Raw genomic sequence first — 230,686 nt, forward strand, 5'->3', positions numbered from 1 at the left:
TGTGTGCTGCTGCGATCATCGCCGCCGCGAGATCGGGGATGTAGGTGAAGGAGTGCGGCTGGTCTGCGGAACCGATGACACGAATCTTCTTACCTGCCATGACCTTCGGAACCATGCGCTCGCCGGCGTGGGCGGTGCGGACGCGGGGACCGAAGAAGTCCGAGGCCACGACGCTGACGGTGGGTGTTGCGGAGGCCTCGCGGGCACGCAGCAGCGCGGTGCGCACTCCGCGCTTGCCGCCGGTGGCGTTGCGTGGATCGGATTCGGTCATCAGGGTGTCGGAGTTGTAGGCGTAGAGGCTTTCGGGGAAGACCACGACGGCTCCGATGGATGCGGCTGCGTCGAGCACAACCTTCTCGGCCGCCGGGAGTTCCCGCTCCCAATCGGCTGCGTTGTAGGCGGCGTGGATGCAGTGGTAGATGGCCGTGGCGCCCTCGCTGACCGAGCGCAGGGCCTCGGAATCCGAGACGTCGACGCGTCGGCGGTCGATCAGCGGGTGCTCGGGCCCGCTGCCGGACCTGGTCAGGAGCCGGACGTTGATTCCCTGCTCGGCGAGCTGTAGCGCGACGGCGGATCCGACGGGTCCTGCTCCGGTGACGATTTCGAGGTTCGACATGGTGTGCTCCTTCTCGTTTCGGGTGAACTGAGAGCACTGCTCTCGTTTTCAAGAATGCATCCGCGCCCCAGCGCTGTCAAGAGCAGTGCTCTCTTTTGTTGATACTGCTCTCGGTCATGGGGCAAGATGGACTCATGGTTGGGACTCCCCGAGAGCGGGCGCGCGAACAGACGCTGCAGGACATCACCCGGATCGGGCGCGAGCATCTTGCTGCCGTCGGCGCCGCCGCGTTGTCCTTGAGGGCCGTCGCGCGTGATCTGGGAGTCGTGTCCTCAGCGGTGTACCGCTACGTCGCCAGTCGCGACGAACTGCTGACCTTGCTGGTGGTGGACGGGTACACGGAACTGGGCGCGGAAGTGGACTCCGCCGTGAATGCCGTTGCAGCAGAAGATTTTCGCGGACAGTTCATTGCTCTCGGACGTGCCGTCCGGAGTTGGGCGATCCGGGAGCCGGCTCGATACGGTCTGCTGTTCGGCAGCCCCGTCCCCGGTTACGACGCTCCGGGCGAGCAGACCACCGGCCCTGGCACCCTCGTCGTGACCCGGCTGATCGGGATCATCGACGCCGCCCATCGCGCGGGTGCACTCACGGTGCGAGAGGGCCCGGACCTGAGTGACACGCTGGCAACGGACCTCGAGGGAGTGCGGAAAGAACTGGGCACCGAACTGCCGCCGGATGCCGCGGTGCGCGCAACTCTCGTCTGGGTATCGCTGTTCGGTTCGGTGAACTTCGAGGTGTTCGGGCAGTACGGAAGCGATACGTTCACCGATGCGAGTGAGATTTTCGAGCGGCATCTGGCACTACTTGCCGATGTGGCGGGTCTGACCTGAACACGCCTGTGTCTCGTTCCTCCGCACGCAGTTGTCGGTGAGATGATGTCTTTGTGGCGCACGCAGAAGAACCCGAGGATCGAATGGCCTGGATAGAACCGGAGGTTCGTCCGGGCAGTTTGTTGGTGTCGTCGACCGACCTCACGGAACCCGCATTTCGCCGCACCGTCATCTACATGATCGAGCACAACGACGCCGGGAGCCTTGGCGTCATCCTCAATCGGCCGAGTGAGACGGCCGTGCAGAACGTGTTGCCGCAGTGGTCACCGCTGACCGCGCATCCTTCCGCCCTGTACATCGGTGGACCCGTCAAGCGTGACTCCGCGCTCTGCCTGGGTATCGCTCGCAACGGTGCACGGATCGACGGCGTCGCCGGCCTGCGGCGGGTGGACGGCAAAGTTGTCATGGTGGATCTGGACTCGGACCCGGAGGTCATCGCTCCTCTGGTCGAAGGGATCCGCATTTTTGCCGGTTACTCGGGTTGGACTCTGGGGCAGCTGGATTCGGAACTCGAGCGTGAAGACTGGATGGTGATCAGCTCACTGCCGTCCGATGTGCTGACGCCGCCCCGAGTCGATGTTTGGGCACGAGTGCTACGACGCCAACCGCTCCCCGTGGCAATGCTGGCCAGCCATCCCATCGAAGTGGAACGAAACTGATCTGTCGGAGGTCGATGATATTCCTGTGTCATCGTTTTCGAGAGAGGTGGCAGCAATGATCGCTGAGCGTCAGATCCAGTGCGCGGATTGTGTTTCGGATGTCGATCACTGCCACGATTCTTTGCTGCGACATGCCGACGGATCACTCGAATGCACCGGGGTGAACTGCGTCGACCTGGCATCGAGTCGCCATGCGTTGTCCATCGATTGTGCTGAACTGCAGGGCGGTTGTGGCTGCGTCGACGCGACCCGAGGCGAGTTGCTCGCTAGCTGACGCTCACCGGATCCCGATTCGCGAAGCGTTGCGCCATCGCAGCACAGACGATCAGTTGGATCTGATGGAAGATCATCAGCGGCAACACGATCAGGCCGACGGGCTGGCCCGCGAACAGTACAGCCGCCATCGGTAGGCCTGTCGCCAAGGACTTCTTCGACCCGCAGAAGATGATGACGATCTGATCGGGAAGGTCGAACCCGAGCTTGCGCCCCGCGAGAGTGGTCACGCCGAGAACCAGCGCGAGGATCAGGCAGCACACGATTGTGAGGATCACGATCTGCCAGATCGTGATGGTGCTCCAGATCCCCTCTTTCATGCTCTCGCTGAAGGCGGCGAAGACAACGAGGAGGATCGATCCGCGATCGACGTACTTGGTGGGCTCGGCATACTTCTGCAGCCATCCGATCACCAGCGGGCGGATCAGCTGGCCCACGATGAACGGGATCAGCAGCTGCACGACGATGTCGAGGATCGACGAGAAGTCGACCGTCGCCTGGCCCGTTGTATTCATCAGCAGAACCACCAGCAACGGGGTGACGAAGACGCCGATCAGGTTGGAGAACGACGCACTGACAATCGCGCCGGCGACGTTTCCCTTTGCGATCGAAGTGAACGCGATCGACGACTGAACCGTCGACGGAACGAGGCACATGTAGAGGATGCCGGTGTAGAGCTCGTCGCTGATCAGGGTCGGCGACAGGAATCGCAGCGCAAGGCCGATGAGCGGGAAGAGCACAAACGTCGCGGCAAGGACGACAGTGTGCAGTCGCCAGTGCTTGACGCCCTTCCAGGCTTCCTGCGGCGAGAGCCGTGCACCGTAGAGCAGGAACAGGAAGCCGATGGCGATCTTGGTGGCCCAGTTCAGAATGCTCTCCGCGGTACCCGATACCGGGAACACACTTCCGAGCACGCCGGCGATGATGATGCCGAGGATGAACCCGTCGATGTAGAACCTACTGAGAAACTTCACCTGGCTAAGGATAACGGCGTGCGTCGACGGGCTCTCGAGCCCCACGAAGGTTGAAGCCCATCACGGCCAGGCACAGCAGCGTCCCGACGATCGACAGTTCGATGATGGCCGTCTGCATTCCCTGGATGGTGATGGCGATACCCGCGATGATCGACGGGATCGCCAGTCCCGCGTAGCTGACGGTGAAGAATGCCGCCAGAACTCCGCCGTGGCTCTCGCGGGCGTGGATTCGGGCGGCGGCGTTGACGCGTTTCATGCCGCCGGCAAACGCCAGACCGTGCCCGGCGCCGACCACCACGGTGATGACGCCCAGCAGCGCAAGGCTGGGGACGAGGTCGACCACGAGTAGGCCGATCATTCCTAGAGCGAGGATTCCCAGGCCGGCGGTGACGGACGTCCGCGGGTCCATACGACTCCCGCCGAGCTGCGCGATCACCGAGCAGATCATGACCAGTGCAGCTGCTCCGCCGCCGAGTAGGAGGTTGTCGATGTTCAGCAGGCTGGTCATCCACGACGGGACCACCGACTGGAAGAGTCCGACTGCGCCCCACGACAGCGCGACGGCGAGCGAGCTGAGCCAGAACGTCTCTCGGATGGTGGCGGGAACATGCGGCATCTGGAAGAACCGCTTCGGGCGTGTGATGTCCCCGATCCGCGGCAGTAGCAGCAACACGATCAGTGCCGGGATGAACGCGACGAGGAAGATCAGATACGGCAACCGCAGCGGTTGCGGAAGGTACTGGGCGATCGCACCGGACACGAGTGGTCCGAGTGCACCACCCAACGCGCCCGTCACCGTCGATACGAGCGCTGCCCGTCGGTGATCGAAATTCGGTTCCTGCTCCACCAACGCGGCGCTGCCCGCCGCACTGGCCGCGCCCACCGCGATTCCCTGAGCAACGCGTCCGACGAACAACCACACCGTCGCGTCGGCGAATGCCAGAACGAGTGTGCCGACGACGCTCAGCGCGAGTGCAGTCAGAAGCACGGTGCGTCGGCCGAGGGCGTCGGACAGCGGTCCGAAGAACAGCAACGCCGGAACGAGGCCGGCGACGTAGACGCCGTAGATGAGCGTCTGGATGGTTGGCGTGAATCCGAACTCGGTCCGGTACAGCCCGTAGACGGAGGTGGGCATGTTCGCGCCCAGAAGGATCACGGTGAGGACGTAGCCCACGCCGTAGAAGTGTCGATTGGTGCGGCGTGTGCGTACTTCGGTGGCGACAGCTGTGGCGGACGTGGGAAGCCCCTCCTGATGACAGAGTTCGAAAATACATGGGTCGTCCTACGTATCGTAGGTGAGTGGAATGATCGTCGCGAATGCTGTGAGGATGAGTAGATGACCGTTGTTCGCAAGGAGTCCGCGTACGAGCAATCCCTCGATTGGATGCGCGCGCAGATCTCCGACGGCGCCTGGACCGTCGGGAACCGTGTTCCCACCGAGCCGGAACTGATGAGTGTTCTCGGCGTCGGCCGGAACACCGTGCGCGAAGCGATCAAGACACTGACGTCGACGGGAGTCCTGGAGATCCGTCGCGGATCAGGGACCTTCGTTCGGGCACGGACCGACATCGGCGGACTGCTCGGCAAACACGCGTCCGTCGACGAGATGAAATACGTCTTCGAAGTGCGTCGTGCGCTCGAGATGGAAGCGGTCCGGTTGGCGTGTGAGCGTCGTAGCGACGACGACGTTCGGATACTTCGTGAGCTGGCCGCCAAGCGTGACGTCCCGGCTGAGAACTTCGTCGACGTCGATCTTGCGTTTCACATTGCCGTCGTCGATGCCGCTCACAATCCAGTTCTGACCGATCTGTTTGCCGGAATCCTCGAAACGGTCCGCGCCACCTACGAGGTGACCGAAGGCGTTCATCCGCCGTCGCTGACGTCCTCGCATCATCAGGGAGTTGCCGAAGCCATTGCCGAACGCGATGTCACCAAAGCCAGGGCGGCGGCATGCGGGTATCTCGAGAAGACTCAGGAAGCGATCGGTTCAGGTTCGGCGGTTACCGAGTCCGGGCGTCGGCCAATCGGTTGAGGGACCCGGCGATGTCTTCGGCCTTCGGTGTCGTGATCGTGAGGCGGTCGCCACCGGCGAACGTGACGACCACCGCTGGCCCGGTGCGGGTGACGACGCCGTAGTTACGACGACCCTTGGTCTTGAGTCCCCAGCCGCCGAAGTCCGCGAACGGTTTGATCTCCGCGACGTCGGCTCCGACAACTTCGTCGATGCCGTAGGTCATCGCAGCCATCCCCATGTTGATGACCCGAATTTCCCGTTCGTCGACGATCACCCGGAAGCGAACCAGGCTGACGACGAGCAGTCCGAGTGCCCCGAAGATGAACAGCGGCCAGAGTGACCGCATCGCCAACGCCATGATGACTCCGGGCGCCAGAGTGATCGCAGTGAGGATCACCGAGCCTTTGGTGCTGAATCCGACGTCGTCGGAGATGGGGAGAGGGCAGCTGCTTCGCGGCAACCCGGCCGAGGGTTCGATCGTGGCAAGAGTGCGGACGCGGTAGTCACGCAGGAACGAGGCGCCGATCCACCCCAGCACCCCGCCGACTGCAAAGCCGACACCGATAGACCACAGCGGGAGTGACGTCGTGGACGGATCGGCGACATCGAGTTGGGTGTAGAGCAAAGCGAAGTTCACTGTCGTGATGAGCCCGACCACGCTCAGCCCGACAACCAACATGAAGCGACGCATCATCAACATCGCGGGTGCAAGAGCGGCAATCGCGCTGAGACCGCCACCGAAGAGCAGTGTCAAAAGTGCAATGGTCCATGCGTTGGCCGACGGGGTGGAGAAGCCGTCCGGCGAGGTGGTGGTCCAGTGAGTCGCGATCTGTTCCGGGAGGCGAGGCTCCCAAATTTTTGTCAGGACGAAGCCGAAGGCCGCACACAACAGCGGAACCACTAGTCCGAATACGACCCCGGCCGGGTCGACCACGCGATGTTTCACGTGAATCAATGAGCCGGCTGGCAAGCATCCTTGAGCGCGCAGGCACCGCAGGAAGCGGTACCGCAAGCGGCAGCGTTCGCCTTGGCCTCGGGGGTCTCCGCCACCGGCTCGTCTGCGGCAGGCTCGGAGTGGCCGCCGCAGTTGCAGTCGTTACCGCATCCGCTCTGCTGTGGGAGCGCGGCGGCCGCGCGGGTGCCGATGCCTCCACCGAAACCGGCAGTGAGGACGGCGACGACGACGGCGATGATCGCGACCGCGACGCCGAAGACTCCGCCGATGGTCAGTGCTGCGACTCCGCCGATGACCAACATTCCAGCGGCCGCGAGCATGGTCGGACCGGCCACCTTGTTGGCGAGGGCGAACGACTCCTCGCTCCGCAGGGAATCCTCGGTGCGGACACCGGCCCAGCGGTTGCGCGGGAGTTTGCCGATCAGACCGGCGACACCAACTCCACCGACGGCGACAGCGAGCACGAATAGCACCACAGCGACAACGATCACCCATACAGGATAGGCGCGAGTGGAGTTGATGGTATGCCCGGGTCGCACAGGCTCTACCCTGGTTATCGGTATTTCCGTCAGCCAAGTAGATAGCGACCACAGTGACCGAGTCTCCGCAGTCCCCCGATTCACCAGCCGACGCAACTCCGCAGCACCGCTACACCGCGGAGCTCGCCGGCCAGATCGAGCAGCACTGGCAGGACCGCTGGAGTGAGGACGGCACGTTCAACGCGCCCAATCCGGTCGGTCCGCTCTCCTCGCCCGACGGTGTTCCCGCCGACAAGCTCTTCGTTCAGGACATGTTCCCGTACCCCTCGGGTTCGGGCCTGCACGTCGGTCACCCGCTCGGATACATCGCTACGGACGTCTTCGCACGCTTCCATCGCATGCAGGGGCGCAATGTCCTGCACACCCTCGGCTACGACGCGTTCGGTCTCCCCGCCGAGCAGTACGCCGTGCAGACGGGTACCCACCCGCGGACGACCACCGAGTCCAACATCGCCAACATGAAGCGCCAGCTGCGACGCCTGGGTCTGGGGCACGACGAGCGTCGTAGCCTCGCGACGACGGACGTCGACTTCTACCACTGGACGCAGTGGATCTTCCTGCAGATCCACGGCGCGTGGTACGACAAGGCTGCAGGCAAGGCCCGTCGTATCTCCGAGCTGGAAGCCGAGTTCGATTCCGGTGAGCGCGCTCTGGAAGACGGACGCGAGTGGGCGTCGCTGACAGTCGCCGAGAAGGCAAAGGTCCTCGACTCGTACCGCCTTGTCTACCAGTCGGATTCGATGGTCAACTGGTGCCCCGGTTTGGGCACCGTGCTGGCCAACGAGGAAGTCACCGCCGACGGTCGTAGTGACCGCGGAAACTTCCCCGTGTTCCGTAAGCACCTTCAGCAGTGGATGATGCGCATCACCGCGTACTCCGATCGCCTGGTCGACGATCTCGAGTACCTGGATTGGCCGGACAAGGTCAAGGCCATGCAGCGCAACTGGATCGGACGCTCCTATGGCGCCGAAGTTACCTTTGTCGCAGGCCAGTACGGCGTCGATGTGTTCACGACGCGCCCCGACACGCTGTTCGGCGCCACCTATGTGACGCTGGCTCCTGAGCACGACTTGGTGGACAAGCTCGTCGCGGACGAGTGGCCCGAAGGTGTCGACGCACGCTGGACTGGCGGTGCCACGACGCCGGCGGAAGCTGTTGCTGCATACCGTAAGTCGATTGCCGCCAAGACCGACTTGGAGCGTCAGGAAAACAAGGAGAAGACGGGCGTCTTCCTCGGTTCCTACGCCGTCAATCCGGTCAACGGCCACAAGGTCCCGATCTTCATCGCCGACTACGTGCTGACGGGCTACGGCACCGGCGCGATCATGGCAGTTCCGGGACACGACCACCGTGACTGGGAGTTCGCGAACGCGTTCGGACTGGAAATTCTCGAAGTTATTGCCGGTGGCGATGTTTCGGAGGCTGCGTACTCCGGTGACGGCCCGCTGGTGAACTCCGACTACCTCGACGGTCTGGACGTGGCCGAGGCCAAGGCGACCGTCATCAGCCGCCTCGAGGAGAGCGGGCAGGGCAAAGGCACCATCCAGTACAAGCTGCGCGACTGGCTCTTCGCGCGTCAGCGTTACTGGGGCGAGCCTTTCCCGATCGTCTACGACGCGGACGGCAACGCACACGCCCTGCCGGATTCGGCTCTGCCCGTTGTGCTTCCGGAGGTCGAGGACTACGCACCCGTGTCCTTCGATCCGGATGACGCCAACTCCGAGCCCTCTCCCCCGCTGAACAAGGCGACCGACTGGGTCAACGTCGAGCTCGATCTCGGCGACGGTCTGCAGACCTACCACCGCGACACCAACGTCATGCCGCAGTGGGCTGGTAGCTCGTGGTACCAGCTGCGCTACATCGACCCCACCAACCAGGACGCCTTCTGCGACCCGCAGAACGAGGCGTACTGGACGGGTCCGCGTCCGGAACTGCACGGCCCCAACGATCCCGGTGGAGTCGACCTGTACGTCGGCGGCGTCGAGCATGCGGTGCTGCACCTGCTGTACTCGCGCTTCTGGCACAAGGTTCTGTTCGACCTGGGCTACGTGTCCTCGAGCGAGCCGTACCGTCGCCTCTACAACCAGGGCTACATCCAGGCATTCGCGTACACCGATGCCCGCGGCGTCTACGTGCCGGCAGAAGAGGTCGTCGAGCGTGACGGCAAGTTCTTCTTCGAGGGCGCCGAGGTCAACCGCGAGTACGGCAAGATGGGCAAGAGCCTCAAGAATGCCGTTGCGCCGGACGAGATCTGCGCCGAGTTCGGTGCAGACACCTTGCGTGTGTACGAGATGTCGATGGGTCCGCTGGACACCTCGCGTCCGTGGGCGACCAAGGACGTCGTCGGTGCTGCTCGATTCCTGCAGCGAGTGTGGCGCGTCGTCATCGACGAGGAGACCGGCAAGCCCCGTGTCACCGACGAAGCGCCCGGTGAGGAAACGCTGCGTGCGCTCAACAAGGCGATTTCCGGTGTCATCGAGGATTACACTGCGCTGCGCGACAACACGGCCGCTGCGAAGCTGATCGAGTACAACAACCACCTCACCAAGGCGTTCCCGGGTGGCGCGCCCCGTGCTGCCGTCGAGCCGTTGGTGTTGATGCTCGCTCCCTTGGCGCCGCACCTCGCGGAAGAGCTGTGGTCACGTCTTGGCCACACGGAATCTCTTGCACACGGCCCCTTCCCCGCTGTCGAGGAGAAGTGGCTCGTCGAGGACACCGTCGAGTACCCGATCCAGGTCAACGGCAAGGTTCGTAGCCGCATCAGCGTGCCGGCGGATGCCGATCGCAAGGCTGTCGAGGAGATCGCCCTGGCCGACGAGAAGATCGTCGCTCTGCTCGAGGGCAACGCACCGCGCAAGGTGATCGTTGTGCCGGGCAAGATGGTGAACATAGTTCTGTAGGCGCTTCGCGCACGTGCGCCGTTTTGGTAGTTACCGCTACCGAAACGGCGCACAGTCGTATCTGGGGCTGTATCCGGGGTGCCAATCAGTCGTTGTCCTGATTGTCCCGCTCCGCGGAACATTCTGTAGCGCGCGTTCGACGCGAGGGCTGTGATGCAGGTAACACGTTGCCGAGAACGGTAGCTGTCGTTCCACTGCACTTCCCCGCAAGGCCCCGGCCGACGGTATTCGGCAGGGGGTCAATCGAATTCGCAGGTGTCCCGAAAGGATTCTTCAGCCATGGCGTCTCATGTCCACAGCGACGGTTCGTCTCCCAGTCTGCCCGAATCGACATCGATACCGGAGCGGTGGACTCCGCGACTGGTGTTCTCGCTGGCGTCGATCGTTCTTCTTCTCGAAATGCTCGCGGTGAGCTACATGATGATTTCCACGGCGCTGCCCGCCATCTCGGTGCATTATCAAACGACGCAGGGAGCTTGGCTGCTCACGTCGTTCCTGCTGCTCGGGGCGGTCGCGTCTCCGCTGCTCGGCAAGCTCGCGGACATGTACGGCAAGCGAAAAGTCCTGCTCTTTGCGGTCGCCGGCGCAGCGGTCGGATCCTTCATTTCGGCGATTGCGCCGAGCTATGCCGTCTTGATTCTGGGCCGGTCCCTGACTGGTCTGCTCGTTCCCTGCCTCTTCCTGAGCTACTCCCTCATTCGAGATGTCTTTCCGCCGAAAACCGTTGCGCTGGCTGTCAGTATTGCAACCTCCGGCATGGGCCTGATCGCTATTCCGGCGCCGTTCCTCACCGGTTGGTTGATCGACAACCACGGGTTCCGGAGCATCTTCTGGTTCTTCGTCATCGGTTTGGTTCTGCTCGGCGGCATGATCTTCGCTTCGACAGCGGAATCAGCTGTGCGGCTGCGTTCTTCGCTGGATCTGATCGGCGCGGTACTACTCGGATCGGGCATCGCCGGAATTCTGATCGGCGTCAGCTTCGGACCGACCTGGGGCTGGAAGAACGGCTCGACACTGGCCTATCTGATCGGCGGCATCGCACTGCTGGTGGCGTGGGTTGCCTCTGCCCGAGCCATCCGTGAGCCCTTGATCGACCTGCGCTACTTCGGCAAGCGTTCGGTGATGCTCACCGCCGTCGGTGCCGGGTTCTGCTACGGCGCGTCGGGAGTCTTCACGATTTTGCTGCCGATGATGGTGATGACGCCGGCAGTTCTCGGCCTGGGATACGGATTCGGCGTCACGGCAGAAGGATTCGCGATCTTCCAGGCGCCTCTTGGCGGCATGGTGGTGGTCGGCGGCTTGATCGTGGGCTTCCTGGTCGGCCGCAACATTCGACCCCGCCTGCTGATGATCATCGGAATGATCCTCATGGCAGTCGGATTCACCTTGACGGCCACCATTCACGACAACAAGCCGCTGCTCATCATCTTTGCCGGAATCTTCGGTGTCGGTATGGGTATGGGCTACGCCTCCATTCCGAACCTGCTCATCGAGGCAGTGCCGCCGCAGTTGCAGGCAACCACGGCGAGCATGGTCGCGGTCTTCCAGAGCATCTTCCCCGCTGTGCTTCCCGTCATCGCCTTCACGGTCTTGAACTCGCACATCGCGATGGCGATGGAGGGCGCTGTGTTCTACACCGATGAGGGCATGCGCATTGCGTTCCTGATCGGTGCTGCTGCAGCAGTTCTCGGTGCGATCGCAGCCGTGTTCCTGCCGCGAAACATCGTCCAGATCGGCGCAGAAGACGGCGCGGCGCAGGAGACGTCCCTCCTACCTGCTCACTGAGGCCTTCGGTTCCTGTGCGCCGTTTCGGTATTCCCACTACCAATCGGCGCACAGGGAGGATCCTTGCTATGTTGGGTCTCGCACGGGGGTGCTCGACAGCATAAGTGGGGGGTTCGTGGTGTTGCAGGTCGATATCGATGCGCTTCGTTCATTTGCAAAGGCTCTCCATTCTATTGCCTCGCAGATAGATCAGATCGGCATAGCGTCGTCCGTCCGCATGCCGGTCTCGGGTACCGAGGTCGCGTCGGCCGATGTCAGCGGAAAGATACTCGACGCCTACGCGTTGTTGGGTGCCCAGATTGGCGAAATGGGTGGAAACGCAGATTCGAGTGCATCTGGCTACGAAGCAGTCGAAACGGCATTCCGAGACCAATTGAAGAAGTACGACAGCGGTGTGCAGTGATCACGATTTCGCAGGTATCGAGTTGGCAACCCGAAACCATGATCGAGTACGGAAATTCTGTGATCGTTGCCAATGACACGTTCGCTCAACACATTGCGGACTTTGGGCGTCGGGGAGACGATCTGACGACCCATTGGCGAGGCGACGGTGGTTCGGCGGCATCCATCCGGGCAATCACAGACCGACTTTCCGCCAGCCATGTCGAATCGGCGGTGACTGCGATCGCCGAAGTGTATTCAAGTTTCGGAAAGCAACTGTCGCAGACGAAGGAAGCGCTTGCCTCGGTCGTAGACGACGCGGTCGCCGGAGCTGCGATGAGTGTCACCGACGACGGATACGTACATGCCCCTGAGGTTTCGGGTGGAAACACGGTCGCTGTGGCGATCCTTCAAGGCACGCTCAACGGAAAAGCTGCCTGGTTTCAGCAGCGAATCCAGGAGCTTCTGATTCGAGCGTCGGACGACGACGGTCGAGCAGCCTCGGCAATTCGGGAGGCCGTTGCCGAGCTGGATCTACTTCGACGAGATCCCAACGGCGGCAGGCTGAGTCAGCAGGTCAGTGACATCGTCCGCGGTGTGACCCAGTTGTCCGGTGAACCGGGTGTAGTGCATGAACTGTGGGAGAACCTCTCGCCTGCCGAGAAGGACGCGCTCTTCGACTGGGATCATTCAATCGGTAATCGTGACGGCATACCGCAGATCGATCGAGATCACTACAACCGAGCGCATCTCCAGGAGCTGCGTGACGCAGCCCGACAACGGCTCGATCTGTTGATGTCTGCGCATGGCGCCGTCAGCGACGAAAAATCCTGGTCGAAGCAGATCGATACGATTCGTGCCGAGATCGCAGGTTATGACAATGTCAACGCGCAATTGTCCGCAGGTTCCGAGCAGCCACGATTACTCTCCCTGATCGACGGCAACGGGCATGCAGTGATTGCGCTCGAGAATCCAGACGTGGCCGATACGGTATCCACGTTCGTACCGGGTACCGGTGCAAATCTCGGGGACGTCGCGACGGGAGTCTCGCGTGCCGAAGCAATGCGGGATGCTGCGGTCGCGGCCGATCCGTACAAGGTTCATTCAGTTGTTGCGTGGTACGGGTACGACGCCCCGCAGAGTGTTACCTCCGATGCGACCAAGTCTGTTTTCGCGGAGGACGCTGCGCCCAAGTTGGATCGTTTCCAGGAGGGGCTGCGGACGACTCACGAGGGTCAGCCGTCGTTGAACACCATGATCGGCCATAGTTACGGAACTACAGTCATCGGTCATGCCGCAAGCGGTGAACACACACTCGACGCCGATCGAGTGGTGTTGGTTGGTAGTCCGGGAATTGGTGTGGACAAGGCGTCGGAGCTGAATCTGACCGGTGTTTCTCCGCAAGAGGCTTCCGATCACGTGTACTCGACTACTGCCAAGAATGATCCGATTCGCCTTACTCCCAACTTTATTCACGGTCCACAACCGGTATCGCATTACGGGTGGGGGCATTCTTTTGATTCCGACGGGGTGTCAGGGCCGTGGTATACGTTGGGGTGGAACGTAGATTCGCACGGTGGGTACTGGGACCCTGGGAATGCCGGGCTGAAAACGATGGGGCAGATCATTGCCGGTGTTGAGGTGGGCGATGAGTGATCGTGTGAAAATGCTTGCAGTCTGCCTCGGAACGTTGATTGCATTGGCCGGCTGCGCGAAGGAACTTGACATCGACGGGAGAGCCGATATGGCCGGCGTATCAGTGAATAGTAGTTTGACCGAACATCTTGCGCGCCAAGCTATTATCGGATATTTGAGCGACACTTTGACTCGGACTCCGAAAAATGTGGCGTTGTCTCGTCAGCATCCACAAGCATCCAGCGGGCTATTCGGCAATGGAACTGTTCTACCTTGCATCGACGACGACACGATCGAGAACAGGCCACTGAACGTCATCGTCAAGTACTGGATTGTCGGTATTCCGGGGGGCAAGTCGACCGAATACTTCGGCATCTTTGTCCGTGCCTGGCAGGACCTCGGATTCAAGACGTTGGTAGCCGAAGGAGGGCTCCGATCCGTGAGCGCTCGCTCATCCGACGACTATGCATTCGACCTCTCTGAAAATACCAAGGGAGATTTCATCATCAGTGTCTCGTCTCCGTGTTTCCCGGCGGGTACCGTCGGTGGCGATCCCTTCCCTCTCGATATTGCCAATCCGAATACGTGAAAGGTAAACCCTTTGACAGCAAATAGTTTCGACGATATCGGCGTGAAGGTTCGGCGAGCGCAGGAGGCTCTCGACCGGGTGGTCGGGCGGGCGTCGGATCGGGCAGTCGAAGTCGAGGTCGATGCCAAAGGCCACCTTGGCCGGCTGAGATTGACAGACGCGGCGTTGGCGGCGGGCCCCGACCTCCTTGCCGACCGGATTGTCCAGATGTACACAGCGGCTGTTCGGGATGCTCGTCCGCAAGTCGATGCCGCATTGGCGGAAGTCACTTCTGACCCTCAGATGTCTGCGATCACGAGTTTCGTCGATCAGGTCACGCCTGCCGGTGAGGCGCCGACACCGGTAGCGCCTACCTCTGAGCACGATCCGCCGGCGTGGGGCGATTCGCCGCTTCTCAGGCCTGCTATGACTAGTCGCCCTCGTGCGCAGTTTTGGTAGTTCCCACTACCAAAACGGCGCACAGGGCGGAGCGCTAGGTTATCCTCAGAATTAGAACCTGTTCTAACTACGAGGGGTAGACCATGGCACCGTCCGCAGAGGTAATCCGCAAGACCGTCGACGCCTACATCGAGACAGTTGCCACGGGCACTGCCGCCCAGGTTGTGGCCCTGTATGCCGAGGGTGCAACCGTTGAAGACCCGGTTGGTACCGACGTGCGCACCACCCGCGAGTCCATTCTCGAGTTCTACTCCGTGATCGAGAATTTCGACCAGGAAGCTCACCTTCAGACCCTCCGCATCGCCGGAAACGAAGCGGCATTCCACTTCTCGCTGATCACCAAGCTCGGCGAGCAGACCCTGACCATCGCACCCATCGACGTCATGACCTTCGACGACGAGGGAAAGATCCTGTCGATGCGTGCATTCTGGAACCAGGAAGACATGATCACCGCCTGACATGACGGTCAAGACGATCGATGTCGACGGATTCCGTTGGCAGATTGACGATTCCGGTTCTGGGACAGCTGTGGTTATGTGTCACGGCTTTCCCGGCCTCGGGTACAGCTACCGGCATCAGTCGGCAGCGTTGACGGAAGCGGGTTTTCGGGCGATCGCACTCGACATGCCCGGTTACGGCGGCACTACCCGCCCCGAAGCGGTCGAGGACTACACCAACGATGCCGTCGCGAACCGGCTGATCGACCTACTCGACGCTCTCGGAATCGACAAAGCGGTGTTCGTCGGCCACGATTTCGGCGCGCCCGTCGCGTGGACCACCGCTCTGCGCCATCCCGATCGTGTTGCGGGGCTTGTCTCGTTGGCGGTCCCCTATGCGCCCGACAGGTTCCCCGCAAAACCCTCGACCATCTACGCCGCGATGGCGCGCAAGCATTTTCTGCACATTCACTATTTCCAGGAACCGGGTGTCGCGGAGCGCGAACTCGACGCCCGTCCACGTGAGTTTCTTCAGCGGCTCTTCCATGCCCTCTCCGGGGCTTACCGGTACCTCGACGTCTGGAAGAACCCGTCCGAAGGAAACGGCTACCTCGACGTACTGCCCGAGGCGCCTGCATTGCCGTGGTCGTGGCTCACCGAGGACGATCTGGATGTTTATGTAAAGGCCTTTACTGCAACGGGTTTCACAGGTGGTTTGAACTGGTACCGGGCGTACGACGCCAATTGGGAACGCAGTGCGGATTTGGACGGCGCGCACGTGAACGTCCCGACGCTCTTCGTCGCGGGCGCCGAGGATCCGGTCATCGCGATGAGCGGCCCCAAGGCATTGGACCGCATGAAGGACACCGTCCCCGACCTGCGGGGTGTGCACCTTCTCGGCGGCGCGGGGCACTTCGTACAGCAGGAACGTGCTACCGAGGTCAATGAACTTTTGATCTCTTTCCTTCGGTCGCTCTAGGCGAAATCGGGCCGAAGGTCTAGCGTTGCGCAGATGCGCACCAGGATCTTCGATCGCGGTATTCGGGTAGGTATCACCGGTGCTCTTGTTGCCGGTTCGCTTCTGGCTCTGGGTGTGTCCGGTGCCGCGGCCGCGCCGCCCTGCCCTGGCTCGTCCCCCGCAATCCTCAGCGCCCAGATTCCGGGCGCGGCCCTCGAGGGTGTCACCGTGGACGCTCAGGGTCGCCTGTACACGACAGATCTGGTGAGTGGTCGAATCTTCCGCGTCGACGCGCCTGGTCAGGCCGCAGTTCCGATCGCGACGGTTCCCGGCGGTGCGGGCGCACTCGCGTGGGGTCCGGACGGTTCACTGCTGGTGGGAACCGGAGCAAACGCCGGCGTGCTGATCGGTGATCTGACGCGTGCTGCGTCGGTCGCGCGGGTGGACGTGAACTCGGGTGCCGTGACGCCGATCGCCGGTGGTCTGAGCGCTGCAAACGGCCTCGCCGTCGCGCACGACGGAACGATCTATGCCACCAACGATTTCGGTTCGTTGATCGGTAAGGTCAGCCCAGGCGGTGCCGTCGACCCGGCGTGGGCGACTTTCCCGAGTGCAAACGGCGCAGCCCTGAGCGCCGATAATCGCTGGCTCTACGTCTCGCGCACGTTCGCAAACCCGGGTGTCAGCCGCATCTCCGTCGACAATCCAGGGTATTCGGAATCGTTGGTCGATCTCGGCGGTCTCGAAACCTTCTCTGCTCCAGATGGTTTGACCCTGGACTCGCGAGATCGCGCAATCGTTCCCACGGACATCAGTGGTGAGGTGTGGCGGATCGACGGACCCGGCCAGTACTGCTCGCTCACCAGCGGACTGCAGGCGTCGAGTGTGTTGACCTACGGGCGTGGCAATTCCGGTTTCGCGGCCGGGCATCTCTACCGCGCTGGGTTCGACGGAAAGATCTTCGAGATTCCGGCTGGCTTCGACGCGGGCGCCCAGGCCGCGACACCGTAACGCGACACCTTCACTCGTCTTACCCACTACTGATGCCGGGACTGCCGGAATCGTCCATACTGGTCTGCATGGCGGAAACGAGTGAGATCGACGAGGCCGAAGTGGCCCTTCCCGCGATACCGCAGCCGTTGCTGACCCCGCTCACCGAAGCTGCGATCTTCCTGGTTTTCACCATCGACGAGGGTGGTGAGCAGGCAGTTCACGACGTTCTGGCCGATATTTCCGGACTGCAACGCTCGATCGGATTCCGGGTTCCCGCCGGTGGCTTGGCCGCCGTCGTCGGCATCGGTTCGGATGCGTGGGACCGTCTGTTCGAGGGTCCACGGCCGGCAGAATTGCATCCTTTTGTCGAGTTGACCGGTGACAAACACCACGCTCCCCGCACACCGGGCGATCTGTTGTTCCACATCCGGGCCCGTCAGATGGACCTGTGCTTCGAGTTCGCCACGGTTGTGACCAACAGGTTGGCCGGCGCCGCGTCGGTGATCGACGAGGTCCACGGGTTCAAGTACTTCGAACAACGCGACCTCATGGGTTTTGTCGACGGCACCGAGAACCCGTCCGGGCAGGCCGCCTACGTCGCGGTCACCGTCGGTGACGAGGATCCGGACTTCGCAGGCAGCAGTTACGTCATCGTCCAGAAGTACCTCCACGACATGTCGAAGTGGAACTCACTGCCCGTCGAGGAGCAGGAGAACGTCATCGGACGCTCCAAGCTCGAAGACCTCGAGATGGACGACGACACGAAACCGGCCAACTCGCACACCGCACTCACCGTCATCGAAGACGAATCCGGTGATCAGATCCAGATTCTGCGCGACAACATGCCGTTCGGACACGTCGGCTCCGCTGAAATGGGAACCTACTTCATCGGTTACTCGGCGTCGCCGACGGTCACCGAGCAGATGCTGACCAACATGTTCATCGGGAATCCCGTCGGCAACTACGACCGCATTCTCGATTTCTCGACCGCCGTCACCGGAATCAATTTCTTCGTTCCGACGGCGGACTTTCTCGACGACCCCCCGGACGCGCCGACCAGGCTCGTTCCCGAAGCGACGTTCACAGCGCCCATCTCTGACGGTTCTCTCGGAATCGGCAGCCTCAAAAGGAGTGCCCAGCAATGACAAACCTGCACCGCGACCTAGCACCCATTTCGGCAGCAGCCTGGGCCGAGATCGAAGAAGAGGCGAGCCGTACCTTCAAGCGCCACGTCGCCGGTCGTCGTGTGGTGGACGTGGAGGGCCCGTCGGGTGACGATCTCGCGGCCATCCCGCTCGGACATCAGGTGCCGATCAATCCCTTGGCCGACGGCGTCATCGCACATGCTCGTCAGTCCCAGCCGATCATCGAACTGCGGGTCCCGTTCACCGTCAGCCGTCAGGCCATCGACGACGTCGAGCGCGGCGCCAAGGACTCCGACTGGCAGCCGGTCAAGGACGCCGCCAAGCAGATCGCGTTCGCCGAGGACCGTGCCATCTTCGAGGGATACCCCGCAGCCAGCATTACCGGCGTGCGGGCGAGCGGTTCCAACCCGGAATTGAAGCTGCCCATCGATGCCAAGGATTACCCGGAGGCCATCAGCCAGGCGATCACGTCGCTGCGACTGGCCGGTGTCAACGGACCGTACTCATTGCTCCTGAACGCCGACGCGTTCACCGCGATCAACGAGACCTCCGATCACGGCTACCCCATCCGCGAGCACCTGCGACGCGTTCTCGACGGCGAGATCATCTGGGCCCCGGCCATCGACGGCGCTTTCCTGCTGTCGACGCGTGGTGGTGACTACGAACTGCATCTGGGCCAGGACCTGTCCATCGGTTACCTCTCGCACGATGCGAACTCCGTCGAGCTGTACTTCCAGGAATCGATGACGTTCCTCATGTACACCAGCGAAGCCGTTGTCTCACTTGCGTAAGAGCCTTCGAAACCTCTGATGCCAGGGCGAGCGAGGCAGTTCGCCGATGTCCTGGAGGTGGGCGACAAAAGCCTGGGCGTCCGCGTGCGAAGACGTCTTCGGCCGTCCGTCGGCCCACGCTGTGAACAACCGAAGATAGCGATCGCCGAGAGTGTGGCGCACGACCGGAAGGTGGTGCGCCACTTCTCCTGCGCGCTTTCGGAGCAGTGCCGTCGAGACAACGGCAGCATCGTCTTTGTCGAAGCCTTCGGGTAGTTCGCCACCCGCCACCAGAGCGCGAATAAGCGCTTCTTGACGCTCACCGAGCGTGCTCATGTGCGTGACCAATCGGTGCCCGCGGTGATGCGATCCAGACCCGCTGCGTCGGCGATGGCATCGAGCTCGTCGAGCAATTCCAGTGCCGGCGGATAGTTTCCGTCGCGCTCGAGCATGATCGCGGGATGGTGACCGGCGGCGGTGAACTGCGCAAGGAGTTCCAGCACGGCTTCGGGCACAGGATCGGTATGCGTGTCGTGGTATTTGCCGTCGCTGATGCTGCCACCGGCGATGTGGCAGTATGCGATTCGCTCGAGTGGTAGCCGGATCAGCTCGGCCCAGGGATCACGCCCTCGGTTGAGGGCATTGGCATAGACGTTCGCGATGTCGAGAACCAGCAGAGCCCCGGTGCGGTCGACGATCTCCGAGAGAAACTCCCCTTCGGTCAACTCGTCGTCGGGCCAGTCGAAAAGGGCGGCAACGTTTTCGACGGCAAACGGCACCGGTAGACCGTCCTGAGTCCGGGTGATGTTGCGTACCAAGGCGTCGACGGCTTCGTAGGTGCGTGGTAGTGGGAGCAGGTGCCCGGCCTCGATGCCGCCCGCCCGCACGAATGCGATGTGCTCGCTCGCCAAGGGGGCGTCCAGTAGCTGGGCTGTATGCGCAAGGTGATCGACCCGAGCCTGATCTACCGCCTCGGCCCCGCCAAGGGAGAGCGAGATTCCGTGCGGGATCACCGGAACTCCCAGCGAACCGAGGTGCGGCGGTATCTCGGTTCCGATGGATTCGGCAATGACTTCGCAGAATGCCAGGCCGTCTAGCTGCGCGATGATTCCGGATACCTCGGGACGCCAACCGATTCCCAGGCCGTACAGGGTCATTCGAGTCACCTCCCATGTGCAACTGCTAACGGCGACTATAGACGGATCAGCCGGGCAACCAGTTGGGTCCCGGACCGTTGCCTTCTTCGAAGATCAGCCACGTTTTGGTCGAGAGAACCCCGTCGAGTCCCTGGAGTTCTTCGAGAACGGTGTGGCGTAGTTCCTGGTTGTCCGGGGCTCGAACCAGCACCAGAACGTCGAAGTCGCCGCCGAGGAGGGAGAAGTGCTCGACAAACGGCAGTGCCTTCAACGACGCAGCCAGACCTCGCCACGAGTGCTGCCTGATCGAGAGCGCCACGTACGCCGAGGAGCCGAGTCCGGCCTTCTCATGGGCGATCCGCGTCGTGAATCCGGTGATGATTCCGGCGTCCTCGAGCCTTTCGATGCGGACGTAGGCGTGAGCGCGAGATATGTGCGCCTTCTCGGCCAGTGCACGCATGGAGATGCGACTGTCTGCGACCAGTTCGGCGATGATGCGGCGGTCGATCGCATCGAGAGCGTGCGGTTCGGTGGCCATCTGTCCATTCCTGCTTCGGTAGTCGAGTCGGTTGATGGACATATTGCTGCCCGAATCCTCATGATAGGCCGTTTGTCTTGAATCTTCGACGCCTTCTGCCATTACGTCGCCGAAGTGCGAATACTGATGGACACAACGTCTTCTGGAGGTAGAAGTGACTCTTGTCGAGCCCTTGGGGGAACTGCGGTATCAAAAGTTCCTGCCGGCCGATTCCGCGGTGCAGTACCTCGACCCTGCTGGAGAACTGACGCGCAGCGAGGCCCGCTACGCAAAACCGAGCGACGATCGCCTGATCGAGATGTATCGAAAGATGTTCCTGGGCAGACGTTTCGACCAGCAGGCGACGGCGCTGACCAAACAGGGGCGCTTGGCCGTGTATCCGTCCTCGCGAGGGCAGGAGGCATGCCAGATCGCGGCAGCGATGAGTCTGGAGCCGAGTGACTGGCTCTTCCCCACCTATCGGGATTCGATGGCGTTGGCTGCTCGGGGTGTCGATCCGGTGCAGATTCTGAGCATGCTTGCCGGCGACTGGCACTGCGGGTACGACCCGGTAGCGCTGCGCAGTGCGCCGCAGTGCACCCCGCTGGCAACGCAATTGCTGCATGCAGCGGGGGTGGCCTACGGGGAGTCCCGACGGGGCCTGAACACCGTCGCGCTGGCGCTCTGCGGCGACGGGGCCACCAGTGAGGGTGATTTCCACGAAGCGCTGAACTTCGCCGCCGTCTTCAAGGCGCCGGTCGTCTTTCTGGTGCAGAACAACGGATTTGCGATCAGCGTGCCGTTGTCACGTCAAAGCGCAGCACCGACGTTAGCGCACAAGGGTGTCGGCTACGGGATCGGCAGCGAGCAGGTCGACGGCAACGATCCTGTTGCGATGATGGCCGTCATGGACGAGGCGGCGCGCTTCGTCCGCAGCGGAAACGGACCGGTGATCGTCGAGGCACACACCTATCGCATCGACGCACACACCAACGCCGACGACGCCACCCGCTACCGCGACAGCGCCGAGGTGGAAAGCTGGCTAGGGCGAGACCCGTTGCCGCGTCTCGAAAAGTATCTGCGCGCACACGATCTGATCGACGACGCGTTCGTGGAATCACTGACCGCAGAGGCAGAAACCGAGGCCGCCACACTTCGCGCCGGCATGAACGTCGACCGCCCGCACGATCCGCTCGATCTGTTCCGGTACGTCTTCGCCGAGCAGACACCGCAATTGCGTGAGCAACAAGCCCAACTCGAAACCGAACTTGCCGCCGAAGCCGCTGACACAGGGGGACACTGACCATGCCCATGCTCACGATGGCTCAGGCCCTCAACACCGCGCTACGGGACTCTCTGGCTGCGGACGACAACGTTGTCGTCTTCGGTGAGGACGTCGGCACCCTGGGCGGCGTTTTCCGCGTCACCGACGGCCTCACCCGCGACTTCGGCGACGACCGATGCTTCGACACTCCCCTCGCCGAGTCCGGCATCATCGGATTCGCAATCGGCATGGCCATGGCTGGTTTTCGTCCGGTCGTGGAAATGCAGTTCGACGCGTTTGCCTATCCGGCATTCGAGCAGATCGCCTCCCACGTCGCAAAGATCCGCAACCGTACCAAGGGTGCACTGTCGATTCCGATAGTCATCCGTGTTCCTTTTGCCGGCGGTATCGGCGGGGTGGAGCATCACTGTGATTCCAGCGAGGGCTACTACGCACACACGCCCGGCCTGAAGGTCGTGGCGCCATCCACGGTGGAAGATGCGTACTCACTGCTACGTTCGGCGATCGAGGACCCCGACCCGGTCATCTTCCTCGAACCCAAGAAGCTGTACTTCTCGCGAGCCGACGTCGAACTGACCGCACGTGGGCCGATCGGTCGCGCCGTCGTCCGGCGCCCCGGTCGTGACGCGACGCTCATTGCCTACGGCCCGTCCGTGGAGGTTGCACTGAAGTCCGCCGAGGCCGCCGCGGCCGAGGGCCGCGACATCGAGGTGATCGACATCCGCTCGATAGTGCCGTTCGACGACGAGACGGTCACCGCGTCGGTGCGAAAGACCGGACGCTGCATCGTCATCCAGGAAGCGCAGGGCTTTGCCGGTGTTGCTGCGGAAATTGCTGCTCGCGTGCAGGAGCGATGCTTCCACCATCTCCACGCTCCGGTGCTCAGGGTCAGCGGATTCGACATCCCCTACCCCGCGCCGAAGCTCGAGCGTCACCACCTGCCCAGCGTCGACCGGGTCCTGGACGCCGTCGACCGTCTGCAGTGGAACGACGCCCCGGACACCCGTTGGGCGGTGACGGCATGAGCAATCAGGTATTCATGCTCCCCGACCTGGGTGAAGGTCTGGCCGAGGCCGATATCGCGGAGTGGCACGTCAAGGTCGGCGACGTGGTCACCATCGATCAGATCGTCGTCGAGGTCGAGACTGCGAAAGCTGCTGTGGACGTGCCTATCCCGTTCGCCGGGACCGTCGTCGAATTACATGGCAAGGACGGCGACACCTTGAAGGTGGGCACGCCGTTGATCACTGTGAGTGGTGGCGAGAGTGTCGACGCGGTCGTTTCGGCCAACCACGAGCGTTACCGTGAAGAGGAACGCGCGGGTTCGGGCAATGTCCTGATCGGCTACGGCACCAGCGAGGATGCACCGAGACGCCGACGTCGGACTCCTTCGGCGGTACGCGTGATCTCACCAATCGTTCGTAAACTGGCCTTTGACAACGATATCGACCTCTCCTTGCTCTCCGGATCCGGTGCCGGCGGGGTGATAACGCGCGCTGACGTCGAGGCCGGGTCGAACACCGGCCCGGAGACGGAAACGTCGCACGTGAGCGACCAACGCATCCCGATCAAGGGGCTTCGCAAGGTGGTGGCCGACAAGCTGTCCACCAGCCGCCGTGAGATCCCTGACGCGACAACCTGGGTCGACGTCGACGCCACCGAACTGTTGGCGGCGCGAGCCGAGATCAACAAGTCACTGCCCGATTCCGACAAGATCAGCCTGATGGCGCTGCTGGCTCGACTGACCACCGCGGCGTTGGCGCAGTACCCCGAACTGAACTCGTCGGTCGATACTGCTCGAGGCGAGATCGTTCGACACGCCCGCATCCACCTGGGAATCGCCGCACAGACACCGAAGGGATTGATGGTGCCGGTCATTCGCAATGCCGATGCCCTGAGCACTGTCGAACTCGCACAAGCACTTCGGGTGACCACCGACCTTGCGCGCGACGGCAAACTCGAACCCGCCCGCCTGACCGGCGGCACGTTCACGCTCAACAACTACGGGGTATTCGGGGTTGACGGATCGACTCCGATCATCAATCACCCCGAGGCGGCAATTCTGGGGATCGGGCGCATCATCGACAAGCCGTGGGTGGTGAACGGCGAGTTGACCGTCCGTAAGGTCACTCAGATCTCGTTGAGCTTCGACCACCGCGTCTGTGACGGAGGCGAAGCCGGCGGATTCCTGAGGCTGTTCGGTGACTACATCGAGAACCCGATCCGCGTCCTGGGAAGGCTCTGATGACCAAGGCTCCGATGATCAAGGCTCCGATGACAACTGCAGAACCCCACAGCGAAGTCCTTGTCCTCGGTGGAGGATCGGGCGGCTATGCCTGCGCCATCCGCGCCGCCCAACTCGGATTGTCGGTCACGCTGATCGAGGCGGACAAGGTCGGCGGAACGTGCCTGCACCGCGGATGCATCCCGACCAAGGCGCTGCTGCATTCCGCCGAGGTCGCCGATTCGGCACGCACCAGTGAGCAATTCGGAGTCCGAGCATCTTTTGACGGCATCGACATCGCGCAGGTGCACGACTACAAAAACGGGACAGTCGAGCGGCTGTACAGCGGTCTGCAAGGTTTGTTGGCGCAACACAAGATCACTATCGTCAACGGATACGGAACGTACGTCGGTGGGCGAAGCATCGACGTCGACGGAAACCGCTATACCGGAACATCACTCGTACTGGCCACCGGATCGTATCCGCGGGAACTGCCCGGCATCGAACTCGGCCGCCGGATCCTCACCAGTGACCAGGCGCTCGAACTCGACCGGGTGCCCACCAGCGCGACAGTGCTCGGTGGCGGTGTCATCGGCGTCGAGTTCGCGAGCCTCTGGCGCTCGTTCGGCGCCGAAGTCACGATCGTCGAGGCACTCCCGCGACTGATCGCCGCGGAGGACCCGTGGTCGTCGAAGCAGCTGGAGCGGGCTTACCGGAAACGCGGAATCGTCTGTAAGACAGACACAAAGATCGTTTCCGCGAAAGAAGCAGCCGATTCGGTCCGCGTCGAACTAGGCGACGGAACGATATCCGATACCGAACTACTGTTGGTCGCCGTCGGCCGCGGACCCCGCACGGGCGGTAACGGTTTCGAAGAAAACGGAATCAGCCTCGACAAGGGTTTTGTCGTTACCGACGAACGCCTCCGTACGTCCGTGGACGGTGTGTACGCGGTCGGCGACATCGTGCCCGGTCTTGCGTTGGCGCACCGAGGTTTCCAACAAGGGATCTTTGTGGCTGAACAGATCGCCGGGAAGGATCCGATACCGGTCGCCGAACACTTGATTCCTCGCGTGACGTACTCACATCCCGAAGTTGCATCAGTCGGACTCGGCGAAGAGGCGGCGCGCAAGCAGTACGGTGACGTCTCCACCGTCGTCTACGACCTGTCGGGTAACGGCAAGAGTCAGATCCTGCGAACCACCGGGGGAATCAAAGTGATTCGCAGCGGAACCAGAGGTCCCGTCGTCGGCGTCCACCTGGTAGGCGACCGGGTTGGTGAACTGATCGGTGAGGCGCAGTTGGCCGTCGCCTGGGAAGCACTTCCCGATGAAGTGGGGCGTTTCATCCACGCGCACCCCAGCCAGAACGAGGCGTTGGGCGAGGCCATGCTCGCACTCGCGGGAACACCACTGCACGCGCACCGCTGAACCATGACCAGAAGAGGATCTGCAATGAGCATCGACGACGAACTGCGCTGGGACGGTGAACTGACCGTCACCCGACATGATCGGGAGACCGACACGACCTTTGTGATCCGAATCGACTCCACCCGTCTGGGACCGGCGTCGGGTGGCACGCGGGCGGCGCATTACCCCTCGATCGGTCACGCGCTGGCGGACGCCGGGAAGCTGGCCGGCGCAATGACTTTGAAGATGGCTGTCTCCGACCTGCCGATGGGTGGCGGGAAGTCGGTGATAGCACTGCCCGCACCGCGCAATCGGATCGACTCGGCGACTTGGTCTCGTATCCTCGACATTCACGCGGAGAACATCGACAAGCTCGAGGGAAACTACTGGACCGGTCCTGACGTCAACACCAACTCTTCCGACATGGATCAGCTCAGTCGCACCACCAAGTACGTCTTCGGGCGTTCGGTCGACAACGGTGGCGCCGGTTCCAGCGCGCACGCCACGGCTCTGGGCGTGTTCGAAGCGATGAAGGCCACGGCGCGTCGTCGTGGACTCGGAACACTCGACGGCCGAAAGGTGCTGGTTCAGGGGCTCGGCGCCGTCGGCGGAGATGTTGTGCGTCTCGCGGCGCAGGCTGGGGCACGCCTGCTTGTTGCCGATACGGACCCGCAGCGCCTCGAGGCGGCTTCTCTTGCGGGGCACACGATCGTTCCTGCGGACGAGGTACTTCGAACGTCGTGTGACCTCTTTGCTCCCTGTGCGATGGGAGGCATCATCGATTCCGCTGCTGCTGCGTCGATTCCGACTCTGGCCGTGGCGGGCGCAGCAAACAACATCTTGACCGATGCCGCTGCGGGCGAGGTTCTGCGGAGCCGCGGGGTTCTCTGTGCCCCTGATTTCGTCGCGAACGCAGGCGGAGCCTTTCACCTGGTGGGGCGAGAAGTCCTGGGGTGGAACGAAGACGATGTCGTCGAACGAACCCGAGGGATCGGTCGAACTCTGGACGAGGTGTATTCGTTGAGCGAGGAACGTGGCATCACTACCGAGGCCGCAGCGCTTCTGCTCGCCCGGACGCGGCTATCCCCCGCATCCACCACCGCCGCCGCCACATCCGCCACCCCCGCTGCAGCTGCCGCCTCCCCCGTCTGAACCGCCACCGTCCGAACCCCCGCTACTTCCGCTGCCGTCGGCACCGATTCCGGCGGCGGAGGCCAAGGCGGGATTGATCATCAGCATCGCCGAACCGGCGAAGAGAGCGGCGGACATCCCCGCCAAGCGTGGTCCGTAGGCAGAGAAGGCAGGCTTGTTGCGCGGGGACAGGTAGGCGTGTGCCGTGGTCAGTTCCGAACGTGCCGCACTGCCCGAGGTGGTGCGATCGAAGTTGAGCCCGAGCAGCGGGATGCTGAACCCGGTGACGAGTACGGCGAGAATCAGAAACTCGACGGGCTTGTCGTTGTGCAGTCCGAAAGCAACGCGGACGATACCCACGGCCACCAGGATCTTCAACGGAACTGTGGAGAGAAAGATTGAACGCCTGGTGCTGTCGGAGGTCAGGTATCCCCGGTCCGCCAAAGAGTTTCGTAGGCGAGCTGTTTCCACCGTCATGCGCTCGGCGAGTTGCCGCCGACGATGGGGTAGAGCCTGCTGGGCCAGGCGCTGGTACACGGTGAGGGTGTACCAGTCCAGGGTTTCGTCGCCAGGGCCCAACGGGCGCAGGACAGCGCCGTCGGTGGTGATCAGATCAGCGCTACGCAGGATTGCCAACGATGCTGCGATGGCGCGTGACTCGCCGGTGAGCATTCCGACTTCCGGAGGCGTCAGTTGTTCGGCGGAATACCCGTGCTCGGTTGAGTACCCGTGCCGGCGTGCCCGGATCATCAGACGCCACACCAGAGTGAGAACCATGAGCGTGGCCGATACGGCTATGTAGCCGTAGAGGAAATCCTCGCTGGGGATCCCCCACGTGTCGGCTGCATGCGTGCTCATCCCCCACACCCCCCGCCGCCGCAACTGCTACCGCTGCCGCCACCGCCGTCCGAGCCGGACGATCCGGATGAGGAGCCACAACTGTAGTAGCTCGAACCCCCGCCACCCGGGCTGTACGCGGCGCCCGCAGCCACCGCTCCCGCCAGCGCGGGATCGATCAGAACCAGAGCGCCCGAACCGAAGAGCGCCGCCGAGAGCCCGGCGAGCGAGGGACCGTAGCTCGTGTACGCGGGCCGCAGTTTCGGTGAGAGGTACGAGTTTTCGTGCTTGAGGCGTCGAAGCTCGCTGTCGCCCAAAGCTGTCCGACGACGCTTGATGCGGAGAAGTGGAATCATCAGCGCGAGAACGATGATGGTGAGGAGCAGAAACCCGACCGGCTTACCGCCGGCGATGCCGGCGACGAGACGGACTACGCCGAGACCAATTACCGCCAGGATCGGAACGGTCCGAAAGGCAGCAGTCAGCCCGTCCTGCGGGCGTTGCAAGTATCCCTCGTCGATCAGCGTCGTACGTAGTTGTGCGAGTGCGACGTTCAGCCGTCCCATCAGACGCACCTGCCGCAGCGGGACCTTTCCGTTGCCGAGTCGCTTGTGCACGGTACGGGTGAACCAGTCGAGACGACTCTTGTCCTCCGCAGTGAGTGCCAGCTTGGTCTTTCCTTCGGTGCTGATCAGTTCGGCGCTACGCAGAATAGCCATCGACGCCAGCACCGCTTGGTAGTCACTGGTCAAGGCACCGATCTCGGGAGGAGTGAGCGGCCGACGGACCGAGTCGACGACCACGGGCGACCGGCGCGCAGTCATTCGGCTGTACAGCGAGAGTCCGATCGCGACGGCAGCCGCCACCAGGTACCACTGAAGGAAAGTCTGGCTGGGGATCCCCCACGTGTCGGCTGAGTAGTAGTTGTTCACCGCACTCACCCCCCACAGCTCACGGTGCTCGAGAAGGTCGAGCAACTGGACGGTGAAGATCCGCCGCCGCATCCGGGTGCCCAACCGCCGTCGCGACCCGGACCGAAGAGTGCCGCGGCAATACCCGCAGACGTTGCCCCGTAGGTGGCAAACGACGGTTGGAAATTCGGTGTGAGGTAGGAGTATTCGTCCTTCAAGCGACTCAATTCGACCTGGCCGAAACGAGTGCGTCGGCTCAGGCGGAGAAGGGTTACGACAATCAGGGCGAGGCAGACGACAACGAGCGGAAGGTATCCCACCGGGTTCTCGTTCACGACAGTGAATCCGGTCCTGATCGTGCCGACCACGGCGACGATAACGACCGGTACCACGGACAATCGCGTCAAAGTGTGTTCACGATTGCCGTTCAGGTAGCCGGCCTGCACCAGGTCACTACGAAGCTCCAACAGGGGCAGCGGAAGTGTCGGCACGAGCCGGGAGGGCACGGCAGTTCCACCGGCGTCGTCGATCCGCTGGCGGACGATGCGGGTGAAGCGGTCATGCTGACCCTGGCCGGCAGAATGTGCAGCACTCTCGAGTTCTGCCACGGCAGCGCGTACCGCACGCTCGTCGCTGGTCAGTACTCCCATCTCCGGTGGTGTGAGTGTGCGCAATGCAGGTGTGGGCTTGCGCATGGCGACGCCTCTGATCACAAGTGCGATCACCACAGCTCCGGTGGCAGCGGCGACGTACCACCCGAGGAAAGCCTCGGTGGAAATTCCCCACGTATTCGTATGATCATGCATCGCACACCACCTCTCGATGAACTCCTGAGAACCAGTCCAGTCTCTTTGTCCGACAACTGATGTCAGTATCGGGCCAGTACCCGGAAAAGCGATATCCGGGTGGCCATCGTCATCATTCCGTTACCGGCGAACTGGGGATTTACCGGCCGGTAGGTCGAAGCACGATCTCCGTGGTGTGTGCGTCGGACGGTGTTTCGACGGCAGTGAGTACGGCACGCGCCACAGTGGAGGCCTTCAGGAAGCGCTCCGGGTCGTACTCGTCGCCCTCGCCGGCGACGATGTCGCGCTGCATATCGGTGTCGATCCGACCGGGGTGAATGGAGGTGACCCGCAAGGAGGGCTCTTCCAGGCGAAGTGCGTCTCCGAAAGCGCGCAGGGCGAACTTGCTGGCCGCGTACGAGCCCCAGCCGGCGTTGGCGCGCAGTCCGGCACCCGAATTGATCAGTACGACGTGGCCACCGGCTGCCCTGAGGGCAGGAAGGAGGACACGAGTGAGTTCGGCGACGGCGATGACGTTTGCCTCGAGGGTGCGCCGCCACTGATCGACCGAGGATTCCTCGATGGTTCCGATGTCGGCCACGCCGGCGTTGTGTACCAGCACGTCGAGCGTCGTGATGGACGAGGCAGCGACCGCGACGGCGTCGTAGTCCGTGAGGTCGAGGGGTAGGGGCGTCGATCCGGGTAGTTCCGCGCAGATCGGTTCGAGGGCCTGCGCGGATCGTGCACCGAGCAGCAGGTCGTGTGTCGGCGCCAGTTCGCGTGCGATGGCAGCTCCGAGGCCGCGACTGGAACCGGTGATCAAGGCAGTAGGACGCATGGTCCGAGCCTATCGAGTGTGAATTGTTTGGCTATACGAACTTGTGTATTTGTTTACCCACATATTAGAGTTCGACCATGACGACTCGCGACGCGAAGAACTTCCGCCGCCTGGGAATTGCCGCCCTCGCCGCCCTGCTTCTCTCCAGCTGTTCTGCGGTGAATTCCGGCTCCGATGACGACCGCCCGGTGGTGCTCACCACGTTCACCGTGCTGTCGGACATCGCCCAGAACGTTGCCGGCGATCACCTTCGCGTCGAGTCGATCACCAAGGCGGGGGCGGAAATTCACGGCTACGAGCCGACGCCCGGAGACATTCGGCGGGCGAGCGAAGCCGATCTGATCCTCGACAACGGCATGAACCTCGAGGCGTGGTTCGCGAAATTCGTCAACGGTCTGGACGTGCCACACGTCGTGGTCAGCGACGGTGTCGAAGGCATTCCGATCGCCGGTGACGCGTATGCGGGCAAGCCCAATCCGCATGCGTGGATGTCTCCGTTGAATACGCAGATCTACGTCGACAACATGGTGACTGCTTTCAGTGACCTCGACCCGGACAACGCCTCGGCATTTGCGGAGAACGGCGCGAAGTACAAGGCGGAACTGCAAGCAGTGCAGGACGGCCTGGTCAGTGGGCTGGCGGCATTGCCCGCAGGTCAGCGTGCACTCGTCAGTTGCGAGGGTGCGTTCTCCTATCTGGCCAGGGACGCGGGACTTAGCGAGGCCTACATCTGGCCGGTCAATGCCGAGCAGCAGGCGACGCCGCAGCAGATCATCGCCGCGATCGACTTCGTCCGGGCCAATTCCGTTCCCGCCGTCTTCTGCGAGTCGACGGTCTCGGATGCCCCCATGCAGCAGGTTGTCGGGGCGACCGGTGCGAAATTCGGTGGGACGCTGTACGTCGACTCGCTGTCCGAAGCCGACGGTCCCGTGCCCACCTACCTGGACATGATTCGCCACGACACCGACGTCATCCTCGGCGGTCTGACCGGCGATAAATCATGAACGAAGCCATTCGCGTCGAAAACGTCAGCGTTCACTACGGCGAGGTCCACGCACTGGACCATGTCGATCTGACGTTGAATTCCGGAAGCGTCTGCGGACTGATCGGTATGAACGGTTCAGGAAAGTCGACCCTGTTCAAGGTGATCATGGGAATGATCAAGCCGGACAACGGCTCTGTGAGAATCGCCGGTCTCGACGCAGCCGCTGCGCGCAAGAGCGGGCGCGTCGGATACGTGCCGCAGAGTGAAGACGTCGACTGGACCTTCCCGATCAGTGTCCGTGACGTCGTGATGATGGGCAGGTACGGCCACCTCGGGTTCTTGCGACGTCCGCGGCGTGTAGATCGCGAGGCGGTGGCAGAGGCCCTCGAGCGAGTAGAACTCACCGAATTTGCGGATCGTCAGATCGGTCAGCTCTCGGGTGGTCAGAAGAAGCGCGCCTTCGTCGCACGCGGTATCGCACAGGACGCGTCGATACTGTTGCTGGACGAGCCTTTTGCCGGCGTCGACAAGCGTTCCGAGGCAACGATTTCGACGCTGCTACGAGAGTTGGCTTCCGACGGCCGATCGATCTTGGTCTCGACTCACGACCTCCACGCCGTGCCGAAACTCTGCGACGAGGCGGTACTGCTCATGCGCAAGGTTCTGGTGCACGCCGACCCGGACACCGTGCTTCAACCGGAAAACCTCGCCCTGGCTTTCGGTCTCGACGTGATGGACAGGACCTGATCGATGAACCTCGTTGAACTGCTACTTGATCCTCTCGAGTACGGATTCATGGTGCGCGCGTTGGCCGTTGCGGTTGTGGCGGCGGTTGTCTGCGCGGTGCTCAGTTGTTGGTTGGTGCTCATCGGGTGGTCACTGATGGGCGATGCCGTCTCGCACGCTGTCCTGCCCGGTGTTGTCCTCGCCTACGTCGTCGGCGCTCCATTTGCCATCGGGGCCTTGATCTTCGGGCTGATCGCCGTCGCACTGATCGGACTGATCCGTAACACCAGCCGCGTCAAGGAAGACGCCGCGATCGGTATCGTCTTCACGACTCTCTTTGCGTTCGGTTTGGTTCTCATCTCGGTGACCCCCAGCCAGACCGATCTCAACCACATCATTTTCGGCAACCTGCTGGGGGTGAGCTCGTCCGATCTTCTGCAGGTCGCGATACTCGGCGCGTTGGCGTTGAGCATTCTGTTGATCAAGCGTCGCGATCTGACGTTGTTTGCCTTCGACCCGATCCATGCCAACGCGATAGGTCTTTCGCCTAAGCGTCTCGGAGCGCTGCTACTCGGCGTCCTCGCACTCACGTCCGTTGTGGCGCTGCAAGCTGTCGGAGTCGTGCTGGTGGTGGCGATGCTGATCATCCCCGGCGCGACGGCCTACCTTCTCACTGACAAGTTCTCGCGGATGCTGGTGATAGCTCCGGTGGTTTCCGCAATCTGCGCGATTACGGGTATCTACGTCAGCTACTACCTCGACACAGCTTCCGGGGGCATGGTTGTGATGACGCAGGGCATCGTATTCGCCCTGGTGTACCTGTTCAGCCCGTCGCAGGGGGTCATCGCGAAATGGACTTCGCAGCGGCGTAGGACCCGAGCGGAATACAGCGCCGTGGCTTGACGGGCGGTCTTGATCGTTCGTCCAGTTAACAATCCGCTACCAAATCGGGTAGGTTCGTACGGGCATTCGTCACCACAAACATTCCGGCCGCAACGATGCCGGCTGCAAGACAATCGGTGGTGACGCCTTGAACACCGATGGGCCCTTCGATGACGCAGTTCCGAGCACGACGCACGTGGCTGGTTCTCGGCGTCGTTGTTGCGGTCATCGTCCTCGCCGGATCCGGGCTGCTCAGCCCACGAACCTCGGTTCTGGTGGACGATGTCGCCCAGCTCGTCGGCGGCGCCACTGCGACTGTGGTCTGTTGGTGGACGTCGCGGCGCCATCACGGAGTCGAGCGTCGTTGGCGAACTCTGATGGCTCTCGGTATGGCCGGCTGGACCCTCGGAATGTTCTTCTGGGCGTTCTACCGCTCGGTTCTCCACGTACCACTTCCGTCGCCGTCGATCGCGGACATCGGTTTCTTCATGTTCCCGGTGTTTGCCGTACCGGCGCTTCTGTCGCTGGTACGTGAGTCTCCCCGGCGTGAGGCGATCGGCCCGATCCATCTCTGGCTCGTGCTGACGCTCGACGGTCTTGTCGTTGTCGGTGGATTGTTCATCCTCACGTGGACGACCGCCCTGGGCGCCGTCGTTCATACCGGTCCGACGGGATCTCTCGGGTTTCTTGTCGCGGTGATGTATCCGATCACCGACTTCGTTCTGATCGCGATGGTCTTGCTGATGGTCATCGGGCCGAAGGCCGTTGCCGAGATCCGCGAACCGCTGACGTTCCTCGGGTGCGGGTTGGTGATGCTCTCCCTTTCGGACAGTTTGTACGCGTACTTGGTCGCGATCGGCGCCGAGAGTATGCCGACCATCGCCGATGCCGGGTTCATCGCGGGGCCGCCTTTGATCGCCTTGGCGGCGCTGACGAAGCGAACCGAGCCTCGGAACCGCGACGCGCCACAGCAGTGGCGAAGTGATCGGACTCAGTTGCTGCTGCCGTATCTGTTGATCGCGGTGATCGCGACGATCGTGACTGTTCAGGCACTGATCGTCGGCAACCTCGATGCCGTGGTCGTGATACTCGGCGTCGGCGTGCTGGTTCTCGCGCTGGTGCGCCAGATACTCACGCTCCTCGAGAACGACGCGCTCCTCCAACAGATCTCCGCTGCGCAGGACGAGCTCCGGTACCGAGCGCATCACGACCCACTCACCGAGCTCGCCAACCGGGCCGCATTCGACGAACACTTCGCGAGCGCCATCGAGAACTACCGCCTCACGAACTCCGATTGGGTGCTGATGCTTGTCGATCTGGACGACTTCAAACAGGTCAACGATCGTTACGGGCACCCGGCCGGTGACCGGTTGCTGGTTGCCCTCACGGCGCGTCTGCGTGAAGCGGTTCCCGAGAGTGCATTTGTCGCTCGATTCGGCGGCGACGAATTCACGGTGCTTCTGCAGGGCCCGATCGACGACGCCGTCGTCGTAGCCCGCCGGATCGTCGACGCGCTCAGTTCTGATCAGACTGCAGACACATCGGTGTCGGTGGGTGCGAGCGTTGGTGTCGCGCAGTTCGAGTTAGCCGACGAGCCGCTGAGTGCACACGCTCTTCTCCGCCGAGCCGATGCGGCGATGTACGAGGCGAAGAGAAGCGGGAAGGGCGCCGTTGTCGTCTACTGCGATCGCCGCGAAGACTAGCGCCGTAAGAGTGCGAAGATCGTTGCCGGTGAACCCGATCCGGCCTTGTTGATCGCACCACCGACAAGGATGCTCGCCCCGGTGGTTGGCAGGGCGGCAAGATTGTTCAAGTTCTCCAGACTGATTCGATGCTTGTCGTACAGGAGCGTCGAGACGGGGTAGGTCTCGTCGTTTCCGAGGTCGGGACCGAAGGTGTCGGTTCCCAATGCTCCGCGGGTGCCCAAGCGTCCGGTGTCTATCAGCCACTGCGCCGCGTCCACCGAGAATCCGGGTTGGTGGGTGACACCCTCGGCATCGGCATTGGCATATTCTTCGCTACCCCAGCGCGATTCCCAACCGGTCCAGAGAACTACGGCCGCTCCATCGGGGATCTTGCCGTTGCGCCTTTCCCACTCCTGAAGGTCCGAGACCGTGAGCGCATAGTCCGAATCGGCGGCAGCCTTGTCCCGGATGTCGATCTTCACTGCGGGAAGGAAGAGGTCGGCCGGATCGAGTTGGTCGGCTGTGAGTCCACCTTCCTGAAAGTGCGCGGGTGCGCCCCAATGTGTGCCCGTGTGTTCACCCTCCTTGACGTACTGGAGGTAGTAGCCGTCGTCTGCGATGGTTGCCGCTGTGTCGAGAGTGAACGCGGGATCGCCGGGAAAAATCGGCGTGGTCGCGGGGTCGTTCACGTGGGAGAGCGAAACGGCTTGCAACAGCTCATCCAACGGGGTTGTTGCGTCTTGGCTGCTTCCGGAACTGCTACCCATGTCGATCACCTGAGGCCCCGCTACCAGCGCCAGGCCTGTGGCTGCGCGCTGAAGTAACTGTCGTCGTTTCATCGATCCCCCGCCAATTTGCCCGAATTGAGAGTGTTGCAATCACTTTCGCTCCTTGAACACTAGGACAGAACCTTAGGCTGCTGCCGACCATGACGACCACTCCACATCGCGGACGGCTATCACCTGTCCGTGCGGTCGGTGATCTACGTACTGCGGATACTTTGCGGCCAAAGCGTCGATTGCGCTCTCGGACTCCTTGGTACCGGGGCCGAGGACCTCCGCGCGTCCGTCGACGCGGACCCACCAGAGTGCGGACCAGTTGTCGTCGTAATGATCGACGAGCAGGCTCGCACGCCCCGTCTCGGTGATGTTCCGGAGCCTGCGAAGTGCGGTGGTGGTCTTCGGTTTGTGGTCGACGCAGGAATAGACGGTGTCGCCGACCAAAACGAATACCAGCGGCACGATGTGCGGAACGCCGGCCGCATCTGCCGTTGCCAGGTGAGCCACCCGCGCGGCTTCAAATCGTGCTCTCGGGTCGTCCATATTCACAGCGTAAGGGGATCAAGGCTTGCCGCGAGCCGCTGCTGACGGAACAGTGGTCTCATGGAACCGGATGAAGCGCTTCGGGAGATCGCCTACTGGCTCGAACGATCACGCGCTGAAACGCACCGCGTCAAGGCCTATCGCCGAGCTGCGGAGGTCTTTGCTGGATTGTCCGACGAGCAGAAGGAGTCTCGCCGGAAGGCCGACAGTTGGAAGGCTCTCACCGGCATCGGGCCCAAGACGGCAATGATCATCGCCCAGTCGTACGACGGCGTCCCCGAGTATCTCGAGGAACTGCGGGGGCAGGCCGAGCCCATCGGCGACGGCCCATTGCGCCAAGCGCTGCGCGGCGATCTCCACACACACTCCGACTGGTCCGACGGCGGAAGCCCCATCGAAGAGATGATGCGACGCGCAGCAGCACTCGGCCACGACTACTGCGCCCTCACCGATCATTCGCCTCGCCTCACTGTTGCCAACGGGCTGTCCGCGGAGCGTCTACGTTCTCAACTCGACGTGATAGCCGGGTTGAATGCCGAACTGGCTCCCTTCCGCATCCTCACGGGAATCGAGGTGGACATCCTCGAGGACGGTTCACTCGATCAGGATCCCGATTTACTCGACGAACTCGACATCGTGGTGGCGAGCGTGCACTCGAAGCTGCGGTCCGAACGCGAGGCGATGACCCGCAGAATGCTTGCTGCAGTGCGAAATCCGCGTGTCGATATTCTCGGGCATTGCACCGGGCGTCTTGTCGAGGGTGCTCGCGGAACCCGGCCCGAGTCGCAGTTCGACGCGGAGAAAGTGTTCGAGGCCTGCCGAGAATCAGGGACCGCCGTCGAGATCAACTCCCGACCGGAGCGTCGTGACCCGCCTTCGCGTTTGATCGAGTTGGCCCGCGATCTCGATTGTCTTTTCTCCATCGATACCGACGCCCATGCCCCCGGTCAGCTGGCTTGGCAGGGCTACGGCTGTGACCGGGCCGAAAAGTGCGGCGTCGAAGCGGATCGGGTGATCAATACCTGGACCGCCGAAAATCTTCTGGAGTGGGCGGGAAATTGAGAGCATGCCGGAATGGGTCACCGAGGCGTTTGCTCGGTGACCTCCGGGTTCAGATCCGCGTGGTGGAGCGACGGGGTTTCTGGTCGGGGTCGATGCCTGGCGGTGGGATGAACCAGGGCAGGTGATCAGCGCCTACCTGGATTTCCCATTGTCCGGTGAATCCGGGTTTTCGGTGCATCAGGGTGTGGTGGGTTCGGCAGAGCAGGACCAGGTTGTCCATGACGGTTGGTCCTCCTTTGGCCCAGTGTTTGATGTGGTGGGCGTCGGTCCAGGCGGGGACGCAGTCGCAGCCGGGGAAGGCGCATCCTTTGTCGCGGGCGATCAGGGGGGTGCGTTGTGCCGCGGTGACAAGCCTTTTGAGTGGGGTGACGTCGAGTGGGGCACCGTTTTCGTCGAGGAGGACGGCGCCGAGCATGCAGTCGCAGGCGATCATGCGGGTGCGGCCGACGCTCAGTGGTCCCATCCAGGGCATGTGGCCGACATCGAGATCTTGTTTGTCGAGATCCGGCATGCCAAGGTCCAGGGTGTCGAGGTCGTCACTGTCGGACGGGCCAGGTGTTGAGCCATCACCTGTTGTGGCACCGGCTGTCCCGGCGCATTCACGGTGGTAGGCCAGGTCTTTGGCGTTGATGTGCACGTTCAGGTGTGGGCGTTGGCCTCCGTCGATGCCGGTGGCAGCGTTGTCGAGGTAGCGCCGGATCAGCTCTGCCATGGCGTCTGCGTTGCGTGTGGCGGCGGGTCGTTTGTCGGGTGTGCCGTCCTTGGCGGGGGTGGGCATGGAGAGGCTGGAGAGGGCGGAGAGAAGCATCTCGCCGGTCACTCCGTCGAAATCGCCTCGGACGGAGACTCTTCCGTTGAGGGTTGGGGAGATGCGCAGTTCGTTGCGATCGGTGTCTTCGCTTGGTGGTATGTCGTCGGATTCGAACATGTGCTCGAGGACGCTGATGGCGTAGCGCAGTTTGACGGTGGTTGCTTCGGTTCCGGATGCTGCGGCGAGGAGTGTGTCGCGGCAGTACGGTAGCGCGGCGTCGGGCATTGTTTTGGGTGGGGATTCGCAGAACGCCACGATCAGTGCTGCGTGCTCGAAAGTGAGTTCGCCGGAGTCGAATTGGTCTTCGATCTCGGGGAATGACCGTAGGGCTTTGCCTAGGGTTGCGATTCTTCTGCCGGTGGAGATTTGCAGCATGGTGTGGTTCGCGAGCCATTGTCCGGTGCCGCGGTAGCAGAGTACTTGTTCGTCCGGGTTCAACGTCAGGGTGTCGACGGCGGCCACTCGAATGGATTCCAGGCGAAGGATTTCCGCTGACGCGGTGATGGCGATCTCGCGGACGTTGCTGGGGTGCAGCCGCCACAATCGTCCGCGCACACCCACAGCGGAGCTGTTGACCACGGCAGTGACAGCGTCGTCGGTGATGTCGATCGTCATGCGAACCCCCCCGTTCCATCTCCCATCGTACTCGAACATACTTTCGAGTCAAGGGTTTTTTGGGGGAAGGTGAGGCTGAGCCTGCCGTCGCGATTCTATTGTTCGAGAGGAGATTCCGCCTCTAGAGCATCAGCGCCGGATCTGTGGTCAATTCGATGTTCAGCCATGGTTCGTAGGGGAGATCGGCGAGGCTGGTGGCGAACGAGCGTCGTACTGCGTCTTCACCGTCGATGTCCCAGCTGTGTGGCGCGACCATGAACGTCGCTTCGATATACAGCTTGCGACCCACCTTGCTCATGGTGAGAGTCGGTTCGTCCAAACCGAATTCGTCGCGGACGGCGGTAATGGCCTCGTGCACGCGGGCCTGAACGATTTCGCCGGGAGCACCTTCGAGGAGTTCGATCAGTGCGGTTCGCAGAAGTGCGTACGGTTGCGGGACCAACAACGCGCAGCCGAGGAGGACCAAGACGGAGTCGACATATCGGTCGGCGTCGGAGAAATCGGTGCGGCCCAGGATCATTGCGACGACAGCACCGACTGCGACCAGCGCGCTGAAGGCAGCCGACGCTCCCCATTGCCTGGCTTCGGCGACGAGCAGATCAGATGTGCGGTCGACTTGTCCGACGTAGCGCCAGATGATGATCGACACCACTGCGCTGACAGCGCCGTATGCCACCAGCGATCCCGCGGTGACGTCGGCCCCGCCCGCGAGGATGACACGAACTGCCTCGACTGCGGCGTAGGCGAGCGTCGCCAGTAGCGCCATGCCCTGGACAGCGATGACTACCGGGATCAATGCCTCCTTACCGAAGGGGAAGCGTGCGGTGGGGCCCGAGTCGGCTATCCGCGAGACCCGCAGCGACAGCGCCGTCAACACCATTCCGATGAGGGCGTACACACCGTCGAGCAGGATCACCTGGGACTGCGAGATCCAGCCCCAGAATGCGGCGAGCACAGCCAACGCCGTTGCGACCACGAGGGAGTACCGCAGGGCCTTGCGTTCGCGGGTAGCGCTGTCTTCCTTGGTGCCCATGAAATCCAAACCGCCTGTCCGTTTCGATATTCCTTCACGTAGGAATACCAGCAACGACGCGCAGGCACGGCATCAGTGGACCAATTGTGCTGCCAGATCCAGAAAGTCCTCGGCGTTGATGTCGAACTCGTCGGAGAATGACACATCGGGATTGCCCCTGGCTCCGAATTCGAGTGGTCGGGCTATGAAGGCTGTGCGGAACCCGAGAGCTTTGGCCGCCCGGATGTCATATTTGTGGCTGGCAACCATCATGATCTCGGCCGGGTCGAACCCGAGGTATCGAGCAGCCAGGTGGTAGATCTTCGGATCTGGTTTGAAGACACCGGCCATTTCGGCGGTGAAGACGGCATGCCATGGCAGATTTCCGTGCCGGGAGATGCTGACTGCGGCATTCACATCGGCGTTGGACAAGGCAGCGATTGTGTACTGCTGGCGCAGGGTTGTCAGGCCGGCGACGGTGTCCGGCCACGGGTCCAGGAATTTCCAGGCGGTGGTGAGTTCTTCCTGTTCGGCATCGGAAAGTTCGATGCTCTCGCGGGCCAACAGCTTGCGCAGAGCCTCGCGGTACACCGAATGTACTGTCACCCATTCGCCTGTGGCGTCGCCGGCCTCGGAGGTGTTCGCGAAGTACTCAGCGCGCCAGAGATTGACGAATCTTGGCCAGTCGACGTCGTCGTCGGTGATCCGACGGGCCTCTCGGCACAGGGTGCTGTGAAAATCGGTCGCTGTGCCCTGGACGTCGAACAGCAGTGCTTTGATCTTCTCGCGCACAAGCCCTCCACTTCGAGATCGCCTGACGGTGTTGCCACATTATCGCGGTTACGGCGCCCGATTCGTGCTCGATGAGCGCAAAGGCGCCGCGCGTCGCAAAATAGACATCTATGGCCGACCGCGGATTTACCCCGACTCAGCTCGCCGCCCGAGCTGCCTACCTGCTGCGCGGAAACGACCTGGGCACGATGACCAGCGCTGCCCCGAAGCTGTATCCCCACATGTGGAGCTGGGACGCCGCGTTCGTCGCGGTAGGTTTGGCGCCGCTCAGCGTCGAACGGGCGGTAGTAGAGCTCGATACCTTGCTCTCGGCTCAGTGGAAGAACGGAATGATTCCGCACATCGTGTTCGCAAACGGTGTCGACGGCTACTTCCCCGGCCCGACGCGGTGGGATGTCAATGCGTTGGCAGCGCATGCTCCTTTGGGTACAGCTACATCGGGAATCACCCAACCCCCTGTTCACGCGATTGCGGTGCAGCGGATTCTCGATCATTCGCGTCGGCACGGACGTACGACGCGTGCGGTCGCGGAAGAGTTCCTCGACCGGCGCTGGAGCGATCTGGTTCGGTGGCACCGCTGGTTGGCGGAGGCCCGCGATCTCGACGGCAACGGCCGCATCGCGCTCTATCACGGGTGGGAATCGGGAATGGACAATTCTCCGCGATGGGATCTGGCGTACGCGAATGTTGTTGCGGGACAAGTGCCTGCGTATCAGCGCGCTGATCTCGCTGTGGTGACCGACTTGTCTCAGCGACCCACGGATCACGAATACGACCGCTACCTTTGGCTTCTCGAAGAGATGAAGGCCGTGAGGTACGAGGATTCTCAACTCGCCACTGCCATGAGTTTTGCCGTGGAGGACGTGTTTGTCAGTGCGGTTTTCTCGATGGCATGTGACGTTTTGGCAACTATCGGTGAGGAGCATTCGCGACCAAACTCCGACGTCCGTGATCTGCGCGGTTGGGCAGATCGATTCCGGCAGGGCGTAATTGCCACCACCGATGAACGATCGGGTGCAGCAAAGGATTTCGATCTTCGCACCGGACGATGGGTTCATACCGAGACCATCGCGATGTTTGCGCCGTTGCTGTGCGGCGGCCTGAGTCGTGATGCCGAGCGCGCGCTGTTGCGTACTTTCGAGGGGCCCAAATTCTGTGGTCACCCGGACATGCGATTTGCCGTCCCACCGTCGACGTCTCCGGTTTCCGGCGATTTCCGTCCTCGGGAGTATTGGCGCGGCCCGGTGTGGCCGGTGATCACGTGGTTGTTCTCGTGGGCGTTCGCGCGTCGGGGGTGGGCCGAGCGATCGCACGTCTTGCGTTCGGAGGGGTTGCGGCAGGCCAGTGACGGCAGCTTTGCCGAGTACTACGAGCCTTTCACCGGTGAGCCGCTGGGCAGTATGCAACAGTCGTGGACCGCGGCGGCCGTTCTCGATTGGCTCGGTTGAGTGAACATTCCCTGAATTAGCGGACAAAACGGACTAGTCGACCTTACTCTCGGGAAATGGTCGAGCGACGGATCGTCAGGACACTGGGCAAGCTCACCCCGATCGCGATGGCAGCTGCCATCGCGATCACGGCACCTGGCCTCGCCGCTGCCGACGCTCCCCGCGGCCCGGACGTCTCGTCGTGGCAGCACGTGGACGGAACCGGAATCGACTGGTTCCAGGTCAAGGCGTCAGGGCACGAGTTCGCGATGGTCAAGGCCACTGAGTCGCTCAACTACGTCAATCCGTACTTCATCCAGGATTGCCTGGTCATGCGGGCTGCCGGCGTCTCGCGCGGGGCCTACCACTACGCAGATGTTCGCCAGTCCCCCGAAGCCCAGGCTGCCTTCTATTCGGCGATCGTCCTGGGTATCAACGGACCTGGTGACCTCCCGCCCGTTCTGGATCTAGAGGATGCGAAGGGACTTCCCGCCGGTCAGGTCATCGACTGGACTCATCGCTACCTGAATACAGTCCAGGCACTCACCGGGCGGCAGCCCATCATTTACACGTATCCCAACTTCTGGCGCACTCAGATGGCCAACACCACCGAGTTCAACCACTACCCGCTGTGGATCGCCGATTACAACGGGCAGAACGCTCCGGGCCCGCTGCCCGGCGGTTGGTCCAACTGGACCTTCTGGCAGTACACCAGCACCGGACGCATCCCCGGGATCACCGGAAACACCGATATCAACGTTTACAGCGGGGCGCAGGGCGATTTCGATCGCTACGCCAACAGTGTGGGGTTCGGCAGCAGCTAGTTTGCGGCGGGGGCCCTTGGCTCCGTGGTGCCCGGTTCGGGCCCTTTCGCCCTCGATGCATTTGCCTCGAGGCACGCGGAAGGGCCCTTTTTGGCACTCTTGTGACGCTTGGCTGGTTAGTCCGGTTGTTGCTCGTCAGTTACGAGAATTCTGCCGAGTGGTAGCCACGGTCGCTGAACTTTCGACTAGCTGAGCAGGATCAGAAAATAGCTATGGCAGAAAATGAGCAGGACTGCTCCAACCGAAAAGCTACAAAACGGACTTGAAGTTGGGTCTGGATCGAAGGCGCCGACCCGGTTTCGGTCGAAGATGGCGCCTCGCAACCCAATTATCGGAGCGCCGGAGTGCTTCGTTACCGGCAGCCGTCGCCGGGTGCGGTCTGGACCAATTCGATAAATTTCTACGTGCTTGCACGGGCGATTGGACTCCATTCAGTACGGAGTTTCCGCTCATGGTTCGAGGCGCTGTGGCGCATCCAACAGGCCTTATCCATATTGGGCATTTGTCCAGATTCCTTGTCGCCCTCGAAGTTGGTCGTCACCCGATCTGGTCAGCGGAAACGCCGAATGCCATCGCGTTCGGAGCGGTGCCGTACTCCGAGGGCTGAATTGTCCGCTTGAACAACGCTGCTCCTCGAAGCTTGTCCGATCTACGAACAAAAACGTCGATCGGTCTGCTTTGTCTGACTTTCGATGGGCAAGCTCCCGGTTATCTGTTATCTTGATCGAGATAACTGGAAGGTTGCTCTCGATTTGCACGGATTTCGAGGGCCAAGGTCCTGTTCAGGGCGGCTCTTCCAACACGCAGGTGTTTCCGAAGAGGAGCTCGAATGACAGGACCGGCAACAGCGTCCGGTGTGAGGTCGATCAGCCGAAAACAGGCGGATCGACCCGAACCAACCGATCAATCGGGAGTTCGCGCCAGCGCTCTCGCATCTCCGTCCACCGAACATCGATCAGGCACATCCTGGGGAGTAAGAAATGCCTAACGACATACCGCCGACAAGGTCGGCCCTATTCACCGCAGGGCTCCCGCCCTGGGTGCGAGCGTGGACGGTGGTGTGGACCGCCATCGCGATGATTCTCGGCCTCTCCGGCGCGACGGCAGTAGCTGCGTCAGCGCAGCCGGCCGCAACGCTCGGCGGTCCCGTTCAGGCTCAGACGCCGGCTCGCGCTGCTGTCCTGCCGGACGAGCAACCGCCCACGGGCTGTGCGTTCAGTGCGCCCAACACCGGCAATCTCTCGCAGAACATCTGCTGGATCGATATGTCGACGTTCAACCAGGCTGCCGCAACCTCAGCAGCGGGACAGCCGATGACAGTCAAGCTGACGGATATCTACTCCATCAGCTTCAATGCCAAGCTGGTCAACTCGATCGACGGATCCACGACAAAGCCGCACACGGGTGTAGCTGCGTACCCGCTTCCGGCGTTACAGGGCCTTTCCGCGCTCGGCGACGTCGCATACAGTGGATTGCCGTCTGCGGTCAAACCTGCTTTGTACCAAACGGTTCCAACAATGAGTGGGGGTAATCGGGTCCAGTCGGGCGGAACCGTCAAGCTCGACAATATTGTCATGAATGGGCCGAACGGCGCTGTTAACAACTACGGACTTGTTGTCGCGGATGCCGAATCGACGGACCCTGTTGCCGCAAACAACAAAGAATTCCTGTCGTTCCAGTCGGACAAGAACTTCCGCCTGATCGATCGCACCATGGGTGTGAACACTCCAGGTTGGCCGCCGATTCGGGCGTGCAACGGCACTGTCGGTGGAGCCGATGGTCTCACCGGGCTGGGGACGACTTCGGTTCGATGCAACTCGTGGTGGGACAACGACCTCAGTAAGAATTACTCACCTGGAACGGTAGTACTGGCGGCGACAGCGCCGACTTCCTTCGCCGGCACTTTCGGAAACACCACAGCTGACACGTCTCGGCAGGGTGTTGCGTTCGGCATTTTGCTGCCGAGGGTCAAGATCGACAAGGAACTCACCCGGGTCAGCCCCGGCGATGACTTCACCATCGGAACAAGCACCGGTACTTTCGCCGATGCAAATGCCGCGAGCGGACAGGTGCTCAAGAGCACCGATACGGGGGCTACAGCAACCACCGCTTCCACCGGTTGGAGGATGCTCCTCGCTGACACGACGCCTACCCCCGTCACGTTCTGGGAGAAGCCCACTACTTCGGCGACCAAGACCGCGAACTACGCGACGAAGTGGGACTGCCAGGTCAATGGTGTGGCCAAGAATCTTCAAGCTGGTGGAGTTGCGCAGACAGCATTGGCACCTGGTGACAACGCGTACTGCAAGATCATCAACACCCCGGTTCTTGTGAAGAAGTCGTCGTCACCACCTACCGGTGAGACGGTCAATATCGGCCAAACAATCACCTACACTCTGAATTTCGAGAATCCCGGCACTGCGCCGGCAACGATCGACTACACGGACTTCCTCGCCGACGTCATTGATGACGGAACGGTTGCGGTCGGTGCTGCTACAGGCGGACTCACCGCTGCATTGGATGGCGCCGACAAAATCAAAGTCGGCGGCACATTGCCAGCCGGCGGCAAAGGGACAGTCACATACACCGTCACGGTCAAAGACGGTGGTAACAAAGTCCTGAACAACTACCTCGTTCCGGGTACAACAACTCCTCCCGCAACATGTGATCCTGCAACCAATCTCTGCACGACGCATCCCATGCCCGGGTTCACAGTCGCGAAGACCGCTGTGCCCGCGACAGGTTCGACGGTTCAGGCCGGCGATACCATTACGTACACGGTCACCGGTGCTAACACCGGCAAGACGGCCCTGACTCCCGCGACGATCAAAGACGATCTGAGTGCGGTTCTCAACAATGCTGCTGTCGTTCCGGGTTCGCTGAAGGCGACCGTCGACGGCGCTCCTGCGACTGCTCCGACTTTGTCGGGCAGCACTTTGTCGTGGTCCGCCGATCTCCAGGCCGGTAAGTCTGTTGTTCTGACCTATCAGGTGAAGGTCAACGACGGCGTTGCCGCGGGCACGGTTCTGAACAACAAGGTCACGGGTATCGCGAAGCCGCCGACCGGTCCGGAGATCACTCCTCCTACGGTGGAGACGAATCACTCGGTTCCCGGCTTCAAATTGGAGAAGACTGCTGATCCGATTTCCGGTTCGACGGTTCAGGCCGGCGAGTCGATCAAGTACACCGTCACCGGAACCAACACCGGTAAGACGAAGCTCGATCCGGTAAAGATCAACGATGATCTGGGTGCGGTTCTCAATAACGCCGCTGTCGTTCCCGGTTCGCTGAAGGCGACCGTCGACGGTGCTCCTGCCGCTGATCCGACTCTGTCGGGCACCACCCTTTCGTGGACTGGTTTTCTCGAAGCCGGTAAGTCCGTCGTTCTCACCTATGAGGTGAAGGTCAACGACGGCGTTGCCGCGGGCACAGTCTTGAACAACAAGGTCACCGGTACTGCGAAGCCGCCGACCGGTCCGGAGATCACTCCTCCTTCGGTGGAGACGAATCACTCGGTTCCGGGGTTCACGGTCGCGAAGACTGCGGATCCAGCGCCGGGTACGGGCGTCAATGCTGGTCAGACGATCACGTACACGGTGACGGGTGCGAACACAGGTAAGACGACGCTCAATCCGGTTGTGTTGACCGATGATCTGTCGAAGGTTCTCGACAACGCGACGCTCGTGGACGGTTCGCTGAAGGCGACGGTCGATGGTGCTCCTGCCGCTGTTCCGACTCTGTCGGGTACGACGTTGAGTTGGACGGGTGCACTCGAAGCGGGTAAGTCGGTTGTTCTGACCTACCAGGTGAAGATCAACGACGGTGTTGCCGGCGGCGTTCTGATCAACAACAAGGTCACCGGTACTGCGAAGCCGCCGACCGGTCCGGAGATCACTCCTCCGCCGGTCACGACCGAACACCCGGTGGTCTCTCCGAAGATTGCTGTGGTGAAGTCTTCTGATCCGGTGTCGGGTTCGAATGTTGTTGCCGGTCAGGACATCAAGTACACGCTCACGTTCTCGAACACCGGTAACGGTGCGGGTGAGGTCGCGTACTTCGACGATCTGCGTCAGGTTGTGGACAAGGGTGCATTGAGTGGTTTGACTGCTGATGCTCCGTTGGCTGCGACGATGGTCGGCAGCGATGGTTTCTCGGTGACGGGGACCTTGGCGGCCGGCGAGAGCAAGACGGTGACGTATTCGGTGAAGGTCAATGCCGATGTCGTCGGTGGGGTGTTCGTGAACAACTTCGTTGTTCCGGGGACGACTCCTCCGGTTGATCCTCCGGAGGTGTGTGATCCGGCGACTCAGCTGTGCACGACGCATCCGGTGGTCTCTCCGAAGATCGCTGTGGTGAAGTCCTCTGATCCGGTGTCGGGTTCGAATGTTGTTGCCGGTCAGGACATCAAGTACACACTCACGTTCACGAACGCGGGTAACGGTGCGGGTGAGGTCGCGTACTTCGACGATCTGCGTCAGGTTGTGGACAAGGGTGCATTGAGTGGTTTGACTGCTGATGCTCCGTTGGCTGCGACGATGGTCGGCAGCGATGGTTTCTCGGTGACGGGGACCTTGGCGGCCGGCGAGAGCAAGACGGTGACGTATTCGGTGAAGGTCAATGCCGATGTGGTCGGTGGGGTGTTCGTGAACAACTTCGTTGTTCCGGGGACGACTCCTCCGGTTGATCCTCCGGAGGTGTGTGATCCGGCGACTCAGCTGTGCACGACGCATCCGGTGGTCTCTCCGAAGATCGCTGTGGTGAAGTCCTCTGATCCGGTGTCGGGTTCGAATGTTGTTGCCGGTCAGGACATCAAGTACACACTCACGTTCACGAACACCGGTAACGGTGCGGGTGAGGTCGCGTACTTCGACGATCTGCGTCAGGTTGTGGACAAGGGTGCATTGAGTGGTTTGACTGCTGATGCTCCGTTGGCTGCGACGATGGTCGGCACGGATGGTTTCTCGGTGACGGGAACCCTGGCGGCCGGCGAGAGCAAGACGGTGACGTATTCGGTGAAGGTCAATGCCGATGTGGTCGGTGGGGTGTTCGTGAACAACTTCGTTGTTCCGGGGACGACTCCTCCGGTTGATCCTCCGGAGGTGTGTGATCCGGCGACTCAGCTGTGCACGACGCATCCGGTGGTCTCTCCGAAGATCGCTGTGGTGAAGTCCTCTGATCCGGTGTCGGGTTCGAATGTTGTTGCCGGTCAGGACATCAAGTACACGCTCACGTTCACGAACACCGGTAACGGTGCGGGTGAGGTCGCGTACTTCGACGATCTGCGTCAGGTTGTGGACAAGGGTGCATTGAGTGGTTTGACTGCTGATGCTCCGTTGGCTGCGACGATGGTCGGTGCGGATGGTTTCTCGGTGACGGGAACCCTGGCGGCCGGCGAGAGCAAGACGGTGACGTATTCGGTGAAGGTCAATGCCGATGTGGTCGGTGGGGTGTTCGTGAACAACTTCGTTGTTCCGGGTACGACTCCTCCGGTTGATCCTCCGGAGGTGTGTGATCCGGCGACTCAGCTGTGCACGACGCATCCGGTTCAGGTTCCGGGGTTCACGGTCGCGAAGACTGCGGATCCGGCCTCGGGTACGAATGTTGCTGCTGGTCAGACGATCACGTACACGGTGACCGGTGCGAACACGGGTAACACGACCCTTGATCCGGTGGTGTTGACCGATGATCTGTCGAAGGTTCTCGACAACGCGGTGTTGGTGGACGGTTCGCTCAAGGCGACTGTCGACGGTGTCGACGCGACTGCTCCGACTCTGTCGGGGACCATGCTCTCGAGGACGGGTGCACTCGAGGCGGGTAAGTCGGTTGTTCTGACCTATCAGGTGAAGGTCAACGACGGTGTTGCCGGCGGGGTTCTGGTCAACAACAAGGTCACGGGTACTGCGAAGCCGCCGACCGGTCCGGAGATCACTCCTCCGCCGGTGACGACCGAGCATCCGGTGGTGTCTCCGAAGATCGCTGTGGTGAAGTCCTCTGATCCGGTGTCGGGTTCGAATGTTGTTGCCGGTCAGGACATCAAGTACACGCTCACGTTCACGAACACCGGTAACGGTGCGGGTGAGGTCGCGTACTTCGACGATCTGCGTCAGGTTGTGGACAAGGGTGCATTGAGTGGTTTGACTGCTGATGCTCCGTTGGCTGCGACGATGGTCGGTGCGGATGGTTTCTCGGTGACGGGAACCCTGGCGGCCGGCGAAACGAAGACGGTGACGTATTCGGTGAAGGTCAATGCCGATGTGGTCGGTGGGGTGTTCGTGAACAACTTCGTTGTTCCGGGTACGACTCCTCCGGTTGATCCTCCGGAGGTGTGTGATCCGGCGACTCAGCTGTGCACGACGCATCCGGTTCAGGTTCCGGGGTTCACGGTCGCGAAGACTGCGGATCCGGCCTCGGGTACGAATGTTGCTGCTGGTCAGACGATCACGTACACGGTGACCGGTGCGAACACGGGTAACACGACCCTTGATCCGGTGGTGTTGACCGATGATCTGTCGAAGGTTCTCGACAACGCGGTGTTGGTGGACGGTTCGCTCAAGGCGACTGTCGACGGTGTCGACGCGACTGCTCCGACCCTCGAGGGCACCACGCTCTCGTGGACGGGTGCACTCGAGGCGGGTAAGTCGGTTGTTCTGACCTATCAGGTGAAGGTCAACGACGGTGTTGCCGGCGGGGTTCTGGTCAACAACAAGGTCACCGGTACTGCGAAGCCGCCGACCGGTCCGGAAATCACTCCTCCGCCGGTGACGACCGAGCATCCGGTGGTGTCTCCGAAGATCGCTGTGGTGAAGTCCTCTGATCCGGTGTCGGGTTCGAATGTTGTTGCCGGTCAGGACATCAAGTACACGCTCACGTTCACGAACACCGGTAACGGTGCGGGTGAGGTCGCGCACTTCGATGATCTGCGTGGTCTGCTCGACGATGCTGATCTGGTTGCGGGCAGCTTGACTGCTGATGCTCCGTTGACTGCTGCGATGGTCGGCACGGATGGTTTCTCGGTGACGGGAACCCTGGCGGCCGGCGAAACGAAGACGGTGACGTACACCGTCACGGTCAAGGCTGATGCCGATCGCGTTGCGGCGAATGCCGACAACACGGTGCTCAACTTCGTTGTTCCGGGTACGACTCCTCCGGTTGATCCTCCGGAGGTGTGTGATCCGGCGACTCAGCTGTGCACGACGCATCCGGTTCAGGTTCCGGGGTTCACGGTCGCGAAGACTGCGGATCCGGTCTCGGGTACCAATGTTGCTGCTGGTCAGACGATCACGTACACGGTGACCGGTGCGAACACGGGTAACACGACCCTTGATCCGGTGGTGTTGACCGATGATCTGTCGAAGGTTCTCGACAACGCGGTGTTGGTGGACGGTTCGCTCAAGGCAACTGTCGACGGTGTCGACGGTGCTGCTCCGACCCTGTCGGGTACGACGTTGAGTTGGACTGGTGCACTCGAGGCGGGTAAGTCGGTTGTTCTGACCTACCAGGTGAAGGTCAACGACGGTGTTGCCGGCGGCGTGCTGGTCAACAACAAGGTCACGGGTACTGCGAAGCCGCCGACCGGTCCGGAGATCACTCCTCCGCCGGTCACGACCGAGCACCCGGTGAAGGTTCCGGGGTTCACGGTCGCGAAGACTGCGGATCCGGTCTCGGGTACCAATGTTGCTGCTGGTCAGACGATCACGTACACGGTGACGGGTGCGAACACGGGTAACACGACCCTTGATCCGGTGGTGTTGACCGATGATCTGTCGAAGGTTCTCGACAACGCCGCATTGGTGGACGGTTCGCTGAAGGCGACGGTCGATGGTGCTCCTGCCGCTGTTCCGACTCTGTCGGGGACCATGCTCTCGTGGACGGGTGCACTCGAGGCGGGTAAGTCGGTTGTTCTGACCTATCAGGTGAAGATCAACGACGGTGTTGCCGGCGGGGTTCTGATCAACAACAAGGTCACGGGTACTGCGAAGCCGCCGACCGGTCCGGAGATCACTCCTCCGCCGGTCACGACCGAGCACCCGGTGAAGGTTCCGGGTTTCACGGTCGCGAAGACTGCGGATCCGGTCTCGGGTACCAATGTTGCTGCTGGTCAGACGATCACGTACACGGTGACCGGTGCGAACACGGGTAACACGACCCTTGATCCGGTGGTGTTGACCGATGATCTGTCGAAGGTTCTCGACAACGCCGCGTTGGTGGACGGTTCGCTCAAGGCAACTGTCGACGGTGTCGACGCGACTGCTCCGACCCTCGAGGGCACCACGCTCTCCTGGACGGGTGCACTCGAAGCTGGTAAGTCGGTTGTTCTGACCTACCAGGTGAAGATCAACGACGGTGTTGCCGGCGGCGTTCTGATCAACAACAAGGTCACCGGTACTGCGAAGCCGCCGACCGGTCCGGAGATCACTCCTCCGCCGGTCACGACCGAACACCCGGTTGATGGCACTCCCGCAATCGAGGTACTGAAGTCCTCTGACCCGTCCACCACGAACCGTGTGGTTGGCGGCCAGGAGATCACGTACACGCTCACGTTCAAGAATGTGGGCACCGCGGATGGTGAGATCAGCTTCTACGACGATCTGACTGATGTTCTCGACGATGCAGTAATGACGAAGAATCCGGCTACTACTTCCACGCTGGTTGTTTCGGGTGTCGTCGACAACGTCTTCACGGTCACCGGAAAGCTGGCCAAGGGTGAGAGCGCGACGGTGACGTACACCGTCAAGGTCAATCCTGAGATCGGAACGTTGTCAGGTCCCGGATTCACTCCGGGCGTCCTGAACAACTACCTGGTGGTTGGTGGCGAGAACCCGCCGGTGGACTGTGTCCCGGGCGACGCTCTCTGCACCGAACACCCGGTGGACCCGCCGGAGACCACCACCACGGTGCCTCCGACGACCACCACCACGACGCCGCCGGTTACGACGGAGCCCTGTGTTCCTCCGACGACGACCACGCGGATGGTTCCGACCACAACGGTTGCGACGACGACGGCTAGCGCGACCACTGCCGGTGACGCTGATGTGACCGGTACGGAGGAATCCACCACCACGGAGGAGGCCACCACAGAGGAGACCACGACAGAAGAAGTTGTCGCGGAGGAGATTGTGGATCCGTGTGGCGTGACGACAACGACGCCGCCGACGACAACGCCGCCGGTCACGACAGTTCCGCCGACCACGACGGTTCCGAACACGACGGTGCCGGTTACACCGACGATCATCATTCCCCCGATCGTCGTTGTGCCTCCGATCGTCGTACCGCCGACGGTTCCGGGTCAGCCGGTTCCGAGCACGGTTCCGGGACAGCCGAAGCCGCCGACAGCAAACCCGGGTCAGCCGGGTCAGCCGAAGCCGCCGACGTCTGCTCCTCAGGGTGGAACGATCAACTCGGGTGGTGGCGCTGGTGAGAGTGGCGTGAACACCGGGTTGCTCGCGGCAGGCGGTTTGGTTCTGCTGCTGGCGCTGGGAACGGGTGTTGTTCTCCTGACGCGTAAGCGTCGCGAGGATGGTGACAACTGATTCTCTTGAGAATCTGAGGTAAACGACGTGGGGCAGATCGCAGATTATGCGATCTGCCCCACAGTCGTTTTCGTGTGTGTTACGAGCCGAGCCGAGATCCGTCCTTCTTCCAGGCTGCAACTACCGACGGGCGAGGCTGGGAGGAGCCACCGTCGGGCCAATGGGATGCGGGGCTTTCGATGGTGGCGTCGTCGGTCTCGCCGGGGTGCTGGACGCAGACGATGACGCGCTTCTCGTCCACGATGGGGCCGCAGGTTTCGGCGCCGACGGGAACGGTGAGGAACTGCTTTGTTTCACCGCGGTTTTCGCCTTCGAGGACAACACTGAACAGTCCGTCGTTGGACTTGAGTGCGTTGCCGTCGGTGGAGATCCACAGGTTGCCGTGCGGGTCGAAGGCAAGGTTGTCCGGGCATGAGATGGGGCTGACCTTGCTCTTGTCGAACCCGCCGAAGTAAGTATCGGCTGTGGCCGGATCTCCGCAGACGAGAAGAAGATTCCAGCCGAAGGTGGTGCCGGCGTGGTCGTCGGTGATTTCGAGGACCTGGCCGTTCTTGTTGTTGTTGCGCGGGTTCGCCTCGTCGGCCGCGGCGCCACCGTCGACTCCGCGCTTGGTGTTGTTGGTCAGTGCGACGTAAACCTTGCCGCTCTTCGGGTTTGCCTCGAAGTCCTCGGGGCGGTCCATCTTCGTTGCCCCGACCTTGTCACCGGCCTGGCGGGTGAAGACGGCGACCTCTTCGGCGCTCATACCGTCTACCAGCGATTCGCCCTTGCCGTCTTCGCCGGTGCGCAGGATGGCTACCCACTCGCCGGTTCCGTCGAACGTGCCGTCCGACGGGAGTTTGCCGGTTCCGTCGATCTCGCCGGCGGAGTTTCCGCTGAGCTTTGCAACGTACAGTGTACCGGCGTCGAGCAGAGTCATGTTGTGGCGCATGGCTGCCTGACTCTTGCCGTCCTGCATCTTTCGGCTCGAGACGAACTTGTACATGTAGTCGAAGCGCTCGTCGTCGCCGCTGTAGGCGACGACGGTACCGTCCGACGTGATGTAAATGGTGGCGGCTTCGTGCTTGAAACGTCCGAGCGCTGTGTGCTTGATCGGAGTCGACGACGGATCCCAGGGATCGATCTCGACGACGTATCCGAATCGGTTGACCTCGTTGGGTTCTGCGACCAGATCGAACCGCTTGTCGAAGCGTTCCCACTTGCGCTCGGAAGCGGCTCCGGCCAGACCGTAGCGCTTCAGCCGGGCTGCCACCGTGGGATCGGTGACACCCTCGGCGTTAGCGAAGTACTGGTTGAAGTTCTCTTCGCCGGAAAGCACTGTGCCCCAGGGTGTGACGCCGCCAGCGCAATTGTTGAGGGTGCCGAGCACTTTGGTTCCCGTGGGATCGGCACTCGTCTTGAGGAAGTCGCTACCTGCAGCGGGGCCGGTCACGACAAACTCCGTGGTTCCGGTGATGCGGCGGTTGTTCGATCCGATCTCCGGTACCAGCTTGCCGTTGTCGGATTCGCCCTTGACCTGGACGACTGACAGTCCGTGGCTGGCCAGGCCGATCTTGAACTGCTCCTCGGTCGGGTTCTCCGCATCGTAGCCGCGGAACATCGCCGGCTCGGTGGAGTATTCGTGATTGACCACGAGGAGGTAGGTGTTGGGCTGCCCGTCGACCGGGAGCAATCCGGCGAAGTCATTGTTGAATCCGAACTGCAGTTCCTGTGCTGCCGCAGTCTGCTTGTCGAAGTCGAATGCCGGGGCTCCGGCGAGAACGGCGTCACCCCAACGGATGACGACGGCCTGATCGTATCCGTCAGGGACCGTGACCTTGTCTTCCTTGTTGGGCGCGACGGCGTCGAAGTTCGTCCCCGCTGGTGTGGTTCCGCCGCTGCTGCCGCTCGCTGATCCGGTTCCCGGTTCGGCACTTGCGGATTCGTCCGAACACGCGACGAGGGCGCTGCCCGCTCCCACCGCGAGCACTGCCATGCCGCTGCCCCGGAGCATGCCGCGACGAGTCAGTGCCGTGCGTGCGATATCGCGGAAGTATTCGCCGCCCGAGGTGTTGGGGACCTCATGAGAGCACGCGTTTCCGCACTTGTACTGGCAGGTGATCGACGCGCGTGCAGACACGCCGTCGTGTTTGACGAACAAGGCCAAAGGCTTGATAGCCACCGTGAACTCCCGAGATTCGATGTACGGACTTCGGGAACCGTAGAAGCTCTAAGCGAGGGTAAAGGAACGTAAAAATGAACGGCAAAACAACGAGGCGACCCTTACCTGCAATTTACGACGCGTCCCCGCGGGGACGTCGCATGACATTTGTCATCGCCGATCCATGACGGTGTCACCGCAGGTGATGACGCTGTGCACTGTTTTCGTCGCGGACTTCCCGCGAGGCTTGGAGGCATGAGAGAACCACATGAGGGAAGCCTCCTGACGGACCTGATGGACATCGGACCCGCACCCACGATGGGCCGCGAACTTGTTGTGATCGTGGTGAACATCGCGATTATCGGAGGGGTGTTCGCGATCATCGGCTCCAATCCGGTGTCCTGGATTCTTGTTGCCGCTCTCGCTGTCTATGCGGGCATTCGATTGGCGATTGGACTGCGCGGCTGGAACCGAGAGGAGGCGCAGCGATGAAGGGCGATCCCGTGATCGACGTAGTCGGAATGTCGCGGCGCTACGGCTCCGGCAAGGAGGCGTTCGATGCTGTTCGCAATCTGGATCTGAGTGTTCAGGAAGGTGAGCTGTTCGGCCTCCTCGGAACAAACGGTGCCGGCAAGACATCCACTCTCGAAGTGATTCAGGGCCTTTCACGAGCCAGCGCCGGTACGGTGCGCGTTCTGGGAATGGATCCGGTGCGCAACCGCAAGCAGATTCGACCGTCGCTTGGCATCATGCTCCAGAAGGGTGGGCTCCCCCAAGACCTGACTGCTCGTGAGAGTTTGGCGATGTGGGCCGGAACGTGCTCGAATCCGCTTCCCGTCGACGAGGTGCTCGAGCGCGTGGACATGCGTGACCGTGGCGATACCCGCGTGAAGTTCCTCTCGGGCGGTGAAGCGCGCCGACTGGATCTGGCGTGCGCGATCGTCGGCCGGCCACTCGTACTGTTCCTCGACGAACCGACTACTGGTTTGGATCCCGAAAGTCGTCGTAACACTTGGCAATTGATCGCTGACTTGAAAGCGTCGGGCGTCACCATCATGTTGACGACGCACTATCTCGACGAAGCTGAATCCTTGTGCGACCAATTGGCGATCATGCACCGTGGATCGGTCGTGCGCAGCGGAACCGTGGCGGACGTCGTCGCAGATCATCCCGCCCAGATCAAACTGCACCGCCCCGGTCTTGCACTCCCAGCGCTGGCCGGCGCCGAGGTGCGCGTCGAAAACGATCTGGTGGTGATCACCACTCGCACCGTCCAGGAGACGCTGACGGAACTGCTGCTGTGGGCGCAGCACAATGATGTCTTGCTGACCGGCTTGGATGCCCGGGCGGCGTCCCTGGAGACAGTATTCCTCTCCATTGCAGACCAATTCGATCATCACGCAACTCTCGAAGGAGCGTCGGCATGAACCGCATCGCAACCCTGTCTCGTTCGGAGTTCACGCTCCTGGGACGAAATCGACTGTTGCTCTTCAATGCAATCGTCCTCCCGCTGATCTTTCCCGTGGGAATGCTGTACCTGTCGCGAGACGGCGGGCTGTCGGACAAGTCGGTGTCGGCAGGCCTCGAGGTATTTGCGCTCTTCCTTCTCGTCTTCGTGGTCTTCTACAACCTGCTGTCGGTGTACGCGACGCGCCGTGACGAGTTGGTTCTCAAGCGACTACGGACCGGGGAATGCAGCGACGCCGAGATCCTGGCGGGCCCGGCAGTGCCGTCGTGGGTTCTCACCGCACTGTTGACGGTGGTCATCGGGATCGCCGTGATGGTTCTCGGCGGCAGTGCCCCGGTCAATCCGGTGCTGGTGCTGGTCGCGGTGATCGGCGGCGCCGCGCTCTTCACAGCGCTGGCGTTGATCACTTCGGCTGTCACTCGGAACGCAGAGGCGGCGCAGATCACCTGCATGCCGATTCTGATTCTGGCGACGGCAGGTATGTCCTCGATCAGGAATGTCTTGCCGGACAACATTGCTCGCATTCTCGATTTCACTCCGCTGGCCGCAGTAGTCGACCTTCTCAATCTCGGATGGCTGGGGCGGACCACTGGCGAACTGGCTGATCTGGGCGATGCGCCCGGTGCGGCGGCCGGATTTGTCGACACCTTCGGTTCGGCTGGGCAACCGCTGTTGGTCATGCTGGCGTGGATCGTCGGTTCGGTTCTGATCGCGAACGTCCACTTCCGCTGGGAACCGCGTTCGTAGAACTCTGAGAAGGTAGTGGGCATGATCGCGCAGAACTTCGGACGCTGGAATCCGAGACGGACGTGGCGAACCGCGTCGAACGTCGACAAGGTTCGCCTCTACACGCGGCAATCGTTCATCATGGTCGCAGTGGTTTTCGGTGGCTTCGGTGCGGTCACCGAGATCGTTGCGGATCGGTACCTGTCGGGTGTCTTCCTCGGGATCAGTGCCGTTGCGTGCGTCATCGCCGTGTCTCGGATGCCAGATCTGGGCGGAGTCGTGGCCAAGCCCGTCCAGATTCCTCTCGCCGTGATGACGTTGTCCGCGTTCTGCTCGGCGGGAATTGCCTTGGGAAGCAATGGCGAGAACGGCCCGTACTTCTGGCTCGCGGCAATCCTTGTCGTGCCCCTTGCTGGGTTGACGTCGTTGCGCTGGCTGATCGTGGGCTCGGTGGCCGCCGGGGTTGTACTGGGACTGCTTGCGGGTCCGGAAAGCGGCGTGTCCGTCGGAATCGTCGCCGCCTTCATGGGGCTGACCGTCTACATGTCGGTGTGGCTGCTTCGCATGGTCACCGAATTGGACGAGGCTCGCGGAGCTGCCGCTGCCCTGTCCGTCGCCGAGGAGCGATTGCGATTTTCGCGCGATCTCCATGACGTCGTCGGGCGGGCACTGTCTGCAATTGCAGTGAAAAGTGAACTTGCAGCGACTCTTTCACGGCGCGGTGACGATCGTGCGGCCGCGCAGATGGACGAAGTACGCGAACTTGCGCAAGATTCTCTCGACGAAGCGCGCGAGTTGGTTCGGGGATACCGGTCCATCGCCTTGGCGTCGGAGCTGGCCGGTGCGCAGTCTCTGCTCGAGGCCGCCGGAATCTCCACCGCGATACGTGGATCGGCAGATCAACTGCCGGTGGAACTGGCCGAGGCCGCCGCGTGGGTCGTCCGTGAAGGCGTGACCAACATTCTCCGGCACTCCAGTGCCGAGAATTGCAGCATCGAGGTGTCCGCGGACGGCGTCGTGATTGCCAACGACGGCGCACGGATCGCAGAGCCGAACAACGGAACCGGCCTGAACGGATTGCGCGAGCGCGTCGGCGCCGTCGGAGGAACTGTCGAAACCGTGCAGGACGAAGATCGCTTCACCCTCACCGCCCACTTTCCGTCCCGAACGAAGGAGTCTCGGTGACCGAGCCGATCAAGGTACTGCTGGCCGACGACGAGAACCTGATCCGCTCGGCTCTGGCCATGATGTTGTCGCTCGAGGACGACATCGTCGTCGTGGCAGAAGCCGAATCCGGCGAGGATGCCGTGATCGCTGCTGCAAAGCATCAACCTCACGTAGCCGTGCTCGACCTTCAGATGGCGGGTATCGACGGTATCGAGACGGCGCAACAGATTGCGCAGACGGTCTCGGGGTGCGTCTCGATCATCGTGACGAGCCACGGGCGTCCTGGATACCTGAAGAAGGCACTGTCAGCAGGTGTCCGCGGATTTCTACCGAAGACGACGCCTGCGGCGACGCTCGCCGAGGTGGTCCGCAGCGTCCACGCCGGCGGGAGGTACGTCGACCCGTCGTTGGCTGCCGAGGCGATCGGCGCCGGCGACTCACCGCTTACTCCGCGCGAGGCGGACGTACTCGAATACGCGGCCGACGGGGCATCCATCGAGCAGATCGCTTCCCGGGCACACTTGTCTGCGGGTACCACCCGAAACTATTTGTCATCAGCTGTCACCAAACTCGGTGCAGCCAATCGGCACGAAGCTGCAGTGATCGCTCGTCGGCAGGGGTGGATTTAGGGCCGAAGGCCCTGCGATGTCGAGAATCCCCGACTTGCTTCGTCCCTGTAGTGAAGTGCGACCAGAATGGGTGGCACCGACACAGAGGAGATTCACGATGGCCAAGTACTTGCTGCTCAAGCACTACCGCGGCGCTCCGGCTGCAGTCAACGACGTGCCGATGGACCAGTGGACACCGGAAGAGATCACGGCCCACGTGAAGTACATGCAGGACTTCGCGGATCGGCTCGAGAAGGCGGGCGAGTTCGTCGACGGTCAGGCTCTCGCTCCTGAGGGCACCTTTGTCCGGTACGACGGTGAGGGTCGCCCGCCGGTCACCGACGGCCCGTTCGCGGAAACCAAGGACCTCATTGCCGGCTGGATGGTGATCGACGTCGACAACTACGACCGAGCCGTCGAATTGGCCGGGGAGCTCTCGGCCGCGCCCGGCGCAGGCGGGAAGCCGATTCACGAATGGCTCGAACTGCGCCCGTTCCTGACCGAGCCGCCGACCATCACGGACTGACGACTCTCATGGACGACACGCTGCTTCGAAGTCTGACTCCGAGCGTGCTCGGCATCCTCGTTCGCCGCGGAGCAGATTTCGCGTCGGCCGAGGATGCCGTGCAGGATGCTCTGCTCGAGGCGGTCAGGACCTGGCCGGACAACCCGCCGCGGGACCCGAAGGGCTGGCTGGTCACAGTGGCCTGGCGGCGGTTCCTCGACGGGATCCGGTCGGATGCGGCTCGTCGCAAGCGGGAGTTTCTGGTTGACGAGCAGCCAGGCGAGCGGCCGGTCAGCGGGTCGGTGCCGGGCGTGGACGACACACTCCAGCTCTACTTTCTGTGCGCTCACCCGTCGTTGACGCCGTCGTCCGCCGTTGCACTTACGCTGCGCGCTGTCGGCGGGCTGACCACTCGCCAGATTGCGCAGGCTTACCTGGTGCCTGAGGCGACGATGGCTCAGCGCATCAGCCGAGCCAAGCGCACGGTCTCCGGCGTGCGGTTCGAGCAACCCGGCGATGTCGCCACCGTTCTACGTGTCCTTTATCTGGTCTTCAACGAGGGGTACTCCGGCGACGTCGACCTGGCTGCCGAGGCCATCAGGCTCACCCGGCAGCTCGCCGCTGCGATCGATCATCCCGAGGTGGCGGGGTTGCTCGCTCTGATGCTGCTTCATCACGCTCGCCGCGCCGCGCGCACTGCCGCAGACGGCAGCCTGGTTCCGCTTGCCGAGCAGGACCGCGGACGGTGGGACACCGAGACGATCGCGGAAGGGGTCGTGATCCTTCAGGGAACCCTCGCTCGCGACCGACTGGGTGAGTTCCAAGCCCAGGCCGCGATTGCCGCACTTCATGCCGACGCTCTCACAGCAGACGAGACCGATTGGGTGCAGATCGTGGAGTGGTACGACGAACTCGCAGCCCTGACCGACAGCCCGATCGTCCGGCTCAACCGAGCGGTGGCGGTCGGCGAGGCGGACGGGCCACGCGCCGGCTTGGCAGCTCTTGCAGCGCTGGACGATTCACTTCCGCGCCATGCCGCAGTCGAGGCCTATCTCCGTGAACGCGACGGAGACCTGGAGACGGCGGCGAGGTTGTATGCCGATGCAGCGCACAAGGCATCCAACCTCGCCGAACGTGACCATCTGATGCTTCAGGCGTCGAGGATCAACGCCCGTCGATCTCTGAAGCGTCCTGGGTCAGAGAACCTGTGACAGGAACGCCTGCAGTCGATCGGTCTCGGGATCGTCGAAAAGCTGTTCCGGAGTACCGGTTTCGACAACGGCGCCGCGGTCCATGAAGAGCACCTTGTCGGAAACGGAACGCGCGAAGCCCATTTCGTGCGTCACGACGACCATGGTCATACCGGACTTCGCGAGATCGGCCATCAACGCCAGAACACCCTTGACCAGTTCGGGGTCGAGAGCTGACGTCGCCTCGTCGAAGAACATGACCTCGGGCTTCATCGCCAAGGCGCGGGCAATGGCGACGCGCTGCTGCTGACCACCGGAAAGGTTGCCGGGCCGCGAGTCCGCCTTCTCCTTGAGCCCCACCAGATCCAGCTGCTCGAGCGCGAGCGCCCGAGCTTGTTCCTTGGACAACCCCTTGAGCTTGTTCGGCCCGAGCGCGATGTTCTCGGCGACGGTCTTGTGTGGGAACAGGTTGAAGTGCTGGAACACCATGCCGATTCGCTGGCGAAGCTCGTCGGGGTTGTCCTTCAAGACGGACTTCCCGTCGAGCAGCACGTCACCCTGCTCAGGCTCGTGCAGACGGTTCAGCACGCGCAGGAGCGTCGACTTGCCCGAACCGGAGGGCCCGATGACGGTGACGGTGTTTCCGGCGTCGACGTGCAGGTTGACGCCGCGAAGCACCTTGTTTGTGCCGAAGGACAGATGCAGGTCCTTGCCGGTGAGCGATACGGACTTCAGTTCAGAGCTGGTGGTCATGTCCTCAGCCCCTTTCCACGACGATGGCCTGCTCGAGCGGATCCAACGTGCCTGAAGTGTCGGCGCGTCCGGTCCGGAGTCGGTTGTCGATGTAGTTGACGAGGTGCGTCAGCGGGATGGTCAGAGCAAGGTAGAACAAGCCTGCCGCAACGAGCGGGGACAGGCTGCCGGTCTGGGCGTTGAGATCACGTCCGACGGCAAAGAGCTCCCGCTGGGTGACGAGGAGACCGAGGAAGTAGATCAGCGACGAGTCCTTGATCAACGAGATGAACTGGTTCATCAACGCCGGCAGAACGCGTCGTACACCCTGCGGGATGACGACCAGCGACATGGACTTGCGGTAGCTGAAGCCGAGGGCACGTGAAGCCTCGAGCTGCCCGGACTCGACGCTCTGGATACCGGATCTGAAGATCTCACCGATGTACGCCGACGCGAGCAGTGACAGCGCCGCGACACCGAGCCAGTACGGATTGCTTCCGGTGATTCCCTTGACGATCGGTCCGACGCCGAGCCCGATGATCAAGATGATGACGACGGCGGGCAGGCCACGGAAGATGTCGGTGTAGACGCGGGCGGGCCAACGCAGCCAACGGGTTCGCGAGATACCGGCGACAGCGAGCAGCATGCCGAGGATCGTGCCGATGATGCCAGACGCGAGCGCAAGGATCAGGGTGTTGGGAAGACCGGTCTTGAGGAGATCGGGGAATGCCTTCTTGTACAGATCCCAGTCGAAGAACGTGTCCTTGAGCTGTTCGAGCGTCGACTTCGGTTGGTACGACGCGGTATCGCCACCGTCACCGTTTGCTGCGTTTTCTGCCGCAATGGCTGCGAAGTCGGGCAGTTCCGGAGTGGCCGCGGCCTTGGATCCGGGCTTCCAGCCTTCAGGGAGTTGGCGCGGTACCCAGTCGGCGTACAGCTGAGACCAGGTTCCGTCGTCGATGACTGCGTCGAGGCCGGAGTTGAGGGCGTCGATCAGCGGCTGGTTTTCCTTGTTCACCGCCCAGCCGACGAAGTTGTTGACCGAGAAGGTGTTCTGGATGATCGAGGTCGGGTCACCGGGAGCGATTGCACCTTCGGCCTGCTGAGACGGAGCTACCCAGGCGTCGATCTGTCCGGATTTGAGGTTCGCGTACGCCGTGGCGTAGTCGGGAAACTTCACGGGATCGAGCTTGAGCGTGTTCACGACGTAGTCGTCCTGCACGGTTCCCTGCACGACGCCGATGCGCTTGGATGCGTCCAGGTCTCCGAAGCCGGTGATCGGGCTGCCGTTAGGAACGACGAGGGAGAAGTATCCGAAGTCGTAACCGTTGGTGAAGCCGACGGTGTTGCGACGGTCGTCTGTGGTGGTGATGGACGACGAGCCGACGTCGAAGCGTCGACCGGCAACCTGGGCGAGGAGCCCGGCGAACTCGGTGCCGACGAACTCGACCTTCAGGCCCAGCTTGTCCGCGACGGCCTTCAGCAGCTCGTTGTCGTATCCGGTGTACTGATTATCGGAGTTGACGCAGATGCTCGGGGGCGCGTCACCGAGCGTGCCGACCGTGATGACCCCGGGTTTGATCAAGTTCAGCTTCGAGGTGTCGATCCGATCGACCGGGGTGACGGTGGCCGTGGTGTAGCGGTCTTCGGCGCCCGCACCCGCTGCCGCATCCAGATTGGTGGGGGCCGCGGTTGCGGCTCCCACTCCTGGAGGTGCACACAGGTCTGTGGGGGCTGCCGACGAATCCGAACCACTCGAGCACGATGACAGAGTCAGCGCCAGGAGGGCAGTGAGGAGCAGTGCCACCACCAGGCGGATCTTCGCTGCGACGGAAGAAAACATGCGAGCAGCGTAAACCTAAGGGTAGCCATTTCTCCGTGTAGAACTGTTGACAGTTTTCGGACAAGCGGCCGCTGCGCTGCGGGCATGCCTTCAAATCAGCGTGATTTTAAGTATCGCCAGGTCGGAGAATCCCGTCTCGAAGAGAACGGAGTTACCGAACCGGTGCGAGTTCGACGCCCGCCGGAGGTACCAGGCGGCGCAGCGTCCCGTCGAAGCCGGTGACGTAGAGCGCCCAGCCGTCGCCGTCCCGGCCGATACGCACTGAACTCGGCCCGGTCCACCCACCCGACAGACCCGAAGCGACGACGCAGGACTTCCCGGTCTCGGGATCTACACGATAGATCGCGCCCTCGAGGTGAGCAGCGACGTAGAGCATCCCATCCCGCGACACGGTCAGATCGTCGAGACCGGGTACCGGGCTCGGGACGGTTGCGACAACGGCCCACGCATCAGGGGTATCCACAGGGACTCGAATGATCTGACCTGTGAACAGATCATCGGTGTACACGGCTCGATGATCCGGACTGAGCGCGAGCCCCTCCGAACGTGGCACTGCGGCCCAATTGGGTACGTCGGTTCGGGAGTCATGTTGATAGCGCGACACGCCCTTCGACGGGCCGCCCTCCGTTCCGACCCACGTCGTCAGAAGATCGCGGTCGGGTAGGCGGAGCAAGCCGTTGCCCGCGAAGTCGACGGGCGCGGACAGCTGATCCGTCGTGGTGTCCAGTTGCCACAGCTTGCCGTCCTGTCTGGTGAGGAAGGACAGCCTCGGACCGTCGAGCTGCAAACCGCCAGGAGCAGCCATGCCGTCGAGGACGGTTCGTACCTGTCCTTCGGCGTCGACGTGATAGATCTTCGACTCGCCGGAGAGGTAGAACCCGCCGTTGTCATCGGTCTCGAGGTTTTCGAGCTGTTCCAACCCTTGGGCTACGGTCTCGACCTGCCAATCGCCGCACATCAGCGCGGTTGTCCAGGTGGCTTCCGCCGGCGTCACCGCGGCAGCGGTCCCGGCTGCGATTGCCGCGACGATCAACAACGCTCGAGTTCGGTTGCGTGATAGCCCCATTGCGCACAACTTACGGCAAATCGGACCAATATCAAACGGTCTGGTCGGTATAGCCGACGCCCAGGGGGTCGCTCCAGGTGGTCCACACGTCTGGCCCGAGTTCGATCTCGGCTGTGGTGAGTAGACACGCGTCGAGTTCTCGGTGCAGTCGAGACGGGTCGATGGATTGGCCGATGAAGACGAGTTCTTGTCGGCAGTCACCGACAGGTTCTTCCCACTTGTCGAGGATTCCGTCGCGACGGTAGTCGTCGGCCGGCCACTCGTCACGGGGTAGAAACTTCCACCAACGGCCGACGTATCCGTGGCGAATGAGATGACCGGCCTGAGAAATACTCCCGATCTCGGTGAACCGGCCGGCATTCCAGTAGTAGCCCTTGGCCCGAAGTAACTTTCCGTTGGTCCACTCGCTGCTCAGGAAATCATGCAGGCGTTGTGGGTGGAAGGGCGCGCGCTCGCGGTACACCACCGAACCGATCCCGTACTCCTCGGTTTCGGGGGTGTGTTCACCTTGGAGTTCTTGTAGCCATCCAGGGGCCTGAGCAGCTTTCTCGAGCGAGAACAAGCCGGTATCGAGAATCGTGTCGAGTGGGATACGGCCGAGAGTCATCGGAACTATCGCAGCAGTTGCGTTCAAAGATCGTAGGACCGCGGTCAATTCGATCAGGTGCTGTTGCGAGACGAGATCGGCCTTGCTCACCAGGATGACATCGGCAAATTCGATCTGATCGACAAGCAGATCCGCGATGTCTCGTTCATCTTCCGGGGCATCGGCTTCGACGCGACCCCCAGCCGTGTAGTCGCGCAGAAAACTGTTGCCGTCGACGACTGTGACCATGGTGTCGAGTCGGGCGACGTCGGCCAGGGCATGGCCGTCGGTATCGATGAAGGTGAACGTCTCCGCGACGGGCAGCGGTTCGGAGATGCCCGAAGATTCGATGAGAAGGTAGTCGAATCGGCCATCGGCGGCCAAGGCGCTTATCTCGGAAAGAAGATCCTCTCGCAGAGTGCAGCAGATGCAGCCGTTGGTCATCTCGACCAGTTTCTCCTCGGAGCGACTGAGCGAGATCTCACGCTCGACTTCTGCACTGTCGATGTTGATTTCGCTCATGTCGTTGACGATCACCGCAACCCGGCGGCCCTCCCGATTGCGCAGGATCTCGTTGAGTAGCGTCGTCTTCCCGGCGCCCAGGAAACCTGACAGCACCGTGACCGGAAGTCGTGTGTCGACCATGATTTCCAGTGTCCTTCCGAATGAGTGAATCGTTGTGATCAGGCGGCGGTCACGCGAACCGCTGCGATCGCGTGACCGCCGCCTGGAATGCTGGAAGATCAGGCCGCAGGCTCGAGGTAACCCTCGAAGAGGTCGACAACGACGCTCCCGCCGTCGGTGTCGCTGCCGAACAATTCCTCCGCAGCGAACGTCACGTGGTAGGTGGGTTCTTCGCCGGCGTCGTTGCGGCCGTGACCGATTGCGTCGGGGAACGGCCACTTCTCGGTGGTCCGGTGAGCGATGGTCCCCACCCGTCCTCGGCAGTAAGCAGGCATTCGAATATGCCCGGGAACGTATTCGTCTCGCACACGTACTCGCTGACCGACCTCGAAGGTGGTTGTGTCGATGCGAGCCGGTCGGCCTTCGGATTCGCTGGGCCGTGAGAGTGGGAACGGCCCTCCTGCAAGGCTTTCGAGCTCTTCCTGCGTCAGGATTCCCTTTTCGACCATCAGTGCCGCGACGCCGATGACGTACCGCTCGTAGTACGGGGTCATCATGTAGTGGCGGGGCTCCATCCGCTCGACGACGTATCGAACTTCGTCGACGCTGAAGGCCCCGAGTTCGGCGACACCGGCGAACATCAGGCTGTACGGCAGGTGCTCCCACTCGGCGTGGAAGGTGGGGCCGATGTCGGCGTTGACGGTATGCGGGACTTTGCCGAAGCCTTGAACTCCGGCAAGATCGTGTACTCCATCCATGGTGTGCTTCTTTCTTGTCGGGGTGGTCAGACGGTGGTGACCTGCGGGACTGCGACGCCGATCAGGCAGTCCTTGGTGACGATTTCCTGCAGTTGTTCCTGGCTCCAGCCTTCGGTGCCTGCGGGACGTTGCGGTAGGACCATGTACCGAGTTTCGGCGGTGGTGTCGTAGACGCGGATCTCGACGTCCGACGCGATCTCGGTTCCCATCTCGGAGAGAACCTTCCGTGGCTCGCGGACCACGCGTGCACGGTATTCGAAACTCTTGTACCAGGTCGGCGGCAGACCGAGGATGGGCCACGCGGTGCATGAACACAGCGAGCACACGATCACGTTCTTGAGGGTCGGGGTGTCTTCGACTGCCACGATGTATTCGCCCTGGGGGCCCAGATATCCGTACTGGGCAACCGCGGCGGTACCGTCGGTGAGAAGCAGCTGCCGGAAATCGGGGTCGGTCCAAGCCCGCGCGACCAATTCCGCTCCGCGCCTTGGACTGAAGTCCTCCTCGAAGGTCTTCTTCCATCCCTCGACGTAACCGTCGGGTACCAATCCCTTACCGTCGAGTGCGCGGAACAGGGCCCACGCGCGATCGGAGACCGGCGCCTGGGCCGGTGCGGCGTTCTCCGTTGTGTGGTCGATCGTTACTGACATCTGGTTCACCTTTTCTATGCAGGCTGATCATGTGTGAATCGGTGGAATTTGTTGTGCAAGTGCGTATACAGGATTAGGTGAGGCTGAGTTGTGGTGCAGAGTCGGAGATGCGGTCGGCAGGCGTCGGAAACGCGCCGCGAAGCTTTTCGAATGCGCGCCCGACCCGGAGGACCGTCGCATCGTCGAAGGTCTTGCCGGTGATCATCATTCCGACCGGAAGCCCGTTTACCAGGCCGGCCGGAACGGACAGGGACGGATGTCCGGTCACGTCGAATGGTGCCGTGTTGGCGATCATCCCGAGAGCCTTCGTGATGAAGGTTGCACGATCCACGTCCTTCGCCGGCAATTCGGATGCGACGTAGGGCAGTGTGGGCATCACCAGGACGTCGAATTGTCTCAAGGCAGTGTCGTAGGCGGCGCGGGCGAGCGGTACGAGGTTCCGGGCTTTGCCGTAGCTCGCGCCGCCGAGGGCGGTGATGCCGTGGTGGCCGGTCAGGGCCACTAGTTTGACGGTTTCGGACAGAGCGTCGGCGTGCTGAATGCGTCGAGAAGCAAAGTGTGCCATCAGTTCCGGATCGTACAAACCTTCGGCGTTCATGCCGTATCCGTTGCCGTCCAACATCTGGTAGGCACCACCGTCCGTGGCGATCACGTTCCAGATGTGGAAAGCATGCAGGTGCCACGGGATGTTTACTTCCTCTACCGTGCAACCGATTTCGGTCAGACTGTGTGCCGCTGCGCGGACTGCGTCGTCGACCTCGGGCTGTGAGACCGCGTGCCCGAAACCTTCTCGAACGATCCCGATTCGCAGACCATCCACATCGGAGTCGAGGGTGGACAGATAGTCACCTGCTTCGACGCTGTCGGCTTGGCGTGGGTCGTTACCGTCGCGACCGGCGATGACCGAGAGCATCAGTGCGGCATCGTGGACCGTGCGTGTGATCGGGCCGAGATGGTCGATTGTCCGCTCGATGGGAAATGCGCCGGTATACGGGACGAGCCCGAACGTCGGCTTGTGTCCGACGACGCCGCAGAATGCCGCCGGGATCCGGATCGATCCGCCTTGATCCCCGCCGATGGCAAAATCGACGTCACCGTTTGCAACGAGAGCTGCACTGCCACCGGATGATCCACCTGCTTCACGCTGTGGGTCCCATGGATTGCGGACCGGTCCGCTTGCCGGTGTGAAGCTCGAACCGGAGAAACACAGGTCCTCACACACAGCTTTGCCTGCGACGGTTGCACCGGCCGCCAGTAGTCGAGTGACCACAGTCGCGTCGCGAGACGGAGTGAATCCCTCCACCGTCCGAGACCCGTTCATCATCGGAACTCCGGCCACGGTCACGTTGTCCTTGATCGCCACGCGTCGGCCGGTCAGGACGCCGTCCGACGTCGGCGGGATGCTTGTGGTCACATACCAAGCGCTCAAAGGATTTTCGTTCGCAGTTGGCACGGCGTGTTCGCGTGACGTGGTCGACGGGGTTGCCTCGTCGGCGTACAACTGGTCGACGACGTCGTAGGAGCCCAGTGCTCCGTCGATCAGTGCCGGCCACTCGAGCCGGGCTGATTGGTCGAGAGTGATGCCGTAATGCCTTGCAGCGGTGTCTATTGCATTGTCGTCAGGTCGGATTGTCGCCATGAGAAGTGTGCTCCTGATGTGATCGGCTTCACTTGTCTTTCAGACTAGTTCCGGATCAGTAATTGCGTCAATAGGTATCGACATATTGACTCGTTAAGTTCGGGTTACGCGCGCTCAGAGAGAGCGGGGGTACAGACGCCCATGGCGTGATTCAGCGATCAGAATCGGCCGATGCAGTGGAACGCCGGTGTCCGTCGAGCTTTTCGACGTTGTGACAAGCTGCCGAAGTACTGTTTCCGGATCGCCCGCCGACGTTCGTTCGACTGCGCGTGCGTAAGCGACGATCGCTTCGTACGTTGTCTCCGACAGAGAGCTGAGCGGAGGCAGGAGTTCGTTCGAGCTTGCGCTGTATCGCTTTTCGAGGTCGTGATCGCCGGCTGCGGATTGAAAGTAGCCGAATGCCGCCCAGACTCCGTCGGCATCGGAATTGCCGATGAGCTGCTGAGTGGCCTCGTCGAGGACCAGCGCGAACGTCCGCGTGGTGGCCCGCAGTCCGTGCTGGGCGCATTGCCGTTCGAAGAAGACCTCGTCATGGCCCACCAGGGTGGAAAGAATCAGTTCGGCCCCGGAGTCGACTATCGACTCGATGATCCGTGAGAAGTCGGTTGTTCCCAACGGTACGTAGACTTCGCCGGCCACCGAACCTGTGGATTCGGCGATCACACGCCGAGCCGCCCAATGTGCTCCGAACGACCACGAATACTGCTGACCGACCAGGAACCAAGTGCGAGAACCGGTCTCGGACATCATTGCGGGTATGCCCGCTCGCGTCTGGTCGAGTGGCCGCTCACCCAATCGAAGGATCCCCGGACGCGATCGACCTCCTTCGTTGAGAACTGTGTGCACCAACAACACACTGGTGTTTTGCAACGCAGATGCAGCGGCATTGAAGGTCGACGACGTCACGCACGCAAAAATGGCGCGACATCCGCTTTTCACCAATCGCAGTGCGGTCGCCGCTCCGGCCGCCGAGTCGGAAGCGTCATCGCCGATCACCAAGTCGACGAGAACGCCGCCGACACCGCCGTCGGCATTGATCTCTTCCACCGCCAGGGCAGCGAGTGTTTCTGTGGCCTGGGCGAATACAGCCGCCGAGCCGGATTTGCTGACCAGCAGTCCGATCCGATGTCGGTCGGAGCGCGGAGGTTCGGGTGGAGCAAATCCGCGCTTGTTGGCAAGCCAGGAAATGCCGTCCTGATCGAGGCTGGACTCGAGAACGAGTCGGGTGCCGGTGCCGTCGGGAAAGAACCGGATCGTCAGACGGCCGCGCCACGGTTGGTGGTGCACGATCACGACCGATCGGCCCCGCTTCACGCCGGCGACATACCCCAACAGAGTGATCGGCATTCCGGCTACATCTGCGCGTGCGCCGTCGCCGACGGGAAGGGAGATGGCGACGGCGGCCCCGACCGTCAGTTGCTCACATTCGAGTTCGAGCAGTTGCCCCGTTTCGAAGCGCTCGAAGGCTGACCCTGGTGGGTCCGTCGTCACGATCTGTGCCGTTACGGAGAGACCTGGCACGTTCTACTTCCTGCCTGAAATAGATGCTGGGGCTCAAACAGGGCCTCAAGCCCGGCGACGCACCGAAGCCGCGTCGGAATCCTCAGTCGCCGTGGTCGGCAACTCGGAGGCGTGAGAACCTGCTTCCAGCGCTCGCCCGAGGACGTCGCGCAGGAACTGGAGTGCATCGTTGGCGGGCCCAGACGGATCGATCGAAAACAAGCGATGACGTCCTTGACGGCGTTCGACGATAACTCCGGACAGCCGCAGCGCCTTGAGATGTGTGGATACCGTGGTGCGACCGACCGTCGAAATTTGATCGCTGATGAAGCCTGCGTTGCATTCGCCGTGGGTAGCCAGAGTGTCGAGAATCTGTCGGCGCACCTGGTCGGCCAGCACAGCAAACGCCAACTCTTCGTTTCGTTGAGTAGTCACTGTGTGCTGTCCGCGCTTCCTCGATGGCCTCTACTGAGATATGTCGACACTCGTCAACATATCTCGAGTTGCCTCCGAGGGAAAGAACGTGGCCGAAGTTTTCCGGCGGCTTCGGTCAGTGCGCGGCGGTGGTCACCGCGTCGCGCAGCAACCCGGTCCCGGGATGGCAGTTGATGTACTCGTACAGCTGATCGGCGGCATCGAATACCGAGACCTCATGGTAGAGACGTAATTTCGACAGGCCCTCGGCGACCCGGAAGAACGTCGTGAAGATCCGCAGATGGGTCGGGTGGGATTCCGACCACCGCTCGAGTTGGTCGAGTGAGGCCCAGTGACCGATGTTGTAGCTCAGGTCGAGGAAGTTTCCGTCGATGTCGATATTGCGTACGAAACGGTTGCTGTAGCACCCGACGGCCGGGCCGTTGTCGCGGAGGAAGTCCATGCCCGATTGAAGAGTGGGCAGGATTTCGTCCAGGTAGAGGCTGCGCTCGTCCGCTTCCGCGTCGGCCCAGTCCTGCCCGGATCTGATCAGTGCGATGTTGTCGTGCCCCCGCACTACTACGCGTCCACCTGCGGCGGGGTCACCGGCGACGACCCGTAGTTCGCCCGAGGCCTGCATCCAGTCGGTCTGAGAGATCGGAAAGCGCTCGCGCATCGAACCCCAGTAGCCATGCTCGTTGATCTCGCCGCTGACACCGTCCATGACGGCTCCCACTCCGGGGAGATCGTCCTGGAACGCGTAGAGCGTCTCGAATTGTTCGGCTCTCGGTGCCACGATCTCCCGGAAGAACCCCAATCCGTCGGACAAGCGGTCCTCGGACTCCCACCAGGAGGCCACCGGAGCTGATGTGCTCCAACGATGTTGGGAAGAAACATCTTTCCAGTACCCGACCACGATCAGATTCTCGTAGCCCTGGTTGTCGATGTGGTGGGTCAGATCGTGGTGTGCCGGTCCGTCCGGCAAGTCGAAGCCGGCGACGATATCCCGCATGGACTGCAGTGCTGCCGAGCGCTGATCCTCGCCGCGGAACTGCACGCCGAGATAGCCCATCGCGACCTGGTGCAATGTGTCGTCCGCACGCCCGACCCACATGGGAAATGGTGGCGAATAGGTATCCGGAACGCGCCTGGTCAGCGTGCGCGGGCATTGAAGATGTTCACCGATTGCAGATTCCATGAGTGCTCCCTGTGATGTAGGTGGTCGGATCGGGTGCCTGGCACTTGGCAACGCCGTGCCGAAAATCTACGCCCGCGAGGCCGAGCAAACTTGGCCGTCAGCGCCCGATACTTGGCCTACCGCGCCGAGAATTGTGGATAGGCGTCGGCGACCGAACGTTTTGAACATCATGTTGAATGGGTAAGTGTCCGAGGATGTTACAGATCAGCGGGCAGTACTTGTGGGGGCCACTGCTTGCGACCGGTATTGCCGCGGGCTGATCCCGAACTCCGCCTTGAATGCGCGACTGAAGGCGGCCAGGTCGGTGAATCCCCAGCGGTGAGAAATCTGGGTCAGCGACCGCTCTACGCCGTGGCGTTGCACGATCTCACGACGGCAACCGTCGAGTCGACGGCTGCGAATCGAACGCGACACCGTTGTGCCGTGTTCGGCGAAGGCTCGGTGCAACTGGCGAATGGAGACTTTGACTGATCCCGCGATGTCCACCGGTGACAGGGCCGGGTCAGCGATGCGGGCGTCTATGGCCGACAGAGCGGATTCGTACAGGCCAGTTCGCCGGGAGACGATCGGACGCGCCGTTGCGTGGAGAACCGACTTGACCAGGCTGCCGATCTCGTTGACGACTTCCTCCTCGTCTCCGCTCGCGTCGGACGTCATGCGGACGGAGGCAAGATCGTGAAGAAAGCGACCCAGCAGGCCACTCAGGCCCGCGTGTCCGTCGAAGGCAATGGCGGTCAAGCTCGTGACCTCCGCGTCGCTGAGTGACAGGTATGACCGTGGCCAGGTGAACACCTCGAGTCCCCAGATGCCGTCGTGTGCGTGTCCCTCGATCTGCCAATCGAAGGGGCGCGTGGTGTCGTACAGGACGTAGTCGCCACGTCGCAGGACGCATTCGCGGTCGTCTTGCCGCACTACCGCGCTACCGCGGCGGATCATGCCGATTTGCAGATAGTCCGCACCGTCACTCTTGATCAGGCTGCTGCTACGGACTATTCGTTGTTCCATCGATTGAACTGCGGACACCCGAACGTGTGCGAGTTGGGCCGAGTGCACGGCCCCGCTGAATCCATCGCCGTCTTCGATATCGGATACGTCGAGCGCGACAAAATGCTCACGCAATAAATCTGCCCAGTCGCCCGTGAGAGTCGTGCGTGTGGGCAGGGAGAAGCCGGATCGCGCGAGCATTGCAGGGCGCCTCCTCGCAGAAAAGCCGAAGTTCTCGGGTGCTCGATGTTCAGAGAGTAATCCCGCACATCGGACATGTCGATAGGAGTCGACATGTGATCACGTCGGGAGAAATTGTTTGCCATACAAACAACGCCGAGTTATTGTTTGTCATACAAACAAGTAGGAGTTCGTGATGGTCACCGAGTCAGTTCCCGCAGCGCGCGCGACGCGTGAGTCGGGCAAGCAGACGCGCATGGCACTGTTCAACGCTGCAACCGAGCTCTTCCTCGAACATGGCGACAGCGTGTCCATCGCGCAGATCTGCACCGCCGCCGGCGCCCATCCCAACCAGGTGACCTACTACTACGGCTCAAAAGAGAAGCTCTTCGTCGAGGTGGCGTGTGCAGCCGTTCTGCGCGCAGGCAAGCGTGCCGAGGTCGACGCCGCCGACGCCGACACCGTGGGCGACTACACCGAGAAGCTGGTCGGATCACTCCTCGGCTCCGGCGCTCCCAGTGTCGAACTGTTCGTGGAAGCGATGATGATGACGGGTCGCCGTGGTGAACTCCGCGATCTGATCTCCGAGACGCTTCGCACTCTGCATTCCTCGGGTGAAACAGCCCTCCTCCGTACCTTGATCCGCACCGGCTGGCAGCTGCGCGCGGGCATCGACGTCGAATCCAAGGCCTTCTGGTCTGCGATCTTCGGCCTCGTCATTCAGAAAACTGCCACCGGCGAGAGCTTCGGTTACTCCCTCGAGGAGGCGGTCGCCGTCATCTTCGCCACTCTCCAGATACCCGACGCCGTACTCAACAGCTCGATGGAATGAACTCTCTTCGAGCGTGATTCTCCGACAAGGACTTCGATGAACATCGTTCGCGTATTCGACAGCAACGTCACCAAGACCCCGGACAAACCCTTCCTGATATTCGACGGTCACGATCACACGTACTCCCAGGTTCAGGACGGAAGTCGACGCGCCGCAGGCTATTTGCAGTCGCTGGGCGTGCAGCCGGGCGACCGCGTCGCGCTGATGTGTTACAACACTCCGGGATTCGTGTACGCGATGCTCGGTGCCTGGCGCTTGGGCGCCGTCGTGGTCCCCATCAACCACAAGATGCAGACTCCGGAAGTTGCCTACGTGCTGGGACACGCGAAGGTGTCGGTGTGCGTCTTCGACGGTGAGTTGGCGCCGGTTGTCGGTCGACTGGAGACAACGGCCAAGCTGATCAGCACCGACTCTGTCGCAGACGGTTTCGACTTCTTCGACGACGCCATCACCCGCCAGGAGGGCGTTGACGGTATCGACATCGACGAGAACGATCCGGCTGAAATCCTCTACACCTCGGGGACTACCGGCTCGCCCAAGGGCTGCGTCCACAGCCACCGCAACGTCGTCGGTGTTGCCGTCACCGCGGCCCTCGCCGTGTCGACGACTCGGGACGAGCGCCTGCTCATGGCCGTCCCGATCTGGCACGCTTCCCCGCTCAACAACTGGTTCATGTCCACGCTCTACATGGGCGGAACCGTCGTGCTGCTGCGCGAGTACCATCCCGTCAAATTCCTGGAAACTGTTCAGGAACACCGTATTACCCTCTGCTTCGGCCCGCCGGTCATCTACACCACTGCACTCAACCTCGTGCCGAACTTTGCCGACTACAACCTCGGAAGCGTTCGTGCGTGGTTGTACGGCGGCGGACCGATCGGCGCGGATGTCGCTCGGCGACTGGTGGAGTCGTACGGCACCACCGAATTCCGGCAGGTCTACGGCATGACCGAGACCGGACCGGTGGGCACTGTGCTGTACCCCGAGGAGCAGTTGAGCAAGGCGGGCTCGATCGGCCGCGTCGCGCTGGCCGGCGTCGACCTGCGCCTGGTTGCCGATGACGGCACCGACGCGGAGCCCGATCGGATCGGTGAGATCTGGCTGCGCGCCGACACCGTCATGCAGGGGTACCTCGACGACCCCACTGCCACGAAGGCTGCTTTTGCCGACGGAGGTTGGTACCGCACCGGCGATCTGGCGCGCAAGGATGCGGACGGTTACCTCTTCATCGTCGACCGCGCGAAGGACATGATCATCACGGGCGGTGAGAACGTCTACTCCAAGGAGGTCGAGGACGTGATCTCCGGCCACCCGGACGTCGTCGACGTCGCCGTTGTCGGAAAGCCCAACGAAGAATGGGGCGAGACCGTCGTCGCACACGTCGTCTGGCGTGAACCGGATGTCATCAGCGCCGACGACATCAAGGACTACCTCTCGGACAAGTTGGCGCGCTACAAGATTCCGCGTGAAGTGGTGTTCGCGACCATTCTTCCGCGTACACCGACCGGCAAGATCCAGAAGCACCTCATCCGCGCAGCGAGCTGAAAGGCCTGTCATGACTGATATTTCCGAGAAGACCGTCACCCACCCGGCTCCGCATCGCACCCATGCAGTGCTCAACCAGTCGGTACCGCGCACGGACGTCAACGAGTTCCTGCTCGATACGGTCCTGGCCGAAGGGGTCGCGCGCCACGACGCCGATTGGGCCACAGACGAACTCACCGATATTGGTGAACTGGTTGGCAGTGCTGGATTCCAGCACGACGCCGAGCTGGCCAACACGGTGATCCCCGAATTGAAGACTTTCGATCGTTGGGGAAACCGCATCGACGAGGTCGAATACCATCCGTCGTATCACCGGATCATCTCTGCTGCCGTAGCGCACGGTGCTCACACCTCTGCCTGGGCTGACCCCAAGCCGGGTGCCAACGTGGCTCGGGCCGCGGCATTCATGCTGTTCTCCCAGGTCGAACCGGGCCACGCGTGCCCGATCTCCATGACGCACGCCGTGATCCCCTCGCTCGAGCTGCAACCGGACGTGGCCGCCATCTGGACCCCGCGTGCCCTTTCTCGGAGCTACACCCCCGAGTTGGATGCTCCCGGAAAGGCATCCGCGATATTCGGAATGTCCATGACGGAAAAGCAGGGCGGCTCCGACGTGCGAGCCAACACGACCATCGCCAAGCCGGCCGGACGTGGCGGCCCGGGTGCGGACTACCTGCTCACCGGACACAAGTGGTTCTGCTCCGCGCCGATGTCCGACGCGTTCCTGGTTCTTGCTCAGGCCGAAGGTGCAGCCGGTGAGGGACTTTCCTGCTTCCTTCTCCCCCGCATCCTGCCCGACGGCACACGCAACATCTTCCGCATCCAGCGTCTGAAGAACAAGCTGGGGAACAAGTCCAACGCGTCGTCCGAGATCGAACTCGACGGCACCGTCGGCACCATGATCGGCGAACCGGGTCGTGGCGTGCGGACCATCATCGAAATGGTGTCCCAGACGCGACTCGACTGCATCCTCGGCAGCACGGCAGGTATGCGTCAGTCGGTCGCCGAAGCAGTGTGGCACGCACGGCACCGAAGCGCTTTCGGTGCCGTCCTTGCAGATCAGCCGGCGATGACGTCGGTGCTCGCCGATCTGGCTCTCGAATCCGAAGCCGCAACCATCACCGCACTGCGATTGGCTCGCGCGCAGGACGAGGACGCGGACGAGCAGGAAAAGGCGTTCCGCCGACTCGCGACGGCTGTTGCGAAGTACTGGATCTGCAAGCGCGGCCCGCACCACTCCTACGAGGCACTCGAATGCCTGGGCGGTAACGGTTACACCGAGGACTTCCCGCTTGCCCGTCGCTACCGTGAGCAGCCCGTCATGGCCGTGTGGGAGGGGTCGGGCAACGTCATCGCACTCGATGTCCTGCGCGCGATGACCCGTGAACCCGATTCCGTTGCCGCCTTCGACCACGAGGTCAACCTCGCTCGCGGCAACAACCCGGTCCTCGATCAGCACCTCGATCGGGTACGACGCCAACTCGGTGAGCTCGCCACGATGGCACCCGCCGACGCCCAGCTCCGCGCTCGGACCGTCGTCGAGGCAATGGCGTTGGCGCTGCAGGCTTCGCTCATGGTGCGCCACTCCCCGGCCGCCTCGCCCGATGCGTTCATTGCCGCTCGCCTCGGCGCCGACCGTGGTCACGAGTACGGAACTCTGCCTGTGGGAACAGATTTCGCGGGAATTCTCGCCAGAGCCTAAGGCTGCTCCCTCAGTACCCTGGTGACGGTGTGTACTGCCGGCGTCGGATTGTTCGGTCGCCATGCCATCGCGATTTTCAGCGTGGGCGTGGCCCCGGCGATCGGCAGGTACACGACCCCGTCCATGGACAGATGCGCCGTCGACTCCACGACGACGGCGATCCCGACCCCCGCTCCGACCATGGCCAACAGGCTGTACGGATCGGGGGCTTCGTGCGCGACGGTGGGCGTGAAACCTGCTGTGGCGCAGACGGACAACGTCGCATCGCGCACCACCGAGCCGTGCTCGGCGGGATACATCACGAATCGCTCGGTTGCCAGGTCTTCCGGTGACACCGAGTCCCGGGTACTGAGGTGATGCCTGGCCGGAACCGCGACCATCAAGGTTTCCTCGCGCACAGTGTGAGTCTCGAATCCGCGCGGAATGGGCAGGCCGACTATGCCCATGTCGAGTGTTCCGCGTCGGAGAGCGTCGAGCACCTCACCCGAGTACATCTGCGGCCGTAGGTCCAGTTCGATTCCCGGATGGGAGTCGGCCAGCGATCGTGTGAGGGCCGACAGCACCGTGTAGCCGCCCGTTCCGCCGAAACCCACCGTGACACGGCCTGTTTCCCCGGTCGACGCCGCTGATGCGATATCCCGTACGACGGCGATCTGCGCTTCGATGATTCGTGCGGGCGTGACCAAGGCTTCGCCGGCTGCGGTCAATTGCACTGATCTGGTGGTCCGGACAAACAGGTCGGTGCCGAGTTCGCGCTCGAGCGCCCGAATGGTCTGGCTGAGCGGCGACTGCCCGATGTGGAGTCGCTCGGCGGCCCGGCCGAAATGAAGTTCGTCGGCGACTGCGAGAAACGCGCGCAGCTGACGCAATTCCATGTCGCTCCTCCCGCTTTTCATTATGTGGTTCTCCCACATAAATGAGTCGAACTAAGTCTTGGACTCTACATGGATTTCGGACGATAGTGATTCACGCCTCACATTGCATCCCTTGGTGATGCCCGACGCGAGAATCAGAGAGAACCGTGGATCAACACCCAGGTCAAGACACCAATCCGCCTGAATACAACACCAAACAGGCACGCAAGGCCGGAATCACGGCGTTTGTCGGAACGACTATCGAATGGTTCGACTTCTACATCTACGGAACCGCATCCGCCTTGGTGCTCGGCCCGCTGTTCTTCCCGGATGCGTCGCCGGCGGTGGGGACACTCGCAGCCTTCGCGACTTTTGCCGTGGGATTCGTGGCTCGTCCTGTCGGCGGAGTGGTGTTCGGTCATTTCGGAGACAAGTTCGGTCGCAAGAACGCCGTGATCATCACCCTCGCGCTCATGGGGTTGGGAACTGTCGGTGTCGGCCTCCTCCCTACGTACTCCCAGATCGGGATCTGGGCACCGATACTGCTTGTGGCACTGCGTGTTCTCCAGGGCATTGCCATGGGCGGCGAATGGGGTGGCGCCGTATTGATCGCCACAGAGTTCGCTCCCCCGAAGAAAAAGGTGCTCTACGGTGCGTTTGCGCAGCAGGGTTCACCGGTCGGCAACCTGCTCGCGACGCTGGCCTTCCTCGGCCTGACGTTGATGTCGGATTCCGTGTTCGAGTCGTGGGGTTGGCGTCTGCCGTTCCTCGGATCCGCAGCTTTGGTGATCGTCGCTCTCTACATCCGACTGCACATCTCCGAGACACCCGAGATGAAGAAGGCTGTTGCGGCACAGGAACGTACACGGATGCCGCTGGTCGAAGTGTTGCGTTCGCATCCCGTCGAACTTGCTCTCGGCGTCGGCGCTGTGGTTGCCGGTGTTGCCATCACGTACGTCAAGACAACCTTTGCGCTCTCATGGGCGACAACGGATCTCGGCTTCGAGCGTAGTGACTTCCTCCTCGTGATCACCGTGGCACTGGTAGCCCAGGCGCTCGTACAGCCTTTCGGTGCTGTGCTGGCCACGCGGATCGATCCGTCGAAAGCGGTCCGTTGGATGCTGCTTCCGGAGATCGTGCTCCTACCACTGATGTTCGTGCTGGTTCAGACGGGCTCCGTGCCCTTGGCGATTCTGGGTATGGTCCTCGCGACGGCGCCTCACGCAATGTATTACGCCGCGTTGGCCGGCATCCTGGCGCAGGTTTTCCCCACCAATGTTCGGTATACCGGCATCTCTCTGTCGTACCAATTGTCGACAGCCGTATTTGCCGGAACGGCCCCGATGGTCAGCCAGTATCTGCTGACGCGAACCAACTCGATCTGGCCGGTCGTCGCTCTTGGGCTCGTGTATGTCGTTCTCTCCCTTGTCTGTATGACGGCACTTTTGCGCAGGAGTGCGCTGCACGCGCAAGGGCTGGAGTCGACGAGCTCCTCGAACATGACCGATGTTTCCACCCTGAAAGGCGTTGACCACTGATGAACTATGCACACACCGACCCCGCTCTGGCAGCGGTAGTGGACAGATGGACCGCCGGGGCGGACCGAGAGACGTTGAACGGATTGCTCGACCGACTGGGCCGAGATGCCGCCGGCCGTTTGTCCGAGCTTGCCGACATCGCAGACAAGAACCCGCCGGTGCTGCAGCAATTCGACAAGGCCGGTGACCGCGTCGACCGGATTTCCTATCACCCGGCCTACCTGGAACTGTGCCGGGCGGCGTACAACGAGTACGGCCTGTCCGCCATGTCGCACCGAAAAGGGTTGCACGGATGGGACTCCGTGCATCCGCCACTCGCGAAGTACCTCGCGTCGTACATCTTCGTGCAGGCCGAGTTCGGGCTGGCCTGTCCGGTGTCGATGACAGATGCTGCTGCGCGGACCCTGCGTATGTTCGGTGATCCGGCCGTGTTCTCGCCCTGGATCGACGCGTTGACGTCGACGGACCCCGAGCAGGCGAAGACGGGTGCGATGTTCATGACCGAGATTCAGGCAGGCACCGACATCGCCTGCACCGAAACACGCGCCGAGCGCGACGGTGACGGATGGGTTCTGACGGGCAAGAAGTGGTTCGCCTCCAACCCGGATGCCGATGTGATCATCACCCTCGCAAGATTCCCGGGCGGACAGGATGGTTCGACGCGTGGAGTCGGAATGTTCATGGTGCCCAAGACCTTGGGATCCGGCGAGCGCAACAACCTCACGATCGATCGTCTCAAGGACAAGCTGGGTACGCGTTCCATGCCGAGCGGCGAGGTGACGCTGAACCGCGCGCACGCACTCCAGGTCGGCGAACTCGATCGAGGATTCCGCCAGATGGCTGAGATGGTCAACACGTCTCGCCTGTCCAATGCGATGCGTTCGAGCGCTCTCATGCGCCGAGCAGTCCGCGAAGCCGTCGAACATTCGAAGAGCCGAGTCGTGTTCGGTAAGAAGCTCTTCGACCAGCCGCTGATGCGGGCGACGCTTCTTCCCCTTGCACTCGATGCCGAGGCTTCGCTGGCCCTGGTCGCGTACAGCGCACAGTGTCTTCAGGCAGCAGACGGCGGCGACGAACAGGCGCGCGCACTGATCAGGGTACTGACACCGATCGCCAAACACTTTGTCTGCAAACGCGCGCGGGTGGTCACCGGCGAGGCCATGGAGGTGCGCGGAGGAAACGGCTACATCGAGGAATGGGCAAACGCGCGACTAGTGCGGGATGCCCACTTGGGCTCGATCTGGGAGGGCTCGAGCAATGTCATTGCGCTGGACGTACTTCGGTGCCTACGCAAGTTCAACTCGCACCGCACGGTCGCGGAAGCGATGACGGACATCTTGTCCACCGTCGGACCGGATTGCGAAGCCGGGGCCGGAGTTCTGTTGCGGCGCTGGGAGGAACTGGTAGAGGAAGGAGATCGTCTGATCTCCGGATCTGACGATGCCGCCCAGGCCGCCAGCGCAAAGTATGCCGACGAGTTGGCTCGTGCCGTCATGGCGACCCTGCTTTTCGATCTTGCGGATCACGGCATCCGACACGGTAATGGGTACCGGTCACTGCTGGTGGCTAATTCCTACCTGGCCGGTCTTGTGGGGAAGGTGCCGTCGGCTGCGCTCGGCAATCTCGACGTGATCACCGACGGCGGTGACGTCGAGCTGGATGATGCACGTGACGTCGTAGCCGAGTTCCTCTCTGTAGCAGGTGGTCATCGGTGAACTCGCCAACAGGCCCCACACCCCTCGCCGGCGTCCGTGTTCTGGATCTGTCGAAGATCCTTGCCGGGCCGTACGCAACCATGTCGCTTGCCGATCTCGGTGCCGACGTCACCAAGATCGAACACCCTGAAGGCGGCGACCCCACGCGTTCGTGGGGGCCTCCCTTCGTCGGGGTAGATGCCGCCTACTATCTCGCGATCAACCGCGGTAAGAAGTCGGTCACGATCGACCTCAAGTCCACCGAAGGACAGGAGATCATCCACCGCATGCTCGAAGAGACCGATGTAGTCGTGGAGAACTTCAAGCCGGGCAGCGGATTACAGAAGATCTTCGACTACCAGGCGCTGTCCGAGCGATACCCGCATCTGATCACCCTGCACATCTCTGCCTTCGGTGAAGAAGGACCGCTGCGCGACGAACCGGGGTACGACATGATCGCGCAGGCCGCGGGTGGGCTCATGTCGCTCACCGGTGAACCGGGTGGTGCTCCGATGAAATCCGGGTTTGCGTTGGGAGACTTGGGCGCAGCGCTTTTCGGACTGGTCGGTGTCCTGGCTGCATTGGTCGAGCGAGGCCGGACCGGGCGCGGACAGTACGTGACCACGTCGCTGTACGAGTGCCAACTCGCGATGCACGTGAACTGGGCGACCAGTTACTTCGCCACCGGTGAGCGCCCGACTGCGTTGGGCTCCGGTCATCCGAATCTTGCTCCGTATCAAGCATTTCCTGCCAGCGACGGGTACTTCGTCATCGCTGTCGGCAACGACGGGATGTGGGCGTCGCTGTGCGAGGCCATCGGAAGGAGTGAACTGGTCACCGATCCGCGTTTCGTCCACAACCGCGACAGGGTGGAGAACCGCGAGAGTCTGGAACGAGAACTCACCAGCGCCTTCACATCGGAAACCGTCGAACACTGGTGCGCTCTTCTCGCCGAACGCGCGGTGCCGGTGTCACCGATCCGCCATCTCGACGAGATCTACTCCGATCCCCACACCGCCGCGCTCGGAATGGTCGGAACCGTCGACCATCCGACGCTCGGACCGTTGAAGCAAGTGGCCTTTCCGGTCAACTTCTCCGGCCAGAGGCCACGTCTGACGTCGGCGCCGCCCGTTCTCGGCGCCGACAACGACGAAGTTCTTGGTACCGCTCAGGCCAGCCCGCTCAACGCAGGCGGTGTGTTGTCGTCGCGCCAAGCGATGGCCTCGGCAAGCGTCGTGAGGTCGTAGTCCGGTCCGCTGATGCCGACGGTGAAGAGCGAGACACCGTCGGCGACCAGGTCAGCAGCATTCTCGAGCCCAGGCCACGGAACCGAGTGCTCTACTTCCAGCGGGTTCCGGCCTACGTCGGCGCAATGGTCGGAGAGGATGCCTGACTTGCGCAGGTGTGTCTCGCGGTCACCGAAGCTGTGCCAGACGTCGGCGTACTCGGCGACCAAGCGCAGGGTCTTCTTCTCGCCGCCACCGCCGATGAGGACCGGGATGTTGCGCGTCGGCGGCGGGTTGCCCTTCGCCAGGCGGCCCGTGATGCGGGGGAGGTATTCGCCCAGCAGTTTCAGCCGTGAACCGGGAGTGCCGAAGTCGTATCCGAACTGGTCGTAGTCCTTCTCGAACCAGCCGGCACCGATGCCGAGGATCAGGCGTCCGCCGCTGATGTGGTCGACGGTTCGCGCCATGTCGGCCAGCAGATCCGGATTGCGGTAGCCACCACCGGTGACCAGGGCGCCGATCTCGACGCGTTCGGTCTGCTCGGCCCAGGCGCCGAGCATGGTCCAGCACTCGAAGTGGGCGCCGTCGGGATCGCCGGTCAACGGGTAGAAGTGGTCCCAGTTGAAGACGATGTCCACCCCGGCGTCCTCGGACCGCAAGACGGCGTCGCGTATCAACCCGTAATCGGGTGCGTGCTGGGGTTGGAGTTGAACACCGATGCGTACCGGACGAGTCATGCCACGCTCCTGACGAGAGGAATGGTTGTCTTCTCCCATCATGGCCGGGTGTGCGCGGTACCGCTACCGCCGCCGTCGGTGACGGGTATGCCCGCTCTTGTACCCACCCCTTTTCGAGCGAACGGTACTTTCGGCGCCTTAGATCGACTGAACGTGCCGTTCGCTCAAAAAGGGGGGCAGGCAAAAGGGGGGGGGCGGGCAAAAAAGGGGGCGGGTAAAAACAGGGGTGGTCTGCCCACAGCAGACAGGCGGGGCCGCGGTACCGCCGCGCCGGTAGGAATGGATACATGACTACTGAAGCGCCCACCGATACCGGCTACCGTGACCTGTTGACAGACAGGCTCTTCCGACAGCGAACGATTCTGCTCACCGGCGAGGTCAACGACGCCATGGCCGAACGGGTGTGTTCGGAACTGGTGCTCCTCGCCACCACCGACCCCAAGCGCGACATAGTGCTTTACATCAATTCACCTGGCGGATCGGTGTTTGCCGGCCTGGCCATCTACGACACGATGAAGCTCATCCCCAACGACGTCGTGACGGTCGCGATGGGCTTCGCGGCCAGCATGGGCCAGGTGCTTCTCTGCTCCGGCACCCACGGCAAGCGAATCAGCCTGGCGCACAGCCGCATCATGATGCACCAACCTTCGGCGGGTATCGGTGGCACTGCGGTGGACATTGCGATCCAGGCCGAGAGTCTCGAGCTGATGAAGCGTCAATCGCAGGAAATCCTCGCCGCCGAAACGGGCCGGACCGTCGAAGAGATCGAGACCGACAGCGATCGGGATCGCTGGTTCACCGCCGAGCAGGCGCGCGAGTACGGAATCGTCGACCGCGTCGTGACGTCCTTCGCCGAGATCGCACCGCAAGCCACCTTCCCCAAGATCGGATTGTGACGTCATGTCCCAGTACACGATTCCCAGTGTCATCGAGCGAACACCAACGGGTGAGCGATCTTTCGACATCTTCAGCAGGCTGCTCAACGAACGCATCGTCTTTCTCGGCACAGAGATCGACGACGGCGTCGCCAATGTCGTGATGGCTCAGATGCTGCATCTGCAGGCCGACAACCCGGATCGCGAAATCGGTTTGTACATCAACTCTCCCGGCGGTTCCACCACGGCGATGCTCGCGATCTACGACACCATGCAGTTCTTGAAACCGACGATTTCGACGTACTGCATGGGTCAAGCGGCTTCGGCTGCTGCAGTGCTTCTGGCCGCAGGCACTCCGGGCCATCGGCATGTTCTTGCCCATTCGCGGGTGCTGCTGCATCAACCGTCGACGCAAGGTAGCGGCACCATCTCGGACCTCGCGCTTCAAGCAGCCGAGATCCTGAGAATCCGGGAGCAGACCGAGGCGATTCTGAGTAAGCACACCGGTCAGAGCGTCGAGCGGCTCCGCAAGGACACCGATCGAGACAGGATCTTCACTGCCGACGACGCTATCTCCTACGGACTGGCTGACACCCTCATCGAAGGGAACTGATCAGGCTGCCATCAGGACGGGACCGGAGATCGGTGCGGGAGAATGTCCGAAGGTGAGGGAGTTGAGCGCAACGATCCTGTTGCCCGCTCGGAACAGCAGGTGCTCGAGCGGCATCCCGAGCGCTTCGCAGATGGCGCGCAGAATTTCCGACGACGGTTCCTTCTTGCCCCGTTCGATCTCGGAGAGGTACTGCTTCGACATCCCGACCTTTGCGGCTACGTCGTCGAGAGTTCGGTCCTGATCGCGTCTGACCTCCCGCAGCACTCGTCCGTAGGCTTCACGAATCAGCGGGGGTTTGCGCACGGCGACAGCCGGATCGGGGAGTTCCGACTCACCCTTGACCAGGACCAGTCTGCGCGGCGCATCCATAGGCCGAGTATTCCAGCCGACCGGTTCGCACACCACCCGGTTCACCGAGGGCTGACATCTAGTCCGTTCGAACACCACCGGCAAGAAACATCGCTCGAAGAACGAAGGTCGCCTCGGGTCCGATGATCTCGCCGACAAGGCTCGTATAGCGGTCGACGAACTCGGGCCCGTGGGAGGCCTCGTCGGAAGTGGGGTCGCCGAGGTGGTGCGCAAGTTCGTGCAAGACAACGAATTCGCGTAGCGCCCACCGGCCGTCACGGTCGTCCGGGACGGCGATGACGTCGTTCGAGTAGTGAGCGGCGGCATTGCCGGCGCGGGAGCGTACGGACACCGGAATGGTTGCGCGAGGCCAGGTCGCGAGTACCCAGTTCAGCCCGAGTAGCTGATCGCAGTACGCCTGGACCGACTCCACGGAACCGAATTTGCGCTCGACCGGCAACGTGATGGTGGAACCCATGACCTCGACGCTCCGAAGTCCGCGCTCGTCGGCGCGATCGAACATGGTGCGCACCAACGTCTCTGCCTCGTAGACGGCGCTCCGCTGCGCATCCCTCACGAGTCGAGCTGCCCGCGCACCCCGCCGATCTCCGGCAGGTTTCCCAGACGTGCGGAGCGCGCCGCCCGATCACCCGCTCGTCGAGCATGCGAGGAGTGCCCGGCACTCGCGCGACCACCGCCCCGCCACGTCCCACGTGCCTGGGAGTTGGACGCGTAGTAGTCCTTGAGCTCGATTTCCTTGTTGCGCAGCACGAGTGCGGTTTCCGAAGACGACGTGGCAGATTCTGCGATCGCTGCCTTCTCCGTCTCCTGCTGCGTCTCGGCCAACCGAGCGCCGATGCGGGACGCGTACGCCATCTGGAAGTTCAGGCGCGCCGTCACTCCGGCCACCGGCTTGCGGACCTGCGTGTTGACGCGTCGTCGTCCACGAGTTTCGACGACGGTCCGCACGGATGTTTCGCCGCGGTACGCCCCGGAGCGCACGTACGCGTCGGAGTCACGGACCATCTGGAAGAGCAGGCTCGAGTACAGCGCTTCGCACACGTCGATGTCACCGGCGAAGCCGTAGGCGTAGATGACGGCCGACGTCTGCGCGATGTCGCACTGTACGTCGTTGGCAGCGGCGATCGCGATGAACAATTGGGCGTACGTTCGCAGCCCGCGCTTGCCCGGTTCGCCGATGGTGATGAGCCGCTGAGTGGGTGTCGCACGTTTTTCCGAGGACGCGGTGTGCGCCCGCGCTACCGCCAGGTCGATCGCGGAACCGGTGGCCAACCGCTGAGCGGCCGCCATGAAGGCTTCACCTTCGTGTGGATTGTCGGTGGACTCCGCTTGGCGAAGCAGCGCACCGATGCGGGTCAGCATCTTCTCCGAACTCACCGTGAAAGACTACGCTCGCGCGCCGACACGGACGTTTATGCTGCTAGCGCACACGCTCACCCTCAACTTGGATCGTCCGGCACGTTCCTGCCGGTAGAAGGGATCAACCCCGTCATGGCTTCAGTGACTTTCGAGAGCACCACCTGCCTGTTCCCCGGATCGAACACCCCGGCAGTGGACAAGCTCGACCTCGAGATCGAGGACGGCGAGTTCCTCGTCCTCGTCGGACCCTCCGGCTGCGGAAAGTCGACCACCCTGCGCATGCTCGCCGGGCTCGAAGACGTCCACAGCGGGCGCATCCTCATCGGCGACCGCGACGTCACCGGTCAGGAACCGAAAGAGCGCGACATCGCGATGGTCTTCCAGAACTACGCGCTGTACCCGCACATGTCGGTGGCCGAGAACATGGGTTTTGCGCTCAAGCTCTCCGGAACCAACAAGACGGAGATCCGCGCCCGCGTCGAAGAGGTCGCGAAGATGCTCGATCTCGAGCCGTACCTCGACCGCAAGCCCAAGGCGCTGTCCGGTGGCCAGCGTCAGCGAGTGGCGATGGGCCGCGCCATCGTCCGCCAGCCGCAGGTCTTCCTCATGGACGAGCCCCTCTCGAACCTCGACGCGAAACTCCGTGTTCAGACGCGCACGCAGATCGCTCAGCTGCAACGACGCCTCGCGACGACGATGGTCTACGTGACCCACGACCAGGTCGAGGCCATGACGATGGGTGACCGCGTCGCAGTCCTCGAAAAGGGAATCCTGCAGCAGTGCGCCTCGCCGCGCGAGCTCTACAACAAGCCGACGAACGTCTTCGTTGCCGGCTTCATGGGTTCACCCGCGATGAACCTGTTCACCCTCCCCGTCGTCGACGGCGGCGTCGCATTCGGTGACGGGATCGTTCCGGTTCCGCGCGAGACGATGAACGGTGTCGTCGAAACCGAGGTTGTTCTGGGTATTCGCCCCGAGCACCTCGAGATCGCCGCCGAAGGCCTGCCGATGGAGGTCGACGTCGTCGAGGAACTCGGTTCCGACGCCTACGTCTACGGACGCACCACGATCGGCGGACGGTTGCAGCAGATCGTTTCGCGTGGTGACTGGCGCAACCCGCCGCAGAAGGGCGAGCGAGTCAACCTGCGCGTCGACCCTGAGAAGGTGCACATTTTTGCCACCACCGACGGGCGTCGCCTGGGTTAGGCGGACCTGTCAAACGACACATGACCGATTCAGGTTCGGCGTAATACCCACAAGTAGGGGTGTCTCGTGCCACAGTAGGGGCCGATGCCGAGAGCCGGCACCCATGGCGCATGCCGTGAGCCGGCTCTCGGTGACCGTCTATTTGTCATACACATACGGGGAGCGAATCCATGGTTCTGAACTCGAAGGCGATGCGCCGCGCTGCAATTGCAGCCACGGCAGCGTCCATGCTGGTACTGGCAGGCTGCTCGTCCGATTCGGACAAGGACAGCGGAACCAGCACCACGGCCGCATCCGGGGGATCGTCCTCGAGCGAAGGCCGCGGACCCATCACGATCGTCGAGGGGCAGGATGCCCTGAACGAGGCGCTCGAAAACATCATCACCGACTGGAATGCGGAGCATCCGGACGAGAAGGTCACGCTCAAGCCGCTGGCCAAGGAAGCCAACGCGCAGGTCGACGACATCACCCAGCGCATGCAGGCCAAGAGCGACGAGTACGACCTCATCGGCGTCGACGTCGTCAACACCGCTCAGTTCGCCGCAAACGGCTGGCTGCTGCCGCTCGAGGGTGACCTCGCGATCGACGAGTCCGGCCTCCTGCCGTCGACCGTCGCGTCGGGCACCTACAACGGCAAGCTCTACGCAGCGCCGAAGAACACCAACGCCGCGTTCCTGTACTACCGCAAGGACCTCGTCGAGAAGGCTCCCACCACGTGGGCCGAGCTCAAGGAAAACTGCCCGAAGGCTGTCGAAGCCGGCATCTCCTGCTACATCGGTCAGTTCAAGAACTACGAGGGCCTGACGGTCAACACCACCGAGATCACCAACGCTTTCGACGGCCCGTGGGTCGGCCCGGACGGACTCACCCCGGCCATCGACGACAAGACGAAGGCAGGCGTTCAGTCGATCGTCGACAACTTCGCCGACAACACCATCCCGCAGGAAGCACTGACCTACTCCGAGGGCGAGTCGCAGACCGCGTTCGGTGACGGCAAGGCACTCTTCATGCGCACGTGGTCCGGCTTCTCGGTCGACGGTGAGAAGACCTCGGTTGCCGGCAAGTACGGCTACACCGTTCTTCCGGGTGTCGACGGACCGGGCGCTTCGACCGTCGGCGGCTACAACGTCGGCATCAGCGCGTACTCCGACGCGCCGGCAACAGCTCGTGACTTCCTCGAGTTCATGCAGACCAAGAAGTCGCAGACGTACTTCACCGAGGTCGGCGGCGCACCCGTCCTCTCGGCTGTCTACGACGACCCGGCAGTGCTCGCCCAGTTCCCGTACTTCGCGACCCTGAAGGAAGCACTCGCTACCGCTCAGCCGCGCCCCGTCACGCCGTACTACACGCAGGTGTCGAAGTCGATCTCCGACAACACCTACGCTGCTATTCGCGGCGAGAAGACCGTCGAGCAGGCTTTGGCGGACACCAAGGCCGGCATCGAAACCGCCGGTAACTGATCTACCAGGAGCAATAAGCAATGGCAGAACCGCAGGATCCTTCCGCGGCTGTGCCTACCAACCCCACGGTCGGGGCCGGTTCAACCGGTCCCGACCGTTCGGGCGTTGGTGGGAGACACCGTGCACCGGAACCGCTAGAAGAGCCGTCGGCATCCGAGGCAGCAGGGACATCCCTGACCAAGGTTCTGCCTGACCTTGCAGCTACTCCACCCACACCGACCTCGCCCCCGCCTGCGTCGGCCGACAAGCCGAAGAAGCGTCGACGAGTTCCGGTGTGGGCGTTCGTCGCACCGTCGCTGATCGTTCTCGCCGTCATCATTCTGTATCCGCTCGGACGAGCGATCTGGATGTCGATGCACAGCGACGGCAAGAAGCTCGATCCCGAGACCGGCATGTTCGTCACCGGTCAGTTCACGTGGTTCGAGAACTACAAGAACTGGATCACCCAGTCCTGCAACACCGCCAACGGCTCGATTCCCTGCCCGCCCGGCACGCTCGGATCGCAGTTCTGGCAGTCGATCGGAAATACGTTCGGCTTCACCGTCGTCACCGTCCTGCTCGAGACGGTGATCGGTCTGTCGATGGCGCTGATCATGGCCAAGACGTTCCGCGGCCGCGGTTTGCTCCGCGCCTCCGTGCTGATTCCCTGGGCCATCCCCACCGCCGTCACCGCGAAGCTCTGGTTCTTCATCTTCGCCAACGACGGCATTGCCAACAAGATCCTCGGCACCAACATCCTGTGGACGGCGGATCCCTGGCCGGCACGATTCGCGATCGTCGTCGCCGACGTCTGGAAGACCGCGCCGTTCATGGCGTTGCTGATTCTCGCGGGTCTGCAGATGATTCCCGCCGACGTCTACGAGGCCGCCAAGGTCGACGGCGCGACGGCCTGGCAGCGGTTCCGCATGATCACGCTTCCGCTGGTCAAGCCCGCACTCATGGTGGCGGTGCTCTTCCGCACGATGGACGCGCTGCGCATGTACGACCTGCCCGCGATCATGATGGGATCCAATCCCGCCACCTCCACCATCTCGGTTCTGGTGGTCGATCAGATGCGCGTCGGCGCCAATTCGGCGTCGGCCCTGTCCACCATCACGTTCCTCATCATCTTCGCTGTGGCCTTCATCCTTGTCCGATTCCTCGGAGCCAATGCGGTCAGCACGCAGGAAAAGCAGCGGAAGGGGGAGCCGGTATGAACAAGGCACTACGCGGCAAGATCGGCACCTACATCGGCGTCGTACTGATCATCGTGTGGGGACTCGCTCCCTGCTACTGGATGATCGTGACGGCGTTGCGCGACCCGGCGGACACGTTCTCGACGTCGCTGTGGCCCACCAATCTCACGCTGTCCAACTTCACCGCGGCGCTCGATCCCGACGCGAAGGTGAACTTCACCCGGGCACTGATGAACAGCCTCATCATCGCGGGCGCGACCACGCTGATCGCCTTGGTCATCGGTGTGTTCACCGCCTACGCGCTCTCGCGATTCGATTTTCGTGGCAAATACTTCGTCACCGGAATCATCCTCGGCGCGTCCATGTTTCCGGTCGTCGCCCTCGTGACCCCGCTGTTCCAGTTGTTCACCGACATCGGCTGGATCGGCAGCTACAAAGCGCTGATCATCCCGAACATCTCGTTCGTGCTGCCGCTGACGGTCTACACGCTGACGTCGTTCTTCTCCGAACTTCCGTGGGAGCTCGAAGAAGCGGCGCGTATCGACGGCGCCACCCGTGGCCAGGCCTTCCGTCTGATCATGCTGCCCCTCGCTGCGCCGGCACTGTTCACCACCGCGATTTTGGCTTTCATCGCAACGGTCAACGAGTACCTGCTTTCGCTGCAACTCTCGAGTGACAAAACCGCGCCCGTCACGGTGGCGATGGCCAAATTCTCCGGAACCGACCCATTCGTCACGCCGTACACCTCGATCATGGCCGGCGGAACCCTTGTGATGATCCCGCTGGTCATCATGGTTCTCATCTTCCAGCGACGCATCATCGCCGGTCTGACCGCAGGCGGCGTCAAGTCGTGATGCGCGCCTGCGCGCGGTTTCGATGAGGCGGGCTTCGCGCGCCCAGCGCATGGAGCTGATCGCCGGCTTCATCTCGGTCTTCGCCCTCATGGCGTTGATCGGCGCTGTGGTCGCGATCGTCAAGGGCGACCCCGGCGTGATGCCGTCTTTGGTGCTGCTCGGTTGCGTCGTCGCTCTCGGGCTGGCGTTCCGCGGATATCGGAACGCGGTCCGAGCAGAACGTCGCGAGTAGCCAGCCCGGTAGGGTGACATTTCGGTATCGCAGTTGCCGGGAGTTATCTGATCGAGATATCACCCTGGTGGAATGGTGCCGGTAAGTCCGGATCCACGACCGGGAGTGTTGAGTGAGTCCATCGAACAGATCGAGTGCGACGGGTGGCGATCAGTCGTCGGCTCGATCGGGCAAGTCGGCTAATTCCCCACGGTCGAGCAAGTCGGCCAAGCCGGAGAAGAAGCAGCGCTCCAAGTGGCGGTACGTCCGGCGGACCATCTACGTTCTCGTGCTCCTGATGATCATCGTGCCTGCGTCGGTTTTTGCTGTCGCGTACAGCCGGACCGACGTCCCGCGCCCCTCGGACATGCAGACCAATCAGGTGTCCACCATCTACATGGCCGACGGCACGACCGTGCTCGGCAAGGTGGTGCCGGCGGAGGGAAACCGCACCGAGGTCGCGTTGTCGGCCATCCCGATTCACGTCCGCGATTCGGTGCTCTCGGCGGAGGATCGCAACTTCTACACCAACCCCGGCTTCTCGATCTCCGGATTTGCTCGCGCTGCCCGAGACAACGTGATGGGCAAGGAAAGCGCCGGCGGTGGCTCGACGATCACTCAGCAATACGTGAAGAACGTCTTGGTCGGTGACAAGCGCAGTATCGACAGGAAGCTGCGTGAGCTTGTCATCTCCGCCAAGATGGCGCGCGAATGGTCCAAGGACGACATCCTTGCCGCGTATCTCAACACCATCTACTTCGGTCGCGGTGCCTACGGTATCGCCGCCGCGTCGAACGCGTACTTCGACAAGCCGGTCAGTGAGCTGAGCGTCGAGGAAGGCGCAGTTCTCGCTTCCGTCATCCAGAGCCCGTCGTTCCTGGACCCCGAGACCAATCTGTCCGCACTGCAAGCGCGCTGGGACTACGTTCTCAACGGCATGGTGGAACTGGGCAGCCTGACCAAGACTGATCGCGACGCGATGCAGTTCCCGGCTGTCGCCCCCGCCAATCGGCCGACCGATCTGAACCAGGCGCCCGGACCCGAAGGCCACATCAAGACTCAGGTACTCAAGGAACTGGCCGAGGCCGGTATCAGCGACCAGACGCTGAACACCGCTGGTCTGCAAATCACGACAACCATCGACCCGGTTGCGCAGGAAGCTGCGCTGGGCGCCGTCAAGCGGAATCTCGACGGTGAACCCGAAGACCTGCGGACCGCAGTAGTGTCCATCGACCCCAAGACCGGTGGCGTCGACGCCTATTACGGCGGTGACGACGGAGCCGGCTTCGACTACGCCCAGGCGCCGCTGCAAACCGGTTCAGCGTTCAAGGTCTTCGGCCTGGTCGCAGCATTGATGGAAGACATTCCGCTGTCCGCACGGTTCGACAGTTCACCGCTCACGATCAACGGTGTGACCATCGGAAACGTCGGCGGCGAATCCTGTGGTCGATGCACCATCGCCGAGGCACTCAAGCGTTCGCTGAACACCAGCTTCTACCGGTTGATGCTCTCGATGGAGAACGGTGCCCAGAAGATCGCCGACGCCGCCCATCTGGCCGGCATCCCCGAACAGATTCCCGGACTCGACTACCCGACGCTCACACAGGAGGGTGGCCCGCCGGAGAACGGAATCGTGCTCGGCCAGTATCAGTCTCGTGTTATCGACATGGCATCCGCGTACGCGACGCTCGCCAACTCCGGTGTGTACCAGCAGCCGCACTTCATCCAGAAGGTCGTGACGGCCGAAGGTGAAGTCCTGCTCGATCGCCCGGTCTCTCCCGGTGAGCGTCGTCTCGATGCTGCCGTTGCCGACAACATCACGCAGGCAATGCTGCCGATCGCGTCGTACTCGAACGGTCACGCGCTCGCCGGTGGACGCCCGTCTGCTGCCAAGACCGGCACCGCGCAGTTGGGTGACACGGGGCAGAACAAGGATGCGTGGATGGTCGGTTACACGCCGTCGCTGTCCACCGCGGTGTGGATCGGAACTTCCGACGCGCAGGCCATCACCAACTCCTACGGCGGCTTGATCTACGGCTCCGGAGTGCCTGCGGACATTTGGAAGAGCACGATGGACGGCGCGTTGAAGGGCTCCGACTGGGAGAGCTTCCCGTGGCCCGATCCCATCGGCGGGCAGGCCGGCGTTCCCGCCAACTCCGGTGTGACCTCGGGTGATGGGACGGGCACACCCACGACGGGCGCGGCCGCTCCCCCAGCGCCCATCGAGGTGCCCGGCCTGCCGCCGATCGAAGTGCCGCAGCTTCCCCAGTTGCCGCGTCAGATCGAGATCTTGCCTGGCATCGTCATCCCGCTACCGGGCTGAGCCGCAGCGCTCGATTTCCGGCTCTCAGGCCTGATCGTCGAAGAGGCCGAGCTGGGTCGGCGCTGCATCCTTGGCGGGAAGTACAACGACGCGCAGTCCGCGCCTGAGGTTGCGGATCGCGTGCGTCCACGCGCGCTTTTCGCCCGCGCACAGGTCGGTGTCGTCGTCCTTGCGCCGGATGGACTCGGTCAACGCCTCGTGCCAGGCCGTCTCCTGCTCCTGGCTGATCCTCAGGTAGTCGAGAATGGTGTCGCGGTCGTGCTCACAGATCACGGCAACCTCTTCGGCGCTGAGCTCGCCCGTTCCGTCCGCGTCGAGTTCGAGGAGCGCCATGAGCGCCGGAGGAAATTCGTGGCACTCGTGTGATTCGTATTCGGCACCGGGATCTTCGTGCTCGGAGGCCATCCCGTCGTTGAAGGCGGTGTCTCCGGTAGCGCGAATGGGTTGCCCGCCCAGTTCTTCGGCGAGTTCGTCCGATGCTTCGGCCAATTCGGCGAACGAGCGCAGAGCCCGGAGGAGGTGCTCGGCGACGAAGGGTGCGCCGTCCACCCGCACAACGCCCAGCACACTCTGCTCGACGAGAATGAGTTTGATGGTCGGCCACTGCCGATTGAGCTGGGCGAGAACAACAGCAGCGTTATCGAGGTTCTCCACCGAATGCACGACCCGCGAGAACACCTCCACGTACTCGTCGTCCTCGAGGACACGAACATAGGTGACCTGCTCACCGCGGACGAGCGGGATGTCGCCGTCGTCGTCACGCTTGGGTGGATGGCCGAGAAGGCGTTCGACGGCCCCGTCGACCAGGATCCGCAGCATGTCACCCGAACCCGAGGGAGCGTGCGACGGCGTCGTGGCGAACGCCGGCGTCGACTCGCGTCCACTGGTGCTGGCACGCAGGAACGACGGGTGCGCAATGCTCCACATCTCGCGGAAGACACGCAACACCTTTGTCACCAGTTCCTCGGGACGAGTGCGGTCGACGTCGATGTAGAAGGACATGGACCCGTTGCCCTCGGGCTCGTGCTCGCACAGATCGGGAGCGCTGAACCCCATGTCGAGCAGCGCTGAATGGTCTTCCGGTTCGAGCATCCGCAGTGGATGCAGAAACCTGTTGGAAGGGACTTCACAGCGCACGGAGGTCTGGTTCCACGCGAAGAACTGGATGCACGCGGGTGCGTCTGCCAGTTCGTCCATGCTGTCGTAATGCGACTCCACCACGAGAGTGTCGTCGTCCTCCATCACGGAGATGTAGCGAGCGAGATGAGTCTCGAAAGTAGTCCAGGCACTCAGGATTTCCAGATCGAAAGTATTGTCCGACATCGTCGCTCCTCTGGTCCGGGGGGCGCATGGGGCCCTACCGACGACTCGCCGAAACCCCTGCTTTTCAAACCCCGCCTACGACGGTAGTCCCGGGGTCCGACAGTGACAGTGTTCGTAGGATTCGAAGCGACCGTGTTTCCAGTCAGGGGATTATCTTCCGAGCCTGCAGATTGGCGAAGATGTCGAGGAACATCGCTTCGGTGTCGACGTGGCGGTGAAATCCGAACCGCCGAGCTTTCGATCCGTCAGCGAAAAAGTCGTAGTCCCATCCGAATACGAAGTCACCGAACCCCCAGGACGAGACATCGGAGTACGGGGTCCGAGCAAGTTGGTGTTCCTCGACGAGTTCATCCCACACCGACTCCTTGTCCGCCATTGCGACATCGAGGGACATCGGGAGCGGAGGTGCGACGTCCATGTCGAAGAAGGCTGCGATCTTCGGCCACATTTCCTGCCAGCGAAACAGGTCGCCGTTGTTGATGTTGAACGCCTGATTTGCGCACTCGGGATTGGTCGCGGCCCAGACCGTTGCTTCGGCCAGGAGTCCGGCGTCGGTCATCTCGATCAAGCTGGTGTACGCGCCGGGCTTGCCGGGGAATCGGAGTGGGACACCCAGTTTCTTCGAGATGGTCGCGTAGACGGCGATGACCATCGCGAGGTTCATCGGGTTGCCCAACGCGAATCCGGAGACGACCGAGGGTCTGATCGCCGACCACGTCCACGACTTGCCGAGCTGCCTGCGTTCGAGGAACTGCTGTTGGTCGACGTTGAACTCGGGTGGCATGTGCGGTGGATCGCTCTCGCGGGCCGGAGTTTTGAACGGTCCGAGATGTGCCCCGTAAACCTTGTAGCCCTGCATCAGGCTGACGTGCTCGAGTCCGCCGGCAACGGGTTCGATGGCGTCGAGAGTGTTGACCAGCATCGCCAAGTTGGGCGGAACCAGCTCGGCCCATGTCGGGCGGTCTTGATAGGCGGCGTAGAAGACGTGGGTGACGTCGTCCAGTCCGCTCAGTGCCGCTGCAGTCCGGGAAGGATCGAGCAGGTCGACTGCGATGTGTTCGACCCGGTCGGTGTTCGTGCCGCCTCGGCGCGAGAGTCCGATGATCTTCCATTCGCCGGTTGATTCGAGGTGATCGATCAAGTTCCCACCGATCACACCTCGGGCTCCGACCACGAGTGCGACTTTATTGTGATGCACCATTTCAGCCTCCCATTGGAATATCGCGATGTTGCGATATAGGGAGTGAACCATATATATCGGCATTTCGCGATCTAGCGGTATGATCTCGAGCATGGAAGACGCAACAACCGAGTGGGAAACGGCGTTCAAGGCGCTGGCCAACCCGATGCGTGTACAAATCCTGCAGTGGTTGAAAGACCCTGGGAGCTTTCCCCCTCAGCTCGAGCCTGCCGAGGAGGTCGGAGTGTGCCTCAAGCACATACAAGCGAGGGCGAAGGTGTCGCAATCGACTGCGTCTCAGTACATGGCCGCACTCCAGGCCGCGGATCTGGTCACCACCACACGAATCGGCCAGTGGAGGCATTACAAACGAAACGAGCAACAGATCGAGAAGCTTGCTGCATTCATCAGGCAGGGTTTGTAGGTACCAGCACCTGACCGATCCCTCCGGAACCGCGGACGTTGTGGCAAAACCTCACATCGCCGGAGCCGTCGGTATGTGCATTGTGGTCGTTTCTCGGCTTGCTCGTTGTCCTTACGCTCGGCAGAGGGTACTGGCAAGGAGAGGCGTGCGATGAGTCGTGAGAGCTGGGTGGGCCGTGATGCCCGATCCATCGCCGAAGCCGTGCGGTCGGGTCAGGCGTCGGCGCGGACCGTCGTCGAAGAACATCTCGCACGGATCGACGAACGCAACGGCGAACTCAACGCACTGGTCACCGTGTGCGCCGAGGACGCGCGTGCGGCCGCAGACAGCCTGGACGAACGTCGCCTTCTCGGCGAGACACTCGGCCCCCTTGCCGGGGTTCCGTTCACGGTCAAGGACTTGATCGCTACTGCCGGCGTGCGTACCACCGCCGGTTCTCGCACTCTGGCGGACAACATACCGGCCGTCGACGCCCCGGCCGTCGCCGCGTTCAAGGCTGCCGGCGCAATCCTGATCGGCAAGACCAACACCCCGGAATTCGGCGCGTGCGGTCTGACGCGAAACGAACTGTTCGGAACCACGGCCAGCCCGGTGCGACCGGACGGCGTCGTCCGGTCCCCCGGCGGATCGAGTGGCGGTGAGTCCGCGTCGGTTGCTGCCGGAATGAGCGTGCTCGGACTCGGTACGGATTTTGGTGGCTCGGTGCGTTGGCCCGCCCACTGCACCGGCCTCACTTCGGTTCGCCCGACGCTCGGCCGTATCGACCTTGAAGGGCAATACCCCGGCGTGCTTTCGGATGGACGGGTACTCGCCAATCCTGCGACGATGCACGGCACGATCCAGACCATCGGCCCACTGGCCCGCAACCTCGGTGATGCGACGCTTGCGCTGCGCGTCCTGTCGAAGCCGCATCTCGCGTGGACCGAGCCGGACTCGGTCGACGTCGAACACCTCGACATCCGCTGGGCACCCGGCGAGGGAACCATGCCTGTCGACGAAGAAATCCTGTCGGCGGTTCGCTCGGTGGCGAACAGCCTGGACGCGAGTGAGTACGACGGTCTGGCTCTGCCGCGGGCCAACGCGCTTTTCGGCGCGTTGCGATCGGTCGAGACCCACGCGGACATCCACTCTCTCGCCGCGGGTTCAGCGCACTCTTTCGACGCGGACATCACTGCCATGCTTGCCGCAGGCCATGATCGGAGTTCAGCCGAGGTGGAAGCGCTGTGGGCGGATCGTGCGATGTTGATCGCCGACTTCCTCGGCGAGATGGGCGACGTGCTGATTCTGCCGGTTGCGTCGGTGCTCGCTCCGCCGCTCGGTGTGGAGAGCTTCGAGGTGGGCGGTCGCGAACTCACGTGGATGGACGCGCTCGCGAGTTGCCGGGCGATCAGTGTGCTCGGCCTTCCGTCGGTCGTGGTTCCGGTAGGACTCTCCCGCAACGGTTTACCGGTCGGAGTGCAAGTGGTGGCGCGGCCGTTCCACGAGCACGTTGCGCTGTCCGTGGCGGCGCGAATCATGTCGAATGCGCAAGCTCTAGTCTGACTTCCATCTTTCGGTTTCGGCTGCGAAACGTGTTGCGTACGAGTCGGCCAGGTCGTGAAGCGTGGTGACGCAGTCGCCGTAGTACGTCGGTGCATGCATGGTAGCCAGAATCCGCGGCTCGAGGTCGGCCAGGGCGCGGATCGTGGGTTCGAGATCCGGGGTGAGGCAGGTGGCGTGGCCCAAGTCCTCGGCTTCCAAAGCGGGACCGACGATTTCGTGCTCGGTAGTCGCGGGGTGGTGCCCGAACGCAGTGAAGAGATCTCCGCAGAACAGCGTGGACGTCGTCTCCTCGAACATCAGGCCCGCGTCCCAACCGTGCGGGACGTGCGGGGTGTCGATGTGGCGAACGCGGCGCCTGCCGGTTTCGAGTACGTCGCCGTCCTGCAAGGGAAGTGGCGCCCGATCGGCCAGATCGTTGACCTGAACGAAGCACCCCATCGCGCCGTGCGCCACTTGTGCTTCGGGGGCCGCCGCAAGCCAGGAGTTCATGGACCCGCACTCGTCGGCCTCGACGTGACCGAACGTGATCCATTTCAGACGGTCGATGTCGATCAGCGTGGAGAGTGCGTCGGAAGCTGAGGTGAACAACGCTCGCTGCCCGGTGTGGAAGAGCAAGGGTTCCTCGCCGTCGACGAGAAACTGGTTCATCGTGAGGTTCGCTTCGTCCACGAAGGTCGACAGTCGGTAGATGTCCGGCGCGATTTCGGTGATCGTGGTGGTCATCGCTGTGCTCCGATCAGGGCTGTTGTGCACGTCAATCTGTCTTCTCCAGCCTTCTCGCCGCCCCACGCCTGCACAAGGCTCTGGACATGCTCACGGCTCTGGAATAGTGGAGGACGTGTTCGTACTACTGCTGACAGGCCCGCCGGGCGCGGGGAAGAGTTCCGTGCTGACCGCGCTTCACGATCGACTCGGCGAGGCCGGGGTGAGCAACGCGATGATCGAGGTGGACGAACTCGAGCGGTGCTACCCGCCGCTGGGAACCGAGCGGGCAATCGCACACGTCGGGATGTTGTGCGCGTCGTACCGGGAAGCGGGGTACGAACTCCTGTTCCTCACGGCGACCGTCGAAGACGACGACTACGGGCATGCCTTGCTGGCCGCGACCGGCGCCGAGGGGCACCTGCTGGCGCGCCTCGAGGCCGATCCGGATACGTTGCGCACCAGAATCGTCGAACGTGAACCGGCCGGCTGGGCCGGGCTCGACGGTCTGGTGGAAGCGTCACAACTGCTGGCCGGTTCGATGCCGACGCTCAGTGGGGTCGACGTGGTTCTGAGCACAGAAGGCCGCGATCCCGAAAGTGTTGCCGATGATCTGGAAGCGGCTCTGCGAGAACGCAGTCCAGCGCTCTTAGCCGTCGGTGTTCAGAGCGGTGACCACTGAAGCGAACATCGTCGATTTGATTGCCCCCAGTGTGCCCGCATTCTTCGGGCCGATCGGCGCAACCATTTCGATGGCCTTCGCGGTCAAAGCATCGACGGAAGCTGTGAAGTCCACCAAACCGGCTGCGAATGCGTCACTTCCGCCGTATCGCCGCCCCGTGGTCATGGCGACGATTGCCGACGCCGGGCTGAGCTTGGCCTGGATGAGAGCTGCCATTCCTTCGGTGAAGGGGATGTTGATGTCCACCTCCGGGAAGCAGTAGTAGCCGCGATCATCGCGCATGACGCGGTAATCGTGCGCGATGCCGAGCATGGCGCCCGCTCCGAAGGCGTGGCCGTTGATCGCCGCGACGGTGGGCATGGGGAACGTCAGCATCCGGGCGAACAGCGACTGCACCTGCTGCACATACCACTTCGCCTTGTCGCCGTTCGCGCCCAGCCAGTCGAGGTCGAGTCCGTTGGAGTAGAACTTGCCCGTCGCCGTGGTGACCAGGGCGTGTGCGCCTTCGCTCAGAGCCTGGTCGAGTAGCTTGTCGACGGAATCGAGCCAATCTGGCGAGAATCGATTCTCGTCCTCGCCGAGATCGAGAACGGCGATCTTGTCTTCGAAGCGCAGAGTTGCGGTCATGATTGGCCTTTCCTGTTGCGGGGCTTGGGCAGTGGTGGGTCGAGATGCAGAACCGCTCGAACGGCGGCATCCAACCGCGCGCGTGCTGCGGCGTCGGGGACTCGCCAACCGTCGGCGCGTTTGGCGGGATGAATGAGCAGCCCGGTAGGCAGGCCGACAACACAGGCTTCGATTGCTTCGACGGCTCGGCCGTCCTTGCGGCCCCAGAGCGCGGTCGACAACCGGATGAACAACTCGACCAGAGACCGGTCGAGTTGTGTGAGTTTCTCGGCGATGTCGGCAGGGACGTCGGTGCCGAGCAGTTCGTCGCGCTGAATCGTCAGCAGCAGCAACGCGGATTGTGGGTAGTCGAGCGCGAAGACGGCCGGAACTTCGGCGGCTGCGACGACGGCGGAAACCGCGGAGGTCGGCGCGGGGTCCGTGAGAGCGTCGTCCACTCTCGATTGCTGAAGCGCGAGAAATCGTTGCGCGGCACGCAGCCACGCGCTACCGACCAGTCCACTGCGAGAGCCGAATGCGTGATAGATCGCCCCGTTGGATACACCGGTGGCGTCGGAGACCGCCCTGACCGTGACAGCGCTCGGCCCGGCAGTGGCGGCAAGTTTTTCGGCAGCGTCGAGCAGGGTGTCGAGGTCGTGGACGCGTGGCCGAGGCATGAACGCACAGTAACAGAGCGTCCGCTCTGTTACTAGTGTGCGGTCAGATCACCGAATTTGCGCGAAGATCCTCGATCTCCTCCGGGCGCAGGCCGAAGTCGGTGAGTACGTCGTCGGCGTCACCGCCGAGAGTCATGGGTGGCGCATTCCTGACGGGAAGGGTCTTGCCGTCCACCCAGAACGGTCCGCGGACAACGGGAATCGATGTTCCGTCGGCGCTCTGGGTCTGCTCGACCATCTGCAATGCCTCGACCTGCGGGTCGGAGAACACCTGATCGATCGAATGAATCGGGCCGCAGGGGATTCCGGCACCGCGGATCTCGGCGATCCACTGTGCCGCGCCCTTCGTGGTCAGTAGGTCCTCGAGTTCTTTGGTCAGTTGGTCTCGGTGCGCCAAACGTTCTTTACCCGTGGCATATTCGGCACGGAAGGCGAGATCGGGGTCGCCGATAACCGAGCACAGCGCGATCCAGTGCTTGTCCGAGCCGGTGGCAATGTTGATCGGGAAGTCGGCAGTGTCGAAAGCGCCGTACGGCGTGATCGTCGGGTGCGTATTGCCGTTCGGCGTCGACACCCGCCCGGTGCTCAGGTAGTCCTGCGCCTGGAAGGTCATGATCGAGATCGCGGATTCCAGCAACGAGGTCTGCACGCGGTGCCCACGACCGTCGCGTCCGCGCGAAGCCAACGCCGCCGTGATACCCAGCGCCGCGTAGATGCCCGAGACCGTGTCGATGATGGGGATACCGACCCGCATCGGGGTCTGTTCCCCGGCGCCGGTGACCGACATCAACCCGGACATGCCCTGGGCCACCTGATCGAGTCCGGGCGCGAACTGGTCCGGGCCCACCGGGCCGAAACCACTGATGCTCATCACGACGAGACCCGGATTCTCCTGCTCGAGCGAATCGGGATCGAGCCCCATGTCGGCCAGCACTCCCGGACGGAAGTTCTCGACCAGCACATCCGCGTCGAGGGCCAGGCTGCGAAGCAGTTTCCGCCCGCGGTCACTGCGCATGTCGATGGCGATCGACCTCTTGCCGCGGTTCACGGAAGCGAAGTAGAGGCTTCGATCGCCGTCGAACGGCGGCCACTGACGCGAACTGTCGCCGGAGCCACGGGTTTCGACCTTGACCACGTCGGCGCCGAAGTCCGAGAGCAGCGACGTGCACAGAGGGCCCGCGAGAGCGCGGGTGAGGTCGAGAACTTTGATACCGCTGAGCAATTGGTCCATGGGAGAAACCTCGGTTCTGTGGTGTGCAACGTCGCCCACTCGATCCGTCGCACCATCTGCGTGAATTACCGCTGCAGTGATCGTCGGAGAGGGGAAGAATGAAGGTCAGGCCTGCTTTCGGCTGGGCTCGGTGACAACACTGGTCGAGAGCGCACGGTGATGCGACGGCGACATTGCACAACTGCAGGGCCCGGATTTAGGCGCATTGTGTGACAGGCAGGATTGCGGTGGGCCGATACCGTGAACTCTCTACGGACGGCGATGCAAGCGGGAGGCGAGGCGATGCGCGACATTTCCACTCAGCTGGCGCAGTGGCACGCCCGCGGCGAGGATTTTGCACTGGCGACGGTTGTCCGTACCTGGCGATCCTCACCGCGCATGCCCGGTGCTTCTATGGCCGTCTCACGCTCCGGCGAGGTGGTCGGCAGCGTCTCGGGCGGGTGCATCGAGAGTGCGCTGTACGAGATCGCCCAGGAGGTTCTCGCCGACGGCACCAGTCGCGTCGAGGTCTTCAGTGTCTCCGACGACGACGCCATCGGAGTAGGGCTGACCTGCGGCGGAACCATCGAAGTGTTTGTCCAGGCCGTCGGAGCCGATTTCGCCGAGTTCGGTCAGGTCTGTGAACGGATCGAAGCCGATACGCCCGTCGTCGTGGTCACCGAAGTGCGTCCGGGAGCGCCGGCGCGGCACCTCGTCGTCGAGCACGGCCGACGAAGCGGGGATCTGGACGCCACGGAGGACGAGGTCTCCATCCTGTTGCGCACGATGGACACCGGTGAGTCCGTAGCCTTTGTCGCGCCGGCGGGAACCCTCATCGATTCGCAGCACGACCTGCTGGTCGAGATCTTCGCGCCACTACCGAGGATGTACGTGTTCGGGGCCATCGACTTCGCGGCATCGATGTGTACGTTGGGCGCCTTTGCGGGTTACCGAGTGACCGTCGTGGACGCACGGCCGGTCTTCGCGACACGGGCGCGCTTTCCCGACGCCCACGATCTGGTCGTCATGTGGCCACACAAGTTCCTCGAAACCGCACCGATCGACAACAAAACCGTCCTGGCCGTGCTCACGCACGACGAGAAGTTCGACATCCCCTTGCTCGAGATCGCGCTGCGTTCGCCGGCTGCATACGTCGGCGCGATGGGAAGTCGTGCGACGCATGAGCGTCGGGTGGCGCTGTTGAAGGAGCGAGGCGTCACCGACGTCGAGTTGGGGCGTCTGCACTCACCGATCGGGTTGGATCTCGGCGCCAGGACGCCGGAGGAGACTGCAGTGTCGATCCTCGCCGAGATGACCAAGACCCTGCGCAATGCATCCGGTTTTGAACTGCGGGATCTGCAGGGGCCGATCCACCCGCCACCTCAGGAGAATCCGACCGCCCTGCATCGAACGGCCTGAGTCGACTGCGCTGAATTCGGACATCTTGTGTTCGGTGGGGATAGGATCGTTTCTTTCGTGAACCATCTTCCGTGATCCGAATGAAATCGAGGTGCCTGCCAAGTGGCAAACCCGGCCGTACCGGCATCCGAGGTGAATGCTGTTCTCTCCGAACTTCTTCGAACCCCGCTCCTTCCTGGTGTTCGAAAGGTCGCCGGCGGCTCCGAAGACCCGACGGTAGCCCGGGTGGGATTCATGGCGGTTCCGGACATCGGACCGTGGCTGCGACACGGACAGTTGCTGATCACCACGCCGGAAACCCTCGCCCGGGTCACCGAAACCTTCAAAGCATTTGTCGGACGGTTGTCGACGCGCGGAGTTGCAGCGCTCGCCGTCCAATTCGGCGCAGACGGGGACACTCTCGCGCCGGAACTGGTCGACGCGGCCGAAAGCGCAGGCTTCCCGCTCCTGGTTTTTCACGGTGCGTGCGATCACCCTGCGGCGAGAGACCGTGAGCAGACGGAGTCGGCCCAGATCGACGCCATGTTCGGGGCCGAGCGCTTGCGACGGCTGCTGGTCGACGTCGTGATGGGCGGCGGCGGCCTCCCGCAATTGACCGAGGTCATCGCACGGGAGATGAAGGGCGCCGCCCTGATCACCACCTCGGACGGACGCGAGATCTGCCGCGCCGGGGATGCCGCGGAGCGCAAGCATCTGTCTGCCTGTCCCGCCGTAGATTCCACCGGTCGTCTGCGGACCGACACCGTCGAGGGCGGGTTGGGTCTGCACGAGTTCGACGGTCAATTCATCGCGGTGTCCGCGATTTCCGCCAATCACATCGACCACGGGCGTCTCGCGTTGTTCACCGGTGAGCGCGTGATGACGAGTTACGACCAGTACCTGGTCGAGCGAGCGGCGTCGGTGTGCGCGTTGGTCATCACCCGTGAGCAGGCCGTGGCGTCGGTGGAAGAACGCCATCGCGCCAACTTCGTTCACGACCTGCTCCTCGGCCGGGCCGGGGACCACGATCACGTTGTCTCCCACGCCAAGACGTTCGGTTGGGACTTCGATCGCCCGCTGGTGATCGTCTCGATCGAGCCGGACCCGGTCGACGAACCGGCCTCGGCGGCGCCCGCTCGGCTGCCTGTCGTCGATCGCCAGGCGATGGCGTTCTCCGGCGCGATCGCCCACCGCGATCCCGGTGCGGCGGTGACCGCGCTGACGGGCGAGACGGTGATCGTCATGGGCGTCGGCACCGACACGATGGCATTGGTGCGGGACCTCGTCACGGTCGTTCGCGGTGAAGGTGGCGGCGGGAGAAGGCCGTTCAGTGTCGGGGTGTCCCGGCCGACAGCGGCGATCGACGCCGTCCCCGCGCTCTACAGTCAGGCGCGCACCGCACTGACCGTCGGACGCCGGATCTCCGGTCCGTGGACGGTGACTCAGTTCGACGATCTCGGTGTGTACAGACTGCTCAGTCTGGTCGAGGACGAAAACGAGCTGGAGACGTTCGCGCGGGAGACACTGCGGGAACTGACGGAGGAAACTGCCGAAGCGCAGGACATGCGCAAGACATTGGAAGTCTTGCTCGCGACCAACATCAACATCGCCGAGACAGCGCGCAAGCTCCACTTCCATTACAACACACTGCGTTACAGGGTCGTTAAGCTGGAGAAAATGCTTGGACCCTTCACGGCGCAACCCGAGCTACGGCTGGATCTGTCTCTAGCACTGAAGATAACCGCGATGCGCGGCATCAATCACTAATATTGCCAATCCGAGTCCGTGGGTTCTGGCAGATTGTCATCACGTCGATACCCCTGCGCTGTAATAGCGTTTCACTCCAGTCACGGTGTTTTGTGAGCTGGAGCACACTCAGCGTTCGGACACCTTCCTCTGCACGAAAGGTCCCATCATGCCGATTTGGACGTTGCACGGAGATGGAAAGAACATCAGACCGGGTGAAGTGGTCGCTCCCGGCGAGCGGCTCAGCTGGGGAAGAACCATCGGGCTGGGCAGCCAGCACGTGGTGTCGATGTTCGGCGCGACGTTCGTCTTCCCGATCATCATGGGGCTCAATCCTCAACTTGCCGTGATGATGTCGGGCTTTTGTACGCTCTTCTTCCTTCTGGTGGTCAAGGGACGCATTCCCAGCTACCTCGGTACGTCGGCGGCCTTTGTCGGCGGTATCGCCGCCATTCGTGCCCAAGGCGGAACGTCCGCAGAGGTGACCGGCGCGATCCTGGTGTCCGGACTGGTCCTGGCAGCCATCGGTATCGCGATCCACTTCCTCGGTGGCCGGGTCGTATTCAAGGTTCTTCCCCCGGTGGTGACCGGCGCAGTGGTGATGCTGATCGGATTCAACCTGGCACCCGTCGTCGCGGGGCTGTACTGGCCGCAGGACCAGTGGGTGGCTCTGATCGTCATGGTGGCCCTGATCGTCATGAGTATCGCGCTACGTGGCTTCATGGCGCGCATCGCCATCTTCCTCGCGCTGATCTTCGGCTACGTCCTCTCCTGGATCCTCGACCGGGTCTCGGGCACGATCACCTCGTACGACGCAGGCACCGGTCAGATCACCGAGCACTTCCGCGTCAACTGGGATTCGGTGCAGTCGGCGTCGTGGTTCGGCCTGCCCCCGTTCTCGGACGAGGCCAACGGAATCGTCGGCATCCACGCTCCGTCGTTCAGCCTGACGTTCATCATCCTGGTCCTTCCCGGTGTCATCGCGTTGATCGCGGAGAATGCCGGCCACGTCAAGGCAGTCGCAGAGATGACCGGCGACGATCTCGACCCGTACATGGGACGCGCGCTCGCCGGTGACGGTTTCGCCACCGCCATCGCCAGCAGCGTCGGCGGTTCGCCCACCACGACGTACGCCGAGAACATCGGTGTCATGGCAGCGACCCGTGTGTACTCCACCGCCGCCTACGCGGTCGCGGGCATCGTCGCGATGATGCTCGGCTTCTCCCCCAAGTTCGGTGCCGTCATCTCGGCGACGCCCGGCGGTGTTCTCGGCGGAATCACCGTGGTGCTCTACGGCATGATCGGTCTGCTCGGCGCCAAGATCTGGAAGGAGAACGGCGTCGACTTCGGGAATCCGCTCAACCTCATGCCGATCGCTGCCGGCCTCATCATCGGTATCGGCGACACGGCTCTGAAGTTCAGTGACACGTTCTCGCTCAGCGGGATCGCGCTCGGCACCATCGTCGTGATCGGGATGTACCACCTGTGCCAGTTCATCGGTTCGAAGAACCCGGAGCTGAATGCGAAGAATCCGGAACCGAACAAGCCGGATTCGAAGGCTCCCGGCGGCGAACGGGAAGAACCCGCCCCGCAGCTCACGTGACACTTGGCTGAGTGTGCTCGATTGTCGAAGGCCGGACATCCTCCTTGGAGGATGTCCGGCCTTTCGCGGTGTGTGCGTGTTCTGTGTACTGATCGATCAGACGGCAGTGCTGGCTTCGACCAGGCCGATACGGTCGATGCGTTCGGTGCGGGTGATGAGCCGTTCAGTCGCATCGGTAGCACTGAGCACGCTCAGCTCGTAGTGCAGTACCGCTCCGACGCGAGTGCAGAAGGCGGCGGATTCGTCCGCGGCATCGGGAAATTCGGGGATGACCCGATCGACGATGCCGCCCGTGAGCAGATCGAAGGACCGTATCCCTTGACCGGCCGCCATCTCCGGAGCGTGCGTGATGTCGTGGAACATGATCGCGCTCGCCCCCTCGGGAGGTAAGGGCGAGAGCCAACCGTGGCGGGCCGCCAGCACTCGATCGGCCGGAATCAGTGCCAGGGCGCCGCCGCCGGTGCCCTGCCCGAGCAGGAGGGAAATGGTGGGGACCTCGAGTGAAATCATGTCGGCTATGCACCGAGCGATTTCGCCGGCCAATCCACCTTCTTCGGCTTCCTTCGACAGTGCCGCGCCTGCCGTGTCGATGATCGTCACCAACGGCAGGTCGAGCTCTGCGGCAAGCCGCATCCCTCGCCGAGCTTCCCGCAGAGCGCCGGGGCCGAGTGGGGAGTGAGCAGTCTGTCCGCGTCGGTCCTGTCCGAGAAGGACGCAGGGCATGTCGCCGAAGCGAACGAGCGCGAGCATGATGCCGGGATCGTTCTCGCCTTGGCCGGTTCCGTTGAGCGGGAGCATGTCCGAGGCCGAATTGAGCAACACTTCCCGGATCCCCGGTCGGTCTTCGCGTCGGGATGCGACGACGGATTCCCACGCCGACGTATCGGGTGGGCAATCGTACGAGCACGGGTCACTCGGCAACGAGTACCCACGACGTCTCGAGGTGATGATGCGCAATGCGCGGTCGACGATTTCGGCGAGCTGGTCTGGCGGCCTCACCGCATCGATGAGTCCGTGCTCGTGAAGGTTCTCCGCTGTCTGGACACCGAAGGGGAAAGGTGAGTTGTACAAGGCCTCGAACACCCGGGGGCCGAGGAATCCCACGAGGGCTCCTGGCTCCGCGATCGTCACGTGACCTAGTGACCCCCAGGACGCGAATACGCCTCCGGTGGTGGGGTTTCGGAGGTAGACGATGTAGGGCAGGTGCGCTTCTTTGTGCTTGATGAGCGCCGCGGTGATCTTGACCATCTGCAGAAATGCCGTTGTCCCCTCCTGCATACGCGTTCCTCCGGAGGTGGGAAGCGCAAGAAGGGGCAGCTGCTCTTGCGTCGCTCGACGGATGGCGACGACGAGGCGTTCGCCCGCCGCCACGCCGATCGATCCGCCGAGAAAACCGAACTCGCAGACGATGATTGCCACACGGCGGCCTCGGACGGAGGCGCTTCCCGTCAGGACGGACTCGTCGAGCCCGGTCTTCTCCTGCGCCCGCAGAAGTGCTTCGGCGTAATCGGAGTCGGTCGCGACGGGGATCGGAGGGGTATCCCACGACTCCCAGGTGCCGGCATCGATCACCAGGTCGAGCAAGTCGCGAGCCGTCAGGCGGTTCATCGGGTGAATCCTTGTAGCCACGACATGACTTCGTCAGTGTCTTCACCGAGTACCGGCGGTGCGGTGTGCCGGGTCTCCGTCACTTCTGTTCCGTCCGGATCGAAAAATCGCAGCGGCGGCCCGGGCAGAGTGATGTTTCCGAGCGTGCTGTGGTCGACGTCGACGAGCAATCCCTGTGATCGGGTCTGCTCCCATTCGTACACTTCGGAGATCGTCCGAACCCGTCCTGCCGGTACTCCGATGCGGTCGAGTTCGGTCAGAAGCTCGTCACGCGAATACGGTTTGAAGGTACGTTCGATCAATTCGACTACCTGGAAATGATTCTCGACGCGTTCGGCGTTTGTTGCCATACCGGGGGCATCGGGATCGAGTTCGAACCCTTCGCAGAATCTTCTCCACAGGCTTTCGCTGCCGACCGAGATCTGCACTGCGCCATCGCCGGTACGAAAGAGCCCGTACGGTGCGATCGAGGGATGGTGGTTGCCTTGCGCTGTGCCTACCTCGCCGGCGACGGTCCACTTCGTTCCTTGAAACGCGTGAACACCGACCACGCTGGCCAAGAGAGACGTTCGAACGACACGGCCTCTGCCCGTCTGTTCGCGTTCCTTCAAAGCCGCGACGACACCGAACGCCCCGTACATCCCGGCGAGAAGATCGGCGATCGGAACTCCGACTCGTTGAACGTCGTCCGGATTCGAGCCGGTCAGCGACATGAGTCCGGCTTCCCCCTGGGCGATCTGGTCGTAGCCGGCGCGACCACCTTCCGGGCCGTCGTGGCCGAAACCGCTGATGGACAGGACGATCAGTCGAGGATTGAGTTCGGCCAGCCGCTCGGTGGAGAATCCGAGTCGATCGAGAACTCCGGTGCGGAAGTTCTCCATGAGAACGTCGGCGCGGCAGACAAGATCTTCGAGGGTTGCGCGCCCGCTGTCGGATTTGAGGTCGAGCGTGATCGACTTCTTGTTCCGGTTCGTGGAGAGGAAGTACGTCGATTCCCGTTGCGTGTTCGGTGGTTCCAGCGGTGGCTCGACAAAAGGCGGCCCCCACCCGCGGGTGTCGTCGCCACCGTGAGGTGATTCGACCTTGATCACGTCTGCACCCAGATCGCCGAGCATCATTGCCGCGTGAGGACCCGCGAGTGCGCGCGTGAGGTCGACGACAATCACGTCGTGTAGCGGACCACTACGAGCACTTGTGTTGTGAGGCTTCGAAGTCGAGTTCATGTCGCACCGCCGTGTTCTGGTGTAATTGGCTGAGCCAGTTGGTGGTTGAGGCCTCCGTAGTTCGGTCGACTCCGGTCCGCTGGACCGAGAAATCGGCCAGGGCCACTGAAGGAGGTATGTGCGGCCCGTCTTTCGAACCGTAAGCGCGCACCGGTCAACGGCACATGGGTAACCTTGCCGATGACGGGTATCAGTGGTGGGTAAGAAGTGACGAACGCTAAACGCACGGCTGGATTGCGGTTGTATCGAACCGTAATCGGGGCGCTCTGTCAGCCTATTTGGTGCATCTTCATGACATTTCGTGCATCTTCATGACCTGCAGGGCGAGTGAGACGTTCAATCGAAGGACGGGGTCGTCGGTGAACGATCCGACGACGCTCTCCAGCTTTCCGATTCTGTATCGCAAAGTGTTGTAGTGCATATGCAGTGCCCGGGACGCCTCGGCGACATTGCAATTGCAGTCGAGCAACGTCTGGAGAGTCAGACGCAAATCTGCGGCTTCGGCGTTGTCCGCCGACAGTGACTTCAGAACGTCATCGGTGAACGAACGCAGTTCGCTCTTGTCCGTCTGGAGCGAGAGGAGTCGGTGTACGCCGAGTTCGTCGAAGTGCGCGATCTGGCCCGGCCCGTTGATACGTCGGCCGACGACCACGGCCGTACAGGCTTGGTCGTAGGCAGCAGGTAGATCGGCCAGGGAGTAGATCACCCGGCTCACTCCCGTGCTGAAGGAGCGGCGGCCGCTGGTGCGATCTCCGGCAACCTTGCGCACCAACCCTTCGATGTCCCGAACCGCACGGTCGGTGCTGGTGGGGAAAAGCGTGACCACCTCGTGTCGAAACCCGACGGAGGGTGCCGTCCGCTCGTGGGTGCGTACCACTTGTTGCCAGCCGTCGCTGAGTCGATCTTGGTCCGTGCGCGTGGAATTCGCGTGCTGAGATTCCGGGTGATCGACGTCGAGTTCTGCAACCACTACGGCAAGTGGACGAGTGACATCCCACCCCAACTGGGTGAAGTGCGCGCTCACTTCCGCCGGCGAGCCGGCTTCACCTATCAGTGCGTCGCGGAGGAAGTCGCCGCGGAATTTGGATTCCACTGCCGCAACTGCCAGCTGCTTGGTGACGGCCAGCGCAGCAACGGTGGCCGCTCGCTCCAGCGCTTGGACGACAACTGCGCCGAGTTCGTGGGTGCCGGCGTACGCGACCATTCGGCCGTGGTCGGTGCCGCCGGCCACCACCCGGGTGAGCGCCAACTGACCAGGAAATCCTTTGGGCGCGTTCTGTAAACCGACAGCGACCCGTTCGGTCAGGAACCGACCGGTGCTTTCGAACAACGGAAGCGCGTTCAGCGCGGCTGAATCTCCGGCCTCCGTCAACACTCTTCCGTCCGGCGAGCAGATGAGAACGCTGACGTCGAAAAGCGCGGCGAATTCCGCGGCAATCTGGGGTAGATCGCCACCTTCCAAGACGATCGACGTCAACGAGCGGTGAAGACGATCGGCAATGTCGAGTGCCGCAGACTGCTTCGCCACCAACTTGGTGAAGACCTCCGAGATCACCTCGTCGAATCCTGCGGTGACGGGAAGAACCAACAACGGCAGCCCTCGCTGCTCTGCCATGTGCAGCATGGCTTCCGGCAGTTCGTCGAGATAGCGGCCCGTTTTCACGGCAAGTGCCGCGACTCCTCGGCGTGCGAGACCGTCGACGAGGTCGCTGAGATCTGTATCGTCGAGAAGCTCTCCGGTTCGCCCGTAGCGCAGCGGGAACCCGGTTGTCACCAACAGTTCGTTCGGCTTCACCCAAGCGAGGATGTCCGGTACTTCCATCACGTTCACCGATTGAACGAGGTGGCGCAAGCCCCCGTGCCCGGCAAGGACTTCGGCTCCACGCAGACTGGGTAGCTCGAGGACATCCCGAACCGTCAGTCTGTAGTCGCCACCTTCTGGCAAATGTTGAAGCTCTTCGCTCGAATATTTGGCAGATCTATCCATGTCGCGAGACTACGCTCGATCACGCGACGAACATTGTCAACAGTTGACGAAAATAGCCTCTCGAAATGAGTGGTTCTCCGTATGTCTGCCAACTACCGTGGTCCGAATTGGCGATCGCCCGCGTCTCCGAGTCCAGGTACCAGGAAAGCATTTTCGTTCAGGCCGTCGTCGATGCTCGCAGTGAGGAGCCTGACTGGATGTCCGGAGTTCCTCAGTGCTTCGATCCCCTCCGGAGCCACGACGACACATATTGCAGTCACATCGGTGGCTCCGCGTGCAATGAGCAGATCGATTGTGCGGATGATGGATCCACCGGTCGCCAACATCGGATCGAGGACGTAGACGGGGGTGCCCGACAGATCAGCGGGAAGGGACTCCAGATACGGAACCGGTTGGTGTGTCTTCTCGTCTCGTGCCATTCCCACGAAACCGACACCTGCCTGCGGAATAAGGGCACTCGCCTGCTCGACCATGCCGAGGCCTGCTCGCAAGACCGGTACCAGGAGCGGTGGATTTGCCAGCCGCACTCCCAGCGTCGGAGCAACTGGCGTCTCGATGTCGAACTGTTCCACTTCTGCGCCGCGCATGGCCTCGTAGACCAACATATGGGTCAGTCTGCGCAAGGCGGACCGGAAAGTTGCGTTGTCGCTGCGAGCGTCGCGCATGGTCGTGAGCAGCGATGCCGCCAGCGGATGGTCGACAACAGTGGTGTCCATGGTCGAATCGTAAGTGAGAACCGATGGGGCGGCGCACAACCGGTGAATTGGAGTCGAAATAACCAATCGCGGTTTTCGTTTGGGCAACTATTGACGATGCCGAAGGGTTCGAGTCGTCATAGCGTGGTCGGCATGGCAGTTCCGAACCGCTCGGCTGGGCTGGGCGCCAGGAGCTGTCAAGGCCCAATTTTGCCTCCACGATTCCCTATACAAGGAGATGCCAATGCCCGAAGCAATCGAGGTCCGTAAGGTTCCGCTACACAGCGTCTCCGACGCCAGTGAGCTCGCCAAGCTGATCGACGACGGTGTCCTCGAGGCCGACCGCGTCATTGCAGTCATCGGCAAAACCGAGGGTAACGGCGGCGTCAACGACTACACGCGAATCATCGCGGACCGAGCGTTTCGAGAGGTTCTCTCCGCCAAGGGTAATCGCAGCCCCGAAGAGGTGGCGGAGGTGCCGATCGTCTGGTCAGGCGGCACGGACGGTGTGATCAGCCCGCACGCGACGATCTTCGCGACGGTACCGGCAGACAAGGTCACCAAGACCGACGAGCTGCGACTGACCGTGGGTGTCGCCATGAGTGAGCAGCTGCTGCCCGAGGACATCGGTCGTACCGCAATGATCACCAAAGTAGCTGCGGCAGTGAAAGATGCGATGGCCGATGCCGGAATCACCGATCCCGCCGACGTGCACTACGTACAGACCAAGACTCCGTTGCTGACAATCCACACCATCCGTGACGCCAAGAGTCGCGGCAAGACCGTGTGGACCGAACAGACTCATGAGTCGATGGACCTGTCCAACGGCGGTACGGCGCTCGGAATCGCGGTTGCACTCGGCGAAATCGACATGCCGACCGACGAGGATGTCATGCACAGCCGCGAGCTCTTCTCCTCTGTTGCATCCTGCTCGTCCGGCGTCGAGTTGGACCGTGCTCAGATCGTTGTCGTCGGTAACGCACGTGGCGTCGGCGGACGCTACCGGATCGGCCACAGCGTGATGAAGGATCCGCTCGACCAGGACGGCATCTGGGCGGCGATCCGTGACGCCGGACTCGAACTTCCGGAGCGGCCGCACTCGAGCGACCTGGACGGTCAACTCGTCAACGTGTTCTTGAAGTGCGAGGCCAGCCAGGACGGAACGGTCCGCGGCCGTCGTAATGCGATGCTCGACGACTCCGACGTGCACTGGCACCGCCAGATCAAGTCGTGCGTAGGTGGAGTCACGGCAGCTGTCACCGGTGATCCGGCAGTGTTCGTCTCGGTCTCGGCAGCGCATCAGGGCCCCGAGGGCGGCGGCCCTGTCGCCGCCATCGTCGATCTCGGTCAGTAGCCGGTAAGAACCTCGCTGGAAACTTCGACAGTCGCGCGCCGCCACCGGTAATTCGTCCTCGAATCAGTTGCCGGTGGCGGCGAATCCGACCGAGATTCTGCCGGCGCAACCCACTTCACTGCTTGAAAGGATTCACGATGGTTCATGCTGCTGACCCTGTCGACGAGAGCGTTTCCGGTGCGCCCGAGAATCGCGAGCTCGTCATGGCCGATGCGGTCACGCTCAGTGGTCTGATACGCAGGCGTGAAGTGTCGTGTGTCGAGGTGATGGACAGCTACCTCGACCAGATCGAAGTTCATAACCCGGCGGTGAACGCGATCGTCGCATTGCGGGATCGGGAAGCGTTGACGGCGGAGGCGCGCGAGCGTGATTCGCAGTTGGCGAGTGGGCAGTATCTCGGTTGGATGCACGGGTTTCCGCATGCGGTGAAGGATCTTTCGGCAGCCAAGGGTCTGCCGTTCACGTCCGGGTCGCCGATGTTCGCGGATCGAATCGCCGAAGAGGACGACCTGTTCGTCAAGCGGATCAAGTCTGCCGGTGCCATCGTGATCGGCAAGACGAACACACCGGAGTTCGGGCTCGGATCGCAGACGTACAACCCGGTGTGGGGTACGACGGTGTCGCCGTACGACAATTCGCGCACTGCCGGCGGTAGCAGCGGAGGCGCAGCAGCGTCGTTGGCGCTTCGCATGCTGCCGGTGGCTGATGGAAGCGATTACATGGGTTCGCTCCGAAACCCGTCGGCGTTCAACAACGTTGTTGGGTTTCGACCTTCCTGGGGTCGGATACCGGAGACGGGATTCATCGCTCAGGGCGCTGTTGTGGGTCCGATGGGCCGAACCGTCACCGACGTGGCTCACCTGCTCTCCACGATGGCGGGACCGGATGCCTATGCACCGTTGGGGATTCGTGAGAATCCCGCTGTGTTCACCGAAAGCCTCGCACGGGATCTGAAGGGCTCTCGGATCGCATGGGTCGGTGACTGGAACGGCTACCTGGCAACCGAACCTGGAGTTCTCGAGTTGTGCGAATCCTCGTTCGAGGTCTTCGAACAGTTGGGGTGCCGCGTCGAGGCTGCGCTTCCTGACTTCAAACCCGAGGACATCTGGCAACTGTTCCTGCGATGGCGTTGGTGGGCGCAGCTCGGTTTGATCGATCAGTACAACGATCCGAGTTTGCGTGAGTTGATGAAGCCCGAACTGTTGTGGGAACTCGGGCATGCGGTCACCCTCTCGGCACTCGACGTGACCAAGGCTGCGGAGGCCCGCAACGGCTGGCTGTCGGCCATTACCAAGATGTTCGAAACCTACGACTACATTCTCGCGCCGAGTGCTCAGGTGTTTCCTTTCGACAAGAACACTCACTGGCCCGAGACCGTCGACGGGCGGTCGATGGACACGTATCACCGGTGGATGGAGACGGTTGTTCCCTGGACGATGGCCGGGGTTCCGGTTGCGGGGATGCCGGTCGGCTTCGACGATCGTTCGCTTCCCATGGGTATCCAGATCATTGGTCGGCACGGCGCGGACTTGGACGTACTCCAACTCGCCTACGCATTCGAGCAGGCAACCCAGTGGGTCGAGCGGGTTCTTCCGCCCGCACTCCGCGTGAACTGACCTATCTATTTCGAACGTATCCGGTTGGGAGAGAACGACGATGGCTTCGGCATTGTGGCACGGGTTCGCGGACATGGGCGCTGTGGAGAAGAACGGCGCGTTTGTCGTCTCTCGCGGTGAGGGCGCGTACATCTGGGACCGCGAGGGCACTCGGTATCTGGATGCGACGGCGGGCCTGTGGTTCACCAATGTCGGGCACGGGCGCACGGAGATCGCGGATGCGGTGGCGGCTCAGTTGTCGAAGATCGCTCATTTCTCGAATTTCGGTGATTTTGTTCCCGAGACCACGCAGGTGTTGGCGGAGCGGTTGGCGAAGATCGCGCCGGTTGCCGGGAGCAAGATCTTCTTCACTTCGGGTGGTTCGGATTCGGTGGACACTGCGGCGAAGCTCGCTCGCCGGTACTGGCACGAGGTGGGGCAGCCGGAGAAGGCGATCATCGTCGGTCGTCAGAAGGCGTACCACGGAATGCATGTTGCGGGAACAGCTCTGGCGGGTATTGCGGTGAACCGTGAGGGTTACGGCGAGCTGATGGCGGATGCGGCCACGGTCGGCTGGGATGATGCGAAGAGTCTGCTCGAGTTGATCGAGAGGATCGGTGCGAACAAGATCGCCGCGTTCTTCGCGGAGCCGATCATCGGTGCCGGTGGGGTGTATCTTCCGCCGGAGGGGTACCTGGCCGAGGTGCGCGACATCTGCCGCGAGCACGACATTCTGTTTGTCGTCGACGAGGTCGTGACCGGTTTCGGTCGTATCGGCGGCGAGTGGTTCGCGTCCACTCGTTTCGATTTGCAGCCCGACATGATGACCACGGCAAAGGGTTTGACGTCCGGTTACGTTCCGATGGGTGCGGTGTTCATCGCGCCGCGGGTGGCGGAGCCGTTCTATGCGGGTTCGTGGTGGCGTCATGGTTACACGTACGGCGGGCATGCCGGTGCTGCTGCGGCGGCGATGGCGAACCTCGACATTCTCGAGCGTGAGAATTTGCTTGGGGAGTCGAAGCGTCTGGAGGCGTCGTTGCATACGCATCTGCAGCCGTTGGCCGAGCATCCGCGGGTGGCGGAGGTTCGTAGTGGGCTCGGTGCGGTTGCTGCGGTGCAGTTGGCTGATCCGGCGGAGGCGTTGCCGTTTGTGAAGACGTTGCGTGAGCACGGTATTTCGGGTCGCGCGGCGGGTCAGGGTGCGATGCAGATTTCGCCGACGTTCGTCATGGCCGATGATCAGGTCGCGGAGATGGCAGCAGGAATCCTCGCAGCCCTCGGCTAGGTACCTCGTTTTCCGTTGACAGACATCGTGTTACGGAATCATTAAGCCGAAGAAAATGTTTGGGCCCTTCGCGGAGCGGTCCTCATTTGGGTCGAAACTGTCTCCAGCACTGACGATGACCCCTGCCCGCGTCATCTGCCACCATTGTTGCCAATCTCGGTGAGTGGGTTCTGGCAGATTGTCATCACGTCCAAATCTGATTGCTGCATTAGCGTTTCACTCCAGACACGGTGTTTGTGAGCTGGGGCACAAAGCATTTCGAACACCTTCCTCCTTCGCGAAAGGTCTCGTCATGCCGATCTGGACGTTGCACGGAGACGGAAAGAACATCGGACCCGGTGAAGTGGTCGCTCCCGGCGAGCGACTCAGTTGGGGAAGAACCATCGGGTTGGGTGGCCAGCATGTCGTGTCGATGTTCGGCGCGACGTTCGTCTTCCCGATCATCATGGGGCTCAATCCTCAACTTGCCGTGATGATGTCGGGCTTTTGTACGCTCTTTTTCCTCCTGGTGGTCAAAGGACGCGTCCCCAGTTACCTCGGTACGTCGGCGGCCTTTGTCGGCGGCGTTGCCGCTATTCGTGCTCAGGGTGGAACGACGGCGGAAGTGACCGGTGCGATTCTGGTGTCGGGGTTGGTTCTGGGATTCGTCGGCATCGCCATCCACTTTCTCGGCGGTGGCGTCATCAGTAAAGCGCTACCGCCGGTGGTCACCGGCGCTGTGGTGATGCTGATCGGTTTCAACCTGGCGCCCGTTGTCGCGGGGTTGTACTGGCCGCAGGACCAATGGGTGGCACTGATCGTGATGGTTGCCCTGATCGTGATGAGTGTTGCGCTACGCGGCTTCCTGGGACGTATCGCCATTCTCGTCGCGCTGGTTTTCGGCTACATCTTCTCGTGGGTCCTCGACCGGGTCTCCGGTCCGATCACGTCCGCCGGCGGTAGTGGAGCACCCACCGAGCACTTTCGTGTCAACTGGGATTCGGTGCACTCGGCGTCATGGTTCGGGTTGCCGCCGTTCTCGGACGAAGCCAACGGAATCGTCGGTATCCACGCTCCCTCGTTCAGCCTCACGTTCATCGTTCTGGTCCTTCCCGGTGTCATCGCACTGGTCGCGGAAAACGCCGGTCACGTCAAGGCCGTCGCCGAGATCACGGGCGACGATCTCGACCCGTACATCGGACGCGCAATTGCCGGTGACGGTTTTGCCACCGCCATCGCCAGCGCAGTAGGCGGCTCTCCCACGACGACACACGCCGAGAACATCGGTGTCATGGCAGCCACTCGGGTGTACTCGACCGCCGCGTACGTGATCGCGGGTGTCATCGCGATCCTGCTCGGCTTCTCCCCCAAGTTCGGGGCGGTCATGGCGGCGACTCCCGGCGGCGTTCTCGGCGGAATTCTTGTGGTTCTGTTCGGCATGATCGGTCTGCTCGGCGCCAAGATCTGGAAAGAGAACGGTGTCGACTTCGGGAATCCGCTGAATCTGATGCCGATCGCCGCCGGTCTGATCATCGGTATCGGCGACACGGCTCTGAAGTTCAGTGACACGTTCTCACTCGGAGGCATCGCGCTCGGCACCATCGTCTTGATCGTGATGTACCACTTCTGCCAGTTCGTCGGGTCCAGGAACCCCGAACTGAACAGGCCGGAGCCCGGCAGGCGACCGGGCTCCACGACGGGTCCGGATACGTCAGATGACGAACGGGAAGAGCCCGTGGCGCAGCTCACGTGATGCCAAGTTGAATGTATGCCAGGTATGACCCGTGACCGTTGTCACATCTGCACAAAACGTGAAGTGACTCATAGAGGCAGGATTGAGTAATGAAACCGTCGCCGCTGACTTATCACCGACCGTCCTCGGTCGAGGACGCGTGCCGAATCCTCTCCGAGGTCTCTCACGAGGGGAAGGTGCTCGCCGGTGGGCAATCGCTTGTGCCGTTGCTGTCCATGCGCCTCGCCGCGCCCGCCCACATCGTCGACATCGGATCGATCCCGAACCTCGCTTCGGTGACCTCGTCCGAAGACGAAGGAGTGCGGTTCCAGGCCCTGGCCACGCACTCGGTGCTGGCGGCCGACGAAGGTGCTCGTCGAGTTCAGCCTCTACTGAACCGTGCTCTGCAGTTGGTAGCGCACCCAACGATCCGTAACCGCGGGACGAGCGTCGGTTCCATCGTCCATGCCGACCCGTCGGCGGAGATGCCGGCAGTCCTGACACTGCTCGGCGGCAGCGTGACCGTCCAGTCGGTGCGTGGCACCCGCGAGATCGCGTCGACGGATCTCTTTGCCGGTCCTCTCGAATCGAGCCTGGAATCGGACGAGATCGCGGTGTCGGTGTCGGTGCCCGGCGCCGAACCCGGAGTGGGGACCGCCATCGACGAGATCGCGCGTCGTCACGGTGACTACGCACTGGTCGGCGTCGTCGCCCGGATTCGCGTGGTCGACGGTCTGGTGGCCGAAGCGCACATGACGTACGTGTCCGCCGGAGAACTGGGGCAGGTCGTGGACTACACGGACGTGCTGGCGGGGGCGTCCGCGACGGATCAGCGAGACCCGCGATGGCGCACTCTCGGAGAATGCGCCCGCGCGCAGATAGATACCGAGGCAGACATTCACGGGACGGCGGCGTACCGCTCGCAGTTGGTGTCCGCGCTCACGGCGCGGGTCGGCTTCGCGGCGGCAACGGATGCTCTCAGTGAGAACGCAGTACTGGCAGGAAAGTGGTGACAATGTCCAAAAACGATCGCTCCATCGATGATCAACTTGCCGAGTTGGCAGCAGACACCGGTGAGCACCATGTGGCCGTGACGTTCACGCTCAACGAGGTGACGAGCACCGTCGTTCTTCCCTCCCGCACTTTGGCTTCGGATGCCATTCGTCACCACCTCCGTAAGACGGGCACGCACGTCGGTTGTGAACACGGCGTGTGTGGTGCGTGCACCGTGCTGCTCGACGGAAAGCCGGTTCGGTCCTGCCTCGTCCTCGCTGCCAGCCTCGAAGGTCGATCGATCACGACCGTCGAAGGCCTCGTCGAGCCGGACGGTACTTTGCATCCGGTTCAGCAGGCGTTCAAGGATTGTCACGGTTTGCAGTGCGGATTCTGCACACCGGGATTCGTGACGACCATCGCGGCGTTTCTCGAGGAGAACCCCAATCCCACACGTGAGGAAGCAACCGACGCGATCGCGGGAAACCTCTGCCGTTGTACGGGATACCAGAACATCAGGGCGTCGGTTCTGCGCGCAGCCGAGATCAAGCGTGAACGGGCCGGGCAGTTCCCGCTCGGAATCGACGACGCGTCCACTCGGGCGGCGTTGGATCGCAAGGTGCGGGGAACGACGAATCCCGTCGGAGGACGGGCGGGTAAGGCATGAGTACTCCGGTCAAACCAGCAAAGCGCAACGGGGCGAAGCACCCCGCTTCCGATCATTCGACGGCCGATCATTCGGTTGCCGACGACGGCAAGTTCTTCGGTAAACCGATTCCGCGCGAGGAAGATACGCGTCTGCTCAGCGGTCAGGGGCGATACCTCGACGATCTGGGCCACAACGCGCTGATCGCGGCATTCGTCAGGTCGCCGCACGCTCATGCGCGAATCATCGACATCGACATCGACCAGGCGCTGGAAGTGCCTGGTGTGCATGCCATCTACACCTACGAAGATCTCCTGGCCGACACGCCGGAAATGGCGGAGAACCTGCCACTGCTCATTCCGCATCCGGGAATCATCGCTCCGCGCAACGGGTATCCCCTCGCGAAGGACGAGGTGAAGCATGTCGGAGAAGCCATCGCCATGGTGGTCGCCGACAACCGGTACATCGCCGAGGACGCTTGCGCGAAGATCGACGTCACCTACGAGGCGCTGAAGCCTGTAGTGGGGATCGACGTCGCTCGCACTGCCGCCAACGCCGTCCACGCCGACGTTCCGGACAACGTCGCCGCTCACCTGCAGCACGGGTTCGGAGATCTGGATGCCGAACTGGCCGCCGCGCCGCACCGACTGACGCTGGATCTCGAAATCGAGCGTTCGGCTTCCATGCCGATGGAGGGCAAGGGCGTCTACGCGCGCTGGGACGGCGACGAGAACACCCTTACGTTCTGGACCTCCACCCAGACCTCCACGTCCGCCCGCGCCGCAATCGCCGCGCGATTGGGGATGGCGCTGAACAAGGTTCACTGCATCGCTCCTGACGTCGGCGGTGGATTCGGCGTCAAGATCGTTCACCCGTGGCCCGAAGAAGTGATGATCACGTGGGCCGCTCGACGCCTCGGCCAGGCCGGCATCTCCTGTGAGGTGAAGTGGGTCGAGGATCGCCGTGAGCACTTCATCTCGAGCGCGCACGAGCGTGGGCAGATCCAGAAGGTCGACATCGGATTCGACGACGAGGGTCGCCTGTTGGCGTTCGACTTCACGTTCTGGCACGACAACGGTGCCTACCTGCCGTACGGGATCATCGTCATGATCAACACCGCGACGCAGGTTCTCGGGCCGTACAAGCCGAAGTCGTTCCGGGTCAACGCCTATTCGCTGTACACCAACACGGTCATCGTGACCCCGTACCGCGGCGCCGGACGTCCGCAGGCAGTGTTCGCTATGGAGCGATCCATGGACGCCATCGCCAAGTACCTGAACAAGGACAAGATCGCGGTGCGGGAGGCGAACTTCATTCGCCCTGAGGACATGCCGTACGACTTCGGCCTGATGTTCCAGGACGGACGCCCGTTGATCTACGACACGGGCGACTACCAGGCAGGCATCGACAAGCTCAAGAAGCTCATCGACTGGGACGGATTTCCCGAGTACCAGAGGAAGGCTCGCGCCGAAGGGCGGTCGGTCGGCATCGGTATCGGTGCGTACGTCGAGGGAACCGGCCCGGGACCTTACGAGGGTGCACACGTCGTGGTCGAGACGTCCGGAAAGGTCAAGGCGGCAACAGGCTTGACGACGCAAGGCCAAGGCCATCAGACCGCCTTCGCCCAGATCGTCGCGGACGATCTCGGAGTCAAGGTCTCCGACGTCGAGATCGTCACGGGTGATACCCGCCGGTTCGGTTATGCCGTCGGCACTTTCGCCTCGCGTGGTGCGGTCATGTCGGGTTCGGCCTTCCATGTCGCGGCGCAGATGGTCGCGGAGAAGGCGAAGAAGATCGCCTCCGGAATCTTGGATCTGCCGGAAACCGAACTGGAACTCCGGGAAGGCCACGTGTGCAAGATCGGCACCGAAGCCGGTGTGGAAGGTACGTCCGTACCGCTGAGTGTTGTTGCCGTGCTGTCGAACCCGCTACGATATGCGTTCGACCGTGAGTCGAAGCTGGCCACCGGTTTCGCCAAGACCGACACGGACATGTCGAAGCCGCCGATTCCCGAGGGTGAGCAGCCCGGTCTGGAAGCAACCGGCTACTACTCGCCGCCCAGTTCCACCTTCGCTTCGGGAGTGCACGCGGCGATCGTCGAAACCGATCCCGTGACAGCCGAGATCACGGTCCGTCGTTACGTTGTCATCCACGACTGCGGAAACGTGATCAACCCCCGCATCGTCGAAGGCCAGGTCATGGGCGCCGTCGCGCAAGGTATCGGCGGCGCACTCTACGAACGGATCGTCTACGACGAGCACGGGCAGATGCTCAACGCGTCGTACATGGACTTCTTGATGCCGTTCGTCACCGAGATGCCGGATTCGCTCGAGATGGATCACACCGTCACGCCGTCAGGGCTCAACCCACTCGGAATGAAGGGTGCCGGTGAGGCCGGTGTGATCCCCACCAGCGCCGTCATCGCGGCCGCCATCGAGGACGCCGAAGGAATCTCGATCACGTCCATGCCCATTTCACCGTCCGAACTGTTCGAACTTCGACTCGCACATGCGGGTTCGTCATCAGAGGAGAATGCATGAGAATCGCCGGCACCGCGCAGCTGACGGCACCTCGCGAAGAGGTCTACGACAAGCTCCAGGACGGTCGTGTACTGGCCGCGACCATTCCCGGTGTGCAGTCGCTCGAGCAGCTCACGGACAATCACTACAAGCTCTCCATCATGGCCGGAGTTGCGTCGATCAAGGGCGTCTACGACGGCGAGGTTGTTCTGTCGCAACAGAATCGGCCCAATTCGTTTGTCATGACGGCTTCGGGGGCTGGTGCTCCCGGCACGGTGAAGGCGGACGTCACGGTCACCTTGACGGAGAACGAGGGTGGCACGCTGCTTTCGTATGACGCCGATGCCGTGGTCGGCGGGATGGTCGGCGGCGTCGGGCAGCGCATGATCACCGGTGTAGCCAAGAAGATGGCCGGGGTGTTCTTCAAGAGCATCGACGGCGTCATTGCCAACGGCATCCCCGAGAAGGTCACTGCCGCCGTGGCGGCGGCAATACCGGCAGTGGCGGTCGAAGGCGCGCCGGTGGTTTCCGGAGCTGTCGCGGCACCGGCGGTTCTTCCGGTCGCTGCACCGACAGCGGGTGGCACAGATGCTCGCACGGTGATGGTCAGCGCCGTCGTCGGCGCAGCCATTGCTTTGTCAGGTGTTGCTATAGGCGGATTCCTGGCGCGTTCTGGTTGTCGCGAGTAGTTCACTCAGGTGTCAACAGCTGATTCACGATGAGGGAAACGCCCCGAACCGACCAGGTTCGGGGCGTTTTTCACGTCCGCGTAACCCACGGGGGCGCCGGCGAAGATCCGCTCGTGATCGTGCGCCGAACCTTGGCCCCCCGATTCGGCGAATTGTGACAAAGAATCCGCCCTTCCGAACCTGTGGAATAGCACTACACGTCAGGTACGAGCCACTCACCGGCTAGGCCGCAACCGTCGATCGGTACCAGACGAGACGAGCCAAAGATCTCAGGAGGAAGCGTGGAACCCAGGAAGATTCGGGTCGGTATCGATACCGGCGGAACGTTCACCGACATCGTGGCAGTGGACGACGAAACCGGCGCCATCGTCACCACCAAGACCCCGTCCACCCCGGCGGATCCCGCCGAGGGCTTTCTCGCCGGTATCGAGAAAGTGCTCGCCAAGCTCGGCGAGAGCGGCGACTCGATCGGTGCGGTCAGCCACGGCACGACCGTTGCGACCAACAAGCTGCTCGAAGGCAAGGTCGAGAACCTCGGCTTCATCACCACCGAAGGCTACGAGCACGTTCTCGAAATCGCTCGTCAGTCGGTGCCGGACGGCTACGGCAACTCGTACTTCTGGGTCAAGCCCGAACGCATCGTTCCCGCCGATCGTGTACGCACCGTCGGTGGACGGCTTTCCTTCGACGGCAGCGAGATTCGTCCGCTCGACGAAGAGAGCGTTCGCAGCGCAGCGCAGTTCTTCAAGGACCGCGGCATCCGGACCATCGGCGTCTGCCTCATGCACTCGTACGCCGATCCGACGCACGAGGAGCGCGTTCGCGACATCCTCTTCGAGGTCTTCCCCGATGCGACGGTGAGCATCTCGAGCCAGGTGCTTCGTGAGTACCGCGAATACGAGCGGTCCATCACCACTCTCGTGGACGCCGCGGTCAAGCCGAACATCCGAAACTACGTGAACAACATCGCGAATCGTCTGCGTGAGTTCTCGACCACCGACGGTGAACCCCGCGACATCCCGTTCTACGTCATGAAGTCCAACGGCGGTGTCCTTTCAGCCAAAGAGGTTGTTCACCAGCCTATTACGACAGTTCTGTCGGGGCCGGCTGCCGGAGCTCTCGGTGCTGCGCTGATCGCCGATGCGGCCGGCGTCGAGCAGGTGTTGACCTGTGACGGCGGCGGAACGTCGACGGACGTCACCGTCGTGGTTCGCGGCGAGCCCGCGCTGACCACCGAAGGGCGAGTGGGCAACTACCCGTCGAAGATCCCGATGATCGACGTCGTGACCGTCGGCGCCGGAGGTGGCTCGATCGCGTGGATGACGCCGGAACGCACCCTCCGAGTCGGCCCTCAGTCGGCGGGCGCCGATCCCGGACCGTTGTGCTACGGCAAGGGCGGCAGCGAACCGACCATCACCGACGCGCACGTCCTGCTCGGGCGCATCCCACCCCATCTGCTCGGCGGCGAAATTCCCCTCGACACAGAACTGGCACGCAAGGGCCTCGAAGAGCTTGCAACACAGCTCAGTCTGGGCTTCGAGGAGTGTGCGGTCGGTGTCCTCGAGGTTTCGGCGTGGAACCAGGCCAACGCCCTGCGTCAGATCACGGTCAAGCGTGGCCTCGACGTTCGCGACTTCACCCTCGTGACGTTCGGCGGCTCCGGCTCCCTGCTCGCCTGCCGTCTCGTCGACATCCTGGGTCTGAAAGACGTTCTTGTCCCGCTCAATCCGGGTAACGTCTCCGCGTTCGGTCTGCTGACGGTCGATGTCCGCAACGACTACGTCCAGACGCATGTCAGTCGTCACGACCGGTTGAAGGCTGAAGACCTGCAGAGCCAGTTCGACGCGTTGGCCGACGAAGCCGAGATCGCGCTCGCCGAAGAGGGTTTCGACGAGACGCAGCGCAAGTACTCCCGTACTGCGGATCTGCGTTACCTCGGTCAGGCCTTCGAGGTACGCGTCCCGGTGGCGGAAGGTACCGTCACGGCGCAGATCATGGACGACGCGGCCGAGGCATTCCACCAGGCGCACCGCGAACTGTACGGCTACGACTTCCGGGGAGACCCGTCGCAGCACGTGGAATGGGTCAACCTGCGCGTGAGCGGCATCGGCCCGATCAAGCGTCCGACGCTCAAGGAGATCCCCGCCGGCACTGGCGCCGACACCGCCCGAACCGGTTCGCGGCAATCGTATTTCGACAGCTGGGTCGAAACTGCTACCTACGACCGCACGCTGCTCGGTGCGGGTGACGTCATCGAAGGACCGGCCGTGATCGAGGAGTTCAGCTCGACTGTCCCGATCCACCCCGGATTCTCGGCACGTATCGACACCTTCGGGAACATTCGTATCTCGAAGTCTTCCGACTCGAACGGAGTGAAGTGATGACCGCCATTCTCGATGCTGCTGCTGCCACCGCGGCCAAGCCGTACCGACTCACCGCTACCGACGGCGCGTCACCTGATCCGATTCTGGTCGAGATCGTCGCCGGTTACCTCGCCAGCGTGGAAATGGAGGTCGAGACCTCCATTTCGCGCACCTCGCGTTCGCCGATGATCCGTGACGCTCACGATTTCCGCGCCGGTATTCACGACCGGAACCTCCGCAAGCTCACGGGCCGTTCGTATTCCGCGCTGGTGCATCCGATCGCCCGGGACTTCCCACTCGAGACGATGAAGCCGGGAGACGTGTACTTCCACAACGACGTCTACCTGTCCGAAGGTGGCATCGGCCATCTCCCCGACCTCTGCGTCACGGTGCCTGTCTTCGCCCGCGTCACTCCCGATGCCGAGCCGAAGGTTGTTGCGTTCGTTCAAGCGTTCGGTCACCACGACGACATCGGCGGTTGCTGCCCCGGCTCCATGCCGTCCGGCGCCACCACGGTGTACGAAGAGGGTTTGATGGTTCCGCCGATCAAACTGTGGGACCAGGGAGTTCCCAACGAGGCGGCGCTGCGCATCATGACGCGTAACTCCCGCATGCCGGACGCTCTCGCAGCTGACCTCGACGCCGAGTGCTCGGCGTGCCTGATGGGTGCGCGTCGACTCACCGAATTGTTCGAGCGCTACGGCGTCGACACCGTCGAGTCGTGCTTCGACGCGATGATGGACGCGACCACCGAGACGTACCGCCGCGAGATCCTCAGCAAGATCCCGGTCGGTGAGTACACGTGGGAGGACTACGCCGAGCACGACGGCGTCGACGAGCCGATGCTCCACATCCAGCGCATCACGCTCACGAAGACGCGACCGGAGGACGAGGGCGGCGAGCGACTCATCCTGGACTTCAACGGAACCGGACCGCAGGCAAAGGGCCCGATCAACCACTGCGGTGACTACGCGGACGGAAACTTCCTCATCAAGTGGTTGGCCCCGATTCTGCGTAACCTCGCGGACACCCCCGAGCGCATGGCCGAACTGGATGTCAACGAGGGCGTCGTACCGCTGATCGAGATGAAGTTCCCCGAAAAGGGAACATTGATCACCCCGATCTTCCCTGCCCCCACCAACGCGCGCACGTTCGTCATCCTCCGTCTGCTCGGAGTGCTGGCCGGCGTCGTCGCCAAGGCTGTGGACGGCAACATGCCCGCCGATCAGGAGACCATCAGGTACACCGGCGTTTACGGTGAGGACTTCGAGGGTCACTCGTACCTCATGCGTGAGGTGCTCGGCGGCGGTTCGGGCGGACGCTACTACGCCGACGGTGAGGACACGATTCACGTCGTTCCCGATTCACGGAACCTGCCGACCGAATTCACCGAGAGCCGTTTCCCCTTCATCGTCGAGAAGCTCGGTCTGGCCATGGATTCCGGCGGAGCCGGACGCTACCGCGGCGGCCTGGGATACGAGAAGCACATCCGGATGCTCAAGGATGCGCACTTCATGTCCATCGCGGATCGTTCGATCCTCGCCTGCTGGGGAGTCAAGGGCGGCAAGGCCGGTCGGCCGTTCTCCGTGGTCCTGGATCCGGGTGGACCGAACGAGCGTGAGTTCGACGCGCTGACCGATGCCGAGCCGATCAAGGCCGGCGAGGTCGTACGGATTCGCACCACCGGTGGTGGCGGTTGGGGAGATCCACTGGAGCGTCCGATCGAAGAGGTCTTGCGAGACATTCAGTGGCGCAAGGTTTCCGTGGAGGGCGCACGCGACGACTACGGTGTTGTCGTGATCGAGGGTGACGAGCCGTCGGTCGACGAGGCTGCTACCACGGAGCTACGGGATCAGTTGCGCTCGGAGCGCGGTGAGAACGAACCCTTCTTCGATCGGGGTCCGGGCTACGCGCAGCTTTCCGGTGGCGCCACCTCAGCGGTCTACGACTACGTCTAGGACGGAAAACTCTCATGGAGAACGGAATTGCTCGCGGCGCCGACATCGCGGTGATCGGCGCCGCGGGTAAGACCGGTGAGGCAGTCGTCGCTGCACTGCCGCCGAGCGTGACAGCTCGGCGACTCGTGCGAAAGACGCGTGTCGACGGGGACTTCGAGGTAGAACTCGAAACGGGAAGAGGGCTGCGCAAGGCCCTCGCCGGGTGCCGAGGGGTGTACTTCATTGCTCCGAACGTCCATCCCGACGAGCCGGCACTGCTTCGCAATGCGCTGACGGCAGCGGCTTCGGCGGGGGTGGAACACTTTGTCTATCACTCCGTGGCGTGGCCGTTCAGCCCGTCAATGCCGCATCACCTGGACAAAGCCAGGTGTGAGGACGAACTGCATCGTTCTCCCTTGAAATGGACCGTGCTGCAACCATGTGCGTACGCGCAGAATTTCGAAGCGGTACTCACGGGTCGGTCAGAGACCATCGTCGTGCCGTACAGCGCGGACACGAGGTTCTCGTTCGTGAGTTTGGCGGACGTGGCAGCTGTTGCCGCGGTCGTCCTGAGCGAGGGCCCGGGCGAGCATCACGGAGCGACGTACGAGGTGGGCGGCCCGCAAGCTCTGAGCGTCATGGAGGTGGCACAGATGGTGGAGAAGCAGACGTCACGTACCGTCGCGATAGAACAGATCAGCGTGGATCAATGGCGTGAACAGATCGGCAGCGGCCTGGACGTCAACGCCAGCTCACGATTGGCGGCGATGTTCGAGTTCTACAACCACCACGACTTCCTTGCGGGCAGTGCTGCCGTGGAACTGCTTCTGGGTCGCCGACCGATGGGCGTCGAGAGCCTGATTCGGTGATGCTTGCTACGCAATGCCTCCTGCCGCCCAGACAACCAGTGGGGGCAGGGCGGCGAGGATCAGGCAGACCGTTCCGTTGAGCCACTTGTGTTCCACCGTGACGGCGGCGAACTCGCGCAGAATAGCGCTCGGCAGGTAGTACCGGGCGGTGTGGGAACCGATGACTTCTGCGTCCAGATCGAGGCTTCGGGCAAACGTTGCGGTTCGGAGTATGTGGAAGTTGCTGGTGACCAGAACCATTCGAGGCTTCGTGGTGTCGGCGCGGAGAAGGTCCCTGGTGTACTCGAGATTCTCGAGCGTGGTGGTCGAACGGTCCTCTAGCATCACGTTCTCGCGCGGGATCCCGTGATCGACGAGGTAGACGCACATTGCCTCAGCCTCGCTGACCACCTCGTCCGATCCCTTCCCGCCGCTGACGACCAACAGCGGGGAACGTCCTTCGCGGACCTCGGCGCGGAAGACGTCCGCGGCCTTGTCCAGACGGCTGGCCAGCAGGGGCGTCACGTCGGCACCCGAAAGCCCGGCGCCGTGCACCACTATCGCGTCCATCCCGGGCTGGTACTTCTGGCGTCCGTACACGTAGGAGTAGAGCAGAAAGCTCGTGAACAGAAACCCCAGGTACGACGCGACCAGGCTGAACGATCCGAGAACGACTGCGAGCCAATATCTCTGCGTCAGCAACGCTGATGCGAGCAGAACGTAGGGAACGAGCAGTCCGAGTCCGGCGACGAGGGAGAGCAGGTTCGCCACGCTGAATCCCTCGCGCCGCAGCATCGTGACCCCGTTGACGATCAGGAATCCTGCAAGCAGGAGCACCAGCAACGGCGAGAGCAGAGCGATCGTCGCGATGACGAACGACGGGATCTCGGTCCCCGGTGCACCCGACTGCAGCATCCACAGACCGGTGAAGATCACTCCGAGAAGTAGATAGACGCCGTTGCTCAGCCTCCGCCGATCCTGCCTGAACCGGTAGCCGCAGAATCCGAGCAGCGCGAGGCCGATGAGGAGAAGGATCACGGAGCCAGACTAGGCGAGGTGCCCACTACACGGGCGCCACCGTTTTGGACTGCTGGATTGCGGACAGCACCCTGGTACGGCACTCGATGAACAGTGGGTCCGCCTTGGTGGTCAGTTGATCTCGAGCTCCGGTCAACGGGACGTCGACGATGTCCTGCATCAATGCCGGCGTTCCGCCGAGTACGACCACTCGATCGGACAGGTACACCGATTCGTCGACGTCGTGGGTGACCAGGAGGACGGTGATACCAAGATCACGTTGAAGCGTCAGCAGCAGGTCTTCGAGTTCCGCGCGGGTCTGCGCATCGACCGACGCGAAGGGTTCGTCCATGAGGAGTACCTGCGGCCGATAGGCGAGAGCGCGAGCTATCGCTACTCTCTGCTGCATTCCGCCGGACAACTGCCAGGGGTAGGAACGCGCAGCACCGCCTAGACCGACAACGGCGAGTGCATCGGTAACCCTCTCGTTCTGAACCTTCCGCGCCAGACTGTTGCCCCGCAGCGGCAGGCGAACGTTCTCGCCCACTCGAAGCCACGGCATCAGTGTTCGTCCGTAGTCCTGTGACACGAGAGCCAGAGTGGCCGGCGGTGCATCGATCGCGATCCCGGCGATGCGGACCTCACCGGTGGTCGGCTTCTGCAGACCGGCGATGCAACGAATCAGCGTGCTTTTGCCGATACCGGAATGGCCGACGATGCAGACGATTTCTCCCGGTGCGACCGTAAGGTCGATCCCGCGGAGCACTTCGCGGCCGGTGGGGCCGCCGTAGGTCACCCCGAGGCCGCTCAGTTCGACTGCGGGTATCGATGCCGCAGATTCTGTGGATGACATCAGTTTCCTTTCACTGCGAGAGCGTCGTGGGTCCGCGGCTGCCATCTGAGCAACCATCGTTCGATCACGCCGTATCCGAGGTTGAGCACGTATCCGATGATTCCCAGCAGGAGAATTCCGGACCACATGTCCGCGATGGCGAATGTCTGTTGCGCGACGATCACGAAGTGACCGATTCCTGCAGTGGAGACATACATTTCGCTGCCGACCATGATGACGACACCGATCGCGAGACTGGTACGGATACCGACTGTTATCTGCGGCATCGCTCCGGGGAGGAGTACCTGCGTCACCAGGAGGGGTGTACGGATCCGGTAGCTGCGCGCCACCAATCGGATACTCGGGTCGATGGAGCGAATGCCGTCGAGGGTGTTGAGGAGTATCGGCCAGACCGCACCGAAGGCGATGGCGGCAACGTTACCCGTCGAACCGGTTCCGAAAACGATGAAGAGGGCGGGCGATACGGCCAGCGCCGGAATGGCGCGGAAGAACTGGAGAAACGGATCGGCAATATCGGCAGCCAGCGGGAACAGGGCCAGCAGGAGACCGGCGCCGATGCCGACCACCAGTGCCACGGCGAGACCGAAGGCAAGGTTGGTCAAGCTCGGTACGACGTCGTGGGCGAATCCCGGACCGAACCAGTTGTCCACAAACGCTTTCCAGATACGCGACAGTGGCGGGAAGTAGGGTGACTTGCTCGACTCCGAACCGAAGTACCATACGACGACGATCAAGATCGGCAGCCACAACTCCCACGCGAGGAGTCGAAGTCCTGACATCATCTTCACGTCGTCATCCTCCTCGGGATGTAATGCCAAGCAAGTAAACGATTCTCGATCGCCATCACGGCGAAGGCGAGCAGCATTCCGAGTAGTCCGGCGACGATGATCAGTGCGAACATTCGATCGGGGACGGATTGGCTCAGCAGGATCTCCTTACCGAGTCCCGGCACGCCCGCGATCAATTCTGCACCGATGGTCAGCAGCAAGCTCAGTGTTGCCGAGATGCGAATCCCGGTGAAGATGTAGGGCATCGACGCCGGTGCGACGACGAGAGCGAGTCTGCGCCACAGCGGAAGTCGGAAGGAGCGTGCGGTCGCCAGCAGTTCCGGGTCGACGTTGCGCACACCGTGAATCGTCTGGAGCAGAATCGGCCACACACTTACTGCCACGATCAGCGCCACCGCCATCCGTTGCGTCGGGCCCATGATCAGCAGAAAGAGCGGAATGATTGCGAGCGGCGGAACGGTTCGGCAGAAGTCGATGACGAAACGGGAGGAGACCGTCAGGAACGGGTGCGCGGCGAGCAGCAGTCCTGCCGGGATCCCGACGACCAGGCACAGCGCCAATCCGATCGCTGTGGTGGTCACCGTTTGTCCCAGTGATGTCCACAACGAGGACGTGCCGAGTTCGTTCACAAGGGCCACTGCCACGTCGCTGAACTTCGGAATACCTTTGACGTCCTCGTCGCCGAGCATTCCGAAGATCTGCCAGGCGGCTGCCAACGCGAAGAGCGTCAGCAGCCGACCGAGCAGAACCTGCCTGCGGCGAGTCTGCAGGGTTGTCAAGGCGGACAACTCAGTTGGCCGGGGTCAGCAAGGAATCGGCCTCGACCGAATCCGTCAGTACCCCGTACTTGACCAGCAGTTCGATCTCCGTGCCGAGAGCACCCGGTTCCACTACTGCGACGAACTGAGGATTCTTGCTGTTGGCCAGCATTTCGAGCGGAATCTTGGCTTGTGTCGAGAGTGCAGCCTTGACGGCGCCCGGATTCTGATTGGCGTAGTCGACGGATTTGGCAAGCGCCGTGCGGAATTTGGCGAGTGAGTCCGGGTTCGCGTCGACAAACGATTCCGAAGCGACCAGCGAGGTCCCTGGCACACCGGGCGCGGCCAAGGGGAAGGGGTGGCCGAGGATCTTCAGCCCCGAGTCGGTTGCTTTGCTCAGGAACGGATCGATGAGGAATGCCGCATCGGCTCCGCCAGTGGAAACAAGGTCGCCGAGGTTGGGCATGGGCGCCTGAATGAACGAGATCTTGTCCGCTGCTCCACCTGACTTCTCCACCGCAGCAGAGATGACTGCCTCGCTGACGGACTTCAATCCGCTGATCGCAACGGTTTTGCCTTCGAGGTCACGGAAGCCGCTGATGGAACTGTCTTTGGCGACGACGAGGCCGGACTGGTCGACGCCGTCACTCGCGGCAAAATTCGTGAGTCCTCCGACGATGGTGACGGGCATGTTCTGGCTGCGTGCCTGAATTGCGGCGGCGGCGGTCGTGGCTGCCATATCTGCATTTCCGCTGAGCAGCAACGGAATTTGAGCCGAGGAACTGGCGCCGCCCTCGACGAGTTGGATGTCGAGTCCTTCGTCGGTGAAGTATCCCTGCTCCATTCCGAGCCAGATCGGTGCGAAGTCTGCGATCGGCTGAGGTGCGATTCGAATCGTGGTGGTCTGGTTGCCCCCGTCGTCGGAGGCCGTGGCGTCGCTCGAGCAGCCGGTCAGTGCCAATGCTGCGGTCGCGACCGCAGCTAGGGCAACAACTCTGAACCGTGGTGTCGACCGAAGGGTATGTCCAACCGTCATGTCCGAAAGCCTCTCGCTGGGAAAGATATGACTTCCTTGCCGGTAATCCGGTGGGAAGGTGAAGACGCTCAAAGAATTCCGTACGCCGGAACGATTGTTGTGACTATAGTAATTTCCAAGACGAATGCCAAGGGTTTTCCAAGAACACGAGATTTCGGATCGCCGGGTACATCCACGGCACCGGGAGGGGATCGGATGACGAAGGGTTCTGCGTCCGCCGTCGACAAAGCGCTGGATCTACTCGAGGCCATCGCGCGCTCGACCACGCCGATGAAGCTCAGCGAACTGGCAGAAGAAGTCGGGATGCTCCGCCCGACTGCGCACCGAGTGCTCGGAGAACTCGCGAACCGTGGTTGGGTCTTCCGCTACGACGGTCGCTATCTCCCCGGCCCGGCTGCACTGCAGGTTTCCCACGAAGCGGCAGCGCATTCGTTGGCGGCCTTGTGCGATCCGACCATGCGGGTGCTGTCCGAGAGCACGGACATGATGGTGAATCTGCAGGTTCTCGAGAGCGGCGGGACGCGAATCATCGCGGCGTTGCGTCCCGAGCGGCTCAAGATGATCACTCGGATGCTCGGGGATCTGCTTCCGCCGCACCGGTTCGCGGGTCCGCTCGCGTTGGTGGCGGCACTCGAGGACAACACCCGGGCGCCCTACCTGGCGATGGTGGAGAAGAGTGGCTATCCAATGGAAGGCCCCACCGGCTTTCTCGCCGACATAGCCGAGACGCAGAAAACCGGATTCGCCGTTGTACACAAACGATCTCAGGACATCATCGGTTCGGTCTCGCGTGCAGTGTCTTCCCGCAAGGGATCTCCGCTCTGCGCGTTGACGGTGATCGGGTTCGACACCGACTTCGATGCGAAAACGACGCGAATGGTCGAAGAACACCTGCTGCGGGCCACCGATGAAGTGCAGCAACTCCTCACTGACCACACTTCGGGCAAGCGCCCGTCCGACACAGGAGAAGAAGGATGATTTCACGGACCGAGGGCTTCATCACCGTCGCAGACGGCGAACGGGTCTGGTACGAGACTGCCGGCGAGGGCCCGGATCTGATTCTCACGCACGGTCTCGGCGGCAACGCTGCGGTCTGGTACCAACAGGTACCGTACTTCGCTCAGCACTATCGGGTAATCAGCTGGGATCAGCGAGGATTCGGCCGGTCCACCAACGAGAATGGCAACCACGGCCCGGTAGCGGCAGTCTCTGATCTGATCGAAATCATGGACCTGTTAGCGGTTGATCGAGCGCACGTGGTCGGCCAGTCGATGGGCGGTTGGGCCGCATTGGGGGCCGCGATCGCTGTTCCGGACCGGGTGGAGTCGGTAGTCCTGGCCTGCACGACCGGCGGCATTCCCGTCGGCTTCGGTCCGGACAGCGCACCGCCCCTCACCGCGGCGCCCGTCACGGCGCGGCCCCTGGGGGAACACCCCGCTGTGGGCGGACGGTTGCCGAGCTTGGACATGGCGAGGGCATACCTGTACCAAGCTCTCGGTACCTTCGGCCATCGCCCACCTGACACCGAGTTCTTCCGAATTCTCAAGGCCCACAACTACTCGCCGAGCGATCTTGCCGCGGTGACGGCGCCGGTTCTGCTGATCGCGGGTGAGCTGGACGATTTGATGACACCCGAGCGGATTCGCAGCGCCGCCGAGTTCCTGCCCCACGCCGAAGTGGTCGAACTTGCCGACCGCGGCCACTCCCCCTACTTCGAGGACCCACACGCGTGGAACGAGTTGGTGGCGCACTTCCTGGCCGATGTTCGTGCGCGCCCAGTGCGCTGAAACGCCAACTCGTCACGCATATTCCAACTCCGAGGAGATCTAATGGATTCATCTCAGACCGTCGAGTTCATCCCACCCGCTTTCGATACGCCGTTCTCCACCGGGGTGCGCGTCGGAGACGTTCTGTATCTGTCGGGTCAGATCGGCATGCTCCCGGACGGGACTTTGGCCGACGGCTTCGAAGCGCAGGCTCGACAGACCATGGAGAACATCGTGGCTTCGCTGATCGCTTACGGTTCCGGCGTCGAAGCAATCTTCAAATGCACTGTCATGCTTGACGACATGTCTCGTTGGCAGGAGTTCAACAAGGTCTACCTCGAGTACTTCCCGGCGTCGAGACTGCCGGCCCGCAGTGCGTTCGGAACAGACGGACTGGCGCTGGGTGCGCACATGGAAGTCGAATGCATGGCGTACACACCGCGGGTCTGACTGCTCGCGGGCACTAGCCGTCCCAATCCACACGTTCAGCGAGGCGCAGCAACGTGCGTCGGCGTGTAGTGCTGGTTTCGCCGATGTGCGCGATCCGGCCGTAGATGTGGGCGCGGAAGTTCTCGATTCCGTCCCGATTCTGTTCCTGCGCAGAAGTATTGGCGGCATTGTGCAGCAGGGCACGCAAGCGATCGTAGTCGTCACGCGGATACGACGGTTGGTCGTTGATCACCAGCCCGGTGAGGTGTTGGCGTCGATGAGGGCGCATCACCTTGGTCTTTCGTGGATGGATGGCAAACCCTTCGTCCCTGGCGATCTGCTCGACGCTCCAGAGGAGGGTTCCGACGTCGGCTACTTCGATTCCGGAGAAGGCGAGGTCGTCGGCGTATCGGGTGTAGGTGAGCCAGTTCGCTTGTGCGAGTCCACTCAAGCGGATATCGAGTTTGCGCGCGACGAGATTCGCCAGTGCAGGCGAAGTTGGCGCGCCTTGCGGAAGATGCGCGGTGCGTAGCTGTGATGCCTGTGCATACGGTAGGCCGCGCAGGGTATCGGCAGGTGTTGCAACAGTGCACAATCCGGTGAGAACTCCTGCCACTGCGGGTGGATAGCCGAGGGCGGTGAAGACGGCGTGGACGCGGCTGCCGCTGATCGAGGGGAAGAACTGCGCGAGGTCCACACCGATCACGATTTCCGACTGTGCGTGCGGCGCTGCAAAAGTCAGAGGGCTTCGACCACGGACAAATCCGTGTGCCGCGTCGTGTGGGGGCACCAGGTCGAGTATGCGGCGCAGAATCTTGCGCTGAATTTCGCGCAATCGAGGTTTCGGTACCTCGAGGAGGCGAGCGCCGGTCTTCTTGCTGATCTGCATGGGCCGGTAGTGGCGTAGCGGTAGGGGTTTCGTGCGGAGCCATTCCCCTCGGTCGGCAAACCACTCGAGTTCGGAGATCGTCAGATCCAGTGAACGAGCCAGGTCCACACTGGTGTTGTAGCGGGGAACGTCGAACCGCCACACCGAGGATTCATTGGTGTCCAGTGAGAGAGGAACAGGCCGCAGGCGAGGTAGTTCGCGAAGCAATCGGTACAGAGTCTGCGGTTCGAACGGTGGGGCGGGCATGAGGTCGAGAACGCGCACGGCCAGGAGCGTCGGGGAAACACCGAAGACGGTTCCGAATGCCTCCTCGAGGCCGCTGAGGGTCCACGGAGCGTCAGCAGCCGCAACGGCCAGACGACGCGCCAACTCGGGATCGAGCTCGAAGTCACGCATGATTCGACTCCGGGATGCGACGGGGCGGGGTGACCAAATCCTTTGTCCGGTGCGGCGGCAAGCACGCGGAGCGTGCCGAACGCCGGTGGACGCAGTATTCAATTCTTCTGGCCGACCCAGGGGTTACCCCTGAGACTGGTCGCGTGGACCAACTCTCACCCACGCGCCGCCGCATCCCTTCACAATGGCAGACCGTCCGGTATCTGTCACGTGTGAAGCGGATCTGTCAGGTGTGGGTTCTCAGATCGACGAACGATCCGAACCGACGAACTCGCTGATCCACGGCACGACTGCTTCGCGGACGGTGACCGCCTGCGGCAGTAGTCCGTTGCTCAGCAGGAGATCGGCCGCGCGCTGCTGCTCGTCGAGGAACTCGTCGGTGACCGGGTTGACACCGAAAGGACGCCCGCGCAGTGCAGCTTCCCAGGCATCGATGCTCGCGGACCCGCCACGCTTCTCGATGTCGTCGACGAAGATCTGCGCGGCTTCGCGGGGGTTGGCTTCGATCCAGGCGTCGGATTCCTGCAGGGCCTCGATGATCGCCTGGAGGGCCTCCGGGTTGGTATCCGCGAAATCGCGCCGGGTGAACCACAGTGAGGGGTGGCTGAAGAGTCCGTCGGTGGCGATCAGCGTGCGCAGTTCGTGGTTCGCTTCGATGTCGGTCAGCCCCGGGTACGCCCCTACCCAGGCATCGATGGTGCCGTCGACGAGGTCCGCTCCACCACCGCGCACGTCGGTATCGACGGGGACGATGTCGGACCAGGTCAGCCCCGCCTGATCCAAGGCGAACAACAACAGTGTGGTCTGCCACGATCCGTGCGCGATGCCGACGCGCTTGCCGCGCAGGTCCTCTACCGTGTTGATCTCGGACTCTGCCTTGACTACCAGGCGCCCGTTCTCCACGCGGGGGCCGGAGATTCCGATGTAGACGAGATCGCGGCCCTGGGCCAATCCGGTGACCGGCGGCGTGAATCCGGTTCCGATCACATCGTATCCGCCCTCCTCGAACAGCCAGTCCGAGTGCAGGGTCGGCAAGGCGTTTTCCGGGTTCACTGCAGGCTTGGCGGGAAGCTCACGCAGGTCCACCCACTCGACGTCCGGGAGACGACGTTCGAGGATTCCGGTGTGGCGCAAAACGAACAGTGAATTGTTGTGTGGGAAGTATCCGACGCGAACGGTCATGAGATCTACGGTTTCCTGTTCTGAATCAGTGATGGGGGGTGGCTAGATGAGGCCGCGTCGACGCGCCTCGTCGGCGAGTCCGCTACGGCCCCACTGGACCGTGAGGTTGGACGGATCGAATTCGACTGAACCGCCGAGGGTTTCGGCGATCGCCTGGAACTGCGCGCCTTCCTCGAGGAGGACGACGAACTTCGCGAGGTCGAGCAACCCGCTGCGGCCGATGACGTTGACCCCGCCGTTGGCTTCGAAGATCGCCACCAGATCGGGATCGTGTTCGAGACGCTCGAGAATGAACTCGCCCGCAGACCGGGATCGATCGATGTGCGGCGGAATCTCTCGGGAGAGCGTCAGCCTCTGCGAAGCCGCATAGCGGATGGGCAACGTCCGATGGGTCTGTGCCCAACCGCCGAGCCACGGAGTGTGGATGTGGACAACGCTGGTGATTTCCGGATGCTCACGGAACACTGACGCGTAGCCGGTGACAAAACCGGCCGATCCGTTGCCGGACAGCACCTCTCCATCGAACGTAGCAACAACCGGTGACACCGACGGATCGTCCGCCCACGGTCCCGGGTCGTTCAGGGCGACCGCGATTTCGGTGCCGGGTACGCGTTCGACGAAGTTCACGGTCCCGTTGGCTGCAACCGTTCCGGTCTTGCGGAAGACGTCGAATGCTTTGTCTGCTGCTTTGCGCGCTTCTTCGACGAATGCTGCGGTATCGGCGTCGAGTCGAGTTTCGGTGGTGGTCATCGAGTCTCCAGTCCAGAAGGTGTGATCGGGGTGCGCTGCAGGAGGGGAAGAACTTCTTCGCCGACGCGGTATGCCTCTTCGAGATGCGGGTTACCCGCGAGGATGAAGGCGTCGACGCCCAGTTCGCGGAGCTCGTCGAGTCTTTCGGCGACCTGTTCGTAGCTGCCGACCAGTCCGAACGCTGGTCCGCCGCGGATGAGGCTGAAGCCACACCACACGTTGGGCTGCACTTCCAGATCTCGGTAACCGGTGATGTGTTCGGGCACCCACCCCTTGATGCGGGCGGCGCCCACCGAATCACCCTGCGCTGCGCGGTCGGCGGCCCCCTTGTCGACGAAGGCCCAGCCTTTCTCGATCTCGGCCCAGGCGGCTTCTTCGGTGTGCCGGGCAACGACGTCGATGCGTACGGCGAACTTCGGGGTGCGTCCCAGCTTGGCCGAGTTCTCCCGCACGCCGTCGATCTTGGCTCTCAGATCGGCGTACGGTTCCAGCCAGGAAAGGTAATAGTCGGAGTGCAGTCCGGCGGCGGCGACGGCTGCTGCCGAAGATCCGGAGAAGTACACCTCGGGAAACGGCTGGCCGGCAAGCCCGGGTGGCAGTGCAGCGCCGTGGGTTTGGAAGAAGCGACCGTCGAAGTCGAAAGGTTCGCCGTCCCACACACCCTTGAGTACATCGAGGAACTCGGATGTCCTGGTGTAGCGATCGTCATGGTCGACCTTGTCGCCCCACCACAGCTGAGGCGCTCCGCCTCCACCACTGATGATGTTGTAAACCAGACGTCCGCCGGTTGCTCGCTGCAGACTGGCCGACATCCGCGCGGCCTGTACCGGGTGAAGGAACCCCGGTTGGAACGCGACCATGAAACGGTACGTGGTGGTCTCGGCGGCCAACGCTGCTGCGGTCGCCCACGGATCCTCGGTCATCGGGAAGGACGGCAGCAGTCCACCGAGGAAGCCGGCAGACTCGGAAGCCTTTGCCACTGCGGCCATGTGGTCGATGTAGCTGTATCCGTCCAACTCGCCGCTGCGGATCGCGGGAGCGATGTTGCCCGGCCCGTATCCACCGGCATCGCCGCGGTTGTAGCGACGCGGAGTACGCAGCGACGCGTGGTCGCCTTCCATCCCGATCCGCCAATAGAAATCGATGCTCATGCGGTGGCCTTCTTTTCTGGGGTGGCCTTCTCTTCCTTGCGGATCCGACCCTCGGGATCGACCAGGTGCAGGAGATGCTCGCCCGCCCGGTGCAGCTCTTCGATGTGTGGTCGACCTGACAAGACGAAACCGTCCACGCCGAGATCGCGATACGACGACAATCGCTGCGCCACTTCCTCGTAGCTTCCGACGAGGCCGATACTGTGCTCGTAGCCGATGCGGTCGAATCCGGACCACAGGATGCCGGCCCGATCGATCTCGAGTGCAGCGGAATCGGCTTCTCTCAGTTGTCGTTCGACGCGAGCCCAGGCTTCGTCGGCTGTCTCCCTCGCGATGATCGGGATGCGCAGGACCTTCTCGACGGTCCTGCCGAGTTCGGATGCTCGGTCGTCGAGGGTGGTGATCCGTGTCGACAACTCGTCACCGGAAAGGGTGAACTGATGGACATCGGCATGGTGGGCCGAGAGTTCCAGAGCTTCCGGTGAGTCTCCGGTCAGATGTACTCGGGGAAAACGGAGTCCCGACAAGATGCCTCGGAATCCGCCGCCGAGTACGTCGTAGTATTCGCCGTCGAAGTCGTAACCCGTGCCGCCGAATCCGCCGGGCAGAATCTGTTCCTCGTTCCACACGCCGCGTGCGACGGTCAGGAACTCCGCGGCGCGCGCGTAGCGGTCGGCTCCTCGAACCACGTCTCCGCGAGCAGCGGCGTCTTCGGGGTCCGTCTCTACCTTCACTCGCCATTCGAGACGACCTGCCGACAGGCGCTGAAGTGTCGCCGACATTTTGGCGGCGTAGACGGGGGTGCCGAAAGTGGGGTGAAACTCCACGACCACTCGCGAATGACGCGTCTGACGTAGGGCGGCGGCAGCAACGATCCAGGATTCTTCGCCATTCGGATCGTACGGTGCGACAACGCCGTCGACGCCCGACAGTTCGGCTGCGAGAACGATTTGTGCCAATTCGTCGAAGGGCCCGAAGTTTCCGGGGCGAACATCGGTCGCGACGGTAGTCGGTCGCTGTGGCCCGAAGCCGCCGCGACTGTTCAGCGCGGCCACTGCCCGGCGTCCGTCACCGCGCGAGGGCAGCTCCCAGTAGACGTCCGTCATTCTTCTGTGCCCTTCTGCGCGGCGACAAGTGCGCGTGCCTGTTCCAGTGGTTCGTGCGCCACCCAGGACCGCAGGTCGAAGTCGGCGGCAAGGAAGCCGTGCGCATACAGGAATTGTTTCTGCACGCCGAGCAGGTCCACACGCTCGTCCGACAGGCTCAAATGCAGTCCGGTGTGGAAGTTCTCGCCGTAGGCTGCCACCACACCTTCGGGCCCGGACTGTGTTTCGGTCTGCAGCACGGCTCGGACCTCGTCGATGTTGGCTGCGGCCCAGTTCGCTGCTCTCAGGCTCTCGGCGAGGAAACCGACGACGATGTCCGGGCGCTGTTCGAGTAGGTCGGCATGAACCGTGATCGGTCGTGGGGTGCCGTTGTTGACGCGATCACGTAGGGATGCAGTGGAATCGAGATCGACGGCAACGGCGAGGCCGTGTTCGCGGGCAACTTCCTGGGCGCGGGCGCCCTTGACGTAGATGGCATCGACGTCGCCGCGGAGCAGGGATTCGACACCCCACGTCGTGTTGCGGGTGGACGAGGCGGTGCGGACCTCGGGGGCTGCCGTCGTCGCAACCTCGACGAGGGTGACGTCGGCAAAACTCAACTCGCCCAGTCGAAGTGCGGAGGCGAAGCCGTGCAGGGCCATGGCGCGAGGAAAGCTCCTGGCCTGATCCGCAGCCCAGGCCGGGATACCGATCCGAGCGCCGGCCAGAAGACCTGCTTCGCGGATGTCGGAGTCTCCGCGCACCAGGATTGCCTGGGCCTCGTCGATCCAGGTGAGCCCGATGAGCCTCGTCGGAGAACCACTGGCACGCGCAGCCAGTGCGGGGACGTTGCCGCCTTCGCGAATGAGTCCGGAGAGATGGTGATCGAAATGGCGCACTGCCAATTCCGGTCCGGCATCTTGCAGTACGCCGAAACGCACTCCGGATTCGTTTGCCGTCCGGTCGAGCCAACCGAGACTGTTGGCGAGACCGCTGGCGGTGGGAACGGGGCAGCGGGTGTACCAGAGTGTGTCGATTGCGGAATCAGCGATCAATGTCATGACTGTCCTGTCCGTCGGGGAAGGTGCGGCCGACACCGAGTTCCTTCAGGAAACTCGCTCGGTAGCGCAAAGATTCGGGATCGTTCCGATCGCGGGGGCGTGGCAGGTCGATGTCGACGTCCACGGCAAACCCGCCCTTGTCGAGGATGAGCACGCGGTCGGCAAGTCGTACGGCTTCGTCGACGTCGTGCGTGACGAGTAGTACAGCCGGACGGTGGCGGGCGACCAGATCGCCTACCAAGTCTTGCATTTGGAGCCTGGTCAAAGCGTCGAGGGCCGCGAACGGTTCGTCGAGCAGTAATAGTTCAGGTTCGCGAACGAGAGCGCGAGCCAATGCGACGCGTTGGGCCTCGCCGCCGGAGAGGGTGGCCGGCCAGGCACGGTGCTTGTCCGCGAGGTTGACCTCGGAGAGTGCGTTGCGTGCATTGTCGGTCACCTGACGTGACCGCTTCTGTCCGACTGTGACATTGGCCAGAACTCGCTTCGACGGGATCAATCGCGGTTCCTGGTAGACGACCGTGCGGTCGCGCGGAACCAGCACCTCGCCGCTGTCCGGTGCTTCCAAACCGGAGAGCACTCGCAACAGGGTCGTCTTGCCGGTGCCGCTGGGGCCGAGGAGAACGACGAACTCTCCGCGTGTGATCTCGAGGTCGATACCGCCCAGAACAGTCTTGTCACCGAACGATTTCCGCACTCCGGTGAGTGAGACTGCCACTGGTGATCCGGCTCGTCGTTCGGCCGCGGTGGTACCGGTCCGCTTACGCGTTGCCAACGGTGGTAGAGGTGCTTCGGTGGTCGGCAGCGAGCCGACGGTCGTGTTCGTCATCGCGCCACCGACAATCTCCGCCACGGCATGGAGTACCGCTCGATCAGCCTGACGACGGCGTCGAAGATGAGACCCAGCGCCGCGTACATGACGATGCACAGAACCATGTAATCGGTGCGGTTGTATTCCTGCGCCAGAGTGACCAGGTATCCGATCCCCTCACGTGTGCCGACCTGCTCGGCGGCGATCAATCCGGTGATGCTGAGCGACAGGCAGATTCGAAGCCCCATCAGAACACCGGGGAGGGCGGTCGGAAGAATCGCTCCGAACACCAGTCGCCAACCTGTCAGTCCGAAACCCTGTGCCGCTTCGACCATCTTGCGATCGACCCCGCGCACTCCCAGGTAGGTGTACGCGTACATGGGGGCGACGGTCGCGACCGCGATCAGGACCACCTTGAAAGTTTCGTCGATACCGAACCAGGCGATGAACAGCGGAACGAGCGCGAGGAACGGGACCGCGCGATTGATCTGCATGGCCCCGTCGATCAGTTCTTCACCGAGCGAGGAGAGACCGGACAGAACCCCGAGCACCAATCCGACGATCACACCGACCGAAACACCGAGTGCAGCACGTTGAAGCGACGCGAGACCGAAGTCGACCAACTGACCCGACTGGTACAGCTCGGCGAATGCCGTCCACACCGCCGGAGGTCCGGCCAGGATCTCTTCGCGGATCAGTCCGGTAGCGGATCCGATCCACCATCCGGCAACCAGCAGCGCGGGCACGAGGAAGCGGAGGGGGATCGAGACCCACTTGGGCCTGCTGCGATTGCGCCGGTAGCGGGGCGTTTCGAGTTGCGGATGCTCCACTGACGGCGACGCCGTTCGTGCGGGCCGGGTCAGCGTCACCATCGGGTCACTTCCCCTCGGTGGTGGGCGCTGCCGCTGCCGAACCTGCCACAGCACCCTGGAGGTCGAAGATCACGTCGCTGCCCTTGAGGGGCTGCTGGATCACCTTGTTCTCGGCGAACAGCGTGGAGATGGATTCGAGGTCGGTAGCGTCGGCTGCAGTCGGGAAGCGGAAGTTGGTGATCTGGCCGCCGAGGGTGATCGCGTCGTCGAGTCGCTGTCCGGAGAGTGCACGCGGACCGGTCTGTTCGAAGACGTTCTCGAAGGCTGCTGGGTCGGCCTGCTGCTTCGCGGTGAGTTCCTGGGTGACCTCGAGGAACTTCTGGACAACCTCGGGATGCGCTTCGAGTACTGCGGTGCGGCCGGCGATGATGGTGCTGTCCACGGAGTCGATGCTCGCCTCGGTTGCGATCTCGACCGCGCCCTTGGCCTTGGCCTCCTGATACGGAATCAGGAACGATGCCCACGCGTCGACCTGCCCGGTGGAGAACGCCGACGCCGCGTCAGCCTGTTGCAGCGGAACGCGTTCGACGGAATCGATCGGCACTCCGGCCTGTGTCAGGGCCTTGAGCGTGATGTACTCGCCCTTACCTGCAGGGTTGACGGCGATGCGCTTGCCGGCCAGATCTGCGACGGTCTTGATTCCGGATTCCGGAGTGGCGATGATGCCGGCCTGGTCCTTGTTGTACGGGTCGGACGTGGCGAAGATGCGGACACCCACGTCCTTGGACAGTGCGCCGACGACGGGACTGTATGCGCCGGTTTGGATGTCGAGTTCTCCGCTGTTGAACAGTTTGAGGTTGGAGCTGAATCCCGGTGTGGTCTTGACCCATTCGATCTTTGCGCCCAGCGGTGCCAGCGCCTCGTCGTAGGTTCCGTCACGCTTGCCGACGGCGATGGCACCGGAGTTTCCGGGATCGAAGACTTTGAGCGTGAAGTCGGCGCTGGAATTGCCTGCGGCGCTGTCGGAATCGGAAGACCCACACGCCACCGCCAACCCGGCCAGCGGGATCATGGCGAGCGCAGCGGCAGCTCGTGGCAGTCGGCGGAAGCGGGACATGTATGTGGCTCCTTCAGGCGTTGATTCGTCAGAACTGACGACGATGACGCTATTGGGTGCGTGTCTGTTTTACCCCCGTTTGTTTTCTGGAGATTGGAAATCTTGACAACATCGGAAGTCTGTTCATCTGGGCTTTTGTGGGTCCGCGTCTGGTTCCTTTCCACCTGATGGAAAGGATGGCCGGACTGCTGGGTCCGTGTTAGCGTCCGATTCTCAGGTCGATCAGGCCACAGCGAAAGGATCGTTCGTGACGGACGCACGCGGCGCGGGAGTTCAGACGGTAACCCGTGCCCTGACCATGCTCACATGTTTTCGCAGTGGCGAAGAACTGGGAGTCTCGGAAGTTGCGCGGCGACAAGAGCTTGCGGTCAGCACCACGCATCGATTGCTGCAGTCGCTCGTCGACGCGGGGTTCCTCGAGAAGGACGACGCAACCAGTCGGTATCGCATCGGCGCGGCGCTGGCGGCATACGGACAGGTCTCCTACCGGCAGCATCGGATCTATCTGTCCGAGCCCTATTTGGAGCAATTGGCCGCGACGACAGGAGCATCCGCCTCCCTGGCAGTGCGAAGCGGAAGTGAGGTGGTGTTGCTCGGATTCAGCCGATGGCGCGAGGCCGACGGGCACGTGCTCCAGGGTGTCCGCCTTCCCTTGCATGCGAGCGCACTGGGGAAAGCCTTTCTGGCTTGGTCCGATGTCGACGATTCCGAGCTCGCTGCGCTGCCACGTGAAGCGACCACTCAGCGTGCGATCACAGATGTTGCCGGTATCCGCCGGGAATTGGAACTGACTCGTGAGCGAGGATACGGATTCAACGACGAGGAGTTGACCCCGGATTACCGAACGATCGGAATTCCGATCATCGATGGATCCGGCACTGTGCGTTACGCTCTCGGGCTTCGTGGTCCGGTCGAGCTGATGATCGACGAACGGATTCCGTTCCTCGCCGACCTTGCCAAGGTGACTGCGCGACAGATCGGTGAAGTGCTTCTCTGAACTGGCGTGAAGTGCTTGTGGCAGATCCGGCCGAACGTGATTACCGTTGAAGCCGAGGGCGCGATCGCACAATGGCTACGCGACGTGACCGCGTCCTCGCGAGCGTGGAGACGAGTGATGACGACGATCGGTGTCGTTGCCCTGGTGCTGGGCGTCCTGTTGGTCGTGGTCGAGGCGCATGCCCCAACCGCGGGGGTGCTCGGTGTGCTTGGAGCACTCATGATCGGTGCCGGCGTCTGGATGCTTTTCACATCCGACGGTATCGGCCAATTGATCGCGATCCCGGTGACGGCGGGGGTCGCGGTAGTCGGCCTGGGCGTGGTGGCGGTAGCGAGTCGAAAAGCGCTTACCGCGCGCCGCGCTCCCGTGCGTACCGGGACGGAATCTCTTGTCGGCTCCGACGCGACCGTTCGCAGTTGGACCGGCGCGCAGGGGCAGGTCGAGCTTGACGGCGGATTATGGAGTGCTCGAATGGAATTCGGGTACGACGACTCTGTGCCTGCCGTGGGCGAATCCGTCGTCGTAGAGCAGGTACGAGGCCTGACTCTGAAAGTGCGCCGTCGTGAACCGTGGGAGCTGCCGCTATGACCACCGTGCTTGTCGTGTTGTCCGTGTTTGTCGTGCTGATTGCAGTCCTTGTGGGAATGTCGGTGAGAGTTCTGCGCGAGTACGAGCGCGCGGTGGTGTTCCGCCTCGGCCGATTGATCACCTTGAAAGGCCCAGGCCTGGTGATTCTGGTGCCGGCGATCGATCGTATGGAACGGGTCAGTCTGCGAACCGTCACGCTGAAAATACCGGTCCAAGAAGTGATTACCCGCGACAATGTTCCTGTGAAGGTCACCGCCGTCACGTACTTTCGGGTCGTCGACGCTGACCGTTCGATAGTCGAAGTCGAGGACTTTCTGGCCGCCACCTCACAGATCGCCCAGACCACACTGCGCTCCATCCTCGGTAAAGCTGAGCTGGACTCGCTGCTATCCGAACGTGAACGCCTCAACGAGGATCTGCAGAAAGTCATCGACCAGCAGACCGAACCGTGGGGCGTCAAGGTCACGACCGTCGAGATCAAGGACGTCGAGATTCCAGCCAACATGCAGCGCGCCATCGCCAGGCAAGCAGAGGCCGAACGTGAACGTCGAGCCAAGATCATCAACGCCGACGCCGAGTTTCAGGCTTCGGCCAAGCTCGCCGAGGCGGCCGAGGTGATCAGCCGCAATCCGACCACCCTGCAATTGCGATATCTGCAGACACTTCACGAGATCGGTAGCGAGAACAACTCCACCGTTGTCTTCCCCTTGCCGCTGGATCTTGTCCGGCCCTTCATGGGCGGCCAAGCGGAGGTTTCCACAGCCACCCAAGATCATGCCCGTTCTGTCTGGAATGCGAAAGTTGTTGATTAGCAGCTAGTTTCATCTCGTTTTTCTCTTGTATTCGAAACTATGTTCGAATATGATTGCTGCATGGACAGTCGGGATGCGTGGCAACTGGATGGCGAGGACCTCAAGAGTGAGGTTCTCGATCTGGTGCGTGCCCGGCACGAGTTGCAGTCGCGGATGGTGTTGCTGATTGCGGAGATGTTTTCCCGAGAGGTTCTCGGTGGGAAGGGTTTTCGGGCGATCGCGCAGTGGTTGCATGGTTCGACGAATTTGGAGATCGGTGAGTGCAGTCTGCTGGTCGGGTTGGCGCGGTTGTTGATGCTCGATCCTGTTGTCGCGGATGCGTTTCATCGTGGTGACGTTGATGCGTTGAAGGCGCGTCAGGTGGCGTCGTTTTGTCAGCATCCGCCGAAGAACATGACGCCGGCGGATGTGGACAAGGCCCGCGGGATCTTGTTGTCGTTGGCGTCGAGGAACATTGCGGATTGTGATGCGGTGCGGGCGGCGATTCGGCGGATCGAGAAGCAGTACGGCAAGCGCGAGGATGGCGTTCCGGTCGGCGAGGATTCCGAACGTAACGAGTTCTACGCCTCGAAAGGCTTGTACGGGCGGGTGTCTGTGAAGGGTGATCTGGATGCGGTCAATGGGGCACGGTTGATCACGCTGCTGTCGAGCCTGTCCGCTCCGACGCCGGAGAAGGACGGTGTCAAGGACACGCGTACTCTGGCATTACGACGGGCCGATGGGTTTTGTGAATTGTTGCGCCGGTATGAGCGGGCGGGGTTGGGTCCGATCGAGGGCGGCGTGAAACCACACATCACGGTCACCGCGTCCGCGAAAGACATGACGGACCTGCAAGCGTTGAAAGACCTGTTGCCGTCCACCGATGAACTCGGGTTCGCGTGGACGGATTGGGTGGGCCCGATCAGTATCGATACCGCCCGGATGCTGGCGTGCGACTGCACCGTCACCCGAATTTTGTTGGATGAGAATGGTGTTCCGCTCGACTGCGGTAAGGAAGCGAGAACGGCGACGGTGCCGCAGCGGCGGGCGTTGGCGGTTCGGGATGGTGGGTGTGCGTTTCCGGGGTGTGGGACGGCGTCGGGGTGGTGCGATGCCCATCATATTGTTCACTGGGGTGATGGTGGCCCAACAGATCTCGACAATCTGATCTTGTTATGTGGTCATCATCATCGGACGATGCACCATACGGAGTGGCGGGTGGAGATCGGCCCGGATCGGAAGACGGTGTTCTATCCACCGATGTCGGTTGATCCGTATCAGCATCCGATCGGCGGGAACAGCCCGCCCACAGCAGCCTGAACGGGCGCAACTGAATACGTACACACCGGGGCATAGCGATGCCCCGGTGCGAGCTGCGTTTGTCGGAGTCGCGTGTGCGGTCAGAGCATCGTCGAGATATGGTCCGGAAGCGCGACACCTGAGTCGAGATCCTCGGACGGGAGCGGTTCACCGAAGTGCGTAGCTGCAGGAACTACTCCAGCCCAGACGGTTTCGACACCGATGTCGGCGGCATCGTCGCCGGGGCCGCCGGTGCGGGCCTTGACGGAAGCCTCGTACAACGGCAGTGCAAGAACGATGGTTGCCGCCATTTCCTTGCGCGTGTGATCCCGCAAGTGTTGGGAACGTCCGGGAACCACCTGGTCGACGATCAGATTCAAAGCCTTCACTCGCTCGTCGCCGTCGGTCACGACTCGAGGTGATCCGATGATGACGCCGCTGCGGTAGTTCATCGAGTGGTGGAAGCCCGACCGCGCCAACACGAGCCCGTCGAGGATCGTGATGGTGATGCAGATTTCGCTGTCGGGAGCCAAGCTTCGCGAGGCCACCGAGCCGTGAACATAAATAGACCCGCCGCGGTCAGGGCCGTCGAGGTCGAACCCGTACGCGGTGGGAAACACCATGGGAACTCCGCCGACGTTCACGCCCATGTGGCACAGCTTCGCGGACTGCAAGACGTCGACGAGTGCCGCGCGTTCTGCGACGCCGTGGTGGCGGGCGCGCTTGTGCGTCGTACGTGCTGTCGGAGACAGCGGAATAGGTGCAGTGGGGGCAGGAGCAGGGGCAGCAAAGACAACGGAATCTGTCATGCAGACAATGCTGGTGGCAAAGTGGCTTCAAGTCATGGTCCAATCAGTGGAGACTTCGATAGGCCACTTCGATTTGCCACTTCCGAGAGGGTTCTGAATGTTTCTGCCTTCGGCGGTAGCCGTCGTCCTCGACCGGACAGATCGGCGGGCGCTCCCGATCCAGATTGCCGACCACCTCAGAGCTGATATCCGTAGTGGTAAGGCGGCAGTGGGACTGAGGTTACCCAGCTCCCGGAAGCTGGCGGCGGAGCTGGAGGTGGCGCGGGGCGTCGTGGAACGGGCGTATGAGCAGTTGATCGCCGAGGGTTGGCTTGTCGCTGTGCACGGCTCGGGCACCTTCGTTGCCGAGGCGCCCTCTCCCGCGGTCACTCCCACGACTACACCGAAGAAGGCCGCCGACAAGATGTCACCCAGGGTGCAGCTCCGGCCGGGCGTGCCGTGGACGCCGCCGCGTGCATCGGCAGCGTGGCGGCGGGCGTGGCGTGACGTCGGGTCCAAACCGCCACCATTCGAGGATCCCGATCCTGCGGGTGACTACGAATTGCGTTCGGCACTATCGGAATTGCTGGCAAGAGCCCGCGGAATGTCGGTTGAACCCGAGAGAATCCTGATCACCTCAGGTGCCACGCATGGTCTCGGCCTCGCCCTGTCGGCTCTGCGTACCCGTGGTGCTGTTCTGGCGATGGAAGATCCCGGATACCGGTATGCGTCCTCGGCCGCAACAGCCTGTGGATGGTCGCTGCTCGACGTGCCCGTCGACGCTCATGGTCTCTGTGTCGACCAACTCGAAACGGCGTCGGAGGGCGTCCGCGGTGTGTATGTGACACCGTCCCATCAGTATCCGACGGGTGGGCTGCTTCCGGTAGGTCGGCGCAACCAGTTGATCGAGTTCGCACGCGCCCGCGACGTCGTCCTGTTCGAGGACGATTACGACTCCGAATTCCGTTACGACGTAGCGCCTTTGCCTGCGCTCGCCCAGTTGGCTCCTGATCGGGTGGTGTATCTCGGAACGGTTGCCAAGACGCTCGGCGCCGGAATTCGATTGGGCTGGTTGGTAGCTCCCCTCGACCTGGTCGACCGCATAGCAGTACACCGCAAGCGAATCGGCGACTTCCCGTCGGTTCCGCTGCAGCAAGCACTCCTGTCCCTGCTCCGTGACGGCGAATGGGATCGGGCGGTACGTACCGCCCGGCGCAGGTACCGGGAGCGCGATCGGGCGGTCGAGGAAGCGCTGTCATCGTTCGGTGAACTGCGCGGACTCGGCGCCGGCATGCACACGACGCTCATGCTCGACGCGGATCTGGCAGCCACCGTCGCTCGCGAGGCACTTGAACACGGCGTCGAAGTGCCCACCCTGGTCGAGTCCACCCGAACGCACGGAGACCCCGGCGGATTGGTCATCGGCTACGGGCGAGTGGAATCCGCAGACCTCGAATATGCGCTCGAGGTGATAGCCGGGTGCCTCGCACGTCACAGCGCGTGAAGTCTCGATGATCGGGAGTGCGGCAACGGATGGGCGTGGTCCAGTTCTAGCGTCTGCTCGTGACGATCCGAAGCCAGACCTTTCCGCACCTGCTCGCACCAGGCACCATCGGCCCGATGACCGTGCCCAATCGTGTGGTTCTCCCTGCGATGGACATGAACCTGTGTGAAGACGGGGAAATCGAAAAGGGCGACATCGACCACTTCGTGGCTCGTGCGGCCGGTGGAACGGGTCTGATCATCACCGGTTGCTGCGCTGTTGCGTACCCGCTGGGCTGCACCAGCCGCAAGGAACCGGGGCTCTCCGAAGACCGGTTCATCCCCGGACTCAAAGCGCTGGCCGACGCGGTGCACGACGCAGGCAGCAAGCTCTGTGTGCAGATGACACACCACGGCAAGGTGGCGCGCATCGATACCCTCGACGGCCGACCGCAGCTGGTCCCGTCCACACCGAAGCCGCCGGGTGACATGAGTGCGATGGCCGATTGCACGCCCGAAGAACTGGGCAAGATGGCTGCCATCAACGAGGGCAAGAGGGCGACCTACCACGAGGCCACCAAGGAAGATCTTGATTGGCTCGTCCGCATGTTCGCCGAGGCTGCCGGACGGGTGAAAGCGGCGGGCGGCGACGCCGTCGAGATTCATTGTGCCCACAACTACGTCCTCGGAGCGTTCCTGAGTCGGTACACGAATCAGCGCAGCGATGAGTACGGAGGTTCCATGGAGAACCGTGCACGCCTGGCTTGTGAGGTTATTCGGGCGGTCAAGGAGGAGGTCGGTGGTGCGCTTGCCGTCATCGTGCGTCTGGCCGGTCAAGAGTACGGCGAAACCGACGGGCTGACCGTCGACGAGGCTGCTGCGGCCGCCAAGATGTTCGAAGAGGCCGGCGCTGACGCCATTCACGTCACCGGTACCGCGCTGAATGCTTTTGCCAACTTCACCGACGGCCCCCTGCCCGACAAGGTCGGCTACTACACGGACAATGCAACGCGGATCAAGCAGGCGATATCGATCCCCGTGATCACGGTCGGACGTATGCTCCCCGAGGTCGGCGAGAAGATGATCGCGGAAGGTCGCACGGACTTCGCCGCGATGGGCCGCCAGCTCCTGGCCGATCCACAGCTGGTGAACAAACTCAAAGACGGTGTACCCGAGCGGGTTCGGCCTTGCATCAATTGCTACGTCTGCGTGCAGGAGAACTTCTGGGACGAGACCCCGCTGTGCGCGGTGAACCCTGCCCTGGGCAACGAAGCGCTGCTCCCCTTCGTTCGGACCAGCACTCCGAAACACGTTGTTGTGGTCGGAGCGGGCCCCGGTGGTCTCGAAACGGCTCGCGTGGCCGCTGAACGTGGGCACCGAGTCACGGTGTTGGACAAATCCGATCGTCTCGGCGGCACCCTGTGGTTCTCGAGCCTCACTACCCCGGACAACGGGCGTCTGCTCAGCTGGTTGAAAGTGGAAATCGAGCGTCTCGGTGTCGATGTTCGACTGAAGACCGAAGCCACAGTCGCCTCGATCCGGGCATTGAACCCCGACGCCGTAGTCGTGGCCACCGGTGCAGTTCGTGAGCGGCCTAGCGTTCCGGGCGGTGATCTCCCACACGTGCACACCGGTGATTCGTTGCGCGCGTTGATGACCGGAGCGGGAGACGTCTCACAGGTGCCGCCGTTCCTGCGGACGATGGCCAAGTTGGGCAAGCTGTCCGGTATCACCAAGAGCCCCGCGGCGATTCGAGCTGTGACCCGCAAGTTCCTGCCCATGGGTAAGGACGTTGTCGTGATCGGTGGTTCGCTTGTCGGACTCGAGCTTGCGGAGTTCCTGGCCGAGCGAGGTCGCAATGTGACGCTGATCGAAGAAGGCCAGCAGTTGGGTATTCCGATGGCGATGCCGCGCCGCTGGACGGCTGTGCGCCACGCCAAGCATGTCGGTGTGGACATTCACCGCAATTCAACGGTGCAGCGAATCACCAAGGAGCACGTCGAATTCCGTTCCGGTGACAAGACACTGACCGCTCCAGCCGACATGGTTGTCGTCGCATCGGGGGTGTCAGCGCAAGCGCCGCTGGCCGACGCTCTGATCGGCGTAGTCTCCGACGTGCACGTGGTCGGTGACGCGGTGAACGTCGACTACATCGAAGGTGCGATGCACACGGCGTGGAAAGTTGCGATGGATCTTTGACCCATCCCCTAGGTAGCGCTTTGTGCCGCAACGATGTCCGGCCACCATCGGGCCGCGACATCGGGGTGCGCACGTAGTCGACTCTTGAGGGCGTTCGCCCCGTAGGAATCGTGGATCGGGTTGTTCGCGTCCACCGTGACGCCGGTGGCGCGCGACGCCAGCTCGGGCGGTAGGTCGAACTCCGGGATCTGCGCTGCGTAGTTCGGGTTGAAGAAGAACGGCACCGAGATACGTTCACCGTCACCTTCGGGTGAAACTACCCGGTGCACAGTCGCTTTCAAGTATCCGCCGGTAGCGACCTCGAGAAGTTCGCCGATGTTGACCACCAGCGCCCCGTCGATCGGCGGTGCGTCGATCCAATCGCCGTCGTGCTCGACCTGCAGACCGCCCTTGCCCGGTTCGACATAGAGCAGTGTCAGTACACCCGCGTCCTTGTGCCCGCCGACGCCCTGGGAGCCGGCACCTTTCGGGCGGCCCGGGTAACGCACCACCTTGATGAGGATCGACGGATCGTGAGCGAACGCGTCGTCGAAGATGTTCGCATCCTGGCCCAGGGCTACCGCCCATTCGCGTAAGAGGCTCAATGCGATCGAGGTGAGTGTGTCGTTCCACTCGGTGATGACGTCGCGGAGTTCGGGAAGGGCGTCGGGCCACTGGTTGGGACCCTGCAGGATCTCCCAGGCCGGTGAGGTGTCGGTGCGCTCGGCCGCGGGCTGTTCGGCGCCGATGTCGATCTGCTCGCGCCAGTCCTGCTTGCCTTCGGTCAGTTCGCCGCCGAGCCTGGTGTACCCACGGAAGTGCGGGCTGCGGACGTTCTCGATCGCGAGCTTCTCGGCAGTCGGAAGTGCGAAGAACTCGCGGGCGACGGCGAGGAGGCGTCGCTGCAGTTCGTCGGGAATTCCGTGGCCGACCAGGTAGAAGAATCCGACCTCGTGGGTGGCCTCGCGGAGCTGAGTGCGGAACTGCTCGGCGGTGTCGGGGTTCTGCGCCAGCGACAGATCGAGCACTGGCAGCGACGTAATCGACATGGGGTCCTCGATCCGTGTGATGGTTCTGATGTCCATCATTCCACGCTGATCGGCACCCGGACCCGCGCGGCGATTCGGCAGCCGCAGGCGTGATTACCCGCGCGGATGCGGAAACACCCTGCGGATAACAGAATCGGGGCCTTGCGCCGTTGGCGCAAGACCCCGAATCAGCGTGAACCTAAATCAGGCCTCGTCGGCCCGGCGTCTAGCTACGCCTCATCGGCTCCGATGATGAACGCTTCGAGCTCGATGCGAGCCTTGTCGTCGGCCATCTGGACCGGCGGGGACTTCATCAGGTAAGCGGAAGCCGGGTAAACCGGTCCACCGATGCCGCGGTCCTTGGCGATCTTGGCTGCGCGGACGGCGTCGATGATGATGCCGGCAGAGTTGGGCGAATCCCAGACCTCGAGCTTGTACTCCAGGTTCAGGGGAGCGTCACCGAAGGCGCGGCCTTCGAGGCGGACGTATGCCCACTTGCGGTCGTCGAGCCACTCCACGTAGTCCGAGGGACCGATGTGGACGTTGCGGTCGTGAACCTTGCCGGCAAGTGCGCCGGTCAGGTTGGACGTCACGGCCTGGGTCTTGGAAACCTTCTTGGACTCCAGGCGATCACGCTCAAGCATGTTCTTGAAGTCCATGTTTCCACCGACGTTGAGCTGGTAGGTGCGGTCCAGCACGACGCCGCGGTCTTCGAACAGTTTCGCCATCACGCGGTGGGTGATGGTGGCGCCGACCTGGCTCTTGATGTCGTCGCCGACGATCGGGACGCCGGCGTCCTTGAACTTGGCAGCCCACTCCGGGTCGGAAGCGATGAAGACGGGCAGGGCGTTGACGAATGCCACGCCTGCGTCGATCGCGCACTGTGCGTAGAACTTGTCAGCGTCGTCGGAACCGACGGGCAGGTAGGAGACGAGGACGTCGACCTGAGCGTCCCTGAGTGCCTTGACGACGTCGACGGGCTCGGCGTCGGACAGCTCGATGGTCTCGGCGTAGTACTTGCCGATGCCGTCGAGGGTCGGGCCACGCTGAACGGGAACGTCCAGGGGCGGGACGTCGGCGATCTTGATGGTGTTGTTCTCGCTCGCGAGGATCGCCTCGGAGAGGTCGAAGCCGACCTTCTTGGCGTCGACGTCGAACGCAGCGACGAACTGCACGTCGCGGACGTGGTACTTACCGAACTTGACGTGCATGAGGCCGGGGACCGTCTGGGTCTCGTCGGCATCCTTGTAGTAGTGGACGCCCTGAACCAGGGACGAGGCGCAGTTACCCACGCCCACAATGGCTACGCGCACCGCGGTGCTGTTCTCACCCATGGTCGGGTTCTCCTTCTTTCCGGGATGTTCCTGTTGTCGATTGCTCGGCTGCGATCAATTCGTTGAGCCAACGCACTTCGCGTTCACTCGATTCGAGTCCGAGCTGATGGAGCTGACGGGTATAGCGGTCCAGCGATCCGCTGGCCCGACCGACGGCCTCGCGGAGCCCCTCACGGCGCTCCTCGACCTGGCGTCGCCTGCCTTCGAGGATCCGCATCCGCGCTTCTGCGGGGGTGCGGCTGAAGAAGGCGAGGTGAACGCCGAAACCGTCGTCGGTGTAGTTCTGCGGCCCGGTGTCGGCGACCAGTTCGGTGAACCGTTGCCGACCTTCCGGAGTGAGCTGGTAGACGCGACGCGCCCGACGCTTGAGCGTGCCGGTGGCAGTGTCGACGTCTTCCGAGATCAATCCGTCGGCTTGCATGCGCCGCAGTGCCGGGTACAGCGATCCGTACGAGAACGCGCGGAATGCGCCGAGCAGACCAGTGAGCCGCTTACGCAGCTCGTATCCGTGCATCGGTGACTCGAGGAGCAGCCCGAGGATTGCGAGTTCGAGCAACTGACAAACCTCCCGAGTCGTTGAACCTAACCGCTTGATGCGATAACCAACTATATCGCGCCGATATATAAAACCACACTGCGGCCCGATACGTGTACCAAGGTGTCACGGCTAGATCAGGGGGTGAACGGGTAGATCGACATGATTTCCCCGTCGAGGCCAGCGGTCAGGTACCCGCTTTCGTCGAGGTCGTTGCCGACGTGGATCTCGATGGTCGGCACGGTTTCGGCGCTTCCGACAGAGACGTACCGAGTGGTCGGATTTTGCACCGACGTTGTGGTTCCGGCGCCGTCGAGCAGGGCGATCACGATGCGAGGATCGAGCTGTGTGACGTCGATCTGTGTCACGCCGGGTTCGCGCGATCCTCCCGAAGTCGTGTCCTCGAGGTCGCCTCGGTAGTAACTGTCGAGGCTCTTGCGCTGCGCAGCAGGATCGGCGCGCGTTACGCGTGCATAAGTGGGATAGATGGTCATCTCGTCGACCAGTCCGCTGCCGTACTCCGTTTCGATGGCACGGAACATCGCCCCCAGGCCGTCGACGGTGTGCAACTGTGGCTCGGGGCTGGAGAAGATCGTGACGTCCGACGCCACATATTTGATTCCGAAGCCGATTGCCGACACCAGTGACAGAGCGATGATCGCAAGGGCGATCAAACGCGTGTCGAGCGAAGGTTCTTTCCGGAGAACAGGCAGAGACGCTTCGGTCTGCAGATCGGACGTCAAATCTTCGAGATCGCCGAGAGTGACTGCCACCGCGGCGAGTTCGGTCAATTCGTCGTGCTCGGTCGCCGTGAGTTGCCCGTCGGCGAAGGCGGAGTCCAGCACTGCGCAGGTAGCCTCGCGATCGGCATTGCGAGCGCGGGTGGTCCTGGTCAGATCGTTCGGCATGTCCGGGGCCTATCGAGGAGTGAAGGGAGACAAGCGGATCGGGCGTCCGTCAGGCGTCAGGTCCATCCACCCGCTCGCGCCGAGGTTGTTGCTCACGTAGATGGAGACGCGTGGATCATCGCTCGACGAACTCATGCTGATGTGTGTGATCTCGGCGTCGGGAACATTGAGATTTGCGGATGCTCCGGCCAGGTATCCGGCGAGCTTGTCGATGTCGACGGCAGCGAGGTCGAAGGTGACGGTGCTGGCCGCCCGGGTCGACGTGCTCTCGCGTGGTGTGAAACCGCCTCGAAAGTCGATGTCCTCCTCCAGATTCGGCGAGATAGCGGCGGCGCGAGTAACGCTTGCATAGCCGTCGTAGAAGTTGACGGAATCGATTATCGTCGTGCCGTACTTGGTGCTGTATTTTGTGATAAATTCCCCGATCCCGCTTGCGGTGACGGTGTTCAGTGTGGAACTCACAATGGGGGCAAGCGGTTCGACGTTTTCGGCTGCCGCCGGTGGAGGCGGTGGGGGTGAAGGGTCGGCGGACAAGGTGAGGTACCCGATCAGGCCGGCGAAGATAGTCGATGCGGCTGCGAGGTACCAGATCTTGTCGATACGACGAACTTTGGCAACGGCGTTGCGCAGCGTTGCTTTCTGCAGATCGCGGACCAGTAGATCGAGCTGGCCGAGGGTGGTCGCGGTCATGGCCGCAGCCGTCCGGTTGGCGTGCTCGTCGACCGTGATCTGGCCGTCGGACAGAGCCGTATCGAGAACGGCGCAGGTATCGGATCGGTCGACGTCGCGCGCACGGGTGCGCGTAGAGGTAGTAGTCGGGGACCCACTCACCGGCTCACCCTAGCTCCCGTACGGGTAGGAACGAGAGATCTCGCCCCACGGAGTGACCTCGATGCGTCCATCCTCGCCGTGGATGTTCTCCGCGTAGATCGCAATCTCCGGGACACCGTAGCTCGCGTTGAGGATCACGGCGGTGATCGTCGCGTCCGGCACTTTGATGAATTCGCCGATGTTTTCCATGAACGGCGTGAGTTTGTCGATCTGGATGGAGCCGAGGTCGAACGTCGGCTGATCGCTTCTGCGAGGGGTGTTGTTCGGCTCGATCTGGAATCCACCCCAGAAGCTGATGCGCTGGGTCTGAGCCGGTGCACCGGGTGCTGCGCGTTGGACCGAGGAATGCTTCTCGTGGAAGCTCGCGCCGTCGACGAACATGTCGCCGAACTCTTCTCGATACCTCTCGATAAATGCGCCGATACCCTCGGGAGTCAATGTGTCGATGTGTGCGATCAGGATCGGTTCGACGGTCGGCTCCAGCACCAGGGTGGTGGTCGGCAACGGTGGCGCGAGGGAAGTAGTGCTGGCATAACTGGCGGTGATGTCTTCCGAAGGCGTCAATGGTGAGCGACTCCAGGCCACCGCGGCGACCGCGCCGACGACGATCAGAGCAGCGCCACCGATGTACACGGCCTTGCGCGTCACCGACGTCCGAGGCGCCGTTGTGGTATCGATCTTCGGCACCTGCAGATCGTTGACCAGGCGCGCGAGCTCGAGCAGGGTTTTCGCGGACCTCGCCTTTTCGGTCCGTTCGAAGTAGTCCTCCGCGCTCAACTGCCCTTCGGCGTACGCGGCGTCCAACACATTGCACGTTTCGACGCGATCAAGATCACGAGCACGCGTCATCGGGGAACGGGAAGACTTCACAGGAAGTGATCGTAATGGCTGGTCGCCATGCGTCCGGACCGCAAAATGTGTTCATCGTGACCCTCCCGAACCGTCCGTGGCGGCACGGACGCACGTACGCTGGTCAGGTGCGGATACAGCGGCAAGTTGTGGACTACGCGCTCGCGCGTCGGTCTGTGCTGGCCGAAGTGTCTGCGGGTAGGACCGACGTCAAGCAAGTGTGTGACGCCGATCCGTACCTACTCAGAGCCGCGAAGTTCCACGGCCGGGGCAGCGACGTCGTCTGCCCCATTTGCCGCAAGGAACAGTTGACGCTCGTGTCCTGGGTGTTCGGCGACAAGCTCGGTCAGGTTTCGGGATCGGCCCGAACCTCGGACGAGCTCGCTCGGCTTGCGGAAACAGCAGAGGAGTTCACGGTGCACGTTGTAGAGGTGTGCCGTACCTGCAGTTGGAACCACTTGGTGCAGTCCTATGTGCTCGGCGCAGTACCTGCGCCGCCGCGACCGCGGCGAGCACGCCCACCAAGCCGGCGCACCGCCAGCGAGTAACGCCACACCCGAAGAAGGGCCCGATCGAAGTCTGCACGTGATCGGTCCGTGACCACTGGAGATTTGATTCGTGAGTTCCCCCAGCAACAACAACCCGGGAGGCAACAACCCGGGTGGGCGTCCCGTCGGTCCCAACCGTCCCGCCGGACCTCCTCAGGGTCGTCCGCCGCAGGGACGTCCGATGGGTCCACCACCGCAGGGTCCGCCTCCGCAGGGACGCCCTCCGATGGTTCCGCCCCCTCAGGGTCGTCCGCAGCAAGGCCGTCCGATGGGACCCCCGCCGCAGGGTCGTCCGCCGCAAGCCCGACCTTCGGGCCCGCCTCCTCAGGGCCGCCCCGCCGGTCCCCCTCCTCAGGGTCGTCCGCCGCAAGGCCGACCTGCCGGCCCGCCGCCTCGGGATCGCGCCGCAGGCGCTCAGGCAAACGAACCGACCCAGCGCGTCGCGGCAGCAGCAGCGACCACCCGTACCAACGCGGGCACCCGCCCGCCGGTCGGACCTCCGCCGACGAAGCCGCCGACAGGTGGCTCCGGTGGCGGTGGCAACGACGGACAACCCCCGAAGGGAAGAAAGAGCACCGTGAAGAAGAAGTCCAAGTGGCGCACAGTTCGCCGCTCGGCCTACGTCTTGGTGGCGCTCGGTCTTGTTCTGCCCGTCCTTGCCTTCATGGCGGCGTACATCGTGCAGGACGTCCCCAAGCCAGGTGACCTCAAGACCAATCAGGTGGCGACGGTCTTCGCCGCCGACGGCACCACGGTGATCAGTACCGTCGTCCCGCCGGACGGCAACCGCGTCGAGGTTTCGCTCGATCAGGTACCGCTTCACGTTCGGAACGCCGTTCTGGCCGCAGAGGACCGCGATTTCTACTCGAACCCGGGCTTCTCGATCTCCGGTTTCGCACGCGCAGCCCGAGACAACGTCCTCGGTCGCGACAGTGCCGGTGGTGGCTCGACCATCACGCAGCAGTACGTGAAGAAGGCGCTCGTCGGCTCGGAGCGTTCGCTGACGCGAAAGATGAAAGAGCTCGTCATCTCCTCGAAGATGGCCAACGAGTGGTCCAAGGACGACATCCTCGCCGCGTATCTGAACACCATTTACTTCGGTCGCGGCGCATACGGCATCGGCGCAGCATCCAAGGCTTACTTCGGCAAGCCCGTCGACCAGCTGACCATCGAAGAAGGCGCCGTCCTGGCATCGTCGATTCAGCTTCCGTCGCTCCTCGATCCCGAGACCAACCCGACCGGCGCGAAGTCCCGTTGGGATTACGTGCTCGACGGCATGGTGTCCGCCGGCACGCTGGATCAGGCCGCGCGCACGCCGATGCAGTACCCCGCCTACATCCCGCTCGCCCAGGTCGACAACAGCAGCCAAGGCTCGACCGGACCCGAAGGCCTGATCAAGCGTCAGGTGCTCAAGGAGATCGGCGACGCCGGAATCAGCGAGCAGTTGCTCAACACCGAGGGCTTGCAGATCACCACGACCATCGACCCGCAGGCTCAGGCCGCAGCGGTCGAGGCAGCCCGTTCCAACATGGAGGGTGAGCCGGAGAACCTGCGCACCGCCGTTGTATCGGTCGACCCGAAGACCGGAGCCGTCAAGGCGTACTACGGCGGTGAGGACGGCGCGGGATACGACTTCGCGAATGCCGGACTTCAGACCGGTTCCTCGTTCAAGGTGTTCGGCCTCGCGGCTGCCCTGGATCAGGGAATCCCGCTCTCGCAGATGTACGACAGCTCGCCGCTGACCGTCAACGGCATCTCCATCGGCAACGTCGAAGGTGAAAGCTGCGGCACCTGCACCATCGCAGAGGCGCTCAAGCGTTCGCTGAACACCAGCTTCTACCGCCAGATGCTCAGCCTCGACGGCAACGGCCCGCAGGCAATCGCGGACATCGCACACCAAGCGGGCATCCCGAAGGACATCCCGGGCGTCGGCCCGTCGCTCACCGAGGCTGACGGTTCCGGTCCCAACAACGGCATCGTGCTCGGCCAGTACCAGGCCCGCGTGCTCGACATGGCGTCGTCGTACGCGACGCTCGCCGCATCCGGCACGTATCACGCACCGCACTTCGTCCAGAAGGTCGTTGCCGCCGACGGCACCGTGCTGCTGGACCGCGGCGCACCCGCTGGTGAGGACCGCATCGACGCTGCCGTGGCGGACAACGTGACGGCTGCGATGCAGCCGATCGCGGCGTACTCGCGCGGTCACAACCTGGCCGGCGGACGTCTGTCGGCGTCGAAGACAGGTACTGCGCAGCTCGGTGACACCGGAGCCAACAAGGACGCATGGATGGTCGGCTACACGCCGTCACTCTCGACCGCGGTCTGGGTCGGAACTCCCGACGGTGAAGCGATCACCAATTCCGGTGGCGCGATGATCTACGGCTCGGGTCTGCCTTCGGACATTTGGAAGGACACGATGGACGGCGCCCTCGATGGCACCGACAACGAGAAGTTCCCGACGCCGGGCAAGATCAACGGCCAAGCCGGTGGTGTTCCGGAGTACACGGCACCTGCACCGCCCAAGACGTCGGCGCCGCCGACCACCGCACCGACGACGACGGAAACCACTCCGCCGCCCGTGGTGACGACGACGCAGGTCGAGGTTCTGCCGGGCATCACCATCCCGATTCCGGGGATCTCCCGGCCGACGACAACCACGCCGCAGGTACCAGGGGCAGGCGAGACCACCGAGGAAGAACCGGCAGGTGTGAGCCCCGGCCAGTAGTTGGAGGGTGGTCGGTTCGAAAGACGGTAACCTCGCGGAGTGGCCGCGAATGCTGATGATGCCGAACCGACCTCCCCCGCTCCGCTGGCCGAAGATCTTCGTTCGGCGGATTGGCGGGACGTTCCCAGTCGCAACGACGCGATGGTGTCTGCGCTGTCGGGAACCGTCGGCGGTCCGGTAGGTCGTCACGCACTGATCGGACGCACTCGCTTCTTCACCCCGATGCGAGTGATCCTTCTGCTCGCCGTGGTGTTTTTGGCTTTCGGCTGGTTCGCGAAGGCCGGCTGTATTCAGCAGGCGCCGGTCGGCGAGAGCGGGCAGGTCGGCCTCGACTGGAGTGGCAGCCGTCAGTACGTGGCGATGTGTTACTCCGACACCGTTCCGCTGTACGGAGCCGAACGCCTCGATCAGGGAGCATTCCCGTACAAGACGTCGTGGGAAGAAGTACGCGGCGACGGTTCGATCCAGATGCGGTACATGGAGTATCCGGTCATCTCGGGGCTCTATCAGTACGGCGCGATGAAGGTCGCCAAGGCGTGGGATTCGATCACCTGGCTGCCGGGCGCGATTCAGGTGGCGCTCTATTTCAACGTCGTGGCGTTCGGGTTGGCGTTGGCGTGGCTGGTCACCGTGTGGGCGAGCACCCTGCTGGCCGGACGACGAGTGTGGGACGGCGCGCTCATCGCGTGTTCCCCGTTGGTGATCGTGCACGTGTTCACGAACTTCGATCCTCTGGCGACGGCGTTCGCGGCTGGCGGGTTGTTGGCGTGGGCACGCAAGCGGCCAGTGCTCGCGGGAATCCTGCTCGGCCTGGGCGGCGCCGCGAAGCTCTACCCGCTGCTCCTACTCGGACCGCTTTTCGTCCTGTGTCTGCGCGCGGGCAAGACGAGGGACTGGCTGGTGACCGCACTCAGTGCCGTCGCGGCATGGCTTGCGGTGAACCTGCCCATCGCCGCGCTGTACCCGCATGGTTGGTACGAGTTCTTCCGGCTCAACTCCGAGCGCGGGGCCGATCCAGATTCCCTCTACAACGTGATCGCGTCGTTCACGTCGTGGAAGGGCCTCGACGGTCCTCTCGCACAGGGCGAGTCACCGTCGAATCTCAACGCCGTCTCTCTGCTTTTGTTCGTGGCCGTCTGCATCGGTGTCGGATACGTCGCCCTGACGGCGCAGCGTCGTCCGCGCGTTGCGCAGTTGTGCTTCCTGTTGGTGGCGGGCTTCTTGCTCACCAACAAGGTGTGGAGCCCGCAGTATTCTCTGTGGCTGGTGCCGCTGGCCGTGTTGGCCTTGCCGCACCGCAGACTCCTGCTCGCGTGGATGACCATCGACGCCCTGGTCTGGGTTCCTCGAATGATGTATTACCTCGGGGTGTCCAACAAGGGGCTGCCCGAGCAGTGGTTCACCGGAACCGTCGTGATCCGGGACATCGCGGTACTCGTTCTGTGCGCGCTGGTGCTCCGTCAGATCTACCGGCCGTCGGAGGATCTCGTGCGGTACGGGTTCATCGACGATCCGGCGGGCGGTGTTCTCGATCAGGCTCCGGACAAACAACCTGCCTGGCTACCCGGTTGGTTGAAGCCGTCCAAGGCGAAGGAACCGGAAACCGTCGCGGTCTGAGGTCACCACTCGTCGAGGGTGGTGTACCCGTCCTGGACCGCGCGGGCGAACAACGCTGCCTTCGTGGGAGCCGGCCGCCCGACGTCGCTGTACTTCGTGCGTACCCGAGTGATGTGTGTGTTGACGGTGCAGACGCGTAGGCCGAGTGTCTCGGCGACCTCGGACTTGGAATCCGAACGAAGCCAGGCGAGAAGTACTTCGATCTCGCGGACGCTCAGCTTCGGCTTGTGCTTGCCGTGCTTGGGGTTGCCGACTCGGGACACGTTTGCCTCGATCTTCGGAGAAAAGCCGATTGAAGACATGCGCGCAGCGCCTTTCGACGGAGGGAATGGGCGTCGACTGCCGTATTTGCAGAAGGGCTGCTGAGATGGGGCGCGACTGAGAACGAGTATTTCGATCTAGGCGTCTCAGTGGAACGGACGCAACTCTCTCGATACAGAGTCCATACAACGGACAAATCTCCTACCTGCTCCGATAGAGTGCCTCGCTATGAACTCGAAGGCGGAAGCCGGTAGGCGCAATCAGGTCGATCCGGGCCAGATCGAGTCGCGTGGACAGTTTGCTGAGGCGCTCACGGCGTTGCGGAAGGCAGCCGGACTGACGGTCCGCGAAGCCGTCGAGCGTTCGGGTGGTTTGCACGGAACCGTCAGCGGATGGTTCGCCGGCCAACACCTGCCGACGCCGGCGAGTACCCCGATGTTTTTTGCGCTCCTCGAGGCCTGCGGTGTCGACTCCGAGGATGAGCGGCAGCGCTGGATCGGTGCGGTGCAACGAGTGAGGCAGCTGACGGCCAGACGACGCGGCGACGCCACCGTTCCGTATCGAGGTCTCGAATCTTTCCGACAAGAGGACGCCGAGTGGTTCTTCGGTCGAGACGAACTCACTGCCAACTTGGCCCAACGGGTGGCGTCGGCGATACGAGGTGTCGGCCGCAGTCAGTTCATGGTGATCGGTGCTTCCGGATCGGGTAAGTCGTCGTTGCTGCGGGCCGGACTCGCCCCCAAGGTTGCCGAGGGCGATTCACGGTTCGACGGCTGGCGGGTGGAAATCCTGCAGCCGGGTACGGGAGGAATTCCGTCGTCGATTTCCGACGAACCAACCGTCTTGATCCTCGACCAGTTCGAGGAACTGTGGACGCAGTGCGACGGTGATCGGCGCGAGGAAATACTGCGGACTCTCGCGGAACTCGGTGAGAACACCATCGCCGTCATCGGAATGCGCGCCGACTTCTACGGTCTCGCGGCGGAGGAACCGCTTTTGGTGCCGCTGCTCGACGATTCGCCGATGGTGGTCGGGCCACTGACCGACGAACAATTGCGCGAGGTGATCGTCGAGCCGGCGGTCAAGGCCGGGATGACCGTGCAGAGCGAATTGGTTCAGGTTCTGGTCTCCGAGCTGACACCACGCGGCTCGCGTACGGCGAGCGACCCCGGAGCTTTGCCCTTGCTGTCACACGCACTGTTGGGGACCTGGCAACGGTCGACGCGTAAAACTCTGACCGTCTCGGATTACTACGCCACCGACGGGATTGCCGGAGCCGTCCAGCAAAGCGCGGAGGAAGTGTACGGCGAGCTCACAGAGCGGCAGCAGCAGTTGGCGCGCAGGATCTTCCTCCGATTGGTCAACGTCGACGAAGTGACGCAGACGCGTCGGCGTGCACCGCGCACCGAACGCTTCCTCGGTGACGACGTCGACGACGTGAACACCGTCATCGACCGGTTCGCCTTACGGCGCCTTCTCACCGTCGACGAAGAGACGGTCGAGGTTTCGCACGAGGTCTTACTGTCAGCGTGGAGTCGGCTTCGCGATTGGATCGACTCGGACCGCGCCGGCCTGGCGGTGCATCGCCGGTTCACCTACGCGGCGCAGGTGTGGGAAGACAGTGGACGCGACCCCGGCGCGCTGCTCGGACCCGCACGTCTTCACCTGACGGAAGAATGGCTGAACTCGGGTGAACTCGGTCTCCCACTGGAACCGAGTCGGACCCGCGCCGCCGACCTCAACGCCACCGAGCGGGAGTACCTCGCTGCGAGCATCGAGCATCGTGATCAGCAGGAATTTGCCGATCGCCGACGTACACGCGTTCTGCGACGGCTCGTGACTGCGTTGGCAGCTGCGTCGGTGATCGCTCTGGTGTTGGCGGTGGTTGCGACCGTCGCCGGTATCGGAGCCAATCGTCAACGTGTCCAAGCAGATACCGCGCGAGACGAGGCGATGTCGCGTCAGGTGGCCACCGAGTCGATCAGGATGCGCGAGCGGGATCCGTCGCTGGCGTCGCAGCTTGCTCTGGCGGCATTTGCGGTCAACGAAACAACCGAAGCCCGCTCGGCATTGCTGGATGCGTCGGGCGTTCATTCGGCTACTCGCATCATCGGACCGCCCGGCGCGATGAAGGCCCGGATAAACCCAGCCGGAACTGTTGTGGCGGTGGGTGGTTCGGATGGGAAGGTCAGACTTTATCCGATGGTGGACGGTGTGGCCTCAGCTGTTCCGCAGGCGGAGTTCCTCGGAGTCTCGGAGGGCACGGCGCTCTTTGCCGTCGCCTACAGCCCGGACGGACGGCTGCTTGCGACCGGTGGCGCCGGCGGCGCTGCGCTGTGGGACGTGTCGGATCCCGAGAATCCGGTCCGTGGAACTCTTCCCGTCGACGGTGAACGCGTAGTGCAGGACATGGAGTTCAGTCCAGACGGAACCAAGCTGGTCGCCGGTACCTCGACGCCCGACGTCCTGCGATGGAACATCGACGTTTCCGCGAATGCCGTTGCTTTGCCTGCTCTTCCGCACCCAGCTGACGGCATCGTCACCTCGACGTTCAGTCCTGACGGACGTTTCCTCGTGGCAGGCGGGCGTCAATCGACACTTCGTGTGTGGGACGTCGCGAAGTGGGGTGAGGAATCGGCGCCGATCTTCGCGACCGAGCCGAACGGCACCACCGTCCACTACCTCGGTGTCGCCTTCAGTCCGGACGGACGCGAGCTTGCGGCGGGAACCACTGGCAGGGAGGTGGTTCGGTGGGACATGAGCGATCCGGCGCGCCCCACTCCCCTGCCGGCACTGACGGGATTTTCCAGCTACGTCAACGAACTCAACTACGGCAAAGACGGAACACGTCTTGCCGCAGGAAGTTCCGACAACTCCGTGCGCGTGTGGGACCCACGAACCGGGGCGTTGATCGAAACACTTCCGGACAGTGGGGCGGTGACCACCGTCGACTACAGCGACGACGGCCGCAACCTGGTCACCGGAGGACTCAACGGTGTGACTCGCGTGTGGGCTCTACCGGGTCCGGTCTGGGCGGGACCTCGGGACACGATTTTCACCAGTCCCTTTGCCGCGGACGGCTCGCGTCTGGTGGCCGGCGTCGGGGCCAGGGGTGGCGCGATGTTGGCGTGGAACACCGAGGATCTCGATCGCCCCGCGGTGATGCCGGAGTTGAAACCGCAAGGGGACGACTCTTTCAGCGGTGCGTCGGCGGTGTCGGCAGACGGGAACCTGGCTGTGAGCGGCACCGGCGGCGGCGGTGCATATCTTTGGGACCTGAGTGATCCGGCGTCGCCACGGATCTACAGCGAACCCGCGGTGTACGTGAAGGGCATCGTGGCGGTCGTCGCGTTGAATCCCGCCGGAGATCTGCTGGCGGTGTCCTCGCAGGACGACAACAGCATTGCGTTGGTCGACGTTTCCGATCCATCGGAACCGAAGCTGCTGTCGTCGACCGATGTCGGCTCTTACCCGCAGATGATGGCATTTCAACCGGGCGCCGACATCCTGGCGATCGCGAACGCCAAGAACGAAGTGGATCTGTGGGATGTGTCGAACCCAGCGTCGCCCCGGGTGGCGGCGACGGTGGGTGGATTCGAAAGTTACGCACTAGCAGTGTCTTTCAGCGCCGACGGGACGTTGTTGGCCGCCGGAAGTGCGGATCACAGGGTCGCCGTGTGGGACGTACGCACACCGTCGGCACCCGAGGAGCTCGCTCGTCTTCTCGGTCCCGAGGGCGCAATCTATTCGATCTCGTTCAACCGCGCCGGTGATCGGCTCGCTGCCGGTGTCGGCGACGGAACCGTCTGGCTCTGGGATATCGAGACCCCCTCGCGGTCAACACGATTTGCGACGCTGTCCGCCTACCCGGGTCGCGTCAACGACGCTCAGTTCGCCGGCGAGAGTGACATGATCGCGGGCAGCGGGTCGGACAAGACCGTTCGCTTGTGGGGAATCGACCCCGACAGCGTCGTTGATCGATTGTGCCGCACCGCAGGATCTCCCATCACGGAAGCCGAATGGGAGCGTTACCTGCCCGGTGTTCCCTATCAGGATCCGTGCGCCGGCTGACGTGGGTCAGTTCATCCAGAACTCGAGCGCCGGTTCCCGACCCAGCTCGCCTCCGCTGCCGGTGATCACCAGTCCGGCGGAGGTGAGCTGGTACGTCACGTCCTTGTTGGTGACGGTGAATCCGTTGCCGGTGGGCGTCGGATCGTCGAGTTCGATGGTGGCGCCGTCGCTCAGCCGTTGACCCTTGTAGTAGTAGCGGCCGACTCCCGTTTCGCAGATGACGATTCGTGATCCGGTCGTGACGGCGATGGCGACGGCAGGATTGGTGGAGTTGCAACTGGGGCCGCCGGAGATGAAACCCTGACGGTCGGTGCCAGAGACGGTCGGCGCCGGACCGATCGAGGTTGTGACGCGTGGTGGCGTCGTCGTTTTCGGCGCTGTGGTGGGTGCACTCGGTGCCCGAGTCGTGGTCGTGGAGTACGAGTACGGCGTCGTGTAGGTGAAACTCCGCGAACTCGCGTCATTGGCGGCGTTGCCGAAAGCGGCGGCGAGCAGCCCGAAGAACGCGATCCACACGATCACGGCCAGGATGCCGAGTGCGGTGAAGATGTAGCCGATGATCAGTCCGGCAAGGGCGAGTCCGTCGCCTTCTTCGCCGGTCCGTTTGATCTGGCCGCGAGCGATGTGCCCGAAGACGATCCCCAACGGCGCGATGAGGAACGCGAAGACGAGGGCGAGCACCGCGAGTGTGTTCGTCGGGCGCCTGCCGTACGGATCGGGCTGCCCGTACGGAGCCGGTTGCAAATTCTGATTGCCCTGGTACCCGTACCCACCCTGATCGCTCATGAGGTGAATCTTGGCATGGACTTGGCCGAAGAGTGCAGGTGATCGCTAGTTTCGGGTACGTGTCTCGAGCTGAGGTGCGATGGTCGGCCAGTCTTCGTCGGTCATCGCGAACAGCGCTGTTGTACGCCAACTGCCGTCGACGCGGCGTCGGTGCTTGCGCAGCAGGCCCTCGAACTGAGCGCCGAGCTTTGCGATCGCTGCCCTGGACTGTTCGTTGAACTCGTCCGTGTGCCACTCGACGCGTACGGCCTCGAGCTGGTCGAAGGCGTGGCGAAGCAGGAGCAGCTTCGATTCGGGATTGATCCCGGTTCCCTGAACAGATCGCGACAACCACGTGTATCCGATTGCAAGACTGCGGTTTACCGGGTCGATCTGGTACATGGACGTAGTGCCGACCACGGCGTTCGTCGCGATGTTCACCTGCGCGAAGGCGATCCGATTCGGGTCGTCGAGGGCTGCAGAGATGTACCTCTGTGCCTGTTCCCGATCGGCGATGGGCGCTGCGGTCCAACGAAAGATCGCCGCGTCGTCGGCCGCCGCGAGCAGAGCGTCGGTGTGCGCGAAGCCCAGGGGTTCGAGTCGGACACGATCACCGGTCAGCGTCGGTGATTCGAACCATGATGCAGTCATCAGGCGTGCTCCCGTGAGTGAGTCGGAAGGTTGTTGTCGGAGTTCGCAATCTGATCGGTCCCACCGGCAAGCGGATACCGCAGTGGGACTCGCAGGAACAAGAAGAAGAACACGGCGAGCAGGACGACGTGGCCCCACACACTCGCCTGGACGACGGCTTCGTACTTGCTCGGATCGAGATTCATGTCCAGTTGGTAGAAGTACCGGAAGATGCCGATACCCAACGCCGCGTCGGCGATCAGATAGGCGACGATCCAGAACCACCGGATCTTGAACAGTACGAGGAACGGCAGGATCCACAGTGTGTACTGCGGTGAATTGACCTTGTGCAGCAACACGAATCCGCACAACATCGCGGCACTGACTGCAATCCACGGAAAGTAGCCGTCGCGGACGTATCGTCGCCAACCCAGATACATCGCGAGCGCGAACGAGACCAGGATCATGACCGGAGACAGGATGCTCACCAGTGCGTCGTAGTCGGCGTTGAGTTCGCGAACTCCGAAACCGTAGAACGGGCGCAACCCCCAGAACCACACCGAGTTGGTGGTGATGTCGGCGCTTCGCTTCTCCTGGAAGCTGAACGACGCGCGCCAGCCTTCGTAGGAAATGAGGGCGAACGGCAGGTTGACGAGGACGACGGTGACGATCGCCGCGCCCGCCGTCATCAGCGCCCCACGAACGTCGTAGCGCTTGCCTTCGGTGCCGCGTAGGAGCACATAGGCCATGAGCGGCAGCACGAACATTCCCGGGTACAGCTTCAAACAGAAACCGATCGCCAGGATGACGGCCGCCAGAACCGCGCGAGTTCGCAGTGGAATCCGCTCGAACGTCATCAGGAAGATCGCGCCGACGCTGGTGGCCACCACCGGGAGCTCCCAGTTGTGGAATGCGTACAGAACCAGGGGCGGAGTCGCCGACCACACGAGCGCGTACGCGCCGCTCATCTTGCCGAGCATCCACGCCGTGAGCAGTCCGAAAGGAGCCAGGATCAGTGCCGAGTGCAGAAGGAAATCGGTGTCGGTGTGTGAGCCGATACCGCCCAGCCACATCAGAATTCCGCTGAGCACCGGGTATTCGACGGTTCCGCCGGTCAGGAATCCTTCGGGCGTTATCCCTCCGGTGACAAAGGGGAACAGATGCTGATCGATACCTCGTCCGAGCCAGAGCAACTGGATATCGGAGTAGCAGACGTCGATGTTCTTGTTGACGTCGAAGTTCAGGCTTCGGCCGTCGGGCGCGAACGGTGCACCGCCGCATCTGGCCTTGTTGAAATAGCCCAGCGCCATCGTCAGCCCGCACAATCCGACGACCAACGCCAGGATCGACGCCGGGGTCTTGCGGTCTGTTCGCATGATTCTCACCCTAGGGGGCGCAGTGGCTCGCGGGGTGATGCGTCTGCGCCACGCGTCGCGCATCGACCTGGCGGTCTTCCCGGAGGGGAGGGACGATTTCCCTGGTCAAGGCCCCTCGTGTAACCTACGAGGGTTGCTGACGCAACGACCCTCCTGCCACGGATAGTCCGTGGCCGTTTTCACTTAGTCCACAGGAGGTGATGAGGTCTTATGCGTCATTACGAATTGATGGTCATCCTTGACCCCAGCCTGGACGAGCGCACTGTCGCTCCTTCACTGGATACGTTCCTCAATGTTGTGCGCCAGCACGGCGGCACGATCGACAAGGTCGATGTCTGGGGTAAGCGTCGTCTCGCCTACGAGATCCTGAAGCATGCTGAAGGTATCTACGCGGTGATCGACATCAACGCCACTCCCGCCACCGTCGCTGAGCTCGATCGTCAGCTCGGTCTGAACGAGTCGGTTCTGCGCACGAAGGTTCTGCGCCACAACAAGTAATTACTGTCGGTAGCGAGCTCTACTCTCGCGCCCAACGGTCTTACATCAATGCAGGAGGAACCACATGGCTGGCGACACCATCATCACCGTCATCGGAAACCTGACGGCTGATCCTGAACTTCGTTTCACCCCGGCGGGTGCCGCGGTTGCAAACTTCACGGTTGCTTCCACGCCCCGCACCTTCGACCGTAATTCCAATGAATGGAAAGACGGCGATGCGCTGTTCATGCGTTGCAACATCTGGCGCGAAGCAGCCGAGAACGTCGCGGAGAGCTTGACCCGTGGTTCACGAGTAATCGTGAGCGGCCGGCTCAAGCAGCGTTCGTACGAAACTCGCGAGGGCGAAAAGCGAACTGTCGTCGAGCTCGAAGTCGATGAAATCGGTCCTTCACTGAAGTACGCCACGGCAAAGGTCAACAAGGCCAACCGTGGTGGCGGCGGTGGAGGCGGCAACTTCGGCGGTTCCTCCGGCGGATCGGGTGGCGGACGTCCGAGCGCTGCACCTTCGGGTGGAGACGATCCTTGGGGCAGTGCGCCTCAGGCTTCGGGCTCCTTCGGTGGTGCGGGCAGCGACGAACCGCCCTTCTGATCCGTACCTGATCAGGAACATCCAGAAAAGAGCAAAGACATGCCGAAGCCGCCCTTGCGCGACAAGGTTATGAAGAAGAAGGTCTGCACCTTCTGCAAAGAGAAGAACACGCAGATCAACTACAAGGACACGACGTTGCTTCGTAAGTACGTCAGCGATCGCGGAAAGATCCGTGCTCGCCGTGTCACCGGCAATTGCGTCCAGCACCAGCGCGACGTTGCCATTGCCGTCAAGAACTCACGTGAGGTAGCACTGCTGCCTTACGCCACCGTGGCTCGCTAAGGAAAGGGAGGAAAGAACATGAAGCTCATCCTCACCGCTGACGTGGACAACCTCGGTGCGCCTGGCGACACCGTGGAGGTCAAGGACGGCTACGGCCGTAACTACCTGCTCCCCCGCGGACTGGCAATCGTCGCCACCCGTGGCGCCGAGAAGCAGGTCGAGGGCATCCGTCGTGCACAGGAAGCGCGCGCTGTGCGCGGCCTGGATCACGCCAAGGAGCTCAAGGCAGCTATCGAGGGCCTCGAGTCCGTAACGCTGACGGTCAAGACCGCCGGTGGCTCGGGCAAGCTCTTCGGTTCGGTTACCGTCGCTGACGTCGCTGCTGCGATCAAGGCTGCCGGTGGACCGATTGTCGACAAGCGCTCCATCGTGTTGCCGAAGGCTCACATCAAGAACACGGGCAAGCACGCCGTGGTCGTGAACCTGCACCCCGATGTGGTTGCCAAGTTCAACCTGAACGTCGTCGGCGCATAGTCGACTGTTCGTCTCGTCGGGCCCCGCACACTTCGGTGTGTGGGGCCCGACGTTTTGTTTCGGGCTGCGGTGTGCCGCCTGACAGCGTCCCGAATCGGACCTGGGGATAACTCTCACACTGTGATGTTCGACTTGGTGATCAGTGACGAATCGGGCGAGGCAACACGCCCGACACGCCGACGCGCCGACTGTGGAAAAACTATTTTCATCAACAGGCCTGTGAAATTGTGGATAGCCATCTACCTGGTCTTATGTAGTTACTATGCAAAGTAGTCCCCAAATGCTCCACAGGCGGTGCACACCGTGGGGCGGGAGTTTCCACAAAGCATCCACAGGTTTATCCACAGTCCGGTTTGTATGCGGACCTACTAGTCCCTAACGTCATCTCGGCGTCTATCTACAGCCCGGCCGAATGCGGCTAGGGGATGTCGGTGGGGGCAGGTACAAATGATGAGGGCGCTGCGGTTTCTGGCAGTGTCGTCGAGTGTTTTACGGGAAGGTCTCGCTTGTGGCTGTTGTAGATGATCGAGGACCTTCCGACTTCTCAGGGCCGGACTACCCGGGCCCTCCCGAGGCCGAGCCCGACCAGGAGTTCGGACGCCAGCCACCTCAGGACATGACTGCCGAGCAGTCGGTGCTCGGCGGCATGCTGCTGAGCAAGGACGCCATCGCTGACGTCCTTGAGGTACTGCGTCCGGGTGACTTCTACCGGCCCGCCCACCAGTCCGTCTACGACGTGATCCTGGACCTCTACAGCCGTGGCGAGCCCGCCGACCCGGTGACGGTCTCCGCCGAACTCGACCGTCGAGGTGAGCTCCGCCGTATCGGTGGTGCTGCCTACCTGGTGACGCTGACCCAGACAGTGCCCACAGCCGCCAACGCCGCCTTCTATGCCGAGATCGTGGCCGAGAAGTCCGTGCTGCGTCGTCTGGTCGACGCCGGTACTCGCATCGTCCAGTACGGCTACGCCGGCACCGAGGGCCAGGACGTGGCCGAGGTTGTCGACCGCGCGCAGGCCGAGATCTTCGAGGTCACCGAGCGTCGAACCACCGAGGACTTCGTACCCCTCACCGAGCTCCTCCAGCCCACGATGGACGAGATCGACTCCATCGCCAGCCGCGGCGGAATTTCCCTCGGTGTGCCCACCGGATTCAAGGATCTCGACGAGATCACCAACGGCCTTCACGCTGGTCAGATGATTATCGTCGCGGCCCGTCCTGGTGTGGGCAAATCGACGCTTGGAATGGATTTTTTGCGTTCGTGCTCCATTACCCACGGCATGGCCAGCGTCATGTTCTCGTTGGAAATGAGCAAAACCGAGATCGTCATGCGTCTGCTGTCCGCAGAGGCAAAGATCAAGCTCGGCGACATGCGCTCCGGAAAGATGACCGACGACGACTGGACCAAGCTCGCGCGTCGCATGAGTGAGATCAGTGAGGCGCCGCTATTCATCGACGACTCCCCCAACCTCACTATGATGGAAATTCGCGCAAAAGCGCGGCGGCTCAAGCAGAAACACGACATTCGCCTGATCGTGATCGACTACCTCCAGCTGATGAGCTCAGGTAAAAAGGTCGAGTCCCGTCAGCAGGAAGTCTCCGAATTCTCCCGTAGCCTAAAGCTTTTGGCGAAGGAGCTCGAAGTTCCGGTTGTCGCGATCTGTCAGCTCAACCGTGGTCCCGAACAGCGAACCGACAAGCGTCCGCAGGTCGCCGACCTTCGTGAGTCCGGATCGCTCGAGCAGGACGCCGACATGGTGATTCTGCTGTACCGCCCCGACGCGACCGAGCGAGACGATCCCCGTGGCGGTGAAGCCGACCTGATTCTGGGTAAGCACCGTAACGGCCCAACCGCGACAATCACTGTGGCGCACCAGCTTCACCTGTCCAAGTTTGTGGACATGGCCCGGGGATAGTGGCTGCCGCCATCGCCTGAAGGTGGGACGGATTTCAGATCTTGTGAGATCCTGCTACAAGCACCAATTCGATTCCACTAGTGCAAAATTCGGTTTTTCTACAGGTGGGGTAGTGCTGCGGTGAGGAAGACGATGCCGAAGGCGACACCGGCAATGCCGGTGAGGATTCCGACGATACCGGCGCTGCTGTCCCCCGGATCGTGTCCGGGGGTGTCGGGTCGGCGAGCAGCCAGTGCGGTTCCGATGGCGGCGGCACCGAGGAGGATGCCGAGGCCGAACATCCAGAACGTCAGGATCGAGAGGGCACCGAGCATCAACGCCATGTCGCTGTATTCGTCGCTGTTGATCGGGCGGTGGTGATCCCACCAATCGGGCGAGGTGTGCGGGCGGGATTCGGTGTTGCCTGTGTTGTCGGATTGCTCGTGCGGGGGGAAGGTTGATGCAGTCATGACGGCTAAAGGGTTCTCGTGCTGATTCTTTCGTGTGGTGGATGGGCCGATCGGCCATACGGGCGCAGAGGGGATCGAAAGAGCGGTGGGGTGAGCCCCGAGCACGCATCGCGTGTCTTCGAAACTCACCCCACCGTGGAACGCTTGTCCGGGCCAGCAGGATCAGGCTTCGACCTGGACCTGCGTTGTCGCTTCGATGGTTTCGGTACGTGAGGGCGGTCCGGAGGAGACCTCGATCCGCCGCGGTTTCGCCTTCTCCGCGATCGGCAAGGTCACCGTCAACACACCGTTGTCGTACGAGGCGACGATCTGTTCGGCGTCGATGTCGTCGCTGATGGACAGTTGTCGTCTGTATGTTCCAGCGAAACGCTCACTCGCCAGCCAGCTCACACCCTCTTCGGAGAGGGCGGTGCGGTGCGCGGTCAACGTCAGAGTCGAGCCGTCGATGTGAACGTCCACCGAGCCGGGATCGACGCCGGGAAGATCGGCGTGCAGGACGTACTGGTCCTCGACCTTGTAGAGGTCCATCGGCATGAACCGTGGACTGCGTCCGTTGCCAGTTCCCGCGGCGAGGACGGACTTGGTGATCGCATCGATGTCGGTGAAAGGATCGAAACGAAGCACAGCAACACACCTCCCATGTCGTGAAACGAAAGGTCCCCGCCACTGTGGCGGTCGACCGAACTCACTGTGCGAGAACATGATAACCACATGAATTAGCACTCTGCAACTGAGAGTGCCAGACTTTTTTTAAGGAGTGTCTCGGTCGCGAACAAGGCGGCATCGGAGCAGGAACAACGGCGGTTGCCAACCCCATATGGTTGGGGCGAAACGGGAATTGCCGGTGTCGAGATGCTGTCAGCTGCCGGTCGAGTTCGTGCGGGCTTACGACTGCCGCTGCGCCCAGCAAGTTCGAGGTTCGCGTACAACGGCGATTGCTTCAAACCCGTATTCTTGCAATGTGTTTCGATTCTGAAACTGCCGCGTCTCGTGGATTTCGAGCAGACAGGTGCGTTCTTCCATGGTGAGCTTGCGCTGACAGCCCTAAACTGCAGAAACGGCGGCGGGGGCTGACTTTGAAGCGTGGTCAGCCACCGCCCCGTTTTACCCGGAACCTGTCTTGATGAACGCGTATCGCCGATTTCGTGAGTGCTTCGCAGTTGTGTTCGGAGCGGTCTGGCTCTGCTCGGTTCTTCGGGACACGAAGCAATGCAGAGGCTGTTTTCTCTCGCCCTCCTCAGGCGGATACGAAAGGTCAGTTAATTCCGACGACTTCCTGGGCGATCGCCGCAAGTCTTGCCTGTGCAGCGGATACGACGCCATGTCGGTTCTTGTGCGCTTCCTCGTACGCAACGATGTCTCGTACCTGTGCGGCGTCGGTCAGTTCCTTGACCGCGGAGACGGCCTGGGCGACGTTGAGTTCGTCGAAGTCTTCGATGGGAAGTTCAGCGGGGTCGAGTAACCCACTCGACTTCCGTACCGAACGGAAGACATCCGCGGCACCGTCAGCACCTTCTCGGCGAGTGACTTTCTCAGCCGTGGCGATGGCCGCATCCCTACTGGCCGACAGTGTTTTCACAGTCACGTCACCGGCATATGCGCCCCAGCTGATCAGCTCACCCAATACCGGCGGTGAGGTGCGAACAGCGTCGATGGCACGGTCAAGACTGCGGGTGGACCAGGAGACCGGAACGTTGACCAGTCGAATGGCTGCTCCGGTGGCCGCTTGGAACGGAGTGCGACGCAAAGCTGCCGGCCCCCCGAGTGCCTCCTCGGCAAGGACGGTGGTCAGCCAGTCCACAGTCGCGGAGTGTGCAGTGATGAGGCGGTCGGCCAACGCCGCGACGGTCTGATCGCCGCCGGCAGTGGCCAGGGCCTTGAGGTAGCGGGAGCGGTCGAGGAGTTGATGTTCGAGCGCAAGGTCTCCCAGTACAGCTTCGTCGAAGGGCTGGGCCTGTTCGACCATCGCTTTCATGCCTGCTGTCGCTCGTCCGAGGAACGGACCGACCGATTCCGGAACGCCACCCAGATCGCGAATCGTGGACTCGATGGAACTGGCCCTTTCTCGACCGTTCTCTGCGTTTTCCGTGAGTTCGCGTCGAACCGCTTCGGTTCTGGCTTGAGCGACGCGTGTTTCGGCGACCTGGATCTCGGCATGTGTCAGACCGAGGATGATGCGCAGCTGGTTGATCAAGGCGGACGTGGTTTCGGAGTTGCTCATATCGGGGTCGTCCCTTCGTCGGTGCGTGCTTTACATGATGTTCAGCTTGTGCTCGACGAGTGCTCCGCGGACCGCGGAGCCACCGCCGATACGCGGGCTACCCCGACCTACCTCCTAGTAACCACCGCAACTTTGCTGCCGATGTCGAACCGCATCGACGAGTAATTGGGCCAAGGGTGGCGGGGCCGATTTCATGGTGGGGCGGCCTGATTCGTCCGCGAGGATCTCGCAGTCCCTGTACCACCGCGCGTGTAGGTCGTTGGATACCGTGGACCAACATTCCGGATTCGCCGTGCGGCGGACGGGGTACCTCCAATGCGTCGTGACCCCGCAACTGATATGTCGGCGAAACGGGCTGCCGAGCAACCCGTTCGAGTGTCGGCAGGTTGCCTGAAGCGACGACCGGTCGGTGTCGATGCAGAGAGTGGGATACCAGTGAACGTGGAAAGTTCCGGGCACGTTGATGCCGGCCAAGAGGGTACGACTGGATCCGAAACAAGTCCCGACACCGCTGACGGGGCGAAAGAACTCGCGGACGAGATGGACAAAAGATACGAGCCTGGATCAAGAGAGACGGTCACGGTGCCCGGGACCGGCGGCACAGTCGCCGGGACAGCTTTCGCCGACCACGTCACGGAGATGTCGGACGAGAAGGTCGAAAACCTCGACGAACAGTTCTCGGAATTCCAGACTCGTGCTGACGACAAGCATCATGAGGACTGACCCGGGGTCCATGCTCCGGTGTGCCAGATGGAATCGTGCGGAAACCCGACAGTCCAGGCGTCGCCGAATGCGGCGTTGATCAGATTGCCCGCCTTGATCTGGCTCGCGACGACCGTCTCGTGGTGATCGAGAATGACTCCGACGTAACCGTCTCCCGATACCGGAGTCGACGCCGAGGCAGATCCTGCGCCGGCAACCGCCACAGCTCCAGCAGCCGCTGGGATGGCCAGAGCGGCAACGATCTTGAGTGCACGTGTCATCGAAAGGGCCTTTCTTCGTTCGGATCTAGTCAGGGGCCGAATCCGGTGTCTCGAAACCAAAATAGGTGGAGGGGGTGTGCCAGTGAACGCCATTTGGCAAATAGTCGGCAACCCTATGGGTATACTTGGGGGTCAGATCACATCGGTGGGATTGATTCGCCGCGGTCGTGGTGCCGGTTTTCGGTCGATCGGGTGTAGGACGTTGAGTCCGTGTGGGCGTCTTCCGACGGCTTTCGGAGATACGTAGTGCGGCAGCCAGATTCGACAACAGTTCAAGTGAGGTCGCCGAGAGTCCGTTCGCGGCCCGGAGCAACTGTCTCAGTTCCGGGTCGGCGAGATGAGCGACTATCTCCGCGTCCTCGTCGTGAATGCGCGCGCGATCGCCGGACCAGGGGATGGTGAAGAAATAGCCGGGAGGGACATCGAAGTAGTCGGCCAACGCTGACACCACCTCATCCGATGGGCTCGAGCGGACGCCGTGTCGAAGCTGTGAGAGATACGGTGTCGAGATTCGGTAGCCCCGTGCGAGAAGGCCGTTAGCCACAGCGGTGTTCGTCAGGCGCCGATCGGAGCCGGAGAAAAGCTCGTTCAACCGGAGTTGAAAGACGTTCTCGTCCGTCGCACGGCCTACCATCACCGCTACCTCAATTCTCTCGTTCCTATCCTGTGCTTGCCGAAGCGGTGCAGGCTTAGCAGATGAGCCAGTGGCCACTGGTGGAGGTCAACGACACGACCTTGCCGATCGAGGTCTCCGGAGCGTCATCCAGATGTCCGCGTACGGTCGCTGTGGCTGTCGATCCTTGGAGGGTGACGTACGCGACTGCATCGAGTGTGGTTGCCGGCAAGACCTTTCTAGTGGTGGTGGTTGATACCTGCTTCTCGGCGCAGACGGTGGCAGCAGCGCTCTCGGTCGAGCCGGTACGGAGGGCATCGAGGTGAGATCGGATCACCGTGGTGATCTGCTCGGAGTCGGTGGGCATCTTCGACGACTGCCTGCCTTCGGTAGTGGGGTCTGCTGAACTGATCGTGCATCCCGAGAGCAGCAGTGCTGCAACGACACCGCCGAGGAGGATCGATTTCACCGATCGCCGGCGGTAGTGGTTTATGGGTGGATTCACCGAAACTCCTTCATTCGTGAACATGTTGCGCCCGGAAAGTCATCCAGCCGTCGGTCAGAAGACGAACGCGGCGGACAGCAGAGCAAGGCTGAGGACCGCGGTGGCATTGGCGGCGCGAACAAAGACGTACCGCTCCACATCCTCGGCGCCGAGACACAGCGCGGTCAGCTGCAAGGCCAGCGACAACATCCCGGTACCGAGCGCGCCGAGGGCGAACAATTGTCGTGCATCCATCAGCGGTATCCAATCCCGTTGCGGTCCAACGGCACAACGAGCAGGTCACATACGCGACCGTGAACTCGGCGAGAGTTCTCCGCACCAGCGGCCGAACTCCTGAACCGAGGATGCAGTCGAGAAGCTGCAGGGGGAGATTTCAGCATCTGGTGAGGACTCCCCGGCAAAATGCGACACAAAACGTCGCTACTTCAGGTGGTTGGGCCGAATCGCAATCCGCGGAGCAGTCGGCGGTAGGAGAAGCGGTCGTCCCAAATGCGAAGCAGGCCGTTTGCGAATGTGTAGTGGCCGTCTACGTCGAGGTGCATGGCAAACCATCCGATGCGGATGATCTCTCTTCGCCGGGAGGACACGGTGTTGTGGTCGGTGGTCATCGTGAGCACTTCCACGACCTCGTACCTGGTGATCAGGCGAGAGACGATCGTGAGCGCCCGTTCGACGCGTTTGCTTCCACGCACGCTGGGCAGGCCGGTGTTGCGCCATTCGATGTCGGGATCGACGAGTGCGCGCACGGCATCGGCGTCCATTTCCTCCAGTGCGATCATCAGGTCCACCACCCGCGATGTCAGTTGATCGTCGTTCAACAGGTACTCCGGTCGTCTGGAATTGTGTTTTCTCATCGGTGGATTCATGTGGTGACCGTCAGGCAGGGACTGTTGCTCCGCGAAACGCACAGGAGCATCTTGCCGGCGGCGCGCTCGGCTGGGCTCAACGAATTGTCACGATGATCGACGTCGCCGTCGCTGACGTGGACCATGCAGGTGCCGCAGAAGCCCTGACGACATGAATAGGGGGCTTTCGGGTTCACACGCAGGACCGCGTCCAGTGCGGTCTGGTCGGCGGCGACATCGATGACCTGACCGGTGCGAGCCAGTTGGATGCGGAAGGGTCGTCCATCGACGACCGGTGCGGCGGAGAAGCGTTCGGCGTGCACTTCCACACCGGGCTCGTTGCGCACACAAGCTGTGATCAGGTCCATCATCGGGACCGGACCGCAACAGTAGATCGCGTCGCCGCTGCGGACATTCGGCGGGAGAAGATCGTTCGCTGCGGGTAGGCCGTATTCGTCGTCGGTGCGGATGGTGACCCGATCACCAAACGGCGACAATTCCTCGAGGAACGGTAGTGTGCGGCGCTCGCGACCGACGTACATCAGCGACCAATCCAGGCCCATGCGCTCCGCCTCGCGGACCATCGGCAGTATCGGTGTGATGCCGATGCCACCCGCCACGAAGTGAACGCGCTTCGCGCGCTCGATTCGCCCGGGTTCGACGAACCCGAACGCGTTGCGTGGACCGCGAACGCCGACGACGGTACCGACTGGCAACTCGTCGTGCACCTCGTTCGATCCGCCGCCACCATCAGGAATCCGGCGTACCGCGATCCGGTAGCAGCGTCGATCGGCGGGATCGCCGCACAGCGAGTACTGACGTATCCGTCCCGAGGGCAGGTACAGGTCGAGGTGTGCCCCGGGATACCACCGTTCGAGGTCGCTGCCGTCAGGTGCTCGCAGTTCGAGACTGACCACGTCGTTGTCGGTGGCCACCGTCGTGCGCTCCGACACCGTGAGCGTTGTCTTGTACTCGTCGATCCGGTTTTCCGGTGGCTCGTCGCGATGAATCAAGACCGCCAACTTGACCTGCGTGGAGACCAGGACATCCAGAATGCGCAGAATCGAGTCGCGGCGCTTGCCGCGGCATAGGTCGACCGGGATCTCGTGGGGGGCCTGCCACCGCTGTGTGAGTTCGGGCGCGTCGGGTGTCATGTGTTGACCCGCTTGGCCGCTGGCGATTGCGCGACGTAGGCGAGGGCCTGGGCGGTGGACCCCACACTGTCGGGGTGAAATCCCGGCACGAACGTCGACACACCGCTCCAGAACCATTTCGATACACCAGGCACCAGTCCGCGGCGTCCGGCGCGGACGAATTCCAGTAGCAATCGCGGATAACCGATGTTCGGCGTGTTGGGGTCGTTGCGGCTCAGATACATCGCAGCACGGAGCAACCACCCCAAAAAGATTGGCCACGTGATGATCATGGAGATACAGCGGCGAAAGTAGCCGACTCCGAAGTACGTGGCGACCTCGTGTGCCACGGCACGATGCTCGACCTCTTCGGCCCCATGCCACCGATAGAGGTCAAGCATCTGCGGATCCGCGCCGAATTTCTCCAAGTCCGCGTTCAACGCCCAGTCGCCCACGAACGCGAACATATGCTCCGAAGACGCGCAAATCCCGAGACGCTCGATCAGGCGCTGCCGGATGGCCTGTGGATCGGAGTCGTCACCGATGCCCAAAGTTCTACGGAAGAAATACTGCATCTGGCGGTTGAACGGGGCCGGGTCGATCCCGTGCCGTGTGAACACCTGATTCATGACCTCGTCATGCGCCTCTGCGTGCAGCAATTCTTGGCCCATGAAACCGAGCATGTCCTCGCGAAGCTTCTCGTCGTGCACGTCCGGGAGAGCCTGCTCGAAGGCCTGGATCATCATCCGTTCGCCCTCCGGGATGACGAGGTTCATCGAGCCGAGGAGGTATGAGGCGATCGGCTCGTTCGGCAACCACACCAAAGGCGCTTTCTCCCAGTCGAAATCGACTCGCCGCGGACGGATCGCTACCCGGCCGGGCGGTGCGATCGGACGCTGTGTCAGTCCACTCGTAATTCGCATGACCACTCCTCTTTCATAAGTACGCAGCAGTACTTATGGGAGAGCATGGCGATCTACCCGTGGCTTGTCAACACCGGACTACGAAGGGTCGGACGAGAGATCCAGTACCCGTTCAAGGAAGGACATGATCGGCGCATGAAGATTCATGTACGAATTCGACCCGTCAACCACCTGGCGGTAGAACAACTCGTTGCAACCGCCGATCGCCGCGAGAAACACTTCACGCCCCGGGGCTTCTGAAGACTTGGACGAGTAGCCGACGAGCAATGCATCGGCGAGCAGTTCCACGTACTCGTTGCGCTTCGCCACCCCTGCCGGGCCGGCCACAGGTAGGTCCACCACCCAGGCTCGCACGAACTCCGGTTCGGACGAACACGTCTCGAGATACTTCTCGATTACAGCCGAAAGCTGTTCGTGTAGAGATAAATTGGCGGTCGAGCTTTGTGTCGAGGTGATGTTGGAGACGATCACCTCGATGCCGGCGTCGATCGCCGCGATCAAGCACGCTTCTTTGCTCTCGAACTGCTTGTAGAAAGCTTGACGAGACACCCTGGCACGCCCGACGACATCGGCGATCGTGGTCGAGGCGATCCCCTTCTCCGCCGTCGACGAGATCATCGCACGCAGAATGCGATCGCGTTGCGCGTCTTGGACCTCGTCCACAGCCAGTCGGCCGCGGCCACGCGGCAACCCGGGGAGGTCACGATCGAACGATCCAGCCAGCCTGCGCATACCGAAATCGTAGCCCGCCTGGCGCCATCGGTTCTCTCGCTCACCACGTCTGTGGACCAACAGCCATGCGAGTGGACCGATGTCGAGTGGAATTGCCCCCGAGGTGCTCTGAGGCAATCTCCCATCGCGACACGGTTGCGTCCAGTTCGTCGTTTCTCCGTGGTGGGGCTGCTCCCTGTGACGAGTCCAGCCGTGGTGCGGCGGAGGGCATCGAAAAGCCTCCTGCATCGACGAAGGCCGTCCGCTGTATTGCATGGTCGTGGAGTGTTGCCTCGTGGAGTGTGAGCACGGGTGTGACACAAGCGTTCAGGCCGTCGAAGACCTCGACCCAGGCGTCGCGATCGTGTGTGGCGAAGGTTCTGCCGAAGCGTTCGGACAAGTCGTCCCAGTTCGATTGGTCCCAGCGATTCGGCAACGAGGCGGGATCCAATCCGAGTCCGAACACGAAGCGGTCGTAGTACACGTCTTCGAGGGCCCCTACCGCCATGTACCTGTGGTCTGCGCACTCGTACGCGCGGTAGAACGGGGCAGATCCGTCGAGGAGGTTGGTTCCACGACGGGCTGACCAGCGGCCGGCGTGCTGCCACGATCGGACGAGCGCAGTCAACGAACTGGCGCCGTCGACCATCGCTGTATCCACCACCTGGCCTCGGCCAGTGCGTTCTCTTTCGTGCAGCGCGGCAAGTACTCCTACGAGCAGGAACATCGATCCGCCGCCGAAGTTCCCGACGTAGTTCAGCGGCGGTGACGGCGGCCCGGAAGCCGGTCCGAGCTGTTCGAGCGCGCCCGAAAGCGCAAGGTAGTTCAGGTCGTGCCCGGCTTCTCGGGCCATCGGTCCCTTCTGGCCCCAGCCACTCATTCGGCCGTAGATCAGCCGCGGATTGTCCTGCAGGCAGATCTCGGAGCCCAGGCCGAGCTTCTCCATCGTGCCGGGCCGAGAGCCCTCCATCAGGACGTCCGCTCGGCCGATCAGCCTGCGCACCTTGGCGAGATCTTCGGTCTTGGTCAGATCTGCAGTGAGTTCGGTCCGCCCTCGGAGCATCCCCGCATTCGCATCGTCGATTCCGTCATCTGCTCCCATCGAGATGGGGCGCACGATGCGCACGACATCGGCGCCAAGATCTGCCAACATCAGACCGGCGTGCAGTAGCGGCCCTATGGCCTCCATTTCAATGACCCGGATACCCGACAGCGGCCCGCCGTGCACGCCGCCGGTGGCTTCGTCCTGCATGATCACCCTCGCGCGGTCGGAGTCGGGACCGACTCGGAGCGTGCCGGCTCGGTACGAAAATCTGCCGGGTCGACTCGGTAGGTCATGGCCCAGTAGTCGTTGATCCGCCACGGAAGGACCGACACGACGCGACCGTCCGGGTTTCGGTACCAGTTCTCCATTGCCGGATGGGTCCAGACCATCCGTGCGTGCTGTCGGTCGACGGCCTCGTTGTATCGATTGTTGACCTCGGCCCGGCACTCCATCGCGCCGAGGTTTTCCGATTGCATCAACTTCAAGGCATCCATGATGTAGCGGACCTGACATTCCAGGATCGTGATGAAGCTCCCCCCATGTCCCAGGCCGGTGTTCGGTCCGGTCATGACGAAGAAATTGGGGAAGTCAGGAACTGTGATCCCCAGGTAGGCGCGCGCGTCGTGCTCGCCCCAGATTTCTCCGGTGGACCGGCCGGATCGACCGACGATGTCCATCGGGTAAAGAACGCGCACACTGTGGAAACCCGTCGCCATGACAATGACGTCCAGCTGGTGCTCGACGCCGTTCGTGTCGACGAGTCCAGAAGGTGTCAGGGCGTCGACTCCGTGGGGCACCAGTGTGACGTCGGGCTTACGAAGCATCGTGAACCAGCCATTGTCCAGCAGCATTCGCTTACCAAAGGGTGGATAGTCCGGAAGAGATGCCTCGATCAGATCTGTTCGATCACCCAGCTGATCGCGGAGATAGCGTTCGTAGAACTTGCGATGACCATGGTTGGTCGCATTGATCGAGGCGCTCGGCTCTGGCCAGTCGGGGTCGACCTGGAGGGACGAGTACACCTTGTCGTTGAAGATCCACGACAGACGCGCCCGGTACCACTCGCGATAGCCGGGGATGTTGTCCATCAGCCAATGGACGCCGTCGTCGATGGTCGTGAAGTAGTCGTCGTTCGGTGCGATCCACTGTGGTGAGCGCTGGAAGATCGTCAGCGATCCGACACGATCCGCGATGGCCGGGCCGATCTGCATAGCACTGGCTCCGGTACCGACGATGCCCACTCGCTTTCCGCGGAGCGACTCGGGATCGTCGAGCTCGCTCGGCCACTCGGCGGAGTGGAAGAGGCGACCACGGAAGGTCTCGATTCCCGGTAGATGTGGGATCTTCGGACGATTGAGCAGACCGACCGCGCTGATCAGGATGGGAGCCTCGAGGGTCTCCGGCGACTCGCCCGGTCGCTGGACGGACACACGCCAACTCTGTTTCGACTCCTCGAACTCGGCGCGCGTCACCTCATGACGGAAGCGGACATTGCGCCGGATGTCGTTGGCCTCCGCAAAGTCCTCGAGATATCCCTGAACCTCGTCGCGCTTGCCGAAGTGGGTCGACCAGTTACGAGGGAACGACGAGATCGAGTAAAGGTGGCTCGGTGTATCAACTCCGGCGCCCGGATAGCGGTTCTCCCACCATGATCCGCCGACGTCCTCGTTCTTCTCCAGGATCACGTGAGGGATCCCAGCGCGGGTGAGCTCGACGGAGGCCAGCATCCCCGCGATGCCGGCTCCGATCACGATGGCGTGGAGTCGCTCGTCGCACTTGGCGGTGGCAGGCTTGATCTGCGGACCATTGACTATCTCCGCCATCATCGGCGCGAAGTCCGGCGGTACGGTCTCGCTGCAGGTGAAGTTGAGGATTCGCTCTACTTCCGAGCTGTCCAGCGTCCGCCGGGACGGCTCGTCCAGCGTCCACCAGCGTTCCACTGCGTCGATCAACGCGCTTCGGATTTCGGACTGAACCTCGTCCGGAAGTCCTCCCGTGGAATTGTCATCCATGCCCCGACTGCGCGTGGGTTGATAGCGGGGTGCCACCCACCGCTCGTCGGCGGTCAGCTCCAGCAACACGGCGAGCATGGTCGGAACATTGCCCCGTAACACCGCCGAACGCAGGTGGTCACGGTCCAGGTCAGTGACGATAGTCATGCCATGCAGGCTAACAGTCGTTAGCAACACAGCCAAGTGCGATTTTAATATTCCAATTGTTGCTTGAAAACTTCGCTTGACCCGGGGTGATGCCGATGACAGTATGAGCCACATCATACTAACCGCGGTAAGCATTCAGGAAGTTGAGGAACCATGGATCTGTCGACAAGTGTCGAATCGGATGCCACTGATATGCGACGGAGTTCAGGTCCGCTTGTCCGATCCCTCACAGCGACCCAGTCGTCACCGCTAGGGCGAGCGACGTTGGGCGACCAGCTACGCCGCCACTCGCAGAGTCGATACTCGAAGCCGGCGATCGTGTCGTATGCCCCAGGTGGTCGACGCACCGTGACCACCTACGGTGCGCTCAATCAGGATGCCAACCGGGCATCCCACATGTTCCTCGGACTCGGTGTTTCCCGCGGTGACCGGGTCGCCGTGATGGCCCGCAATCGTGTGGAGTCGATAGTCGCCTACTACGGTGCTCTCAAAATAGGGGCGGTGTACTCCGGCATCAATGTCCTTTTCGGACCGAACGAAGTGGCTCAACAGATCGGGCACCTCGAGCCCGCGGTTGTGGTCGTGGCCGCGGAATTCCTGCCGGTACTGGAAGAAGCGCTGGCGGGACTCGGTACCCGCCCCGAAATCGTTGTTCTCGACAGCACGGACGAGTTCGGCGGCCACTGCTTCGATCAACTCCTCGAGTCCTCGTCGCCGACAGAGCCGGATTGTGATGTGGACGAGCACGATCTCGCAATGATCGTGTACACCAGTGGAACCGAGGCGGCTCCGAAGGGCGTCATGCTGCCGCATCGCAACTACCTGGTCTCCACCGCACCCGCGTACACATGGGGACTGCGATGCCTGGACGATGACGTCTGGCTCTACGTCATGCCATTCCACACTATTGCCGGAATCGGCTCCCTGACCTCGCTCCTGCTATTGGGAGCGACGCTCGTGCTCCCGGCCAGCCTCGCGCCTGCCGACGCTTTGCACATGATCAAAACGGAGCAGATCACCGTCCTGGCTCAAACCCCGACCTTCTTCATCTCGCTCGCAGATCATCCTGACTTCGGTCCTGAGACTGTCGGGACCATCCAGCGCTGCCTGACCTACGGAGGTCAGGTCTCGCCGCGAACGGTGGACGCATGGCACCACGCGGCGCCCGCATCGGTGTGGGGCACCTACTGGGGTCAGTCCGAGTTGACGCAGTTGGGCTCCGTCGGCTGGTTCAAGCGACTCGAGGACATTCCCGATCAGGATCCGACCTGGATCGGCAAGCCTGTAGGCCATCTCGAGGTCAAGGTGGTCGATGCCGACGGAAATGAAGCAGAGCGAGGTGAACTCCTCTGTCGCACGCCGTCGGTGATGCTGGGTTACTACAAGGATCCCGAGAAGACCGCCGCTGTCCTCGACGGTGGTTGGGTCCACACCGGCGACATCGTACGTCGCGATTCGGAGGGCAACATGTTCTTCCTCGATCGCAGCAAGGACATGATCAAGACGGGCGGCTACAACGTGTCCTCGCAGGAGGTCGAGCGAGTACTACAAGCCCACCCCGAGGTGTCGCGCGCCGCCGTCGTGGGACTTCCGGACGCCTACTGGTCCGAGGCGGTCACCGGCTTCGTCATCGTCGTAGACGGCAGCGATCTCACCGGCCAGGAGTTGCGAGACCACTGCAAGGCCGTGCTCGCAGGCTATAAGGTTCCAAAGGCGATCACGATTGTGGACGAGCTGCCCACGGACCCTCAGGGGAAGCTGCTCAAGAGAGAACTACGCCGCCTGTATGCAAAGGACTGAAACGCTGAACATCGATCCTGCCAGCAGCGCGACACCCGGATCCGGTCGACCACGGCTTGAAGGTCTTCCAAGCAGACGTGACGACATACTGGCCGCGGCGGCCGAATACTTCGCTGATCAGGGCTACCACTCGGCCGGTATGCGTGGCATCGCAGATTCGGTGGGAATCAAGGGCGCGAGCCTCTACAACCACTTCACCTCGAAAGAGGAGATCCTCTACGCGATCGCGCTCAAGATGACCCGGGACCCGGTCGACGAGCATTTACTCGTCCTCGACGAACCTGGAACACCGGCCGAGCGTCTCACCTCGCTGATCGATGTTCATCTGCGGCATCTAGCGATGAACAGGGTCGAGCATCTGGTCAGCCTACGAGAGATCTCGGCGCTTACCGACGAACACCGTATGAGGGTGCTCGAGTACCGCAAGTACTACCAGAGGCGTGTGCGCGATGTGATTGCTGCCGGTGTCCGCGCCGGAGAGTTCGAAATCGCCGACCCACAACGTGCGGCTGTTGCGGTGCTCGACCTCATGAATGGTGTGAGCTGGTGGCTTCGAGACGACCACGATATCGAGGCGCTGGTGGCAACCTACGTGGATTACATCGTCGTCGGAATTCTCCGTCACCGTCCCGGAACGCAGAGTGGTAACGGCGGTACGCCCAGCTGACGGTGACGGCCGTTCAGCTCGAAAACAGGTGATCCCCCTCCACCCGACGTGGAGGGGGATCACTTGTTTTCGGGCTCGATCAGAGTGCCCGCCGCAACAAAGGAACCAAAGCGTCCGGATTCGCAATGGGGTTCGGGTTGGTCCCGCACCAGATGTCCTTGAACGTGTACGTAGCCAGACTGGGGAGGTCGTTTTCGGTCAGCCCGACTTCTCCCAGCGATCTCGGCATGCCGAGCCGCCGGATGAGCGAGTCCGCCAACTCGTGAGCGGGCGTTTGCGGCGCACCCAAGGACGCACTGATCAGCGCCTGGCGATGCTCGTTGACCTCGCAGTTGTACTCGAGTGCGAAAGGCGCCATGACACACGAGGTGTACCCGTGCGGGACGTTGAACGAGCCGCCGAGTGCATGCCCGACGGCATGGCTGACGCCCATGTCGAGGCCTGCGACGATCGCGACCATTGACGACCATGCACCGACCTGGCACATCAGCCGCGCATCCACGTCGTCGGTGTTCTCCTTCACTCGGACGAGTCCTTCGGAGAGCAGTCGTATGGCGTTCATCGCCATCCCGTCGTAGTACCCGTTCGATTCGAGCGAGCCCAGGGTCTCGAAGGCGTGGTCCAGTGCGCGAACCCCGGTCGACAGCCACAGCCACTCCGGCGTGTGCAGCGTGAGTGCAGGATCGAGGATGACAGCCTTCGGGGTCATCGCCGGATGCAAGTAACCCTCTTTGACGTTGCTCTTCTCATCCGTCGACCCGGCCAACGCGTTGAACTCACCTCCCGCCAGGGTCGTGGGCGCCACCACTACCGGGATCTTCGGGGCGGAGAAGGTGGGGGCGGTCACCGATGTGTCGGGATTGACCTGCAGGTGGTAGGCGTCCATTTGCGATGCCTCGCGAACTCCGTGCTCCAGAGTGATTGCAAGGATCTTCGCCAGGTCCGTCGCCGATCCGCCGCCCACGCACAACAGCATGTCCGGATCGGCGTCGGCAGCAACTCGGGTGGCAGCAATGACGTCTTCGCGCGGTACATGGGGTCGAACCGCATCGAACAGTCCCACGAATCGATCACCCAGTGCCTCGATCACCCGAGCGATCTCGTCGGTCTGCGAGTTGAGCGTCCCGCTACATACGACGAAGACGCGGGTCGCCCCGAGCAATTCTGCTTCCTGGGCTGCGGCCTCCGCGACCGGAGCGCCAATGCGGACTCTCTCCATGGACGGCAGAGAGACAAGTGATGACTGCACGGCAATACCATCTTTCTTTCTTGATCCTCAATCCACCACGACGTCGTCAAGAGCGCTCAGCTCTCCCTCGGTCTGTTCAGGAGTGGGATAGAGCGTGGATCCGGCGCTGGGAAATGTCTCGCACCCCGTCGCAGGCTAACAGTGGTTACCCTATAGGAGATTTGTGGCGCACGCCACAATCGATTGTGTGCTTGGCTGGCGAAACCATGGGGCGAGGTGAGTTCATGGGAGACATTGCAGGCTTGATCTGCACCTATCTATCAATCCCCACGGCTTAGATGAAGAGCGCTGTTGCATCTCCAGTGCCAGACAAGGATCGGTTACGGTGGATTCGATCCGCAAATTATCGAACTACCTAACCGCTGGTTGTCTGTTTCTGGAACCAGTTGCGTGATGGCGCGAGGGTTGAGTACTGGGATGATGTAGCCATCACTGACACTCTGGTGACGGACGCCGAATCCAGTGCGGCACCCTTCCCAACACTCAGGTGCATGGTGTCGACGGCGCGACATGCATCGACTTCGCCGTGGAGAAGCGCCTCGAACTTTCCTTGGTCGGAACAGCGGCACTGAGGTGAACAATTATCGCGAGGCGTGCCGCGGGTCGATCCGGCTGCAAAGGGACTTGGCATATCGGGGACGAAGGTTTCTTCTTCCGAGATTCACTCCGCCGAAGCTGACCATTGCAGTCGGTCCGGCAAAGTTAGTCGAGACCCTCGGCTTCTGCTGGGGCTTCGAGACTGGGCATACTCACGGTAAATCCGCTGCCGCCGCACGACGCGAACTGTTTCTTCGACTGGATGGACCGTCAGCTAGAGGACATGATTTTCGGGGTTCGATTACGTCCGTATCGAAAGGAGGTGCTGCGTTGTCTGCGTGAGCAAGGGGGCACCGAAGAGCAGAGCACGATGATGTTGCGTCACTTCGGTTCTAAGAGCGCGGTGCCACATCGGCAACCGCCCTTCTGCTTGCCGCGCCACACTCGCCGGAGGCTCTGGTTGTGTCACTCGCCCTCGATCAATGGATCTTCCAGTTCGAGAAGCGCGACCTCGTCCGGATGCAAGTTCTCGTTCGGATCCACGGATCGGGTCAACCGGTCGTTCGGACCCAATTCGTCTGGCACCTGGATGATCTGAAGACCTCGTGCCAAGATCTCGACTCGTCCACGGTTCTCGTTGCTCGTGATATCTGCTGCGAAAGCAGCAGCTACGGCGTCGCGTGCCAGAGCCTCCGCCAGGTCCCAATCATGGATGTAATCCTCGACCGAAAGGTTCGCTTCTCGCCGGCTCAGCGCGGCCGAAGTGCATCCTTGAAAGTAGAGAGCGACCAACTCCTGAGCGCCGTCCCACTCCGCCTCCAGGCCGAGGGCTACCGTGTTCTCCCGCAACGCGGATCGAAGGTCGAGCGCGTCAGCTGCTCTCATCGGGGGTGACGCGCGCACCTTGCTCACGTACTCCTCGAACCCGATCGCGGCGACAGTCCCGACGACATCGATTACTGCGGGCCAATTCGGCCCCAGATGGCTGGCGAGGTCGACGTCCGTGATGGTTGTCGACTCGATGTGCCGGACAAGCGAATCGAGCGAACGATCTGCGTCGTCGTAGAGTCCATCTCGTTGCGCCTGACGAAGCCACTCCGCTTCTGCGACTATCGCATCTCCGGGAATCGAACCGGCGTTCTCGAAAGCTTCATCAATGGATAGCTCAGTACCGACAGCGACTTGGGGCCCCCAAGCCGCTCCGTTGACTCGCAAGAGCTGCGCAGCAGTCTGTACCACGTTCGTCAAACGAACCGACGCGTCAGAAGAGCGACGCAACGTAGCTACATCGGGCCTCGACGGGATGGGTTCACACGCTGGATTGTGCCGTCCACGTTCCGCTTTCGTGATGGTCTCTTCGATATTCGCAGAGGATGGGCGTGCAGCGAAGATCTTCGATACACCGATAGCACCAGCAGTAGCCACAGCGATGATCAATCCCGCTGCAACGAATTTCGCCCTCCGGGTCGGTACCGCATGCATGCTCTTGATTCCCCTTCTGTGTGCCCCGGACGATGCGAGCGAAATATCGGATTCTATCGCGAACGCTATCGGGCGCGTGAGACTTCAGTGTTCGGTCAAGCGCAAGATTGTTGCGGGGATCGGGGCGCCATAGGGAGTAGGTGCCTTGAAAGGGTTGCCAGACGACTTCGACGATCGCACAGTCGGGACGGGCACGCCGGGCTCTCGTCCTTGCTGTAAGTCGAAGCCAAGAAATGTCGGTGGACGTAATGGGGGAGCTGCTGCGGGCCGACGGTGATGTTTTGGTAGCCCCATGGCCACAACGTCGAGTAGATCGTGTTCGGTGCCGATCGAAATCCTTGCGGTCGTCACTCTGATGACCCCAAGCAATTCGGAGTACACCTCCTTTCCTCGTCCTGGCGTCAATGATCGTCGGGATGCATCCGAAACGATCGAGCGGCGATGGCAAGCCGCGAGGCGATCTGGAAGAGCTCACCGTCACCGCACGACGCATCGAGGACGAGGTATCGGCGGCACGCGGGTCGACGAGCGCAACGGCAGGGGCATTCGCGAAGAACTGGCCGACGGTAGCGCCCAGTGGGTTCGGACGTAGTCAGGCGCTGACAGGATCCAGGAGGCCGGTAAGCCGTCCGGCAATCAGTGCTTCGGCCTCTGTGACAATTCGTTCCACCAATTCACCCACAGTGGGGACGTCGTGAATCAGTCCTTGCACAGTCCCCGCCGTCCAGATGCCAGCCTCCGGGTCGCCGCTGTCGAACACCGCTCTGCCCCGCGCACCGGCAACAAGATGTCGAACGTCTTCGAAATTGCCGCCACTGGAGAGAATTTCGATAACTTCTAGGCTGATGCTGTTGCGTGCTACGCGAGCGGTATTGCGCAGTGACCTGAAAATCAGTTCCGTGTCGACCTCCGAGGCAGCGACTATCGCCTGCTTGATGTTGTGGTGAATCGGGGACTCCTCGGTACACATGAACCGAGTGCCCATGTTGATGCCGTCGGCGCCGAGCGCGAGGGCCGCCACTAATCCTCGCCCATCGGCAAATCCACCGGACGCGATCATGGGAATGCTGATCCGCTCTGCTGCTGCAGCGATGAGGACGAGACCCGGTACGTCGTCTTCCCCTGGATGCCCGGCACATTCGAACCCGTCGATGCTGATGCCGTCGACGCCGAGGGCTTGGGCTTTGACCGCGTGGCGGACGCTGGTGCACTTGTGGAGAACCTTGATGCCGGCGGCGTGAAAGTGCGGCAGATGGGGTGCGGGAGATGATCCGGCTGTCTCGACGACTTTGACTCCGCAGTCGATGATCACGTTGCGATACTCATCGTAGGGCGGAGGTGTGATCGTCGGGAGGATGGTGAGGTTGACCCCGAAAGGTTGATCGGTGAGCTCGCGCGTTCGGGATATTTCTCGGGCAAGATCGTCAGGTGTCGGCTGTGTCAGAGCAGTGAGCATGCCGAGCGCGCCGGCGTTTGCAACTGCCGCTACGAGTTCTGCTCTCCCCACCCACTGCATGCCGCCCTGGACGATGGGGTGACGAACTCCGAACGTCTCGGTAAATGCGGTTGTCAGCACTGGACATCTCCTCGATGATGCATGGATATCGGTTTGTCAGTTACGTTGTTGCCAAGTGGTTTTCGGCCAGAGTGACGCATTCAGCCCATCGACGACGCCCACTCGTTCAAGGCCGGGACCTGCGAGGGATCAGTTCGTGCCATCGGAGGTTCGGCGCGATAGGGCATGGCAGGCGTCAAATATTGCTCGCCACGTTCGTTGGTGCCGGGGATGAAGGTACGGTTCGCAATCACATCGTCGGCGCAGATTACCTGGTCGTAGTCACGCACAAGCGCTGCAACCACTCCGGCTGCGGTGAGATGCTCTACCGCCTCAGCGGCGCTGCGGTGGCACAGCTGCTTCTCGATCGTGGCGACGAGGACTGCACGGTTTTCCACGCGCAGTGTGTTGGTAGAGAACCGCGGGTCGTCGGCCAACTCTGGTAAGTCGATCGCCTTGCACAGTTCGATCCAGGCTCGTGGTTGGTAGCCGCTGATCACCAGCTCGCCATCGACGGCACGAAAGACGTCTGCGGCAGGTGCGACGCTTGGTTGTCCGTTCCCTTTGCGGCTCATAGACTTTCCTGATACTTGCCACTCGATCCAGTTGGCGGTCTGCAAGTGGATTGCGACGTCGAGCAGGGAAACTCGGACAGAGGAGCCCTTGCCGGTGCGATCGCGCCGCAGTAGCGCTGCCAGTACCGCTTGGGCGACGACGTAGCTCGTTGCATGATCTATGACCGGTGCGCCCACACGCTGTGGCGGGCCCTCCGCCTCACCCGTCACCGACATCAGTCCGCTCTCTGCTTGCGCAGCGATGTCGAGCCCGGCGCGGGTGGCGGACGGGCCCTCCGCCCCGTACCCGCTCACCGATACGCTGATGATTTCCGGTCGCAGACGTTGGAGTTCGGCAGAGGAGAATCCCAGTCGATCAAGCGTTCCCGGGCGCAGATTGTGCAGCAAGATGTCGCTCGACGCGATCAAATCCCGAGCTCGCTGCAGATCGGCGGAGTCTTTGAGGTCGAGGCAGATTGAACGCTTTCCACGGTTGTACCCGTAGAAGATGCCGCGTGCGTAATCGGCGTCGATTTGTCGGGCCGGTTCACCGCCAGGGGGCTCGAGCTTGATGACCTCGGCGCCGAGATCGGACAACTGCTGCCCGGCGCTGGGTATTGCGATCAGTTGACCGATCTCCACTACTCGGACACCTGCCAACGGCAGGTCTACTTCGTGGGTCATCGAATGATCTCCACATGAGGCGAAGTGACATCCTCAGCAGGTTCCAGGCAGCGCGCCAACAGGATGCCTTCGGTGTGGTTGCAGGGGTTCAATCGATTTCTGTCACCTTCTGCTCCCCCGATGCGGATTGTCACGGTTCCATCGTCATTGCGCTCGAAGTGTGCGTCGTTGAGGTTGACGGTGTGGTCGCGGTACTCGAAGGACTCGAACCAGTGGTTGTACAGCATCACTCCGAAGTAGGTGCAGTCGGGGATGGTGAACGTAATGTCTACGGCAGTAGCGTCTTTCAGTGACCACCAGCCGGCAATGTATTGGTTGGAGCTGGTGCCGTAGAAGTCTCCCCACCCTCGTTGCTCCGAGGTCACGCGAATCTCGTTGGGAGACTGACTGAGTGTTTCGATGAGCTGAAGACTGCGTCGAAGGCTCACGTCCATGCCACGAGCAAGTTTCGTGAGGCGCTGGGCCAGCCACGCCGTGTCGAGTTCGGGGCGTGCACCAGGCGGCGGACCGAGGCGCTCGATGTGGAGAACGGGATCGATCTCCGCGTTACGCGTCTTGTGATACACACGCACTACAACGTCGAAGCAGCGCTCATCCAGCCGAATGCCGCTGCGCCCCTCCAGCTCTTGTGCGACGAAGATCTCGAAGTTGCCGTCCGCGTCACACACCTTGTCGTCGATGACGATGTTGTCGGCGACCCGGTCGGTCCCAGACGCACCGACGCGATTGGCGAGGACGGCGACGTACGGCACTGTGCCACGGTTACCGTGAATACGGTATGTCTCGTTGGGGTCGATCATCGCAGTCCAGTAGTCGACGTCGATGCCGTCTCCCCAGAACTTTCGCATCGGTGACATCAGAGTGAAGAGTTCAGGTCGGAGCACGTCTTGGCGTTCGATATTCATCTCGGCGAGGTATCCGAACAGGCGAAGTGCGTGCCGTACGCCTTCGGCGCTGTCCAGCGGCGATCCTGTGGCGGCAGCTGTCGAACCGAATGTCGCAAGACTGTCGGTGACTGCAGACCAAGCCTCGGTGAGCTGCCGGCGATCGTGCTGGGACTCGGATTGTGTTGACTGGTCAGCGAGTTGTGTCATCGTTTCTTCTCTTTCGTAGTAGACGAACTGGATTGTGTATGGGGGGCGTTGGTCAGCAGAGGGGGTCGAAAGGGACGTCTGCGTCGGACTTGCCCGAGGTCTGGTTGTTCACCCATGCGACGTTCTGGGTCCATCGGTCGGCTGAAATCTCGACCGGCCAGAGGGTCTTCTGCGAAGCCCACACCTGGTTGGCTTTGTCAGCAGGAACATTCATTCGCTCGGTGAGAAGTTGAGCTCCTGCTTGCTCGTTCGCGGGATCGGCTATCCACCCTGCTGCGGCCTCGAGCGCCGCACAAACGGGGGCAGCAGCATCGGATTCAGCGAATGTGGCTGTCGTGACGAGCACCGTGCCCAGGCCGTATGAACTCACGCCCTCAGAGCCCACCGGGTCTACTTCTGTAATCGCCGTCATCGGTATTCCTTGAGCATCGAATACGGCTTGGCTGGCAGCGGTGAGAACGGCGGCATCGATGTCGCCCTTTCGCGCGAGTGGTATCTGACTCGCGGTGGGTGCCGCTGCGATGAATTGCACCGTGGATGCGTCGATGTTTCGTTCTGCGAGAAGCTGATTGACGAATTGCTCGGCCGCGCCGCCACGTGACGGTATGGCGATCCGCTTGCCGGGCAAATCCTCGATGGTGGTGATGCCGCTGTCTTTCGTCACGGCGATGGCAAGATCGATCGACCCGTACGGGGACAGTGGCCGCAGACTCTGCCCTTGCTCTATGGCCGGCACGACGGTTCCGGGTGCACCGACCGCGAGATCGGTTGTGCCGCCGATGAGACCGCTGATGAGTTCGGGCCCGTTCTTTCCGTCGATGAGCTCGACGTGGAGGCCTTCCTTGTCGAACATTCCTTGTTGGACGGCGACGTAGACAGGTAGGGACAAAGCACTCGCAGGGTAGACCCCGATGGCGACGCTACCGTCGTTCGGACGCCCTCCCCCTCCACACGCGGAAAGCAGTAGGGACGCTGCAATGACTGTGCCGACAAAAGGTCGAAGTTTCATGGGATTCCTGTTCCTTGATGGCTGGGCGCATCAGAAATCAAGCTGAGTTGGCTGGCACATCAGTAATCAAGCTGAGTTGGCTGGGCACATCAGTGGTCGAGCTGACCACGCAGCCGGTTGAAGATTTCGATGTATCGAGGTTCGGCGGTGAGGGTTTCGAGTTCGCGGGGGCGTTCGATGTCAATGGAGACGTCGTCGATCACCCGGCCGGCCCCGAGCAGCAGAACGCGGTCGGAGAGACAGATGGCTTCGCCGAGGTCGTGGGTTACGAAGATGACCGTCCGGCCTACCTGGGATTGCCAAAGCTCGAGGAATTCTCGCTGTACTTCGACTCGGGTCTGCGCATCGAGGGCGGCAAACGGTTCGTCCATCAACAAGATGTCCGGATCCAGAGCCCACGTTCGGGCCAACGCGACACGCTGGCGCATCCCTTGGGAGAGTTGCCAAGTCCACAGCCGTGACGCCTCGGACATTTGAACGGCCGCAAGCCAGCGCGCGGATTGAGTTCGTCTCTCCGCCTTGGGTACTCCCCTCAATTCGAGACCGTACTCCACATTCTTCTGCGCTGTTCGCCACGGGAACAGCGCATCTCGGGCCATCATGAAGCCCATCCGAGAACGAGCGTCGAATGGCGTTGTGCCGAGGACCTCGGTCTTCCCTTCTGTTGCGTCCACCAATCCAGCGAGCGCGTTGAGCAGGGTGGTCTTGCCGCAACCACTCCTGCCGACCAGGCTCACGAACTGTCCGCGAGGGATTGTGAGGTCGAGATTATCGACCACAGTTTTCGCCGACCCGTCGGGCGAGGGGAAGGATATCGTCAGTCCGTCGAGTTGGACTGCGGGTGTAATCACGTTGGTATCCATGATGATTCCTGTCATCGTCGAGCCGGGGGCTGCCACCGAAGGAGGTAGCGCTCGGCGAAGTTCATGGCCTGGTTGAGGACGACTGCGACGATTGCGAGAAGTATGAGGATCGCGTAGACCGCTTCCATCCGGAACTGGGCCGAGTAGATCGACACAAGCTGGCCCAGCCCGTCCCGTGACGAGATCAGTTCAGAACCCACGACGCCAAGCAGTGAATAGATCAGCCCCAACCGAAGACCGGCAAAAATGCCAGGTGTCGCGACGGGGAGGAGAATGTGCCAGAACACCTGTGTCTTACTGGCATTCAGGACAGTGGAAAGTCGGAGCCATTCGTCGTCCACTGACTTCACACCGGCTCGTGCACTCGAGCAGACGATGAAGAAGACGAGTGTGAACGCGAGAGCGACCTTTGCCGTCATCGTGATCCCGAAGATGACGATAAGCAGAGGTGCCAGCGCAAGACGTGGCATGGCATTCGCCGCATCCAGAAACGGACTCATGATGCGTTCGAGGGTCGGAAGTAGTCCGAGAGAGAGCCCTACCGCCACCCCGACCGCGCTAGCGAGGATCCAAGCGATCACGACGGCAGCCATCGTGGCACGCAAGTTCGTCGAAATCTCCCCCGACTGCACTGCTGCGGTGAAGTAGTTCCAGGCTTCTCCTGGCGTTTTGGCCAGAACTGGTTCGATCCAACCTTGCGATGCGACGAGCTGCCACGCTCCGAGTAGGACCAAAAGCAGTGCGGCCTGGGCCAGTCGTACCCCGATGGTGCGTCGCGTGCCGGATCGACGCTGTCGAGCGGGCTTCGGCTCAGAGCGTGCCCGACTCGCGGAACGGGGTGACGTAGCACCGGATGGCGAACTTGCGGTGATGGTTTCGGTCATTTCGGCGCCTTCTCCGTAGTGCTCACAGGCGGCGATAGGTGCTCGACAAAAGCAGACGGGTGCGTCTGGTCGAAGCTCCCCGGGTTGTTGCTCACTGCGTTCATATGTGAAGCAGATCACGGGATTCTTCTTCCCGTCTACGCCACATTCGAGAGGTATGCCATAGGGTTTACCTATGGCTGACGGGCGCAGAATCGGGCGCGCACGCGGACTTCCATGAGAAGGGAATCCCAATGGACCGGCGTCATCTGGAATACTTTCTCGCCCTTGCTGATCGGGGCAGCATTTCCGCTGCTGCTCGCGGACTGGGGGTCAGCCAGCCGACAATCTCGGAGGCTCTCGCCAGAATGGAGAAAGAGTGCGGCCTGACGCTCGTCCGCCGTGGCTCGCGGGGAGTCACCCTGACCGACGCTGGACGCGATCTGACAGGTCCGGCGGCCCAAGTACTTCGGGCATACCGGGATTTGGATCACGCTTTGCATCCATTGAACGTCGTGCAGCGGGGTCGGCTGACGGTCGTATGTCCGCGAACATTGGCGCGTGATCCGGCGGCCACGGCCCTCGGTGCGTTCAAAAGCAAGTTTCCCAATGTTGCGGTGACGATGCTCAGCAACGACACCGACGGAATCGGAACGGTGGTCGCCTCGGGTCAGGCTGATATCGGCCTTGGGGTGGACGAGGTGTTCGACGAGGGTGTTGAACGTATCCTTCTCGGCCGGCAACAAATCGTTGCGCTGGTGCCCGCCGCACGAATTGAAGGCGAGGGGGTAGCGGCGTTGACGGATCTGTTGCGAATCGGATTGATCACCAGCCCGCGTGACGATGTCACTCGGCGACTGTTGGCGGAACGCCTGGGCGAAGGCACTGTGGACGGGGCGGTGGTTGCGGAGACTATCTCTGTGGCCTCGATGATCCCACTTGTACGCGCGGGAGTCGGCGTCGCCTTCCTTCCCGAATCTGTCGCCGATACAGTCGGAGAAGGTGTGGTGCTGTGTCGTACTCGGCCCCCGCTCACTCGTGATATCTGGATGTTCCACGGTTCGACGCCATCGCCTGCGGCACAAGCGTTTATCGAGACGACCAGCCGATTACGTGACGAAGGTGGAATGGGGAACGCCGGATGAGCAACTTCGGAGAGTCCGCGCCCCCGCGAATCGATCCGCGGCAGCTACAAGACTTCCTCGCGGTCGTCGAACACGGCAGTATCACGGCAGCAGCGGCAAACCAGTTCACAGGAACATCGAGCGTCTCTCAATCAATTGCGCGACTCGAAAGACGCGTCGGAGGACGGCTTTTCAATCGGGGCCGGGCCGGCGCGACGCTGACTGCGCGCGGACGGAATCTCATCGATCCAGCACGCGAAGCGCTGGCCGCGCTCGACCGATTAGTGGTCGAGCGCGAGTTCTTACTGTCAGCAGTCCCCCACCTCAGTGTTGCCACGACAGCGAGCCTTGCGGACGATCCCACAGCGGTGCTGCTCGGAGCGCTGCGCACGGAGGTGCCGAACCTGAGAATCACCATCTCGGTTCCGCCGGGGTCATCTGTGGCCGATGCGATTCACCCGGTCATGGCCGGCACCGCTGACGTGGCAATAATGGAGTCGCCGCCCACCGGCGTTCCCGGGACTCGAATGGTGCGCCTTCCGGACCACAAGTTGCGCCTTGTCTGCCCGCCCGGCACCCCGCCACCGGTGGACGGGGTATTCATCGGCGAGGACCTCATGCGCATCGGCTTGGTCGTCGCACCGCGGTTTGAAACTTCCGATGTCTATCGCCATCTGCGGTCGATCGAACCGCGAATCGACCACGCCTTCGTGATGAGGTCACAGCATCGCGATGCCTTCGCGGATTTCGCATACGAAGGGATCGGTGCTGTCATCCTCGAACTCTCCAGTGCTGAGCGAGCATCCGAACGGGGCTGCACTGTGGGTGAGATACTCGAACTGCCGCCACGGAAGATCGCAGCCGTGGCAAAGGACGGCCAGAACACGCAGGTCGTCGAACATTTCCTACGGCTGTGTGCCGAGCAATCCGCGCGGAAGCCGTAGGCCGAGGCGATCTCGACTTTGCGCTCTGGGTATTCGCGTCGGCCGGGCGTCCACCGAGAACGATGATTTTTGTCTACAGACACAACACTTCTGGGATAGTCCGTTTCCTGGGACAAAGCCGACGGGTTGCCTTCCCGTGAATATGTAATACACGTCACTCCGGATCAACTTCGAAAGGTTGACTTTCATGCGAAAGTCTCTGAAACATTTCGTGAATGCTGCAGCGGCGGTTGCGTTGTGCGCGACGCTAGGACTCACGGGCGCAACCGGAACAGCGGCTGCCGATGCGCCCGGCATCCCGAGCGTCGGGCACGATTGGGCGAGTGCAGGGCCGTACACGCCGAACGTCTCGATCGGGCTGGTGCACACTCTGTACTACCCGCGCCAGCTCGGCGCGCGCGGCGAGAAGCACCCTGTTGTGATCTGGGGGAACGGGACCGGTGTGCTCCCAGGTGCGTACACCTCCTTGTTGCGCCACTACGCCAGCCACGGATTCATCGTGGTCGCCGCCAATACACCGGCAAGCAACTTCGCCATCACCATGCGGTCGGGAATCGACCTCATCGCGGACAAGGCGGCCAGCCCGTCGAGCGTCTTCTTCGGCAAAGTCGACCTGGAACACATTGGTGCGGTGGGGCACTCGCAGGGCGGGTCTGCGGCGATCAATGCGGCGATCGACGACCGCGTCGACACTGCCGTCGCGATCCAGCCTGGCCCGCTCAATGATGTCGACCTCATCGACGAGCCGGTTCTCTATCTGGCCGGCCAGGCCGACGCGATCGTTTGGCCGGCGATCGTGCGGGCGATGTACGAGGACGCAGACCACGTGCCTGCCGAGTATCTGGAACTGCGCGGTGCCACGCACTTCGGTACGGCGATCAACGGCGGCGATATGCGCGGGCCGAGCACGGCGTGGCTGCGGTACTGGCTACTCGACGATCCGAACGCCCGCACCGAGTTCTTCGGAGCGAGCTGTGGATACTGCACTGACACCCAGCAGTTCTCCGACTTCGACCGCAACGATCTGGCCATGCAGATCCCGGGGTGACGGTCAGATCTGGAGTTGCCGAAGACGAACAGCCTTCCAATCAGGTCGGCGGAGTCGCAAAGCTCAGATGACGACGTAGCCGTACATCCGTTCGCCCTGAGCCACAGCTCTGGTCGCTAGTTCGGCGAAGGCGGTCAGGAACGGCACTGAGTCCTCCGACGGTTTACTCGTCTCGTCGATCGACCAGGCCGCCGCAGTGGCGGCGACACCTTCAGCGTTCAATTCCGCTAGGGCATCGCGTAATTCGTCGGTAACCGTGAGCACGAGGGTGTCGCCGTCGTCGCTCATTGCGACGAGTTTCCCGCAGCGTGGACCCTTGGCGACCTCGTTGTAGGGGCGAGCGGTGAGGGCTGCTTCCAGTCGGCCGAGCGCGACAACTGGATCGACGCCTTTCGCCTGCAGAACTGGAGTCCCATCCGCAGCCAACTGAATCCGCGGGCGAGAGGCATCGTTCGCCTCGATCACCGCTGGTTCCAAGTCGACGAGTCCCTCGAGGGCGGAGGTGGCGTGCTCATCCGTGCGCGCGGTGAAGTAGTCGGTGATCGCAGACATGGCGCGATCATCCCACACACGATGCATCCCCACGTCCCGGAGTCCTTCCGCGACTTGACTGATCACCGTCAGGCGGAACCGGTGTGTGCTTCCTCGATCGCTTTCGCGAAAGCGCGGAGTCGTGGGCTTTCGAGATCGGTACGCCACACGAGGCCCAAAGCAGATTCGGGTAATCCGTTGATCGGTACGAATGTGATGTCCGAGCGCTGGCTGTATGTAGCGGTTGCCGCGCACAGGATGAGGCCGACCTGACTGAATGCGACCTGCGACAGGCCTTCCTGAACGGTGCTCGCCCCACCCTGCGTGGGAATCGTGGCTCCGCCCGGCGTCGTGCTCGGGGAATTCACACGCTGCCAATAGTCGGGGGCGGGGCCGGTGATGGGTACGAGACAGATCTGCGCCAACTGCTCGGCGTCGATCACGTCCAGTTCACTGAACGGGTGATGGACTGAGACGGCCAGCGTCTGGGGCTGTCGAGAAAAGACGAGCCCGGTTGTCAGCTCGGGCTCATCTACGGGGAGAAGTGCCACTGCCGCATCGATTCGCCCGGCGAGTACATCACTGAACGGATCACCCAGGGGTAATTCTTTGATGGTCACGCAAGTTTGCGGATGTTGTATCTCGAAACGAGAGACAGCAGCCGCGATCGAATCGTAAATTGCTCCTTGGAAACCCACCCGAAGCGGCGTCGGCATGTTGCGTGCTCTTGACTGAGCGTCCTCGATTACTCCGACAAGCGCACGATGCGCGGGAGCCAACGACGCAAGAAACTCGGCACCGAATTCAGTCAGGTGTACGCGGCGACTGGTGCGCGCCACCAGGCTGGTGCCGATACGACGCTCCAACCCGCTGATCAGCTGACTGACTCGGCCCTGGGAGATGAACAGTCGTTCGCCGGTGCGACCGAAGTGCAGTTCTTCAGCGAGAACGAGGAAACACTCGATCTCACGCATCGGAGGCTCCGACATTTTCACTCCGACCTTCGACTCATTCGACCACTCCATCATGGCTCATCGATGAATTGAGCTAATGGTTGGATGAGCGATTCGCCGTTGATCCTTGGGCGTGCGGGAGCTTCTCTGGTTACATGCCACATTCCGCGCCCGGGCAGAACAGCCCCGCGCCCACGTCCTCAACCCACGCACACACCATCGAGAACCACTGGGCTGCGGTCGCCCTGATCGCAGCGTCCACCTTCATCGTTGTCGCGGCAGAGATGATGCCGGTCGGGCTACTCACCCCGATCGGTGCTGACCTGGTGGAAAGCGAAGGGACCATCGGGCTCTCACTGGCCATTACCGGGTTGGTGGCAGCGGCCACTGCCCCGTTCGTGCCCATCGTGACCCGGCGCTTCGATCGTCGGTCGACGCTTATCGTCCTGATGTTTGTAGTCGCAGCGGCGAACGCCCTCACGGCTCTCGCACCAAGCTTCGCTGTCCTCGCTGGTGCTCGCGTCCTACTCGGTGTGAGCATGGGCGGAGTCTGGGCACTCGCCGCCAGCCTGGCACCCAAATTGGTGGGTTCCAGATCCGTCGGGTTGGCGACCACGATCATCTTCAGCGGAATCGCGGTTGCCTCAGTTCTCGGTGTCCCTGCGGGAACGTATATCGGAGCAGCGGCCGGGTGGAGCGTGGCATTCTGGACTCTCAGCTGCGCCGCGACGCTGATCGCGCTCGCCATGTTCGCTGTCCTACCCGTGATGCCAGCTGATCAAGCTTTGTCGCTCGGCAGTCTCGTGGTGGCTTTTCGGAACCCGGGAGTCCGGGTCGGAATCGCGATTACCGCGCTTATCGTCACCGCTCATTTCGCGGCGTACACCTATGTGCGTCCGGGGCTGGAGTTCTTCGCAGGATTGCACCCTGCTCAGATCGGCACGATGCTCTTGATCTACGGGGCTCTGGGCGTTGTAGGCAACTTCATAGCCGGGCCATCTGCCACCAAGTCTCCGAAGACTGTGGTCGTCATCCTCAGCGCGGGAGTAGCGATCACCCTTGCCCTGTTCCCGATCTCGGCTACCACCTTGATCACAGCTGCTCTGCTCATGGCGGCTTGGGGCCTCTTCTACGGTGGTGTATCGGTGAGTACTCAAACATGGATCGCACAAGCAGCTCCCGTTCACCGAGAGGCCGCTGCGGCTCTGTGGGTTGCAGTCTTCAATGCAAGCATCGCCCTGGGCGCGTTCGCGGGTGGACGCATTCATGACCACTCCGGTTCCGAAACGGTCTTCTGGATAGCCGCGGGAATCGCCACTCTCGCCATGCTGCTCGCCACATTCCGCAATCCCGTCGTGGCAAAGCACGAACTGACAACCTAGCCGCCTACACAAAACCTTCATAGAGGCAGGACCACAGATATGCACCAGACACCCGTTTCGACATTCATGGATGTGACCGAGATGCTCGAACGCTACCGGGACAAATCGCTGTCTCCGGTGGAAGTGCTCGAGTCCACCATCGAACGTATCGAGGCGCTCAACCCGACCTTGAATGCAGTGGGACACACTTTCTTCGATGCGGCACGGGCGCAAGCGAAGTCAGCGGAATGCCACTATTTACGCGGCTCGGATGACAGCCTCCCGCTCGCGGGTGTTCCCGTTGTGGTGAAAGAGGATGAACCGGTGCAAGGTCAACCGTGGACTCAAGGGTCCAAGGTCTGTGAGGACTTGATCGCCACCCACACTTCGACTTTCGTGCAGCGGATCGTCGACGCCGGTGCCATTGTCCACGCGCGATCGACGGCGCCGGAATTCTCCTCGGCCGCGTTCACACAGTCCGAGTTGTGGGGCGTCACTCGCAATCCGTGGAACACGAAATACTCCTCCGGCGGGTCTTCCGGTGGATCGGCAGTCGCACTTGCCACCGGTATGACGCACTTGGCTACCGGTTCCGATGTTGCAGGATCGATCCGAACTCCGTCGTCACTCAACGGAATTGTCGGGTTCAAGCCACCGCACGGCCGTGTCCCCGTCGATCCGCCCTTCAATCTCGATCGCTACTGCCACTGCGGTCCGATGGCTCGCACCGTAAGTGATTGCCTCACACTGCAGTCGGTCATCGCGGGACCGACCTCCACTGACATTGCCTCGCATGTACCGGCATCGCCGCTGTCCGGCCTCGCAACGCATTCGTTGACAGGAATGCGTATCGCCGTGATCCCCGCGTTGGGTGACTGGCCGGTTGATCCGGACGTTGCCGCCAACACCGCCAAGTTGGTGGACACCCTTACTGCGCTGGGCGCACGCGCGGAGATCATCGAAGTCGACCTGTCACGCGCTGCAATCATGCGTGCGGCCGCCATTCACTACGATCACGTGTTCGGTGCATCGATCTCCGCCGAAGCGTCCGCGCACCCCGACAAGGTCACGGAGTACGCGAAGGAATTCGCGCGATGGGCACGCCGCACCCGTGGTGACGCGACTTTCCTCGACGGACTCGCGATCGAAGCCGAACTGTATTCGTCGATCGGATCCCTGTTCGACACCTATGACGCGTTGATCACTCCGGCAGTGGTGACGGAGGGCTTTCTTGCCGGCGACGACTACGTCGGGCACGGAATCAATGTGGCTGGAACAGAATTGGAGTTCTACCTCGAGGCTGTCCCGGCCATCACCTTCAACATCCTGAGCAGCTGCCCGGTGCTGACGATCCCCACCGGTTTCGCTCGGAACGGAATCCCCACCGGTACACAGATAGTCACGCGGCCGTACGACGACCACACGGCCTTTGTGATAGGGCTCGCCCTCGAGAAGGTCCTGCCGTATCCGAATGAGCATCCAGACTGCTTCGCGACCCCGCGGGAATCGCTCGGCGTTTGAGACTCGCTCTGGTGAAGGGTTGACCAGAATGTAGTTAGGTGCCATATTAGTTGCATGGCAGTGGACGGAACCGATCACGACTCACCCACGTTGGATCAGGCGCGGCGGCAGTTGGAGCATTACGGCCTCGGGTCCGATCCGCAGGCGGTGCTGGTTGCGGTGCGGCTGATCTCGGCGGGCGCGCGGCTCGGTCGAGCAACCGAGGTTCACTTCGCGAGGTATGGACTGTCGACCGGCCGTTACCGATTGCTTGCGGATCTGGAAGACCACGACGGGGAGAAATCTCCCTCGCGACTGGCCGCTGATCTCGGCGTCTCGCGAGCCACGGTGACCGGGCTGGTCGATGGCCTCGAGCAGGAGGGTTTGGTCGCTCGGCGTCCGTCTGCGGAGGACGGGCGTGGTGCGGTGGTCGTCCTGACTGCTCGCGGCGCTCAGCGTTTACGTGACATGGCGCCCGAACACTTTGCTCGTCTCGAGGAAATGGTCGACGAGCTCACTGTCGACGAGCGTGCGGTTTTTCTGGATCTGCTCTCGCGGGTCGTTCGCGGTATCGGTGCGCTGACTGCGGAGTAGTCGGCTGGGATTCCAGGCATTCGTGTAGCGATTCGAATCGTCGTCAATTCTCGACAAAGGCTTCTCTCTCCATGCCCAAATAGTTAGCCACCTAATTAAAATCGGAAAGTTGGTCTCCTTCATGTCCGGACTCACCCCGCCGATCCGTCGCGAAAACAAAAGGGAGATAACCGATTCCAATCGACGCGTCCCGGTTGCCGATCGTCGCGGCGCGCGACCTTTCACCCTGTGGAGAGAGGTGCTGGTCGCCTACCTTGCCCCTGCGCTGATGGCGGGTGCGGGCGGAGTCGCATCCGGCCAATCGGGCCTCACGATGGCGGCATTTACGTCCATTGCGGGCACGTCGGCAGTGGTGGCGTTGCTGATCGGCTCCTGGCTGCAGCGTCGCGGGAGGTCACGGCCGTGGACCACGGCTCTGCCTCGCGTCATGGTGACGGCAATTCTTGCCGTCGGAGCCGCTGCAATTGCAGGCCTCGTCGGGTGGTTCGCCTCCCGTTGGCTACCAGCTCACACGAGCGTGGTCGACACTGCTTGGCTTGCTCGCCTGCAACTCGATCTACCGATATCTGCCGCTGTCGCTGCCGTCATCGTCAGCTGGCGATGGCGCCGTCAGAATCCCTGACAGACAACACATGTCAAAGATCCCCGGCTTCGCGGGGAAGACCGAAAGGAACACGATGATCGTCATCATGGGAGCGTCCGGAACCACAGGCGGCGCGTTGCTACGCAGTCTCGCATCCTCGGGTGTGCCGAGCCGAGCGCTGTCCCGCGACCCGGACAGGCTGCGCGCCCACCTCGGCGATTTGGCCGACGGTTTGGTCGAAGTAGTGCGGGCCGATGCCGCAGACTCAACTTCGCTATGCACGGCTTTCGAAGGGGCTGAACAACTTTTCCTTGCCATGGCCAACGGACTCGAACAGGTCGAGCTCGAAACGCGTGTGATCGACATCGCCGCCGAGAGCGGCGTCGAACACATCGTCAAGATCTCCGATCCCGCCGCCGCGGCCGACTCCCCCATCGCTCTCTCCCGCGGCCACCATGCCGTCGGCGAACACCTGCGCGCATCCGGGATCCGCCACACTCTGCTCCGCCCCTATGCGTTCATGCAGAATCTGCTGCTCCTCGCTCCGGCGGTGGCTGCGCAAGGGGTAATTCTGGGCGCGATGCGGGACGCGCCGTGCAACTGGATCGACTGCCGAGATATCGGCGACGTCGCCGCGGCCGTGCTCACACGCGCCGACCTCGCCGGCGGCACCTACGTCCTGACGGGCAGCGAGGCAGTCGGCTACGGCGGCATAGCCGATTCTCTGACCCGCATGCTCGATCGCCCCGTCCAATATATCGACCTGCCACCGCACGAACTTCGGCAAAACCTCGTCGATCATGCCCACATGCCTCCGTGGCTGGCCGAGCACATTCTGGAGATCCAGCAACTCGCCGTCTCGCGCCCGGAGTCACCCACCGACACGGTGGCACGTGTCCTGGGGCGTGAGCCACGAAGCCTGGATGCGTTCTTGCGTGAGCATCTGGACCGTTTCCGCTGATTCACGCTGCGAGAGCAGTGCCGCCAGAAGTCACGCGGTTGATCAACGAGCCCACCGAATCCTGATCGGACCTCGTACGGATTCCGGGTCGACGATTTCGCCGCCCTGGGTGATCTGTACTTCGCCGTCGGCCACCATGCGGCGGGCAGCCTCTCGGACGGGGTCCATCAGCGGACGCCAATTGTCGGGTGCCGCTGCGCGGGCCACGTCGGAGGGGCAGATGCTCGACTCGGCCGATCGGGCACTGAGTAGTTCGCGGATCTTCGCCGCCAGTTCTTTCTCTTCCACCGTATGACCTCAGTTTCCGGACGTGACCGTAGGCCTTCGACAGAGTATGAACCTTCGGTTCGGCGAGTTGTGGCGAAGGAATGGTGCACATCGATAATTATTGACGGCGTGGAGAATTCGAGTGCAACGCGCCGCGACGTAGTCCGAAAGTCGTATTCGGCCAGATCCCAGGAGTACACGGACCTCTTCGGCTCGATGGATTCGACGCACGTATCTGATCGGGACCTGGTGACCAGCTGGGCCGCCACTTTGACCGGCCCCGTGCTCGACGCCGGGTGCGGGCCGGGGCAGTGGACAGACTTCCTGGCCCAGAGCGGGCTGGCTGTGAGCGGGATCGATCTCGTGCCCGAGTTCGTCGAACGAGCCCGCACCCGATACCCGGATCTTTCCTTCGAGGTCGGGGGCTTCGAGGCATTGGACGCGAAAACGAATTCACTGGGCGGCGTGCTGTCCTGGTACTCGCTCATTCACCATCACCCGCAAGATATCGAGGCACCGCTCGCTGAATTCGCGCGCGTGATCCGCCCAGGTGGTGGGTTGCTGGTGGGCTTCTTCGAAGGCACAACGGTAGAGCCTTTTGATCATGCCGCGACGACTGGTTATCGATGGCCGGTGACCGAACTTGCCGAGGTGCTGGTCACAGCGGGTTTCGACGTGATCGAGACCCATACCCGGACGGGGAGCGGTTACAGGCCGCACGGCGCAATCACTGCCAGCCGGCGCGGCGTCGAATAGCGGATCGAGACAGCGGATCGAGACAGGGCGAGCAATTCTCTTTCATTCATTTCGTGTGAGTGGTGTGCTGGATGAGTCACTCCCCGGCTTTTTCAGCACCGGATCATCCACAGTTGAAAGAAGGCGCCATGACCACGATCCATCTTCACAAGACGACCACTGCGACGCCCGAACAGGTCCTTGCCGGCCTGACCGACTTCGGCCCGGGCCGTGAGGAAATCTTCGGCCGCAGTGCGGACAGCTACCTGAAAGTGCACCAACAAGGACCCCACGATGCTGATGTCACCGAGGGCTCCAGTGGTATCTGGGAGCGTCTGCACTACGACTGGACCGACCCGCACCGCGTCGTGATGACAACCACCGACTCCAACCTGTGGGGCGGGGCGTCGAGCCATACCTACACGCTGACCCGGCAGCCGACGGGCCTGACCGATGTCGATGCCGTCGTGGTCCGGGACGGCAAGAACCTCAAGGGAAAGCTCCTGGCGTCGGTACTCGGACTCGTCGGCACCCAAGTGCTGGGAAAGTCGTTCACGAAGTCCATCGATGCCATCGAAGCTCGCAACGGTGGCGCGAGCGGCGGCAACCCACAGTGACAAGAACCTGACGGACTGTCAGAGCGCTTCGAGGGCTTCCGTCATCTTCTTCACCGTCTCTGGTGCCACTTTGGCTTCGAATCCCGCCTTCAGGAGAGGCGACGCAATCTTGGCGGCACCGTTGAACTCGACGTTCGCGTGATATTCGATCTCGGTCGAGTTCGGACCCACCGAAGTCAAGGTGATGTCGTCGGTACTGGTGGCAGTCTTGTTCTTTCCTTCGAGAACAACGTGATTCAGCTCGTCGGTCACCAGCGTGTACGTCAGTTCCGTGGTGACGCCGAATAGCTTGGACACGTTGTGCCACTGGGTTCCGACGCCGACAGGACCGTCGGAGATCTGTGTGCAGCTCTCGGTGCCCGGATCCCACGTCGGCGCATTGGCGAAGTCGCGGAGAAACGCCGCAGCCTTTTCGATCGGTACCTCGGCGGTGAATTTGCGGGTGACGTCAACCATGCGGTGGGCCTTTCGGTTCATTTTTCGGCGGTAGTGCCGCGGTGAGAGTTCGTTCCGACGCCCGGGCTACCCAAACTCGACAAACGGTAACCGTCTTCAGAGGACTGCGCGGTCCAGTGGACGCGGAAGCGGATCGAGTGCGCCGGTCTCGCGCAGGCGCTCGTACGCCCGAACGACCCCATCGACGGCCCCGATCTGTAGCAACACGCCGCCCGGTAACGCGGCAACGCCTGCTGCGAGGTCACCCGGGATCGCGTCAGCGCGAGCGGACGAGAGGTAGCCGACTCGTCCGATCACGGGATCACCGACGCGATAGTCGGACTCGTCTTCGAGAGCGTCGAGGATGTTGTCGTCGGTGACGTCTCCGAAGTCCGGTTCCCACTCCGCGGCGAGCATCCGAAGTAGTTCTGTCTCAGGAACTTCGGCGGTGTCCGGCGCGCTGACGGCAAGAATCATCGACTGAAGGACGATTTCAGGTTCGCCGCCCGCCAACCCGGAGAGTTCGAGCCCCCATTCGGGCCCTCCACTGGATGCGAGCCTCAATCCGATTCCCAGACGATCCGACCAGTCTTCGGCGGCCTGCGCGTTCTCGAGGACCTGCGCCAACTGGTCGACGGTCACGGCAGTAGCAGGTCCAGCGGAATGGATCTGTTGCCACGACCCGCCGACCACCTCGGGCAACAGGAATTCGACTTGCTCCAACGTCCGACGCCACCGGGAGGCCACGGCCTGCACCGATTCCGGCCGTCGTCCCCAGAAAACTCGAATAGCGCGTCGTGTCATCGAGTCCTCCGGTAAGGATCGTCCATGGGTAGCCATAACCCGTCTTCGTGGATTTCGAGATCAGTGACGCCGCGGGTGAGAGCGTCGACGGCCGCGAGAACTGCAGGGCGCGTTTCGTTCTCGCGGCACAGGAGAGACCACGTCCAGATTGCCGCGGGGTCGATCACCGGACGTGCAGTGAGATCGCTTGGCAGCGTGATGGTCTGCCCTTTGGGCGAGTTGACGACCGGACGGCCGACGGCACGGACGTGATCGAAGAATGCCGGACCGGTGATACCACCGTCGTTGATGCGCAGGATCTGTGCGCCGGTATCGCGAGCGAATTCTTCGGCGTAGACGTTCCACGAATACCAGGAGGTGGTGTCGTCGTCGACGAGTACGACGACGTCGCGTGCCCGCACCGGTGTGGTGTCCTCTCCGGTGGAGACCGCGTACAGCCGATCCGCACCGAGCAGTCTTGCGCTCAGAGCATGTTGGGCGACATCGGTTTTCCGCACCCAGGCGATCGCCAGGTCGAGGCTGCCGTCCGCTACCCGCGCGGCCTGCGCGTGCGAAGGCACCACCCAGGCGTCGACGTGCAGTTGCGCGACCCCTGAAGTGCGCGCGATCAGATCCGTGGGGAGCCAATTGACGTAGCCGATCCGGACGGGCTCCGCTCCGGACAGACGCTCCGCGCGGCGTCGCAGATTCTCGGCACTCTCGAGTAGCGCACGGACATCAGGGAGCAAGGCGGCGCCGGCTGGCGTCAGAGCGACGGAACGGCGGTCGCGGACGAACAGCTTGACGCCGAGGTCGCGCTCGAGTGCCATGATCTGCTGCGACAATGACGGCCCGGCTATCAGTAGCCGCGCCGCGGCTCGGCCGAAGTGCAGTTCCTCGGCGACGACCTCGAAATATCTCAGCTGACGCAGCTCCACGATCCTTCATGCTACGTGCGGTGGGAGGTTGTGCCTATCAGTCAGGAGCAAAGCGGTCGTGGCGGTCCGGCGCGGCCGGGGCACACGATAAGACCATGACCACAATCCACAACGGCGTCTCCCCGCGAGCGCACGCTGTCCAAGCTGCCGCTGCGCTGGCGGCGAGCATGGGAATCGGTCGATTCGTCTACACACCGATCCTGCCGTTGATGCACACGCAGGCCGGTCTGTCCGCCTCGCTCGGCGCCACCCTGGCGACGGCCAACTACGTCGGGTACCTGATCGGTGCGCTCGCGGGAATCCTCATTCCCGGCGTGGTGCGCTCGGCAGCGGTGATGCGTACGTCGTTGGTGGTCCTCATCGCGACTTTGGCGCTCATGCCCACTACCCACGACGGATCCATCTGGTTCGCCCTGCGGCTCGTCGCAGGCATTGCCAGTGCCCTCGTCTTCATGATCGCCGTCAGCGCTTTGCACGCGCACCTTCGGGGGCAGTCCCAATTCTTGGCCGGATGGGGATTCGGTGGAGTTGGGTTGGGTATCGCCCTGTCCGGGGTCCTCGTGTTGGTCGTCCGCTTCATCGGTACCTGGAGTACAGCCTGGCTGGCATCTGCGGCCCTTGCAGTGGTGTGTGCGGTCGCAGCCTGGGGATTGACGCCGGAACCGCGTCCGATCATCACACCGGACGCGCCGGGAACTCCCAGTTCCCAACGCTGGTTCACTGCCTTGTTCATCAGTTATTTCCTGGAAGGCATCGGCTACATCATCGCGGGCACGTTCCTTGTTGCCGCAATCGATCTCGCCGCTCCAGAATGGGTCGGCAGCGGCGCTTGGATAGTGGTCGGTCTGGCCGCATTTCCCTCGTGCGCCCTGTGGGCTTGGCTCAGCCTGCGTTGGTCGAGGCCGACTCTGCTTCTCGTTGCCCTGTTGATTCAGGCGGTGGGCATAGCGCTTCCTGCTGTGATCGGAGGCGTCGGCCCCGCACTGATTTCAGCTTTCCTGTTCGGTGTCACCTTCCTTGGTATCGGGTCAATTGTGTTGGCAATCGGCGCGCACCTGCAGTTCCCACGCGCCGTGGCGTTGCTGACCGCTGGATACAGCGTCGGTCAGATTCTCGGCCCACTCGTTGTCACTCCGTTGCTGCGAGACGGGTATCGCGACGCTCTGCTGTTGGGTGCGGCCGTCGTTCTGGGCGCGGCAGTGGCCGCCGCGGCCTTGCGGTTCCGATTCCCTTCCGATCTCGATGCGGACCCTCGGACGGCCACCTCGACTGAGGAGGTAGTTTTTGATGTCAGATGACGAAACCGCCGGAGCACTACCCGACGTAGGACTGGAGATGTTCGAATGAGCGCACTCACAACCGATCTCGACCTGAAGGTCCCTGTCATCGCAGCGCCCATGGCCGGCGGCGCTTCCACACCGGCACTTGTTGCTGCTGCCTCTCGCGCAGGCGGTCTCGGATTCCTCGCCGCCGGGTACAAGACGCCTCAGGCTCTGTCCGACCAGATCGACACCGTGCGCGCCGAGGGAGTGTCGTTCGGTGTCAACGTCTTTGCGCCCAACCCGGTGCCTGTCGACGTCGATGCGTACCGTGCCTATACCAGGGCGATCCAGGTCGAGGCGGATCGCTACGGCATCACACTGGCTGACGGTGAGCCGGTCGAAGACGACGACTACTTCGAGGACAAGATCGATCTGCTCCTGGCCAGCCCGGTTCCGGTGGTCAGCTTCACTTTCGGCTTTCCCGCACCCGGCGTCATCAAGGCGCTGCGCGCTGCCGGTTCACTTGTCGTCCTCACTGTGACTTCGGAGGCAGAGGCGCTCCTTGCCGTCGACGCCGGTGCCGATCTGCTTGTCGTGCAATCGTCGGCTGCCGGCGGCCACTCCGGAACGCTCACTCCCCTGCAGGTTCCGGCAGAAACACCGATCACCGAACTGATCGCTCAGATCCGTCACCGCACCTCTGTTCCGCTATTGGCGGCCGGTGGACTGGCGACCTCCGCCGACGTCGCTGCAGCCTTACGTGCCGGAGCGGACGCGGCAGTGGTCGGTACCGTACTGCTGCGCACCGAGGAGAGTGGTGCCTCGGCTCCGCACAAGGCAGCTCTGGCCGACACGTCACGCGGGAACACGGTCGTCACAAGAGCTTTCACGGGACGTCCTGCACGGGCACTTCGGAACGAGTTCATCGATCACTACGACGCACAAGCGCCCATCGGGTATCCGGCCATCCATCACCTGACCAACCCGATGCGCAAAGCCGCTGTTGCGCAGGCAGATCCCGAGCGAATGCACCTGTGGGCCGGCACCGGCTATCGCCACGCGACGGAGGAACCAGCCGGGGTAGTGCTTTCGCGATTGGCTAACCTGTGACGGCGCGGACACCGGAAGCCGGATTGCCGGAAGTAGTGACATACGACGGGTTGCCCGGGTCCGCCGGTGGTGCACACTCGCTTCGAGTCAAGCGTCCCGATGTTGCATTTCAGCGGCTGCAGACATTCCTGGAATCCTGCACCGAACCAGTGTCTTTGCCGTCGTGGACGTTCGAGATCTACCAGAGTGGGCCATCCGAGCCGACCGCGCAGTTGTCATCGTTCGCTACCGAACTCTTCGGTGGGCCCCGCTACAAAGCGCAAACCCATACCGAATGGAACGTCCCACCTGGTTCTGTCAACGAAGCGCTCGATGCCCTCGTTGGTTGCGATGCGGTCACAACCCACGGACGTTCTGTGGCGGCGCTGACCTGCAGCGCGCCCGTACGCCTGATCGACCCCAACACCCGCGCGCCGTACCCCGACATCACCCCCGACACGTTCGGCCGTTTTGCCGTAGATGGATACGGCCGGATTCTCGGCGAGTCAGGCATACGCGCAACCCTCGGCAACGCGACATCCTCACTGTCCCTGTGGCTCAACCTGCCTGCAGACGAACGGTTGTCGTCCGGTGCTCGTCACCTACAAGACCATCTCCCGTTCCGGTTGTCCGCGAAACACTGGCGTCTCTGGCGGCCGAACCGGAGCGGAGACTCGTATCGTTCCAACAAGATTCCGTCGCCGGTTCACGACCACGTTTGAATCACGCAGCAAGCATTTTCATCTCGGGCAGAGCTCGCCCATCTCGGAGACAATGCGATCAGCGCTGCGAACCACCCATACCGCGCGTCCGCCACGCAATGTCGGCATCAAGAGTCGGTCCTTCTCGGTGGGCCAGTGCACAAAGGGAAATCCGCCGGCCAGCTCGTCCTGGACTTCGCCGGCGATCAGGGCCGTCAACTCCTGTACAGGCTGTTCGATGTGCGGCCCGACGACCCTGACGCCGATCAGGGGACTGGTTCCTGCACTCTTGTGCTTCGGCCGTGGTCCAGCGTCGAGCGCGAGGTGGCAGTGGCCGTCATCGAGCATCGACACCGTCCACACGCAGTACTGCATGTACGTATCAGGGATGCTTTCACTATGGCACGTTGTCAGAATGCGTCTTCCTCGAGTTCCATGATCTCGTTGTCCAGGGAACCCAGGATTTCTTTCGTCGACGCCAGGATAGGCAGGATGTTTTTGGCGAAGTACGACGCGATCACTACCTTGCCCCGATAGAACGACCGGTCCTTTGCCGACGCGTCACGATCCAAGGCTGCCAACGCGACTTCCGCTTGCACCAACAGGCGCCATCCGATGAGCAGGTCGCCTACCGCGTACAGAAAGCGCACCGAGCCGAGGCCTATCTTGTACAACTCGGAGGGTTGGTCCTGGGAAGCCATCAGATAGCCGGTGAGCGTCCCGGCCATCTCCTGCACGTCGGTCAAGGCGGTCTCGAGTAGGACTCGCTCGGCCTTGAGTCGACCGTTCCCGGCCTCACTGTCGATGAACTCTCGTATGCGACCGGCTACGTGAGCGAGTGCAACGCCGCGGTCGCGTGCGATCTTTCGAAAGAAGAAGTCCTGCGCCTGGATCGCCGTGGTGCCCTCGTACAGGGTGTCGATCTTGGCATCGCGGATGTACTGCTCGATGGGGTAGTCCTGAAGATAACCGGAGCCGCCCAGGGTCTGCAGGCTCTCGGTGAGCAGTTCGTAGGCCTTCTCGGAGCCGACGCCCTTGACGATCGGCAGCAGCAGATCGTTGACCCGCGCCGCCAATTCGGCATCCGCACCCGAAACCAACTCGGCGACATCAGCATTCTGGTGTGCAGCGGTGTAGAGGTAGACCGCTCGGAGGCCTTCGGCGTAGGCCTTCTGCATCGCCAGGCTGCGTCGGACGTCGGGGTGGTGCGTAATGGCCACGCGGGGCGCGGTCTTGTTTGTCAGCTCGGTGAGGTCTGCGCCTTGAATTCGTTCTTTTGCGTACTCGAGGGCGTTGAGATAGCCGGTGGACAGTGTTCCGGTAGCCTTGGTGCCCACCATCATTCGAGCATTCTCGATGACCTGGAACATCTGGGCGATACCGTTGTGGACATCACCCACGAGCCAGCCGACGGCAGGAACGTCCGTCGCTCCGAAGGTGAGCTCGCAAGTTGGGGAAGACTTGAGGCCCATCTTGTGCTCGACGCCGGTGACGTAGACACCGTTGCGCTCTCCCAGTTCAAGTGTGTCCGAGTTGAAATGGGATTTCGGAACGTAGAACAGGCTCAAACCTTTGGTTCCTGGACCGGCTCCCTCGGGCCGGGCAAGCACCAAGTGGAAGAGGTTCTCGGCCGTGTCTCCGACGTCGCCGCCGGAGATGAACCGCTTGACGCCCTCGATGTGCCAGGTGCCGTCGTCCTGCGCGATTGCCTTTGTTCGGCCTGCGCCTACATCGGATCCGGCGTCTGGTTCGGTGAGCACCATCGTTCCGGCCCATCCGCGTTCGAATCCTTCTTTGGCCCAGTGTTTTTGCTGTTCGTTTCCGATGGTGTAGAGCACGCTCGCCATGAGTGGACCCATGTTGAAAAAGCTTGCGGATCCGTTTGCCGCGACCAACATTTCGCCGATCGCCCAGACCAACGGCGCCGGAGCAGGAACACCACCCATGCCTTCTGGTAGGCCGAGTCGCGACCAACCGGCCTCGTTCACCGCCTCGACCGTCTTGCGTAGAGGTTCCGGGACCACAACTGCGTGATTGGGTGCGTCGAATTCGACAGGGTTCCGATCCGCGTCGGCGAAGGACGCGGCGACCGGGCCTTCTGCCAGTCTCGCTACTTCCGCAAGAATGTTGCGCACAGTGTCGGTGTCGAGGTCCCCGTATGCGCCGGCATCCAACAGTTCGCCGATCCCGAGCACCTCGAACAGATTGAACTCGATATCACGCACGTTGCTTTTGTAGTGACCCATTGTTCTCCGACCTTGGTTCGTCAGCAATACGATTCGTCAGCAGATACGGCTCGTCAGCAGTACACAAGAAAGCCTGCCCCACAAGGAATTCAGTACGCAACCGTAGGTAGAGACGAGTTTCGTTGCTACAAAGTAGCGCCGAGCCGCTCTCATTGAAACATTCACTCGTACAATCGGTTTCCGCTGGTGGGGGTGCATATCAGTCGCGTAGCATCCTCTTGGGTCAAAGCAGCTGCGCACCAATCGAAGTGCCCATCCTCACCTTCGGCATCAAACGCATTCGCTGTGATCAGTGAACATGCTGCTCGGTAAACCAAGAGCGCCTCTCGTTGGTAGCCGAGACGTTCCTCGATCGGCGTGGAGAACCCAGTTCTGTCTCGTGAGCCTTTGGTATCGGTCAGAGGGTGAGTAGCACTTTGGTGGCGCGCCGCTCGTCCATCGCCTGGTAGCCGGCGGCGGCGTCCTCCAACGGGAGAGTGAGGTCGAAGACGATGCCTGGGTCGATCTGGTCGGTCATGATGAGCTCGATCAGTTCGGGTAGGAATCGCCTGACCGGCGCGGGACCGCCGAGCAGGCTCACCGTCGCGAAGAACAGGTTCATGCCGTCGAGTTCGACGCCGTGGGATACCCCGACGTAGCCGACATGTCCGCCGGGGCGGGTAGCTCCGATAGCCTGCATCATCGATTCTTGGGTGCCTACGGCTTCGACGGTCGAGTGGGCGCCGTAGCCGCCGGTGAGTTCCTTGATCTTCGCGATGCCCGCGTCGCCCCGCTCTTCGACGATGTCGGTGGCGCCGAATTGCGTGGCGAGTGCCTGCCGGTCGGCGTGGCGTGACATGGCGATGATCCGCTCGGCGCCGAGTTGTCTGGCAGCGAGGATCGCCAGGAGTCCGACTGCACCGTCGCCGACGACGGCGACCGTTTTGCCTGGTCCGGCTTCCGCAGCTACGGCGGCGAACCAACCGGTGCCGAGTACGTCGGAGGCTGCAAGGAGGCTGCGAGCCTGCCGCTCGGTCGGCTCTCCGCGGACAGGGACGAGGGTGCCGTCCGCGAGCGGGATGCGAGCGTATTCGGACTGGGTGCCGACCGAGCCCATCATGACCTGGTGGATACAGCGAGACTGAAAGCCCGCCTCGCAGATTTCGCAGGTGTTGTCCGACGCGACGAACGAGCCCACGACGAAGTCCCCAACTTCGATGTCTTTGACCTCGGGGCCGACCTGTTCGACGACGCCCACGTATTCGTGTCCCATCGGCGTCGGGCCATTCAGCTTTTCGATGCCGCGATAAGGCCAGAGGTCGGAACCGCAGACGCAGGTGGCTGTAACGCGAATGATCGCGTCGGTCGGTTCGACGATCACCGGCGCTTCGATCTCTTCGACCCGGACATCGCCGGGGGCATGCATGACGACAGCGCGCATGACGTGGCTCCTCACCATCGGTTTCTTCGTGTCACTTCAACCTGATCACGATTCGGCGGCGGGCGGGAGTCCCGCGCGATAGTGGTACTGCGAGGGACTCCCTCGCTACCGGTCACTGACTTACGCTCGATGGCATGGACGATCGAGCGCAAGTACGCGAATTCCTGACCTCGCGGCGCGCCCGAGTCACGCCCGAACAAGTTGGACTGCCGGCCGGATCGAACCGCCGCGTGGAAGGTCTGCGTCGAAGTGAAGTGGCAACCCTCGCTGGCGTGAGCGTCGAGTACTACACGAGGCTCGAGCGCGGAGCGATCAGCGGCGCATCGCCCGGAGTGCTCGACAGTATCGCGAAGGCCCTACGACTCGACGACGCCGAGCGCGCCCACCTTTTTGATCTCGCGCACGCGGCAAGCCCGGTAGCCAGGCCCCCGCGTCGGCGAAATGCGAAGGGCTGGAAGCCCCATCAGAGCCTGCAGTGGGCGCTCGACGCAGTCACCGCAGGACCCGCTTTCGTGCGGAACGGTCGCATGGATCTTCTTGCGGTCAACCCACTCGCGCGTGCGTTCTACAAGGACCTTTACGACATGCCGGGGCAGCCCCCGAACATCGCGCGCTTCACGTTCCTCGACGAAAGGGCTTTCGAGTTTTATCCGGACTGGAACGCGTTTGCCGAGGTGACCGTCTCGATTCTGCGAACCGAGGCTGGGCGAGATCCGCACAACAAGGAATTGCACGATCTGATCGGTGAACTCAGCACTCGGAGTGAGGAATTCCGGCGTCGGTGGGGCGCGCACGACGTCCGCCATCACGGCACCGGATTCAAGACTTTTCACCACTCCGCCGTTGGGGAGCTGACGCTTGCCTTCGAAGGTTTGGAGATGGCCGCCGAGCCGGGGTTGACGCTCACGATCTACACCGCAGAGCCGGGATCGCACTCCGCGGAACGGATGCAGCTACTCGCCTCGTTGGCAGCCAGTGAGAATGCGGACTCTGCTCCTCACGTGTCGGAGCGGTCGCTGACGGACGGCTGACGAACTGCGCGACGGTTGATCGGGTCGTCAGTTGACGACTTCGACGGTGGTGCGCTTCGTGCGTTCCTTGCGCAACAGGATCATCAGCGGCAGAAAGTAGAGAGCGGCAACGCCGGTGCCTACCAACACCGGCCCAGTGGCACCGAGACTCGAGGCGAACGCGAACCCGGCGATCCAGGAGCCGACCGCCGTGCCCAGATTGAACGACGAGGTGCTGAGAGCAGAAGCCATCGTCGGCGCCTGATCGGCATAACGCACAGCCATCCCGATCAGGATGGGATTGGTCGACATGCCGAATAGTCCCAGCATGACTACGAGAATCACCGTCACGATCACGTTGTGCGAGAAGAGGCAGAGCGCTCCGAGTACGAGAAACGTCATCGCTGCCGAGACGAACAAGACCCCGTACTGATGCTTCGCACCGAGTCGACCGCCGAGATTGGAGCCGACGAACGCACCGAGTCCGTAGCCGACAAGCACCAGCGGCACTGCCGACGCAGCAAGTCCGGTGTTCTCGGTCAACAGCGGAGAGATGAAGCTGTACGCCGCCAGCGACGACCCGCACACGACGGCGCAACCGGACAGAACGAGCCAGATGCGTCCGTCCCGTAGGCTGGCGATCTCCGCTCGCCAGGACGGCACCGCACCGGAGTCGGTGTCGGCGGGTACCAATCGGTGGACGACGGCCGCGGCGACGAGTGCGAGGGCGGCGAGGGCCCAGAAAGGACCACGCCACCCGATGCTCTGACCGGCCAGAGCGCCGAGCGGAACACCGATGACGTTCGCGAGCATGCCTCCACCCAAGACGATGCCGAGCGCGCGCGAGGAAGACGCCGGGCCTGCCGCTTTTGCTCCGACCACGGCGGCGACCGCCCAAAATGCGCCCGTCGCCACGGCTGTGAGGAAGCGGGCGCCGAGAATGAGTCCGAAGTTGGACGAGAGCGCGACGATGACGTGTCCGATCGCGAAAACAACCAGCGCCGAGCTCAAGGTCACGCGTCGGGGAACCCTGAGTGTCAAGATCGCCATCGCCGGCGTGCCGACGATCATTCCGAACGCGAAGACGGTGATCATCAGGCCGACGTTCGCGATCGACGTACCGAGGTCACCCGCGATTTCGGGAAGAATGCCGGCGACGACGAATTCGGTTGTACCCATCAAGAAAACTCCGACGGCCAGCACGTAGATCACGAGCGGCAGGCGGCCGGTTTCTTCGACGGTCGGGGCGGAAATCATGACGTGGTCAGTTCTCTTTCTGTTGACGACGCGCATGTCGTGGCGCACCCGTCCAGGGCATCACGCCCATCGCCTGCGAGGGAGTCCCGGTCGTTGGGGGTACTCGAAGGGACTCCCGGCGTGGCCGATTGCGCGCTACCGTCGGCGCAAAGACTGCCTGAACCCGGGAGACGCGCCCATGACACGACGACAGATCCGAGGACTGGGCGCCGCCGTGCTCGTCTCGGCCTTCCTGACGGCCTGCGGTAGCGAGGATCCTGAAGGGCCCCGTCCGCAGGCAAGCACGACAACACGATCGGCGCCCGCCGCGGCCTTCGGTGAAACCGAGACCGTCACCGACGGCTTGGACGCGCCCTGGTCGATCGCATTCCACGGCGACACACCACTTGTCAGTGAGCGCGACAGCGCGCGAATCCTCGAACTCGACGCCGGCGGAAACAGCCGCGAGGTGGGAGTCGTCGACGGCGTCAGCCCAAGAGGTGAGGGCGGTTTACTAGGGATCGCAGTACGTGAAAACCGCCTGTACGCGTACTTCACCGCGAACGGGGAGAACCGGATCGAACGCTTCGACATCATCGGTGCTCCGGGGGAATTCGCGCTCGGGCCGGCCGAGACGATTCTCGACGGGCTCGCTTCGGCCAACTACCACAACGGTGGTCGCATCGCGTTCGGCCCGGACGGGATGCTGTACGTGACCGTCGGTGATGCCGGTAGTCGAGACAGGGCTCAGGACCTCGACTCGATGTCCGGGAAAATCCTTCGAATGACTCCGGATGGCGATGTGCCGCTTGATAATCCATTTCCGAACTCGTTTGTCTACAGCTACGGCCACCGCAACTCCCAGGGCATTGCCTGGACCGAGGACGGCACGATGTACGCCAGCGAGTTCGGGCAGGACACCTGGGACGAGCTCAACAAGATCGAAGCAGGCGGAAACTACGGGTGGCCCGAGGTCGAAGGGATTGCGGGTGAAGACGGATTCATCGACCCGCTCCAACAATGGTCACCTGACGATGCCAGCCCCAGCGGAATCGCCATCCACGACGGCACGATCTACATCGCCAATCTTCGTGGTGAGCGACTCCGCACGGTGCCCTTGACCGATCCCGCGACCGCCGACGAGCAATTCGTCGACGAATACGGGCGCCTCCGTGATGTTGTAGTCGCACCGGACGGGTCGCTGTGGATACTGACGAACAACACCGACGGACGCGGCGACCCCAACCCCGGTGATGACCGCATCATTCGCGTGCCGTTGCGCTGATGTCGATTTCCGGCGAACGCAGTACTTCCAGCCCGAGGATCCTCGCCGAAGCCGGTGATTCACTAATATCGTTACGACAGATGACGCGGGTACGGATCGGAGAGACAGCATGGGGACTTGGGGTTCAGGACCTTTCGACAACGACGTAGCGGGCGACCTGCTCAGCGCGGTACAGGCGGGTGACTACGATATCGACGATTACGCACGCCACCCCGACGACGGCTACCTCGATGCCGATGATGCTCAAACAGCTATTGCCGTCGCCGAGATCCTTGCGGTTGCGCACGGGGTTGCTCCGGCGCCTGTGCAGCTGGCCGAGATTGATGCCGCCGGGTACGCCGGAACCTTGAGTCCGGAGCAGAAGGCATGGGTCCTCACCGCACTCGCGCGTGCCGTCGCAGACAGCGACACGTCGGAGTTGTACGAGTTGTGGGAAGAAAACGGTCCGGAAGACCTCGCGGCTTGGCGGGCACCGATCCTGGGCAGATTGGCGAGTCTCAAAACGGTGGGATGAGTGTCACTCGTCAACAGTCCCTTGGTTACTCGGAGTTCGAAGACGACAGACTCCCCTTGACATACCGGGTGGTGTCGTCGGCGAGGATCTCAGCCAGCCCACGTTCGATGCCGTCCAGGGCCTGCGCGGCGACATCGGCCGGAGCGATCTTCTGTTCGGCCGGTACACCCGCAGCCATGTCGGTATCCATGTATGCAACGTGCAGTGCCGAGACGGCGATTCCCCGCGGCGCCAGTTCTTCTCGAACGGCGTCGGTCATCGCCCACGCCGCTGCCTTCGATGACGCGTAAGACCCGAGCGCAGCCGGATGGAACCAGGACAGCACCGAAAGAACGTTGAGTACTGTTCCGCCTCCGTTGTTTTCGACGACCGGAGTAAACGCCCGGGTCACGGCAAGCGGGCCGTAGAAATTGACGTCCATCTCGCGGCGAACGTCATCGATGTCGCCTCCGATCAAGGGTGCCGAGGTAGAGATTCCGGCGTTGTTGATCACCAAGGTCACATCCGATGCGATTTGCGCTGCGGCGGTGATCGATTCGGCGTCCGTCACGTCCAACCTCAGGGGGATGACGCCGGGCAGATCGACAGTTTCCGGATTGCGGGCAGCCGCGTACACCTTCGCGCCGCGCTCGACGAGCCCTGCCGCCAGATGGCGGCCGAGTCCGCGATTGGCTCCGGTGACGACCGCAACCGTCTTGTTCAGGTCCATGATTCTCCCAGGGTTGTGACTGTCGGTGACATTTAGATTATGAATCAAATCTAAGTGTGGGCTAGGATAGATGTCAAGTGAAATCCAAACTGGAAGGCGTTGTGATGGGCCGCGTATCGCAGCAACAAGCGGAAGAGAACCGTCGGCGCGTAGTGGAAACCGCAGCTCGTCTGTTCCGAGAGAAGGGCACTCACCTCAGCGTCGCCGACTTGATGAAGGCGTCGGGGCTGACCCACGGTGGTTTCTACAAGCAGTTCGCGTCCAAGGACGCGCTCATCGACGAAGCGACCACCCATGCCTTCGCTGAACTGGCGCAGCTGCACGCAGCAGGTCTCGAAAGGCACGCTGGCCAGCGTGACCAGGCTCGACAAGCCCTGATCGACAACTACCTCTCCGTGGAGCATCGCGACAATCCGGCAGACGGATGTCCCGCTGCTGCACTCGCCGCCGACATGGCACGCGAGCCGGCAGACAGTGAGGCCCGTCGGGTGTATGTCGAGGGGGTCGGTGATTTTGCCAAGGCGCTCGCGGATGAGGAGCATGACGGGCTGGTGCGTCTCTCGACCATGATCGGCGCTCTGGTCCTCTCGCGAGCCACCAAGGGATCGTCCCTCTCCGAGGAAGTCCTTGTCGCTGCTCGTGAAGAGCTCACCGGGTAGTCCAGGATGATCCGCGTACGGCCCGCTGACCCGGCCATGCATACTGACTGAGGTCTCTGTCAGCGATACCTTCGATTGCTTCGAGATCTGCAACGTCACTACCCGATGGCCGCAGGGAGAAGCGAGAGATGTTCACACCCACAGAATTTGGCAAAGTCTCGGTGCTGGTACCAGAGAACGGTGGGACCGTCCCCTTCGGAAACACCGTGGTCGTGCACGGATCCGAACGCACGCTGGTGATCGACCCGTCCCTCTCCCTCGACCGAGATCCCGTGGGCGCAGACCTCGTCTTCATCAGTCACGGCCACGAGGACCACGTTGCCGGTCTCCGGCATTTTCAAGCACCGACGTACGCGCACAACCTCGACGCACCGTCGGTCGCCTCCCTTGACACGATGCTCACAAATTACGGCCTCCGCCCCGAGGAGCGAGCTGAGGTCGAACATTCAATAGCAGCGCAGTACGGCATTCCCCCGACGCACGATGACGTTTCCGGGATCGCCGACGGCCACGTCTTCGACCTCGGAGACCGCACGGCGACGGTCATTCACCTACCTGGTCACACTCCCGGACATTGTGGCCTCCTCATCGAGCCCGACGGCTTCTTCTATGTCGCCGACATCGATCTCACCTCCTTCGGCCCGATGTACGGCGACCTGGGCAGTAGCGTCGACGACTTCCTCGCCTCCATCGACCGCGCCGCGGGCATCGACGCTCGGTGGTACGGCACCTTCCATCAAAAGGGCGTCGTCGAAGGCAGCGACGAGTTCCGTCGCCGGCTGACCGCCTACCGCGACAAACTGCTCAGCCGCGAAGAAAGACTCGTCCAATTTCTCGGTGAACCAAGGCAGTTGGAAGACATCGTCGCGCATCGCCTCGTCTACCGTCCGCACGTCAACGCGCCGTACGTCGATGCAGTCGAACGACGAACTGCGCAGCTGCACCTTCAGCGGCTCGTTGCGGCCGGTGCCGTTGTCACGCTCGAGGGCAACGTATTTCGGCGTGCATGAATGTGTCGTGTCATCCATTGGATGTGAACAGAGCGGGCAGAAGGGTGCAATTGTGGCGAGGGTAGTTGTTGTCGGCGCGAGCCGGGGACTTGGTCGTGCATTGATCGAGGGCTTGAGGAGCGATGGTCACGACGTTGTCGGTATTTCTCGTCGGCGCCCTGACGGGTTCGACGTCTCCGAGTGGATCGAAGCAGATCTGACCGACCCTGTTGCGGCAGCGAACTCGATCGACCAGGAGCTTGTCGGAGGTGTAGACACCCTGATTTGCAACGTCGGAATCTGGGAAGGGGACGCCTTCACTTCCGATTATGCGTTCACAGATCAATCCGACGTCGAAATGCTGGAAATGATCAACGCCAACATCACCGGCACGATCCTTTTGTCGAAGCGCCTGATCCCACGGATGATCGGGCGTCCTCGGCCTCGGATTTTCTTGACTGGTTCTACCTCGGGGCTCCCGCGAAGCGGTAGGCCGGAAGTTGCGTTCGGCGCATCGAAGTCCGCGATCAACGGCATTGCCGACGCCTTGAGAGAGGGCTACCGGAAGGACCGACTCGCAGTGACGGTCCTTCACCTCGGATATCTCAACACGGAAGATGGACTCGATGTGTCCCGAGACATCGCTGCCGCCCGCGGAGATGGGTCTCTGGTTCCCGTGCACGACGTCGTGGATACCGTGCGCTCCATCTCGAATCTGTCGTCTTCGTCATCGGTTCGAGAAGTGGTCCTTACTGCCATCGACGACACACGATTCTGAACGACAGCTACCGCTTCGGTCTGTGAATCCGATTGCCGAACAGATGTATTCAGAGAATATTGCCCTCGATGAAGATGAAGGCTCCCGCCAGGTACACCAGGGTGAGCCCCGTCAGGAGCCACGCCATGTACGGCCGGATGTAGAGGCGCCGCAGACGGTGCAATCGCAGGGAGGCTCGCAAGAACGCGCCTACGGAGCCGAGTAGCAGCATGAGGCTCGGGACGAAGACGGCCAGTCGGCGATCTTTCTGTGAGCACAGCAAGGTGTCGGTACCGAAGCATTCGCCCCGCCGGGAGCCCAACCAGACGATCGCGACAACCAGTGCCGCGGTAGCCAGAACGACGGACAGGCCGTACGTCAGGGTTCGCCTGTTGATCTTTCGCTCTCGGCGCTGAATTACATCTGGTGTGTCAGAACTGTCGGTCATCACACCCCCTTTCGAACATCGCACCTTACTTCGTGGATCGACGGCGGGAGAGGGCGTACAGCACTACTCCGACCGCCAAGAGTAATGATGCGCGCAACCACGTTGCGGCGCTCTGCTGGGTGAGCAACGCAACGCACGTACCGAGGGCGAGGATCGGAAAGATGATCGGTGTCCGGAAATGACTGTGTTGCACTGCGTCACGACGCAGAACCAGGACCGCGATGTTGGTGCTGATGAATACGAAAAGCAGCAGGAGTACCACCGTCTCTGCCAGGGCTGACAACGATCCGGTGACGCAGAGAGCCATGGCAACGGCTGTCGTTGCGATGATTGCCACCCAGGGGGTCCGGCGCCGCGGCAGCACGCGCGCGAATGCGCTGGGAAGCAACCCTTCCGACGCCATTCCGTACGTCAGCCTGCTTGCCATGATCATTGTCAGCAGTGCGCCGTTGGCGACGGCTACCAGAGCGATCAGGCTGAACAGGCGAGGCGGAACACCGACGTCGGCGGCTGACACCACTGCCAGTAAGGGGCCGGAGGACGCGGCGAGCTCGTCGGCGGGCAGCACCACCGAAACAGCCAGGCCGACAAGGACATAGGCGGCGCCCGCCGTCAACAGGGCTCCGAACAGTGCGCGTGGGTAGACCTTGCTCACGTTCTTCACTTCTTCGGCGACGTTCGCCGAGGTTTCGAAGCCGACGAACGAGTAGTACGCGAGGAGCGCCGCTGCCAACACGGCGAGTGCAGGCGATCGACTGTCGTCGAACTCCACGACACGGCTCAAGGTTCCGTCGCCGTGCCCGAGAACTACGCAGGCGAGGACGACAACCATGACGAGGCCGGTGACCTCCACGACTGTCATGACGACATTTGCGCGCATCGACTCCTTGATGCCTCTGGCATTGAGAAGCCCCACCAGGAGGAGGAAGACGAGCGCGGCCGGAACGGTCGGGACGTCAATGAAGGCTTTGAGATAGTCGCCGGAGAATGCGAGCGCGAGTCCTGCTGCACTCGTGACACCGGCCGCCAGCATCGAGAAGCCGACGAGGAATGAGATCAGCGGCTTCCGATACGCCCGTTGGGCGAATACTGCTGCACCGCCCGCCCGCGGATATTTGGTGACCAGTTCGGCATACGACGTTGCTGTCAGCAATGCCATGACGAGCGCTACGAGCAGTGGTACCCAGACGGCTCCACCAACTTCACCGGCGATGACGCCCACCAATGCGTAGATACCGGCGCCCAGGACGTCTCCGAGGATGAACACGAAAAGGAGTGGGCCGGTTATAGCCCGAGTGAGAACGTTCTTACTGCCGCCTTCATCTCCGCCTGCGGTTTCGTCCACGTTCTCGGCACCCGCGGCGCGTCGCATTTGCAAGGTTCGTCCTGTCTTCATGGTGACGTGCCGCCACCTCAGGAGCAGACATGTACCCATTGGTCGAAGTTTCAAACACGGGTCGGACGTGGATGCGTCGGCGCGTGCCGTCCCGTGCTTTCCTTGTAGGTGACTTGCATTGGGTGAACAACAGAAGTAGTGGCTGGAGGACGACGTGGACGAAACGACGGTTGCCGCGGTGATGGACGAGTTGCGTGCGCTCGAGGATCCGAAGGTGCGCGCAGTGAACGAGAAGCACGGTGACGATCACGGTGTGAACCTGACAAAACTGCGGGCAGTCGCGAAGCGACTGAAGACTCAGCAGGAACTTGCACAACAACTTTGGGCGACGGGCGATACCGCAGCGAGGCTGCTTGCCCTCTTGATCTGTCGTCCGAAGGCGTTCGAGCGTGACGAGTTGGACGTCATGTTGCGTGAGGCTCGTACTCCCAAGGTGCATGACTGGCTCGTCAACTACGTGGTGAAGAAGAACCCGCACGCGGAGGATTTGCGGGTGGCCTGGACCGCCGACTCCGATCCCGTGGTTGCGAGCGCCGGTTGGGCTCTGACTACTGAGCGCGTAGCGAAGAAGCCGGAGGGCCTTGATCTTTCAGGATTGCTCGACGTCATCGAGGCGGAGATGAAGGATGCCCCTGATCGCCTGCAATGGGCGATGAACCACTGCTTGGCCCAGATCGGGATCGAACATGCCGAGTACCGGGCCCGTGCAATCGACATCGGTGAACGTCTGCGGGTGCTCGAGGACTACCCGACTCCCCCGAACTGCACCTCGCCGTTTGCGCCGATCTGGATCTCGGAGATGGTGCGTCGACAGAGCGAGAAGTAGGTCAGCTAGCGCGACGTTCGAAACTGCGTCCGGTATCGCTGTGGACTGGTGCCGACCAAGTCTCGGAAGCGTTCGCGGAACGTGGTGACGGCATTGAATCCGACTTGTCCCGCAACACGTTCGATGGAGTGGTCGGTGGTCTCGAGCAGAAATTGTGCTTGACGGAGCCGCGCATGATGGAGCCACTGCAACGGCGTCGTACCGATTTGTTCCTGGAAGCGGCGGTTGAGCGTGCGGGTGCTCATCGTTGCCTTGGCTGCGATTGTCGTGATGTCGAGTTGCTCCCCGAGGTTCTCTTCCATCCAGTTCAGTAGCGGCCGAAGGGTTGTCCCGCTGGGTACGGGAGGTTCGTGGACGATGAATTGTGCTTGCCCTCCGGCACGTTCGAGCGGCATCACGCTCAGCCGCGCCGTGTCGGCGGCGACCGCAGACCCGTAGTCCTGACGGACCATGTACAGACACAGGTCGAGTGCGGCCGCGGCGCCGGCGGAAGTCAGGACGTGCCCGTTGTCTACGTAGAGAACGGCGGCATCGACGTCGATGGCCGGGTGCCGACGCGCCAACTCCGACGCAGCCGCCCAGTGCGTCGTCGCGCGAAGTCCGTCGAGCAAGCCTGTGTCGGCGAGTGTGAATGCACCGACGCACAGTGAGGCGATGCGCGTGCCGCGATCCGCGGCAGTTCTGAGGGCGTCGATGATCTCGGGGTCGATCGGCACGTCGAGATCGGCGGTGCCCGGGATGATGATCGTGCTTGCCTGGGCGAGACGTGACAGTCCGTGCGGTACTCGCATCGTGAACGTTCCGGTCTCCACCTCCTCGGTGAGCGCGCACACGGAGGTCCGGTACGCCGGTGCACCCGAGGGGAGCCTGCATCGTCCGAAGACTTCGAGGGGTGCCGCCAGGTCCATCGGCACCACCCCGGGCAACGCGAGAACTGCAACGTCATGCATGTCTGAAACGTAGCGTATGTGGCGCGAGATTCGGTGATCTCGTGTCTTGAAATATCCTCTCAACTGGTATTTCACAGAATGTGTGAGGTTGGCTGAAAGCCGTCGAAGGTTGGCTTTCAGCCGTCGCCATAGAGGTCAACTTCCTCCTACTGTCGTGGGAACAGCGACGTGCACAGGAGCGCGTCGCACAAAATCGGAGGTTGCAGTGCACGCGCAGATCGTGTTGTTCGACGGATTCGATCCCATGGATGTCGTGGGTCCGTACGAGGTGCTTTACGCCGGGGGTCTCGCCAGCGGTGGGGCGTTGAGTGTCGAACTCGTCAGCGCGGAGGGGCCTCGGACCGTCGTGAGCGGAAGTGGTGAACTCGAGATGACCGCCACTGCAACCCTCGATGTCGAACACGCGGATCTGATCGTCGTTCCCGGAGCATCGGGTCTCTTCGAACCCAATGCGGACCAGCCGGGTTCCAGCTTGCCGGAAAGGCTCGCGGCCACAACGGAAACCGAACTGCCTGTCATGATGCGCCGTGCACTCGACGATCCTGGTGTTCTCGTTGCGACCGTCTGTGGAGGATCATTGGCGCTGGCGATGGCGGGGCTTCTCGAAGGGCGTCGCGCCGTGACGCACCATCTTGCCGTGGACGCACTGGCGGCCGGCGGTGTAATTCCGATCCAGGCGCGAATCGTCGACGACGGTGACCTGATCACCGCCGGCGGTGTGACATCCGGTCTCGACCTGGGCCTGTATCTGCTGGAACGATGCCTCGGGCCCCGGATAAGTCTCGAGGTCGAAGCGCTCTTCGACTACGAGCGTCGTGGAACGGTGTGGTCGGCCAAGGGCGCCGAGCCTGTAGTCACCTTCGCCCCGGACGCCGCGTGAATACGCTTGTGCGTACCGAAACGCGAGAAATCCCATGACCGGAATCCTGCTGTCCCTCCATGTGATTGCGGCCATTCTTGCCATCGGCCCCGTCGCTGTGGCGGCGAGTATGTTCCCGGTGGCGAGCCGCGCCGCGCTCGCCGATCCGGACAGCGCCAGTGTTGCGACGACGGGCATGCTGCATCGCATCGTTCGGGTGTATGCCACGATCGGCATTGTCGTTCCGATGCTCGGTGTCGCCACCGCCGTCAATCTCGGAGTGCTCGGTGACGTGTGGATCCTCACCTCGATCGCACTCACCGTCGTTGCCGCCGTGATACTCACCGCGGTCGTGCTTCCCGCCCAACGGCTGACAATGGCGGCGATCGAAGGAACCGGGTCCGTTGTGGATGTCGCAACGCGGCTCACCCGTCGGCTGGGCACTGCGACGGGAATCTTCAATCTGCTCTGGGTCGTTGTCGTCGTGCTGATGATCTTTCGGCCAGGATCGACAACCGGCGTGTGATCCGAGGCGACATTTCACGTGTCGGAGGCAGTGACGCTTGACCTTGACACAGTGACAAGGGTTCCACTAGTCGGTGAAGGAGGTGGTTGTCGTGAACACAACCAACCACGGTGGGCAGCATGCTCACCTCGTCGACGCCGTGGCCGCAGCAGATCCCTCGGTTCGACTGCGCGCCGCGCTTGCGGTCGGCACACGCCCGGATCCTCAGTTGACGGATGCCCTGATCGATCGGTGCGCCGTCGAGCCGGACTTCTTCGTCCGCGACATGCTGACCTGGGCGTTGTGCCGCTTGCCGGCCGAAATCACGGTGCCGAGGCTGATCCGTGAGCTCGGGTCCGATGGCTCGCAAGCCCGCAGTCAGGCGCTCCACACTTTGTCCAAGATCGGCGATCCGATCGCGTGGCCCGAGGTCTCTGCGCTGGTCCACGACCAGGACGACGAGGTTGCGCGCAGTGCGTGGCGCGCGGCTGTGGCTCTCGTGCCGGCGGGAGGCGAGGGCGCACTCGCGGCCGATCTGGCCACAGAACTCGGTCGGGGTGAACTGCAGATGCAGCTCAGTCTGAGCCGCGCCCTGACCGGGCTCGGCGAGGCTGTGCTCCCGGTGCTCGACGCGGCCGGTACGAGCCCGAATCCGCGTGTCCGAGCGCATGCTGATGCTACAAAGCAACTCTGGCACGATCCCGACGGTGGATTCGCTCTCTCACACGAGTTGGCGAAGCGCGTCCCGCAATCGGACCGGACGCGTAGGAAGGGGAGACGGATGTTGATCGGCGAGGTGTCGCGGCGTTGTGGTGTCAGCACACGGATGCTGCGTCACTACGACACTTTGGGGCTGGTGAAGCCGACGGGCCGCACGTCCGGTGGCTACCGCGAGTACTCCGCTGACGACATCCGTCGCCTCTTCCACGTCGAGAGCCTGAGGACATTGGGGCTCTCGTTGAACGAGGCCAAGCGTGCACTGGACGAACCAGACTTCGCACCGGCCGATTTGGTGGGTGAACTCATGCAACACACTCGGCAACGGATCGCGGCGGAGGAGGAATTGCTGACCAAACTCGAAAGGGTCGACGCCACCGCCCCTTCGGAGTGGGACGACGTCCTGCGCATGGTCTCGCTGTTGCGTGCACTCGAATCCGAGTTCGCCGCCCACCGTCAGCAAGCGATCCTGTCGCAGGACGCGAATGCGGCATTGCCGGTCGACGCACTCGTCGAGGCCATCCTGTCGGAGAGGGATGCCAACGTGGCGGGAGCATTGCAGTGGGCGTTGGCGAGGACCGAAGGTGCGGGCCTTGCAGGTCTGACGAAGGGGCTCGAATCGGAGGACGTCGAGGTTCGACGCCGCGCGACGTCGGCCATATCCGGGATCAACACCGAGGAAGCAACTCGGTCTCTGAAGCGAGCTCTCGATGATTCGGACGCGATAGTCCGCGCCGACGCCGCTCTCGCCCTCGGATCTCGCGGAGAGGCTGTCTCGATGCCAGCACTCCTCGAGATGGTCGCTGACGGGCGCCGCGACGTCGAGGCAGGCGAGGTGCTCGGTCTTCTCGCGGAGCACTCACCTACAAGCGGTGAGGTCGTCGATGCCGTGCAGGCAAGGCTCGACGGCACTGACGACGCCCCGACGAGGTTGCGAATTACGCAGGCGCTCGCCGAGATTCCTGGCGCTGCAGCACGCGAAGCGCTCGCCCGGATCACCCACGACGACGACAAGACGGTCGCGTCCACGGCAGCAGCGATTCTCGAGATGCGCGATCGAGGACCACGTCGGCGCGAACGACCGCGTATCGGGGACTGACAACGGCGCAGCTAGTGCGGATCACCCACGCAGAAAAGGTTTCCCGCCGGATCCGCCAGCACGTCCCAGGATGATCCAAGCCGCATGGCGCTCGAGATCGAAGTCGAGATGAAGTGTATTCCCCACGCGCGCTGCAGAATCGGTCCGACCACTACGTGGCAAGCTATGGTGATCAACGGATAGGGTTCTTACGTGGTGGATCAACGGCAACAGAGTTTGAGACGCAGGTACCTGAGCCTCGGCCTCGGCGAACTGGCTGCAGCGGCTGTATTTGCCGCTGTGGCGGTCGGTGTCGTGATGCCCCGGCTCGAAGGTTCGCGAGACTCCGCGGCGTTGTGGTCGGCGCTGGCCCCACTTCTTGTGATCCTCGTGCAAGTAGGTGTCTATTGGCTGCTTGCGCGGGGCTGGGTCGAGTTGGAGCCGATGCCGGCCCGCCTCGCAGCGCTTTACCGCGTGTTTCGGGTCCTCGATGTTCTCTTGTTGGCGATAGCTCTTCTCGGCGTTGTCATCTGGTTACCAGATCACTCCGGCGCGGCGGTGGGCGTCGTGGCGGTGTGGGCTTTCGGCGTCGTCGAGTACGTCAATTACTTCGTGGCTCGTCTCGCCTATCCGCTGCGGCGGTGGCCTTTCGAGGTCGGCAAGTGGCGGAGACCCCAACTTGTGCGCGACCTGAACTCGGCACGCTGACACCGGCAACCAAGTT

General features: G+C 62.4%; 214 protein-coding genes and 2 pseudogenes (1 of these 216 running past the window's edge). 112 read left to right on the plus strand and 104 right to left on the minus strand.

The features are described 5' to 3' along the window. Window positions 1-616 carry the 5' portion of an NAD-dependent epimerase/dehydratase family protein gene (locus CPI83_RS00260; protein ID WP_097386595.1) on the minus strand. The gene continues 326 nt to the left of window position 1, outside the view, so 616 of the gene's 942 nt are visible here — the first part of the coding sequence; it begins with the start codon at window positions 614-616; its stop codon lies off the left edge, out of view. 134 nt (window positions 617-750) lie between these two features. Between CPI83_RS00260 and CPI83_RS00265 the strand changes: the two genes are divergently transcribed. From CPI83_RS00265 to CPI83_RS00275, 3 genes are read left to right on the plus strand one after another with little or no spacing between them, the layout of a single operon-like run. Then, window positions 751-1,446 (plus strand): TetR/AcrR family transcriptional regulator, encoded by a 696-nt coding sequence (locus tag CPI83_RS00265; protein WP_042953485.1) that lies wholly within the window; start codon window positions 751-753, stop codon window positions 1,444-1,446. 53 nt (window positions 1,447-1,499) lie between these two features. Further along, window positions 1,500-2,105 carry a YqgE/AlgH family protein gene (locus CPI83_RS00270; protein ID WP_021342282.1) on the plus strand — a complete coding sequence of 202 codons (606 nt, stop codon included), beginning with the start codon at window positions 1,500-1,502 and terminating at the stop codon, window positions 2,103-2,105. A gap of 55 nt (window positions 2,106-2,160) precedes the next feature. After that, complete coding sequence (locus tag CPI83_RS00275; RefSeq protein ID WP_019746182.1) at window positions 2,161-2,379, plus strand: hypothetical protein; 219 nt, start codon at window positions 2,161-2,163, stop codon at window positions 2,377-2,379. Here CPI83_RS00275 and CPI83_RS00280 read toward each other — a convergent pair. Together CPI83_RS00280 and CPI83_RS00285 are read right to left on the minus strand one after the other, a co-directional pair. Further along, window positions 2,372-3,352: a bile acid:sodium symporter family protein gene (locus tag CPI83_RS00280; RefSeq protein WP_003942582.1), complete on the minus strand. Its 981-nt coding sequence runs from the start codon at window positions 3,350-3,352 to the stop codon at window positions 2,372-2,374. The genes CPI83_RS00275 and CPI83_RS00280 overlap by 8 nt on opposite strands. A gap of 4 nt (window positions 3,353-3,356) precedes the next feature. Continuing rightward, a complete protein-coding gene (locus CPI83_RS00285; RefSeq protein WP_019746181.1) occupies window positions 3,357-4,526 on the minus strand; it encodes an MFS transporter in 1,170 nt (389 codons plus the stop codon). 162 nt (window positions 4,527-4,688) lie between these two features. On the opposite strand from CPI83_RS00285, the gene CPI83_RS00290 reads away from it, so the two are divergent. Continuing rightward, window positions 4,689-5,384: a FadR/GntR family transcriptional regulator gene (locus tag CPI83_RS00290; protein WP_020909842.1), complete on the plus strand. Its 696-nt coding sequence runs from the start codon at window positions 4,689-4,691 to the stop codon at window positions 5,382-5,384. Here CPI83_RS00290 and CPI83_RS00295 read toward each other — a convergent pair. Both CPI83_RS00295 and CPI83_RS00300 read right to left on the minus strand, forming a co-directional pair. Beyond that, on the minus strand, window positions 5,353-6,312 hold the full coding sequence (locus CPI83_RS00295; protein WP_232816823.1) for a DUF1648 domain-containing protein: 960 nt from the start codon (window positions 6,310-6,312) through the stop codon (window positions 5,353-5,355). The genes CPI83_RS00290 and CPI83_RS00295 overlap by 32 nt on opposite strands. Window positions 6,313-6,317: 5 nt before the next feature. Next, entirely contained in the window at window positions 6,318-6,812 is a 495-nt protein-coding gene (locus tag CPI83_RS00300; RefSeq protein ID WP_024487923.1) for an SdpI family protein, read from the minus strand. A gap of 101 nt (window positions 6,813-6,913) precedes the next feature. On the opposite strand from CPI83_RS00300, the gene leuS reads away from it, so the two are divergent. The 11 genes from leuS (at window position 6,914) to CPI83_RS00355 (ending at window position 18,912) form a co-directional block, all read left to right on the plus strand. Continuing rightward, entirely contained in the window at window positions 6,914-9,760 is a 2,847-nt protein-coding gene (gene leuS, locus CPI83_RS00305; protein WP_097386597.1) for a leucine--tRNA ligase, read from the plus strand. A gap of 279 nt (window positions 9,761-10,039) precedes the next feature. Continuing rightward, window positions 10,040-11,545 (plus strand): MFS transporter, encoded by a 1,506-nt coding sequence (locus CPI83_RS00310; protein ID WP_097386598.1) that lies wholly within the window; start codon window positions 10,040-10,042, stop codon window positions 11,543-11,545. 118 nt (window positions 11,546-11,663) lie between these two features. Next, complete coding sequence (locus CPI83_RS00315) at window positions 11,664-11,948, plus strand: hypothetical protein (RefSeq protein WP_157920606.1); 285 nt, start codon at window positions 11,664-11,666, stop codon at window positions 11,946-11,948. Beyond that, the gene (locus CPI83_RS00320; RefSeq protein WP_097386599.1) at window positions 11,945-13,582 is read left to right on the plus strand and encodes an alpha/beta hydrolase; all 1,638 of its coding nucleotides are present in this window, start codon (window positions 11,945-11,947) and stop codon (window positions 13,580-13,582) included. Before CPI83_RS00315 ends, CPI83_RS00320 begins: the two co-directional genes overlap by 4 nt. Continuing rightward, complete coding sequence (locus tag CPI83_RS00325; protein ID WP_097386600.1) at window positions 13,575-14,150, plus strand: hypothetical protein; 576 nt, start codon at window positions 13,575-13,577, stop codon at window positions 14,148-14,150. Before CPI83_RS00320 ends, CPI83_RS00325 begins: the two co-directional genes overlap by 8 nt. 12 nt (window positions 14,151-14,162) lie before the next feature. Further along, window positions 14,163-14,588: a YbaB/EbfC family nucleoid-associated protein gene (locus tag CPI83_RS00330; protein WP_097386601.1), complete on the plus strand. Its 426-nt coding sequence runs from the start codon at window positions 14,163-14,165 to the stop codon at window positions 14,586-14,588. 83 nt (window positions 14,589-14,671) lie between these two features. Further along, window positions 14,672-15,046, plus strand: a complete 375-nt coding sequence (locus CPI83_RS00335) for a nuclear transport factor 2 family protein (RefSeq protein ID WP_021332592.1) — start codon at window positions 14,672-14,674, stop codon at window positions 15,044-15,046. Window position 15,047: 1 nt separating this feature from the next. After that, window positions 15,048-16,004, plus strand: coding sequence for an alpha/beta hydrolase (locus CPI83_RS00340; RefSeq protein ID WP_097386602.1), 957 nt, complete (start codon window positions 15,048-15,050; stop codon window positions 16,002-16,004). 33 nt (window positions 16,005-16,037) lie between these two features. Next, window positions 16,038-16,994 (plus strand): SMP-30/gluconolactonase/LRE family protein, encoded by a 957-nt coding sequence (locus tag CPI83_RS00345; RefSeq protein ID WP_097386603.1) that lies wholly within the window; start codon window positions 16,038-16,040, stop codon window positions 16,992-16,994. 68 nt (window positions 16,995-17,062) lie between these two features. After that, on the plus strand, window positions 17,063-18,121 hold the full coding sequence (locus tag CPI83_RS00350) for a Dyp-type peroxidase (RefSeq protein WP_097388099.1): 1,059 nt from the start codon (window positions 17,063-17,065) through the stop codon (window positions 18,119-18,121). Then, window positions 18,118-18,912, plus strand: coding sequence for a family 1 encapsulin nanocompartment shell protein (locus CPI83_RS00355; protein WP_003942478.1), 795 nt, complete (start codon window positions 18,118-18,120; stop codon window positions 18,910-18,912). Before CPI83_RS00350 ends, CPI83_RS00355 begins: the two co-directional genes overlap by 4 nt. Here CPI83_RS00355 and CPI83_RS00360 read toward each other — a convergent pair. From CPI83_RS00360 to CPI83_RS00370, 3 genes are read right to left on the minus strand one after another with little or no spacing between them, the layout of a single operon-like run. Continuing rightward, window positions 18,901-19,227, minus strand: a complete 327-nt coding sequence (locus CPI83_RS00360; RefSeq protein WP_019746170.1) for a hypothetical protein — start codon at window positions 19,225-19,227, stop codon at window positions 18,901-18,903. The genes CPI83_RS00355 and CPI83_RS00360 overlap by 12 nt on opposite strands. Then, window positions 19,224-20,048 (minus strand): DUF692 domain-containing protein, encoded by an 825-nt coding sequence (locus CPI83_RS00365; RefSeq protein WP_097386604.1) that lies wholly within the window; start codon window positions 20,046-20,048, stop codon window positions 19,224-19,226. The genes CPI83_RS00360 and CPI83_RS00365 overlap by 4 nt, the downstream gene beginning before the upstream one ends. A 46-nt stretch (window positions 20,049-20,094) precedes the next feature. Then, window positions 20,095-20,565, minus strand: coding sequence for an Lrp/AsnC family transcriptional regulator (locus CPI83_RS00370; protein ID WP_020971454.1), 471 nt, complete (start codon window positions 20,563-20,565; stop codon window positions 20,095-20,097). 154 nt (window positions 20,566-20,719) lie between these two features. Between CPI83_RS00370 and pdhA the strand changes: the two genes are divergently transcribed. From pdhA to CPI83_RS00395, 5 genes are read left to right on the plus strand one after another with little or no spacing between them, the layout of a single operon-like run. After that, entirely contained in the window at window positions 20,720-21,847 is a 1,128-nt protein-coding gene (gene pdhA, locus CPI83_RS00375; RefSeq protein WP_097386605.1) for a pyruvate dehydrogenase (acetyl-transferring) E1 component subunit alpha, read from the plus strand. A 2-nt stretch (window positions 21,848-21,849) separates the two neighbouring features. Beyond that, the gene (locus tag CPI83_RS00380; protein WP_097386606.1) at window positions 21,850-22,854 is read left to right on the plus strand and encodes an alpha-ketoacid dehydrogenase subunit beta; all 1,005 of its coding nucleotides are present in this window, start codon (window positions 21,850-21,852) and stop codon (window positions 22,852-22,854) included. Next, window positions 22,851-24,074 carry a dihydrolipoamide acetyltransferase family protein gene (locus tag CPI83_RS00385; protein ID WP_097386607.1) on the plus strand — a complete coding sequence of 408 codons (1,224 nt, stop codon included), beginning with the start codon at window positions 22,851-22,853 and terminating at the stop codon, window positions 24,072-24,074. The genes CPI83_RS00380 and CPI83_RS00385 overlap by 4 nt, the downstream gene beginning before the upstream one ends. After that, entirely contained in the window at window positions 24,074-25,483 is a 1,410-nt protein-coding gene (gene lpdA / locus CPI83_RS00390; protein WP_198586330.1) for a dihydrolipoyl dehydrogenase, read from the plus strand. The genes CPI83_RS00385 and lpdA overlap by 1 nt, the downstream gene beginning before the upstream one ends. Before the next feature lie 24 nt (window positions 25,484-25,507). Next, entirely contained in the window at window positions 25,508-26,614 is a 1,107-nt protein-coding gene (locus CPI83_RS00395) for a Glu/Leu/Phe/Val dehydrogenase dimerization domain-containing protein (protein ID WP_097386608.1), read from the plus strand. On the opposite strand, the gene CPI83_RS00400 is transcribed toward CPI83_RS00395, so the two are convergent. The 4 genes from CPI83_RS00400 to CPI83_RS00415 all read right to left on the minus strand — a co-directional run bounded on the left by CPI83_RS00400 (window position 26,543) and on the right by CPI83_RS00415 (window position 29,964). Continuing rightward, complete coding sequence (locus CPI83_RS00400; protein ID WP_097386609.1) at window positions 26,543-27,451, minus strand: TIGR04222 domain-containing membrane protein; 909 nt, start codon at window positions 27,449-27,451, stop codon at window positions 26,543-26,545. The genes CPI83_RS00395 and CPI83_RS00400 overlap by 72 nt on opposite strands. Further along, the gene (locus CPI83_RS00405) at window positions 27,448-28,434 is read right to left on the minus strand and encodes a TIGR04222 domain-containing membrane protein (protein WP_232816824.1); all 987 of its coding nucleotides are present in this window, start codon (window positions 28,432-28,434) and stop codon (window positions 27,448-27,450) included. Before CPI83_RS00405 ends, CPI83_RS00400 begins: the two co-directional genes overlap by 4 nt. Then, a complete protein-coding gene (locus tag CPI83_RS00410; RefSeq protein WP_097386610.1) occupies window positions 28,368-29,147 on the minus strand; it encodes a TIGR04222 domain-containing membrane protein in 780 nt (259 codons plus the stop codon). Before CPI83_RS00410 ends, CPI83_RS00405 begins: the two co-directional genes overlap by 67 nt. Before the next feature lie 139 nt (window positions 29,148-29,286). Continuing rightward, a complete protein-coding gene (locus CPI83_RS00415) occupies window positions 29,287-29,964 on the minus strand; it encodes an SDR family oxidoreductase (RefSeq protein ID WP_097386611.1) in 678 nt (225 codons plus the stop codon). A gap of 77 nt (window positions 29,965-30,041) precedes the next feature. On the opposite strand from CPI83_RS00415, the gene CPI83_RS00420 reads away from it, so the two are divergent. The 4 genes from CPI83_RS00420 (at window position 30,042) to CPI83_RS00435 (ending at window position 34,260) form a co-directional block, all read left to right on the plus strand. Then, complete coding sequence (locus tag CPI83_RS00420; protein WP_097386612.1) at window positions 30,042-30,968, plus strand: metal ABC transporter substrate-binding protein; 927 nt, start codon at window positions 30,042-30,044, stop codon at window positions 30,966-30,968. Beyond that, window positions 30,965-31,696, plus strand: coding sequence for a metal ABC transporter ATP-binding protein (locus tag CPI83_RS00425; RefSeq protein WP_046379695.1), 732 nt, complete (start codon window positions 30,965-30,967; stop codon window positions 31,694-31,696). The genes CPI83_RS00420 and CPI83_RS00425 overlap by 4 nt, the downstream gene beginning before the upstream one ends. A gap of 3 nt (window positions 31,697-31,699) precedes the next feature. Further along, window positions 31,700-32,578 (plus strand): metal ABC transporter permease, encoded by an 879-nt coding sequence (locus CPI83_RS00430; RefSeq protein WP_097386613.1) that lies wholly within the window; start codon window positions 31,700-31,702, stop codon window positions 32,576-32,578. A gap of 149 nt (window positions 32,579-32,727) precedes the next feature. Next, window positions 32,728-34,260 (plus strand): GGDEF domain-containing protein, encoded by a 1,533-nt coding sequence (locus tag CPI83_RS00435; RefSeq protein ID WP_029256782.1) that lies wholly within the window; start codon window positions 32,728-32,730, stop codon window positions 34,258-34,260. On the opposite strand, the gene CPI83_RS00440 is transcribed toward CPI83_RS00435, so the two are convergent. Together CPI83_RS00440 and CPI83_RS00445 are read right to left on the minus strand one after the other, a co-directional pair. Further along, complete coding sequence (locus CPI83_RS00440; protein ID WP_198586354.1) at window positions 34,257-35,009, minus strand: cyclase family protein; 753 nt, start codon at window positions 35,007-35,009, stop codon at window positions 34,257-34,259. The genes CPI83_RS00435 and CPI83_RS00440 overlap by 4 nt on opposite strands. 144 nt (window positions 35,010-35,153) lie before the next feature. Beyond that, complete coding sequence (locus CPI83_RS00445) at window positions 35,154-35,564, minus strand: TIGR03668 family PPOX class F420-dependent oxidoreductase (RefSeq protein WP_031330968.1); 411 nt, start codon at window positions 35,562-35,564, stop codon at window positions 35,154-35,156. Window positions 35,565-35,624: 60 nt separating this feature from the next. Between CPI83_RS00445 and CPI83_RS00450 the strand changes: the two genes are divergently transcribed. Then, window positions 35,625-36,626 (plus strand): PHP domain-containing protein, encoded by a 1,002-nt coding sequence (locus tag CPI83_RS00450; RefSeq protein ID WP_019746152.1) that lies wholly within the window; start codon window positions 35,625-35,627, stop codon window positions 36,624-36,626. Between the two features lie 49 nt (window positions 36,627-36,675). Here CPI83_RS00450 and CPI83_RS00455 read toward each other — a convergent pair whose 3' ends face one another. From CPI83_RS00455 to CPI83_RS00465, 3 genes are all read right to left on the minus strand, one after another. Beyond that, window positions 36,676-38,052 (minus strand): HNH endonuclease signature motif containing protein, encoded by a 1,377-nt coding sequence (locus tag CPI83_RS00455; RefSeq protein WP_097386615.1) that lies wholly within the window; start codon window positions 38,050-38,052, stop codon window positions 36,676-36,678. 121 nt (window positions 38,053-38,173) lie between these two features. Then, the gene (locus CPI83_RS00460; protein ID WP_046379693.1) at window positions 38,174-39,085 is read right to left on the minus strand and encodes a cation transporter; all 912 of its coding nucleotides are present in this window, start codon (window positions 39,083-39,085) and stop codon (window positions 38,174-38,176) included. A gap of 72 nt (window positions 39,086-39,157) precedes the next feature. Beyond that, window positions 39,158-39,856: a haloacid dehalogenase type II gene (locus CPI83_RS00465; RefSeq protein WP_097386616.1), complete on the minus strand. Its 699-nt coding sequence runs from the start codon at window positions 39,854-39,856 to the stop codon at window positions 39,158-39,160. Between the two features lie 110 nt (window positions 39,857-39,966). Between CPI83_RS00465 and CPI83_RS00470 the strand changes: the two genes are divergently transcribed. The 3 genes from CPI83_RS00470 to CPI83_RS30925 all read left to right on the plus strand — a co-directional run bounded on the left by CPI83_RS00470 (window position 39,967) and on the right by CPI83_RS30925 (window position 51,637). Then, on the plus strand, window positions 39,967-41,304 hold the full coding sequence (locus CPI83_RS00470) for a glycogen debranching protein (protein ID WP_019746148.1): 1,338 nt from the start codon (window positions 39,967-39,969) through the stop codon (window positions 41,302-41,304). Between the two features lie 56 nt (window positions 41,305-41,360). After that, complete coding sequence (locus CPI83_RS00475) at window positions 41,361-42,107, plus strand: glycoside hydrolase family 25 protein (protein ID WP_003942452.1); 747 nt, start codon at window positions 41,361-41,363, stop codon at window positions 42,105-42,107. Between the two features lie 980 nt (window positions 42,108-43,087). Further along, on the plus strand, window positions 43,088-51,637 hold the full coding sequence (locus tag CPI83_RS30925; RefSeq protein ID WP_198586331.1) for an isopeptide-forming domain-containing fimbrial protein: 8,550 nt from the start codon (window positions 43,088-43,090) through the stop codon (window positions 51,635-51,637). A 79-nt stretch (window positions 51,638-51,716) separates the two neighbouring features. Here CPI83_RS30925 and CPI83_RS00490 read toward each other — a convergent pair whose 3' ends face one another. After that, window positions 51,717-53,798 carry a PhoX family phosphatase gene (locus tag CPI83_RS00490; protein WP_097386617.1) on the minus strand — a complete coding sequence of 694 codons (2,082 nt, stop codon included), beginning with the start codon at window positions 53,796-53,798 and terminating at the stop codon, window positions 51,717-51,719. A 234-nt stretch (window positions 53,799-54,032) separates the two neighbouring features. On the opposite strand from CPI83_RS00490, the gene CPI83_RS00495 reads away from it, so the two are divergent. From CPI83_RS00495 to CPI83_RS00525, 7 genes are all read left to right on the plus strand, one after another. Beyond that, complete coding sequence (locus CPI83_RS00495; protein ID WP_232816825.1) at window positions 54,033-54,269, plus strand: hypothetical protein; 237 nt, start codon at window positions 54,033-54,035, stop codon at window positions 54,267-54,269. Continuing rightward, entirely contained in the window at window positions 54,266-55,204 is a 939-nt protein-coding gene (locus CPI83_RS00500; protein WP_097386618.1) for an ABC transporter ATP-binding protein, read from the plus strand. Before CPI83_RS00495 ends, CPI83_RS00500 begins: the two co-directional genes overlap by 4 nt. Then, the gene (locus tag CPI83_RS00505) at window positions 55,201-55,992 is read left to right on the plus strand and encodes an ABC transporter permease (protein ID WP_097386619.1); all 792 of its coding nucleotides are present in this window, start codon (window positions 55,201-55,203) and stop codon (window positions 55,990-55,992) included. The genes CPI83_RS00500 and CPI83_RS00505 overlap by 4 nt, the downstream gene beginning before the upstream one ends. 21 nt (window positions 55,993-56,013) lie before the next feature. Then, a complete protein-coding gene (locus tag CPI83_RS00510) occupies window positions 56,014-57,156 on the plus strand; it encodes a sensor histidine kinase (RefSeq protein WP_084325701.1) in 1,143 nt (380 codons plus the stop codon). Next, window positions 57,153-57,767 (plus strand): response regulator transcription factor, encoded by a 615-nt coding sequence (locus tag CPI83_RS00515; protein ID WP_019746140.1) that lies wholly within the window; start codon window positions 57,153-57,155, stop codon window positions 57,765-57,767. Before CPI83_RS00510 ends, CPI83_RS00515 begins: the two co-directional genes overlap by 4 nt. 97 nt (window positions 57,768-57,864) lie before the next feature. Continuing rightward, a complete protein-coding gene (locus tag CPI83_RS00520) occupies window positions 57,865-58,272 on the plus strand; it encodes a YciI family protein (RefSeq protein WP_021346141.1) in 408 nt (135 codons plus the stop codon). A gap of 8 nt (window positions 58,273-58,280) precedes the next feature. Continuing rightward, window positions 58,281-59,462: a DUF6596 domain-containing protein gene (locus tag CPI83_RS00525; protein WP_097386620.1), complete on the plus strand. Its 1,182-nt coding sequence runs from the start codon at window positions 58,281-58,283 to the stop codon at window positions 59,460-59,462. Here CPI83_RS00525 and CPI83_RS00530 read toward each other — a convergent pair. The 11 genes from CPI83_RS00530 to CPI83_RS00580 form a co-directional block, all read right to left on the minus strand. Then, a complete protein-coding gene (locus CPI83_RS00530; protein WP_020909781.1) occupies window positions 59,448-60,194 on the minus strand; it encodes an amino acid ABC transporter ATP-binding protein in 747 nt (248 codons plus the stop codon). The genes CPI83_RS00525 and CPI83_RS00530 overlap by 15 nt on opposite strands. 4 nt (window positions 60,195-60,198) lie before the next feature. Next, window positions 60,199-62,016, minus strand: a complete 1,818-nt coding sequence (locus CPI83_RS00535; protein ID WP_020971432.1) for an ABC transporter substrate-binding protein/permease — start codon at window positions 62,014-62,016, stop codon at window positions 60,199-60,201. Window positions 62,017-62,167: 151 nt separating this feature from the next. Next, window positions 62,168-63,082, minus strand: a complete 915-nt coding sequence (locus CPI83_RS00540; protein ID WP_097386621.1) for an SMP-30/gluconolactonase/LRE family protein — start codon at window positions 63,080-63,082, stop codon at window positions 62,168-62,170. 31 nt (window positions 63,083-63,113) lie between these two features. Then, window positions 63,114-64,313: a zinc metallochaperone GTPase ZigA gene (zigA, locus tag CPI83_RS00545; RefSeq protein WP_021346137.1), complete on the minus strand. Its 1,200-nt coding sequence runs from the start codon at window positions 64,311-64,313 to the stop codon at window positions 63,114-63,116. A gap of 98 nt (window positions 64,314-64,411) precedes the next feature. After that, window positions 64,412-65,050 (minus strand): nitrile hydratase subunit beta, encoded by a 639-nt coding sequence (gene nthB / locus CPI83_RS00550; RefSeq protein ID WP_019746133.1) that lies wholly within the window; start codon window positions 65,048-65,050, stop codon window positions 64,412-64,414. Between the two features lie 26 nt (window positions 65,051-65,076). After that, a complete protein-coding gene (gene nthA, locus CPI83_RS00555) occupies window positions 65,077-65,700 on the minus strand; it encodes a nitrile hydratase subunit alpha (RefSeq protein ID WP_029256769.1) in 624 nt (207 codons plus the stop codon). A 73-nt stretch (window positions 65,701-65,773) separates the two neighbouring features. Beyond that, window positions 65,774-67,339, minus strand: a complete 1,566-nt coding sequence (locus CPI83_RS00560) for an amidase (RefSeq protein ID WP_097386622.1) — start codon at window positions 67,337-67,339, stop codon at window positions 65,774-65,776. Window positions 67,340-67,453: 114 nt separating this feature from the next. Next, complete coding sequence (locus CPI83_RS00565; RefSeq protein WP_097386623.1) at window positions 67,454-68,860, minus strand: substrate-binding protein; 1,407 nt, start codon at window positions 68,858-68,860, stop codon at window positions 67,454-67,456. A 45-nt stretch (window positions 68,861-68,905) separates the two neighbouring features. Then, entirely contained in the window at window positions 68,906-69,274 is a 369-nt protein-coding gene (locus CPI83_RS00570; RefSeq protein ID WP_070386716.1) for a winged helix-turn-helix domain-containing protein, read from the minus strand. A gap of 115 nt (window positions 69,275-69,389) precedes the next feature. Further along, entirely contained in the window at window positions 69,390-70,451 is a 1,062-nt protein-coding gene (locus CPI83_RS00575) for a phenylacetaldoxime dehydratase family protein (RefSeq protein WP_084325706.1), read from the minus strand. 204 nt (window positions 70,452-70,655) lie between these two features. After that, window positions 70,656-71,636, minus strand: coding sequence for a helix-turn-helix domain-containing protein (locus tag CPI83_RS00580; protein WP_021346131.1), 981 nt, complete (start codon window positions 71,634-71,636; stop codon window positions 70,656-70,658). Between the two features lie 175 nt (window positions 71,637-71,811). Here CPI83_RS00580 and CPI83_RS00585 point away from each other — a divergent pair, with 175 nt between their 5' ends. From CPI83_RS00585 to CPI83_RS00595, 3 genes are read left to right on the plus strand one after another with little or no spacing between them, the layout of a single operon-like run. Further along, window positions 71,812-72,447 carry a TetR/AcrR family transcriptional regulator C-terminal domain-containing protein gene (locus CPI83_RS00585; protein ID WP_007735239.1) on the plus strand — a complete coding sequence of 212 codons (636 nt, stop codon included), beginning with the start codon at window positions 71,812-71,814 and terminating at the stop codon, window positions 72,445-72,447. Window positions 72,448-72,483: 36 nt separating this feature from the next. Next, window positions 72,484-73,989 (plus strand): long-chain-fatty-acid--CoA ligase, encoded by a 1,506-nt coding sequence (locus CPI83_RS00590; RefSeq protein WP_097386624.1) that lies wholly within the window; start codon window positions 72,484-72,486, stop codon window positions 73,987-73,989. A gap of 10 nt (window positions 73,990-73,999) precedes the next feature. Next, entirely contained in the window at window positions 74,000-75,691 is a 1,692-nt protein-coding gene (locus CPI83_RS00595; protein WP_097386625.1) for an acyl-CoA dehydrogenase family protein, read from the plus strand. Here the strand turns inward: CPI83_RS00595 and CPI83_RS00600 are convergent. Then, window positions 75,688-76,566, minus strand: a complete 879-nt coding sequence (locus CPI83_RS00600) for a LysR family transcriptional regulator (RefSeq protein ID WP_031333904.1) — start codon at window positions 76,564-76,566, stop codon at window positions 75,688-75,690. The genes CPI83_RS00595 and CPI83_RS00600 overlap by 4 nt on opposite strands. Before the next feature lie 146 nt (window positions 76,567-76,712). Here CPI83_RS00600 and CPI83_RS00605 point away from each other — a divergent pair, with 146 nt between their 5' ends. Genes CPI83_RS00605 through CPI83_RS00615 form a run of 3 tightly spaced genes read left to right on the plus strand, consistent with a single transcriptional unit; the run spans window position 76,713 to window position 81,024 of the window. Beyond that, the gene (locus CPI83_RS00605; protein ID WP_047889988.1) at window positions 76,713-78,083 is read left to right on the plus strand and encodes an MFS transporter; all 1,371 of its coding nucleotides are present in this window, start codon (window positions 76,713-76,715) and stop codon (window positions 78,081-78,083) included. Next, on the plus strand, window positions 78,083-79,798 hold the full coding sequence (locus tag CPI83_RS00610) for an acyl-CoA dehydrogenase family protein (protein WP_097386626.1): 1,716 nt from the start codon (window positions 78,083-78,085) through the stop codon (window positions 79,796-79,798). Before CPI83_RS00605 ends, CPI83_RS00610 begins: the two co-directional genes overlap by 1 nt. Continuing rightward, the gene (locus CPI83_RS00615) at window positions 79,795-81,024 is read left to right on the plus strand and encodes a CoA transferase (RefSeq protein ID WP_020909765.1); all 1,230 of its coding nucleotides are present in this window, start codon (window positions 79,795-79,797) and stop codon (window positions 81,022-81,024) included. Before CPI83_RS00610 ends, CPI83_RS00615 begins: the two co-directional genes overlap by 4 nt. Here the strand turns inward: CPI83_RS00615 and CPI83_RS00620 are convergent. Further along, window positions 80,946-81,740, minus strand: a complete 795-nt coding sequence (locus tag CPI83_RS00620) for an LLM class F420-dependent oxidoreductase (RefSeq protein WP_097388102.1) — start codon at window positions 81,738-81,740, stop codon at window positions 80,946-80,948. The genes CPI83_RS00615 and CPI83_RS00620 overlap by 79 nt on opposite strands. A gap of 287 nt (window positions 81,741-82,027) precedes the next feature. Between CPI83_RS00620 and CPI83_RS00625 the strand changes: the two genes are divergently transcribed. Together CPI83_RS00625 and CPI83_RS00630 are read left to right on the plus strand one after the other, a co-directional pair. Then, window positions 82,028-82,636: an ATP-dependent Clp protease proteolytic subunit gene (locus CPI83_RS00625; protein ID WP_020909763.1), complete on the plus strand. Its 609-nt coding sequence runs from the start codon at window positions 82,028-82,030 to the stop codon at window positions 82,634-82,636. 4 nt (window positions 82,637-82,640) lie between these two features. Beyond that, a complete protein-coding gene (locus tag CPI83_RS00630; protein WP_003945993.1) occupies window positions 82,641-83,228 on the plus strand; it encodes an ATP-dependent Clp protease proteolytic subunit in 588 nt (195 codons plus the stop codon). Here CPI83_RS00630 and CPI83_RS00635 read toward each other — a convergent pair whose 3' ends face one another. The 3 genes from CPI83_RS00635 to CPI83_RS00645 are packed head-to-tail and all read right to left on the minus strand — an operon-like array spanning window position 83,229 to window position 84,974. Further along, complete coding sequence (locus CPI83_RS00635; RefSeq protein WP_003946041.1) at window positions 83,229-83,597, minus strand: helix-turn-helix transcriptional regulator; 369 nt, start codon at window positions 83,595-83,597, stop codon at window positions 83,229-83,231. 58 nt (window positions 83,598-83,655) lie between these two features. Continuing rightward, window positions 83,656-84,153, minus strand: a complete 498-nt coding sequence (locus tag CPI83_RS00640; protein ID WP_097386627.1) for a TIGR04338 family metallohydrolase — start codon at window positions 84,151-84,153, stop codon at window positions 83,656-83,658. Beyond that, window positions 84,150-84,974 carry a DUF2786 domain-containing protein gene (locus CPI83_RS00645; RefSeq protein WP_097386628.1) on the minus strand — a complete coding sequence of 275 codons (825 nt, stop codon included), beginning with the start codon at window positions 84,972-84,974 and terminating at the stop codon, window positions 84,150-84,152. Before CPI83_RS00645 ends, CPI83_RS00640 begins: the two co-directional genes overlap by 4 nt. 114 nt (window positions 84,975-85,088) lie before the next feature. Here CPI83_RS00645 and ugpC point away from each other — a divergent pair, with 114 nt between their 5' ends. From ugpC to CPI83_RS00675, 6 genes are all read left to right on the plus strand, one after another. Beyond that, window positions 85,089-86,162: a sn-glycerol-3-phosphate ABC transporter ATP-binding protein UgpC gene (ugpC, locus tag CPI83_RS00650; protein ID WP_097386629.1), complete on the plus strand. Its 1,074-nt coding sequence runs from the start codon at window positions 85,089-85,091 to the stop codon at window positions 86,160-86,162. Window positions 86,163-86,332: 170 nt separating this feature from the next. Continuing rightward, window positions 86,333-87,622: an ABC transporter substrate-binding protein gene (locus CPI83_RS00655; protein WP_003946022.1), complete on the plus strand. Its 1,290-nt coding sequence runs from the start codon at window positions 86,333-86,335 to the stop codon at window positions 87,620-87,622. Window positions 87,623-87,642: 20 nt separating this feature from the next. Further along, entirely contained in the window at window positions 87,643-88,818 is a 1,176-nt protein-coding gene (locus CPI83_RS00660; RefSeq protein WP_097386630.1) for a sugar ABC transporter permease, read from the plus strand. Continuing rightward, entirely contained in the window at window positions 88,815-89,651 is an 837-nt protein-coding gene (locus CPI83_RS00665) for a carbohydrate ABC transporter permease (protein WP_019746113.1), read from the plus strand. The genes CPI83_RS00660 and CPI83_RS00665 overlap by 4 nt, the downstream gene beginning before the upstream one ends. Before the next feature lie 22 nt (window positions 89,652-89,673). Further along, on the plus strand, window positions 89,674-89,883 hold the full coding sequence (locus CPI83_RS00670) for a hypothetical protein (RefSeq protein ID WP_019746112.1): 210 nt from the start codon (window positions 89,674-89,676) through the stop codon (window positions 89,881-89,883). Between the two features lie 112 nt (window positions 89,884-89,995). Continuing rightward, entirely contained in the window at window positions 89,996-92,185 is a 2,190-nt protein-coding gene (locus tag CPI83_RS00675) for a transglycosylase domain-containing protein (RefSeq protein WP_041815441.1), read from the plus strand. A 24-nt stretch (window positions 92,186-92,209) separates the two neighbouring features. Here CPI83_RS00675 and CPI83_RS00680 read toward each other — a convergent pair whose 3' ends face one another. Both CPI83_RS00680 and CPI83_RS00685 read right to left on the minus strand, forming a co-directional pair. After that, the gene (locus tag CPI83_RS00680; RefSeq protein WP_020971414.1) at window positions 92,210-93,508 is read right to left on the minus strand and encodes a hypothetical protein; all 1,299 of its coding nucleotides are present in this window, start codon (window positions 93,506-93,508) and stop codon (window positions 92,210-92,212) included. A gap of 142 nt (window positions 93,509-93,650) precedes the next feature. Further along, entirely contained in the window at window positions 93,651-94,709 is a 1,059-nt protein-coding gene (locus CPI83_RS00685; RefSeq protein WP_019746109.1) for an SDR family oxidoreductase, read from the minus strand. A gap of 91 nt (window positions 94,710-94,800) precedes the next feature. On the opposite strand from CPI83_RS00685, the gene CPI83_RS00690 reads away from it, so the two are divergent. Together CPI83_RS00690 and CPI83_RS00695 are read left to right on the plus strand one after the other, a co-directional pair. After that, window positions 94,801-95,112, plus strand: a complete 312-nt coding sequence (locus CPI83_RS00690; RefSeq protein WP_007735219.1) for a metalloregulator ArsR/SmtB family transcription factor — start codon at window positions 94,801-94,803, stop codon at window positions 95,110-95,112. A gap of 150 nt (window positions 95,113-95,262) precedes the next feature. After that, on the plus strand, window positions 95,263-96,654 hold the full coding sequence (locus tag CPI83_RS00695) for an amidase (protein WP_097386631.1): 1,392 nt from the start codon (window positions 95,263-95,265) through the stop codon (window positions 96,652-96,654). Here the strand turns inward: CPI83_RS00695 and CPI83_RS00700 are convergent. Further along, window positions 96,646-97,377: a hypothetical protein gene (locus CPI83_RS00700; RefSeq protein ID WP_020909757.1), complete on the minus strand. Its 732-nt coding sequence runs from the start codon at window positions 97,375-97,377 to the stop codon at window positions 96,646-96,648. The genes CPI83_RS00695 and CPI83_RS00700 overlap by 9 nt on opposite strands. Window positions 97,378-97,492: 115 nt before the next feature. On the opposite strand from CPI83_RS00700, the gene CPI83_RS00705 reads away from it, so the two are divergent. After that, window positions 97,493-98,038: a hypothetical protein gene (locus tag CPI83_RS00705; RefSeq protein ID WP_232816826.1), complete on the plus strand. Its 546-nt coding sequence runs from the start codon at window positions 97,493-97,495 to the stop codon at window positions 98,036-98,038. Here CPI83_RS00705 and CPI83_RS00710 read toward each other — a convergent pair. From CPI83_RS00710 to CPI83_RS00720, 3 genes are read right to left on the minus strand one after another with little or no spacing between them, the layout of a single operon-like run. Next, window positions 98,006-98,665 carry an enoyl-CoA hydratase-related protein gene (locus CPI83_RS00710; protein ID WP_020971410.1) on the minus strand — a complete coding sequence of 220 codons (660 nt, stop codon included), beginning with the start codon at window positions 98,663-98,665 and terminating at the stop codon, window positions 98,006-98,008. The two genes, CPI83_RS00705 and CPI83_RS00710, sit on opposite strands and share 33 nt — an antisense overlap. Beyond that, on the minus strand, window positions 98,662-99,321 hold the full coding sequence (locus CPI83_RS00715) for a helix-turn-helix domain-containing protein (protein WP_020909754.1): 660 nt from the start codon (window positions 99,319-99,321) through the stop codon (window positions 98,662-98,664). Before CPI83_RS00715 ends, CPI83_RS00710 begins: the two co-directional genes overlap by 4 nt. Window positions 99,322-99,364: 43 nt before the next feature. Then, window positions 99,365-100,552, minus strand: coding sequence for a CoA transferase (locus CPI83_RS00720; RefSeq protein ID WP_020909753.1), 1,188 nt, complete (start codon window positions 100,550-100,552; stop codon window positions 99,365-99,367). A gap of 282 nt (window positions 100,553-100,834) precedes the next feature. On the opposite strand from CPI83_RS00720, the gene CPI83_RS00725 reads away from it, so the two are divergent. The 3 genes from CPI83_RS00725 to CPI83_RS00735 all read left to right on the plus strand — a co-directional run bounded on the left by CPI83_RS00725 (window position 100,835) and on the right by CPI83_RS00735 (window position 105,278). Continuing rightward, the gene (locus CPI83_RS00725) at window positions 100,835-101,950 is read left to right on the plus strand and encodes an XdhC family protein (RefSeq protein WP_092765794.1); all 1,116 of its coding nucleotides are present in this window, start codon (window positions 100,835-100,837) and stop codon (window positions 101,948-101,950) included. A 102-nt stretch (window positions 101,951-102,052) separates the two neighbouring features. Then, window positions 102,053-103,696: a PucR family transcriptional regulator gene (locus tag CPI83_RS00730; RefSeq protein ID WP_097386632.1), complete on the plus strand. Its 1,644-nt coding sequence runs from the start codon at window positions 102,053-102,055 to the stop codon at window positions 103,694-103,696. Between the two features lie 148 nt (window positions 103,697-103,844). Continuing rightward, complete coding sequence (locus tag CPI83_RS00735; RefSeq protein ID WP_020971407.1) at window positions 103,845-105,278, plus strand: solute carrier family 23 protein; 1,434 nt, start codon at window positions 103,845-103,847, stop codon at window positions 105,276-105,278. A gap of 96 nt (window positions 105,279-105,374) precedes the next feature. On the opposite strand, the gene CPI83_RS00740 is transcribed toward CPI83_RS00735, so the two are convergent. From CPI83_RS00740 to upp, 4 genes are all read right to left on the minus strand, one after another. Beyond that, window positions 105,375-106,886 (minus strand): carboxyl transferase domain-containing protein, encoded by a 1,512-nt coding sequence (locus tag CPI83_RS00740; protein WP_097386633.1) that lies wholly within the window; start codon window positions 106,884-106,886, stop codon window positions 105,375-105,377. Further along, window positions 106,883-108,109: a CoA transferase gene (locus CPI83_RS00745; RefSeq protein ID WP_069145274.1), complete on the minus strand. Its 1,227-nt coding sequence runs from the start codon at window positions 108,107-108,109 to the stop codon at window positions 106,883-106,885. Before CPI83_RS00745 ends, CPI83_RS00740 begins: the two co-directional genes overlap by 4 nt. 289 nt (window positions 108,110-108,398) lie before the next feature. Next, window positions 108,399-110,096: a PucR family transcriptional regulator gene (locus CPI83_RS00750; RefSeq protein ID WP_003946020.1), complete on the minus strand. Its 1,698-nt coding sequence runs from the start codon at window positions 110,094-110,096 to the stop codon at window positions 108,399-108,401. Between the two features lie 92 nt (window positions 110,097-110,188). Next, on the minus strand, window positions 110,189-110,812 hold the full coding sequence (gene upp, locus CPI83_RS00755) for a uracil phosphoribosyltransferase (protein WP_019746096.1): 624 nt from the start codon (window positions 110,810-110,812) through the stop codon (window positions 110,189-110,191). A gap of 223 nt (window positions 110,813-111,035) precedes the next feature. Between upp and CPI83_RS00760 the strand changes: the two genes are divergently transcribed. The 11 genes from CPI83_RS00760 to CPI83_RS00810 all read left to right on the plus strand — a co-directional run bounded on the left by CPI83_RS00760 (window position 111,036) and on the right by CPI83_RS00810 (window position 126,752). Further along, entirely contained in the window at window positions 111,036-112,145 is a 1,110-nt protein-coding gene (locus CPI83_RS00760) for a ring-opening amidohydrolase (protein WP_097386634.1), read from the plus strand. Window positions 112,146-112,282: 137 nt separating this feature from the next. Next, entirely contained in the window at window positions 112,283-113,761 is a 1,479-nt protein-coding gene (locus tag CPI83_RS00765; RefSeq protein ID WP_019746094.1) for an amidase, read from the plus strand. A 40-nt stretch (window positions 113,762-113,801) separates the two neighbouring features. Further along, window positions 113,802-115,025 carry an aminotransferase class III-fold pyridoxal phosphate-dependent enzyme gene (locus tag CPI83_RS00770; protein ID WP_097386635.1) on the plus strand — a complete coding sequence of 408 codons (1,224 nt, stop codon included), beginning with the start codon at window positions 113,802-113,804 and terminating at the stop codon, window positions 115,023-115,025. Window positions 115,026-115,317: 292 nt separating this feature from the next. Further along, window positions 115,318-116,757 carry a solute carrier family 23 protein gene (locus CPI83_RS00775; protein WP_020909747.1) on the plus strand — a complete coding sequence of 480 codons (1,440 nt, stop codon included), beginning with the start codon at window positions 115,318-115,320 and terminating at the stop codon, window positions 116,755-116,757. An 89-nt stretch (window positions 116,758-116,846) separates the two neighbouring features. Beyond that, window positions 116,847-117,749, plus strand: coding sequence for an FAD binding domain-containing protein (locus CPI83_RS00780; protein WP_019746091.1), 903 nt, complete (start codon window positions 116,847-116,849; stop codon window positions 117,747-117,749). A 2-nt stretch (window positions 117,750-117,751) separates the two neighbouring features. Next, a complete protein-coding gene (locus tag CPI83_RS00785; RefSeq protein ID WP_020971404.1) occupies window positions 117,752-118,396 on the plus strand; it encodes a (2Fe-2S)-binding protein in 645 nt (214 codons plus the stop codon). Continuing rightward, entirely contained in the window at window positions 118,393-120,915 is a 2,523-nt protein-coding gene (gene cutA / locus CPI83_RS00790) for an aerobic carbon-monoxide dehydrogenase large subunit (protein WP_019746089.1), read from the plus strand. The genes CPI83_RS00785 and cutA overlap by 4 nt, the downstream gene beginning before the upstream one ends. Further along, the gene (locus CPI83_RS00795) at window positions 120,912-121,583 is read left to right on the plus strand and encodes a carbon monoxide dehydrogenase subunit G (RefSeq protein WP_019746088.1); all 672 of its coding nucleotides are present in this window, start codon (window positions 120,912-120,914) and stop codon (window positions 121,581-121,583) included. Before cutA ends, CPI83_RS00795 begins: the two co-directional genes overlap by 4 nt. Window positions 121,584-121,864: 281 nt before the next feature. Next, window positions 121,865-123,964: a hydantoinase/oxoprolinase family protein gene (locus CPI83_RS00800; RefSeq protein ID WP_097386636.1), complete on the plus strand. Its 2,100-nt coding sequence runs from the start codon at window positions 121,865-121,867 to the stop codon at window positions 123,962-123,964. Beyond that, window positions 123,964-125,904: a hydantoinase B/oxoprolinase family protein gene (locus tag CPI83_RS00805; RefSeq protein WP_003946069.1), complete on the plus strand. Its 1,941-nt coding sequence runs from the start codon at window positions 123,964-123,966 to the stop codon at window positions 125,902-125,904. Before CPI83_RS00800 ends, CPI83_RS00805 begins: the two co-directional genes overlap by 1 nt. Window positions 125,905-125,918: 14 nt before the next feature. Further along, window positions 125,919-126,752, plus strand: a complete 834-nt coding sequence (locus CPI83_RS00810) for an NmrA family NAD(P)-binding protein (protein ID WP_097386637.1) — start codon at window positions 125,919-125,921, stop codon at window positions 126,750-126,752. Between the two features lie 6 nt (window positions 126,753-126,758). Here the strand turns inward: CPI83_RS00810 and CPI83_RS00815 are convergent, their stop codons facing one another. The 5 genes from CPI83_RS00815 to CPI83_RS00835 are packed head-to-tail and all read right to left on the minus strand — an operon-like array spanning window position 126,759 to window position 131,183. Further along, on the minus strand, window positions 126,759-127,769 hold the full coding sequence (locus CPI83_RS00815) for a YdcF family protein (protein ID WP_019746084.1): 1,011 nt from the start codon (window positions 127,767-127,769) through the stop codon (window positions 126,759-126,761). 25 nt (window positions 127,770-127,794) lie between these two features. After that, window positions 127,795-128,601: an ABC transporter ATP-binding protein gene (locus tag CPI83_RS00820; protein WP_069145278.1), complete on the minus strand. Its 807-nt coding sequence runs from the start codon at window positions 128,599-128,601 to the stop codon at window positions 127,795-127,797. Continuing rightward, window positions 128,601-129,383, minus strand: coding sequence for an ABC transporter permease (locus CPI83_RS00825; protein WP_232816944.1), 783 nt, complete (start codon window positions 129,381-129,383; stop codon window positions 128,601-128,603). The genes CPI83_RS00820 and CPI83_RS00825 overlap by 1 nt, the downstream gene beginning before the upstream one ends. A gap of 2 nt (window positions 129,384-129,385) precedes the next feature. Next, complete coding sequence (locus tag CPI83_RS00830; RefSeq protein WP_170320388.1) at window positions 129,386-130,168, minus strand: ABC transporter permease; 783 nt, start codon at window positions 130,166-130,168, stop codon at window positions 129,386-129,388. Between the two features lie 10 nt (window positions 130,169-130,178). Continuing rightward, window positions 130,179-131,183: an ABC transporter substrate-binding protein gene (locus CPI83_RS00835; RefSeq protein ID WP_019746080.1), complete on the minus strand. Its 1,005-nt coding sequence runs from the start codon at window positions 131,181-131,183 to the stop codon at window positions 130,179-130,181. Between the two features lie 195 nt (window positions 131,184-131,378). Here CPI83_RS00835 and CPI83_RS00840 point away from each other — a divergent pair, with 195 nt between their 5' ends. From CPI83_RS00840 to CPI83_RS00850, 3 genes are read left to right on the plus strand one after another with little or no spacing between them, the layout of a single operon-like run. Beyond that, window positions 131,379-132,161 (plus strand): helix-turn-helix domain-containing protein, encoded by a 783-nt coding sequence (locus CPI83_RS00840; protein ID WP_097386639.1) that lies wholly within the window; start codon window positions 131,379-131,381, stop codon window positions 132,159-132,161. Then, window positions 132,158-132,970 carry an alpha/beta hydrolase gene (locus CPI83_RS00845; protein ID WP_097386640.1) on the plus strand — a complete coding sequence of 271 codons (813 nt, stop codon included), beginning with the start codon at window positions 132,158-132,160 and terminating at the stop codon, window positions 132,968-132,970. Before CPI83_RS00840 ends, CPI83_RS00845 begins: the two co-directional genes overlap by 4 nt. A gap of 42 nt (window positions 132,971-133,012) precedes the next feature. Beyond that, on the plus strand, window positions 133,013-133,399 hold the full coding sequence (locus CPI83_RS00850; protein ID WP_003946047.1) for a RidA family protein: 387 nt from the start codon (window positions 133,013-133,015) through the stop codon (window positions 133,397-133,399). Between the two features lie 13 nt (window positions 133,400-133,412). Here CPI83_RS00850 and CPI83_RS00855 read toward each other — a convergent pair whose 3' ends face one another. The 9 genes from CPI83_RS00855 to CPI83_RS00895 form a co-directional block, all read right to left on the minus strand. After that, window positions 133,413-134,663, minus strand: a complete 1,251-nt coding sequence (locus CPI83_RS00855) for a reverse transcriptase family protein (RefSeq protein ID WP_097386641.1) — start codon at window positions 134,661-134,663, stop codon at window positions 133,413-133,415. A gap of 240 nt (window positions 134,664-134,903) precedes the next feature. Further along, window positions 134,904-135,845 (minus strand): ABC transporter substrate-binding protein, encoded by a 942-nt coding sequence (locus CPI83_RS00860; RefSeq protein ID WP_047890037.1) that lies wholly within the window; start codon window positions 135,843-135,845, stop codon window positions 134,904-134,906. A gap of 42 nt (window positions 135,846-135,887) precedes the next feature. Next, window positions 135,888-136,595 carry a class II aldolase/adducin family protein gene (locus tag CPI83_RS00865; protein WP_029256743.1) on the minus strand — a complete coding sequence of 236 codons (708 nt, stop codon included), beginning with the start codon at window positions 136,593-136,595 and terminating at the stop codon, window positions 135,888-135,890. Further along, window positions 136,592-137,746 carry an LLM class flavin-dependent oxidoreductase gene (locus CPI83_RS00870; RefSeq protein ID WP_097386642.1) on the minus strand — a complete coding sequence of 385 codons (1,155 nt, stop codon included), beginning with the start codon at window positions 137,744-137,746 and terminating at the stop codon, window positions 136,592-136,594. The genes CPI83_RS00865 and CPI83_RS00870 overlap by 4 nt, the downstream gene beginning before the upstream one ends. Beyond that, on the minus strand, window positions 137,743-138,852 hold the full coding sequence (locus CPI83_RS00875; RefSeq protein WP_097386643.1) for an LLM class flavin-dependent oxidoreductase: 1,110 nt from the start codon (window positions 138,850-138,852) through the stop codon (window positions 137,743-137,745). Before CPI83_RS00875 ends, CPI83_RS00870 begins: the two co-directional genes overlap by 4 nt. After that, window positions 138,849-139,892 carry an ABC transporter substrate-binding protein gene (locus CPI83_RS00880; protein WP_097386644.1) on the minus strand — a complete coding sequence of 348 codons (1,044 nt, stop codon included), beginning with the start codon at window positions 139,890-139,892 and terminating at the stop codon, window positions 138,849-138,851. The genes CPI83_RS00875 and CPI83_RS00880 overlap by 4 nt, the downstream gene beginning before the upstream one ends. Next, window positions 139,876-140,718 carry an ABC transporter ATP-binding protein gene (locus tag CPI83_RS00885; RefSeq protein ID WP_097388103.1) on the minus strand — a complete coding sequence of 281 codons (843 nt, stop codon included), beginning with the start codon at window positions 140,716-140,718 and terminating at the stop codon, window positions 139,876-139,878. Before CPI83_RS00885 ends, CPI83_RS00880 begins: the two co-directional genes overlap by 17 nt. Continuing rightward, the gene (locus tag CPI83_RS00890; protein ID WP_092765878.1) at window positions 140,715-141,572 is read right to left on the minus strand and encodes an ABC transporter permease; all 858 of its coding nucleotides are present in this window, start codon (window positions 141,570-141,572) and stop codon (window positions 140,715-140,717) included. The genes CPI83_RS00885 and CPI83_RS00890 overlap by 4 nt, the downstream gene beginning before the upstream one ends. 4 nt (window positions 141,573-141,576) lie before the next feature. Beyond that, window positions 141,577-142,629 carry an NrtA/SsuA/CpmA family ABC transporter substrate-binding protein gene (locus tag CPI83_RS00895; RefSeq protein WP_092765877.1) on the minus strand — a complete coding sequence of 351 codons (1,053 nt, stop codon included), beginning with the start codon at window positions 142,627-142,629 and terminating at the stop codon, window positions 141,577-141,579. 247 nt (window positions 142,630-142,876) lie between these two features. On the opposite strand from CPI83_RS00895, the gene CPI83_RS00900 reads away from it, so the two are divergent. From CPI83_RS00900 to CPI83_RS00915, 4 genes are all read left to right on the plus strand, one after another. Continuing rightward, the gene (locus CPI83_RS00900) at window positions 142,877-143,626 is read left to right on the plus strand and encodes an IclR family transcriptional regulator (protein WP_020971387.1); all 750 of its coding nucleotides are present in this window, start codon (window positions 142,877-142,879) and stop codon (window positions 143,624-143,626) included. A gap of 117 nt (window positions 143,627-143,743) precedes the next feature. After that, window positions 143,744-144,214 (plus strand): NfeD family protein, encoded by a 471-nt coding sequence (locus CPI83_RS00905; RefSeq protein WP_097388104.1) that lies wholly within the window; start codon window positions 143,744-143,746, stop codon window positions 144,212-144,214. Further along, on the plus strand, window positions 144,211-145,026 hold the full coding sequence (locus tag CPI83_RS00910) for a slipin family protein (protein ID WP_097386645.1): 816 nt from the start codon (window positions 144,211-144,213) through the stop codon (window positions 145,024-145,026). Before CPI83_RS00905 ends, CPI83_RS00910 begins: the two co-directional genes overlap by 4 nt. Before the next feature lie 60 nt (window positions 145,027-145,086). Further along, entirely contained in the window at window positions 145,087-146,325 is a 1,239-nt protein-coding gene (locus tag CPI83_RS00915; RefSeq protein WP_097386646.1) for an HNH endonuclease signature motif containing protein, read from the plus strand. A gap of 80 nt (window positions 146,326-146,405) precedes the next feature. Here the strand turns inward: CPI83_RS00915 and CPI83_RS00920 are convergent, their stop codons facing one another. Continuing rightward, window positions 146,406-147,113 (minus strand): pyridoxamine 5'-phosphate oxidase family protein, encoded by a 708-nt coding sequence (locus CPI83_RS00920; RefSeq protein WP_097386647.1) that lies wholly within the window; start codon window positions 147,111-147,113, stop codon window positions 146,406-146,408. Between the two features lie 97 nt (window positions 147,114-147,210). Between CPI83_RS00920 and CPI83_RS00925 the strand changes: the two genes are divergently transcribed. Then, the gene (locus CPI83_RS00925) at window positions 147,211-148,596 is read left to right on the plus strand and encodes a PLP-dependent aminotransferase family protein (protein ID WP_097386648.1); all 1,386 of its coding nucleotides are present in this window, start codon (window positions 147,211-147,213) and stop codon (window positions 148,594-148,596) included. Window positions 148,597-148,655: 59 nt separating this feature from the next. Beyond that, on the plus strand, window positions 148,656-150,773 hold the full coding sequence (locus CPI83_RS00930; RefSeq protein ID WP_042953416.1) for an FAD-dependent oxidoreductase: 2,118 nt from the start codon (window positions 148,656-148,658) through the stop codon (window positions 150,771-150,773). 8 nt (window positions 150,774-150,781) lie between these two features. On the opposite strand, the gene CPI83_RS00935 is transcribed toward CPI83_RS00930, so the two are convergent. The 6 genes from CPI83_RS00935 to CPI83_RS00960 form a co-directional block, all read right to left on the minus strand. After that, window positions 150,782-151,840, minus strand: a complete 1,059-nt coding sequence (locus tag CPI83_RS00935; RefSeq protein ID WP_232816827.1) for a 2-oxoglutarate and iron-dependent oxygenase domain-containing protein — start codon at window positions 151,838-151,840, stop codon at window positions 150,782-150,784. A gap of 170 nt (window positions 151,841-152,010) precedes the next feature. Further along, window positions 152,011-153,114: an inositol-3-phosphate synthase gene (locus CPI83_RS00940; RefSeq protein WP_092765873.1), complete on the minus strand. Its 1,104-nt coding sequence runs from the start codon at window positions 153,112-153,114 to the stop codon at window positions 152,011-152,013. Further along, a complete protein-coding gene (locus tag CPI83_RS00945) occupies window positions 153,107-153,670 on the minus strand; it encodes a PadR family transcriptional regulator (RefSeq protein WP_003946014.1) in 564 nt (187 codons plus the stop codon). Before CPI83_RS00945 ends, CPI83_RS00940 begins: the two co-directional genes overlap by 8 nt. Before the next feature lie 116 nt (window positions 153,671-153,786). Further along, window positions 153,787-154,557, minus strand: coding sequence for a DUF1707 domain-containing protein (locus CPI83_RS00950; RefSeq protein WP_092765872.1), 771 nt, complete (start codon window positions 154,555-154,557; stop codon window positions 153,787-153,789). Window positions 154,558-154,566: 9 nt separating this feature from the next. After that, window positions 154,567-155,388, minus strand: a complete 822-nt coding sequence (locus CPI83_RS00955; RefSeq protein WP_092765871.1) for a DUF1707 domain-containing protein — start codon at window positions 155,386-155,388, stop codon at window positions 154,567-154,569. 9 nt (window positions 155,389-155,397) lie between these two features. Further along, complete coding sequence (locus tag CPI83_RS00960) at window positions 155,398-156,237, minus strand: DUF1707 domain-containing protein (RefSeq protein ID WP_092765870.1); 840 nt, start codon at window positions 156,235-156,237, stop codon at window positions 155,398-155,400. Between the two features lie 128 nt (window positions 156,238-156,365). Between CPI83_RS00960 and CPI83_RS00965 the strand changes: the two genes are divergently transcribed. The 3 genes from CPI83_RS00965 (at window position 156,366) to CPI83_RS00975 (ending at window position 161,127) form a co-directional block, all read left to right on the plus strand. Further along, window positions 156,366-156,785, plus strand: a complete 420-nt coding sequence (locus CPI83_RS00965; RefSeq protein ID WP_042448217.1) for a DUF5318 family protein — start codon at window positions 156,366-156,368, stop codon at window positions 156,783-156,785. Window positions 156,786-157,362: 577 nt separating this feature from the next. Continuing rightward, window positions 157,363-159,510 carry a transglycosylase domain-containing protein gene (locus tag CPI83_RS00970; protein ID WP_019746057.1) on the plus strand — a complete coding sequence of 716 codons (2,148 nt, stop codon included), beginning with the start codon at window positions 157,363-157,365 and terminating at the stop codon, window positions 159,508-159,510. 39 nt (window positions 159,511-159,549) lie between these two features. Then, window positions 159,550-161,127 (plus strand): glycosyltransferase 87 family protein, encoded by a 1,578-nt coding sequence (locus tag CPI83_RS00975; protein ID WP_029256732.1) that lies wholly within the window; start codon window positions 159,550-159,552, stop codon window positions 161,125-161,127. Window positions 161,128-161,129: 2 nt separating this feature from the next. Here the strand turns inward: CPI83_RS00975 and CPI83_RS00980 are convergent, their stop codons facing one another. Next, window positions 161,130-161,429, minus strand: a complete 300-nt coding sequence (locus CPI83_RS00980) for a LuxR C-terminal-related transcriptional regulator (protein WP_020909716.1) — start codon at window positions 161,427-161,429, stop codon at window positions 161,130-161,132. Window positions 161,430-161,616: 187 nt separating this feature from the next. On the opposite strand from CPI83_RS00980, the gene CPI83_RS00985 reads away from it, so the two are divergent. Continuing rightward, window positions 161,617-165,459, plus strand: coding sequence for a helix-turn-helix domain-containing protein (locus CPI83_RS00985; RefSeq protein WP_097386649.1), 3,843 nt, complete (start codon window positions 161,617-161,619; stop codon window positions 165,457-165,459). 6 nt (window positions 165,460-165,465) lie between these two features. On the opposite strand, the gene CPI83_RS00990 is transcribed toward CPI83_RS00985, so the two are convergent. Genes CPI83_RS00990 through CPI83_RS01000 form a run of 3 tightly spaced genes read right to left on the minus strand, consistent with a single transcriptional unit; the run spans window position 165,466 to window position 168,230 of the window. Further along, entirely contained in the window at window positions 165,466-166,245 is a 780-nt protein-coding gene (locus CPI83_RS00990; protein ID WP_097386650.1) for a DUF4190 domain-containing protein, read from the minus strand. Window positions 166,246-166,290: 45 nt separating this feature from the next. Then, complete coding sequence (locus tag CPI83_RS00995; protein WP_097386651.1) at window positions 166,291-166,875, minus strand: GNAT family protein; 585 nt, start codon at window positions 166,873-166,875, stop codon at window positions 166,291-166,293. Beyond that, window positions 166,875-168,230: a hypothetical protein gene (locus CPI83_RS01000; RefSeq protein WP_080910772.1), complete on the minus strand. Its 1,356-nt coding sequence runs from the start codon at window positions 168,228-168,230 to the stop codon at window positions 166,875-166,877. Before CPI83_RS01000 ends, CPI83_RS00995 begins: the two co-directional genes overlap by 1 nt. Before the next feature lie 210 nt (window positions 168,231-168,440). Here CPI83_RS01000 and rpsF point away from each other — a divergent pair, with 210 nt between their 5' ends. The 5 genes from rpsF (at window position 168,441) to dnaB (ending at window position 171,988) form a co-directional block, all read left to right on the plus strand. Continuing rightward, complete coding sequence (gene rpsF, locus CPI83_RS01005) at window positions 168,441-168,728, plus strand: 30S ribosomal protein S6 (RefSeq protein ID WP_003941237.1); 288 nt, start codon at window positions 168,441-168,443, stop codon at window positions 168,726-168,728. 64 nt (window positions 168,729-168,792) lie between these two features. Further along, the gene (locus tag CPI83_RS01010) at window positions 168,793-169,317 is read left to right on the plus strand and encodes a single-stranded DNA-binding protein (protein WP_003941248.1); all 525 of its coding nucleotides are present in this window, start codon (window positions 168,793-168,795) and stop codon (window positions 169,315-169,317) included. Window positions 169,318-169,356: 39 nt separating this feature from the next. Beyond that, a complete protein-coding gene (gene rpsR, locus CPI83_RS01015; RefSeq protein WP_003941245.1) occupies window positions 169,357-169,599 on the plus strand; it encodes a 30S ribosomal protein S18 in 243 nt (80 codons plus the stop codon). An 18-nt stretch (window positions 169,600-169,617) separates the two neighbouring features. Beyond that, window positions 169,618-170,073: a 50S ribosomal protein L9 gene (gene rplI, locus CPI83_RS01020; protein ID WP_003941243.1), complete on the plus strand. Its 456-nt coding sequence runs from the start codon at window positions 169,618-169,620 to the stop codon at window positions 170,071-170,073. Window positions 170,074-170,581: 508 nt separating this feature from the next. Beyond that, window positions 170,582-171,988 (plus strand): replicative DNA helicase, encoded by a 1,407-nt coding sequence (gene dnaB, locus CPI83_RS01025; RefSeq protein ID WP_019746049.1) that lies wholly within the window; start codon window positions 170,582-170,584, stop codon window positions 171,986-171,988. 98 nt (window positions 171,989-172,086) lie between these two features. Here the strand turns inward: dnaB and CPI83_RS01030 are convergent, their stop codons facing one another. From CPI83_RS01030 to CPI83_RS01040, 3 genes are all read right to left on the minus strand, one after another. Further along, window positions 172,087-172,437: a hypothetical protein gene (locus CPI83_RS01030; protein ID WP_069145292.1), complete on the minus strand. Its 351-nt coding sequence runs from the start codon at window positions 172,435-172,437 to the stop codon at window positions 172,087-172,089. A gap of 162 nt (window positions 172,438-172,599) precedes the next feature. Beyond that, entirely contained in the window at window positions 172,600-173,061 is a 462-nt protein-coding gene (locus CPI83_RS01035) for an Hsp20/alpha crystallin family protein (protein WP_031331396.1), read from the minus strand. A gap of 631 nt (window positions 173,062-173,692) precedes the next feature. Continuing rightward, entirely contained in the window at window positions 173,693-174,658 is a 966-nt protein-coding gene (locus CPI83_RS01040) for a hypothetical protein (RefSeq protein ID WP_042953383.1), read from the minus strand. Window positions 174,659-175,093: 435 nt separating this feature from the next. Between CPI83_RS01040 and CPI83_RS01045 the strand changes: the two genes are divergently transcribed. Beyond that, window positions 175,094-175,381 carry a hypothetical protein gene (locus CPI83_RS01045; RefSeq protein WP_070795421.1) on the plus strand — a complete coding sequence of 96 codons (288 nt, stop codon included), beginning with the start codon at window positions 175,094-175,096 and terminating at the stop codon, window positions 175,379-175,381. Here the strand turns inward: CPI83_RS01045 and CPI83_RS01050 are convergent. The 10 genes and pseudogenes from CPI83_RS01050 to CPI83_RS01095 form a co-directional block, all read right to left on the minus strand. Then, window positions 175,369-175,641: a hypothetical protein gene (locus tag CPI83_RS01050; RefSeq protein WP_052741001.1), complete on the minus strand. Its 273-nt coding sequence runs from the start codon at window positions 175,639-175,641 to the stop codon at window positions 175,369-175,371. The two genes, CPI83_RS01045 and CPI83_RS01050, sit on opposite strands and share 13 nt — an antisense overlap. A 461-nt stretch (window positions 175,642-176,102) precedes the next feature. Beyond that, window positions 176,103-176,275, minus strand: a pseudogene (locus CPI83_RS31120) (hypothetical protein); the annotation flags it as partial. 55 nt (window positions 176,276-176,330) lie between these two features. After that, window positions 176,331-176,759, minus strand: a complete 429-nt coding sequence (locus CPI83_RS01060; protein WP_157920607.1) for a hypothetical protein — start codon at window positions 176,757-176,759, stop codon at window positions 176,331-176,333. A 54-nt stretch (window positions 176,760-176,813) separates the two neighbouring features. After that, complete coding sequence (locus tag CPI83_RS01065; RefSeq protein ID WP_021333226.1) at window positions 176,814-176,993, minus strand: hypothetical protein; 180 nt, start codon at window positions 176,991-176,993, stop codon at window positions 176,814-176,816. A 191-nt stretch (window positions 176,994-177,184) separates the two neighbouring features. Then, window positions 177,185-177,577 carry a limonene-1,2-epoxide hydrolase family protein gene (locus tag CPI83_RS01070; protein WP_232816828.1) on the minus strand — a complete coding sequence of 131 codons (393 nt, stop codon included), beginning with the start codon at window positions 177,575-177,577 and terminating at the stop codon, window positions 177,185-177,187. Window positions 177,578-177,621: 44 nt separating this feature from the next. Continuing rightward, window positions 177,622-178,758: a PDR/VanB family oxidoreductase gene (locus CPI83_RS01075; RefSeq protein ID WP_069145296.1), complete on the minus strand. Its 1,137-nt coding sequence runs from the start codon at window positions 178,756-178,758 to the stop codon at window positions 177,622-177,624. Next, window positions 178,755-179,660 (minus strand): metal-dependent hydrolase, encoded by a 906-nt coding sequence (locus tag CPI83_RS01080; RefSeq protein WP_021333229.1) that lies wholly within the window; start codon window positions 179,658-179,660, stop codon window positions 178,755-178,757. Before CPI83_RS01080 ends, CPI83_RS01075 begins: the two co-directional genes overlap by 4 nt. Window positions 179,661-179,738: 78 nt before the next feature. Continuing rightward, complete coding sequence (locus tag CPI83_RS01085) at window positions 179,739-180,392, minus strand: TetR/AcrR family transcriptional regulator (protein ID WP_021333230.1); 654 nt, start codon at window positions 180,390-180,392, stop codon at window positions 179,739-179,741. A 40-nt stretch (window positions 180,393-180,432) separates the two neighbouring features. Beyond that, window positions 180,433-181,623 carry a CaiB/BaiF CoA-transferase family protein gene (locus CPI83_RS01090; RefSeq protein ID WP_031331408.1) on the minus strand — a complete coding sequence of 397 codons (1,191 nt, stop codon included), beginning with the start codon at window positions 181,621-181,623 and terminating at the stop codon, window positions 180,433-180,435. A gap of 2 nt (window positions 181,624-181,625) precedes the next feature. Beyond that, entirely contained in the window at window positions 181,626-183,575 is a 1,950-nt protein-coding gene (locus tag CPI83_RS01095) for an NAD(P)/FAD-dependent oxidoreductase (protein WP_021333232.1), read from the minus strand. A 192-nt stretch (window positions 183,576-183,767) separates the two neighbouring features. On the opposite strand from CPI83_RS01095, the gene CPI83_RS01100 reads away from it, so the two are divergent. Both CPI83_RS01100 and CPI83_RS01105 read left to right on the plus strand, forming a co-directional pair. Then, window positions 183,768-185,375, plus strand: coding sequence for a class I adenylate-forming enzyme family protein (locus CPI83_RS01100; RefSeq protein WP_031331410.1), 1,608 nt, complete (start codon window positions 183,768-183,770; stop codon window positions 185,373-185,375). Next, a complete protein-coding gene (locus tag CPI83_RS01105) occupies window positions 185,362-186,042 on the plus strand; it encodes a TetR/AcrR family transcriptional regulator (RefSeq protein WP_069145298.1) in 681 nt (226 codons plus the stop codon). Before CPI83_RS01100 ends, CPI83_RS01105 begins: the two co-directional genes overlap by 14 nt. Window positions 186,043-186,121: 79 nt before the next feature. On the opposite strand, the gene CPI83_RS01110 is transcribed toward CPI83_RS01105, so the two are convergent. From CPI83_RS01110 to CPI83_RS01150, 8 genes are all read right to left on the minus strand, one after another. Then, window positions 186,122-187,291: an iron-containing alcohol dehydrogenase gene (locus tag CPI83_RS01110; RefSeq protein WP_097386653.1), complete on the minus strand. Its 1,170-nt coding sequence runs from the start codon at window positions 187,289-187,291 to the stop codon at window positions 186,122-186,124. Window positions 187,292-188,293: 1,002 nt separating this feature from the next. Next, entirely contained in the window at window positions 188,294-189,067 is a 774-nt protein-coding gene (locus CPI83_RS01115) for a hypothetical protein (RefSeq protein WP_021333236.1), read from the minus strand. Window positions 189,068-189,902: 835 nt separating this feature from the next. Next, window positions 189,903-190,886 carry a nitronate monooxygenase family protein gene (locus tag CPI83_RS01125; RefSeq protein WP_021333239.1) on the minus strand — a complete coding sequence of 328 codons (984 nt, stop codon included), beginning with the start codon at window positions 190,884-190,886 and terminating at the stop codon, window positions 189,903-189,905. Window positions 190,887-190,966: 80 nt separating this feature from the next. Further along, window positions 190,967-192,103 (minus strand): CoA transferase, encoded by a 1,137-nt coding sequence (locus tag CPI83_RS01130; RefSeq protein ID WP_021333240.1) that lies wholly within the window; start codon window positions 192,101-192,103, stop codon window positions 190,967-190,969. Then, window positions 192,100-193,197, minus strand: a complete 1,098-nt coding sequence (locus CPI83_RS01135; protein ID WP_021333241.1) for a hypothetical protein — start codon at window positions 193,195-193,197, stop codon at window positions 192,100-192,102. Before CPI83_RS01135 ends, CPI83_RS01130 begins: the two co-directional genes overlap by 4 nt. 52 nt (window positions 193,198-193,249) lie before the next feature. Then, window positions 193,250-194,206: an ABC transporter substrate-binding protein gene (locus CPI83_RS01140; RefSeq protein ID WP_031331416.1), complete on the minus strand. Its 957-nt coding sequence runs from the start codon at window positions 194,204-194,206 to the stop codon at window positions 193,250-193,252. A gap of 89 nt (window positions 194,207-194,295) precedes the next feature. Next, window positions 194,296-195,069: an ABC transporter ATP-binding protein gene (locus CPI83_RS01145; protein WP_020971337.1), complete on the minus strand. Its 774-nt coding sequence runs from the start codon at window positions 195,067-195,069 to the stop codon at window positions 194,296-194,298. Window positions 195,070-195,080: 11 nt separating this feature from the next. Beyond that, window positions 195,081-195,953, minus strand: a complete 873-nt coding sequence (locus CPI83_RS01150; protein ID WP_021333244.1) for an ABC transporter permease — start codon at window positions 195,951-195,953, stop codon at window positions 195,081-195,083. Between the two features lie 233 nt (window positions 195,954-196,186). On the opposite strand from CPI83_RS01150, the gene CPI83_RS01155 reads away from it, so the two are divergent. From CPI83_RS01155 to CPI83_RS01165, 3 genes are all read left to right on the plus strand, one after another. Further along, the gene (locus tag CPI83_RS01155) at window positions 196,187-197,077 is read left to right on the plus strand and encodes a LysR family transcriptional regulator (RefSeq protein ID WP_097386654.1); all 891 of its coding nucleotides are present in this window, start codon (window positions 196,187-196,189) and stop codon (window positions 197,075-197,077) included. Next, window positions 197,074-198,000 carry a LysR family transcriptional regulator gene (locus CPI83_RS01160; protein ID WP_021333246.1) on the plus strand — a complete coding sequence of 309 codons (927 nt, stop codon included), beginning with the start codon at window positions 197,074-197,076 and terminating at the stop codon, window positions 197,998-198,000. The genes CPI83_RS01155 and CPI83_RS01160 overlap by 4 nt, the downstream gene beginning before the upstream one ends. Before the next feature lie 187 nt (window positions 198,001-198,187). Beyond that, a complete protein-coding gene (locus CPI83_RS01165; protein WP_007735589.1) occupies window positions 198,188-199,048 on the plus strand; it encodes an alpha/beta hydrolase in 861 nt (286 codons plus the stop codon). A 63-nt stretch (window positions 199,049-199,111) separates the two neighbouring features. On the opposite strand, the gene CPI83_RS01170 is transcribed toward CPI83_RS01165, so the two are convergent. After that, window positions 199,112-199,600, minus strand: a complete 489-nt coding sequence (locus CPI83_RS01170) for a hypothetical protein (protein ID WP_031331420.1) — start codon at window positions 199,598-199,600, stop codon at window positions 199,112-199,114. Between the two features lie 68 nt (window positions 199,601-199,668). Further along, on the minus strand, window positions 199,669-200,568 hold the full coding sequence (locus CPI83_RS01175; protein ID WP_031331422.1) for a LysR family transcriptional regulator: 900 nt from the start codon (window positions 200,566-200,568) through the stop codon (window positions 199,669-199,671). Window positions 200,569-200,687: 119 nt separating this feature from the next. On the opposite strand from CPI83_RS01175, the gene CPI83_RS01180 reads away from it, so the two are divergent. The 5 genes from CPI83_RS01180 to CPI83_RS01200 all read left to right on the plus strand — a co-directional run bounded on the left by CPI83_RS01180 (window position 200,688) and on the right by CPI83_RS01200 (window position 205,531). After that, window positions 200,688-201,914, plus strand: coding sequence for an MFS transporter (locus tag CPI83_RS01180; protein ID WP_021333249.1), 1,227 nt, complete (start codon window positions 200,688-200,690; stop codon window positions 201,912-201,914). Window positions 201,915-201,953: 39 nt separating this feature from the next. Continuing rightward, the gene (locus tag CPI83_RS01185) at window positions 201,954-203,414 is read left to right on the plus strand and encodes an amidase (RefSeq protein WP_097386655.1); all 1,461 of its coding nucleotides are present in this window, start codon (window positions 201,954-201,956) and stop codon (window positions 203,412-203,414) included. A 54-nt stretch (window positions 203,415-203,468) separates the two neighbouring features. Further along, complete coding sequence (locus CPI83_RS01190) at window positions 203,469-203,987, plus strand: MarR family transcriptional regulator (RefSeq protein WP_003943230.1); 519 nt, start codon at window positions 203,469-203,471, stop codon at window positions 203,985-203,987. A 121-nt stretch (window positions 203,988-204,108) separates the two neighbouring features. Beyond that, on the plus strand, window positions 204,109-204,609 hold the full coding sequence (locus tag CPI83_RS01195; protein WP_021333251.1) for a hypothetical protein: 501 nt from the start codon (window positions 204,109-204,111) through the stop codon (window positions 204,607-204,609). A 10-nt stretch (window positions 204,610-204,619) separates the two neighbouring features. After that, a complete protein-coding gene (locus tag CPI83_RS01200) occupies window positions 204,620-205,531 on the plus strand; it encodes an NmrA family NAD(P)-binding protein (RefSeq protein WP_021333252.1) in 912 nt (303 codons plus the stop codon). A 42-nt stretch (window positions 205,532-205,573) separates the two neighbouring features. Here CPI83_RS01200 and CPI83_RS01205 read toward each other — a convergent pair whose 3' ends face one another. After that, window positions 205,574-205,819: a DUF3253 domain-containing protein gene (locus CPI83_RS01205; protein ID WP_021333253.1), complete on the minus strand. Its 246-nt coding sequence runs from the start codon at window positions 205,817-205,819 to the stop codon at window positions 205,574-205,576. 108 nt (window positions 205,820-205,927) lie between these two features. Here CPI83_RS01205 and CPI83_RS01210 point away from each other — a divergent pair, with 108 nt between their 5' ends. Further along, window positions 205,928-206,554 (plus strand): class I SAM-dependent methyltransferase, encoded by a 627-nt coding sequence (locus CPI83_RS01210; RefSeq protein ID WP_021333254.1) that lies wholly within the window; start codon window positions 205,928-205,930, stop codon window positions 206,552-206,554. A gap of 128 nt (window positions 206,555-206,682) precedes the next feature. Continuing rightward, window positions 206,683-207,150: a hypothetical protein gene (locus tag CPI83_RS01215; RefSeq protein WP_031331426.1), complete on the plus strand. Its 468-nt coding sequence runs from the start codon at window positions 206,683-206,685 to the stop codon at window positions 207,148-207,150. Window positions 207,151-207,168: 18 nt separating this feature from the next. On the opposite strand, the gene CPI83_RS01220 is transcribed toward CPI83_RS01215, so the two are convergent. The 3 genes from CPI83_RS01220 to CPI83_RS01230 form a co-directional block, all read right to left on the minus strand. Next, entirely contained in the window at window positions 207,169-207,606 is a 438-nt protein-coding gene (locus CPI83_RS01220) for an SRPBCC family protein (RefSeq protein WP_007735601.1), read from the minus strand. Between the two features lie 96 nt (window positions 207,607-207,702). Beyond that, a complete protein-coding gene (locus tag CPI83_RS01225; RefSeq protein ID WP_021333256.1) occupies window positions 207,703-208,389 on the minus strand; it encodes a hypothetical protein in 687 nt (228 codons plus the stop codon). Continuing rightward, window positions 208,386-209,306, minus strand: coding sequence for a LysR family transcriptional regulator (locus CPI83_RS01230; protein WP_021333257.1), 921 nt, complete (start codon window positions 209,304-209,306; stop codon window positions 208,386-208,388). Before CPI83_RS01230 ends, CPI83_RS01225 begins: the two co-directional genes overlap by 4 nt. A 95-nt stretch (window positions 209,307-209,401) precedes the next feature. On the opposite strand from CPI83_RS01230, the gene CPI83_RS01235 reads away from it, so the two are divergent. Genes CPI83_RS01235 through CPI83_RS01245 form a run of 3 tightly spaced genes read left to right on the plus strand, consistent with a single transcriptional unit; the run spans window position 209,402 to window position 212,379 of the window. After that, window positions 209,402-210,604, plus strand: a complete 1,203-nt coding sequence (locus tag CPI83_RS01235; protein ID WP_021333258.1) for a YbfB/YjiJ family MFS transporter — start codon at window positions 209,402-209,404, stop codon at window positions 210,602-210,604. 45 nt (window positions 210,605-210,649) lie between these two features. Then, a complete protein-coding gene (locus tag CPI83_RS01240) occupies window positions 210,650-211,678 on the plus strand; it encodes a nitronate monooxygenase (protein ID WP_021333259.1) in 1,029 nt (342 codons plus the stop codon). Continuing rightward, a complete protein-coding gene (locus CPI83_RS01245; protein ID WP_021333260.1) occupies window positions 211,675-212,379 on the plus strand; it encodes a hypothetical protein in 705 nt (234 codons plus the stop codon). Before CPI83_RS01240 ends, CPI83_RS01245 begins: the two co-directional genes overlap by 4 nt. Window positions 212,380-212,397: 18 nt before the next feature. Here CPI83_RS01245 and CPI83_RS01250 read toward each other — a convergent pair whose 3' ends face one another. The 3 genes from CPI83_RS01250 to CPI83_RS01260 form a co-directional block, all read right to left on the minus strand. Then, the gene (locus tag CPI83_RS01250) at window positions 212,398-212,733 is read right to left on the minus strand and encodes a hypothetical protein (protein ID WP_021333261.1); all 336 of its coding nucleotides are present in this window, start codon (window positions 212,731-212,733) and stop codon (window positions 212,398-212,400) included. A 35-nt stretch (window positions 212,734-212,768) separates the two neighbouring features. Next, the gene (locus CPI83_RS01255) at window positions 212,769-214,604 is read right to left on the minus strand and encodes an acyl-CoA dehydrogenase (RefSeq protein ID WP_021333262.1); all 1,836 of its coding nucleotides are present in this window, start codon (window positions 214,602-214,604) and stop codon (window positions 212,769-212,771) included. A 397-nt stretch (window positions 214,605-215,001) separates the two neighbouring features. Next, window positions 215,002-216,024, minus strand: coding sequence for a zinc-dependent alcohol dehydrogenase family protein (locus tag CPI83_RS01260; RefSeq protein ID WP_070795440.1), 1,023 nt, complete (start codon window positions 216,022-216,024; stop codon window positions 215,002-215,004). Between the two features lie 134 nt (window positions 216,025-216,158). Between CPI83_RS01260 and CPI83_RS01265 the strand changes: the two genes are divergently transcribed. Further along, the gene (locus CPI83_RS01265) at window positions 216,159-217,055 is read left to right on the plus strand and encodes a helix-turn-helix transcriptional regulator (RefSeq protein ID WP_097386656.1); all 897 of its coding nucleotides are present in this window, start codon (window positions 216,159-216,161) and stop codon (window positions 217,053-217,055) included. A gap of 27 nt (window positions 217,056-217,082) precedes the next feature. Here the strand turns inward: CPI83_RS01265 and CPI83_RS01270 are convergent, their stop codons facing one another. Next, the gene (locus CPI83_RS01270; protein ID WP_172933129.1) at window positions 217,083-218,291 is read right to left on the minus strand and encodes an MFS transporter; all 1,209 of its coding nucleotides are present in this window, start codon (window positions 218,289-218,291) and stop codon (window positions 217,083-217,085) included. A gap of 178 nt (window positions 218,292-218,469) precedes the next feature. On the opposite strand from CPI83_RS01270, the gene CPI83_RS01275 reads away from it, so the two are divergent. Beyond that, window positions 218,470-219,555, plus strand: coding sequence for a PQQ-dependent sugar dehydrogenase (locus CPI83_RS01275; RefSeq protein ID WP_097386657.1), 1,086 nt, complete (start codon window positions 218,470-218,472; stop codon window positions 219,553-219,555). Between the two features lie 109 nt (window positions 219,556-219,664). Further along, on the plus strand, window positions 219,665-220,069 hold the full coding sequence (locus tag CPI83_RS01280; protein WP_046379594.1) for a DUF4259 domain-containing protein: 405 nt from the start codon (window positions 219,665-219,667) through the stop codon (window positions 220,067-220,069). A 25-nt stretch (window positions 220,070-220,094) separates the two neighbouring features. Here CPI83_RS01280 and CPI83_RS01285 read toward each other — a convergent pair whose 3' ends face one another. Next, the gene (locus tag CPI83_RS01285) at window positions 220,095-220,778 is read right to left on the minus strand and encodes an SDR family oxidoreductase (protein WP_046379593.1); all 684 of its coding nucleotides are present in this window, start codon (window positions 220,776-220,778) and stop codon (window positions 220,095-220,097) included. Between the two features lie 77 nt (window positions 220,779-220,855). On the opposite strand from CPI83_RS01285, the gene CPI83_RS01290 reads away from it, so the two are divergent. The 3 genes from CPI83_RS01290 (at window position 220,856) to CPI83_RS01300 (ending at window position 223,204) form a co-directional block, all read left to right on the plus strand. Then, window positions 220,856-221,437: a TetR/AcrR family transcriptional regulator gene (locus CPI83_RS01290; protein WP_232816829.1), complete on the plus strand. Its 582-nt coding sequence runs from the start codon at window positions 220,856-220,858 to the stop codon at window positions 221,435-221,437. 128 nt (window positions 221,438-221,565) lie between these two features. After that, window positions 221,566-222,447 carry an MBL fold metallo-hydrolase gene (locus CPI83_RS01295; protein WP_020909662.1) on the plus strand — a complete coding sequence of 294 codons (882 nt, stop codon included), beginning with the start codon at window positions 221,566-221,568 and terminating at the stop codon, window positions 222,445-222,447. 52 nt (window positions 222,448-222,499) lie between these two features. Beyond that, window positions 222,500-223,204: an SDR family oxidoreductase gene (locus tag CPI83_RS01300; protein WP_097386658.1), complete on the plus strand. Its 705-nt coding sequence runs from the start codon at window positions 222,500-222,502 to the stop codon at window positions 223,202-223,204. 49 nt (window positions 223,205-223,253) lie between these two features. On the opposite strand, the gene CPI83_RS01305 is transcribed toward CPI83_RS01300, so the two are convergent. After that, window positions 223,254-223,631 (minus strand): hypothetical protein, encoded by a 378-nt coding sequence (locus tag CPI83_RS01305; RefSeq protein WP_020971303.1) that lies wholly within the window; start codon window positions 223,629-223,631, stop codon window positions 223,254-223,256. Between the two features lie 25 nt (window positions 223,632-223,656). After that, on the minus strand, window positions 223,657-225,003 hold the full coding sequence (locus tag CPI83_RS01310; protein ID WP_020971302.1) for an APC family permease: 1,347 nt from the start codon (window positions 225,001-225,003) through the stop codon (window positions 223,657-223,659). A gap of 178 nt (window positions 225,004-225,181) precedes the next feature. On the opposite strand from CPI83_RS01310, the gene CPI83_RS01315 reads away from it, so the two are divergent. After that, window positions 225,182-225,853 carry a DNA alkylation repair protein gene (locus CPI83_RS01315; protein WP_097386660.1) on the plus strand — a complete coding sequence of 224 codons (672 nt, stop codon included), beginning with the start codon at window positions 225,182-225,184 and terminating at the stop codon, window positions 225,851-225,853. A gap of 5 nt (window positions 225,854-225,858) precedes the next feature. Here the strand turns inward: CPI83_RS01315 and CPI83_RS01320 are convergent, their stop codons facing one another. Then, window positions 225,859-226,803, minus strand: coding sequence for a helix-turn-helix domain-containing protein (locus tag CPI83_RS01320; RefSeq protein ID WP_019745972.1), 945 nt, complete (start codon window positions 226,801-226,803; stop codon window positions 225,859-225,861). 205 nt (window positions 226,804-227,008) lie between these two features. Here CPI83_RS01320 and CPI83_RS01325 point away from each other — a divergent pair, with 205 nt between their 5' ends. From CPI83_RS01325 to CPI83_RS01345, 5 genes and pseudogenes are all read left to right on the plus strand, one after another. Then, entirely contained in the window at window positions 227,009-227,683 is a 675-nt protein-coding gene (locus tag CPI83_RS01325) for a DJ-1/PfpI family protein (protein ID WP_020971299.1), read from the plus strand. Between the two features lie 34 nt (window positions 227,684-227,717). After that, on the plus strand, window positions 227,718-228,188 hold the full coding sequence (locus CPI83_RS01330) for a DUF2269 family protein (protein ID WP_020971298.1): 471 nt from the start codon (window positions 227,718-227,720) through the stop codon (window positions 228,186-228,188). An 82-nt stretch (window positions 228,189-228,270) separates the two neighbouring features. Next, window positions 228,271-228,935, plus strand: a pseudogene (locus CPI83_RS01335) (HEAT repeat domain-containing protein). 13 nt (window positions 228,936-228,948) lie between these two features. Then, entirely contained in the window at window positions 228,949-229,983 is a 1,035-nt protein-coding gene (locus CPI83_RS01340; protein WP_020909655.1) for a MerR family transcriptional regulator, read from the plus strand. Window positions 229,984-230,175: 192 nt separating this feature from the next. Further along, window positions 230,176-230,670, plus strand: coding sequence for a hypothetical protein (locus CPI83_RS01345; protein ID WP_080910256.1), 495 nt, complete (start codon window positions 230,176-230,178; stop codon window positions 230,668-230,670). The last annotated feature ends 16 nt before the right edge of the window (window positions 230,671-230,686 follow it).

Source organism: Rhodococcus sp. H-CA8f, assembly GCF_002501585.1.
Taxonomy (GTDB): Bacteria; Actinomycetota; Actinomycetes; order Mycobacteriales; family Mycobacteriaceae; genus Rhodococcus_F; species Rhodococcus_F erythropolis.

Bases quoted from the DNA above. Each gene is read 5' to 3' on its own strand.
- CPI83_RS00635 (WP_003946041.1), bottom strand. From the start codon at position 83,597: ATGGATGCGCCGCGCAGACTGGTCCTGGTCAAGGGTGAGTCGGAACTC.
- CPI83_RS00835 (WP_019746080.1), bottom strand. From the start codon at position 131,183: ATGACGGTTGGACATACCCTTCGGTCGACACCACGGTTCAGAGTTGTT.
- CPI83_RS00445 (WP_031330968.1), bottom strand. From the start codon at position 35,564: ATGGACGACCCGAGAGCACGATTTGAAGCCGCGCGGGTGGCTCACCTG.
- CPI83_RS01100 (WP_031331410.1), top strand. From the start codon at position 183,768: ATGCGACGGAGTTCAGGTCCGCTTGTCCGATCCCTCACAGCGACCCAG.
- CPI83_RS00310 (WP_097386598.1), top strand. From the start codon at position 10,040: ATGGCGTCTCATGTCCACAGCGACGGTTCGTCTCCCAGTCTGCCCGAA.
- CPI83_RS00535 (WP_020971432.1), bottom strand. From the start codon at position 62,016: ATGTTTTCTTCCGTCGCAGCGAAGATCCGCCTGGTGGTGGCACTGCTC.
- CPI83_RS00450 (WP_019746152.1), top strand. From the start codon at position 35,625: ATGGAACCGGATGAAGCGCTTCGGGAGATCGCCTACTGGCTCGAACGA.
- CPI83_RS00585 (WP_007735239.1), top strand. From the start codon at position 71,812: ATGGTCACCGAGTCAGTTCCCGCAGCGCGCGCGACGCGTGAGTCGGGC.
- CPI83_RS01235 (WP_021333258.1), top strand. From the start codon at position 209,402: ATGACCACAATCCACAACGGCGTCTCCCCGCGAGCGCACGCTGTCCAA.
- upp (WP_019746096.1), bottom strand. From the start codon at position 110,812: ATGGACACCACTGTTGTCGACCATCCGCTGGCGGCATCGCTGCTCACG.
- CPI83_RS00580 (WP_021346131.1), bottom strand. From the start codon at position 71,636: ATGCTCGCGCGATCCGGCTTCTCCCTGCCCACACGCACGACTCTCACG.
- CPI83_RS00420 (WP_097386612.1), top strand. From the start codon at position 30,042: ATGACGACTCGCGACGCGAAGAACTTCCGCCGCCTGGGAATTGCCGCC.
- CPI83_RS00520 (WP_021346141.1), top strand. From the start codon at position 57,865: ATGGCCAAGTACTTGCTGCTCAAGCACTACCGCGGCGCTCCGGCTGCA.
- CPI83_RS00575 (WP_084325706.1), bottom strand. From the start codon at position 70,451: ATGGAATCTGCAATCGGTGAACATCTTCAATGCCCGCGCACGCTGACC.
- CPI83_RS00750 (WP_003946020.1), bottom strand. From the start codon at position 110,096: ATGGATAGATCTGCCAAATATTCGAGCGAAGAGCTTCAACATTTGCCA.
- CPI83_RS00435 (WP_029256782.1), top strand. From the start codon at position 32,728: ATGACGCAGTTCCGAGCACGACGCACGTGGCTGGTTCTCGGCGTCGTT.
- CPI83_RS00990 (WP_097386650.1), bottom strand. From the start codon at position 166,245: ATGAGCGATCAGGGTGGGTACGGGTACCAGGGCAATCAGAATTTGCAA.
- CPI83_RS00290 (WP_020909842.1), top strand. From the start codon at position 4,689: ATGACCGTTGTTCGCAAGGAGTCCGCGTACGAGCAATCCCTCGATTGG.
- CPI83_RS01140 (WP_031331416.1), bottom strand. From the start codon at position 194,206: ATGAAACTTCGACCTTTTGTCGGCACAGTCATTGCAGCGTCCCTACTG.
- CPI83_RS00780 (WP_019746091.1), top strand. From the start codon at position 116,847: ATGAAACCGTCGCCGCTGACTTATCACCGACCGTCCTCGGTCGAGGAC.
- CPI83_RS00865 (WP_029256743.1), bottom strand. From the start codon at position 136,595: ATGACCACCACCGAAACTCGACTCGACGCCGATACCGCAGCATTCGTC.
- CPI83_RS00855 (WP_097386641.1), bottom strand. From the start codon at position 134,663: ATGCGTGACTTCGAGCTCGATCCCGAGTTGGCGCGTCGTCTGGCCGTT.
- CPI83_RS00925 (WP_097386648.1), top strand. From the start codon at position 147,211: ATGTTTCTGCCTTCGGCGGTAGCCGTCGTCCTCGACCGGACAGATCGG.
- CPI83_RS00910 (WP_097386645.1), top strand. From the start codon at position 144,211: ATGACCACCGTGCTTGTCGTGTTGTCCGTGTTTGTCGTGCTGATTGCA.
- CPI83_RS00415 (WP_097386611.1), bottom strand. From the start codon at position 29,964: ATGCGTCCTACTGCCTTGATCACCGGTTCCAGTCGCGGCCTCGGAGCT.
- CPI83_RS01340 (WP_020909655.1), top strand. From the start codon at position 228,949: ATGTTGATCGGCGAGGTGTCGCGGCGTTGTGGTGTCAGCACACGGATG.
- CPI83_RS00350 (WP_097388099.1), top strand. From the start codon at position 17,063: ATGGCGGAAACGAGTGAGATCGACGAGGCCGAAGTGGCCCTTCCCGCG.
- CPI83_RS00720 (WP_020909753.1), bottom strand. From the start codon at position 100,552: ATGGACCAATTGCTCAGCGGTATCAAAGTTCTCGACCTCACCCGCGCT.
- CPI83_RS00895 (WP_092765877.1), bottom strand. From the start codon at position 142,629: ATGTCCCGCTTCCGCCGACTGCCACGAGCTGCCGCTGCGCTCGCCATG.
- CPI83_RS00425 (WP_046379695.1), top strand. From the start codon at position 30,965: ATGAACGAAGCCATTCGCGTCGAAAACGTCAGCGTTCACTACGGCGAG.
- CPI83_RS00860 (WP_047890037.1), bottom strand. From the start codon at position 135,845: ATGACCGTTCGCGTCGGATACTTCCCACACAACAATTCACTGTTCGTT.
- CPI83_RS00850 (WP_003946047.1), top strand. From the start codon at position 133,013: ATGGATTCATCTCAGACCGTCGAGTTCATCCCACCCGCTTTCGATACG.
- CPI83_RS00365 (WP_097386604.1), bottom strand. From the start codon at position 20,048: ATGACCCTGTACGGCCTGGGAATCGGTTGGCGTCCCGAGGTATCCGGA.
- CPI83_RS00360 (WP_019746170.1), bottom strand. From the start codon at position 19,227: ATGAGCACGCTCGGTGAGCGTCAAGAAGCGCTTATTCGCGCTCTGGTG.
- CPI83_RS00595 (WP_097386625.1), top strand. From the start codon at position 74,000: ATGACTGATATTTCCGAGAAGACCGTCACCCACCCGGCTCCGCATCGC.
- CPI83_RS00875 (WP_097386643.1), bottom strand. From the start codon at position 138,852: ATGACGGACGTCTACTGGGAGCTGCCCTCGCGCGGTGACGGACGCCGG.
- CPI83_RS01165 (WP_007735589.1), top strand. From the start codon at position 198,188: ATGCGAAAGTCTCTGAAACATTTCGTGAATGCTGCAGCGGCGGTTGCG.
- CPI83_RS00765 (WP_019746094.1), top strand. From the start codon at position 112,283: ATGGTTCATGCTGCTGACCCTGTCGACGAGAGCGTTTCCGGTGCGCCC.
- CPI83_RS00745 (WP_069145274.1), bottom strand. From the start codon at position 108,109: ATGAACTCGACTTCGAAGCCTCACAACACAAGTGCTCGTAGTGGTCCG.
- CPI83_RS00410 (WP_097386610.1), bottom strand. From the start codon at position 29,147: ATGCATGATCATACGAATACGTGGGGAATTTCCACCGAGGCTTTCCTC.
- CPI83_RS01150 (WP_021333244.1), bottom strand. From the start codon at position 195,953: ATGACCGAAACCATCACCGCAAGTTCGCCATCCGGTGCTACGTCACCC.
- CPI83_RS01240 (WP_021333259.1), top strand. From the start codon at position 210,650: ATGAGCGCACTCACAACCGATCTCGACCTGAAGGTCCCTGTCATCGCA.
- CPI83_RS01095 (WP_021333232.1), bottom strand. From the start codon at position 183,575: ATGACTATCGTCACTGACCTGGACCGTGACCACCTGCGTTCGGCGGTG.
- CPI83_RS01305 (WP_020971303.1), bottom strand. From the start codon at position 223,631: ATGACCGACAGTTCTGACACACCAGATGTAATTCAGCGCCGAGAGCGA.
- CPI83_RS01145 (WP_020971337.1), bottom strand. From the start codon at position 195,069: ATGGATACCAACGTGATTACACCCGCAGTCCAACTCGACGGACTGACG.
- CPI83_RS01105 (WP_069145298.1), top strand. From the start codon at position 185,362: ATGCAAAGGACTGAAACGCTGAACATCGATCCTGCCAGCAGCGCGACA.
- CPI83_RS30925 (WP_198586331.1), top strand. From the start codon at position 43,088: ATGCCTAACGACATACCGCCGACAAGGTCGGCCCTATTCACCGCAGGG.
- CPI83_RS00685 (WP_019746109.1), bottom strand. From the start codon at position 94,709: ATGGTGCATCACAATAAAGTCGCACTCGTGGTCGGAGCCCGAGGTGTG.
- CPI83_RS00870 (WP_097386642.1), bottom strand. From the start codon at position 137,746: ATGAGCATCGATTTCTATTGGCGGATCGGGATGGAAGGCGACCACGCG.
- CPI83_RS01170 (WP_031331420.1), bottom strand. From the start codon at position 199,600: ATGTCTGCGATCACCGACTACTTCACCGCGCGCACGGATGAGCACGCC.
- CPI83_RS01195 (WP_021333251.1), top strand. From the start codon at position 204,109: ATGTCCGGACTCACCCCGCCGATCCGTCGCGAAAACAAAAGGGAGATA.
- CPI83_RS00760 (WP_097386634.1), top strand. From the start codon at position 111,036: ATGCCCGAAGCAATCGAGGTCCGTAAGGTTCCGCTACACAGCGTCTCC.
- ugpC (WP_097386629.1), top strand. From the start codon at position 85,089: ATGGCTTCAGTGACTTTCGAGAGCACCACCTGCCTGTTCCCCGGATCG.
- CPI83_RS00885 (WP_097388103.1), bottom strand. From the start codon at position 140,718: ATGACGAACACGACCGTCGGCTCGCTGCCGACCACCGAAGCACCTCTA.
- CPI83_RS00940 (WP_092765873.1), bottom strand. From the start codon at position 153,114: ATGGGTGAGAACAGCACCGCGGTGCGCGTAGCCATTGTGGGCGTGGGT.
- CPI83_RS00470 (WP_019746148.1), top strand. From the start codon at position 39,967: ATGGCCGACCGCGGATTTACCCCGACTCAGCTCGCCGCCCGAGCTGCC.
- CPI83_RS00590 (WP_097386624.1), top strand. From the start codon at position 72,484: ATGAACATCGTTCGCGTATTCGACAGCAACGTCACCAAGACCCCGGAC.
- CPI83_RS00275 (WP_019746182.1), top strand. From the start codon at position 2,161: ATGATCGCTGAGCGTCAGATCCAGTGCGCGGATTGTGTTTCGGATGTC.
- CPI83_RS01065 (WP_021333226.1), bottom strand. From the start codon at position 176,993: ATGGATGCACGACAATTGTTCGCCCTCGGCGCGCTCGGTACCGGGATG.
- CPI83_RS01130 (WP_021333240.1), bottom strand. From the start codon at position 192,103: ATGACCCACGAAGTAGACCTGCCGTTGGCAGGTGTCCGAGTAGTGGAG.
- CPI83_RS00265 (WP_042953485.1), top strand. From the start codon at position 751: ATGGTTGGGACTCCCCGAGAGCGGGCGCGCGAACAGACGCTGCAGGAC.
- CPI83_RS01280 (WP_046379594.1), top strand. From the start codon at position 219,665: ATGGGGACTTGGGGTTCAGGACCTTTCGACAACGACGTAGCGGGCGAC.
- CPI83_RS01250 (WP_021333261.1), bottom strand. From the start codon at position 212,733: ATGCAGTACTGCGTGTGGACGGTGTCGATGCTCGATGACGGCCACTGC.
- CPI83_RS01185 (WP_097386655.1), top strand. From the start codon at position 201,954: ATGCACCAGACACCCGTTTCGACATTCATGGATGTGACCGAGATGCTC.
- CPI83_RS00710 (WP_020971410.1), bottom strand. From the start codon at position 98,665: ATGACCGCAACTCTGCGCTTCGAAGACAAGATCGCCGTTCTCGATCTC.
- CPI83_RS01010 (WP_003941248.1), top strand. From the start codon at position 168,793: ATGGCTGGCGACACCATCATCACCGTCATCGGAAACCTGACGGCTGAT.
- CPI83_RS00840 (WP_097386639.1), top strand. From the start codon at position 131,379: ATGACGAAGGGTTCTGCGTCCGCCGTCGACAAAGCGCTGGATCTACTC.
- CPI83_RS00620 (WP_097388102.1), bottom strand. From the start codon at position 81,740: ATGACTCGTCCGGTACGCATCGGTGTTCAACTCCAACCCCAGCACGCA.
- CPI83_RS00820 (WP_069145278.1), bottom strand. From the start codon at position 128,601: ATGTCATCCACAGAATCTGCGGCATCGATACCCGCAGTCGAACTGAGC.
- CPI83_RS01215 (WP_031331426.1), top strand. From the start codon at position 206,683: ATGACCACGATCCATCTTCACAAGACGACCACTGCGACGCCCGAACAG.
- CPI83_RS01275 (WP_097386657.1), top strand. From the start codon at position 218,470: ATGACACGACGACAGATCCGAGGACTGGGCGCCGCCGTGCTCGTCTCG.
- CPI83_RS00740 (WP_097386633.1), bottom strand. From the start codon at position 106,886: ATGAACCGCCTGACGGCTCGCGACTTGCTCGACCTGGTGATCGATGCC.
- lpdA (WP_198586330.1), top strand. From the start codon at position 24,074: ATGACCAAGGCTCCGATGATCAAGGCTCCGATGACAACTGCAGAACCC.
- rplI (WP_003941243.1), top strand. From the start codon at position 169,618: ATGAAGCTCATCCTCACCGCTGACGTGGACAACCTCGGTGCGCCTGGC.
- CPI83_RS00560 (WP_097386622.1), bottom strand. From the start codon at position 67,339: ATGGCGACAATCCGACCTGACGACAATGCAATAGACACCGCTGCAAGG.
- CPI83_RS00775 (WP_020909747.1), top strand. From the start codon at position 115,318: ATGCCGATCTGGACGTTGCACGGAGACGGAAAGAACATCGGACCCGGT.
- CPI83_RS00510 (WP_084325701.1), top strand. From the start codon at position 56,014: ATGATCGCGCAGAACTTCGGACGCTGGAATCCGAGACGGACGTGGCGA.
- CPI83_RS00600 (WP_031333904.1), bottom strand. From the start codon at position 76,566: ATGGAATTGCGTCAGCTGCGCGCGTTTCTCGCAGTCGCCGACGAACTT.
- CPI83_RS00880 (WP_097386644.1), bottom strand. From the start codon at position 139,892: ATGACATTGATCGCTGATTCCGCAATCGACACACTCTGGTACACCCGC.
- CPI83_RS01320 (WP_019745972.1), bottom strand. From the start codon at position 226,803: ATGCATGACGTTGCAGTTCTCGCGTTGCCCGGGGTGGTGCCGATGGAC.
- CPI83_RS00670 (WP_019746112.1), top strand. From the start codon at position 89,674: ATGAGGCGGGCTTCGCGCGCCCAGCGCATGGAGCTGATCGCCGGCTTC.
- CPI83_RS01040 (WP_042953383.1), bottom strand. From the start codon at position 174,658: ATGAGCAACTCCGAAACCACGTCCGCCTTGATCAACCAGCTGCGCATC.
- CPI83_RS00695 (WP_097386631.1), top strand. From the start codon at position 95,263: ATGAGTCGTGAGAGCTGGGTGGGCCGTGATGCCCGATCCATCGCCGAA.
- CPI83_RS00700 (WP_020909757.1), bottom strand. From the start codon at position 97,377: ATGACCACCACGATCACCGAAATCGCGCCGGACATCTACCGACTGTCG.
- CPI83_RS01260 (WP_070795440.1), bottom strand. From the start codon at position 216,024: ATGCGCGCTGTCGTCATGCATGCCCCCGGCGATGTCCGGGTCGAAGAG.
- CPI83_RS00950 (WP_092765872.1), bottom strand. From the start codon at position 154,557: ATGCCGAACGATCTGACCAGGACCACCCGCGCTCGCAATGCCGATCGC.
- CPI83_RS00980 (WP_020909716.1), bottom strand. From the start codon at position 161,429: ATGTCTTCAATCGGCTTTTCTCCGAAGATCGAGGCAAACGTGTCCCGA.
- CPI83_RS00500 (WP_097386618.1), top strand. From the start codon at position 54,266: ATGAAGGGCGATCCCGTGATCGACGTAGTCGGAATGTCGCGGCGCTAC.
- CPI83_RS01295 (WP_020909662.1), top strand. From the start codon at position 221,566: ATGTTCACACCCACAGAATTTGGCAAAGTCTCGGTGCTGGTACCAGAG.
- CPI83_RS00405 (WP_232816824.1), bottom strand. From the start codon at position 28,434: ATGCGGCGGCGGATCTTCACCGTCCAGTTGCTCGACCTTCTCGAGCAC.
- CPI83_RS01190 (WP_003943230.1), top strand. From the start codon at position 203,469: ATGGCAGTGGACGGAACCGATCACGACTCACCCACGTTGGATCAGGCG.
- CPI83_RS01270 (WP_172933129.1), bottom strand. From the start codon at position 218,291: ATGATTTCCGCCCCGACCGTCGAAGAAACCGGCCGCCTGCCGCTCGTG.
- CPI83_RS00340 (WP_097386602.1), top strand. From the start codon at position 15,048: ATGACGGTCAAGACGATCGATGTCGACGGATTCCGTTGGCAGATTGAC.
- CPI83_RS00625 (WP_020909763.1), top strand. From the start codon at position 82,028: ATGACTACTGAAGCGCCCACCGATACCGGCTACCGTGACCTGTTGACA.
- CPI83_RS00985 (WP_097386649.1), top strand. From the start codon at position 161,617: ATGAACTCGAAGGCGGAAGCCGGTAGGCGCAATCAGGTCGATCCGGGC.
- CPI83_RS00905 (WP_097388104.1), top strand. From the start codon at position 143,744: ATGACGACGATCGGTGTCGTTGCCCTGGTGCTGGGCGTCCTGTTGGTC.
- CPI83_RS01175 (WP_031331422.1), bottom strand. From the start codon at position 200,568: ATGTCGGAGCCTCCGATGCGTGAGATCGAGTGTTTCCTCGTTCTCGCT.
- nthA (WP_029256769.1), bottom strand. From the start codon at position 65,700: ATGTCAGTAACGATCGACCACACAACGGAGAACGCCGCACCGGCCCAG.
- CPI83_RS00455 (WP_097386615.1), bottom strand. From the start codon at position 38,052: ATGACGATCGACATCACCGACGACGCTGTCACTGCCGTGGTCAACAGC.
- CPI83_RS01050 (WP_052741001.1), bottom strand. From the start codon at position 175,641: ATGACACGTGCACTCAAGATCGTTGCCGCTCTGGCCATCCCAGCGGCT.
- CPI83_RS00845 (WP_097386640.1), top strand. From the start codon at position 132,158: ATGATTTCACGGACCGAGGGCTTCATCACCGTCGCAGACGGCGAACGG.
- CPI83_RS00680 (WP_020971414.1), bottom strand. From the start codon at position 93,508: ATGTCGGACAATACTTTCGATCTGGAAATCCTGAGTGCCTGGACTACT.
- CPI83_RS01330 (WP_020971298.1), top strand. From the start codon at position 227,718: ATGACCGGAATCCTGCTGTCCCTCCATGTGATTGCGGCCATTCTTGCC.
- CPI83_RS00495 (WP_232816825.1), top strand. From the start codon at position 54,033: ATGAGAGAACCACATGAGGGAAGCCTCCTGACGGACCTGATGGACATC.
- CPI83_RS01160 (WP_021333246.1), top strand. From the start codon at position 197,074: ATGAGCAACTTCGGAGAGTCCGCGCCCCCGCGAATCGATCCGCGGCAG.
- CPI83_RS00995 (WP_097386651.1), bottom strand. From the start codon at position 166,875: ATGACTGCATCATGGTTCGAATCACCGACGCTGACCGGTGATCGTGTC.
- CPI83_RS00725 (WP_092765794.1), top strand. From the start codon at position 100,835: ATGCGCGACATTTCCACTCAGCTGGCGCAGTGGCACGCCCGCGGCGAG.
- CPI83_RS00735 (WP_020971407.1), top strand. From the start codon at position 103,845: ATGCCGATTTGGACGTTGCACGGAGATGGAAAGAACATCAGACCGGGT.
- rpsF (WP_003941237.1), top strand. From the start codon at position 168,441: ATGCGTCATTACGAATTGATGGTCATCCTTGACCCCAGCCTGGACGAG.
- CPI83_RS01200 (WP_021333252.1), top strand. From the start codon at position 204,620: ATGTCAAAGATCCCCGGCTTCGCGGGGAAGACCGAAAGGAACACGATG.
- CPI83_RS00530 (WP_020909781.1), bottom strand. From the start codon at position 60,194: ATGACCACCAGCTCTGAACTGAAGTCCGTATCGCTCACCGGCAAGGAC.
- CPI83_RS01265 (WP_097386656.1), top strand. From the start codon at position 216,159: ATGGACGATCGAGCGCAAGTACGCGAATTCCTGACCTCGCGGCGCGCC.
- CPI83_RS00475 (WP_003942452.1), top strand. From the start codon at position 41,361: ATGGTCGAGCGACGGATCGTCAGGACACTGGGCAAGCTCACCCCGATC.
- CPI83_RS00935 (WP_232816827.1), bottom strand. From the start codon at position 151,840: ATGATGGACATCAGAACCATCACACGGATCGAGGACCCCATGTCGATT.
- CPI83_RS00610 (WP_097386626.1), top strand. From the start codon at position 78,083: ATGAACTATGCACACACCGACCCCGCTCTGGCAGCGGTAGTGGACAGA.
- CPI83_RS00525 (WP_097386620.1), top strand. From the start codon at position 58,281: ATGGACGACACGCTGCTTCGAAGTCTGACTCCGAGCGTGCTCGGCATC.
- CPI83_RS00430 (WP_097386613.1), top strand. From the start codon at position 31,700: ATGAACCTCGTTGAACTGCTACTTGATCCTCTCGAGTACGGATTCATG.
- CPI83_RS01135 (WP_021333241.1), bottom strand. From the start codon at position 193,197: ATGACACAACTCGCTGACCAGTCAACACAATCCGAGTCCCAGCACGAT.
- CPI83_RS01085 (WP_021333230.1), bottom strand. From the start codon at position 180,392: ATGCGCAGGCTGGCTGGATCGTTCGATCGTGACCTCCCCGGGTTGCCG.
- CPI83_RS00345 (WP_097386603.1), top strand. From the start codon at position 16,038: ATGCGCACCAGGATCTTCGATCGCGGTATTCGGGTAGGTATCACCGGT.
- CPI83_RS00325 (WP_097386600.1), top strand. From the start codon at position 13,575: ATGAGTGATCGTGTGAAAATGCTTGCAGTCTGCCTCGGAACGTTGATT.
- CPI83_RS00805 (WP_003946069.1), top strand. From the start codon at position 123,964: ATGACCGCCATTCTCGATGCTGCTGCTGCCACCGCGGCCAAGCCGTAC.
- CPI83_RS00770 (WP_097386635.1), top strand. From the start codon at position 113,802: ATGGCTTCGGCATTGTGGCACGGGTTCGCGGACATGGGCGCTGTGGAG.
- CPI83_RS01080 (WP_021333229.1), bottom strand. From the start codon at position 179,660: ATGCGAATTACGAGTGGACTGACACAGCGTCCGATCGCACCGCCCGGC.
- CPI83_RS00785 (WP_020971404.1), top strand. From the start codon at position 117,752: ATGTCCAAAAACGATCGCTCCATCGATGATCAACTTGCCGAGTTGGCA.
- zigA (WP_021346137.1), bottom strand. From the start codon at position 64,313: ATGGTCGACACACGACTTCCGGTCACGGTGCTGTCAGGTTTCCTGGGC.
- CPI83_RS00370 (WP_020971454.1), bottom strand. From the start codon at position 20,565: ATGGCCACCGAACCGCACGCTCTCGATGCGATCGACCGCCGCATCATC.
- CPI83_RS01000 (WP_080910772.1), bottom strand. From the start codon at position 168,230: ATGCGAACAGACCGCAAGACCCCGGCGTCGATCCTGGCGTTGGTCGTC.
- CPI83_RS00825 (WP_232816944.1), bottom strand. From the start codon at position 129,383: ATGATGTCAGGACTTCGACTCCTCGCGTGGGAGTTGTGGCTGCCGATC.
- CPI83_RS01090 (WP_031331408.1), bottom strand. From the start codon at position 181,623: ATGCAGGACGAAGCCACCGGCGGCGTGCACGGCGGGCCGCTGTCGGGT.
- CPI83_RS00810 (WP_097386637.1), top strand. From the start codon at position 125,919: ATGGAGAACGGAATTGCTCGCGGCGCCGACATCGCGGTGATCGGCGCC.
- CPI83_RS00920 (WP_097386647.1), bottom strand. From the start codon at position 147,113: ATGACAGATTCCGTTGTCTTTGCTGCCCCTGCTCCTGCCCCCACTGCA.
- CPI83_RS01075 (WP_069145296.1), bottom strand. From the start codon at position 178,758: ATGACACCCGACGCGCCCGAACTCACACAGCGGTGGCAGGCCCCCCAC.
- CPI83_RS01225 (WP_021333256.1), bottom strand. From the start codon at position 208,389: ATGACACGACGCGCTATTCGAGTTTTCTGGGGACGACGGCCGGAATCG.
- CPI83_RS00960 (WP_092765870.1), bottom strand. From the start codon at position 156,237: ATGACGCGTGCTCGTGATCTTGATCGCGTCGAAACGTGCAATGTGTTG.
- CPI83_RS00915 (WP_097386646.1), top strand. From the start codon at position 145,087: ATGGACAGTCGGGATGCGTGGCAACTGGATGGCGAGGACCTCAAGAGT.
- CPI83_RS00355 (WP_003942478.1), top strand. From the start codon at position 18,118: ATGACAAACCTGCACCGCGACCTAGCACCCATTTCGGCAGCAGCCTGG.
- CPI83_RS00400 (WP_097386609.1), bottom strand. From the start codon at position 27,451: ATGAGCACGCATGCAGCCGACACGTGGGGGATCCCCAGCGAGGATTTC.
- CPI83_RS00690 (WP_007735219.1), top strand. From the start codon at position 94,801: ATGGAAGACGCAACAACCGAGTGGGAAACGGCGTTCAAGGCGCTGGCC.
- CPI83_RS00655 (WP_003946022.1), top strand. From the start codon at position 86,333: ATGGTTCTGAACTCGAAGGCGATGCGCCGCGCTGCAATTGCAGCCACG.
- CPI83_RS01310 (WP_020971302.1), bottom strand. From the start codon at position 225,003: ATGCGACGCGCCGCGGGTGCCGAGAACGTGGACGAAACCGCAGGCGGA.
- CPI83_RS00335 (WP_021332592.1), top strand. From the start codon at position 14,672: ATGGCACCGTCCGCAGAGGTAATCCGCAAGACCGTCGACGCCTACATC.
- CPI83_RS00715 (WP_020909754.1), bottom strand. From the start codon at position 99,321: ATGCCTCGGCCACGCGTCCACGACCTCGACACCCTGCTCGACGCTGCC.
- CPI83_RS01285 (WP_046379593.1), bottom strand. From the start codon at position 220,778: ATGGACCTGAACAAGACGGTTGCGGTCGTCACCGGAGCCAATCGCGGA.
- CPI83_RS00460 (WP_046379693.1), bottom strand. From the start codon at position 39,085: ATGGGCACCAAGGAAGACAGCGCTACCCGCGAACGCAAGGCCCTGCGG.
- CPI83_RS01180 (WP_021333249.1), top strand. From the start codon at position 200,688: ATGCCACATTCCGCGCCCGGGCAGAACAGCCCCGCGCCCACGTCCTCA.
- CPI83_RS00505 (WP_097386619.1), top strand. From the start codon at position 55,201: ATGAACCGCATCGCAACCCTGTCTCGTTCGGAGTTCACGCTCCTGGGA.
- CPI83_RS01030 (WP_069145292.1), bottom strand. From the start codon at position 172,437: ATGACTGCATCAACCTTCCCCCCGCACGAGCAATCCGACAACACAGGC.
- CPI83_RS00660 (WP_097386630.1), top strand. From the start codon at position 87,643: ATGGCAGAACCGCAGGATCCTTCCGCGGCTGTGCCTACCAACCCCACG.
- CPI83_RS00890 (WP_092765878.1), bottom strand. From the start codon at position 141,572: ATGGTGACGCTGACCCGGCCCGCACGAACGGCGTCGCCGTCAGTGGAG.
- CPI83_RS01155 (WP_097386654.1), top strand. From the start codon at position 196,187: ATGGACCGGCGTCATCTGGAATACTTTCTCGCCCTTGCTGATCGGGGC.
- rpsR (WP_003941245.1), top strand. From the start codon at position 169,357: ATGCCGAAGCCGCCCTTGCGCGACAAGGTTATGAAGAAGAAGGTCTGC.
- CPI83_RS00385 (WP_097386607.1), top strand. From the start codon at position 22,851: ATGAGCAATCAGGTATTCATGCTCCCCGACCTGGGTGAAGGTCTGGCC.
- CPI83_RS00395 (WP_097386608.1), top strand. From the start codon at position 25,508: ATGAGCATCGACGACGAACTGCGCTGGGACGGTGAACTGACCGTCACC.
- CPI83_RS00380 (WP_097386606.1), top strand. From the start codon at position 21,850: ATGCCCATGCTCACGATGGCTCAGGCCCTCAACACCGCGCTACGGGAC.
- CPI83_RS01255 (WP_021333262.1), bottom strand. From the start codon at position 214,604: ATGGGTCACTACAAAAGCAACGTGCGTGATATCGAGTTCAATCTGTTC.
- CPI83_RS00795 (WP_019746088.1), top strand. From the start codon at position 120,912: ATGAGAATCGCCGGCACCGCGCAGCTGACGGCACCTCGCGAAGAGGTC.
- CPI83_RS00665 (WP_019746113.1), top strand. From the start codon at position 88,815: ATGAACAAGGCACTACGCGGCAAGATCGGCACCTACATCGGCGTCGTA.
- CPI83_RS00630 (WP_003945993.1), top strand. From the start codon at position 82,641: ATGTCCCAGTACACGATTCCCAGTGTCATCGAGCGAACACCAACGGGT.
- CPI83_RS00440 (WP_198586354.1), bottom strand. From the start codon at position 35,009: ATGGGTAGCAGTTCCGGAAGCAGCCAAGACGCAACAACCCCGTTGGAT.
- CPI83_RS00540 (WP_097386621.1), bottom strand. From the start codon at position 63,082: ATGGGGCTATCACGCAACCGAACTCGAGCGTTGTTGATCGTCGCGGCA.
- cutA (WP_019746089.1), top strand. From the start codon at position 118,393: ATGAGTACTCCGGTCAAACCAGCAAAGCGCAACGGGGCGAAGCACCCC.
- nthB (WP_019746133.1), bottom strand. From the start codon at position 65,050: ATGGATGGAGTACACGATCTTGCCGGAGTTCAAGGCTTCGGCAAAGTC.
- CPI83_RS01220 (WP_007735601.1), bottom strand. From the start codon at position 207,606: ATGGTTGACGTCACCCGCAAATTCACCGCCGAGGTACCGATCGAAAAG.